Origin of the sequence: Sphingomonas sorbitolis (genome assembly GCF_036663875.1) — a bacterium.
Classification (GTDB): Bacteria; Pseudomonadota; Alphaproteobacteria; order Sphingomonadales; family Sphingomonadaceae; genus Sphingomonas.
Map to the genome: position 1 here is coordinate 225146 of NZ_JAXOJS010000005.1, position 228304 is coordinate 453449.

General features: G+C 66.1%; 218 protein-coding genes, 3 tRNA genes, 1 pseudogene and 1 riboswitch (2 of these 223 cut by a window edge). Of the genes and pseudogenes, 111 read left to right on the top strand and 111 right to left on the bottom strand.

What is annotated here, in order from left to right:
* The 4 genes from U1763_RS15935 to U1763_RS15950 all read right to left on the bottom strand — a co-directional run.
* Nucleotides 1-147, bottom strand: partial view of a hypothetical protein gene (locus U1763_RS15935; protein WP_332755963.1) — the 5' portion only. Its footprint begins 999 nt before the window's first position; the window shows 147 of its 1146 coding nt (coding positions 1-147); it begins with the start codon at nt 145-147; the stop codon falls past the left edge of the window.
* 53 nt (nt 148-200) lie between these two features.
* The gene (locus U1763_RS15940; protein WP_332755964.1) at nt 201-674 is read right to left on the bottom strand and encodes a hypothetical protein; all 474 of its coding nucleotides are present in this window, start codon (nt 672-674) and stop codon (nt 201-203) included.
* Between the two features lie 11 nt (nt 675-685).
* Nucleotides 686-1711, bottom strand: coding sequence for a hypothetical protein (locus tag U1763_RS15945; RefSeq protein WP_332755965.1), 1026 nt, complete (start codon nt 1709-1711; stop codon nt 686-688).
* Nucleotides 1712-1938: 227 nt separating this feature from the next.
* Entirely contained in the window at nt 1939-2400 is a 462-nt protein-coding gene (locus tag U1763_RS15950) for a winged helix DNA-binding protein (protein ID WP_132734969.1), read from the bottom strand.
* A 410-nt stretch (nt 2401-2810) separates the two neighbouring features.
* On the opposite strand from U1763_RS15950, the gene U1763_RS15955 reads away from it, so the two are divergent.
* From U1763_RS15955 to U1763_RS15980, 6 genes are all read left to right on the top strand, one after another.
* Nucleotides 2811-2972, top strand: coding sequence for a hypothetical protein (locus U1763_RS15955; protein ID WP_165911451.1), 162 nt, complete (start codon nt 2811-2813; stop codon nt 2970-2972).
* Nucleotides 2973-3177: 205 nt separating this feature from the next.
* On the top strand, nt 3178-4278 hold the full coding sequence (locus U1763_RS15960) for a type III polyketide synthase (protein WP_332755966.1): 1101 nt from the start codon (nt 3178-3180) through the stop codon (nt 4276-4278).
* Entirely contained in the window at nt 4275-4970 is a 696-nt protein-coding gene (locus U1763_RS15965) for a methyltransferase domain-containing protein (RefSeq protein ID WP_332755967.1), read from the top strand. The genes U1763_RS15960 and U1763_RS15965 overlap by 4 nt, the downstream gene beginning before the upstream one ends.
* Entirely contained in the window at nt 4949-6037 is a 1089-nt protein-coding gene (locus tag U1763_RS15970) for an NAD(P)/FAD-dependent oxidoreductase (RefSeq protein ID WP_332755968.1), read from the top strand. Before U1763_RS15965 ends, U1763_RS15970 begins: the two co-directional genes overlap by 22 nt.
* Before the next feature lie 31 nt (nt 6038-6068).
* The gene (gene msrB, locus U1763_RS15975) at nt 6069-6479 is read left to right on the top strand and encodes a peptide-methionine (R)-S-oxide reductase MsrB (protein ID WP_187502471.1); all 411 of its coding nucleotides are present in this window, start codon (nt 6069-6071) and stop codon (nt 6477-6479) included.
* Nucleotides 6480-6523: 44 nt separating this feature from the next.
* Nucleotides 6524-8716, top strand: a complete 2193-nt coding sequence (locus U1763_RS15980) for a transglycosylase domain-containing protein (protein ID WP_332755969.1) — start codon at nt 6524-6526, stop codon at nt 8714-8716.
* On the opposite strand, the gene U1763_RS15985 is transcribed toward U1763_RS15980, so the two are convergent.
* Genes U1763_RS15985 through U1763_RS15995 form a run of 3 tightly spaced genes read right to left on the bottom strand, consistent with a single transcriptional unit; the run spans nt 8692 to nt 10395 of the window.
* A complete protein-coding gene (locus U1763_RS15985; protein ID WP_332755970.1) occupies nt 8692-9366 on the bottom strand; it encodes a M48 family metallopeptidase in 675 nt (224 codons plus the stop codon). The genes U1763_RS15980 and U1763_RS15985 overlap by 25 nt on opposite strands.
* 4 nt (nt 9367-9370) lie before the next feature.
* Nucleotides 9371-9805 carry a YcgN family cysteine cluster protein gene (locus U1763_RS15990; protein WP_133020171.1) on the bottom strand — a complete coding sequence of 145 codons (435 nt, stop codon included), beginning with the start codon at nt 9803-9805 and terminating at the stop codon, nt 9371-9373.
* Nucleotides 9802-10395, bottom strand: a complete 594-nt coding sequence (locus tag U1763_RS15995) for an SCO family protein (RefSeq protein WP_332755971.1) — start codon at nt 10393-10395, stop codon at nt 9802-9804. The genes U1763_RS15990 and U1763_RS15995 overlap by 4 nt, the downstream gene beginning before the upstream one ends.
* Before the next feature lie 79 nt (nt 10396-10474).
* Here U1763_RS15995 and U1763_RS16000 point away from each other — a divergent pair, with 79 nt between their 5' ends.
* Nucleotides 10475-11083, top strand: a complete 609-nt coding sequence (locus U1763_RS16000; protein WP_332755972.1) for an ankyrin repeat domain-containing protein — start codon at nt 10475-10477, stop codon at nt 11081-11083.
* Nucleotides 11084-11215: 132 nt separating this feature from the next.
* Here the strand turns inward: U1763_RS16000 and U1763_RS16005 are convergent, their stop codons facing one another.
* The 11 genes from U1763_RS16005 to U1763_RS16055 form a co-directional block, all read right to left on the bottom strand.
* Nucleotides 11216-11713 carry an MmcB family DNA repair protein gene (locus U1763_RS16005; RefSeq protein WP_332755973.1) on the bottom strand — a complete coding sequence of 166 codons (498 nt, stop codon included), beginning with the start codon at nt 11711-11713 and terminating at the stop codon, nt 11216-11218.
* A 210-nt stretch (nt 11714-11923) separates the two neighbouring features.
* Nucleotides 11924-12523: a cell wall hydrolase gene (locus U1763_RS16010; protein WP_431358315.1), complete on the bottom strand. Its 600-nt coding sequence runs from the start codon at nt 12521-12523 to the stop codon at nt 11924-11926.
* Nucleotides 12524-12712: 189 nt separating this feature from the next.
* Nucleotides 12713-13039 carry a DUF1491 family protein gene (locus U1763_RS16015; RefSeq protein WP_332755974.1) on the bottom strand — a complete coding sequence of 109 codons (327 nt, stop codon included), beginning with the start codon at nt 13037-13039 and terminating at the stop codon, nt 12713-12715.
* Complete coding sequence (locus tag U1763_RS16020) at nt 13036-13503, bottom strand: PaaI family thioesterase (protein ID WP_332755975.1); 468 nt, start codon at nt 13501-13503, stop codon at nt 13036-13038. Before U1763_RS16020 ends, U1763_RS16015 begins: the two co-directional genes overlap by 4 nt.
* A gap of 119 nt (nt 13504-13622) precedes the next feature.
* Nucleotides 13623-14090: a PTS sugar transporter subunit IIA gene (locus tag U1763_RS16025; protein WP_332756246.1), complete on the bottom strand. Its 468-nt coding sequence runs from the start codon at nt 14088-14090 to the stop codon at nt 13623-13625.
* A gap of 102 nt (nt 14091-14192) precedes the next feature.
* Nucleotides 14193-14816, bottom strand: a complete 624-nt coding sequence (hpf, locus tag U1763_RS16030) for a ribosome hibernation-promoting factor, HPF/YfiA family (RefSeq protein ID WP_332755976.1) — start codon at nt 14814-14816, stop codon at nt 14193-14195.
* Nucleotides 14817-14876: 60 nt separating this feature from the next.
* Nucleotides 14877-15569, bottom strand: coding sequence for a DNA polymerase III subunit epsilon (gene dnaQ, locus U1763_RS16035; RefSeq protein ID WP_332755977.1), 693 nt, complete (start codon nt 15567-15569; stop codon nt 14877-14879).
* Between the two features lie 15 nt (nt 15570-15584).
* On the bottom strand, nt 15585-16160 hold the full coding sequence (gene coaE, locus U1763_RS16040; RefSeq protein ID WP_332755978.1) for a dephospho-CoA kinase: 576 nt from the start codon (nt 16158-16160) through the stop codon (nt 15585-15587).
* Nucleotides 16157-16969, bottom strand: coding sequence for a shikimate dehydrogenase family protein (locus U1763_RS16045; RefSeq protein WP_332755979.1), 813 nt, complete (start codon nt 16967-16969; stop codon nt 16157-16159). Before U1763_RS16045 ends, coaE begins: the two co-directional genes overlap by 4 nt.
* Nucleotides 16970-17152: 183 nt before the next feature.
* On the bottom strand, nt 17153-17743 hold the full coding sequence (locus tag U1763_RS16050; RefSeq protein ID WP_332755980.1) for a Maf family protein: 591 nt from the start codon (nt 17741-17743) through the stop codon (nt 17153-17155).
* A complete protein-coding gene (locus U1763_RS16055; RefSeq protein WP_332755981.1) occupies nt 17740-18573 on the bottom strand; it encodes a pyruvate, water dikinase regulatory protein in 834 nt (277 codons plus the stop codon). Before U1763_RS16055 ends, U1763_RS16050 begins: the two co-directional genes overlap by 4 nt.
* A gap of 328 nt (nt 18574-18901) precedes the next feature.
* On the opposite strand from U1763_RS16055, the gene hemE reads away from it, so the two are divergent.
* The 4 genes from hemE to U1763_RS16075 all read left to right on the top strand — a co-directional run bounded on the left by hemE (nt 18902) and on the right by U1763_RS16075 (nt 22879).
* On the top strand, nt 18902-19951 hold the full coding sequence (hemE, locus tag U1763_RS16060; protein WP_332756247.1) for a uroporphyrinogen decarboxylase: 1050 nt from the start codon (nt 18902-18904) through the stop codon (nt 19949-19951).
* On the top strand, nt 19948-20409 hold the full coding sequence (locus tag U1763_RS16065; protein WP_332755982.1) for a CopD family protein: 462 nt from the start codon (nt 19948-19950) through the stop codon (nt 20407-20409). The genes hemE and U1763_RS16065 overlap by 4 nt, the downstream gene beginning before the upstream one ends.
* Before the next feature lie 266 nt (nt 20410-20675).
* Nucleotides 20676-21932 (top strand): transcription termination factor Rho, encoded by a 1257-nt coding sequence (rho, locus tag U1763_RS16070; RefSeq protein WP_031395107.1) that lies wholly within the window; start codon nt 20676-20678, stop codon nt 21930-21932.
* A gap of 227 nt (nt 21933-22159) precedes the next feature.
* A complete protein-coding gene (locus U1763_RS16075) occupies nt 22160-22879 on the top strand; it encodes a TerC family protein (RefSeq protein WP_332756248.1) in 720 nt (239 codons plus the stop codon).
* Between the two features lie 112 nt (nt 22880-22991).
* Here U1763_RS16075 and U1763_RS16080 read toward each other — a convergent pair whose 3' ends face one another.
* Both U1763_RS16080 and U1763_RS16085 read right to left on the bottom strand, forming a co-directional pair.
* Complete coding sequence (locus U1763_RS16080) at nt 22992-23693, bottom strand: dienelactone hydrolase family protein (RefSeq protein ID WP_332755983.1); 702 nt, start codon at nt 23691-23693, stop codon at nt 22992-22994.
* On the bottom strand, nt 23690-24160 hold the full coding sequence (locus U1763_RS16085) for a methylated-DNA--[protein]-cysteine S-methyltransferase (protein ID WP_332755984.1): 471 nt from the start codon (nt 24158-24160) through the stop codon (nt 23690-23692). Before U1763_RS16085 ends, U1763_RS16080 begins: the two co-directional genes overlap by 4 nt.
* Before the next feature lie 56 nt (nt 24161-24216).
* Between U1763_RS16085 and U1763_RS16090 the strand changes: the two genes are divergently transcribed.
* The 6 genes from U1763_RS16090 to U1763_RS16115 are packed head-to-tail and all read left to right on the top strand — an operon-like array spanning nt 24217 to nt 29920.
* Nucleotides 24217-24450, top strand: a complete 234-nt coding sequence (locus tag U1763_RS16090) for a DUF6489 family protein (protein ID WP_056053820.1) — start codon at nt 24217-24219, stop codon at nt 24448-24450.
* Nucleotides 24451-24457: 7 nt separating this feature from the next.
* Nucleotides 24458-25735: a tRNA uridine-5-carboxymethylaminomethyl(34) synthesis GTPase MnmE gene (gene mnmE, locus U1763_RS16095; RefSeq protein WP_332755985.1), complete on the top strand. Its 1278-nt coding sequence runs from the start codon at nt 24458-24460 to the stop codon at nt 25733-25735.
* 54 nt (nt 25736-25789) lie between these two features.
* The gene (gene mnmG / locus U1763_RS16100; RefSeq protein ID WP_332755986.1) at nt 25790-27625 is read left to right on the top strand and encodes a tRNA uridine-5-carboxymethylaminomethyl(34) synthesis enzyme MnmG; all 1836 of its coding nucleotides are present in this window, start codon (nt 25790-25792) and stop codon (nt 27623-27625) included.
* Nucleotides 27622-28242: a 16S rRNA (guanine(527)-N(7))-methyltransferase RsmG gene (gene rsmG / locus U1763_RS16105; protein ID WP_332755987.1), complete on the top strand. Its 621-nt coding sequence runs from the start codon at nt 27622-27624 to the stop codon at nt 28240-28242. Before mnmG ends, rsmG begins: the two co-directional genes overlap by 4 nt.
* Nucleotides 28239-29021 carry a ParA family protein gene (locus U1763_RS16110; RefSeq protein ID WP_056487592.1) on the top strand — a complete coding sequence of 261 codons (783 nt, stop codon included), beginning with the start codon at nt 28239-28241 and terminating at the stop codon, nt 29019-29021. The genes rsmG and U1763_RS16110 overlap by 4 nt, the downstream gene beginning before the upstream one ends.
* The gene (locus U1763_RS16115) at nt 29018-29920 is read left to right on the top strand and encodes a ParB/RepB/Spo0J family partition protein (protein WP_332755988.1); all 903 of its coding nucleotides are present in this window, start codon (nt 29018-29020) and stop codon (nt 29918-29920) included. The genes U1763_RS16110 and U1763_RS16115 overlap by 4 nt, the downstream gene beginning before the upstream one ends.
* 292 nt (nt 29921-30212) lie before the next feature.
* On the opposite strand, the gene holA is transcribed toward U1763_RS16115, so the two are convergent.
* Genes holA through U1763_RS16135 form a run of 4 tightly spaced genes read right to left on the bottom strand, consistent with a single transcriptional unit; the run spans nt 30213 to nt 34891 of the window.
* Nucleotides 30213-31232 (bottom strand): DNA polymerase III subunit delta, encoded by a 1020-nt coding sequence (gene holA, locus U1763_RS16120; protein ID WP_332755989.1) that lies wholly within the window; start codon nt 31230-31232, stop codon nt 30213-30215.
* Nucleotides 31229-31759, bottom strand: coding sequence for an LPS assembly lipoprotein LptE (gene lptE, locus U1763_RS16125; protein WP_332755990.1), 531 nt, complete (start codon nt 31757-31759; stop codon nt 31229-31231). The genes holA and lptE overlap by 4 nt, the downstream gene beginning before the upstream one ends.
* Complete coding sequence (gene leuS, locus U1763_RS16130; RefSeq protein ID WP_332755991.1) at nt 31756-34449, bottom strand: leucine--tRNA ligase; 2694 nt, start codon at nt 34447-34449, stop codon at nt 31756-31758. Before leuS ends, lptE begins: the two co-directional genes overlap by 4 nt.
* 10 nt (nt 34450-34459) lie before the next feature.
* A complete protein-coding gene (locus U1763_RS16135; protein WP_056053843.1) occupies nt 34460-34891 on the bottom strand; it encodes a DUF3576 domain-containing protein in 432 nt (143 codons plus the stop codon).
* A gap of 291 nt (nt 34892-35182) precedes the next feature.
* Here U1763_RS16135 and U1763_RS16140 point away from each other — a divergent pair, with 291 nt between their 5' ends.
* Nucleotides 35183-35890, top strand: a complete 708-nt coding sequence (locus U1763_RS16140) for a hypothetical protein (protein WP_332755992.1) — start codon at nt 35183-35185, stop codon at nt 35888-35890.
* 72 nt (nt 35891-35962) lie between these two features.
* Here U1763_RS16140 and U1763_RS16145 read toward each other — a convergent pair whose 3' ends face one another.
* Nucleotides 35963-36508, bottom strand: a complete 546-nt coding sequence (locus tag U1763_RS16145; protein ID WP_332755993.1) for a thiamine phosphate synthase — start codon at nt 36506-36508, stop codon at nt 35963-35965.
* A 22-nt stretch (nt 36509-36530) separates the two neighbouring features.
* Between U1763_RS16145 and U1763_RS16150 the strand changes: the two genes are divergently transcribed.
* The gene (locus U1763_RS16150) at nt 36531-37205 is read left to right on the top strand and encodes a YggS family pyridoxal phosphate-dependent enzyme (RefSeq protein WP_332755994.1); all 675 of its coding nucleotides are present in this window, start codon (nt 36531-36533) and stop codon (nt 37203-37205) included.
* Complete coding sequence (locus tag U1763_RS16155; RefSeq protein WP_332755995.1) at nt 37202-37876, top strand: HAD family hydrolase; 675 nt, start codon at nt 37202-37204, stop codon at nt 37874-37876. Before U1763_RS16150 ends, U1763_RS16155 begins: the two co-directional genes overlap by 4 nt.
* A 209-nt stretch (nt 37877-38085) precedes the next feature.
* On the opposite strand, the gene U1763_RS16160 is transcribed toward U1763_RS16155, so the two are convergent.
* From U1763_RS16160 to U1763_RS16185, 6 genes are all read right to left on the bottom strand, one after another.
* The gene (locus tag U1763_RS16160; RefSeq protein ID WP_332756249.1) at nt 38086-38565 is read right to left on the bottom strand and encodes a YdcF family protein; all 480 of its coding nucleotides are present in this window, start codon (nt 38563-38565) and stop codon (nt 38086-38088) included.
* Nucleotides 38566-38594: 29 nt separating this feature from the next.
* Nucleotides 38595-39641, bottom strand: coding sequence for a GTP cyclohydrolase II (ribA, locus tag U1763_RS16165; protein WP_332755996.1), 1047 nt, complete (start codon nt 39639-39641; stop codon nt 38595-38597).
* Nucleotides 39638-40420, bottom strand: a complete 783-nt coding sequence (locus U1763_RS16170) for an exodeoxyribonuclease III (protein WP_332755997.1) — start codon at nt 40418-40420, stop codon at nt 39638-39640. The genes ribA and U1763_RS16170 overlap by 4 nt, the downstream gene beginning before the upstream one ends.
* Before the next feature lie 347 nt (nt 40421-40767).
* Nucleotides 40768-41397: a LolA family protein gene (locus tag U1763_RS16175; RefSeq protein WP_332755998.1), complete on the bottom strand. Its 630-nt coding sequence runs from the start codon at nt 41395-41397 to the stop codon at nt 40768-40770.
* Nucleotides 41398-41602: 205 nt separating this feature from the next.
* Nucleotides 41603-42988: a carbohydrate porin gene (locus U1763_RS16180; protein ID WP_332755999.1), complete on the bottom strand. Its 1386-nt coding sequence runs from the start codon at nt 42986-42988 to the stop codon at nt 41603-41605.
* 226 nt (nt 42989-43214) lie between these two features.
* Nucleotides 43215-45527 carry a DNA translocase FtsK gene (locus U1763_RS16185; RefSeq protein WP_332756000.1) on the bottom strand — a complete coding sequence of 771 codons (2313 nt, stop codon included), beginning with the start codon at nt 45525-45527 and terminating at the stop codon, nt 43215-43217.
* 143 nt (nt 45528-45670) lie between these two features.
* Here U1763_RS16185 and U1763_RS16190 point away from each other — a divergent pair, with 143 nt between their 5' ends.
* Entirely contained in the window at nt 45671-46885 is a 1215-nt protein-coding gene (locus U1763_RS16190; RefSeq protein WP_332756001.1) for a UbiH/UbiF/VisC/COQ6 family ubiquinone biosynthesis hydroxylase, read from the top strand.
* Here U1763_RS16190 and U1763_RS16195 read toward each other — a convergent pair.
* The 7 genes from U1763_RS16195 to U1763_RS16225 form a co-directional block, all read right to left on the bottom strand.
* Entirely contained in the window at nt 46875-47489 is a 615-nt protein-coding gene (locus U1763_RS16195; protein WP_332756002.1) for a DUF2238 domain-containing protein, read from the bottom strand. The genes U1763_RS16190 and U1763_RS16195 overlap by 11 nt on opposite strands.
* Complete coding sequence (locus tag U1763_RS16200; RefSeq protein WP_332756003.1) at nt 47489-47677, bottom strand: Trm112 family protein; 189 nt, start codon at nt 47675-47677, stop codon at nt 47489-47491. Before U1763_RS16200 ends, U1763_RS16195 begins: the two co-directional genes overlap by 1 nt.
* A complete protein-coding gene (locus U1763_RS16205) occupies nt 47674-48312 on the bottom strand; it encodes an LON peptidase substrate-binding domain-containing protein (protein WP_332756004.1) in 639 nt (212 codons plus the stop codon). Before U1763_RS16205 ends, U1763_RS16200 begins: the two co-directional genes overlap by 4 nt.
* Complete coding sequence (locus tag U1763_RS16210; protein WP_332756250.1) at nt 48309-49205, bottom strand: tetratricopeptide repeat protein; 897 nt, start codon at nt 49203-49205, stop codon at nt 48309-48311. The genes U1763_RS16205 and U1763_RS16210 overlap by 4 nt, the downstream gene beginning before the upstream one ends.
* 606 nt (nt 49206-49811) lie before the next feature.
* The gene (locus tag U1763_RS16215) at nt 49812-53327 is read right to left on the bottom strand and encodes an error-prone DNA polymerase (protein ID WP_332756005.1); all 3516 of its coding nucleotides are present in this window, start codon (nt 53325-53327) and stop codon (nt 49812-49814) included.
* A 13-nt stretch (nt 53328-53340) separates the two neighbouring features.
* Nucleotides 53341-54810 (bottom strand): Y-family DNA polymerase, encoded by a 1470-nt coding sequence (locus tag U1763_RS16220; RefSeq protein ID WP_332756006.1) that lies wholly within the window; start codon nt 54808-54810, stop codon nt 53341-53343.
* Nucleotides 54779-55561, bottom strand: a complete 783-nt coding sequence (locus U1763_RS16225) for an ImuA family protein (RefSeq protein WP_332756007.1) — start codon at nt 55559-55561, stop codon at nt 54779-54781. Before U1763_RS16225 ends, U1763_RS16220 begins: the two co-directional genes overlap by 32 nt.
* Nucleotides 55562-55758: 197 nt before the next feature.
* On the opposite strand from U1763_RS16225, the gene U1763_RS16230 reads away from it, so the two are divergent.
* A tRNA-Gly gene (locus tag U1763_RS16230) sits at nt 55759-55833 on the top strand.
* A gap of 418 nt (nt 55834-56251) precedes the next feature.
* Here the strand turns inward: U1763_RS16230 and U1763_RS16235 are convergent.
* The 11 genes and pseudogenes from U1763_RS16235 to hisG form a co-directional block, all read right to left on the bottom strand.
* Nucleotides 56252-56327: transfer RNA gene (locus U1763_RS16235), tRNA-Phe, on the bottom strand.
* A 53-nt stretch (nt 56328-56380) separates the two neighbouring features.
* The gene (locus U1763_RS16240) at nt 56381-56554 is read right to left on the bottom strand and encodes a DNA gyrase inhibitor YacG (protein WP_332756008.1); all 174 of its coding nucleotides are present in this window, start codon (nt 56552-56554) and stop codon (nt 56381-56383) included.
* A complete protein-coding gene (locus U1763_RS16245) occupies nt 56551-57510 on the bottom strand; it encodes a ribonuclease (RefSeq protein WP_332756009.1) in 960 nt (319 codons plus the stop codon). Before U1763_RS16245 ends, U1763_RS16240 begins: the two co-directional genes overlap by 4 nt.
* Nucleotides 57503-58069, bottom strand: a complete 567-nt coding sequence (locus U1763_RS16250; RefSeq protein WP_332756010.1) for a Maf family protein — start codon at nt 58067-58069, stop codon at nt 57503-57505. Before U1763_RS16250 ends, U1763_RS16245 begins: the two co-directional genes overlap by 8 nt.
* 81 nt (nt 58070-58150) lie before the next feature.
* Entirely contained in the window at nt 58151-58369 is a 219-nt protein-coding gene (infA, locus tag U1763_RS16255; protein ID WP_031441079.1) for a translation initiation factor IF-1, read from the bottom strand.
* An 896-nt stretch (nt 58370-59265) separates the two neighbouring features.
* Nucleotides 59266-61974, bottom strand: a pseudogene (locus U1763_RS16260) (class I SAM-dependent DNA methyltransferase); the annotation flags it as partial.
* 226 nt (nt 61975-62200) lie between these two features.
* Nucleotides 62201-64354 carry a sodium-translocating pyrophosphatase gene (locus U1763_RS16265; protein ID WP_332756011.1) on the bottom strand — a complete coding sequence of 718 codons (2154 nt, stop codon included), beginning with the start codon at nt 64352-64354 and terminating at the stop codon, nt 62201-62203.
* A gap of 91 nt (nt 64355-64445) precedes the next feature.
* Complete coding sequence (gene thiL / locus U1763_RS16270) at nt 64446-65339, bottom strand: thiamine-phosphate kinase (RefSeq protein ID WP_332756012.1); 894 nt, start codon at nt 65337-65339, stop codon at nt 64446-64448.
* Nucleotides 65340-65531: 192 nt separating this feature from the next.
* Nucleotides 65532-65987 (bottom strand): transcription antitermination factor NusB, encoded by a 456-nt coding sequence (nusB, locus tag U1763_RS16275; protein ID WP_056488135.1) that lies wholly within the window; start codon nt 65985-65987, stop codon nt 65532-65534.
* A 210-nt stretch (nt 65988-66197) separates the two neighbouring features.
* Nucleotides 66198-67493 carry a histidinol dehydrogenase gene (gene hisD, locus U1763_RS16280; RefSeq protein ID WP_332756013.1) on the bottom strand — a complete coding sequence of 432 codons (1296 nt, stop codon included), beginning with the start codon at nt 67491-67493 and terminating at the stop codon, nt 66198-66200.
* Between the two features lie 124 nt (nt 67494-67617).
* Nucleotides 67618-68286 carry an ATP phosphoribosyltransferase gene (gene hisG / locus U1763_RS16285; protein WP_243693365.1) on the bottom strand — a complete coding sequence of 223 codons (669 nt, stop codon included), beginning with the start codon at nt 68284-68286 and terminating at the stop codon, nt 67618-67620.
* Nucleotides 68287-68332: 46 nt separating this feature from the next.
* Between hisG and U1763_RS16290 the strand changes: the two genes are divergently transcribed.
* A complete protein-coding gene (locus U1763_RS16290; RefSeq protein ID WP_332756014.1) occupies nt 68333-69433 on the top strand; it encodes a DUF2332 domain-containing protein in 1101 nt (366 codons plus the stop codon).
* A 129-nt stretch (nt 69434-69562) separates the two neighbouring features.
* Here U1763_RS16290 and U1763_RS16295 read toward each other — a convergent pair whose 3' ends face one another.
* From U1763_RS16295 to U1763_RS16320, 6 genes are all read right to left on the bottom strand, one after another.
* Nucleotides 69563-70042 carry an RcnB family protein gene (locus U1763_RS16295; protein ID WP_132897314.1) on the bottom strand — a complete coding sequence of 160 codons (480 nt, stop codon included), beginning with the start codon at nt 70040-70042 and terminating at the stop codon, nt 69563-69565.
* Between the two features lie 370 nt (nt 70043-70412).
* Nucleotides 70413-71291 (bottom strand): alpha/beta fold hydrolase, encoded by an 879-nt coding sequence (locus tag U1763_RS16300; RefSeq protein WP_443026930.1) that lies wholly within the window; start codon nt 71289-71291, stop codon nt 70413-70415.
* 226 nt (nt 71292-71517) lie between these two features.
* The gene (locus tag U1763_RS16305) at nt 71518-72417 is read right to left on the bottom strand and encodes a pirin family protein (RefSeq protein WP_332756016.1); all 900 of its coding nucleotides are present in this window, start codon (nt 72415-72417) and stop codon (nt 71518-71520) included.
* A 4-nt stretch (nt 72418-72421) separates the two neighbouring features.
* Nucleotides 72422-72865, bottom strand: a complete 444-nt coding sequence (locus U1763_RS16310; RefSeq protein WP_332756017.1) for an NUDIX hydrolase — start codon at nt 72863-72865, stop codon at nt 72422-72424.
* Between the two features lie 157 nt (nt 72866-73022).
* A complete protein-coding gene (locus U1763_RS16315; RefSeq protein ID WP_332756018.1) occupies nt 73023-73730 on the bottom strand; it encodes a glutathione S-transferase in 708 nt (235 codons plus the stop codon).
* Complete coding sequence (locus tag U1763_RS16320) at nt 73730-74017, bottom strand: BolA family protein (protein ID WP_332756019.1); 288 nt, start codon at nt 74015-74017, stop codon at nt 73730-73732. The genes U1763_RS16315 and U1763_RS16320 overlap by 1 nt, the downstream gene beginning before the upstream one ends.
* 122 nt (nt 74018-74139) lie before the next feature.
* Between U1763_RS16320 and U1763_RS16325 the strand changes: the two genes are divergently transcribed.
* Nucleotides 74140-74664 (top strand): DnaJ domain-containing protein, encoded by a 525-nt coding sequence (locus tag U1763_RS16325; RefSeq protein ID WP_332756020.1) that lies wholly within the window; start codon nt 74140-74142, stop codon nt 74662-74664.
* Between the two features lie 37 nt (nt 74665-74701).
* Here U1763_RS16325 and U1763_RS16330 read toward each other — a convergent pair whose 3' ends face one another.
* Nucleotides 74702-75130, bottom strand: coding sequence for a VOC family protein (locus U1763_RS16330; RefSeq protein ID WP_332756021.1), 429 nt, complete (start codon nt 75128-75130; stop codon nt 74702-74704).
* 74 nt (nt 75131-75204) lie between these two features.
* On the opposite strand from U1763_RS16330, the gene U1763_RS16335 reads away from it, so the two are divergent.
* The 8 genes from U1763_RS16335 to U1763_RS16370 all read left to right on the top strand — a co-directional run bounded on the left by U1763_RS16335 (nt 75205) and on the right by U1763_RS16370 (nt 84173).
* Nucleotides 75205-75894 (top strand): winged helix-turn-helix transcriptional regulator, encoded by a 690-nt coding sequence (locus tag U1763_RS16335; protein WP_332756022.1) that lies wholly within the window; start codon nt 75205-75207, stop codon nt 75892-75894.
* A 43-nt stretch (nt 75895-75937) separates the two neighbouring features.
* Nucleotides 75938-76942 carry a cobaltochelatase subunit CobS gene (gene cobS / locus U1763_RS16340; protein ID WP_055874633.1) on the top strand — a complete coding sequence of 335 codons (1005 nt, stop codon included), beginning with the start codon at nt 75938-75940 and terminating at the stop codon, nt 76940-76942.
* Nucleotides 76943-76946: 4 nt separating this feature from the next.
* Nucleotides 76947-78770, top strand: coding sequence for a cobaltochelatase subunit CobT (gene cobT, locus U1763_RS16345; protein ID WP_332756023.1), 1824 nt, complete (start codon nt 76947-76949; stop codon nt 78768-78770).
* Between the two features lie 7 nt (nt 78771-78777).
* Nucleotides 78778-79020 carry a ribbon-helix-helix domain-containing protein gene (locus U1763_RS16350; RefSeq protein ID WP_332756024.1) on the top strand — a complete coding sequence of 81 codons (243 nt, stop codon included), beginning with the start codon at nt 78778-78780 and terminating at the stop codon, nt 79018-79020.
* 73 nt (nt 79021-79093) lie between these two features.
* A complete protein-coding gene (locus tag U1763_RS16355) occupies nt 79094-81556 on the top strand; it encodes a TonB-dependent receptor (RefSeq protein WP_332756025.1) in 2463 nt (820 codons plus the stop codon).
* A 7-nt stretch (nt 81557-81563) separates the two neighbouring features.
* A complete protein-coding gene (locus U1763_RS16360) occupies nt 81564-82310 on the top strand; it encodes a tetratricopeptide repeat protein (protein ID WP_332756026.1) in 747 nt (248 codons plus the stop codon).
* Nucleotides 82304-82987: a Fe2+-dependent dioxygenase gene (locus U1763_RS16365; protein WP_132734849.1), complete on the top strand. Its 684-nt coding sequence runs from the start codon at nt 82304-82306 to the stop codon at nt 82985-82987. The genes U1763_RS16360 and U1763_RS16365 overlap by 7 nt, the downstream gene beginning before the upstream one ends.
* Nucleotides 82988-83063: 76 nt before the next feature.
* Nucleotides 83064-84173, top strand: a complete 1110-nt coding sequence (locus U1763_RS16370) for a PepSY-associated TM helix domain-containing protein (RefSeq protein ID WP_332756027.1) — start codon at nt 83064-83066, stop codon at nt 84171-84173.
* Nucleotides 84174-84332: 159 nt separating this feature from the next.
* Here U1763_RS16370 and U1763_RS16375 read toward each other — a convergent pair whose 3' ends face one another.
* Nucleotides 84333-88949, bottom strand: a complete 4617-nt coding sequence (locus tag U1763_RS16375; RefSeq protein ID WP_332756028.1) for an NAD-glutamate dehydrogenase — start codon at nt 88947-88949, stop codon at nt 84333-84335.
* A 76-nt stretch (nt 88950-89025) separates the two neighbouring features.
* Complete coding sequence (locus U1763_RS16380; RefSeq protein ID WP_332756029.1) at nt 89026-90165, bottom strand: PAS domain-containing protein; 1140 nt, start codon at nt 90163-90165, stop codon at nt 89026-89028.
* Nucleotides 90166-90299: 134 nt separating this feature from the next.
* On the opposite strand from U1763_RS16380, the gene U1763_RS16385 reads away from it, so the two are divergent.
* Nucleotides 90300-90375: transfer RNA gene (locus U1763_RS16385), tRNA-Thr, on the top strand.
* Between the two features lie 172 nt (nt 90376-90547).
* On the opposite strand, the gene U1763_RS16390 is transcribed toward U1763_RS16385, so the two are convergent.
* A complete protein-coding gene (locus U1763_RS16390) occupies nt 90548-90709 on the bottom strand; it encodes a hypothetical protein (protein ID WP_277983854.1) in 162 nt (53 codons plus the stop codon).
* A 508-nt stretch (nt 90710-91217) separates the two neighbouring features.
* Between U1763_RS16390 and U1763_RS16395 the strand changes: the two genes are divergently transcribed.
* Nucleotides 91218-92249: a hypothetical protein gene (locus U1763_RS16395; protein WP_332756030.1), complete on the top strand. Its 1032-nt coding sequence runs from the start codon at nt 91218-91220 to the stop codon at nt 92247-92249.
* Nucleotides 92250-92274: 25 nt separating this feature from the next.
* Here U1763_RS16395 and U1763_RS16400 read toward each other — a convergent pair whose 3' ends face one another.
* Nucleotides 92275-92976, bottom strand: a complete 702-nt coding sequence (locus U1763_RS16400; RefSeq protein ID WP_332756031.1) for an HAD family hydrolase — start codon at nt 92974-92976, stop codon at nt 92275-92277.
* Nucleotides 92977-93274: 298 nt separating this feature from the next.
* Here U1763_RS16400 and U1763_RS16405 point away from each other — a divergent pair, with 298 nt between their 5' ends.
* Entirely contained in the window at nt 93275-93517 is a 243-nt protein-coding gene (locus U1763_RS16405; protein ID WP_132734839.1) for a hypothetical protein, read from the top strand.
* 75 nt (nt 93518-93592) lie between these two features.
* Nucleotides 93593-94789 (top strand): DUF6895 family protein, encoded by a 1197-nt coding sequence (locus U1763_RS16410; RefSeq protein ID WP_332756032.1) that lies wholly within the window; start codon nt 93593-93595, stop codon nt 94787-94789.
* A gap of 17 nt (nt 94790-94806) precedes the next feature.
* Here the strand turns inward: U1763_RS16410 and U1763_RS16415 are convergent, their stop codons facing one another.
* Nucleotides 94807-95649: a hypothetical protein gene (locus U1763_RS16415; protein ID WP_332756033.1), complete on the bottom strand. Its 843-nt coding sequence runs from the start codon at nt 95647-95649 to the stop codon at nt 94807-94809.
* On the opposite strand from U1763_RS16415, the gene U1763_RS16420 reads away from it, so the two are divergent.
* The gene (locus U1763_RS16420) at nt 95620-97632 is read left to right on the top strand and encodes an acyltransferase family protein (RefSeq protein ID WP_332756034.1); all 2013 of its coding nucleotides are present in this window, start codon (nt 95620-95622) and stop codon (nt 97630-97632) included. The two genes, U1763_RS16415 and U1763_RS16420, sit on opposite strands and share 30 nt — an antisense overlap.
* Before the next feature lie 101 nt (nt 97633-97733).
* Here the strand turns inward: U1763_RS16420 and U1763_RS16425 are convergent, their stop codons facing one another.
* Nucleotides 97734-98489, bottom strand: coding sequence for a Crp/Fnr family transcriptional regulator (locus tag U1763_RS16425; protein WP_132895801.1), 756 nt, complete (start codon nt 98487-98489; stop codon nt 97734-97736).
* Nucleotides 98490-98603: 114 nt separating this feature from the next.
* On the opposite strand from U1763_RS16425, the gene U1763_RS16430 reads away from it, so the two are divergent.
* The 7 genes from U1763_RS16430 to U1763_RS16460 all read left to right on the top strand — a co-directional run bounded on the left by U1763_RS16430 (nt 98604) and on the right by U1763_RS16460 (nt 104924).
* A complete protein-coding gene (locus U1763_RS16430; RefSeq protein WP_332756035.1) occupies nt 98604-99740 on the top strand; it encodes an alpha/beta hydrolase in 1137 nt (378 codons plus the stop codon).
* Nucleotides 99741-99821: 81 nt separating this feature from the next.
* A complete protein-coding gene (locus tag U1763_RS16435; RefSeq protein ID WP_332756036.1) occupies nt 99822-100922 on the top strand; it encodes a catalase family protein in 1101 nt (366 codons plus the stop codon).
* Entirely contained in the window at nt 100922-101521 is a 600-nt protein-coding gene (locus U1763_RS16440) for a carboxymuconolactone decarboxylase family protein (protein WP_332756037.1), read from the top strand. The genes U1763_RS16435 and U1763_RS16440 overlap by 1 nt, the downstream gene beginning before the upstream one ends.
* Nucleotides 101518-101979 carry a hypothetical protein gene (locus U1763_RS16445; RefSeq protein WP_332756038.1) on the top strand — a complete coding sequence of 154 codons (462 nt, stop codon included), beginning with the start codon at nt 101518-101520 and terminating at the stop codon, nt 101977-101979. The genes U1763_RS16440 and U1763_RS16445 overlap by 4 nt, the downstream gene beginning before the upstream one ends.
* Before the next feature lie 87 nt (nt 101980-102066).
* On the top strand, nt 102067-104112 hold the full coding sequence (locus tag U1763_RS16450) for an L-dopachrome tautomerase-related protein (protein ID WP_332756039.1): 2046 nt from the start codon (nt 102067-102069) through the stop codon (nt 104110-104112).
* 7 nt (nt 104113-104119) lie between these two features.
* The gene (locus U1763_RS16455; protein WP_332756040.1) at nt 104120-104428 is read left to right on the top strand and encodes a hypothetical protein; all 309 of its coding nucleotides are present in this window, start codon (nt 104120-104122) and stop codon (nt 104426-104428) included.
* 82 nt (nt 104429-104510) lie between these two features.
* Nucleotides 104511-104924, top strand: coding sequence for an acyl-CoA thioesterase (locus U1763_RS16460; protein ID WP_332756041.1), 414 nt, complete (start codon nt 104511-104513; stop codon nt 104922-104924).
* 152 nt (nt 104925-105076) lie between these two features.
* On the opposite strand, the gene U1763_RS16465 is transcribed toward U1763_RS16460, so the two are convergent.
* On the bottom strand, nt 105077-106471 hold the full coding sequence (locus U1763_RS16465; RefSeq protein ID WP_332756042.1) for a helix-turn-helix domain-containing protein: 1395 nt from the start codon (nt 106469-106471) through the stop codon (nt 105077-105079).
* Nucleotides 106472-106571: 100 nt separating this feature from the next.
* On the opposite strand from U1763_RS16465, the gene U1763_RS16470 reads away from it, so the two are divergent.
* The 11 genes from U1763_RS16470 (at nt 106572) to U1763_RS16520 (ending at nt 119248) form a co-directional block, all read left to right on the top strand.
* A complete protein-coding gene (locus U1763_RS16470; protein WP_332756043.1) occupies nt 106572-108098 on the top strand; it encodes an acyl-CoA carboxylase subunit beta in 1527 nt (508 codons plus the stop codon).
* Nucleotides 108099-108233: 135 nt separating this feature from the next.
* Complete coding sequence (locus tag U1763_RS16475) at nt 108234-108770, top strand: hypothetical protein (protein WP_332756044.1); 537 nt, start codon at nt 108234-108236, stop codon at nt 108768-108770.
* A 54-nt stretch (nt 108771-108824) separates the two neighbouring features.
* Nucleotides 108825-109133: a hypothetical protein gene (locus tag U1763_RS16480; protein ID WP_332756045.1), complete on the top strand. Its 309-nt coding sequence runs from the start codon at nt 108825-108827 to the stop codon at nt 109131-109133.
* Nucleotides 109130-109351, top strand: a complete 222-nt coding sequence (locus U1763_RS16485; protein WP_332756046.1) for a hypothetical protein — start codon at nt 109130-109132, stop codon at nt 109349-109351. The genes U1763_RS16480 and U1763_RS16485 overlap by 4 nt, the downstream gene beginning before the upstream one ends.
* A 5-nt stretch (nt 109352-109356) precedes the next feature.
* Complete coding sequence (gene mce, locus U1763_RS16490; RefSeq protein WP_132735338.1) at nt 109357-109779, top strand: methylmalonyl-CoA epimerase; 423 nt, start codon at nt 109357-109359, stop codon at nt 109777-109779.
* Between the two features lie 10 nt (nt 109780-109789).
* The gene (locus U1763_RS16495; RefSeq protein ID WP_332756047.1) at nt 109790-110575 is read left to right on the top strand and encodes an enoyl-CoA hydratase-related protein; all 786 of its coding nucleotides are present in this window, start codon (nt 109790-109792) and stop codon (nt 110573-110575) included.
* Between the two features lie 130 nt (nt 110576-110705).
* Entirely contained in the window at nt 110706-112856 is a 2151-nt protein-coding gene (scpA, locus tag U1763_RS16500) for a methylmalonyl-CoA mutase (RefSeq protein WP_332756048.1), read from the top strand.
* On the top strand, nt 112853-113914 hold the full coding sequence (gene bioB, locus U1763_RS16505; protein WP_332756049.1) for a biotin synthase BioB: 1062 nt from the start codon (nt 112853-112855) through the stop codon (nt 113912-113914). Before scpA ends, bioB begins: the two co-directional genes overlap by 4 nt.
* Nucleotides 113905-114267 (top strand): lysozyme inhibitor LprI family protein, encoded by a 363-nt coding sequence (locus U1763_RS16510; RefSeq protein ID WP_132895788.1) that lies wholly within the window; start codon nt 113905-113907, stop codon nt 114265-114267. Before bioB ends, U1763_RS16510 begins: the two co-directional genes overlap by 10 nt.
* A gap of 52 nt (nt 114268-114319) precedes the next feature.
* Nucleotides 114320-116425, top strand: coding sequence for an ATP-binding protein (locus tag U1763_RS16515; RefSeq protein ID WP_332756050.1), 2106 nt, complete (start codon nt 114320-114322; stop codon nt 116423-116425).
* A 396-nt stretch (nt 116426-116821) separates the two neighbouring features.
* Nucleotides 116822-119248: a DUF3772 domain-containing protein gene (locus U1763_RS16520; RefSeq protein ID WP_332756051.1), complete on the top strand. Its 2427-nt coding sequence runs from the start codon at nt 116822-116824 to the stop codon at nt 119246-119248.
* Here the strand turns inward: U1763_RS16520 and U1763_RS16525 are convergent.
* Nucleotides 119233-120252: a protein CsuE gene (locus U1763_RS16525; RefSeq protein WP_132734797.1), complete on the bottom strand. Its 1020-nt coding sequence runs from the start codon at nt 120250-120252 to the stop codon at nt 119233-119235. The genes U1763_RS16520 and U1763_RS16525 overlap by 16 nt on opposite strands.
* Nucleotides 120253-120411: 159 nt before the next feature.
* Here U1763_RS16525 and U1763_RS16530 point away from each other — a divergent pair, with 159 nt between their 5' ends.
* Nucleotides 120412-121734: a sugar porter family MFS transporter gene (locus U1763_RS16530; RefSeq protein ID WP_332756052.1), complete on the top strand. Its 1323-nt coding sequence runs from the start codon at nt 120412-120414 to the stop codon at nt 121732-121734.
* Between the two features lie 83 nt (nt 121735-121817).
* Nucleotides 121818-124457 (top strand): TonB-dependent receptor, encoded by a 2640-nt coding sequence (locus U1763_RS16535; RefSeq protein ID WP_332756053.1) that lies wholly within the window; start codon nt 121818-121820, stop codon nt 124455-124457.
* 156 nt (nt 124458-124613) lie between these two features.
* Here U1763_RS16535 and U1763_RS16540 read toward each other — a convergent pair whose 3' ends face one another.
* A complete protein-coding gene (locus tag U1763_RS16540; protein ID WP_332756054.1) occupies nt 124614-126152 on the bottom strand; it encodes an ABC transporter permease/substrate-binding protein in 1539 nt (512 codons plus the stop codon).
* A gap of 10 nt (nt 126153-126162) precedes the next feature.
* Entirely contained in the window at nt 126163-126924 is a 762-nt protein-coding gene (locus tag U1763_RS16545; protein WP_332756055.1) for an ATP-binding cassette domain-containing protein, read from the bottom strand.
* A 55-nt stretch (nt 126925-126979) separates the two neighbouring features.
* Here U1763_RS16545 and U1763_RS16550 point away from each other — a divergent pair, with 55 nt between their 5' ends.
* The gene (locus U1763_RS16550) at nt 126980-127771 is read left to right on the top strand and encodes an SDR family oxidoreductase (RefSeq protein ID WP_332756056.1); all 792 of its coding nucleotides are present in this window, start codon (nt 126980-126982) and stop codon (nt 127769-127771) included.
* Between the two features lie 125 nt (nt 127772-127896).
* Here the strand turns inward: U1763_RS16550 and U1763_RS16555 are convergent, their stop codons facing one another.
* Complete coding sequence (locus U1763_RS16555) at nt 127897-128193, bottom strand: 4a-hydroxytetrahydrobiopterin dehydratase (RefSeq protein WP_128453864.1); 297 nt, start codon at nt 128191-128193, stop codon at nt 127897-127899.
* A gap of 48 nt (nt 128194-128241) precedes the next feature.
* Between U1763_RS16555 and U1763_RS16560 the strand changes: the two genes are divergently transcribed.
* Genes U1763_RS16560 through U1763_RS16570 form a run of 3 tightly spaced genes read left to right on the top strand, consistent with a single transcriptional unit; the run spans nt 128242 to nt 129883 of the window.
* Nucleotides 128242-128676, top strand: coding sequence for a metallopeptidase family protein (locus U1763_RS16560; protein ID WP_443026931.1), 435 nt, complete (start codon nt 128242-128244; stop codon nt 128674-128676).
* A gap of 41 nt (nt 128677-128717) precedes the next feature.
* Nucleotides 128718-129245 (top strand): heme ABC exporter ATP-binding protein CcmA, encoded by a 528-nt coding sequence (ccmA, locus tag U1763_RS16565; protein ID WP_332756058.1) that lies wholly within the window; start codon nt 128718-128720, stop codon nt 129243-129245.
* Entirely contained in the window at nt 129242-129883 is a 642-nt protein-coding gene (locus U1763_RS16570) for a heme exporter protein CcmB (protein ID WP_332756059.1), read from the top strand. Before ccmA ends, U1763_RS16570 begins: the two co-directional genes overlap by 4 nt.
* 86 nt (nt 129884-129969) lie before the next feature.
* Here U1763_RS16570 and U1763_RS16575 read toward each other — a convergent pair whose 3' ends face one another.
* A complete protein-coding gene (locus U1763_RS16575) occupies nt 129970-130095 on the bottom strand; it encodes a hypothetical protein (protein WP_259457500.1) in 126 nt (41 codons plus the stop codon).
* A gap of 79 nt (nt 130096-130174) precedes the next feature.
* The gene (locus U1763_RS16580) at nt 130175-130603 is read right to left on the bottom strand and encodes a DUF1810 domain-containing protein (protein WP_443026937.1); all 429 of its coding nucleotides are present in this window, start codon (nt 130601-130603) and stop codon (nt 130175-130177) included.
* Between the two features lie 79 nt (nt 130604-130682).
* Between U1763_RS16580 and U1763_RS16585 the strand changes: the two genes are divergently transcribed.
* A complete protein-coding gene (locus U1763_RS16585; protein WP_332756060.1) occupies nt 130683-131192 on the top strand; it encodes an Ivy family c-type lysozyme inhibitor in 510 nt (169 codons plus the stop codon).
* Between the two features lie 3 nt (nt 131193-131195).
* The gene (locus U1763_RS16590) at nt 131196-131813 is read left to right on the top strand and encodes a YbhB/YbcL family Raf kinase inhibitor-like protein (RefSeq protein ID WP_132895776.1); all 618 of its coding nucleotides are present in this window, start codon (nt 131196-131198) and stop codon (nt 131811-131813) included.
* A 452-nt stretch (nt 131814-132265) separates the two neighbouring features.
* On the opposite strand, the gene U1763_RS16595 is transcribed toward U1763_RS16590, so the two are convergent.
* Both U1763_RS16595 and U1763_RS16600 read right to left on the bottom strand, forming a co-directional pair.
* Nucleotides 132266-133303 carry a GGDEF domain-containing protein gene (locus tag U1763_RS16595; protein WP_332756061.1) on the bottom strand — a complete coding sequence of 346 codons (1038 nt, stop codon included), beginning with the start codon at nt 133301-133303 and terminating at the stop codon, nt 132266-132268.
* Nucleotides 133304-133481: 178 nt separating this feature from the next.
* A complete protein-coding gene (locus U1763_RS16600; RefSeq protein WP_132895774.1) occupies nt 133482-134018 on the bottom strand; it encodes a peroxiredoxin in 537 nt (178 codons plus the stop codon).
* Between the two features lie 90 nt (nt 134019-134108).
* Here U1763_RS16600 and U1763_RS16605 point away from each other — a divergent pair, with 90 nt between their 5' ends.
* Entirely contained in the window at nt 134109-134960 is an 852-nt protein-coding gene (locus U1763_RS16605) for an inositol monophosphatase family protein (protein ID WP_332756062.1), read from the top strand.
* Nucleotides 134961-135482: 522 nt separating this feature from the next.
* Here the strand turns inward: U1763_RS16605 and U1763_RS16610 are convergent.
* Nucleotides 135483-137618 (bottom strand): AsmA family protein, encoded by a 2136-nt coding sequence (locus U1763_RS16610; RefSeq protein WP_332756063.1) that lies wholly within the window; start codon nt 137616-137618, stop codon nt 135483-135485.
* Between the two features lie 168 nt (nt 137619-137786).
* On the opposite strand from U1763_RS16610, the gene rpmI reads away from it, so the two are divergent.
* The 7 genes from rpmI (at nt 137787) to U1763_RS16645 (ending at nt 145599) form a co-directional block, all read left to right on the top strand.
* Nucleotides 137787-137990, top strand: a complete 204-nt coding sequence (rpmI, locus tag U1763_RS16615; protein ID WP_031395289.1) for a 50S ribosomal protein L35 — start codon at nt 137787-137789, stop codon at nt 137988-137990.
* A 19-nt stretch (nt 137991-138009) separates the two neighbouring features.
* Nucleotides 138010-138375 carry a 50S ribosomal protein L20 gene (gene rplT / locus U1763_RS16620; protein ID WP_056054375.1) on the top strand — a complete coding sequence of 122 codons (366 nt, stop codon included), beginning with the start codon at nt 138010-138012 and terminating at the stop codon, nt 138373-138375.
* 295 nt (nt 138376-138670) lie between these two features.
* Entirely contained in the window at nt 138671-139000 is a 330-nt protein-coding gene (locus U1763_RS16625) for a GIY-YIG nuclease family protein (protein ID WP_332756064.1), read from the top strand.
* Nucleotides 139001-139022: 22 nt separating this feature from the next.
* Complete coding sequence (gene pheS, locus U1763_RS16630; RefSeq protein ID WP_332756252.1) at nt 139023-140117, top strand: phenylalanine--tRNA ligase subunit alpha; 1095 nt, start codon at nt 139023-139025, stop codon at nt 140115-140117.
* The gene (gene pheT, locus U1763_RS16635; protein ID WP_332756065.1) at nt 140114-142528 is read left to right on the top strand and encodes a phenylalanine--tRNA ligase subunit beta; all 2415 of its coding nucleotides are present in this window, start codon (nt 140114-140116) and stop codon (nt 142526-142528) included. Before pheS ends, pheT begins: the two co-directional genes overlap by 4 nt.
* A 289-nt stretch (nt 142529-142817) precedes the next feature.
* Nucleotides 142818-143699: an aldose 1-epimerase family protein gene (locus tag U1763_RS16640; RefSeq protein WP_332756066.1), complete on the top strand. Its 882-nt coding sequence runs from the start codon at nt 142818-142820 to the stop codon at nt 143697-143699.
* Nucleotides 143700-144030: 331 nt separating this feature from the next.
* Nucleotides 144031-145599 carry a peptide chain release factor 3 gene (locus tag U1763_RS16645; RefSeq protein ID WP_332756067.1) on the top strand — a complete coding sequence of 523 codons (1569 nt, stop codon included), beginning with the start codon at nt 144031-144033 and terminating at the stop codon, nt 145597-145599.
* 136 nt (nt 145600-145735) lie between these two features.
* Here the strand turns inward: U1763_RS16645 and U1763_RS16650 are convergent, their stop codons facing one another.
* From U1763_RS16650 to rpmF, 5 genes are all read right to left on the bottom strand, one after another.
* Complete coding sequence (locus U1763_RS16650; protein ID WP_332756068.1) at nt 145736-146122, bottom strand: MerR family transcriptional regulator; 387 nt, start codon at nt 146120-146122, stop codon at nt 145736-145738.
* An 8-nt stretch (nt 146123-146130) separates the two neighbouring features.
* Complete coding sequence (locus U1763_RS16655; RefSeq protein WP_132734757.1) at nt 146131-146427, bottom strand: integration host factor subunit alpha; 297 nt, start codon at nt 146425-146427, stop codon at nt 146131-146133.
* Nucleotides 146428-146525: 98 nt separating this feature from the next.
* A complete protein-coding gene (locus U1763_RS16660) occupies nt 146526-147494 on the bottom strand; it encodes a beta-ketoacyl-ACP synthase III (protein ID WP_332756069.1) in 969 nt (322 codons plus the stop codon).
* The gene (plsX, locus tag U1763_RS16665) at nt 147491-148519 is read right to left on the bottom strand and encodes a phosphate acyltransferase PlsX (RefSeq protein WP_132895865.1); all 1029 of its coding nucleotides are present in this window, start codon (nt 148517-148519) and stop codon (nt 147491-147493) included. The genes U1763_RS16660 and plsX overlap by 4 nt, the downstream gene beginning before the upstream one ends.
* A 41-nt stretch (nt 148520-148560) precedes the next feature.
* Entirely contained in the window at nt 148561-148740 is a 180-nt protein-coding gene (gene rpmF, locus U1763_RS16670; protein WP_056054400.1) for a 50S ribosomal protein L32, read from the bottom strand.
* A 204-nt stretch (nt 148741-148944) separates the two neighbouring features.
* Here rpmF and U1763_RS16675 point away from each other — a divergent pair, with 204 nt between their 5' ends.
* The gene (locus U1763_RS16675) at nt 148945-149388 is read left to right on the top strand and encodes an MAPEG family protein (RefSeq protein WP_332756070.1); all 444 of its coding nucleotides are present in this window, start codon (nt 148945-148947) and stop codon (nt 149386-149388) included.
* The gene (locus U1763_RS16680) at nt 149385-151010 is read left to right on the top strand and encodes a M28 family metallopeptidase (RefSeq protein ID WP_332756071.1); all 1626 of its coding nucleotides are present in this window, start codon (nt 149385-149387) and stop codon (nt 151008-151010) included. The genes U1763_RS16675 and U1763_RS16680 overlap by 4 nt, the downstream gene beginning before the upstream one ends.
* A gap of 257 nt (nt 151011-151267) precedes the next feature.
* Here the strand turns inward: U1763_RS16680 and U1763_RS16685 are convergent, their stop codons facing one another.
* Nucleotides 151268-151945 carry an MBL fold metallo-hydrolase gene (locus tag U1763_RS16685; RefSeq protein ID WP_332756072.1) on the bottom strand — a complete coding sequence of 226 codons (678 nt, stop codon included), beginning with the start codon at nt 151943-151945 and terminating at the stop codon, nt 151268-151270.
* A gap of 80 nt (nt 151946-152025) precedes the next feature.
* Between U1763_RS16685 and pabB the strand changes: the two genes are divergently transcribed.
* The 4 genes from pabB (at nt 152026) to msrA (ending at nt 156242) form a co-directional block, all read left to right on the top strand.
* Nucleotides 152026-153786: an aminodeoxychorismate synthase component I gene (gene pabB / locus U1763_RS16690; RefSeq protein WP_332756253.1), complete on the top strand. Its 1761-nt coding sequence runs from the start codon at nt 152026-152028 to the stop codon at nt 153784-153786.
* 50 nt (nt 153787-153836) lie between these two features.
* Nucleotides 153837-155036, top strand: coding sequence for a pyridoxal phosphate-dependent aminotransferase (locus U1763_RS16695; protein ID WP_332756073.1), 1200 nt, complete (start codon nt 153837-153839; stop codon nt 155034-155036).
* A 347-nt stretch (nt 155037-155383) separates the two neighbouring features.
* A complete protein-coding gene (locus U1763_RS16700) occupies nt 155384-155533 on the top strand; it encodes a hypothetical protein (protein WP_165895481.1) in 150 nt (49 codons plus the stop codon).
* A 49-nt stretch (nt 155534-155582) separates the two neighbouring features.
* Nucleotides 155583-156242: a peptide-methionine (S)-S-oxide reductase MsrA gene (gene msrA / locus U1763_RS16705; RefSeq protein WP_332756074.1), complete on the top strand. Its 660-nt coding sequence runs from the start codon at nt 155583-155585 to the stop codon at nt 156240-156242.
* Nucleotides 156243-156402: 160 nt separating this feature from the next.
* Here msrA and pdeM read toward each other — a convergent pair whose 3' ends face one another.
* A complete protein-coding gene (gene pdeM / locus U1763_RS16710; RefSeq protein WP_332756075.1) occupies nt 156403-157065 on the bottom strand; it encodes a ligase-associated DNA damage response endonuclease PdeM in 663 nt (220 codons plus the stop codon).
* A gap of 125 nt (nt 157066-157190) precedes the next feature.
* On the opposite strand from pdeM, the gene U1763_RS16715 reads away from it, so the two are divergent.
* The gene (locus U1763_RS16715; RefSeq protein WP_332756076.1) at nt 157191-159164 is read left to right on the top strand and encodes a potassium transporter Kup; all 1974 of its coding nucleotides are present in this window, start codon (nt 157191-157193) and stop codon (nt 159162-159164) included.
* 407 nt (nt 159165-159571) lie between these two features.
* Here the strand turns inward: U1763_RS16715 and U1763_RS16720 are convergent, their stop codons facing one another.
* From U1763_RS16720 to U1763_RS16730, 3 genes are all read right to left on the bottom strand, one after another.
* A complete protein-coding gene (locus U1763_RS16720; RefSeq protein ID WP_332756077.1) occupies nt 159572-160969 on the bottom strand; it encodes a M20/M25/M40 family metallo-hydrolase in 1398 nt (465 codons plus the stop codon).
* 74 nt (nt 160970-161043) lie between these two features.
* The gene (locus U1763_RS16725; RefSeq protein ID WP_277984551.1) at nt 161044-161853 is read right to left on the bottom strand and encodes an aspartyl protease family protein; all 810 of its coding nucleotides are present in this window, start codon (nt 161851-161853) and stop codon (nt 161044-161046) included.
* A 382-nt stretch (nt 161854-162235) separates the two neighbouring features.
* Nucleotides 162236-164659: a ligase-associated DNA damage response DEXH box helicase gene (locus U1763_RS16730; protein ID WP_332756078.1), complete on the bottom strand. Its 2424-nt coding sequence runs from the start codon at nt 164657-164659 to the stop codon at nt 162236-162238.
* A 92-nt stretch (nt 164660-164751) separates the two neighbouring features.
* Between U1763_RS16730 and U1763_RS16735 the strand changes: the two genes are divergently transcribed.
* From U1763_RS16735 to U1763_RS16745, 3 genes are all read left to right on the top strand, one after another.
* Nucleotides 164752-165357 (top strand): hypothetical protein, encoded by a 606-nt coding sequence (locus tag U1763_RS16735; protein WP_332756079.1) that lies wholly within the window; start codon nt 164752-164754, stop codon nt 165355-165357.
* An 89-nt stretch (nt 165358-165446) separates the two neighbouring features.
* Nucleotides 165447-166445, top strand: coding sequence for a ligase-associated DNA damage response exonuclease (locus U1763_RS16740; protein WP_132735330.1), 999 nt, complete (start codon nt 165447-165449; stop codon nt 166443-166445).
* A gap of 62 nt (nt 166446-166507) precedes the next feature.
* Nucleotides 166508-168148, top strand: coding sequence for a S10 family peptidase (locus U1763_RS16745; protein ID WP_332756080.1), 1641 nt, complete (start codon nt 166508-166510; stop codon nt 168146-168148).
* Between the two features lie 78 nt (nt 168149-168226).
* Here the strand turns inward: U1763_RS16745 and rpoN are convergent, their stop codons facing one another.
* The 5 genes from rpoN to U1763_RS16770 all read right to left on the bottom strand — a co-directional run bounded on the left by rpoN (nt 168227) and on the right by U1763_RS16770 (nt 172618).
* Entirely contained in the window at nt 168227-169726 is a 1500-nt protein-coding gene (rpoN, locus tag U1763_RS16750; RefSeq protein ID WP_332756081.1) for an RNA polymerase factor sigma-54, read from the bottom strand.
* A gap of 156 nt (nt 169727-169882) precedes the next feature.
* Nucleotides 169883-170665, bottom strand: a complete 783-nt coding sequence (lptB, locus tag U1763_RS16755) for an LPS export ABC transporter ATP-binding protein (protein ID WP_332756082.1) — start codon at nt 170663-170665, stop codon at nt 169883-169885.
* Between the two features lie 131 nt (nt 170666-170796).
* Entirely contained in the window at nt 170797-171339 is a 543-nt protein-coding gene (locus tag U1763_RS16760) for an LptA/OstA family protein (RefSeq protein WP_132734728.1), read from the bottom strand.
* Nucleotides 171340-171344: 5 nt separating this feature from the next.
* Entirely contained in the window at nt 171345-171998 is a 654-nt protein-coding gene (gene lptC / locus U1763_RS16765) for an LPS export ABC transporter periplasmic protein LptC (RefSeq protein WP_132895752.1), read from the bottom strand.
* The gene (locus U1763_RS16770; RefSeq protein WP_055881883.1) at nt 171998-172618 is read right to left on the bottom strand and encodes a ribonuclease D; all 621 of its coding nucleotides are present in this window, start codon (nt 172616-172618) and stop codon (nt 171998-172000) included. The genes lptC and U1763_RS16770 overlap by 1 nt, the downstream gene beginning before the upstream one ends.
* Before the next feature lie 304 nt (nt 172619-172922).
* Here U1763_RS16770 and U1763_RS16775 point away from each other — a divergent pair, with 304 nt between their 5' ends.
* Entirely contained in the window at nt 172923-173789 is an 867-nt protein-coding gene (locus U1763_RS16775; protein ID WP_132734722.1) for a cold-shock protein, read from the top strand.
* Nucleotides 173790-173822: 33 nt separating this feature from the next.
* Complete coding sequence (locus U1763_RS16780) at nt 173823-174605, top strand: glutaminyl-peptide cyclotransferase (RefSeq protein ID WP_332756083.1); 783 nt, start codon at nt 173823-173825, stop codon at nt 174603-174605.
* Between the two features lie 89 nt (nt 174606-174694).
* Here the strand turns inward: U1763_RS16780 and U1763_RS16785 are convergent, their stop codons facing one another.
* On the bottom strand, nt 174695-176344 hold the full coding sequence (locus tag U1763_RS16785) for a uroporphyrinogen-III synthase (RefSeq protein WP_332756084.1): 1650 nt from the start codon (nt 176342-176344) through the stop codon (nt 174695-174697).
* A gap of 7 nt (nt 176345-176351) precedes the next feature.
* Entirely contained in the window at nt 176352-177257 is a 906-nt protein-coding gene (gene hemC / locus U1763_RS16790) for a hydroxymethylbilane synthase (RefSeq protein WP_332756085.1), read from the bottom strand.
* Between the two features lie 64 nt (nt 177258-177321).
* Between hemC and tsaD the strand changes: the two genes are divergently transcribed.
* Both tsaD and U1763_RS16800 read left to right on the top strand, forming a co-directional pair.
* Nucleotides 177322-178347: a tRNA (adenosine(37)-N6)-threonylcarbamoyltransferase complex transferase subunit TsaD gene (tsaD, locus tag U1763_RS16795; protein WP_332756086.1), complete on the top strand. Its 1026-nt coding sequence runs from the start codon at nt 177322-177324 to the stop codon at nt 178345-178347.
* Nucleotides 178344-179321: an NAD(P)H-dependent glycerol-3-phosphate dehydrogenase gene (locus U1763_RS16800; RefSeq protein WP_332756087.1), complete on the top strand. Its 978-nt coding sequence runs from the start codon at nt 178344-178346 to the stop codon at nt 179319-179321. Before tsaD ends, U1763_RS16800 begins: the two co-directional genes overlap by 4 nt.
* A gap of 183 nt (nt 179322-179504) precedes the next feature.
* Here U1763_RS16800 and U1763_RS16805 read toward each other — a convergent pair whose 3' ends face one another.
* Entirely contained in the window at nt 179505-181361 is a 1857-nt protein-coding gene (locus U1763_RS16805; protein WP_332756088.1) for an AsmA family protein, read from the bottom strand.
* Nucleotides 181362-181516: 155 nt separating this feature from the next.
* Entirely contained in the window at nt 181517-181675 is a 159-nt protein-coding gene (locus U1763_RS16810; protein ID WP_082441494.1) for a DUF1674 domain-containing protein, read from the bottom strand.
* A gap of 103 nt (nt 181676-181778) precedes the next feature.
* Here U1763_RS16810 and U1763_RS16815 point away from each other — a divergent pair, with 103 nt between their 5' ends.
* The 6 genes from U1763_RS16815 (at nt 181779) to U1763_RS16840 (ending at nt 189435) form a co-directional block, all read left to right on the top strand.
* Nucleotides 181779-183056, top strand: a complete 1278-nt coding sequence (locus U1763_RS16815) for an RsmB/NOP family class I SAM-dependent RNA methyltransferase (protein ID WP_332756089.1) — start codon at nt 181779-181781, stop codon at nt 183054-183056.
* A 173-nt stretch (nt 183057-183229) separates the two neighbouring features.
* Nucleotides 183230-183886 carry a ribulose-phosphate 3-epimerase gene (gene rpe, locus U1763_RS16820; protein WP_107955398.1) on the top strand — a complete coding sequence of 219 codons (657 nt, stop codon included), beginning with the start codon at nt 183230-183232 and terminating at the stop codon, nt 183884-183886.
* 17 nt (nt 183887-183903) lie between these two features.
* Entirely contained in the window at nt 183904-185619 is a 1716-nt protein-coding gene (locus U1763_RS16825) for a heparinase II/III family protein (protein WP_332756090.1), read from the top strand.
* Nucleotides 185620-185851: 232 nt separating this feature from the next.
* Nucleotides 185852-187414: a bifunctional phosphoribosylaminoimidazolecarboxamide formyltransferase/IMP cyclohydrolase gene (gene purH / locus U1763_RS16830; protein ID WP_332756091.1), complete on the top strand. Its 1563-nt coding sequence runs from the start codon at nt 185852-185854 to the stop codon at nt 187412-187414.
* A 321-nt stretch (nt 187415-187735) separates the two neighbouring features.
* Nucleotides 187736-188074 (top strand): P-II family nitrogen regulator, encoded by a 339-nt coding sequence (locus tag U1763_RS16835; protein WP_056053652.1) that lies wholly within the window; start codon nt 187736-187738, stop codon nt 188072-188074.
* 11 nt (nt 188075-188085) lie between these two features.
* Nucleotides 188086-189435 (top strand): ammonium transporter, encoded by a 1350-nt coding sequence (locus tag U1763_RS16840; protein ID WP_332756092.1) that lies wholly within the window; start codon nt 188086-188088, stop codon nt 189433-189435.
* Nucleotides 189436-190041: 606 nt separating this feature from the next.
* Here the strand turns inward: U1763_RS16840 and U1763_RS16845 are convergent.
* Genes U1763_RS16845 through recQ form a run of 3 tightly spaced genes read right to left on the bottom strand, consistent with a single transcriptional unit; the run spans nt 190042 to nt 192664 of the window.
* Entirely contained in the window at nt 190042-190473 is a 432-nt protein-coding gene (locus U1763_RS16845; RefSeq protein WP_332756093.1) for a hypothetical protein, read from the bottom strand.
* Nucleotides 190470-190898 (bottom strand): protein tyrosine phosphatase family protein, encoded by a 429-nt coding sequence (locus U1763_RS16850; RefSeq protein ID WP_332756094.1) that lies wholly within the window; start codon nt 190896-190898, stop codon nt 190470-190472. Before U1763_RS16850 ends, U1763_RS16845 begins: the two co-directional genes overlap by 4 nt.
* Nucleotides 190895-192664, bottom strand: coding sequence for a DNA helicase RecQ (gene recQ, locus U1763_RS16855; RefSeq protein ID WP_332756095.1), 1770 nt, complete (start codon nt 192662-192664; stop codon nt 190895-190897). Before recQ ends, U1763_RS16850 begins: the two co-directional genes overlap by 4 nt.
* Nucleotides 192665-192834: 170 nt before the next feature.
* Here recQ and U1763_RS16860 point away from each other — a divergent pair, with 170 nt between their 5' ends.
* Nucleotides 192835-193908 carry a type I restriction endonuclease gene (locus U1763_RS16860; protein WP_332756096.1) on the top strand — a complete coding sequence of 358 codons (1074 nt, stop codon included), beginning with the start codon at nt 192835-192837 and terminating at the stop codon, nt 193906-193908.
* Nucleotides 193909-194396: 488 nt separating this feature from the next.
* On the opposite strand, the gene U1763_RS16865 is transcribed toward U1763_RS16860, so the two are convergent.
* On the bottom strand, nt 194397-196226 hold the full coding sequence (locus tag U1763_RS16865; RefSeq protein WP_332756097.1) for an ABCB family ABC transporter ATP-binding protein/permease: 1830 nt from the start codon (nt 196224-196226) through the stop codon (nt 194397-194399).
* 134 nt (nt 196227-196360) lie between these two features.
* Here U1763_RS16865 and U1763_RS16870 point away from each other — a divergent pair, with 134 nt between their 5' ends.
* On the top strand, nt 196361-196591 hold the full coding sequence (locus U1763_RS16870; RefSeq protein WP_332756098.1) for a hypothetical protein: 231 nt from the start codon (nt 196361-196363) through the stop codon (nt 196589-196591).
* A 130-nt stretch (nt 196592-196721) separates the two neighbouring features.
* On the opposite strand, the gene U1763_RS16875 is transcribed toward U1763_RS16870, so the two are convergent.
* The 4 genes from U1763_RS16875 to crtY form a co-directional block, all read right to left on the bottom strand.
* Nucleotides 196722-197672: a phytoene/squalene synthase family protein gene (locus U1763_RS16875; RefSeq protein WP_332756099.1), complete on the bottom strand. Its 951-nt coding sequence runs from the start codon at nt 197670-197672 to the stop codon at nt 196722-196724.
* Nucleotides 197673-197856: 184 nt separating this feature from the next.
* The gene (locus tag U1763_RS16880; RefSeq protein WP_332756100.1) at nt 197857-198438 is read right to left on the bottom strand and encodes an LOG family protein; all 582 of its coding nucleotides are present in this window, start codon (nt 198436-198438) and stop codon (nt 197857-197859) included.
* Between the two features lie 197 nt (nt 198439-198635).
* The gene (locus U1763_RS16885; RefSeq protein WP_332756101.1) at nt 198636-200114 is read right to left on the bottom strand and encodes a phytoene desaturase; all 1479 of its coding nucleotides are present in this window, start codon (nt 200112-200114) and stop codon (nt 198636-198638) included.
* Nucleotides 200111-201277 (bottom strand): lycopene beta-cyclase CrtY, encoded by a 1167-nt coding sequence (gene crtY, locus U1763_RS16890; protein ID WP_332756102.1) that lies wholly within the window; start codon nt 201275-201277, stop codon nt 200111-200113. The genes U1763_RS16885 and crtY overlap by 4 nt, the downstream gene beginning before the upstream one ends.
* A gap of 214 nt (nt 201278-201491) precedes the next feature.
* On the opposite strand from crtY, the gene U1763_RS16895 reads away from it, so the two are divergent.
* Nucleotides 201492-202049, top strand: coding sequence for a GNAT family N-acetyltransferase (locus U1763_RS16895; RefSeq protein ID WP_332756103.1), 558 nt, complete (start codon nt 201492-201494; stop codon nt 202047-202049).
* On the opposite strand, the gene U1763_RS16900 is transcribed toward U1763_RS16895, so the two are convergent.
* Together U1763_RS16900 and U1763_RS16905 are read right to left on the bottom strand one after the other, a co-directional pair.
* Nucleotides 202033-202221 (bottom strand): hypothetical protein, encoded by a 189-nt coding sequence (locus U1763_RS16900; RefSeq protein WP_132895730.1) that lies wholly within the window; start codon nt 202219-202221, stop codon nt 202033-202035. The genes U1763_RS16895 and U1763_RS16900 overlap by 17 nt on opposite strands.
* A gap of 487 nt (nt 202222-202708) precedes the next feature.
* Nucleotides 202709-203119 (bottom strand): DUF8788 domain-containing protein, encoded by a 411-nt coding sequence (locus U1763_RS16905; RefSeq protein WP_332756104.1) that lies wholly within the window; start codon nt 203117-203119, stop codon nt 202709-202711.
* A gap of 449 nt (nt 203120-203568) precedes the next feature.
* Between U1763_RS16905 and U1763_RS16910 the strand changes: the two genes are divergently transcribed.
* From U1763_RS16910 to thiC, 7 genes are all read left to right on the top strand, one after another.
* The gene (locus U1763_RS16910; RefSeq protein ID WP_332756105.1) at nt 203569-204369 is read left to right on the top strand and encodes a sterol desaturase family protein; all 801 of its coding nucleotides are present in this window, start codon (nt 203569-203571) and stop codon (nt 204367-204369) included.
* Nucleotides 204323-204724, top strand: coding sequence for a DUF2141 domain-containing protein (locus U1763_RS16915; protein WP_332756106.1), 402 nt, complete (start codon nt 204323-204325; stop codon nt 204722-204724). Before U1763_RS16910 ends, U1763_RS16915 begins: the two co-directional genes overlap by 47 nt.
* A 69-nt stretch (nt 204725-204793) precedes the next feature.
* Nucleotides 204794-205657: a MipA/OmpV family protein gene (locus U1763_RS16920; RefSeq protein ID WP_332756107.1), complete on the top strand. Its 864-nt coding sequence runs from the start codon at nt 204794-204796 to the stop codon at nt 205655-205657.
* Nucleotides 205658-206137: 480 nt separating this feature from the next.
* Entirely contained in the window at nt 206138-207160 is a 1023-nt protein-coding gene (locus U1763_RS16925) for a ferritin-like domain-containing protein (protein WP_332756108.1), read from the top strand.
* Nucleotides 207161-207210: 50 nt separating this feature from the next.
* Complete coding sequence (locus tag U1763_RS16930) at nt 207211-208260, top strand: ferritin-like domain-containing protein (protein ID WP_332756109.1); 1050 nt, start codon at nt 207211-207213, stop codon at nt 208258-208260.
* Between the two features lie 81 nt (nt 208261-208341).
* Nucleotides 208342-209220 carry an outer membrane protein gene (locus tag U1763_RS16935; RefSeq protein WP_332756110.1) on the top strand — a complete coding sequence of 293 codons (879 nt, stop codon included), beginning with the start codon at nt 208342-208344 and terminating at the stop codon, nt 209218-209220.
* Nucleotides 209221-209618: 398 nt separating this feature from the next.
* A riboswitch (TPP riboswitch) is annotated at nt 209619-209727 on the top strand.
* A 39-nt stretch (nt 209728-209766) separates the two neighbouring features.
* Nucleotides 209767-211686 carry a phosphomethylpyrimidine synthase ThiC gene (thiC, locus tag U1763_RS16940; RefSeq protein ID WP_332756111.1) on the top strand — a complete coding sequence of 640 codons (1920 nt, stop codon included), beginning with the start codon at nt 209767-209769 and terminating at the stop codon, nt 211684-211686.
* A 51-nt stretch (nt 211687-211737) separates the two neighbouring features.
* Here thiC and dprA read toward each other — a convergent pair whose 3' ends face one another.
* Together dprA and plsY are read right to left on the bottom strand one after the other, a co-directional pair.
* Nucleotides 211738-212829, bottom strand: a complete 1092-nt coding sequence (gene dprA / locus U1763_RS16945) for a DNA-processing protein DprA (RefSeq protein WP_332756112.1) — start codon at nt 212827-212829, stop codon at nt 211738-211740.
* Nucleotides 212822-213436 (bottom strand): glycerol-3-phosphate 1-O-acyltransferase PlsY, encoded by a 615-nt coding sequence (plsY, locus tag U1763_RS16950; RefSeq protein WP_332756113.1) that lies wholly within the window; start codon nt 213434-213436, stop codon nt 212822-212824. The genes dprA and plsY overlap by 8 nt, the downstream gene beginning before the upstream one ends.
* Before the next feature lie 217 nt (nt 213437-213653).
* Here plsY and murI point away from each other — a divergent pair, with 217 nt between their 5' ends.
* Both murI and hemA read left to right on the top strand, forming a co-directional pair.
* Nucleotides 213654-214442 (top strand): glutamate racemase, encoded by a 789-nt coding sequence (gene murI, locus U1763_RS16955; protein ID WP_132895721.1) that lies wholly within the window; start codon nt 213654-213656, stop codon nt 214440-214442.
* Between the two features lie 136 nt (nt 214443-214578).
* The gene (gene hemA / locus U1763_RS16960; RefSeq protein WP_332756254.1) at nt 214579-215841 is read left to right on the top strand and encodes a 5-aminolevulinate synthase; all 1263 of its coding nucleotides are present in this window, start codon (nt 214579-214581) and stop codon (nt 215839-215841) included.
* Nucleotides 215842-215843: 2 nt separating this feature from the next.
* Here the strand turns inward: hemA and U1763_RS16965 are convergent, their stop codons facing one another.
* The 5 genes from U1763_RS16965 to U1763_RS16985 are packed head-to-tail and all read right to left on the bottom strand — an operon-like array spanning nt 215844 to nt 218620.
* Nucleotides 215844-216416 (bottom strand): Uma2 family endonuclease, encoded by a 573-nt coding sequence (locus U1763_RS16965; RefSeq protein ID WP_332756114.1) that lies wholly within the window; start codon nt 216414-216416, stop codon nt 215844-215846.
* Nucleotides 216417-216447: 31 nt separating this feature from the next.
* Nucleotides 216448-216912, bottom strand: coding sequence for a DUF3429 domain-containing protein (locus U1763_RS16970; RefSeq protein ID WP_332756115.1), 465 nt, complete (start codon nt 216910-216912; stop codon nt 216448-216450).
* Entirely contained in the window at nt 216912-217622 is a 711-nt protein-coding gene (locus U1763_RS16975; protein ID WP_332756116.1) for an anti-sigma factor, read from the bottom strand. Before U1763_RS16975 ends, U1763_RS16970 begins: the two co-directional genes overlap by 1 nt.
* Nucleotides 217615-218178: a sigma-70 family RNA polymerase sigma factor gene (locus U1763_RS16980; RefSeq protein ID WP_056053310.1), complete on the bottom strand. Its 564-nt coding sequence runs from the start codon at nt 218176-218178 to the stop codon at nt 217615-217617. Before U1763_RS16980 ends, U1763_RS16975 begins: the two co-directional genes overlap by 8 nt.
* A 16-nt stretch (nt 218179-218194) precedes the next feature.
* Nucleotides 218195-218620: a hypothetical protein gene (locus U1763_RS16985; protein WP_332756117.1), complete on the bottom strand. Its 426-nt coding sequence runs from the start codon at nt 218618-218620 to the stop codon at nt 218195-218197.
* Nucleotides 218621-218872: 252 nt separating this feature from the next.
* On the opposite strand from U1763_RS16985, the gene rpiB reads away from it, so the two are divergent.
* The 5 genes from rpiB (at nt 218873) to U1763_RS17010 (ending at nt 222589) form a co-directional block, all read left to right on the top strand.
* A complete protein-coding gene (gene rpiB / locus U1763_RS16990) occupies nt 218873-219307 on the top strand; it encodes a ribose 5-phosphate isomerase B (RefSeq protein WP_332756118.1) in 435 nt (144 codons plus the stop codon).
* Entirely contained in the window at nt 219304-220614 is a 1311-nt protein-coding gene (gene glyA / locus U1763_RS16995; protein ID WP_332756119.1) for a serine hydroxymethyltransferase, read from the top strand. Before rpiB ends, glyA begins: the two co-directional genes overlap by 4 nt.
* A 5-nt stretch (nt 220615-220619) precedes the next feature.
* A complete protein-coding gene (locus tag U1763_RS17000; RefSeq protein WP_056053298.1) occupies nt 220620-220799 on the top strand; it encodes a hypothetical protein in 180 nt (59 codons plus the stop codon).
* A complete protein-coding gene (nrdR, locus tag U1763_RS17005) occupies nt 220800-221264 on the top strand; it encodes a transcriptional regulator NrdR (RefSeq protein ID WP_056487307.1) in 465 nt (154 codons plus the stop codon). It begins immediately after the preceding gene.
* 164 nt (nt 221265-221428) lie between these two features.
* A complete protein-coding gene (locus tag U1763_RS17010; RefSeq protein ID WP_332756120.1) occupies nt 221429-222589 on the top strand; it encodes a TrmH family RNA methyltransferase in 1161 nt (386 codons plus the stop codon).
* Here the strand turns inward: U1763_RS17010 and U1763_RS17015 are convergent.
* Nucleotides 222586-222885, bottom strand: coding sequence for a chorismate mutase (locus U1763_RS17015; protein WP_332756121.1), 300 nt, complete (start codon nt 222883-222885; stop codon nt 222586-222588). The genes U1763_RS17010 and U1763_RS17015 overlap by 4 nt on opposite strands.
* Nucleotides 222886-223064: 179 nt before the next feature.
* Between U1763_RS17015 and rpsD the strand changes: the two genes are divergently transcribed.
* The 3 genes from rpsD (at nt 223065) to U1763_RS17030 (ending at nt 226413) form a co-directional block, all read left to right on the top strand.
* Entirely contained in the window at nt 223065-223679 is a 615-nt protein-coding gene (gene rpsD, locus U1763_RS17020; RefSeq protein ID WP_056053294.1) for a 30S ribosomal protein S4, read from the top strand.
* A gap of 130 nt (nt 223680-223809) precedes the next feature.
* Nucleotides 223810-225441: a M28 family peptidase gene (locus U1763_RS17025; RefSeq protein WP_332756122.1), complete on the top strand. Its 1632-nt coding sequence runs from the start codon at nt 223810-223812 to the stop codon at nt 225439-225441.
* A complete protein-coding gene (locus U1763_RS17030; protein WP_332756123.1) occupies nt 225442-226413 on the top strand; it encodes an agmatine deiminase family protein in 972 nt (323 codons plus the stop codon).
* A 161-nt stretch (nt 226414-226574) separates the two neighbouring features.
* Here U1763_RS17030 and U1763_RS17035 read toward each other — a convergent pair whose 3' ends face one another.
* Both U1763_RS17035 and thrC read right to left on the bottom strand, forming a co-directional pair.
* Complete coding sequence (locus U1763_RS17035) at nt 226575-227444, bottom strand: class I SAM-dependent methyltransferase (RefSeq protein WP_332756124.1); 870 nt, start codon at nt 227442-227444, stop codon at nt 226575-226577.
* On the bottom strand, nt 227441-228304 hold the 3' portion of the coding sequence (thrC, locus tag U1763_RS17040; protein ID WP_332756125.1) for a threonine synthase. Its footprint extends 537 nt past the window's final position; only the last 864 of its 1401 coding nucleotides appear in the window; its start codon lies off the right edge, out of view; the stop codon is at nt 227441-227443. The genes U1763_RS17035 and thrC overlap by 4 nt, the downstream gene beginning before the upstream one ends.

The window sequence follows — 228304 nt, forward strand, 5'->3', positions numbered from 1 at the left end:
GGCCTGCGCGGTGTTGGTGACCGACGTGCCGGCGGCAGTGCCGGCAGGCCCCGGTGCCTGCGCACTGGCTGTATTGGTCGCGATACCAAGCGACACGACCGCAGCCGTTCCGGCCATCAGCGTGCGAATTACCCCTTTTGCGTACATTCCGAATTATTCCTTCTGTGTAGATTGCGAGAGCTGGGTCGACGGAGGCGCACTCATTTCAGGACGGCCTGGAACGCGAACTGACCTTGCGAACCGGCCGCTAACGGGCTTGCGAGGCGCCACCGGACGCTGGTGACATCGTTGGGGCTCGCCGCGCGCGTGCTGCCGTCGAGGCTGCGGACGCGCAGCGTGGCGAGCGAACCGAAAGTCTTGCCGTCGACCGACACGTCGGGTGCCGGCGAGCCGGGATTGGCCGAGCGATAGGCGATCTGCCGCGGCAACGGATTGTCGAGCACCACGTTGCTCAGTAGCTGCGTACCGGTGTTGCGATAGGCGAGTACGAAGATGACCTTGTCGCCCGGCGTCACCTTCGACGGTTTCACCAGCGCGATCCGCGTGGTGCCGTCGGCGGCTGCGGCGCGGCTTTCGACCAGGATACTGCTGGTGACCTGCAACGGCCCTGCGGCCGCGGAGGCGACGGCAGCAGTGGCCGCCAGGACGGCGGCAATCATCGGACGCGTGATCATGACTATGCTCCTCATTGAATCTTGGCTTTGAACTGGACGGTGTGGACGGACGCCGCGGCGACCTGCCCGAGCGCGACGGCGATGCCCGGACCTTGTGCGCCACCAGCCGGTGCGCCGCCGGTCGCATCGAAGCGGCCTGCGTCGCCGTCCGCGGCGTCGCTCAGCAGCGCGCCATCGAGCGTCAGGCTGCCGGGGACGAAAACCGTGCCCGCCGGGATTGGATCGGCAATCCGCGCGCCGGTGACGGCATCGGTGAAGCGCGCCTCGAGCGTATAGGTGATGACCGAATCGCGAACCGCGTTCTGCGATCCATCGGCGGCGCGCACCGACTGGCTCTTGATCAACGCAGGACCGGCACGTGCGCTGGCCAGTGGGACGACCACGCTGGCAGTGGCACCGGTCGGCCCGACGACCGCGTCGCCGCCACCGTCGCCGCGACCGGCATAGCCACTTCCTGGCACACCCGACCCGGTCAGCGCCCGCGCGGTCATGGTCAGTGTGGCATCGGCGACGGACTGTTCCGCGGTCCCGACCAGGACCGCGAACACCGTGATCGACTGGCCCGGCGCAAGCGCCGGTACCGTCGCGTCGACCGGTGGGAGGTCGATGGCAGGATCATAGCGTCCGTTGCCATCGGCATCGATCGCCAGCGTGCGCAACGTCATCGCTGGGGACGAGATGCTGGTCGCCAGCACGAACGATTCGGTCCCATTGTCGGCATTGGTCAGGACGAACGGGATGATCGTGGGCAGTGCGGGCGGCGGCGCAACCGTGATCACGCCCTGCCCTTCGCGCACCAGGCGGGTGTCGAGCCGTTCGGCGACGATCAGCGTGACCGTGTTCGAGGTGACGGACCGGGTGCCACCGTCCATATCGTACCGAAGATTAGCGGTGTTGAAGATCACGGTGCCCGCCAGGCTTTCCGCGCGTGCGGCGGACGGGGCGGCGGCCATAGCGAAGCCGGTCGCGATCATGATGATCGCGAAGAGCGCAGCGACGCTCGCACGGGTCCGACTTGTATTTGCCCGTATCTTCAAGATGACGCCTGCGCGCAATGTGTTCCCCACCCTTTGATGGGGAACAGATCGAGCACCTTGCCTTAATCAAATGCTACGAAATCGTAACGGTATGTTTTATGAGCAAACTTGACATATTTGCGACTAAATCGGTTATGATAAATCAGTCAGAATCAATCGACCCGATCTGCTACGTTCTTGTCCCTGTTCCAGTATAAAGTCGAAATAGGCCTATCAAAATGCCCGGATCAGCGGCGACGCAGCGCGCGAAGATAACCGCGCATCGCCTGGTCGCCACTATGGCTCAGCGAAATTTCGACACGTCGCCGATCTGTAGGGTCGATTACCCGATCGATGAGCTTCAGCTTGTGCAGATGTTCGATCCAGCGCTGGGACGTGGTAACCGGCGCATCGGACATGCTGACCAGCGCCTTGATGTTCATCGGCTGGCGTTCATCCCGCGATACGAACAGGGCGAGCAACATATCCCAGGCTGGCTCGTGAAATAGCTCGGGGGGTAGGAAACGACGTCGCAGCCGTCGATCGGCAAGCACCGCCTCGGCGTGCGCTACGAGTTCCGTCTCACTGGGCTCGGCACCGACCGGTTCCGGATCCGCAGCATGGGCAACGCGGCCGTTGAATTCTTCAGCGACCGCCGAAAGCTTGGCGGTCAGATCCTTGATCAAATCAACTACCGACTCGTTCTTCACCAAACACTCCCTTTGTCCGTCTTCAACGAGGTAATCGACCCATTGATCCGGTACATCGGACGGGTCGCACCGCCTTTGCCGTCCTTTTCAGCGGGTAGCACCGCGGGATCATTGTCAGCGCAAACTCCACGTCAACATGACAGGATTATCGGCAGTTTCCATGCAAAAATGGACTATTTCCGGTATAACCCTGCGCATTGAAGCGATATTTTCACATTTGACCGGGGTATGCGCGCCATTGTGGGTGCAATAGATCCAAGCTAACTAACCATTGTGGTTTTATCTGTATTGATTTGGCGCAATTCACACACCTATCCGCCATCAATACTATGGTATACTTTCGATCCACCGCGATATGACGCCTGAAACCACCTGTGTTTGGGGACATCAGCTTGCAAGGGGATCCAACGATGGCCGCGACTCGAATATATGCGCTACTGCAAGAGGCGTGCGCTGCGCTGGAAGCGTCGGAGGACCATGCAATCGCGGCCTATGTTGGTTTCGCGATGGCGCTGGTCGAGGAAAAATACGGGGTCGGGCACGACCATCTCGAAAGCGTCGGCTGCGACTGACCATGCGATCTCGCGTGACGGTGGTGGCTGCGACAATTCGCCGTTTCACGACTTTTAAGGTGAGCATGACGGATTGCGACGCGACTTGTTTTCGGGGAAGCATGCGGATTGTCGACCGCCGCGACGTCTATGTTCGTCGACCGTGCGTTGAGTGTTCGACCCGCGTGTCGTCGCACGTGGATGAAAGGACGTCGTACCCGTTTCCATGCCCGCTCTACCAACCACCGACACCTCTCAGCAACTGCCTGCGTATTTAAACGCTGTCGGGACCGCTGTTCCCGATCATGACATCCACGCAGCGTTCATCGCCTGGGCGCGCGAGCGGACCGGTGCGCGATCGACCAAGGTGTTCGACCGCATGGCTTCACGGTCGGGTATCGCGCATCGCTGGTCGGTCTTGCCGCCGACCGCGGATGGCGGCTCGCCAGTCGACGATGCTGGGTTTTACGCAACCGAACCGCATCCCGGGACTGCTGCAAGAATGACGCTGTATGCCGAGCATGCGCCCGCTCTCGCGATCCGCGCGATCGAGGCGTTGCGCAAGCAGATCGCCGTCGAAGGCATTACGCATCTGGTGGTGGCAAGCTGCACCGGCTTCGTCGCGCCCGGCATCGACCAGATCATCGCGCGCCGGCTTGGGCTGTCGCCCAGCGTCGAACGGCTGCTGATCGGCTTCATGGGATGCTACGCGGCGGTCGTCGCGCTGCGTAACGCGCGTCACATCGTCCGCTCCGAGCCCAAGGCGCGCGTGCTCGTCGTGACGGTCGAACTCTCGACGCTGCATCTCCAGCCTGCCAACGACATCGAGCCGTTGCTGGCGATGCTCCAGTTCGGCGACGGCGCCGCGGCCGCGCTGGTCACTGCGGACGCGACCGGGATCGAACTCGGCACGCCGTTCGCCGCCGCGCTGCCAGATACCGAAACGCTGATCCGCTGGGACGTCACCGATGCGGGGTTCGCAATGCATCTGTCGGGCGAGGTGCCCGCGCGGATCGCGACCGCGCTCGCGGATGCCGCATTCCGCACGATCGTCAGCGACGGCCAGCCGCCCGAGACGATCGACGGCTGGGCGGTCCATGCCGGCGGGCGATCGATCCTAGACGCGGTCGAGCATGCGATGCATCTGAACCCTGAGGCGCTGGCGGCGTCGCGTCAGGTGTTGGCGGACAATGGCAATATGTCGTCGGCGACGTTGATGTTCGTGTTCGAACGCCTCCTGGCCAGGCCGCCGATCGGGCGCGGCGTCGCGCTGGCGTTCGGGCCGGGCCTCGCGGCGGAGGGCTTCGGGTTCCGGAGCGCGGTATGAGCCTCGCATCATCCAGCCTAGCCGTTCGCAGCCAGGCCGAAGAGCTGATGGACGCCGACGATCTCGACGCAGCGACTTATGCCGATGTGGTCGGCGATTTAGCGACCGTGAACACCGTGACGATGGCGCGCCGACCGACGCTCGATTTCCTCGATCGGGCGATCAAAGGGCGGACACGATTCCGGTTGCTCGATGTGGGTTTCGGTGACGGCGATATGCTGCGGCGGATCGCGCGCTGGGCAAAGGCGAAAGGCATCGAGGCTGATCTCGTCGGCGTTGATCTCAACCCGCGCAGCGAGCAGGCGGCGCGCGTGCATGGCGGCGATATCCGTTATGTCACGGGCGACTATGCCGATCTCGCCGACGAACCTTGGGACGTGATCGTCAGCAGTCTCGTCGCGCATCACATGACGCACGACCAGCTCGTCGCGTTTTTACGGTTCATGGAGCGCCACGCGACCGCGGGGTGGTTCGTCAACGATCTCCACCGCCACGGGTTCGCACACTGGGGGTTCCCGATCCTGGCCACGCTCGCGCGCTGGCACCCGATCGTCCGGCATGACGGCACACTGTCGATCGCGCGCAGCTATCGTCCCGACGAATGGCCACCGTTGCTCGCGGAAGCCGGCGTCACCCAGGCGAAGGTCCGCCGCATCTTTCCGTTCCGGTTATGCGTCGAACGCCTGCGCTGATAGTCGGCGGCGGGCTCGCCGGGGCCGCGACTGCGATTGGCCTCGCGCGCGCTGGGCGACCGCACCTGCTTATCGAGCGATCGCGTGAGACGGGCGATGCGATCTGCGGCGGGTTCCTGAGCTGGCGGACGCTCGAGACGCTGGCCGGGCTCGGGATCGATCCCGATACGCTCAATCCGCAGCGCGTGACGCGCGCACGTATCTTTGCAGGCAACCGCCGCGCGGAAGCTGCCCTGCCCCACCCGGCAGTCTCGGTATCACGCCACCGCCTCGATACCGTCCTACTGGCCGAAGCCAAGCGGCTTGGAACGCCGATCGAGCGCGGTGTCACCGTCCGCGAGATCGATGGCACGACCGTGCGCCTCGCCGATGGTGCGACGATCGCGACCGACGCGCTGTTCCTCGCGAGCGGCAAACACGACGTTCGCGGCATGGCCCGCCCCGAGGAGGCGCGCGGCGATGATCCGACCCTGGGAATACGGGTACGCGTCACCCCCTCACCGGCTCTGGCCCAATCGCTCGCGGGCAGCATCGAGTTGCATCTGTTCGACCGCGGCTATGCGGGACTGGCAATGCAGGAGGACGGCACCGCGAACCTGTGCATGGCGGTACACCGCTCGCGGCTTCAGGCCGCCGGATCCCCCACACAACTGCTCGAAGCGCTCGGCCGCGAGATGCCCGCACTTGGTGAATGGGTCGCGCTGATCCCCCCCAATGCCTCGATCGATGCGATCGCCAATGTCCCCTATGGCTGGCGCCAACGTACCGGCGTCGACGCGGTGTTCCGGCTCGGTGATCAGGCCGGCGTCATCCCCTCGCTCGCCGGCGAAGGCATGGGGATCGCGCTCGCCAGCGGAGTCGCGGCATCCGCCGCCTACGCAAAAGGCGGCTCCGAAGCAGGGGTCATCTGGCAGGCCGACTTCGCCCGCCGCCTGGCTCGCCCTATCGGTATCGCCAGCATCGTCCGCCATATCGCCGAGAGCGAACGCGCGACGTGGCTGCTACCGTTGCTGCGCCCCTCACTGATCCAGGTCATCGCCAACGCAACCAGAATGAGCCAGTCTTGAAATCCGTCCCGCCAGCACGAGATGCATAGTCATGGACCAGCTAAATCTTTCCGAGGCCGAGTGGCGCAAGCGGCTCACGCCAGAACAATATCACGTGCTGCGCGAGGCCGGCACCGAGCGTGCGTTCGCAGGGGCGCTCAACGACAACAAGGCCGACGGAATCTACCGGTGCGCGGCGTGCAGCAACGAGTTGTTCGACAGTGCCGACAAATATGATTCCGGTTCGGGCTGGCCGAGCTTTACGCGGCCGATCGGCCCCGACGCCGTCACCGATCACGCCGATCGCAGCCACGGCATGACGCGCATCGAAACGCGGTGTGCACGTTGCGACAGCCATATGGGCCATGTTTTCCCGGATGGGCCGCCACCGACCGGCCAGCGCTATTGCATGAATTCGCTGTCGCTCGAATTCCGACCACGCAAAGCGAACGCTGCGGCCTGATCGCGCTTGTAGGGCAGCAACGGAACGCGTAATTCTGCGGCCACATGGCCAGTACGCGTTCTGCTTCACCGTCCCGTCGGCCCCCGTCTACCCCGGCGTCACGCTGGCGTCGGCGGTTGGTCGTCTTTCTTCAGGTTTGCATAGGGGTAGGCCTGCTCGCGCTCGGCGCGCTGGCGATCGCGGTGTATGTCGCGATGTCGCAGCTGCCGAGCTTCGACAGCCTCAAATCGTCGCCCAACGGCCAGATGATCCGCGTCCATGCCGCCGATGGCACGGTGATCGTGTCGATGGGGCCGAGTTTCGGCGAATGGCTGCCCTATTCGCAGATTCCGCAGGTGATGCGCGACGCGACCGTGTCGGTCGAGGACCGCCGCTTTCGCTCGCATATCGGCATCGATCCGGTCGGCGTCGCGCGGTCGGTGAAGGTGCGGTACGATCGCGGCCACTGGACGCAAGGCGGATCGACGATCACGCAGCAGCTTGCGCGCACTGTCTTCCTCAACAATCAGAAGAAGTTCGGACGAAAATTCCGCGAGGCGATCCTGGCGTTTGCGCTCGAATGGAAGTTCAGCAAGGACCAGATCCTCGAACTCTATCTGAACAAGGTGTACTATGGCGGAGGTGCCTACGGAATCGATGCCGCTAGCCGAAAATTCTTCGGCCACGGCGCGGACCATCTAAGCCTTGCCGAAGCTGCGGTGATTGCAGGCCTCGTGAAGGCACCATCGAATTACTCGCCGACCGCCGATGCCGAAGCTGCGGTGGGCCGCGCGGGTGTTGTGCTGGAGACGATGCGCGAGACGGGCGCAATTACCGCCGAGCAGGCCGCCGATGCCGATGTCAGCGGGCTTAAGCTTGCACCGGAGCCCAAGCAGAACAGCGTCCGTTACTTTACCGACTGGGCGCTGCCACAGCTCGATACGCTGATCGACGAGACGACCGAACCGCTCGAAGTCTGGACCACGCTCGACCTGACGATGCAGCGCCAGGCCGATGACGCGATCCGGGCGAATGCACCACCCGGAGCGCAAGGCGCGCTGGTGGCACTCGACCGTGGCGGCGAAGTACGCGCGATGGTCGGCGGCAAGGATTACGTCTCGTCGATCTACAACCGCGCGACCCAGGCAGTCCGCCAGCCGGGCTCGTCGTTCAAGCTGTTCGTGTATCTCGCCGCACTCGAGGCAGGCCACAAGCCCGAAGACTCGATCGTCGACGAACCCGTCACGATCCAGGGCTGGAGCCCGCGCAACGATTCCCGCCGCAACTCCGGCGCGGTCAGCTTGCGCACCGCATTCGCCTATTCGCTCAACACGGTGGCGGCGAAACTCGGCCAGGAGGTCGGATTCAACACGGTCGCCGACATGGCGCGCCGGTTCGGGATCACCACCCCGGTCAACGTGCATCCTTCGATGGTGCTGGGCACCTCGGAGGTCCGCGTGATCGACATGACGCGCGCGTTCGCGTCCGTCGCCAACAAGGGCGTCGCGGTGACGCCGTACGGGATCACGCGCGTCACTGCGAACGGACAGACGATCTACACGCACGAGGTCGACCGCAGCCATGTGCTGGTCGCACCCTATGTCGCCGCCGAGATGACCGACCTGTTGCAGACCGCGGTCAACACCGGCACCGGCCGCGCCGCGCAGATCGGTCGGCCGGTCGCGGGCAAGACTGGCACCACCACCGCGTCGAAGGATGGCTGGTTCCTGGGCTTCTCGAGCGGCATCACGACGGGCGTGTGGATGGGGCGTGACGATGCCAAGCCGATTGCCGGCCTGCACGGCGGCACCGCGCCAGCCAAGGCCTGGGCGGCGTTCATGAAACCTGCGACCGCAAGCCGTCCGATCGAGCAGTTCGATACGCAGGTGACGTTGCCCGAATGGCAGCTCGAACCCGACGAGCAGAGCTATTTCGGCCAGCCCGACAACGGCCAGATGGCAGTCGACGCAGACGGCAATCCGATCGAGCAGGACGCGGCGCCCGTCCCGACCGATGCGCAGACTGGCGACACGATCCCGCGCCCCGATGCGGACCAGCAAGAAACGCCGGCAGCACCGCCGCAGCAGTTGAATCAGGACTGGATCGATCGCGTCACCGGGCGTGAGCGGCGCGATCCCTCGTCACCGGCGGGGCGCCAGCCGCTCCAGCGCGAAATGCCCCGAGACGGGCCACGCGATCAGGTCCAGACGCAGCGTTTCCAGAGCGATCGCCCTCAGGAAGACCGTCCAAACCAGTGAAGCTCCGCGCCATGCGTGCGTAGCCAGACGCGCGCGGGCGTCGGGTCTTCGCCGTAGAGCTGCTCGACCAGCGCGTGGAAGACCGGCGCGTGGTTCATGTGGACGCGGTGCGCGACCTCGTGCGCGACGGTGGCGCGGCGGACCCAGCTTGGCGCCAGGATCAGTCGCCAGCTGTAACGGATGATGCCGCTCGATGCGCAACTGCCCCAGCGGCCTTTCGCATCGCCGACTGCAACCTGGGCAACGGTTACCTTGGCCTTGGCGGCGTATTCGGTGGTTTCGGCCTCCAGTACGGCGAGTGCGGTGCGCTTGAGCCAGGCTTCGACGCGACGCGGGATTGTTTCAGGCGGGCCTGACAGCGACAGCACCGAGCCTTCACGAACGACGGTGCGGCGGCTTCCGGCAGTCCATTCGATCGTCAACGGTTCGTCAGCGACGGTGAGGACCGCACCGGGCACGAACGGACGGGGTGAGGGGAGCAGGGCGCGCTGTTCGGCGATCCAGCCCGCCTTGTCCTCCGCCCAGGCCAGTGCCTGCTTCAGCGCCGCACGCTTGGGGAGAACCAGCCTGGCCCGGCCGCTTGCAGGATCGATCGACAGTCGCGCGCGGCGGGCTCGCGGGTGGCGGACGATCTCCAGGCCTTCGATCACCGTCTTAAAGCTCGCGATCGATCACGTGATATTCGAGCTCACCGGCCTCGTCCTCGCTGATTGTCCAGCCGCGCACCGATTGCTTGGCGCGGTGGACGGCTTCGCGGTCGCCGCAGACGAGATAGTGCCATTCGGGCAATTGCTCGCCCGCGGCGCGCAAGCGGTACGCGCAGGTCGAGGGCAGCCAGTCGATCCCGCGGACGTTGCCGGTCGTCAGCCGCACGCATTCGGGGACATAAGCGTGGCGGTGGCGGTAATCCGAGCATTGCCCGCTGCGGCGGTCGAGCAGGCGGCACGAGACGTTGGTCGCGACGAGCTCGCCGGTATCCTCGTCCTCGAGCTTGTGGATGCAGCATTTGCCGCAGCCATCACACAGGGCTTCCCATTGGCCGCGATCGAGCTGGTCGATCGGCGTATCTTCCCAGAAGCGCGCGCTCATCGGGCCCAGCGCTTGATTTCCGTCACCACTGCGTCGGACCCTTGTTCCTGCGGCAGCAAAGCGAGGGGCTTGCTGTCCGGGCTCATCAAATAGGCCTGGCGCGAGTGGTTTACGAGGTAGCCGCCACCCGGCGATGGGTCGCCCTTGCTCGAATACACAGCATACTCGGTCTTGATCTTGGCGATCTGGTCGTCGGTGCCGGTCAAACCGACCATCCGCGGGTGAAACGCCGAGACGAACTGCTTGAGCACCGCAGGCGTATCGCGCGCCGGATCGACCGTCACAAACACCGGCACGATCTTCGCGGCGAGCGCGGGGTCGCTGATTTCAAGCTTTTTCACCGCGGCGCCGATCGCCTGGACATCCGTCGGACACACATCGGGGCAGAAGGTGTAGCCGAAATACATGATCCGGTATTTGCCGGCAAAGCTACGCTCGGTGACGGTCTGCCCGTTCTGGTCCGTCAGCGTGAAAGCGCCACCGATCCGCGCGCCCTCGAGCGGCGGTTTGGCAGGGGGAGCGGACGCGTTGCAAGCAGATAGCGCCAAGATCGGCAGGGCGAGCGCGGAGAGGATGAAACGGGTGTTCATGATGCCTCCAGCCTTGATCTGTTCGCTACTGCGGCGCAAGCGTTGCCCCATATCCAGGACGAACCAAGGAAGTTTCTCGATGCGTATTCGCCTGATCCTCGCTGCTACCCTTCTGACGCCTGCGCTCACCTGCGTCGCGGCGTCCGCGTTCGCGCAGGGTCAGTCGGAGGGGTACAAGTTCCTGTCCGCCGTGCGCGATGCAAAGAACAACGAGGTGCTGGAGATGCTCGGCAAGCCCGGTAGCAATATCATCAACACGCGCGACGTGACGAGCGGCGAGGGTGCGCTCCACATCGTCATCAAGCGCGGCGACGAGGTGTATCTGCGTTTCCTGCTGCAAAAGGGCGCAGACGCGAATTTGCGCGACGGCAAGGGCAATACGCCGCTGCTGCTTGCGGTGACGCTGGGGCAGACGGGCATGATCCCGATCCTGACTGCGGCAGGGGCGAACCCGAACCTGGCGAACTCGGCCGGCGAAACGCCGCTGATCCGCGCGGTACAGCGCCGCGATGTCGGGATGATCCGGACGTTGCTGACCGAGGGAGCGGATCCCGATCAGGCGGATATCATGGCCGGCATGTCGGCGCGCGATTACGCCAAGCAAGACGGGCGTAATCCAATAGTGTCGAAGCTGCTGGTCGACGCGCCGAAGAAAGTGAAGAAGGCGGTGTCCGGCCCGAAGTTCTAATCGTCGATCCTCCCCTGGCAGGGGAGGTGGCTGGCTCTTGTCAGACGGAGGGGTGTCACGCTCTCGATGGCGCGCTGCCCCTCCGTCAGCCCTGCGGGCTGCCACCTCCCCTCAGAGGGGAGGATTATGGACTTAGAACGCCAACCCGTCCGCGTCCGGGTCCATCTGCGCGATCAGCCGCCGCGCCGCGCGCCGCGCGAACGCCAGCGTCCCGCGCTTGCGAATATGCGCGGGGAGGGGGGTGGTATGCGCCTCGCGGACGATCGCCGCGTCATAGCGATCCGCAACGATGATCCCGGTCCGCTCCGGCAGAAAGGCGGATCCATGCAGCGGCCCGACATCGAACCCCGCCGGGACGGCCCAGAAATACCGGTCACAATGGCCGAGATAATCGGGCCACTTGCCGTCGCCGAGCAGGTCGGCGCGCGACACCTTGATCTCGACGATGACGATCTGCCCGCGTGCATCGACTGCCATCAGGTCGGCACGACGGCCGCCGTCGAGCGGGACTTCGGTCATCGCGGTCAGGTCGTGACGCAGTAACATCCGGATCACGCCGCGCGCCACGTCGGCAGCGCAAAGCGGCGATCCCGGTTCGTCGATGCAGGAGTCCGGCGGCATATCGAGCATGCCCCGGAAATAGAACAATCCGCGAACGAGGCAAGCTCATTCACGGACTGTTGTCTGGATCTCAGGGAAAACGCCTAGCCAAATCGCCTTCCCTATCCCGTTCGTGCTGAGCGAAGTCGAAGCACCTGCGTTCGGGGCGCACCCTTCGACTTCGCTCAGGGCGAACGGGGGGAAGGGCAAGGGGTAGGAGGTTGCTTGAGACGGATGGTCTCAGCGATAGAAGACGTGGTTGCCGATCGAGGCGACCTTGATCGCGCGAACCGATGGGCGGCGATCGGGCGTGTTGAAGTACAGCGCCTTGTCGGCCGGGCTGTTCCACGCGCTGGCGAGCGCGACCTTGGCGACTGCGATCGCAGTGCGATAGGCGGCGCCGGCGTTGATATTGGGGATCTGGCCGCCGCGAACGAAGCTGAACTGGCCACGCTGCTTGACGACGCCGCAGACGTTGGTCGGGAAACGACCCGACTTGGCGCGGTTGATGATGACTTCGGCGACCGCGAGCTGGCCAGTCAGCGGCTCGCCCTTCGATTCGAAATAGATTGCGCCGGCAAGGCACTGGAGCGCTTCGTCGGCGGCGGCGCTATCCTGCGCGGCAACGGCCTGAGCGAGCGTGTCGAATTCTTCTTCCTCGGCAGGTGCGACTGGCTCGACTGCTGCAACGGTGGCTGCTGCGGGAGCGATCTGCGGAACATTCTGCGGGGAGAGGGCGTTTAAATTTGCGAGAGCGGTGAGATTGACCGTGGAACGATCGAGACCGGTCGCCTGACCGGGTGCGCTATTGCCGAGCAGGCCGGCGAGAGAGAATGTCATGGCTGCGATGGTCGCGGCCCGCTGCAAAATCGTCATTCAAACTTATTCAGGTGCGGTTGGACCGTGGAAACAATCGTACGAGCCGATCGTCCAGGCATCCCCCCGACTGCGTAACCGATCCGGATCGCACCCGTCCCAGCACAACGCCAATCAATGTTGCAATTCCCCTCTATTGGGGGGGCTTTGGAGTCAATCGTCGAGGATCGTTTCAGCGGCGAACCGTTCCGCCGCTGCGATGTCCACCTCCACAACCCACAAATCGGGGTCGCGAGCACGCCTGCGCCGCCAATAGCCGTCGAGGTCTTCGGGCGGGGTCGAATCGATAAACGCAGTCCGTCCATCGGGCCCGATTCCGCGCTCCAGCAGGCGGGGAGGAGCCCCTTTGTCGACCGCAATGACAAGGATCGCGCCGCCCTGCGCATCGCCTTTTGCCATCACCGCGCCGAAGCCGCCGGCGTCGTTGACGCGGCGAAGGAGGGCGCTGACGAGCACACCGCTGGGCAGCCTGCCGCTCATGCCGGCGCCCGGTATCCAGGCAGCCCGGCAAGAGGGATCCGCGAGCGCATGAACGTGCCGGTACCCCGCGCCGCTTCTTCGCCCTCCGCATCGATCAGCCGCGCATCCGCGACGAACACGCGCCGCTTGCCGCTGATCCAGCGCCCCTCGGCGATCACCGGGCCGACTTTGAGCGGGCGGGTGAGCAGCAGGTTGAACGCGGTCGTCAGCAGGAAGCGATCGGTAACGAGGCTGTTCGACGCATAGAACGCGGCATCGTCGAGCATCTTGAAATAGCTCGTCCCATGCGCCGCGCCGCCCGCGTGATAATGGCGTTCGTCGATCGTGAAGTGGATCCGCGCGACGCCGGCTTCGGGGATCTCCAACGAAGACTCGAAGAACCGATTGATCGGCGCCTGGGCGTAGAGCGATTCCAGCGCGCGGAAATGCGCATCCGCGCCTGCAGTGTTGGGAGTGTCAGACATCTGCGTCGCTCGCGAACAGCAAACTACCGTCATCCTGACGAAAGTCAGGACCGAGAGCCACGAAGCGCATCGATCGGTTACTCTGGGTCCTGACTTTCGTCAGGATGAGGGGGCAGGGCTCATGCGGCATCGCGGACCTCGTCGGCGGTAAACAGCGCATAGAGCGCGTCTGGTGAGCCTGCACCGCGCAGCTTCTCCAAGAACGCCTTGTCGCGCAGCCGCCGCGAAACACGCGCGAGCGCCTTCAGATGCACCGCGCCCGCATCGGTGGGGGACAGCAGCATGAAAACGAGGTCAACCGGCAGGTCGTCGACCGCCTGGAAATCGACCGCCTGCGCCAACCGCACGAACACGCCGGTAACCTGCGCCAGCCCGTCGAGCTTGGCATGCGGGATCGCTACGCCACCACCGAACCCGGTCGAGCCGAGTTTCTCGCGCGCGCCTAGTCGTTCAGAGATCATCTTCGCATCCGCATCGACGATCTCGGCCGCGATCGTCGCGATATGCTGGAACACCGCTTTCTTGTTGGTGGCGATCACGCCCGTCTGCACTGCGTCGGGACGCAGCATATCGCTGAAATCGGTCATGGTCTTCATGTGTCTCAAGCGCCCCCGCGCGCGTCCGCCTTAGCGGGTTGCGCGGGGGCGTAAAGGCGCGGCCGTGAGACCCGCGCCTTTATGGACCCTTCTTTACTGGGGAGGGGAGGCCGCGCCGGGCGAGGCGGCCCGCTGTGGCTCGACCCAGCCGATCGTGCCGTCGCCGCGCTTGTAGACCATGTTGTGCGCGCCAGTGCCCGCGTTCTTGAACAGCAATGCGGCGGTGTTGCGCAGATCGAGCATCATCACCGCGTCGGACACGCTGGCCTCGGGAATGTCGACGCGCGTTTCGGCGATGATCAGCGGTGCATCCGCGACATCGTCTTCCTCGATGCTTTCCTGGAACAGCGTGTAGCCCGCGTTTGTCCCCGAGCTATCATAGCCGTTGCTCTCGGCCATCGCGACCGCTTCGCCGGCATGGCGGTCCTTGAGGCGGCGCATGTAGCGGCGGAGCTGCGTTTCGATCTTGGCGGCGGCGCCATCGAACGCGGCGCGCGCGTCGTACGCGTCCGAGTGGCCCTTGAGCACGAGGCCTTTCATCACGTGCGCGACGATATCGCATTTGAAGCCGGCATCGTGCGGCCCCTTGCCAAACGTGACCTCAGCCGAGATGGCGCGCGAGAAATACTTGTCGGCGATACCCTGGAGTCGGTCTTCCACGTGGCTGTTGAGTGCTTCGCCAGTGTCAACCTGATGACCAGAAATCCGGATATCCATTATCGTCTCCTTGTCGGCGTTACAGTCTCGAGCGGTCCTATTGGCTCCGCCCTGCCAGCGTCATCCGGACGCCACGGCCCCCCAAATCGGATCCTTGATCCCCTTCATAAACGCAGCATGGGCCGCAAGGTCTCCCTCGCTCACCGCGAAAACGCGGGGCGGGCGAACGACCCGAGGCGCTTGTGCGACGATCGGAGTCGCGGCGGTGCTGCCGGTATCGCCGAGCAGGCCGAGTCCGATCTGGCGACCGCCCATCAGCTCGACATAGACCTGTGCGAGCAACTGTGCGTCGAGCAGCGCGCCGTGCAGGACGCGGTGGCTGCGATCGATTCCGAACCGCGAACAGAGCGCGTCGAGCGAATGCTTGGCGCCGGGATGACGGCTGCGCGCGATCTGCAGCGTATCGACCATCCGCTTCATGTGGATGATCTGGCGACCGCACTTGGTCAGCTCGCCGTTGAGGAACGAGAAGTCGAAGCCGGCATTGTGCGCGATCATCGGCGCGTCGCCGACGAATTCGAGCAGGTCCTCGACCGCGTCGGCGAACTTCGGCTTGTCGGAGAGGAACTGCGCGCCCAGTCCGTGGACGTTGAACGCCTCGACCGGCATATCGCGTTCGGGGTGGTAATAGGCGTGGAAGGTGCGGCCGGTCTCGACCCGGTTGAGCATCTCGACGCAGCCGATTTCGACCATGCGGTCGCCGCCGGAAAAACTGAGGCCGGTGGTTTCGGTATCGAAGACGATCTCACGCATCCCGATGGTATCGGCTCAGATTTCCAAGGATGCAAGCACCGCCCGGACTTGCGCGCGCGTTGCGTCGAAGCTCGTGTCGGTGCGGATGACGTGATCCGCGCGGGCGCGTTTTTCGGCATCGGGAGTCTGGCGCGCGAGGATCGCGGCGAACTTCTCCGCGGTCATGCCGGGACGGGCGAGGACGCGGGCGCGCTGGACGTCGGGGGCGGCGGAGACGACGACGATCACGTCGACGTTGCGGTCGCCGCCGGTCTCGAAGAGGAGAGGGACGTCGAAGACGACGTGTTTGCCCGCGTGCTTAGCGAGGAAAGCGCCGCGCTCCTCGCCGACGGCGGGGTGGACGATCGCCTCAAGTCGCTTGATCGCGGCGTCGTCGCCGAACACCGCTGCGCCGAGTTTCGCGCGATCGATCGCGCCGTTCACGGTCGAGCCGGGGAAGGCGGCCTCGATCGCTGGGATTAGCCGGCCGCCGATCCCTTGCAACCGGTGCACGGTCGCGTCGGCGTCGAACACGGGGACGCCTTCGTCCACGAACATGGCGGCGACCGCGGATTTGCCCATGCCGATCGAACCGGTGAGGCCGATGATCATTTGATCAGCAGCGCGCGGAGGTGTTCGTCCCGATCGCGCGGTGGTTCCACGTGGAACAATATCTCGAACGCAACGGCGGCTTGGCCGATCAGCATCTCCAGGCCATCGACCGTTTCCAGATCCCGCGCGCGCGCCGCCTTGAGCAGACCCGTTTCGAGCGGCGAGTAGACGATGTCGTAGACCAACGAGTCCGGATCGAGTGCACCGAGATCGATATCGAGCGGCGGCTGACCCACCATCCCGAGCACGCTGGCGTTGACGAGCAGGCGCGAGGGCGGGGCGGCAGGACCGATCGGCAACACCTGGCCCTTGAGCCCGAACGCCGACAGCAGCGCCGCGCCCTTGAGCGGATTGCGGTTGAGGATAGTCACCGGGCCAACGCTCATCCGTGACAGCGCGAACAGGATCGCGCGGGCTGCTCCGCCGGCGCCGATCACCGTGACGGGCTGGCCGGCGATGTCGAGGTCGTCGATCGGCGCCCAGAATCCGGCGGCGTCGGTGTTGGTGCCGATGCAATCGCCCGCTTGGTTGCGAAACACCGTGTTGATCGCGCCGATCGTCCCGCGGACGTTGCCGGGATCGGAGACATGGTCGAGTGCGGCGAGCTTGTGCGGCATGGTGATGTTACAGCCTCGCCACGCGGGGTTGGCCTTCCGCTCGGCGAAGTATGCGGGAAGTTCGTCGGCGGTGACGTGTTTGTGGCGATAATCGGCGTCGATCTCGAGCGCTTCGAGCCAGAAGCCGTGGATCAGCGGCGATTTCGACTGTGCGATCGGATCGCCGATCACTTCGGCATAGGGACGAGTCATGCAAGGCTCCGGTGAACTCGGTTTAGTCGTTGTATTCACATAAATAGGCACGCCACGCTCCCCCCGTCATCCCAGCGAAAGCTGGAATCTCCCCGTTTGGCGGGCGTCGTCCGCCTCGGGAGAAAGCCCAGCTTTCGCTGGGGTGACGGACGGGGGGGCGGGTGCAGAGTAGAGAGCGTGTTTCTAAGCCGGCAGTTCGCCACGCACGCGCAGGAAACCGAGCACGTTCAACAGCGGCATACCAAGCACGGTGAACTGGCTGCCCTCGATCTTGGAGAATAGTTGCGCCCCCGGGCCCTCGATCCGGTAACAGCCGACGCAGCCGGAAATCGCCGGCCACTCCGCATCGAGGTAAGTCTCGATAAACGCCTCCGATAGCGGCCGCACATGCATCTTGGCGCGCTCGACATGCCGCCAGATCGCCTGCCCGTTCTCGGCGATCACCGCAGCGCTCCAGAGGTCGTGGCGCTTGCCGGACATCAGCCGCAGGTGGGCCGCCGCGTCGGCGCGGTCCACGGGCTTGTCGAGGATGGTGCCGTCTTCCAGCGTGACCAGCGAGTCACTGCCGAGGACGAGATAGCCCGGCATCCGCGCGGATACCTTCAGCGCCTTCAGTTCGGCCAGCGCATCGGCAAGATCGCGCGGCGACAGGTCGCGCAGCGCCGCCTTGGCTGCATCCTCATCGACACCGGCGAAAGTCGCCTCGAACGGCACCCCCGCAGCCGTCAGCATCGCCCGACGCGACGCACTCTGCGAAGCGAGGATCAGGCTCATGCCTCCACCTTTGCGACGTCGTCGCTGCGCCGCTGGTTGCACAGGGCAATGATCGCCGCCGCGGTTTCCTCGATCGAGCGGCGGGTGACGTCGATCACCGGCCAGCCATTGTCCGCGAACATCCGCCGCGCAAAGGCGAGTTCGCGCATTACCGCTTCCTCCTCGACATAGGACGTATCGGGCTGCTGGTTCAGCGACAGCAAGCGGTTGCGCCGCACCTGGATCAGCCGGTCCGCGCTCGTCGTCAGCCCGACGATCAGCGGGTTCTTGAGGCCGTAGAGAATCTTCGGCGGCGGACTTTCGACCACGATTGGAATGTTGGCGGTCTTGTAGCCACGATTGGCGAGGTAGATCGAGGTAGGCGTCTTCGACGACCGCGACACGCCCGCAAGGACGATATCGGCCTCCTCCCATTCCTCCCACGCGATCCCGTCGTCATGCGCGATCGTCCACTGGATCGCATCGACGCGGGCGAAATAGGCGGCATCTAGGACGTGCTGGCGGCCCGGTCGTGCCTTCGCCTGCTGCCCGAGCAACCCGGAAAGCGCGTCGTTGACCGGGTCGAGCGGGGCGACTGCGGGCAGCCCTAGCGCGAGGCACCTTTGCTCCAGGATGCGCCGGGTCGCGGGGTTCACCAGCGTGAAGACGACCAACCCCGGGTTCTGCGCGATCTCCTGTAGGATACGCTCAAGATGCGCCTCGGTCCGCACCATCGGCCAGAAATGGCGGACAGTTTCGACGTCGTCATATTGTGCCAGCGCCGCCTTCGCGATGTTCTCCAGCGTCTCGCCTGTCGAATCCGACAACAAATGTAGGTGGAGCCGCATCATCGGCGGTTTATCCCCAGCGGGCGAACCTGTGGGCGTGAATCTGTGGATAACATGGGGAGAACGGCTAGCGTAACTCGTCCGCCTCGCCAAGCGACGGGTGCGCCGTGGATAACACCGATTCTATCCACACCGCCGCTCACAGGGACGGATTTTATCCACAGGCTGTGGGTAACGGGGAGCCTTGAATCGAATCAGCGCGTTTGTGGCGGTGCGCGAGGGTCAAGCTGTTGGCAATTCCGGGATCACCGCATAAGTCCCGGGTTCAACCGCCCAACCACTGCAACAACCTATTTCTTGAATCTTCTTATAGTAGAAGAAGGGTGCTCCGCTGACCGATCCGACTTCCCATTCGCCGTCCTTCAAGCCGCTGCTGGCGACCCTTCGCGGTGAGCGTCAGGCGGTCCCTCCGCTGTGGCTCATGCGGCAGGCGGGGCGGTATCTCCCTGAATATCGCGAACTCCGCGCGGAGAAGGGCGGGTTCCTCGCGCTTGCCACCGATCCCGACGCGGCGGCCGAAGTGACGCTCCAGCCGATCCGCCGGTTCGGGTTCGACGGATCGATCCTGTTCTCGGACATCCTGATGATCCCGTGGGCGCTGGGACAGGATCTGAGCTTCGGGGTTGGCGAGGGGCCTCGTCTCGAGCCGGCGCTGGTCGACCATGCGCTCGATCGGTTGCAGCCGGTGATGGGGCGGCTGGAGCCGGTCTACGGCACCGTCGCGAAGGTCGCCGCTGCCTTGCCTCCCGAGACGACGTTCCTGGGCTTTGCGGGGTCTCCCTGGACGGTCGCGACGTATATGGTGGCGGGGAAGGGGAGCAAGGATCAGTCCGAGACGCGGCGCTTTGCGTATCGCGACCCCGAGGCGTTCGGTGCGATCATCGATGCGATCGCCGACAACACCGTCGAGTATCTCGCGCGGCAGGTCGAGGCGGGCGTCGACGTGGTGCAGCTGTTCGACAGCTGGTCGGGGTCGCTATCGCCCGCGCAGTTCGAGCGCTGGGTGATCGCGCCGACCGCGTCGATCGTCGAGCGGCTCCACGCGCGTTGCCCCGGCGTGCCGATCATCGGCTTTCCGAAGGGGGCAGGGGGCAAGCTGCCCGCCTATGCGCGCGAGACGGGCGCCGATGCGATCGGGCTGGACGAGACCGTCGATCCGATCTGGGCGCACGCGTCGTTGCCGGCGGACATGCCCGTCCAAGGTAACCTCGATCCGCTGGCGTTGATCGCGGGCGGGGCGGATCTGGATGCGGCGATCGACCGGATCCTCGCGGCGTTCGTCGAGCGCCCGCACGTCTTCAACCTAGGCCATGGCATCCTGCCCGAGACGCCCATTGCGCATGTCGAGCAGCTGATCGCCCGCGTAAGGAGCACGACATGAGCGGTTTTCTCGGCGCTGCGTATGACTGGGTGAAGGCGGCGCATCTGATCTTCGTGATCTTCTGGATGGCGGGGCTGTTCATGCTGCCGCGCTATCTGGTGTATCACCAAGAGGCGCTGGCGGCGGGCAACACGAGCGAGGCGGCGAACTGGGTCGAGCGCGAGAACAAGATCCGCCACATCATCCTGACGCCGGCGATGATTGTCGTCTGGGTGCTGGGGATCGCGCTGGCGCTGAACCTGGGGCTGGCGGACGGCGCGCCGGGGCTGGGGTGGCTGCACCTGAAGCTGGTGCTGGTGCTGCTGTTGTCGGGCTATCACGGCTGGGCAGTCGGCTATGCGAAGAAGCTCGCCGCGGGGAAGCCGACGCTGGCGGGGAAGCAGTTGCGGATGCTGAACGAGGTGCCTGCGCTGGCGGTGACGCTGATCGTTGTCCTCGCGATCGTGAAGCCGTTCTGAACGCGTGTTCTCCTGCGAACGCAGGAGCCCAGGATCACGAATGCCACCGCTTGTAACCCTGGGCTCCTGCGTTCGCAGGAGAACGGTAAGAGCGGGACTCCCGTCCCCGCTTGACTAACCCGCCCCCCAATTCTAACCCTTTCTCCCAACACGGCCTCCTGGCGTCCTGCCCGGTCGTGTCTTGCCAGACTCGTCTCGCCCAGTTCCGCTTCCCAAGCGCACCGCCGACCGAGCGTTCTCCCGTTGATTGCTATCCGGAAATCCCCATGCATCTCAAAGACTTGAAAAAGAAGAAACCCGCCGAGCTAGTCCAGCTGGCCGAGGAACTGGGGGTCGAGAGCGCCTCGACGCTGCGCAAGCAGGACCTGCTGTTCGCGATCCTGAAGGTTCAGGCGGACAATGGCGACCAGATCATGGGGCTCGGCACGATCGAAGTGCTGCCCGATGGCTTCGGTTTCCTGCGCTCGCCGGAATCGAACTATCTTGCCGGTCCCGACGACATCTACATATCGCCGAACCAGGTCCGTAAGTTCGGCCTGCGCACCGGTGACACGGTCGAGGGCGAGATCCGCGGGCCGAAGGATGGCGAGCGCTATTTCTCGCTGGTGAAGCTCACGGCCGTCAATTTCGACGACCCGGACGTCGTCCGCCACCGCGTCAATTTCGACAACCTCACGCCGCTCTACCCTGAGAGCAAGCTGACGCTCGATCCCGCCGACCCGACCGTCAAGGACAAGTCGGCGCGCGTGATCGACATCGTCTCGCCGCAGGGCAAGGGTCAGCGTACGCTGATCGTCGCACCGCCGCGCGTCGGCAAGACGGTCATGTTGCAGAACATGGCCAAAGCGATCACCGACAACCACCCCGAGGTGTTCCTGATCGTCCTGCTGATCGACGAGCGCCCCGAGGAAGTCACCGACATGCAGCGCAGCGTGAAGGGCGAGGTGGTCAGCTCGACCTTCGACGAACCCGCGCAGCGCCACGTACAAGTCGCTGAAATGGTGATCGAAAAGGCCAAGCGCCTAGTCGAGCACAAGAAGGACGTGGTGATCCTGCTCGATTCGATCACGCGTCTCGGCCGCGCCTACAACACGGTCGTGCCGTCGTCGGGCAAGGTCCTGACCGGCGGTGTCGACGCGAACGCGCTGCAGCGTCCGAAGCGCTTCTTCGGTGCCGCGCGCAACATCGAGGAGGGCGGTTCGCTCTCGATCATCGCGACCGCGCTGATCGATACGGGCAGCCGCATGGACGAGGTGATCTTCGAGGAGTTCAAGGGCACCGGCAACTCGGAAATCGTGCTGGATCGCAAGGTTGCGGACAAGCGCATCTTCCCGGCGCTCGACGTCGGCAAGTCGGGTACCCGCAAGGAAGAGCTGCTGGTCGACAAGGCCAAGCTCAGCAAGATGTGGGTCCTGCGCCGTATCCTGATGCAGATGGGCACGATCGACGCGATGGAGTTCCTGCTCGACAAGATGAAGGATTCGAAGACCAACGAGAATTTCTTCGACAGCATGAATCAATAACCGAGTGCGGCCTGCTGCAAGCTGCAGCAGGACTCGCATCGGTTCGGCCGGCGGGGCCGGGCCCCGACCGACGACATGGGCTTTGCCCATGTCCGCGAAGAACACCCAAGACGGCACGCGAGAGCATGGCTTTCGCGTGCCGCTTTGCTATTAATCACTATGAAAACCGCCACTCCGCCCGCGGCGTGGCCACGTCACCGGGAGCTGACATCTTGAGTATCATCGCCATGCTGGCCGCCGCCGCATCGGGAGTAGCCGGACCCGGCTCGCCGCTGGAAATCTGGCAACATATCGTCGCAGATTTCTCCAACCTGGGCGACCCGAAGGCGCTCGCCGCGTTCGGATCGGTCCTGATGATCGACCTCGTCCTCGCGGGCGACAACGCGATCGTCGTTGGCGCGCTCGCCGCTGGCCTTCCCGCCGACCAGCGGAAGAAGGTCATCCTAATCGGCATCGGCGCGGCGCTCGTCCTGCGGATCTTCTTCGCATTGATCGTGACGTGGCTGATGGGGATCGTCGGGCTGATCTTTGCGGGCGGCCTGTTGCTGCTCTGGGTAAGCTGGAAGTTCTGGCGCGAGATCCGCGAGGGTGCGGAGAACGCGGGGTCGCAAGAAATCGAGGGCGACGAGCGCTCGGGTATCCGCTCTTCGAAGGGCTTTGCGAGCGCTGCCTGGGCCGTCGCGGTCGCCGACGTCTCGATGAGCCTCGACAACGTCCTGGCAGTCGCGGGCGCGGCGCGCGAGCATCCCGGCATCCTCGTCATCGGCCTGCTGCTGTCGGTCGCCATGATGGGCCTCGCCGCGAACTACATCGCGCGCGTCATCAACAAGTATCGCTGGATCGCGTATATCGGCCTCGCAGTGATCCTCGTGGTCGCGCTGAAGATGATCTACGAGGGCTGGGTCGGCACCGGCGAGACGCTCGGGATCATCTCGCTGCTGCGCTGATCGCGGTGCGGCTTGGATAAGAAAAAGGCCTCGCCGGAATCGTCCGGCGAGGCCTTTTTCGTGTCTGTCGTCAGCACCCGTCACCCCGGAAGGGGTAACGGGGAGGGCGTGGTTAGCCCAAATTCTCCGCGAAGAACTTCGCCGTCCGCTCGTCCGCCAGCTTGGCCGATGCATCCGAGCGGCGCTCGCCGAACTCGGTCGCGAAGCCGTGGTCCTCGCCGGCGTAATCGTAGATCGTCACCTTGGGGTGATCGTCGAGCCCGGCATGCATCGCTGCCTGCGCAGCCTTGTCGACGAAGTGATCCTCCTCCGGCACGTGCAGCAGCACCGGGTGTGCGATCGCGTGCTTTTCGCCGAGCAGGCCGTCGATCCCGACGCCGTAATAGCCGACGCTCGCATCGACGTCGGTCCGTGCCGCGGTCATAAACGCCAGGCGCCCGCCCAGGCAGTAGCCGACCACGCCGACCTTGGCGCCGTCACCAAGCTCGCTGCGGGCGGCGCGGATGCTCGCCTCGATATCGGCGATACCCTTGTCCTGGTCGAACTGGCCCATCAGCTCGAGCGCACGGTCGAACTCGGGCTTGATGTCTGGATCGAGCTCGATGCCGGGCTCAAGCCGCCAGAACAGGTCGGGGGCGATCGCGAGATAGCCGGCCTCGGCGAGCGTATCGCACTTGCGGCGGATCCCTGCGTTCACGCCGAAGATCTCCTGGATCACGACGATCGCGGCCTTTGGCGTGCCTGCCGGGGTCGCGCGATACGCGGTGAATTCGCCATCGCCCGCGAGCGTGGCGATCTTGGTAGTGTTTGTCATAACAGTCCTCCTGGCGGCCGCTCATGGTCGAGCAGCCGAGATTTGGTGATCGGGCCTTCCCCCGCGGAGTACGCACCAAGCGCTCCGCCGGCTCCAAGGATTCGGTGGCAGGGGACGATGATCGGAAAAGGATTGCGTGCGCACGCCTGGCCTATCGCGCGTGGACTGGAGCCGATCGCTTTCGCGAGCGCGCCGTAGCTGGCCGTGGTGCCGTAGGCGATGTCGACGATCGCCCGGCGAAGGTCGGCACCGCGCGGGGTAGGGGAAAGCGCGAGGGGCAGGTCGAACACGGTCAGCCGTCCGGCAAAATACGCGTCGATCTGGCGGAGTGCTTCCAGGATCGCGGGGGCGTCGCTGGTCGAACCATCCTCCACGCCGATGTCGATCGCGTCGATCCGGTCCCCGGTGCCGGTCACGCGGACCAGACCGATAGGCGTTGCGATCGAGGCGGCATCGCGCGCATACATTCCTCCGCTATGCAGCGCCGCGATGGACCGCTCAAGCGTCATCGAGGGTGCGTCACATGAAGATGAATATCGAGATCGAATGCACCCCCGAAGAGGCGCGCCGCGCGGTCGGGCTGCCCGACCTGACGCCGATCCACGATCGCTATATCGCGATGATGATGGAGGCCATTCCGGACGGCCAAATGAAGCCGGAAATGCTCGAGTCGATGATGCGCGGCTGGCAGCCGATGGGCGAGGCGGGGATGGCGATGTGGAAGCGCCTGTTCGACAGCGCGACGAAAAGCGGCTGAGTTTCACGTGAAGACGATTTTCGCGGTATCGAGCGGACGACCGCCAGCGGCGATCGCCGTCGTCCGGGTGAGCGGGCCCCAGGCGTTTGCCGCGGCCGAGGCATTGGCGGGACCATTGCCGGGGGCGCGCCATGCCAGCCTCCGGGGACTGCGGGACGCAGATGGCGCGCTTCTCGATCGCGCGTTGGTGATCGTGTTTCCAGGACCGACTACAGCGACTGGCGAAGACCTAGTCGAGTTTCATTGCCACGGTGGTCGCGCGGTGATCGCCGCGGTCGAGCATGCGTTGTCGGTAATGCCCGGCCTTCGTCATGCCGAGCCGGGGGAGTTCACCCGCCGCGCGCTGACCAATGGCCGCATCGACCTGACCGAGGCGGAGGGGCTCGCCGATCTTCTCGAGGCCGAAACCGAGAGCCAGCGCGTCGCGGCGATGACGGCGACGGAGGGGCGGGTGAGCCAGGCTGTTCGTGACTGGATGGACTCGGTCGCGATGCTGTCCGCGCGTGTAGAGGCGATGCTCGACTTCGCGGACGAGGACGACGTTGCGAGCGATACCGCGGCGTTCGATGTGATCGTCTCGGAGATCGCCGCGCTTGCCGCGCAGATCGAGGCGGTGGTCGATGCCCCGCCGGTGGAGCGGCTGAAGGATGGGCTGCGGGTCGTCATCGGCGGTCCGCCGAACAGCGGCAAGTCGACGTTGCTCAACCTGCTCGGCGAGCGCGATGCGGCGATCGTTTCGCCGATCTCGGGAACGACGCGCGACCGGATCGACGTTCCGGTGACGCGGAACGGTGTCGCCTATGTGGTGACCGACACTGCCGGTTTAATCGATACGCTAGACCCGATCGAGGCGATCGGGATCACGCGCGCGGAGGGCGCGATCGCTGCGGCGGACATCGTGATTTGGCTAGCCGATACCGCGCCGCCCCGCGCCGATGTGATCTGGATTCATGCGCGTGCCGATCTGCCGGGGCGGGGGGAACTGCCCGCTGACCGGACATTGGCGGTCTCGCAGAACGACCGGGAATCGCTGGATGCCCTTTGGGGTGAACTGCATCGGCGAGCGATTGCGATGCTGCCGCGTGGCGATGAGATCGCACTGAAGCAGCATCAGCGCGGGCGATGCGCTGCGGCGGTTGAGGCTCTTCGGTATCCAAGTTCGGACGCGCTTATCGTCGCGGAACACCTTCGACAGGCACGCGCGATCCTTGCGGGCGTACTGGGGCTCGACGCGACCGGGGAAATGCTCGACGCGCTGTTCGGACGATTCTGCATCGGGAAGTGATGTTCCACGTGGAACATCTTTGACGCATTGGGCGCGGCGTTCTACGGCCATAGCATGTTCGATGTAGTGGTGGTTGGCGGTGGCCATGCCGGAACCGAAGCCGCAGCCGCGGCGGCGCGGAGGGGAGCGCGTACCGCGCTCGTGTCGTTCGACGCTGCGCATATTGGCGCGATGTCGTGCAATCCGGCGATTGGTGGGCTCGGTAAGGGGCATATGGTTCGCGAGGTCGACGCGTTCGATGGGCTGATCGGACGCGCGGCCGATGCTGCTGCGATCCACTATCGGATGCTCAATCGGAGCAAGGGTTCGGCGGTGCAGGGCCCTCGGATCCAGGCTGATCGGCGTCTGTATTCCGGGGCGATCCAGGCGATGCTTGTGGCCACGGAAGGCCTCTCGATCGTCGAGGGCGAGGCGACGGCGTTGCATTTCGACGGCGATCGCGTGGCGGGTGTCGTGCTGGCGGATGGTGCGATCGTGGCGGCACGAGCGGTCGTGTTGGCGACCGGCACGTTCCTGGGCGGACGGATCTTCCGGGGTGACGATCGCGAGGAAGGGGGGCGGATTGGCGAACGGGCCGCCAAGCCACTCGCGGACCAGTTGCGCGCGCGGGACCTGCCGATGGCGCGACTCAAGACCGGGACACCACCCCGTCTCGATGGGCGCACGATCGACTGGGGTGCGCTTGCCGAGCAGCCGTCCGACCTCGATCCCTGGACGATGTCGCCGATGACTCGCGCGCGTCCGCTGCCGCAGATTGCCTGTGCCATAACGCGTACGACCGATCGTACACACGCGATCATCCGCGACGCTTTCCACCGGTCGCCGTTGTTCACGGGCGCAATCGAAGCGGCTGGCCCGCGTTACTGTCCGTCGATCGAGGACAAGGTGCATCGGTTCGGCGACCGCGACGGCCATCAGGTTTTCCTCGAACCCGAGGGGCTCGACGATGCGACGGTCTATCCGAACGGGCTTTCGACGTCGCTGCCGGTCGAGGTTCAGGCGGCGATGCTGGCGAGCATTCCCGGGCTCGAGCGCGTGAGGATGACCATGCCGGGCTATGCGGTGGAGTATGACTATATCGATCCGCGAGCGCTCGACACGCGGCTTGCGCTTGGTGCGATCGAGGGGGTGTTCTGCGCTGGGCAGATCAACGGTACGACCGGGTATGAGGAAGCGGCGGGGCAGGGGCTGGTCGCTGGGCTTAACGCAGCGGCGTATGCATGCGACCTCGCGCCGGTGATACTTGATCGCGCGTCGAGCTATCTCGGGGTGATGATCGACGACCTGACGCTGCAAGGGGTGACCGAGCCATATCGGATGCTGACGGCGCGGGCGGAGTTCCGGTTGTCGTTGCGCGCGGATAATGCCGAGACGCGGCTGGGCGGGATTGCGGAGGTGGTTGGGTGTCTTGGACCCGAGCGGTTGGCGCATCAGCATGCACTGGCCGAGGATCGTGCTCGTTTCCGCTCGGCACTCGACTGCGAGCGGACGGCAACCGAGGTTGCCGATCAGGGTGTTGCGATCGGTCGGGATGGTGCGCGGCGGACGGCGTTCGACTGGCTCCGGTTCGAAGGCGTGACGCTCGCGCATGTCGCGCCGGACGCTGCGGCGGGGATCCCGATGGCGGTCGTTGACGAAGTGTTAGAGGACGCGCGCTACGCTCCGTATATCGAGCGGCAGGCGCAGGAGGTCGCGCGGTTGCGGGCGGACGAGGCTATCCGTTTGCCGGAGGACCTTGCTTATGACCGGGTGCCTGGACTGTCGAACGAGATGATCGATCGCCTGAGCGCGGCGCGGCCGACCTCGCTGGCGGCAGCGGCGCGGGTGCGGGGGATTACACCGGCGGCGTTGTCCGCGGTATTATTGCATACGAAACGAGTGCCAGCATGACCGAACACGAAGCGCAGAGCTGGACGACAGAGCGGTTTGGGGCGGCAGCGACCGAGCGCTTGAACGCGTTCGTGGCGATGGTCGTCGAGGAAGCGCCGCACCAGAACCTGATCGCGCCGTCGACGATCCCGACGATCTGGGATCGGCATGTGGTGGATTCGCTTCAGTTGGTCGCGCTTGCGGGGGCGAATACGTCGGCGAAGCGGTGGCTCGATATCGGTACCGGCGGGGGGTTTCCCGGTATGGTCGTTGCATTGGTTCGCGAGGGGCCGGTCGATCTGGTCGAACCTCGTCGTCGCCGCGCGGACTTCCTCCAGTTGTGTGTCGCTCGGCTTGGGCTTGGCGAACAGGTTCGTGTTCACGCGTCGAAAGTAGAGAATGCGACCGCGAATGCGTCGATCATTTCCGCTCGCGCGGTCGCGTCGTTGCAAAACCTTTTGCGTGGCGCGGCGCACTGCGCCACAACGGAGACGCGGTGGTTGCTTCCTCGGGGGCGTTTCGACGAGGAGGAGCTCGCCGCGCTCAAGCAGCATTGGCGGTTTATGTTCCACGTGGAACAAAGCGTCACGAACCCGGAGTCGTTGATCGTGGTTCTGGATCGGGTAAGCGCGCGATGATTACCATCGCGGTCGCCAATCAAAAGGGTGGGGTGGGTAAGACCACCAGCGCCATCAACCTCGCGACCGCGTTGGCCGCCACAGGCATGCGCGTGCTGTTGGTCGATCTCGATCCGCAGGGCAACGCATCGACCGGGCTCGGCATCGGCCATTCGCAGCGCGAGCGGTCGAGCTATGACGTGCTGGTCGGCGAGACGTCGATCGAGGAAGCGGTGGTGCATACGCGCGTACCACGCCTCGATATCGTCCCGGCGACCGTAGACCTGTCGGGCGCGGAGATCGAGCTGGTCGATTTCGACGCGCGGACGCACCGGCTCGATCGTGCGGTGAAGGCGGCGCAGGGGCCGTGGGACATCGCGCTGATCGATTGCCCGCCTTCGCTGGGGCTGCTGACGATCAACGCGATGGTGGCGGCGGATTCGCTGCTGGTGCCGCTGCAATGCGAGTTTTTCGCGCTCGAGGGGTTGTCGCAGTTGTTGAGTACGGTCGAGCGGATCCGCCAGCGGTTCAATCCTGGGCTGTCGATCCTTGGGGTTGCGCTGACAATGTTCGATCGACGTAACCGACTGACCGACCAGGTCTCGGCGGACGTTCGCGCGGTTCTCGGCAAGGTCGTGTTCGAGACGGTGATCCCGCGCAACGTGCGGCTGTCGGAGGCGCCGAGCCACGGGTTGCCGGCGTTGATCTACGATCACCGGTGTTCGGGCTCGCAGGCGTATATTGCGCTCGCGCGTGAGCTTATCGGCCGGCTTCCGGCAACTGCGCAGGTTGCGGCATGAGCGACGGTAACAAACGCGGCCGCCCGGGGCTGGGCAGGGGCCTCAACGCGCTGCTCGGCGAGATGGCGCGCGAGACGCCGGTGTCCGCCGATGGTGCATCGGCACCGCAGTCGTCGGGCGTGCGGATGCTGCCGGTCAGTTCGCTGTCGCCGCATCCCGATCAGCCGCGGCGGCATTTCGACGAAGCTATGCTCGACGAGCTGGCCGCGTCGATCGCGTCGCGCGGGCTGATCCAGCCGATCGTCGTGCGGCCGCATGGGCATGATTTCCAGATCGTCGCGGGCGAGCGGCGCTGGCGGGCGGCGCAGCGGGCGCGGCTGCATGAGGTGCCGGTCGTCGTCCGCGACTTCGACGATGCCGAGACGCTTGAGATCGCGCTGATCGAGAATATCCAGCGCGAGGACCTCAACGCGATCGAAGAGGCTCAGGCGTATCAGCGGCTGGCGGGCGAGTATGGGCATACGCAGGAGGTGCTGGCCAAGATCGTCCACAAGTCGCGCAGTCATGTCGCGAACCTGCTGCGGTTGCTGGAGCTGCCGACGCAGGTTCAGTCGCTGGTGGTCGATGGATCGCTGTCGATGGGGCATGCTCGGGCGTTGCTGGGTTCGCCGGATGTGGAGTCGCTGGCGGACCAGGTCGTGTCGCGGGGGCTGTCGGTGCGCGAGACCGAGAAGCTGGCGCGGGATGCGAAGCCTGGGCGGAGCCGTGGCGGTGGTGGGTCGTCCGAGCCTCGGGTGCCGGATGCGGATATCGCTGCACTGGAGCGGCAGTTGGCGGATCTGCTCGGGTTGCAGGTGAAGGTGGCGCATACCGAAACTGGTGGGACGTTGACGTTGAATTACTCGACGCTCGACCAGCTGGATATGGTTTGTCAGCGGTTGACGGGTGGGGCGATCTAGGGCGCGGGCCAACCTGAGCCAATCGCACCCTGCCCGCTCGTGCTGAGCGAAGTCGAAGCACCTGCGTACCGGACCATCCTTCGACTTCGCTCAGGACGAACGGGGGATAGGAGAGGGTGGGGGGAGGACGAATACTCTCCGTCATCCCGGCGGAAGCCGGGACCCACGGTTGCGGTCCGCTTCTTTAGTGATCGTACCCTATCCATGGGTCCCAGCGTGCGCCGGGATGACGGAAGGTGGGGGGCGGGAAGAGGGAAGCGGAGGCAGACGCGAATGCGGTTGCGTCTGCGCGTTAGTTTCGCCGTGCGATCGCCTGGGACAGCGCCACTACCGCCGCCTCAGCTACCACACCGCCGGCATTCCCGGACGCCATGATCGCGCGCTCGGCGGTTCGGACCCGCTGGATCGCCGTCGCGAGCATTACCGGCGACCAGCGCCGCAAGGACCGCGCGGTGCTGGCCTCTTCCTTGAAGAACACGCGGTGGCGTTTCATCACGGCGTCGACCGCTTCGCCGCGGTCGATTTCGCCGCGCATGTCGGCCAGCGCGATCAGGCGACGGACGAGCTGGCGGAGCCATGGGATCGGCGACGTCCCGGCTTCTGCGAGGACGGCGAGTTCGGCACCGAGATCGTCGACCCGGCCTTCGATCACCGCATCGATCGCGCGGCCCATTTCCGCATCGCCGAGGTCTGCACCGACCGCATCGAGTGCATGGTGATCGAGGTCCGCAGGCCGATCGGGCGCGGCGTCGAGGTACAAAGCGAGCTTCTCGATCTCTCGCGAAATGACGGCGCGGTCACCGCCGGTCGTATCGACTAGGCGGCGGGCGACGCCGGGGGCGGGGCGGAGGCCGTTCTCGTTGGCGATCGTCGTCGCGAGGCGTTCGGCGTCCTGCGCGGTAGGGGCGTAGCAGGCGAACGCCATCGCGCGCGGGGAGTCGATCGCGAGCTTGACGATCTTGGCGGTCGATTTGACGGTCGGGGCGATCGCGACGACGGGGTTGCCGACGCGTTCGGCCGCCAGAAGGTTGGTGAAGGCTTCGAGGCTTTCCTCGCCGGCCGACGCGACGCGGACAAACCTTGCGCCGGCGAACAGCGACAACGACGCGGCTTCGTCGGTCAGCCGGCCGGGATCACTCTTGAGCGTCGAGCCGTCGAGATCGACGCGTTCGGCATCAGCGCCCATCGCCTTGGCCAGCACGCGCGCAAGGTCGCTTGCGCCGGCCTCGTCGGGGCCGTGGAGCAGGTACAGGCGGATGTCGCCGCCCGGCTTGGCCAGCGCACCGCGGATCTGGCCGGCGCTGGCCTTCACTTGGCGGGCGGAGCGGCCTGCGCCGCGGCGACCGCGGGCGTGTTGCGTGCGTACAGTGCAACGCGCGCGACGATCTGGTCGGCGACGATCTGCGACAGGCGTTCAAGCGCGGTGTTCTCGGCGGCGATCGTCGCATATTCCGAGCGGACGACGTCGATGCCGGCGTCGGAGCCCGCGGTCGCGTCGAGCAGCACCGAGTTGTCGCCGATCCGCACGAGCTGATAGCGCGCGCGCAGAGTCCGGCGTTCGCGCGAGACGCTGTCGTCGGTGCGAACGCCAAGGCCGCTGATCTGGTCGTCGAGGCGGATGTCGATCCGGTAGAGCGCGGGTGCACCGTTCGAGGGCAGGCGATCGCGCAGTGCGGTGGCCATCAGCCAGCCGTTCTTACCCGCGATCGGCGCGATCTCGACCTGGCCGAGCGCGCCCGAGACCGGACCGCTGCTGCCGCCCGCATAGAGCGGGTGCAGGCCGCAGCCGGACAGCGCAGGCGCCAGCGCGAGCGCGCCGAGGATCGCTAGGCGCTTCATGCGACGATGTTCACGAGACGGTCGGGCACGACGATCACTTTCCGGGGCGGCTTGCCCTCGAGCAGGCGGACGATCTTTTCGGAGGCGAGCGCGGCGGCTTCGACCTCGTCCTTCGGTGCGCCCTTGGGGAAAACGAGCGTGTCGCGCAGCTTGCCGTTGACCTGCACCGCGATCGTGACTTCGTCGTCGACCAGCATCGCCGGATCGACGATCGGCCAGGCGGCGTCGGCGATCAGGCCGTCGTTACCCGCGGTCGCCCAGGCTTCCTCGGCGACGTGCGGGACCATCGGGCTGACGAGCAGCAACAACGTGCGCACCGCCTGTTCGCGGTCGGCGGAGGGCGGTGCCTTTTCGATCGCGCTGCACAGGGAATAGAGCCGCGCGACCGCCTTGTTGAACTGCAAGGCATTGATATCGCTCTCGATACCGACGGTCGTGCGGTGGCAGAGTTTGCGTAAGCCGATGTCTTCGCCTTCGGCCTTGGCGGCGTCGTCGGACTCGATCAGGCGCCAGAGACGCTGGACGAACCGCCACGCGCCTTCGATGCCGGATTCGCTCCACGGGAGATCGCGCTCGGGCGGCGAGTCGGAGAGCACGAACCAGCGCACCGCGTCTGCGCCGTACTGGTCGACGATCGGCTCGGGATCGACAGTGTTCTTCTTCGACTTCGACATCTTCGTCACGCGGCCGACCGTCACGGGGCCTCCGGTCGCAATCTCGATATACCCTGCATCGGTCTTGCGGACCTCGTCGGGAGACAGCCACTTCGTCTTCACCGGCGCGTCGCTCGAATCGTCGTCGTCGGTGTCCGCCTCCGGCTGCACGTCGCCAGCGTCGCCTCGGCTATACGTCTCGTGCGTGACCATGCCTTGCGTGAACAGCCCGGCGAACGGCTCGGCAATGTCGAGCATGCCGATATGCTTCAGCGCGCGCGTCCAGAAGCGGGCGTAGAGCAGGTGCAGGATCGCGTGCTCGACGCCGCCGATATACTGGTTGACCGGCAGCCACTTCTCCGCGCCCGTCCGGTCGAACGGTTTCGCGTCCGGCTGGCTGGCGAAGCGGATGAAATACCACGACGAATCGACGAACGTGTCGAGCGTATCAGTCTCGCGTCGGGCATCGCCGCCGCAGGACGGGCAGGGGACGTGCTTCCAGGTCGGATGGCGATCGAGCGGGTTGCCGGGGATGTCGAAGCTGACGTCCTCAGGCAGGACGATCGGCAGCTGGTCCTTGGGCACGGGCACCGCACCGCACGCGTCGCAGTGGATGATCGGGATCGGCGTGCCCCAGTAGCGCTGGCGGCTGACGCCCCAGTCGCGCAGGCGGAACACGGTCGTGCCCTTGCCCCAGCCTTCGCCCTCGGCGCGCTCGATCACGACGCGCTTTGCGTCCTCGATGTCCATCCCGTCGAGGAAGTGCGAGTTCACGATGGTGCCGGCGCCGGTCCAGGCGGTGCCGCCGACGAACACGGGGGACTCGTCATCGCCTTCGCTGACGACGCGCTTGACGGGCAGGTCGTATTTGCGCGCGAAATCGAGATCGCGCTGGTCGTGCGCGGGGACGCCGAACACCGCGCCGGTGCCGTATTCCATCAGCACGAAGTTCGCGATGTAGACGGGGAGGTGCCACGTCTTGTCGAGCGGATGCACCGCGCGGATGCCGGTGTCGAAGCCGAGCTTTTCCTGCGTGTCGAGTTCCGCCGCGGTGCCGCCGCCGCGCTTACAGAGCTCGATGAAGGCCGCGGCGTCGGGGTTCGTTTCGGCGATGGCGCGCGCGATCGGGTGATCCGCGGCGACCGCGACGAAGCTGGAGCCGAACATCGTGTCGGGACGGGTGGTAAAGACCTCGACGAATTCCTCCCCGGAACGGGGAGGGGGACCATCCGCAGGATGGGGGAGGGGGCTGTCAACGGTCGCTGCCGTATGTGGCGCGCCCCCTCCACCCCCGGCTTCGCCGGCGGTCCCCCTCCCCGTGCCGGGGAGGATTGCGAACTTGAACTGCAGGCCCTGGCTGCGGCCGATCCAGTTTTCCTGCATCAGCTTGACCTTGTCGGGCCAATGTTCGAGCGAGCCCAACCCGTCGACCAGCTCGTCGGCGAAGTCGGTGATCTTTAGGAACCACTGCGACAGTTTCCGTCGCTCGACCAGCGCGCCAGAGCGCCAGCCGCGACCGTCGATCACCTGCTCGTTGGCGAGCACGGTCATGTCGACCGGATCCCAGTTGACCGCGGATTCCTTGCGATAGACCAAGCCCGCCGCGAACAGGTCGAGGAACAGCGCCTGCTCGTGGCCGTAATATTCAGGCTCGCAGGTCGCCAGTTCGCGCGTCCAGTCGAGCGCGAAGCCCAGGCGCTTCAGCTGTGCCTTCATCGTCGCGATGTTGGCGCGCGTCCAATCGCCCGGATGCACGCGCTTTTCCATCGCCGCGTTCTCGGCGGGCATGCCGAACGCGTCCCAGCCCATCGGATGGAGCACTTCCATGCCCTTCATCCGACGGAACCGCGCGAGCACGTCGCCCATCGTGTAGTTCCGGACATGCCCCATGTGGATGCGCCCCGACGGATAGGGGAACATCTCGAGCACGTACGAGCGCGGCTTGGTCGACAGGTCGTCCGCGGCGAACGTCTTGCGCTCGTCCCAGACCTTCTGCCACGCCGCGTCCGCCTTCAACGCATTGAAACGCGACGCCATTATTGTGTCCTCAGCCCGCGATCGAGGCGCGGCGCAGGTCGCGGGCCTTGGTCAGGATGATGTCCTCGAGCTTCTGCGTGGTCGCGGCCTGGACCGGCGACGAGACCCACTGGCCGTTGCGGTTGACTTCACGGAGCGCGGCAACCCGCAGCGCATCGGCGCGCAGATCCTGGTCGAGGATCGAGACGGTCACCTTCATGCGCTCGGTCGGCGTCTGCGGATTGATGTACCAGTCGGTGACGATCACGCCGCCGTTGGAATCGGTCTGGAGCAGCGGCATGAAGCCGAGCGTGTCGAGGCTCGCGCGCCACAGATAGCTGTTGACGCCGATCGTCGTGATCTTCGACGCGGCGAGATCCGCCTTGGGACGCGCCGATCCGCCGCCGCAAGCGACGAGAGGCAGGGCAAACAGCACGACTGCGATACGCGAGCGGCGAAACATGGGCATCATCCTGGCAAGAAAATCAGCCCTTGCTCTACAGGCGTGCCCGCGTGCCCGCAAGCAGACGCCCGCATGCGTGAGAGGCGGGGCGTCGAACGGCCGATCCCCCTCTCGATATGCCCGTTTCGGTAGCGCTAACGCGGCGACATGTGTGCTGATTGCAACACTGTCGGACAATTCGGCGATGAAGGGTGGGAATGCGCGGTTCTGCGGCCTTTGCTGTGGATCAATTCATGTTAGATGCTGTTTAACAGGATCCGATTACGGGATTCGAAGGACAGATTCGTTGTGATGACGCGTGGGGGAATTTTCGGGGTGGTTGCCGGGGCGCTTGTCGCCACCGCCGCAATCGTCGCGCCCGCCTTCGGCGCCAGCGAACAGCCCGCCCGGATCGCCAAGCATAACGTCGCCGCGGTTCGCGGTATCGGATCGTTTACGCCAGCCGCCGCCGACCCCCGCCTTGCCGCGATGTTCGCGCGCGGTGGCTTCGACGCCGGCAGCTTCCGTTTTACGCCGGCCGAAACGCGCCAGGATAATCGCGCGGTGACTGTCGCGGTCCGTGCGCAGACCAACCGCGGCATCGCGAACACGGCTAGCCTCGCATCGACCACGCCGACCGTCGGGATCGCACCGATCGCGTACAATCTCGGCATGTCGGTGGGCTGGAAGCGGTTCGCGATTTCCGGCGACGTGAACAAGCTCGATCTCGGCGGTCTGCCCGGGAGTCGCGAAGCCGCCGATCTGGCGGTAAGCTACAGTGCCAAGCGGTTCAGCGGCACGGTGAAGGCTGTGGCGGACCGTCCGCTCGCCAACGCACCGCACCTCGTCGAGGAAGCGCCGAGCTATTCGGTCGACGTCGGTGGCTCCTACGCCCTGACGCGCAGCCTCGCTGTGACGGCGGGCGTCCGGTACCGGTCGGACCGCGAGCGCTTCGTGAAGGTAGACGACGATCGTCGCGACAGCCAAGCTGTGTATCTGGGTACCGCCTTCCGCTTCTAGGCGTCCGGTGGAGCTATGCTCGCCGGAAATCGAGACTGATTGTGGCTAGCTGGATCTGGGTGGTGCGAAACTCTACCTTTCGTCAGGATGACGGCGTACTGTAGGCATCCAAGCATCGATTGCGGCCCAGCCGTGGAAGCCGAACCGCCGGATGCGTCGCCAGCGCGATTCGGTCATCCCGCCCAGCGCAATGATCGATACCCCAAGCCCCCGGCCGATCCGCAGGGCCCGCGCCGGACCGATCCCGGCCACGCCGTCGTGTGATCGGGTGGAATGAACCGGCGACACGAACAAGGCATCAGCCCCAGCGCGCTTTCCAGCCAAGGCCTCGCCGCGTGAATGCGCGGGCCAAGTTCTGATCCCGCGAGTCCGTACCCGACCATGCACGCCATCGGCCGCGATCGTAGACTTTCCAGCTACCACTACGACCAACCTGCGCGCCTGTGCGATGCGCTTGACCCTCCGCAGCAACGCCCGCCGTTCCCGCTCGGGCGTAGCGTAATGCCGAAACACCACGCCGGATCCCGGCGGCAACCGCGTGAGCGCGCGCCACAGTGCATCGCCCATCCGCTCGTCGGTCATCAGCCAGCGCGCGGGAATGGGGTTACGACGGGCCACGCCGCTGCTTATAGCGCGCCGCATGATTGCTGACGACACCACCAAATTGCAGGCCATCCGCAGCCGGATCGCCAAGGCCGCCGAGATCGCGGATCGCCGCGCGGACGACGTGACGCTGATCGCGGTCTCCAAGACGCATCCGGTCGAGGCGATCGAGCCGCTGCTCGCCGAGGGCCAGCGCGTGTTCGGCGAGAACCGTGTGCAGGAAGCCTCCGAGAAATGGCCAGCGTTGCGCGAGAAGTATCCCGATGTCGAACTGCACCTGATCGGCCAGCTTCAGTCGAACAAGGCCGCCGAAGCCGTGGCGCTGTTCGATTGCATCCATGCGGTCGATCGCCCGTCGCTGGTCACTGCGCTGGGGAAGGCGATGGAGACGAGCGACCGTCGTCCGGACTGTTTCCTCCAGGTCAACATCGGCGACGAACCGCAAAAGGGGGGCTGCGCAATCGCGGACCTGCCTACGCTGGTCGAGCAGGCGCGTGCCGCCGGCCTGCCGATCGCGGGACTGATGTGCTTGCCGCCCGCGGATATCGAGCCGGCACCGTATTTCGCGCTGCTGGCAAAGCTCGCGCGCGATCACAGGCTGACCGGCCTCAGCATGGGCATGTCCGACGATTTCGAGACCGCGGTGACGATCGGCGCGACTCACGTCCGGATCGGCAGCGCGTTGTTCGGCGCGCGGGGAACGGGCGCATGAGCATTCCGGTCCGGTTCGACGCAGTGCTGTTCGACTTCGATGGCGTGTTGATCGACAGCGAAGCGGTCGGAAACCGCCACATTGCGGAGTGGCTGACCGCCGCTGGGCATCCAACGACTCCCGACGAGTCGATGGCGAACTTTATGGGGCTTGCCGGGCCGCAGTTCATCGATGCGATCGAGCGCTGGATCGACCGGCCGCTCCCCGACGATTTCTACGCCGCGCGCAAAGCCGAAGATGCGCGCGTGATGGCGACAGGTGTCGACGCGATCGAGGGCGCAGTGGCGTTCGTCCGGTCGCTCCCCGCCGATCTACCCAAGGCGATCGTCTCGTCGAGCCCGGTCACCTGGATCGCGCGGCATCTGGAGCATATCGGCCTGCGCGACGCGTTCGGCGACCATCTCTACAGCGGCCGCGAGCATGTGACGAATGGCAAGCCTGCGCCGGATCTGTACCTGTTCGGCGCACGGAAACTGGGCGTGGATATCGCGCGGACGGCGATCCTCGAAGACTCGCCGGTGGGTGCGACCGGCGCGGTGGCGTCGGGGGGCTATGTCATCGGTCTGTCGGCGGGATCGCATTGTAATGCCGAGCATGGCGCCCGTCTAAAGGCAATCGGCGTCGATGCGCTGGCGGAGAGCTTCGACGACGTCGCGCGGCTGCTAGGATAGGCTAGATCTCGGTTCTTAAAGTCAGGGACAAGCCAGCCGGTATTCCGCTCCAATCGCCACTCCCCCCGGCGAAGGCCGGGGTCCAGTTGGGGAATGGGAATAATGGCGGACGGACCTTCGTTACATCGGCCTTCCCAACTGGACCCCGGCCTTCGCCGGGGAGGTGCTCGCGCGAGGGATACGCAAACTCAACGCGTCCGCACCGACCGCTAGCCCCGCTTCCGCCGCCAGATCGCACCGATTCCCGCGATCAGATCATACGGGATCGCCGCCGCCTCCCGCGTCCGCATCTTGAGCTGGTATCGCCGGCTCCCGCCATGCGGCACGTGGATCACGCTCGCGGGCATGCCGAGCATCGCGAACAGCATCCGGATGCGCGGCTGGTGATAGCCGTCGGTGCAGATCATGCACTGCGCATACGCGCCCGCACGGGCGAAAGCCGTTGCCGCGACCACGCTCTGCAACGTATCCACGCTCGCCTCGTCGAGATAGATCCGCGACCGGTCGACCGTCTCCGCGAGCATTTCCGCCATCACCGACGCCTCGGACGGCCCATGCGCACCCTTCGCGCCCGAGCAGAACAGGTCGGCATCGACATACCGCGCCGCCGCCGCTGCCGCGAACGCGATCCGCCGCGCAAGCGTCGGGCTCGGACTGCCATCGGGACGAACGGCTGCACCGAACACCACGATCAAACGGCGCGAGGGAGGAATCTCGGTCAGAACTGATGCCCCGTGCGGTCGCGCTTGGTCGCGAGATACTGCGCGTTATGCGGGTTTGCCGGCAGGAAATGCGGCACCCGCTCGATCACCGTCACGCCCGCCGCTTCAAGCCCAGCCACCTTCGCCGGGTTGTTCGTCAGCAACCGAATGTCGCGCTGCCCGAGCAGAGTCAGCATCCTCGCGGCTACCCCGAAGTCCCGCGCATCGACCGCGAAGCCGAGCCGCGTGTTGGCGTCGACCGTGTCGTACCCCTGGTCCTGCAACGCGTAAGCGCGAAGCTTGTTGACCAGCCCGATCCCGCGCCCTTCCTGCCGCAGATAGAGCAGGATACCCCAGCCACTATCCCGGATCGCGTGGATCGCGGCGTGCAATTGTGGCCCGCAGTCGCATTTGAGGCTGCCCAGCACATCGCCCGTCAGGCATTCGCTATGCAGCCGGACCAGCGGCGGCTGGCCGTTGGGCTGGCCGATCAGCAGCGCGATATGCTCGTCCGCACTCTCCGGCGAGCGGAACGCGACGATCTCCGCATCCTCCGCGCCCGCGACCGGGAGGCGCGCGCGGGCCGCGAGCGTCAGTCGTGTCGCGTCCTCGTGCGCTTCTATGTCCGCGCGCGTGATCCGAACCTCGGGCTCGCCGGTGCCGAGGAAGAAAGCGGGTAACAACCCGGCAATCCGCGCGAGCCGCAACGCCGCCGCCGCCGCGTCTGGATCGGTCAGCGCGACCGTCTGGAACGGCCCCTTCATGGGAGTCGCCAGATCGAATTGCGGATCCGCCAACGCGGTCGCGGCGGCGAAATCGATCCACGGCGCCCGATCGACCAGCACCGGCTCGGTCGGATCGGCGGCGGCCAGTTGGTTTGCGAGCTTCAGCGTCGCAGCTCGCCCCGACGAGATCAGCACGCCGCCATTTCCTTCCGGATCGAACGCGGCCAACCGGTCCGCATCCGCCGTTTCAACCGCCAGCAGCACCAGCCTGTCGATCGCGATCGGCCAACCGCGCCGGAGCGCATCGACCGCGCGGGCGGCGGCGCGCGGATCACTCAAAACGCGAACTCGGTCATGATCGGGACGTGATCGGACGGTTTCAGCCAGCTCCGGCAGCGTTCGTAGACGTGGTGCGACACCGCCGCCTCGGCAGCGGTACCCGTCGCCCACATGTGATCTAGTCGCCGACCGCGATCCGATGCTTCCCAATCCTTCGCGCGGTAGCTCCACCATGTGAACAACCGCGCGGGGGCGGGATGAAAGCGGCGGCCGAGATCGACCCAGTCGCCCGCCGCCTGCAACTTGCCGAGCGCTTCGACCTCCACGGGTGTGTGGCTGACGACGTCGAGCAACTGCTTGTGGCTCCAGACGTCCGATTCGAGCGGGGCGATGTTGAAGTCGCCGACCAGGATGGTCGGGCCTGGCAGCGTTTCGGACCAGGTCGTCATGCGCTCGATGAAATCGAGCTTCTGGCCGAACTTCGGGTTCATCTCGCGGTTCGGGACATCGCCGCCAGCTGGGACGTAGACGTTCTCGAGCCGCACGCCGTTTTCCAGCCGGACGCCGATATGGCGCGCCTCGCTGTTCGCCTGCCAGTCGAAGCGGTCGTCCTCGACGATCGGGACCCGGCTCAGGATCGCGACACCGTGGTGCATGCGCTGGCCGTGCAGGACGATATGCTCGTAGCCGAGCGCGCGGAACGCCGCCAACGGGAAGTCGCCGTCGATGACCTTGGTCTCCTGCAGGCACAGGATGTCGGGCTGCTCATCGCGCAGAAACTGTTCGACGATGGCGATCCGGAAACGGACCGAGTTGATGTTCCAGGAGACGATCTTCACGGCCGCGATGTAGCGTTGCAGGGGGGTGGGGACAAGGAAGCGTCTGGGGCTTTAGAAGAAGGGAGAAGGCGCCATCGGCAAAGCCGCTGTCGTCGACCGGGCCCTGAGAAGAGTGGGGCCCGTCGGCCGCGCTTGGGCGAGTCAGGCAAATCTTTTTGCCTGCCGCTCTACGCGAAAGACCCTCGCTCCGGGGGCATGGAGCGAGGGCCAACTCAGCGTTCGTCACGCAGGCAGACTGTGGGGAAACCATCCGGGCAACAGGGGGAAAAATCCCGAATGCCTCACATCCGCGAGCCACTCATTAGGGCGCGAAACCTGTCGCTGGCATGAATGACCAGAAAGTTTTGTTACTTTCTTCCACCCACGGTGCGTGGGTCGTTCCAGCGGAAGGTGTTGTCGCTGACGGCCACGCCGAATTTCTGGTTGGTCAGGCGGATCGTTGTCCGGTTGTTCTGGCTGTCGAGCGCGACCCAACCCTGCAGCATCAGTCCGCCCGGCGCGCCCGCGTTGCGCACGAACACCAAAGTGATCCGGCCATATTCGGGGTGCTTCGGATCGTTCGCCTCGACCGACACAATCCGCTGGTCATAGCCGGGGACGAGCTTGGCATAGCGGGTGATGTCACGGGTCGGATCGAGCAGCACGCCCAATGGCGAATTCTTGATCGGCCAACGCTGCACCTGCTTCACCGAATAATCGATGAAGGTCAGCGCGCCGCCCTCCGCGACTATGAGGATCGGCACGCCCTTCTCATACTGGAAGCGCAGCTTGCCGGGCTTCTTCAGCGTCAGCACGCCGGTCAGCACCTTGCCATTGCGATCCGCCTGCGAGAAACTGGCGGTGATGGTCTCGACGGACTGCAGATGCTTCTGCACCGCGGCCAGATCGCCGGTAGCCTGCGCGGCGATTGGCGCGGGTATGGCGGCAACCGAGAGAGCGGCGATCGTCGCGATCACCGCGGGGCGGGAATTGAACATCATAATCTCCTTGGAACGCGGACGATTGCCCGCCCGCGCTTGAACCGCCACTGAATTCGATCTGCGGCCACCACACAACCGCATCCGTCATCCTGACGAAAGTCAGGACCCAGGATCAAGCAGGGCAGCGGGTGTTACTCGGGATCCTGACTTTCGTCAGGATGATGGGGGCGGAGGGCCGGCGGCATGTAAAGTCGATCGTCCGTTACAGCGTGATCGCAGCCTTCATCCCGAGCACGCCGACGTCGTTCGCGTCATGCACCCCGCCAGGATTGTGGATGAACTGCACGTTCGGCCGCAATTCGAGCCACCGCGTCGGGTGGACGCTGTAGTAGATTTCCGACGCATACTCCGCATCCTGTACCGCTGGTCGCGTCGGATCGAGTTCCTGCCTCTTCGCAACGCGCCCGTTCACGTTGGTCCGCGCCACGCCGAAGCCGAGGATGTCGCCCGGCCGCCACGGCACCAGCCCCTTGTAGAACAGCCCAGCCGCGATCTGGTTGTCAGTGGTCGAGGTCGCGCGATCGGCCTGCGTCGCGTTGAGGAAAACGCTGAGCCCGGTCACCGACTTGCCGTCCTTCGAGGTGCCGGTGATCTGCTGCTGGAGATTGAAATACACGCCGTAGCGCGCGTCGTGGCGGAGCGGCGCCATTCCGGTGATCGCGATCGGCTGGCGGTTCACGTCGTAGAATACGTCATCCCCGTTCGATGTGTTGACCCAGCCGCCAACCTTGTACGCGCCCACGCGGCCGTCGTTATCGCCGCGATGCCATTCGGCCTCGACCGGAATCAGCGCGCCGGTTGCACCGTGGAACCGGCCGATCACGAAACCCTTTTCGAGGTTGCGCGGGTTCACCTCATAGGCGGCGGTCTTCAAAGTGAGGTGGTCGTTGACGTCGTAGCGCAGCCGCGCGCCCCATTGCCCGACCGGCCAGTTCTGCCAGTAATCGCCGACCAGATTGCCCGGCTGCGCGCCGCAGAAACTGAGGTTCTGGAAATAGCAGGAGAAGACCGCAAAATCCTCGCCTGGGTTGGTGCGACCGATCTTCAGTTCGAGCTTTTCGCCGAGCGTTTGCTCGTACCAGAATTGCGTCAGGCGCAGCGTCTGGCCGCGGCCGTACACCTCCTGCACCTGTTGCAGCACGCCCAGATTGGCGTCCGCGCCGAGATCGCGACCGCGGCGATAGGTGAGGGTGGCCTGGAACGCGCCGCCCTTGAGACCGACGACCTTGTCGAGATCGAGCAGCACGCCGACGTCGAACTGGCCGGTCTCGCGCAACAGTTTCCGGTCGCCGCCTGCGAAATTATACCCGCTTTCCGACGCATAGCGCGCGCTGACGCCGATCCCGCGGTCCGCTAGGCGTTTGCGGATGTCGAACCAGTCCGCGAACAGGCCGGGCGGCGGGGTGCGCTGCGTATCCGCGGTCAGCGCGGACGGCGACAGATCGCTGTCACGGCGGACACCCGAACGGGGGCGATGCTGCGTATCTGTGCTGGTACTGCCCGGAGTCTGCTTCGGGATATCCTGCGCCGAAACCTGCCCGGGCACGGCAAGCGCCAATGCCCCCGCACACAACCGCCGATACCCCATCACGCCCACCTGTTATTCGTAACCTGTATCAGCTCCGTATACCGGGCGCCGGTGGTTCGAAACCCTTGTCCGCGCGGGAAAGTTGGTGGCGGGCGCCCCCCTCCTAGTTCTCCCGCGAAGGCGGGAGCCCAGGGTTCCAAACGACATCGTTCGTGGCTCCTGGACCCCCGCGTTCGCGAGGGAACAGAAGGTTTCTCGAAGGACGGCTGGTGTCGGTTTTCCAGCGCTAGATCGCATGCCCTTCGGTATCGCGGAGCACTTCGCGCCGCCCGACATGATCCGGGCGGCCGACGATGCCGTCCTTCTCCATGCGCTCGATCAACCGCGCCGCGGAATTATATCCGATCCGCAACTGGCGCTGCAGCCAAGAGGTCGACGCCTTCTGCGATTCGCACACCAGCTGGATCGCCTGGCGATATTGCTGGTCCTCCGCCGAATCCTCTCCGGTCGGCGAACCCTCCAGCGCAAAGCTCTCCTCGGGCTCCTCGGTGACCGACGAGATGTAATCCGGCAGCCCCTGCGAGCGCCAGTGATCTGCCACCAGCCGCACTTCGTCATCGGTCACGAACGGCCCGTGGACGCGGACGATGCCCTTGCCGCCGGGCATGTAGAGCATGTCGCCCTTGCCGAGCAGCTGCTCGGCGCCCTGTTCGCCGAGGATGGTCCGCGAATCGATCTTCGAGGTGACGTGGAAGCTGATCCGGGTCGGTAGATTGGCCTTGATGACGCCGGTGATGACGTCGACCGAAGGACGCTGCGTCGCCATGATCAGGTGGATACCTGCCGCGCGCGCCTTCTGCGCAAGCCGTTGGATGAGGAATTCGACCTCCTTGCCCGCGGTCATCATCAGGTCGGCCAGCTCGTCGACGATCACCACGATCTGCGGCAGCACGTCGTATTCGAGCTTCTCCTCCTCGTACATCGGCGCGCCGGTGTCCGGATGATACCCCGTCTGCACCTTGCGCCCGAGCGGCTGCCCCTTGGCCTTCGCGCCACGCACCTTGTCGTTGAAGCCCGCAAGGCTGCGCACACCGACGGAGGACATCTGGCGATAGCGATCCTCCATCGTCTCGACCGCCCATTTCAGTGCGCGCACCGCCTTGGCCGGGTCGGTGACGACCGGCGACAACAGATGCGGAATGTCGTCGTACATGCTCAGTTCGAGCATCTTCGGATCGATCATGATCATCCGGCACTGGTTCGGCGTCAGCTTGTAGAGCAGCGACAGGATCATGCTGTTCAGCCCGACCGACTTGCCCGAACCGGTCGTACCCGCGACCAGCAGATGCGGCATCGGCGCGAGATCGGCGATCACTGAATCGCCCGCGATGTTCTTGCCCAGGATGATCGGCAGCTGCGCCGACTGGTCCTCGAACGTCTGGCTCCCGACCAGCTCGTGCAAGCTCACCGCCTCGCGCCGCGCATTCGGCAGCTCGATGCCGATGACGTTGCGCCCTGGAATCACCGCGACGCGCGCGGAAATCGCGGACATGTTGCGGGCGATATCGTCGGCCAGCGCGATCACCCGGCTCGCCTTGACGCCCGGGGCGGGCTCGAGCTCGTACATCGTCACGACCGGCCCCGGCCGCACCTCGATGATCGACCCCGTCACCTTGAAGTCGTCGAGCACGTTTTCGAGCAGCCGCGCATTGCGTTCCAGCCCGGCCTTGTCGATCACATTGCCCTGGCTCGGCGGCGATGGCGTCAGCAGGTCGAGGCTCGGCAGCGTGAAATTGTCGCGCAGGTCGAGCGACGACTGCCGCTCCTTGGGTTTCGCCTGCGACGGTGCGTTCTGGCGATCCGCGATGACGGGCGCAGGGCGCGGATCGGGTTCGGCGATCGCGCGCGGCTCGACCGGTTTGCGAGTCAGCGTCAGCGGCTCATCGTCGTCCTCGTCGATTTCCGCAAAGCCGTCATAGCCCAGCGCCTCGGTGCGATTGCGGCGGGGAAAGCGCCATTTGCGCTCACCCAGATCGATCTCGATGCTCTTGCCCCAGACGATCGCGCCCGCGACCGCCGCGACCAGACCGACCGCGCGGGCGGACCAGAGTTCGGCGACCGGCTGGCCGATGAAGCTCAGCCCCCAATGCACGACGCTCGCGACGGACAAGCCGATCACGCCACCCCAGCCGGCGGGCAGCGCCAGCACCGACGATCCGGATACGAACGCGAGCGCGCTCGCCATCAGCGCGACGCCGATCGCCGCGCCGCGCACCATCCGCAGCCAATGCCCCAGCGGCAGGTCGCGCCACAATCGCATGCCCAGAATCGGACCGATCGGCAGCAGTAGCGCAACCGCCGGCCCAAACAGCGTCAGCGCAATATCGGCAAACCATGCGCCCGGCGGTCCCACCAGATTGTCGGGATAGGCGCCCGACGCGGTGTTGAGCGCAGCATCGCTCGGGTGATAGCTTGCCAGCGCCAGCGCCATCAGCAGCGTGCTGACGAACAACGCGATCGCCGCGATCAACGCGCCGCTGCGGACGGCACCCGCCTTCACCGTCTCACGCCACAAGGCTGGCTGCGCGCGGCTGGCCATGACCCGTATTCTCCAGTTGCAGTATAATGCAGAAATGCATCGCGCTCGGCAGGCTCAACGTCAAGGTAACCACGCGACAACACGGGTTAAGCTGCACCCGGATCGTCGTTGGCAGCGACCGGCTGGCGGGATAAAGCGGCGTCATGGACACAGATGTAATCATCCTCGGTGGCGGGCTGGTCGGCGCGACGCTCGCCGTGGCGCTCGGCGTGCACGGCATTTCGACGATCGTGATTGACCCCGCCGACCCCGCGGTGACGCTGGCGCCCGGCTTCGACGGCCGCGCGTCGGCGGTGGCGAGCGCAAGCCACCGGATGCTCGACGCGATCGGTATCGGTGCGACGCTGGCGGGGCAGGGCTGTGCGATCCGCCAGATCCGCGTCAGCGACGGGCTGGAGCCGGGCGCGCTCGATTTCGTGCCCGACGCCGACGATGGCGCGCTCGGGACGATGTACGAGAACAAGCTGCTCCGCCGCACGCTGTTCGACGCCGCGACCGCCGCGCCGCATGTCGATCTGCGCATGCAAACCCGCTCGACGTCGGTCGATCGCGCCGAATCGGGAGTCACCGTCATACTGGACTCGGGTGACACGATCCGCGCACCTCTGATGATCGCCGCCGAGGGCCGCAACTCACCGACGCGCGAGGCCGCCGGGATCACCATCGCGCGCTGGTCCTACGAGCACACCGCGATTATCGGCGCGTTTCATCACGAACTGCCGCACGGCGACGTGGCGTACGAAATCTTCTATTCGAGCGGCCCATTCGCGCTGCTCCCACTCCCCGACGATGCCGACGGCCACCGCTCCGCGATCGTCTGGACGGTCGATGCGAAGAACGCCCCCGGCATGCTCAAGCTCGGCGACCGCGCGTTCCTTGCCGAAGCGGAAAAGAGCATGGGCGGCTTCCTCGGCAAGCTGTCGATGGCCACGCCGCGCTCGTCCTATCCGCTCGGCTTTCACCACGCCGCACGCATCACCGACACGCGGCTCGCGCTGGTCGGCGACGCCGGCCACGGCATCCACCCGATCGCCGGACAGGGCCTCAACCTCGGCTTCCGCGACGTCGCGACGCTCGTCGAAGTGCTGGTCGAGGGCAAGCGCCTCGGCCTCGACCTCGGCGACGCCGCGTTGCTCGCGCGCTACCAGCGCTGGCGCGGGCTCGACACGTTCATGACCGCCGCCGCCACCGACACGCTCACCCGCCTGTTCGGTCTCCCCGGCAAGACTGCCAGCGCCGTCCGCCGGTTCGGCATCAGCGCGGTCAACGCGATCCCGCCCCTCAAGGACCGCTTTATGGCGGAAGCACGCGGCGAAAGCGGCGACCTGCCGAAACTGCTGCAAGGGCTTACCGTGTGAGACGCGCGATCTGCCGATCGTGAACGCGGGACAGCAGGATCAACGCGAGACCCGCGCCGATCAGGCACATCAGCATGTCCCATTGCGTATCCCAGGGATCGCCTTGCGTCCCCAGAAACGCGTCCGCACCCTGACCGAGCGCAACGGCCGCCCCGAACTCGGTCAGTTCGTATAGCGCGCTGATGGACAGGCAGTAAGAGAGCACCGTGATGGTCAGCAGGCGGCGCGACGCGATGCTGCCGGTCCGCACGAGCACTTCGCGTAAGGCTATGGCGGGGACGAATCCCTGCATCAGATGCCCGAAACGATCATAGGGATTGCGCGTGAGATGCAGCATGTCCTGCACCGTGAAACCGATCGGTACGCGGGCGTAGGTATAGGCACCGCCCAGCATCAGGACGGGGCCGTGCAGCGCGATCAGCAGCAGTGCCAGGTCTGTGAAGACGAACCGGCGGCGTAGGGCGATCAGTATCGGAAAGGCGACCAGGACGGGTGCGACCTCCATCCACCACGTCGCGCGGTCGAACGGCGCCCAGCCCGATCCGACAAGCCCAAGTCCCCAAACCGCGCCGAGAGTCCAAAGGCGGCGGTCGGTCGATGGCATCAATCCGCTACGCGTCCGCCAAGTTGCCGCGCTTCCCCAACAAGCATCACAGGGACGCCGTCTTTGATCGGATAGGCCAAGCCCGCGGTGTCCGAAATCAACTCCTGCGCCGTTTCGTCATAGCGCAGCGGCGTCCGCGTCATCGGGCAGACCAGGCGTTCGAGCAGCCAAGGATCGAGCGTGCTCACTGCAACGTCACCGATTCGTCGCCGTCGTGCCGGCCGAAAAACTGCATCAGCTGGATGACCAATTCCGCGCGTTGCTCGATATTCGGCGCTTCCAGCAACGCCTGTTTCGCGGCCGCGTCGAACGGCGCGATCTGGGCGATGCCGTTGACCAGGCTCTCGTCGTCTAGCCGTCCGACTGCATCCCAATCGACTGCATAGCCCTGCATGTCGGCGAACCGGCGCGACTCCATTTCCAGCGACGAGCGCCGTCCGAGCGACAGCGCGTCGTCCTCGATCAACGGCAGCAATTCCGCTTCGACCTGCCGGAACGCGGTCGTCACATCCAACTCGCGGACGATCCGGAACAGCGCGATGCCCTCGAGCACGACGTTGTAGCGCCCGTCGTCGAGCGCCTCGACCTCGGCGATCTTGCCGACACAGCCGATGTCGTACAGCGCGTCCGCGTCGTCGTTCGGTCCGCCGCGCGGCTGGATCATGCCGATCCGCCGATCACGTGCCATCGCGTCACTGATCATCGCCCGATAGCGCGGCTCGAACATGTGCAGCGGCAGGTGCATGCCGGGGAACAGCAGCGCTCCCGGCAACGGGAAGATCGACAGCCGGGTGGTGGCGCGAGGAGGCGACTCGGTGGTCATCCGAACAGGATCGCAGACAGACGCCGCCGCTGTCCAGACACCCACGGGTCTTCGAGCCCGACGACTTCGAACAATTTCAGCAGTTGCGTCCGCGCCGCGCCCTCGTTCCAGTCACGCTCGGTGGCAATGATGCCGAGGAACGTGTCCGCGGCGGCATCACGGTCGTTCGCCGCCATCTGGCCGTTGGCGAGCGCGAACCGGGCCTGCAGATCGTCGGGGTTCGCCTCGACTGCGGCCAGCAGCGGCGACAGGTCCGCGACCGGCGGGGCCGACTGCGCGAGCGCGAGGGCAGCTTGCGCGCGGGTAATCGCGGGATCCTTGGCGATCGCCGGATCGAGGTTCGCCAGCCAGTCGCTCGCCTCGTCGAGCTGCCCGGCCGCGACCAGCGCGCGGACGAAGCCGGCATGGACCTGCGGATGCTCGGGCGCGATCTCGGCGATCTCGCGGAAAATCCCGAGCGCACGCTCGCCGTCACCCGCAGCGAGCGCCTCTTCGCCCACCGCGATCAAGGGCTCGACGTCGGGCGCGGCATCCGCCGGCCCGGCCTCGATCGGCAGCTGCTTGAGCAGCTGGTCGAGCAGCACGCGCAGCTGCGATTCAGTCCGCGCGCTGGTCATGTCGGCGACCAGCTGGCCCTGGAACATCGCATAGACGGTCGGGATCGACTTGATCTGGAATTGCGCGGCGATGAACTGGTTCTTGTCGGTATCGACCTTCGCCAGCACGACGCCCTTGTCGGCATAATCGGCGGCGACCTTCTCCAGCGTTGGCGTCATCGCCTTGCACGGCCCGCACCATTCCGCCCAGAAATCGATGATCACGAGCTTCGTCATCGACGGTTCGACGACGTCGCGACGGAACGCCTCGACGGCGTCCTTCTCCGCGGGGGACATTCCAAGCGTGGCCAAGTTCAACTCCCGTGTGGTTCTAGCGCGCTATTTGGGGGGCGGCGGCGGCGAATGCCACCTTTGGAGCCACCCTGTAGAGCATCGTAGTCGAAATTCCACGCGCCGCCGCCGCCGTTGAAACGGTCCGTCGATCCTTGGTCGGTTACCGTCGGTACATCACCATCGGTCCGTCCCCCTCAAACCCGTCGCCCTTAAACTCGTCACCCCAGACCCGTCACCCCAGACCCGTCACCCCAGACCCTTCACCCCAGACCCTTCACCCCAGACCCTTCACCTCAGACCCGTCACCCCAGACCCTTCACCCCAAACCCGTCACCCCAAACCCGTCACCCCAAACCCGTCACCCCAAACCCGTCACCCCAAACCCGTCACCCCAAACCCGTCACCCCAAACCCGTCACCCCAAACCCGTCACCCCAGCGAAAGCTGGGGTATCCCCGTGAGGCGCTGGTCGCGTGCCACGTGAAATACCCCAGCTTTCGCTGGGGTGACGGGCGTAGGATTCGAGACGGGCGTAAGGTTCGAGACGGGTGTAAGATTAGAAACGGGATCCGCATCCGTGATGTGACCGGCAGCCGTGACCGGATTGGAATCAATGAAAGTCGCGCGACTTGGGCAGCACGCGCACATCCCGGGGATGCGTCGCGCGCGGGTGATGCGCGCGGGCATCCGGGGTGCGTGTGAGGACCGGGCGGATCACCTCGTCGACACGTGCGAGCGGCGGTTCCAGCGCGTGATCCTCCGACAGCAGCCGCAGCATCTCGGTGCGATCCTGCACCCGTGCGGTCATAAGGTGCGTGACGCCTTCCTCGCTGCGCTGGATCACGCCCTCCAGCACCATCAGCCGCGACGCCATCACCGCGCGGCGGTTCGCCTCGAAATCGCGTGCCCACATCAGTCCGTTGGTGACGCCGGTCTCGTCCTCGATCGTCACGAAGATCGCATTGCCTTTGCCCGGCCGCTGACGGACCAGCACCACCCCCGCGACCTTCGCACGCCGCCCGTCCTTGGTAGCGTTGGCCTGCGCACTCGACAGGATACCTTCGGCCGCGAACCGTTCGCGGAGAAAGCTCATCGGATGCGCTTTCAGCGACAACCGCGTCGTCTGGTAATCCGCTGCCACCTGTTCGGAGAGCGGCATCGCCGGCAGATGCGCATCGGGTTCCTGGCCGAGTTCAGGCACGTCCGCGGCAGCGAACAGCGCAAGCTGCTTTGGCGGTGTCCTGCGGACGTCCCACAACGCCTCGCGGCGCTCCTTGGCGATCGATCGGAACGCGTCGGCGTCGGCGAGCAGGTTCATCGCGCGCTGTGGCAGGTTCGCCCGCCGCGCGAGGTCCTCGATGCTGGCGAACGGCGTGGTCCGGACGCGGACGATCTCGTCGGCCCAGTCCTGTCGAAACCCATCCACCTGCCGAAAGCCGAGACGCAAATCCTCCCCGGCACGGGGAGGGGGACCATCCGCAGGATGGTGGAGGGCGCGCGCCGCAAACGTACCGCCTGGAAGCGGGGAAGCTGCAACCGGGCCGTCCGTAACGAGCCCAGCCGCAAACGGTCCGTCCGCTGAAGCCCCCCTCCACCCCGCTTCGCGCGGTCCCCCTCCCCGTACCGGGGAGGACTCAAGCGAGTTATCCCACCCGCTCGCATTCACATCGACCGGCAGCACGGTCACCCCATGCTCGACCGCATCGCGCACCAGCTGCGCCGGCGCATAAAACCCCATCGGCTGCGAATTGAGCAACGCGCAGCAGAACACCGCCGGATGGAAGCATTTGATCCACGACGACACATACACGAGACGCGCAAACGACAGCGCATGGCTCTCGGGAAAGCCGTACGACCCAAACCCCTCGATCTGCTTAAAACAGCGCTCCGCGAACACGCGCTCATACCCGCGGCCGACCATCCCGCCGATGAGCTTAGCCTGGAAATTATCCATGCCGCCGACCTTGCGGAACGTCGCCATCGCTTTCCGCAACTGGTTCGCTTCGTTCGGCGTGAACCCCGCCGCGACGATCGCCAGCTTCATCGCCTGTTCCTGGAACAGCGGCACGCCGTAGGTGAAGCGGAGCAGTTGCTGCAATTCGTCGGGGGGCCCGAACTTCGGGTCTGGTGAGGGGAACTCGACCACCTCCTTGCCGCTGCGCCGCCGGAGATATGGGTGCACCATGTCGCCCTCGATCGGCCCCGGCCGGACAATCGCGACCTGCACGACCAAATCGTACAGCACGCGCGGGCGCAACCGCGGCAGCATGTTGATCTGCGCGCGGCTCTCGACCTGAAACACACCGATGCTGTCACCCTTGCACAGCATATCGTAGACCCGGTTGTCCTCGGCGACTGCAATTGTATCGAGCAGGTGATCGCCGTGGCCGTGCTCGCGCATCAGGTCGAACGCCTTTCGGATGCACGTCAGCATCCCGAGCGCGAGGATATCGACCTTCATCAGCCCGAGCGCGTCGATATCGTCCTTGTCCCATTCGATGAAGGTGCGGTCCTCCATCGCACCGTTATGGATCGGCACCATCTCGTCGAGCCGTCCCTGGGTGAGCACGAACCCGCCGACATGTTGCGACAGATGGCGCGGAAATTCGAGCAGCCGGTCGACCATCTCGCGCAGCCGCGCGATCTCCGGATTGTCGATGTCGAAGCCGGTCTCGGCAAAGCGCTGTTCCTGGAAGCGGCTCGAGAAACTGCCCCACACCGTGCTCGTCAGCCGCTGCGTCACGTCCTCGGTCAGTCCAAGCGCCTTGCCGACCTCGCGCACGGTGCTCTTGGGCCGGTAATGGATGACGGTCGCGGCGATCGCGGCGCGGTCGCGACCATAGCGACGGTAGATGTACTGCATCACTTCCTCGCGCCGCTCATGCTCGAAATCGACATCGATGTCCGGCGGCTCGTCGCGCTCGCTCGATACGAACCGCGAGAACAGCAGGTCGTATTTCATCGGATCGACCGATGTTACGCCGAGCAGATAACAGACGACGGAATTGGCCGCCGAGCCGCGGCCCTGGCACAGGATCGGCGGGTCCTGCGCCCGCGCAAACCGGACAATGTCGTGCACCGTCAGAAAGTAATAGGCGTAATTCCGCTCGCGGATCAGCGGAAATTCCTCGTCGAGCAGCGTGTGCATTTTTGCAGGGATGCCGTCCGGGTATTTCGCCCGCGCCGCCTCAAGGACAAGGTGTTCGAGCCAGTCCTGCGCCGTCCAACCTTCCGGTACAGGTTCGTGCGGATATTCGTATTTCAGATCGTCGAGCGAGAACGCGATCCGCGACAACAGGCGTGCACTCTGGGCCACCGCATCGGGGCGATCGCGGAACAGCCGGGCGATCTCGGTCTCGGGTTTCAAATGCCGTTCGCCGTTCGCGGCGAGCAACCGCCCGGCCTTGTGGATCGTCGTGCGCTCGCGGATGCAGGTGACGACGTCGTGCAGATCGCGGTCGTCGGGATAGGCATAGAGCGCGTCGGTCGTCGCGAGCACGGGAACGCCTGCCGCATCGGCAATCCGACCAAGCCGCGCCAGTCGCCGCCGATCGCGACCGCCGCGCGGCATCGTCACGCCGAGCCAGACCGCATCCGCGCCCAGTCGCCTGACCGCGCTAAGGACCGTCGCCAGATCGCGCTCTCTCCGTTCGGGCAGGGCATCGCCGTCCGGCAGCGGCGACACCGGCGTCGCGTCCCGCGCGCTGCTCTTAGGCATCACCACCAGCATCATGTCGGCATGATGCGCGATCAGGTCACCGAGCCCGAGGATGCAGCCACCCTTTTCGGCACGCCGGTTACCGACCGTCAGCAGCCGCGTTAGCCGCCCCCAGCCACGACGGGTCGCAGGATACGCAACGATGTCGGGGGTGCCGTCCTCGAACACCAGCCGCGCACCGACCACCAGCCGGAAGTCGAGCGGTGGCATCGCCATGCCGAGCAGACCGTCGCGTGCCTTTTTCAGCGCCTGGTGCGCGCGGACCACGCCGGCGACAGTGTTGCGATCGGCGATCCCGATCCCGCCAAGCTCCAGCTGCACCGCGCGACCGACCATCGCGCCCGCATCGCTTGCCCCATCAAGGAACGAGAAATTGGTCGCGGCGATGAGTTCGGCGAACCCGGTCATGACGCGGGCGCTTTCATGCGAAAACGCCGTGGAGGTACCAGCGCGGCGCCTCCATCTCGGAATACAGGCCGTGGCGGAAGATCCAGAAGCGTCGGCCGCGGCGGTCCTCGATACGGTAGTAATCGCGCGTCGGAATGTCCTGCCGCCGCCACCATTCGCCCGCGATCCGCTCTGGGCCCTCGCTATGCGCCACGTCATGCACGGTACGGCGCCAGCGGAAGCGGTGCGGCGGGCCGTCGGGCACCTCGGCCATCATCGATTCGATCGGCTGCGGCGGGTCGAAAAGATAGATCGGGCGGAGCGGCGGCTCGCCCGTTTCGGGCGCGATCCACGGCGTCGGGGCAGGGGCCTCGGCGGCAGGCAGCATCAGCTCGGCCTGTTCGGGAATATGACTGTCGCGCGCCGAGAACCGGCGCACGCGCGTCCGGCCCAGCCGCGTGCCGAGCTGGTCGACGAGTTGCGCGACTTCTCCTTTTTGCGCCTCACCGCCTTCGAGCTTCAATTGCGAGGCGTCGAGTTTCTCGGCCAGGGCGACGTCAAGCCGGACCAAATCGTAGCCGAATCCTGGATCGAGCGGATCGGCGAGGCTGTCGATCCGTTCGCGGAACAGCCGCATCAGCAGCGCGACGTCGCGTGTCGGCTGGCCAGTCTCGATCCGCAACCGTTGGACCAGGCCGTCGGCGCGAAACAGGCGCGCCTCCCAGCGGCGACCGCCTTCGTGACGCTCGCCGAGTTGACCCGCCGCTTCGCCCGCCAGGTCTGCCAGCATCTCCAGCGCATATTCGGTGCGCGCGATCGGTTCGGCGAAACGCCGTTCGACACCGATTTTCGGCACGGTGCGCCGCGCGACGATCGGCCCCTTCACCGACCCGTCGAGCCGGCGGATCATCATCGCCGCCTCCTCGCCGAACCGTGCGGCAATGGTCGCGAGCGGTCGTGCCATCACGTCGCCGACCGTCTTCAGCCCGGCGCGCGACAAGGCGGTCGTTGCATCCTCGTCGAGGCCCAGCGCGGCGACCGGCAACCGCTTGACCGCACGCTTTTCATCGGGGGCAGGGGCGCCCGCATACCGGGCCAGCGCCCGCGCAGTGTCGGGCGTGTCGCCGAACGCGTGGCGGACCAGCAGCCCGCGCCGCGCGAGGCGCTCCTCGAGATCGGCGGCGAGGCGACGCTCGCCCTCGAACTCGTGCACGCACCCGGCGATGTCGAGGATCAGCCCATCGGGTTCGTCGAGCGCGACCGACGGCGTATAGCGCTGGCACCCGTCGGCGAGTCGCTCGAGCCATTCGTGATCGGCATGCGCGTCATGATCGTACACCTCCAGCTCAGGGACGCGCGCGCGGGCATCTGCTAACGTCAGCCCCGGAACGAGTCCTGCCCTCATAGCTTCTCGGTCGAGCGCCTTCAGCCTGACGCCGCCCGACACCGTCTCGACGAACGCGATCGGCGTCTCAGCCCGTCCGACGAACAGATGGGGCCGCATCGTCTGCAGCCGCTCGATCGGCAGCCACGGGAATACCAGCGCCAGGTAGCGCCGCGGGATCACCAAAGGCGAAGGCGGTATTGTCGAAGATATACGCGTCACGGTCCCACTCCACACGCCAGCGAAGCCCGGCCTGGCCTCCGCGTCGACGCAGCAATTCAATGTCGAAGGCAGGTTTGCCCGGTGCGTCGGCCTCCAGCGGTCGTGACCGACACGCCGCAACCTGCCAGCGCGACGCCGCCGCGCTCGGCACCGGGTCTGCACCGATGCGCAGGCTGAGGATCGTCACGCCCGAGGCTTCGGCGGCCAGCATCAGCCGCCGCGTCGCGGTCAGGTCGATCTTCGGTGCACGTCCCCAGGACTCGATCAGCAGCGTACCAAGCCCGTGGCACCGCGCGGCGTCGGCGGCGGCGCGCAGTAAATCCGTTTCGTCCTCGACCAGCCCAAGCACCAGCGACGACACGTCGAGACCCATCTCGACCAGCCCGGTCGCATGTAGCCGCCCGCCCTGGCGTTCGCTCGCCTCGGTCCGCAACCACATCACCGGCGCCGCCCGAGCCGCCAGAACTGACGCAACCGCGAACCCTGCGCCGCTGGCCGAGTCGTCTACGGTGGCGAAAATCTCGTGCAACTGCGCCTTCGCCAAGCCGCCCGTCAGCCACGCATCGTCTGCACGATCATCCCCCTGAGCCGGTATACCGGTCGTGGCGATCCGCTTCAGGCGGGCAATCAGGGCGGACGACTCGTTCACAACTGTTCTTGTAATGTTCTATAGGGGGAGTCGCCAAGCGGAATCTCGCATCGACTGATCGGTTGGTGCGGCGCACAATAAATTTGGCGAATTTCGCTATAATATCGAAAAGGCGCTTGCCGATCTCGAAACCTCGGGCTAACAGCGCGCCTCACCCAGTCACCGTGTCGCTTCAGACCGGAGACATAGGCGCCAGAGCGGGCGTAGCTCAGGGGTAGAGCACAACCTTGCCAAGGTTGGGGTCGAGGGTTCGAATCCCTTCGCCCGCTCCAGTTTTCTACGGTGAATACACACTTAGAGGCTGGCCGCCGGGGCCGAGGGTATCCTCATATAGCTTTTGGTAACCGAGGGTTATTGGCTTGCAAGCCCGAACCTAGCGCATTGCCGCTTGGGTAACGACATCGTGAGCGTTGCACAGCCTCGCCAGTCTCGAGTTCGGTAACGCATGCCAGGGGAGGCATGACTCTGGGCTGCTGAACGTCGAAAACTATCAGCTTCTCCCGCCGATAGTGTCAGGGTCTCTTGATCGAGCCGCTGAAAAAGCTCGTCGGACGTCATGATTACAGAGCGTTGCGAGACCACCCGTTTCAATGAACCCCACGCCGGGCTCATATCTCGCTGCCGCGCATCAGCCTTGAGTTCAGGCTTTGCCCGGCAAGGATGTTGGACGTCTCGACCGATAAGGGAAAATGGTGCCCGGAGACGGGGTCGAACCGCCGACACTGCGATTTTCAGTCGCATGCTCTACCAACTGAGCTATCCGGGCACGTCCGGTCTGGGACCGGAGAAGCGTCCGACCTTGCGATCGGAAGGGCGCGTTTAGTCGGGGTCTTCGGCGCTGTCCAGCCCCGTTTGCGCAATTGATCGGCCGGGAATGCGATAGCCTTCGCCGAGCCACTGCAGCAGGTCGCGGTCGCGGTGGCGACTCGAACAGAACGGCTCGTATTCCGGGACTGCGGGCTGGTCGCAGATCGGGCATTTGACGATTGTCATCGGGCGCTCTCCAGTTCGTGAACGACGCCGGTGCGGCGCGCAAGTTCCGCGAGCCAATCCGGGCGCGTCATCAGACGTGCATGGACGGCTGCAGGCAGGGTGTGGCGACGCGAGGCGGTCGGCGGGGTGCGTTCGAGCGTACGGAGTGTCGCGCGGGTCGCTGCGCCGACCGGATCGGCGCGGAGAATCTCGGGGATAGACGCGCGGGGTCTTGGCCGAACGATCTGGAGGAAGCCGAAGCCGTTCATCGCGGTCCGTTCGAACGGCTGCGGCAACGTTTCGTCGATCGCGGCGGCGACCGCGTTGCGCTGCGTCTTGCCGGCGATCGTCGGGAAATCGATCCCGATCGAGCCGCCGATACCGTGTCGGCGGATCGCGCGCGCCACGGCGTGCGCGGCGGCGATCGCGAGCGTGTCGAGTGGTGGCGCGCCGTCGACGTCGAACAGCGTCATCGCCGGCGTCGGCGAAAGCCGCAGTGCGCCGACCGGGAACACGATCTCGCCGCTAACAGCCTCGTCGAGGAGTTCGGACCAACCCGCCGCCTCCAGCGCGTCGGGTTCGTGCGCGCGCGGACTGCGGACGGGCAGGCCAGTCGCCACGAGGCGCTCGTACAGCGTCGGCGCGGGGCAAGGCGGCAGGTCGCTGGGGACGGCCTTCGCGAGCTTTGCGCGGCCCGCTTCGGGGAGGGCTTCGCGGACGATCTCGACGGTAAGGCTGGCGCCCTGCGTTATACCGGGGGGGAGGTGGTTGATCAGCGCCTCACCGCCGTCGAGCAAGACGCGACCGCGACGGCCCGGGAGGAGTTCGACGAGCCGCGCGCGGGCGACGAGGCCGACCTTCAATGCCTCGGTATCAAGTTCGATCGCGGCTTCGATGATCTGATCATCGTCTACCAGCGCGGCGCGTGCCTCGCCGATTCCGGCCTCGTAGAGCCATGCAGGCCCCGTATCAGGCAAGCGCGACGCCAGCGGTTTTCAACAGTGCCCGCGTTTCGAACAGGGGCAAGCCGACCACACCCGAATGACTACCCGACAGGAAACGAACGAACGCCTCCGCGCGGCCCTGGATCGCGTAGCCGCCGGCCTTGCCCAGCCCTTCGCCGCACGCGAGATAATCTTCGATTTCGGCGGGGGAGAGCGGCTTGAACGCGACGATCGTGTCGGCGATCCGCGTCCGCACCTTGCCCGCCGCGTCGATCACGCAAACCGCGGACAGGCAATGGTGGCGTCGACCCGACAGCTTGCCGAGCAGGTCGCGCTGGATTTCGAGCGTATCGGCGGGCGGCAGGATACGGCTACCGAGCGCGATCGTAGTGTCGCCAGCAAGCACGATCTCGCCCTCGGCGCGCGCAACAGCGCTGGCCTTCTCCACTGCGAGTCGCAGCGCATACGCGCGCGGCGGCTCGGCCTTGCGCGGGTTCTCGTCGATGTCGGGTGATTGCACGCGCGACGGCACGACGCCGAGCCGCGCGAGCAGGTCGCGGCGGCGGGGCGAGGAAGAGGCTAGAACCAGCACAGGTGCCTCGTCTTGAAAAGCAGTGGGCGCCGAGACGCCCACGTCTTGATGTAAAGCAGTGGGCGCTGAGCACCCACGGGCTTATTTGAAGCGGTAGGTGATGCGACCCTTGGTCAGATCGTACGGCGTGAGTTCGCACAGCACCTCATCGCCGACCAGCACGCGGATGCGGTTCTTGCGCATCTTGCCGGCGGTGTGACCGAGAATCTCGTGGTCGTTTTCGAGCTGAACCCGGAACATCGCGTTGGGGAGGAGTTCCACCACGCGGCCGCGCATCTCGAGCAGTTCTTCCTTGGCCAAATATAATCTCTGAATTGGGGGAATTTCGGGACGAGCGCCCTTACCGCAGGTTCGCGAAAAAGGAAAGCTGGACGCGCAACGCACGACGCTCGCGATATTACTCGCGGACGCCGCCTCATGCCTGCCACGTCAATATGGGGGAAAATGACGATTCGGCAATGGGCAGGACGATAACCCCGAGTTCTCAAGCGGCGCGGCGAAGCGTGTGGCGATCGCCATCGACAGCGACATGGCCAAGCCGGGCAAGCGCAGCGAGCGTCGCGGCGATCCGCGGGCGAACCTTCTGGCCTTGCGCATACCGGCGTGCGATCTCGTCGCTGGTCACCCCGACGCCACCGCGCAGATCGGCGAGGACGGCCGCAGTCTGGCCGATCGCATCGCGCGGGAACTGCGGTTTGAAGTAGCGCGGCGGGTAGGTCCGCCTCGATCTGCTCGGCGCGCGCGGGCAGCGGCAGCGCGGTGAGCCCGGCGCGCGCGATCTGGTAGTCGGGGCGTAGCCAGCGGACGCGGCCCGCCTTTTCTTCGGCGTGACGCGCGGCGTTGAGCGCGACCAGGCGCGCGACGATGTCGGTGTCGCTAAGATCTGCAGGCCAGCCGTACGCGGTGGCGACGGCCGTATCGATGCGGTCGTGGAGTTGCGCGAGGATATCAACGCGACCGCGTTGGCGCTGGTCCTGAGCAACGGGATCGAACGCAGATCCCGAGCGAAGTCGTGCGAGCAGATTGTAGAGTCCGGTCATCGTCAGGTCGGTCTGCGTGTCGAGCACGTCCTTGCGCGCGAGATCGAGTTCCTCCGCGAGATCACCGATCGCCGCGCGTTGATCGGGCGTGGCATCGGGCAACGGAAACGGATCGGCAATCCGCGACTTGGTGTAGCGATGCCCCTGCTCGAACCGCGCGACGCCGATCAGTCCGCAATTGGCATAGGTCCATTGCAGGTGCGCGCGCGATGAGAGCACGCCCAGCGAGAACCCGTCGTCGAGTGCGAAGCAGACGACCATATGGTCGGGCGTCGTCGTCGCAGGCAGAAATTGCAGGATGCGGTGCTTGGCCGTCTCGGTCGTGCCGATGTAACGCGAGAGGCCGAGCAGCGCGGGGCGGAACGTGCGGCGGGGCTCGCCGAATATCCACCACCGATCCTTGAAGGCTGTGCGCCGATTGGTATCGCGCACCGGCTTCACGGTCATCAACAAATGCTGGTAAATGGCTGGGAACATCGTGCGCAGAGCGGTCTCGTCATGACCATATGCATCGATGATCCATCGGTTGGAGGAATGACGAACGAGATCCGCGCCGCCGACATAGGGCTTGATTATGCCGGTTGCCGCCGGCGGTGAGATCGCGAGCAGATGGCGCGCTTCTGTTGCCGACAGGACGAACCCGCGGGCTGCCAGCATCATGCCATTGCAGGACAACCCGTCATTGGCGACGAGCGCGAACGCCGCTGCCGCGTTTGCACCGATCGAGAGGTCCGCGTTGATCCTGCCGCTCGTGGCCGCGAAGCCGAGTATCGGGGCGTCGGTATCGAGCCCGTGTTCCGCCACAATCTGGAGACGCTGACCGACCGGCACGCCGCGTTCGACCACGGTCATCGCGATCCGCACTGCCGCGGCGTCGGTGGTCGCCTTGGTCCAAGGGTGGTCGGGGATCGCAAGCACGATACTGATCGGCACTGGGGCTGCGAGCCGTTTCGTGATGACGCGCCGGCTGAATTCCTGCGTGATCGAGTTCGTCGTGACGAAGCCGAACCGCTTTAGCCGCGTACCGGTCTCGGTCAGGCGTTCGGCGGCGCGATCCCACCAATACATCACGAAATCGGCCGATCGGTTGATCTGCGGATGCGCCGTCCACAGCGCCGTCAGATAGCGTTCGCCAAACGCGCTGCGCATCGCCGCACCCTTGCCGATAAAGGGCGGATTGCCGACGATATACTCCGCATCCGGCCAATCGGGGCGGCGCGGGTTGGTCAGCGTGCCATCGTCGGCGACACCGTCATGCGTGAGAACGGCGTCCATCGTCGCGATATTGTCGAGCTTCTCCAGCACCGGGTCGGCGATCGTCCGGCGATTGCGCAATTGCCACTGGAGATAGCCGAGCCACAGCACGAGTTCGGCGATCGCTGCCGCGCGGGGGTTCAGCTCGATCCCGAGGAAATGGCGCGGATGAACGGTGGCGGTCTCCAGCGCGAGCGTCTCCTGGCCACCAAGATCGGCGAGCACTTCGAGCACGTCGCCCTCCAGCCGCTTCATCAGTTCGAGCGCGACGTAGAGGAAGTTGCCGGTACCACAGGCGGGGTCGAGCACCGTCGTCGCGGCGAGACGTTCGTGGAAATCATGCACTGCCCGGATCGCCACCGCGGGACGCGACAACCGCTCGCGCTCGACCGTGCCGAGCACCTGCGTCTCCCATTCGCGCTGCAGCGGCTCGATGATCGTCGCGATCACCAGCCGCTCGACATAGGCTCGCGGTGTGTAGTGCGCGCCCAGCCGCCGCCGTTCGACCGGATCGAGCGCCTGTTCGAGCAGCGTGCCGAAGATCGCGGGCTCGACCTCGGTCCAGTCGTGACGCGACGCTTCGAGCAGTTCGCCGATCTCCTCGCGTTGCAGCGGGATCGCGGTGCGTTCGGCGAACAGCCCGCCGTTGAAGCGTCGCACCGTGCACCGCATCGCCAGCGAATACCCGCCGGTGTTCATCGCGCTCCACAGATCTTCCAGCATCGGCGCGAAGCTCGACGGATCGTCGCGCGCGTCGATCAGCATCTGCGTGAAACTGCCGCGATCGAGCAGGTTGGCACGCTGCGCGAACATCGTGAACAGGCAGCGCATCAGGAAATGCGCGACCGGCTCGGGCGCATGGCCACGATCCTCCAGCCGCTTGCTCACTTCGGCCAGGCGCCGGGCGATGTCGCGGGTGACGATCGCGGCGTGGCGGGCAGGGTCGAGCGCGTGTGGGTCGAGCCAGATTTTCCGAAGGCGATCGCGGATCGCCGGATCGCGCAAATCGTCGAGATACAGGCGAAAGCCGGCGCGGTCGGGGAATTGCCGGTACGCCTTGCCCTGGCCCGAGAAGTCCGCGAACAATTCGATCGCGTGGCCGACGTCGCAGACCAGGATGAATGGCGGCCAGCCGTGATCGGTCGGGAGGGCGCGAGCATATTGTTCGGCCTGCTCGCGGGCATTGCGCATCAGTACGTCCCAACTGCGATGCGCACTGCGGCGGCCGCGACGGTCGGAATCGTCGGGAGGCGGCAGGCCAGGAAGCGGTGCCTGTTCGGGGCTGGCAACCTCCTTGGTGCCACCCCGTTCGCGGCTTTGCTTGGCCTCGAGGACGAAGCAGCCGCGCCGATACAGGTCGATGCGACCGTTGCGCTGGACGCCTCCGATATCTTGGAGTCGGACGGCACGTTCGAAGACATAGTCGTTGCGGTTGTGCGTCGCGTCGGCGGGATCGGGCACCGGCACGCCGATCAGCCGGCAGAGTTCGGTGAGGAAAAGGGGGAAGTTGGCGCGCTCGGCCCCGCCTTCGTTGGCGCGCCAGCGGGCAATGAAGGCATCGATGTCCGAGGGGGAGGGGACGTTGGAAGAGGCTACGACCGGGGTGTTCATCCGGTCGCAGACTAAGTGCAATCAGTCGGTCGTCATCCGGAGGTGGGTGCGATCCTGCGCCAATCCGCGAATGTTCCGTAGGCGACTGCTCCGAAACGGATCAGCTGGCTCCGTCACCGGTTAGCGCGGTCGACGGTAATAGTACGACGGGCGACGCGGCAAGCCGCGCCGTCGGTCGGGGGCGTCGGGCCCCCGCCGGCCGGTCGCGCTTGCTGCGGCTTCCGCCTCAGCCTCCGCCGCCAGCCAGCGCCGCGAGCAGCAGCAGCGCGACGATGTTGGTGATCTTGATCATCGGGTTCACTGCGGGGCCGGCAGTGTCCTTGTAGGGGTCGCCGACCGTATCACCGGTGATCGCCGCCTTGTGCGCCTCGGAGCCCTTGCCGCCGTGATGGCCGTCTTCGATGTATTTCTTGGCGTTGTCCCATGCGCCGCCACCGCTCGTCATCGAGATCGCGATGAACAGCCCCGAGACGATCACGCCCAGCAGCATCGCGCCGAGCGAGGCGAAGCCGGCGGCCTGGCCTGCGACGGCAGTGATGATGAAATACACTGCGAGCGGCGACAGCACCGGCAGCAGCGAGGGGACGATCATCTCGCGGATCGCGGCCTTGGTCACGAGGTCGACCGTCCGCGCGTAATCGGGGCGGCTGGTGCCGAGCATGATGCCGGGGTTGTTGCGGAACTGCTCGCGGACTTCCTCAACGACCGCGCCGGCCGCGCGACCGACCGCAGTCATGCCGAATGCGCCGAACAGGTACGGGAGCAGCGCGCCGAGCAACAGGCCGACGATAACGTACGGGTTGGACAGGCTGAAATCGACGGTGACATCGGGGAAGTACGTCGCGAGATCGGTCGTGTAGGCTCCGAACAGCACCAGTGCGGCAAGCCCGGCCGAGCCGATCGCATAGCCCTTGGTCACTGCCTTGGTAGTATTGCCGACCGCGTCTAGCGCGTCGGTGCGCTGGCGAACATCATCGGGCAGCCCCGCCATCTCGGCAATGCCGCCTGCGTTGTCGGTGACGGGGCCATACGCGTCGAGCGCGACGACCATGCCGGCCTGCGCGAGCATCGCGGTCGCGGCAAACGCGATGCCGATGATCCCCGCCAACTGGTAGGCGACGATCACCGCGACGACGATCACCAGCGTCGGCAGCGCGGTGGATTCGAGACTGATCGCGAGGCCCTGGATGACGTTGGTTCCGTGGCCGGTCTCGGATGCCTTCGCGATCGACTGGACCGGGCGGTGGTTGGTGCCGGTGTAGTATTCGGTTATCCAAACGATCAGCCCGGTGACGACGAGACCGATCATCATCGACCAGAACAGGTCCATCCCGGTGAAGCTCTGCGTCAGCGAGGGGGCGGCTTGCGTGGTGAGATCGTCGGTCGCGGGATCGAGGAAGCCTGCGCCGCCGATCACGCGGTGGAGGTCGCCGAGCACGTACTGCGTGGCGAGATAGATCGCCGGGATCGACAGGATCGTCGAGGTGAAGAAGCCCTTGTAGAGCGCCCCCATGATGCTGCCGCCACCGAGCCGCACCATGTACGTGCCGATGATCGAGGTAACGATGCACACGCCGCCTACCAGCAGCGGGAGGGTCATCAGCCGCATCAGCTCAGCGCCGCTCGCCTGGATCAGCAGCGCGATCGAGATCATCGTGACGCCCAGCGTGACGACGTAGGTCTCGAACAGATCGGCGGCCATGCCCGCGCAGTCGCCGACATTGTCGCCGACGTTATCAGCGATGACTGCGGGGTTGCGGGGGTCGTCCTCCGGGATGCCCGCCTCGACCTTGCCGACCAGATCCGCGCCAACGTCCGCCGCCTTGGTGAAGATGCCGCCGCCGAGCCGTGCGAAGATCGAGATCAGCGAGGCTCCGAACGCGAGTGCGGTCAGCGCCTCGACGATGATCCGGTCGTTGGGGGAATGGCCTGCCGGACCGGTGAGGTACCAGAAGAACGCGCTGATCGCGAGCAGGCCGAGGCCCGCCACGAGCATGCCGGTGACCGCGCCGGACCGGAACGCCATCGTCAGCCCGGCCTGCAGCGACGTCCGCGCGGCCTCGGCGGTGCGGACGTTGGCGCGGACCGAAATGTTCATCCCGACATAGCCGGCGACGCCCGACAGCACAGCGCCGATGACGAAGCCGATCGTCGAGATCATACCGAGCGTGAACAGCAGGATCGCCGCGACGATGACTCCGACGATCGCGATGGTGGTGTATTGGCGCCCGAGATAGGCTTTCGCGCCTTCCTGGATGGCGGCGGCGATGTCCTGCATCTTTGCGTTGCCGGGGGAGGCTGCGAGCACCTGTCGACTGGTGACGAAACCATATAGGACGGCGATGACGCCGCAGATCATGGCCAAATAGACGGTCGTCATACGGCGCTATCCCTCTTGTCAGGTCCTCTCCGGTCCCGACTTTGCCGAGTCCCGATGTAAGGAACCTATCAGTGCACGGGCATTGCGCAAGTTATCCTCGGGAGCTGTGCTCGTAGCCTAGACTTGCAGGGAGCGGGACAGGTTTGCCGGAGTCGTGGAGGGTAAGCCCCGAGCCGGTCGAGAACGTGCCGATCCGAGCGGCGTCGGTAACGAAATCTTGCGGTGCAGCAAAAAGGAGTTGGTAGTCGTCTCCCGCTGAGGCTGCGGCGAGGCGGTCACCGGAGAACGCACGATAGGCGTCGGAAAGCGGGATGCGCGCGAGGTCGATACTGACGGCGAGGTTGCTGGCGAGCGCCATGCGGGATGCGTCGATGAGCAGACCGTCGGACACGTCCATCATCGCGTGGACGTGCGGCGCGACGATGCGGCCGTCGGTGAGTCGCGGCTGCGGGCGGCGGTACGCGGCGAGAAGCTCGGCAGGGCCATCCGCGCCGAGCGCGATCGCGAGCCCCGCACCCGCGTCGCCAATCGTGCCGGTGACGTAAAGTGCGTCGCCTCCTAGCGCGCCGTTGCGGGCAGGGGCGGCGGCGTCGCTGCCGAATGCGGTGACTGTCAGGACGCGCGGGGCGTTCGTGGGGAGCGTGACGGTGTCGCCACCGATGATCCGCGTGTCGAAGGTCGTCAGGACGTCGGCGAGCCCCCCGAGGAAAGCGCGGTCCCACGCGTCGTCACCGAGCGAGTAGTTGAGGAGGATGCCTTCGGGCTTGGCCCCCTTCGCGGCAAGGTCGGAGAGGTTGGTCGCGACTAGCTTCCACGCGATGTCCTGCGCGGGGTCGGTCGGGAGGAAATGCACGCCTTCGACCAGCGTGTCGGTAGTAACGACGAGCGGGCCCGCGTCGAGCAGCGCAGTGTCGTCGTTAAGCCCGCGTGCCGCCGGATGCAGCGGGAGCGCGCGTAAGGCAGCGATGAACTCGTCCTCGGTCACGCAAATCCTCCCCGGAACGGGGAGGGGGACCGTCCGCAGAGCGGAAGGTGGAGGGGGCGTGCCGCGAGCGTTACGCCAGCGGGGTGTCTTCCGGCCGCGAAAGAAGGTCCGTAACGTTCAGCCACCGGTACGCTTGCGGATGCCCCCCTCCACCATGCTGCGCATGGTCCCCCTCCCCGTGCCGGGGAGGATTTAGGCACGCACCTCTTTCGCGATGCCATCAAGCAACCCGTTCACGAACCCCGACTCCCGCTTGTCGTAGAACGCATGCGCGACATCGACATATTCGCTGATCACCGCGGCCACCGGCACGTCCTTGCGCGCAAGCAGTTCATACGTCCCGACGCGGATGATCGCCTTCATCGGCTTGTCGAGCCGCGCGAGCGTCCAGCCCTTGGCGAGCTTACCCTCGATCAGCACGTCGATCTCGCCGGCGCGTGCGTTCGCACCGGTCACCAGGTCGTCGAAGAAATCGACATCGGCCTCGGCATATTCGACGTCTTCGATCGTCGCGCCGAGCCGGTGCTGGTGGAATTCGTTGAGCAGGACAGGCATCGCGGTGCCCTCCATCTCGTGCTGGTAGGTGGCCTGGACGGCGGCGAGGCGAGCGGCGGCACGCGCCTTGGTGCGGGGGGCGGTTCGAGTCATAAGCGGTTGCCTGTAGGCGCGGGGGGGCTGTGTGTCAGCCCTTTGCGTTTTGCGCGTCGCGTCGAAGAAGATTGGTTCGCGCAGAGGCGCAGAGGCGCGGAGATGTTGCGTGCGGCAGCCGCTTCGATCGCCTCGTTGCCGCATGATTGGAGGGCCGCTTCGCGGCAAGGTCGACATCTCCGCGCCTCTGCGCCTCTGCGCGAACAAAAATCAGTGGTTGAGGCGAAGCCGCAGCGCCACCGATTTGGCATGCGCAGGTAAGCCCTCGGCGTTCGCCAGCGCGACCGTGGCGGGGCCGAGTTCGCGCAAGGCCGCTTCGTCCAACGCCAGGAAACTGGTGCGTTTCATGAAGTCGAGCACCGACAGCCCAGAGGCAAACCGAGCACGGCGGCCGGTGGGGAGGACGTGGTTCGGGCCGGCAACGTAATCGCCGATAGCCTCGGGCGTGTAGCGGCCAAGGAACACCGATCCTGCGTGGCGGATGCGGTCGAAGAAGCCTTGCGGGTCGGGAATCGCCAGCTGGAGATGCTCGGCAGCAAGGCGGTCGACCAGCGGGATCGCGTCGGCCAGTGTGTCGACGACGATGACCGCACCGTTGGTGTCCCACGCGACGCGCGCGACCGCTTCGGTGGCGAGATCGCGCAACTGGCGGTCGACGGCATCCGCCACCTTGTCGGCGAAGGCCGTATCGTCGGTGAACAGGATCGACTGCGTGGTCACGTCGTGCTCGGCCTGGCTGAGCAGGTCGGCGGCGGTCCATTCGGGGTCGTTGAGCGCATCGGCGACGACGACGATTTCGCTCGGGCCAGCGACCATGTCGATGCCGACGACGCCGTAGACCTGGCGCTTGGCTTCGGCGACCCAGGCGTTGCCGGGGCCGGTGATCACGTCGACCGGCTCGATCCGGCCCGCGCCGTATGCAAGCGCCGCAACCGCCTGAGCGCCACCGACGCGCCACACTTCATCGACGCCGGCGAGATGCGCGGCAGCGAGAACGAGTGGGTTGATCTGGCCGTCTGGGGTCGGCGTGACCATCGTCAGGCGCCCTACCCCCGCGACCTTGGCGGGGATCGCGTTCATCAGCAGCGACGAGGGATAGGCGGCACGGCCGCCGGGGACGTAGATGCCGGCGGCATCTACCGGTAACCAGCGCGCGCCGAGGCGGACGCCTGCGGAGTCAACCGAGTCGCTGTCGAGCGGTCGCTGTTTCTCGTGATACGCGCGGATGCGAGTTGCGGCGAGTTCGAGCGCGGTGCGCAGGTCGGGGTCGAGCGCGTCGAACGCGGCCTTGTAGTCGGCGGCGTCGATCTGCCAGCCAGTGGCTTCCAGATCGTGGCGGTCGTGCTTCTGCGTGAGGTCGCGGACCGCGGTTTCGCCATCGCGGCGGACCGACGCGATGATCGCGGCGACGTCCTGCGTGACACCTGCGTCGGACTCGCGACGGTCCTCGACGAGCGCGGTGAAGCGCGTCGCGAAGTCCGCGTCGAATGTGGAAAGGCGAATCACATTCCCCTCCCGCTTGCGGGAGGGGTCAGGGGAGGGAATGACATAGCCTCGCATGCTACGATCGGGGCGGGCGTGCCCTCCCCCGACCCCTCCCGCAGGCGGGAGGGGAGCAGAAGGTTAGCGCTCATGCCGCGATCTCCTGCGCTTCGACCGCACGGCGGAATGCCTCGACCAGCGGCACCACCCGGCTGCGCGTCTTCATCGCGGCACGGTTGACCACCAGGCGGCTGGTGACCTCCATGATCGTCTCGACCTCCACCAGTCCGTTCTCCAGCAACGTCCGCCCCGAAGACACGAGATCGACGATCCGCGGCGCCAAACCCAAGGTCGGCGCCAGTTCCATCGCGCCGTTGAGCTTCACGCACTCCGCCTGCACGCCACGGCTGGCGAAATGCGCGGCCGTCACATGCGGATATTTGGTCGCGACACGGACATGGCTCCAGCCGCGCGGGTCGTCCTGTGCGGCCATCTCGGCAGGTTCGGCGACCGACAGCCGGCAATGCCCGATACCCAGATCGACCGGCGCGTAGAGCTCGGAATAGCCGAACTCCGCGATCACGTCCGACCCGACGATCCCCAGTTGCGCTGCACCGTGCGCGACGAAGGTGGCGACGTCGAACGCGCGCACCCGGATCAGCGAGATCGCCGGATCGTTGGTCGCGAACCGCAACGCGCGTGAGTTCTCGTCGGAGAACGACGCCTCAGGATGCACCCCGGCGCGCGCGAGCAACGGCAGGGCCTCGGCGAGGATGCGTCCCTTGGGGACCGCGATGATGATCTGGGAGTCTGGCACCAGCCGGGCTTTACGGGGGGGGCTTGGTGGGTGCAACAACCTGCGCATGGCAAATGTAAAGGCAAGTTGCTCGGCGTTCGAAATCCAGGCGGGGTATTGCGCGGCGATGGACGCGCCGATCACGGCGCGGGTTTGCACCGCGCTGGCAGACGCGCTCGATCGGGACAGCGAGACGGGACGGCGAGCGCTCGACTGGCCGAGCGAGCCGGTTGCCGATGCGCTGGCGCTGCGGCTGGTCGGCGGGCTGCATGCGCTACATCGGGCGGGCGTCGATCCCGCGCTCTCGGCGGTGTTTTCCGGTGTGGAGACCGACCCGGCCCGCGTCACGGCGATTTTGAACGCCACGCTCGTCGCGCACGATGCGGCGTTGCTACCCTGGCTCGATGGGCCGCCGCAGACCAACGAGGCGGCGCGGTCGGCGGGCATGATGACCGGCATCCTGCATCTGGCCGCGCGGTACGGGCCACGGTTCGAGGTGCTGGAGATCGGGTCGAGCGCGGGACTCAACCTGTTGATCGATCGCTATCGGTTCGATCTTGGCGGCGTGACGGTCGGGCCGTCCGCCTCGCCGGTGACGATCCGTCCCGAATGGCGAGGGCCTCCGCCGCCGAGCGCTCCGGTCGAGATCGAGTCGACACGCGGCGTCGATATCCAGCCGGTGGATGTCGCCGATCCGGCCGCGGCGGCGCGGCTCGAGGCGTATGTCTGGGTCGATGCGGTCGAGCGTCAGGCGCGGCTCACCCAAGCGATCGCATTGGTGCGCGAGGGCGGCGTTGACCTCGTCGAAGGTGATGCGGCCGACTGGGTCGAGGCACAACTGGTCTTGCCGCAGCCTGAGGGCGTCACGCGCGTGCTGATGCATTCGGTGGTGTGGCAGTATCTGCCGCCGACATCCCGCGAACGGATCCGGGTCGCGATGGAGATGGCGGGCGCTAGGGCTACGGCGGAGCGGCTGCTCGGCTGGGTCATGATGGAGCCTAACCGCGACCTGCACCGCCACGAAGTTCGTGTCCGCGGTTGGCCCGGCGAGCGGGCGATGGAACTGGTCGCGCTGACGCATGCGCATGGCGCTTGGGTCGAAGGGCTCTCGGCGCCGTATGAGACGCGGGAGTACGTCATGCGGCGCGGGGCGTACGAGAAGGACTGAGCTGACTTATTTCGCTGTTCTCCCGCGGAAGCGGGAGCCCAAGGTAACGCGCGATAGCGTTTGTGATCCTGGGCCCCCGCCTGCGCGGGGGAACCGGAAGGCCCGGGATTTTCCCCGGGCCTGCCAAGCTCAGTAGAAGAAGCCGTTGTTGACCTGCACGACGCGACCCGAGCGGGTGTCGACCAGGACGACGTCGCGGCCGTAGCGGACCCAGCGCTGATAGCCGTAGCCCGGACGGGGCAGGCGGTACGTCTGGTAGTCGTTGATCCAATACTGGCGACCGTAATAGTTTGGCGCAAAACGGTAGCCGACGGTCACCGGGCGATAGCGATAGCCGCGCGGGCCGACATAGGCGGGGCGGCGATAGACGTTGCCGTGCGTGCGACGATAGTCGCGCCAGTCCTCACGCGCTTCGCGACGGTCTTCGCGCAGTTCCTGACGGGCTTCGCGGACGTCGCCGCGGTCCCCGTAGCGGCGTGCGCGCTGCAGGTCGCGCTGGCTCTCGCGGATTTCGCGCTGGTCGCGGCGGACTTCGCCATAGCTCTGTGCGGTGGCGAAGCTGGGGACGAGGGTGGCGGCGGCAATGGCCGCGAGGATCATCTTACGCATGGCTGCTCTCCTGTGTTCGGTGCCGAATCAACGGCATGGACGGGGTTTTGCTCCCGTGCCGCTGAACGATCGCCGAATGTGGTCGTCAGGATTCAGACAGGTGCCCCCTCGTGTCGTGCGCTGTTCACTTCACGACATAGCTGACGCGGTTCGACGCCCGCGTAAATGGCCTGCCAGTCCCGTCCCCGCCCCATCCGTCATCCCAGCGAAAGCTGGGATCTCCCCATTCGGGTCGCAGCACCCGCCACCATGAGATCCCAGCTTTTGCTGGGATGACGGGTGGGGGTGGGGCTGTACCCCTGTTTCGTGTCCTCCCCCTCCGTCACCTTCGGCGCCACCTCCCCCTTGCGGGGGAGGATCGAGAGGGCGCTTAGATTTCCCAGCGGCGCATTGCGGCGATCACCGCGTCGGGTTTCTGCCACGGTACGAAATGGCCTGCATCGATCTTCTGGATCGTGAGGTCGGGGACATAGGCGGCGAGGTCGAGTTGGCTTGGGAGCAGCGCGCTGTCCTGCATACCCCAGATCACCAGCACCGGCATCCTAGTCGGCGGAAACGGCGCATCCAGAAACGCGGGGCGGGGCGGCGTTTCGTCCATTGCGGGGACGACGATCGCGCTCGCGCGGTACCAGTTGAGCATCGCGGTGATCGCGCCGGGCTGGCCCCATTCGTCGAGATAGGCGGCCTTGTCCTCGACCATCGCGGCGAGATCGGCGTGTTTCGAGAAACTGGTGTCGAAGAAGGTTTCGAGGCCGATCGACTTGATATGCTTTTCGAGATCGGGGTTGCGGAAGGCGCGGATATACTGGCTGGCGGCGCGCTGTTCGAGGTCGTCGAACATGGTGCGCTGGAAGATGAGCGGGTGGGGGGCGTTGATGATGACGAGCTTTGCGACGCGCTCGGGGTGGCGCAGCGCGGCCATCCACGCGACCGCGCCGCCCCAGTCGTGGCCGACCAGCGTGAAGCGGTCGAGGTCGAGGTGATCGGCGAGCGCGATCAGGTCTGCGACGATCTTGTCGGGGGTGTAGCTGTCGACGCCTTCGGGCTTGGACGAGCATGCGAAGCCGCGTTGATCGGGGGCGACGACGTAGTGATCGCGGGCGAGGTCCGGGGCGATGGCGCGCCAGGTGCGGTGGGATTCTGGGAAGCCGTGGAGGAGGATAACGGGCGGGTTCGCCGGGTCGCCGGTGATCGCCACGTCGAGTTCGACGCCCGTGGATAGCGCGATGCGTTGCAGGTTCGACATCATTCCCCTCCCGCTTGCGGGAGGGGTTAGGGGAGGGCCTACCCGTCGCGCTGCCCCTGGATCATGCCCTCCCCCGACCCCTCCCGCAAGCGGGAGGGGAGCAGAAGGCGTATCTCCCCTCCCGTTTACGGGAGGGGTCGGGGGTGGGCTCGCGGTCAGTCCCAAGCGGATCGCTCGTTGATGGCGCGTGCCCACCCCCTACCCCCTCCCGCTTGCGGGAGGGGAGGAGTTACGGATAGCTGACCGTTTTCGGGATTGCGGGGATTTCGATCCATTCCTTTTCGTCGCCGGGCACTTTCGGGAAGTTGCCCGCATTCCAGTCCCGCTTCGCCTGCTCGATCCGGTCGCGGTTCGAGCTGACGAAGTTCCACCACACATGCCGCGGCGTCGTGAACGCATCGCCACCGCACAGCATCGCGCGGCCGCCATGCGCGGACCGCAGCGTTGCAGCGATACCGGGGCGGAGGACGTACAGCACCTGCGGCTCCAGCTTCACGCCTTCCAGCGTCGCCTCGCCCATCGCGAGATAGATCGCGCGCTCTTCCGCCGCCGCGTCGATCGGCACGCTCGCGCCCGGATCGAGTGCGATGTCGGCGTAGATCGTCCCCGAATAGGTCGTGGTCGGCGCGGTCTGGCCCCACAGGCTCCCCATGATGATCCGCGAGCGTGCGCCGTGCGCCTCGATCGTCGGCAGCTGCGCCTTGGTGACATGCTCGAACGCAGGGTCGATCTCCTCGACCGCCTCGGGCATCGCCAGCCAGGTCTGGATCCCCGACAGGTTCGGCCCTTCGGCACGCTCGTCGCCGGGCGAGCGTTCGGAATGGACGATGCCGTGGCCCGCGGTCATCAGGTTCACCGCGCCGGGCTCGATCCGCGCCTGCGTGCCGAGCGAATCGCGGTGGTCGATCGCGCCGTCGAACAAATATGTGACGGTCGACAGGTTGATATGCGGATGCGGCCGAACGTCGATGCCTTGCCCGACATCGAGATGCGCCGGGCCCATCTGGTCGAAGAACAGGAACGGGCCGACCATCGTCCGCTCCTTGTTCGGCAGCGTACGGTGGACCTTGAACCCGCCGAGATCATGCGTCGACGGCAGGATGGTCTGGAGAACGAAATCATCGAGCATGGCGTTATCCCTTGGCAGGTTCCGTGGCGTCGAGAAGTTCGACCAGGTCTGCTGGATAGAGCGTTTCGTGAAAGCCCGCGATGTCGTTTCGGGAAAACCAGCGGTGACCGACGAGCAGTTGCTTCTCCTGTTCGGTGAGATTGCCCGCCTTCACGTCGCAGGTATCGACGTCGATCCGGAAATAGCGTTCGTCGGCGGTGACCTCGACGCCTTCGAAGGTGAGGAAGTCGATGGTGCGTTGCGCGACCTCGGGGCCGCAGTCGATGTCGAGGCCGACTTCCTCCCAGAGTTCGCGGCGAGCAGCGGCGGCGTAGCTCTCGCCGGGATCGACCGCGCCGCCGGGGGTGCACCAGAGTGGCGGGCGGTCGGAGGGGGTGAAGCGGAACATCAGCACGCGATCCTGGCCGTCGACAAGGAGGATGCGCGCTGCTGGGCGTGGGGTCCTCATAACCCGGTGCACCACCCCGGCGAAGGCCGGGGTCCAGTTGGAAAGGTCGATATGGCGACGGGCTGCCCGTCGTTACCCCTGACCCCCATCTGGACCCCGGCCTTCGCCGGGGAGGTGTTGGTTGGCGAGGTGCTGAGTGTTAGAACACTGCCAAGCCTCATACCGCGTCGAGTTCCGGATAGGCGCGGAAGATGCCGTCGGTGTTGAAGGCGAGGCGACGGTCGCTCTTCAGATACGCCTTGATGCCCGGCAGTTCCGCGACCTGATCGTGGATGCGGACGAGGTTCGGGTAGTCGGGTTCGAGCGTCTTCATCCGCTTCGGGAACATGTACCGCAGCCCTTCGATCACCTGGAACAGCGAGGTGTCGGCATAGCTCCACTTGTGATCGATCAGCCAGTCGCCCGGATTGGCCTGCGCCGCATCCTCCAAATGACCGAGATACTTCGGCATCCGTTCCTCGCGGAACTGTTTCGCCGCCCGCGCGGCTTCGGGTTTCTGGTCGTCATAATAGTCCATCATCGCGACCGGATGGTGGACGTTGTGAACCTCCGCGACGAGGTCGGCGATCGTCAGTTGGAGTTGGTTGAGCCACAGCCGGTCCGCCATGTTCGACGGCGCGAGACCGTGACGTTCGCCAAGATACATCAGAATGTTGGCGACCTGCGCGATCACCAGACCGTCGAGCTCCAGATACGGTGGCGCGAACGGCGTCCGTCCGGTGCGGTGGTTCAGATCGGCGAGCAAACCCTCTTCGCCTACGCCGCGCGCGCAGTCCTCATACGCGATCTCGGCGCCTTCAAGTGCGAGCCGGACGAACTCGCCGCGCCCCTGGATGGAGGGCCAGTACCAGAGCTTGTACGCCATCAAATCTCCCCAGGCGCGCGGGCCTTGATAGCGAGCGCGTGAATCTTCGTGCTCAACAGGTCTGCGAGCGCCTGGTTCACGAGGCGTTGGCGCGCGACGCGATTAAGGCCTTCGAACTGCGGCGTTTCCACCTCGACCCGGAAATGCGTCTCGCCGGTGCCGTCGTCGCCCATATGACCGGCGTGGAGGCCGCTCTCGTTGACGACGGTCAGGTGCGTCGGGGCGAGGGTCGCGGTGAGGCGGGCGGTGATCTGGTCCTGTACGGAGCCGGTGGCGAGGTCTGTCATCGACCCTATATAGCCCGTTTTGGAAGCGCGGGGAGCCGGTGGCGGACGAGGATCGAAAAGAGCGGAAGGAGCGCCCCAGCCCACGGTTTCACGGCCGCGTGGAAGGGAACGGGCGCGTCTGCATGTGGCGCGACTGCGAGGAGGCCGGCGAATTTCGCGCGCCACCGCTCGAAGGGCCGAGCGAAGGTGGCCCGCCGCAGTTCCGCTGGTTCTGCCTCGAGCATGTCCGCGCGTTCAACTCGGGCTATAATTTCTTCGACGGCATGACCGCAGACGAGATCCACCACGCCCAGCGACCGATGGCGGGCTGGGAACGCGAGACACGGGCGTTCGCGCATGGCGGTGGTGATACCCCGCCGAAATGGGCGGACTTCGCCGACCCGATCGATGCGATCGGCGCGCGGTTCGGCGAACGCATGGCGGCGGCGCGGAAAGACGGCCGCGTGCTGTCCGACGGCGAACGGCGCTCGTTGCGCGTGCTCGGATTGGGGACCGATACCGACCGCACGCAACTGCGCAAACGCTACAGCGAACTCGTGCGGCGCTTCCATCCCGACCGCAACGGCGGCGACCGCGCGCACGAGGCCGACCTGCAAAAGGTGATCGCCGCCTACCAGCACCTGAAGGGCGCAGCGGCGTTCGCCTGACGCGTCGGCGTTCGGGTCGCGCCGCTGCCCCGCCGGATCAGGTCGGCTGCGCCCCGCCCATCGTCGCCGCCGCGGCCGTCATGTCCATGAAGAACGGTCCCCAGCCATGCCCGTCGAGGTCCTCGAAGGCGCGGCTGTACATGAAGCCCATGTCTTCTGGGTCGTGCAACTCACGCCCGCCTGCCGCCAGGGCCGCTTCCGTAATCGCATCGACCTCGGTTTGGCTGTCGAACGACAGCGCCAGCAGCACGCCGCTGGTCGTCTTCGCGTCGATGATCTGCTTGGACGTGAAGGTCGAATAAAAGGCGCGATCGAGTAGCATCACGGAAATCGTGTCGGACCATGCCATCGCCGATCCCTGCTCGTTCGAGAACATCGCGTTCCGCTCGAACCCGATCGCCGCGTAGAACGCCGTCGCGGCCGTGACGTCGGCAACCGGTAGGTTTAAGAATATGGCCTTGCTCATGGCGGCTCTCCTGGTTCGACTCGGTTTGCACCGGTGTTTGCATTGCATGCTCACAATGGTTACTTAAAACAACTATGAAGTTAGAAAATGTAACTGATGCCTCGTCGAAGCGGTGGTATGACGATGCATGCGGCACCGCGATGGCGCTCGAACTGATTGGAGAGCGCTGGTCGCTGCTGGTCGTGCGCGAACTGATGTTCGGTCCGCGCCGGTTCGGCGAACTGAAGGCTGACCTCGGCGGCATAAGTGCGAATGTCCTGACGCAGCGGCTGACGGGACTGGCGCGCGCCGGCATCCTGATCCGACGCACGCTGCCGTCGCCGGCCAGCGTGCAGGTCTACGAACTGACGCCCTGGGGGTATGAGAGCGAGACCGCGATCCGCGAACTCGGTCGATGGGCGGCGCGGTCGCCTGCGCATGATCCCACCCTACCGCTCAGCGCGGCCTCGCTGATGCTGTCGTTCCGGACGATGTTCTCGCGGCAGCGTGCCGATGGCTGGACCGCGGTCGTCGGTTTTCGGCTGGGCGGCGAGGGGTTCGTCGGCCGGGTCGATGGCGACTGGATCCATGTCGTGCGCGCCGACCCGTCGGAAGCGGGCGTCACGTTCGACGGCGATCCGATGACGATCGCATCGCTCGTCTATGGCGCAAGGCCCTTTCGCGATGCGGAAGCCGCGGGCACATTGCAGATCACCGGGAACCGTGCGCTCGCCGAGCGGTTCGTCACACTCTTTCCGCTACCGGATAAGGTCGCGGTTGAGTAACGCCCCTCGCTTGTCCTAGAGCGGTCGGGAACACGAGGCCAACATGACCGATATCCCGAATACCCAGCCCGATAGCCGCGAGACCACGATCCTCGACGCACCCGACCGCATGGTGAAGGTGCGCGAGATGTTCGGGATCGATTCCGATATGGAAGTGCCGGCCTTCTCCGAAGCCGATGAGCGCGTGCCCGATCTCGATCCGGCGTACGTCTTCGATGCCGACACGACGCTCGCCGTGCTGGCGGGCTTCGCGCATAACCGTCGCGTGATGGTCCAGGGCTATCACGGCACCGGCAAGTCGACGCATATCGAGCAGGTCGCGGCGCGCCTCAAATGGCCGTGCATCCGCATCAACCTCGACGCGCACATCAGCCGCATCGACCTGATCGGGCGCGATGCGATTGTCCTCAAGGACGGCCAGCAGATCACCGAGTTCCGCGAAGGCCTGCTCCCCTGGGCGTTGCAGACCCCAACCGCGCTTGTGTTCGACGAGTATGACGCGGGCCGCCCCGACGTGATGTTCGTGATCCAGCGCGTGCTGGAGACCGAGGGCAAGCTGACGTTGCTCGACCAGAACCGCGTGATTCGCCCGAACCCGTGGTTCCGCCTGTTCGCGACCGCCAACACGGTCGGGCTCGGCGATACGAGCGGGCTGTATCACGGCACGCAGCAGATCAATCAGGGCCAGATGGACCGCTGGAACATCGTCGTCACGCTCAACTATCTGCCGGCCAAGGTCGAGGCGCAGATCGTGCTCGCCAAGTCGGGCGAGTACGACAAGCCAGACGGCAAGAAGGTCGTCGAGAACATGGTGCGGGTGGCGGACATGACTCGCAAGGGGTTCGTCAACGGCGACATCTCGACCGTGATGAGCCCGCGTACGGTGATCACCTGGGCGCAGAACGCGCTGATCTTCGGCGACGTCGGCTTCGCGTTCCGCCTGTCGTTCCTCAACAAGTGCGACGAGGCGGAACGGCCGCTGGTCGCCGAATATTACCAGCGCGTGTTCGGCAAGGATCTCCCCGAGAGCGTGGTGGGCAAGGCCTAAACCTTTGGCCAATGAAACCCCTCTCGATCGCTTCAAGGCGGTCCTCGCCGGTACCGCGCGTGCGATCGCGGAGGAGCCGGAGGTCGAGCTCGCCTTCACCGCGGATGCGCCGGCGCAGTCGGGCAAGCATATCAAGGTGCCGATGCCCGCGCGGGCTTTGCCAGCGGAGCAGGTGGCCGAGGCGCGTGGGTTTGCGGATGGCTTTGCGCTGCGGTTGAAGCTGCACGACATTGCTCTGCATAACCGCGCCGCGCCGGTCGAGGCGGTCGCGCGCGCGGTGTTCGATTCGGTTGAGACTGCGCGGGTCGAGGCACTCGGGTCGCGTGGCTATGCGGGGATTACCGAGAACCTCGAACGTGCGCTCGACGTTCGCCTCCGCGCCGACCCGATTACGCGCGCTCGCAATCGTGACGAAGTGCCGTTGTCGACCGCGCTGGGTCTGATGGTGCGCGAGCGGCTGACCGGGCAGGAATCGCCCGCGATCGCCGCGCCGGGCCTCGCGCTGGTCCGCGAGTGGATCGAGAGCAAGACCGATCTCGATGCGCTGGCCTATGCGCTCGACGACCAGAAGGCGTTCCAGGGCTTAGCGCGGAAGATGCTGCAAGAGCTCGAGCTGGTCGAAGGCGATCAGGTCCCCGAGGAGAGCGACGAGGGCGGCTCCGAGGACGAGGGCACCGACGAGCAGCAGCAGGACGAGGGCGACGAAGGCGACGACCAGGGCGAGGACGGCCAGGGCGAAGTCGAGGCGCGCGGCGAACAGTCCGAGCAGCAGAACGAGGAAAGCGACGGCCAGGAGCAGAGCGACGAGTCGATGGACGACATCGACGGCGAGCCAAGCGACGACGGCGAGGAAGGCATGCAGCCGGTCCGCCCGAACCGTCCGTTCGCGGACATGGGCGGCGCGTTCGACTACAAGCCGTGGACGACGCAGTTCGACGAAGTGATCGCTGCCACCGAGCTATGCGACGCCGACGAACTGGCGCGTCTGCGCGGCTATCTCGACCAGCAGCTCGTGCACCTGCAATCGACCGTGTCGAAGCTCGCCAACCGGCTTCAGCGGCGGTTGATGGCGCAGCAGTCGCGGTCGTGGGATTTCGACCAGGAGGAAGGCATCCTCGACGCGGCGCGCCTCGCGCGCGTGATCGTAAACCCGACCTTGTCGCTCAGCTACAAGTCCGAGCGGGAGACGGATTTCCGCGACACCGTCGTAACGCTTCTGATCGACAATTCCGGCTCGATGCGCGGACGCCCGATCTCGATCGCGGCGATCAGCGCGGATATTCTCGCACGCACGCTGGAACGCTGCGGCGTGAAGACCGAGATCCTCGGTTTCACGACGCGTGCCTGGAAGGGCGGGCAGAGCCGCGAGACGTGGTTGGCCGCTGGCCGTCCGCCGCAGCCGGGTCGCCTTAACGACATCCGCCATATCGTCTACAAGCGGGCCGACGAGCCGTGGCGGCGCGCGCGCAACTCGCTGGGCCTCATGATGCGCGAGGGGCTGCTGAAGGAGAATATCGACGGCGAGGCGCTGATGTGGGCGCATGCGCGGCTAGTCGCGCGGCCCGAGGAGCGCCGCATCCTGATGGTGATCAGCGACGGCGCGCCGGTCGACGATTCGACGCTGTCGGTGAACTCGGGTTCGTATCTCGAGCGGCATCTGCGCCAGGTGATCGGCTGGATCGAGAGCAAGTCGCCGGTCGAGCTGGTCGCGATCGGCATCGGCCACGACGTAACCCGCTATTACGCGCGCGCCGTGACGATCATGGATGTCGAACAGCTCGGCGGCACGATCATCGAACAGTTGGCTTCGCTGTTCGACACCGAGTGACCGACCAGTGATCGAAGCGCCAGCCGGCGGATTTCATGGGCCGGTCAAGCGCTCGATCACGATTGCCGGCCACCAGACTTCGATCAGCCTCGAACCCGTCTTCTGGCAGGCGCTCGAAGCCGCGGCCGCGCGTCTCGCCCTGCCGCTGTCGGCGCTCGTTGCCGAAATCGACGCGATCCGCATCGTCGCGGCCGATCCGCCCAACCTCGCTAGCGCGTTGAGAACATGGCTGTTCCATAATCCAGGTTGAGAACTACTCGCATTAGCGTTGACAGTGCGAACGACTCTCAATAGCGAGCCCCCAAGAACAAAGGGGTTTGTCTATGTCGCTACCTTCGCCGCGCGCATCGTTGCCGCGTTCGTCCACCGTGCCGGCCTTTCTCGCTCTGTCGTGCGTCGGCGCCTTCGCGACCGCGCCGGCCTATGCCGCGGATGCCGACAAGTCGGCCGCGCCGGTGACCGATGCGCAGCAGCGCGAGGAGATCCTCGTCAACGGCCAGCGCCTGCACGACGAAGGTCCCAAGCAGGTCGCGCCGCTGGTGAACACGCCGCGCTCGGTGATCGTCCTGCCGAAGGAAGTTATCGAGCAGACCGGGTCGAACAGCCTCGCCGATGCGCTGCGCACCGTGCCCGGCATCACCTTCGGCGCAGCGGAGGGCGGCAATCCGATCGGCGACCGCCCGTTCATCCGCGGTTTCGACAGCCAGGGCAGCATCTATGTCGACGGCGTCCGCGATCTCGCCGCGCAGACGCGTGAAGTGTTCGCGGTCGATTCGGTCCAGATCGTCCGCGGCTCGGATTCGACGCTCGGCGGGCGCGGCTCGGCTGGCGGCACGATCAACATCCTGTCGCGGCTGCCGCAGCTCGACAATTTCGGATCGCTCAGTGCCAGCTACGGCGAGGCGGATTACAAGCGCATCACCGGCGACGTGAACCTCAAGGTCTCCGATACCGCCGCGTTCCGGATCGAGGGGATGTGGCACGACCAGGACGTCGCCGGCCGCGATGCGATCTGGCAGAAGCGCTGGGGCATCGCGCCATCGTTCGCGGTCGGGCTCGGCACGCCGACCCGGCTGACCGCCAGCTTCTATCACATGGAGAGCAGCGAACTGCCCGACAGCGGCATTCCGTATCTCTATACGATCGCCAACCATCCTGGCACCGGCAACGTCACGACGCAGCCTGCGCTCGGCACTGTGACGACCGCCAGCGGCCAGACCGGCTACGTCTCGCGGAAGAACTTCTACGGGCTGGCCGCGCGCGATTTCCGCGATGCGACCACCAACCAGGCAACGCTCCGCGTCGAGCATGATTTCGGCGGCATCACGCTGCGCAACACCGCGCGCTACACGCACAGCGACCAGAGCTATATCTTCACGCTGCCCGACGACAGCCAGGGCAATGTCTATGGTACGACCGCGACCAACACCGGCGCGAACGTGACCAATGGCGGCTACGTCTGGACTCGCGGCAACACGCGCTACGGCTATAGCGAGAGTATCGTCGACCAGACCCACCTGTACGGGAAGTTCAATACCGGCGGTATCGAGCACAGCTTCTCGCTCGGCACCGAAATCTCGTGGGAAAAGACGAGGCGCGGTGCGTTCGTGTCGGCGAACGGATCGACGATCTCGCCACGTTGCAACACCGCGACGATCGCGCGCTCCTATTGCGTCAGCTTGTTCAATCCAAACCCCTATGCGCCGTGGGTCAATTACACGAGCGACACGTCGACCACTCCGACGCCGATCGTGAAGGGCGCAACGTCCGCTGAGACGCAGAACGACGCGAACACCAAGGCAGTCTACGCGTTCGATTCGATCACGCTGATGCCCTCGCTGATCCTGAACCTGGGAGCACGCTATGACCGGTTCCAGTCGACCGTCATCCTGCCGGGTGCCCAGCAGACCCGGATCAAGCGCGTCGACAACCTGTTCAACTGGCAGGCCGGCCTCGTGTTCAAGCCGACGCCCGAGACCAGCCTGTATGCAAGCTATGCGACCGCCGCGACGCCGCCCAACAGTCTGCTCGGCGAAGGCCGCGAGGACAATGCGATCACCGCAGCCGTGCTCAATCTGCTAAAGCCGCAAAAGACCAAGTCGTACGAGGTCGGCGCCAAGGCCAGCCTGTTTGCCGAGAAGCTCCAGCTCGGCGCGGCGGTGTTCCAGACCGACATCGCCAATGCGCGCGTGCTCGACGACAACAACACCGCTTCGTTCATCGGCGAGACGCGGATCCGTGGCGTCGAGTTCAACGTCAGTGGGACGATCCTGCCAGGCTGGACTGTGTTCGGCGGGTTCACGCATCTCGATCCGAAGATCATCGACGGCGGCTTCACGACGCTGACCGCCGCCGCGCTCCCCGGCGTGCAGCCGGCCCGGACGATCGGCGTCGTGTCGGTCAACACCGGCAAGCAGGTCCCGCAGACCGCGAAGAACAGCTTCACCGCGACGACCAACGTCACCGTGACCAAGCGGCTACAGATCGGCGGCACGGCCTTGTACATGGACGACCAGATCGGTGGCTATGCCGACAACCGCACCGCGACGCAGACTGTCGCCGGCGTCGTATCGGTCAACCCGGCGACCAAGGTCCTGACACGCAGCACGCCCGATTACTGGCGCTTCGATGCGCGCGCGAGCTACAAGCTGACCGACAATGTCGACCTCAGCGTCAACGCGCAGAATTTGACGAACAAGACCTACTTCTCGCAGACCTATGCCAGCCACTACGCCACGCTCGCCGCCGGTCGCACGATCTTCGGCACGGTGAACCTGCGTTTCTGAGGACGATATGACGGCGATCGACACCCTCACCCCCGACGCCATCGCCGCGCGTCTCTCTGGAAGTCCGCAGGAGCGCGCGGCGTTCGTGCGCGAAGCAGCGGACGCGGGCGTTGCCGAGGCGCAGGCGGTGTATGGGCAGATGTTGCTCGACGGAGTTGGCGTTGCGGTGGACCCGGTCGCTGCGCTGGGCTGGTTTACCAAGGCGGCAGCGCAGCATCACGTGATGGCGCTCAACATGGTCGGGCGTTGCTACGATCTCGGCTGGGGCACGCGGATCGACAAGACGCGCGCGGCGGAATGCTACCGCGTCGCGGCGGCGCGTGGGCTCGATTGGGCGATGTACAATTACGCGACGTTGCTTGCGCTGGGCGAGGGCGTTGCCGAGGACAAGCCGGCTGCGCTGGCGTTGCTGGAGAAGGTCGCGGCAATGCACTCGGGGCTCGCCAGTGCGAAGGCGATCAACTTCGTCGGCAGTTTCGCGGAAGACGGTTGGGCTTGCGAGCGCGACATGACGCGTGCCGCGGCATGCTATGCGACTGCGGCGGAAGGCGGCGATTTCCGCGGCTGCTTCAATCACGCGCGCATGCTTGGCGCGGCGGGGGAGATCGAAATGGCAGTTGGTTGGCTGAGACAGGCGGGCGCACGGGGCAACGCGGCGTTCCTCGCCAAGGCCGAAGCGTGGCTGGAAGCGAGCGATATCCCGGCGTTCCGGACGTCCGGCGTGGCGGCATTGCGGGAGGCGGCGGCATGCTGATCGCCATTCCCGACGTGCTCGAGCCGGCTGACGTGACGCGCGTCCGAGCGCTGATCGACGCGGCCGAGTGGATCGACGGCAACGCCACCTCTGGCCCGCAATCGGCATTGGCCAAGCGCAACGAGCAACTGCCAGAGGACTCGGCCGCCGCGCGCGAGGCTGGCGGGATCATCCTCGACGCGCTCGGTCGCTCCGCGTTGTTCGTCGCCGCCGCGCTGCCGCTGAAAGTCTTCCCGCCGCTGTTCAACCGCTACGCCGGTGGCCAGGATTTCGGACTGCACGTCGATAATGCCATCCGTATCAAGCGCGGCTCCGACTTCCGCATCCGCAGCGACCTGTCGGCAACGCTGTTCCTCGCCGATCCCGAAACCTATGACGGCGGCGAACTGATGATCGAGGATCAGTTCGGCCCGCAATCGGTCAAGCTGCCCGCTGGCCACCTAGTGGTCTACCCCGCCTCCAGCCTGCACCGCGTCGCGCCGGTGACGCGCGGCGTGCGCGTCGCATCGTTCTTCTGGCTGCAGTCGATGGTCCGCGACGACGGCGCGCGGCGGATTCTGTTCGATCTCGACCAGGGCGTGCAGGCGGTCGCGGCCGCGCAGGGGCAGGGCGATCCGGCAACGGTGCGGCTGACGGGGGTGTACCATAATCTGCTGCGCCGCTGGGCGGATGTTTGAGCGCACATGACGGAAAGGGGATGGATGGACTTGGCTACGCCCGCCATGCCACGCTCCACGAACGGGGGAATATTCGATGAGTAAACTGGCGATGCGACGGGCCTGGTTTCAGGTCCATAAGTGGATCGGGCTGATCCTCGCGATCCTGATCATCCCGCTGTCGCTGAGCGGCGCGGCGCTGGTGTGGCATGATGCGCTCGACCGGATCGTCGATCCGAGCCGCTATGCGGTATCAGGGACGACAGTGCTCAGCCCGGACGCCTATGTCGCCGCGGCGGCGGCCCGGCTCACACACGGCGAGCGGATCGCGATGCTGACGATGCCCGAGGACGGCAGCCCGGTAGTGATTGCGGCAGCGGCGGCGGGGAGTGCGCCCAAGCGGCCGGGGCCACCGCAGCGGACGATGGTGTATCTCGATCCGCCGACCGCGCGCGTGCTGGAGGTTTCGCCCTCGAATGGTGGGCTCGTGCGGTTCTTGCACGTTCTGCATGGGAGCCTGCAGCTCCCCGGCGTCGGACGCTCGATCGTAGGCTGGATCGGCGTAGCGATGATGGTGTCGTGCTTTACCGGGCTGTGGCTGTGGTGGCCGACGATCGGCAAGTGGACGCGCGGGCTGCGGTATCGGCGCCATCGTAACGTCGATACCAACCTGCACCACCTGTTTGGGTTCTGGATCGCGCTGCCGCTGTTCGTGCTGTCGCTGACCGGCGCGTGGATCTCGTTCCCGCAATTCTTCGGCACGCTCACCGGCGAGGCTTCGCGGCCTAAAGGCGGTCCCGATCGCGGGGCGATGATGCGCGCGAAACCGCTCGCGAAACCCGCCCAGCCGCTCGACGTGGCGATCGGCAAGGCGCGGGCGCTGGCGGGTGGCGCACCGTTGCGGAGTGTTGCGTGGCCGACCGATCTCAGCGCGGACTGGACCGTGACGTTCGCGCGCGGAGGGACGCCGGTCGGGGTGAAGATCGCCGACGATACCGGTGGCGCGACCGCGGCGCCGGCGCGGCCTCGGGGCGGCGTGGGGCGGTGGATGCGGCGGATCCACGACGGCACCGACATGGGCGCGCTGTGGCAGGTGATCATCTTCATCGGCGGAATCCTGCCCGCGGTGCTGGCGGTGACCGGGGTGATCATGTGGTGGCGCGCGAGAGGATGGAAGGCTGAGCTGGCGGCACGACGCGCGGCGTAAGCTTTCCCTCTCCCCTGGGGGGAGAGGGAAGGAGGAGCCTCTTGGCGACGGGAGGGTGAGGGGCTGTTGGGATTAACGCCTGAGCCTCATGCCCCTCACCCTCCCACGCGAAAGTGCGCGCGGGCCCCTCCCTCTCCCCTGAAGGGAGAGGGGTTTTAGCTACCGCCCCAACAGCACGCGGGCTTGGCCGGCGATCTGTGCCAGCATCGCCGCATTTGGGACGGCCGCATGACGCGCGCGGTCGATGACGGCCTTGAACTGCGCCACGCGCGTGGCGTTCGCCGTGAGCCAAGCCTCCACCGCACCCTGCGGATCTTGCGCACCACGCCGCGCCAGGAACTCCAGCCGCAACTGCTGGAAATCGCGCGCCAGACCGGCGATCAGCAGGCGCTCCCACGGATCGGTCGGGCTGATCCGCGCCGCATTCGCCTGCGCCCAATCCAGCCCGAGCGCCTGCCCGAGGTGCGTGAACGCGCGCGTGAGGACCGCCTCGTCGAGCGTCATCCGCTCGCCGAGATCGGCCAGCCCGACCGCGCCGTCCATCTCGAACAGGCGGACCACCTTGCGCACCAGATCGCCCGGCGCACCGACCGCCTCGAGCTGGCTGGCGATGCGGCTGCTCTGCGCACTCGCCTCTTCGAGGAGCAGCGCCGCGGTCTGGCTGTCGAGCTGCGTGATGCCCTTCGCCAGCCGTGCGAGCACGTCGCCCGGTGCCGTCCCCGGCGCCGATACGCGCAACAGGTCGGCGATCTGCGAGCGCGTTGCGACCGCTACCTCGTCGAACAGCGCGATCCTCGCCGCCTCGGGCATCACCGCGGTCTCGATCTCCGCCCATAGCGCCGGCAGGTCGAACAGGCGCTCGGCGACGACGAACATCGCTGCGATATCGCCCATCGCTGCGCCTTCCTCTTCTGCCAGCTCGAACGGATAGAGAATGCCCAATCGGTTGACGATCCGGTTGGCGAGCTTGGTCGCGACGATCTCGGGCCGCAGCCGGTGCTCGTCGATCGCGGTCGCAAAGCGCTCGCGCATCGCTGCGGGGAAGGCGGCGTGGAGGTCGGGCTTCAGCGCATCGTCCTTGGCGATGTCGCCATGCTCGATCGCATCCTGCAACCCGAGCTTGGCGGTCGCGAGCAGCACGGCGAGCTCGGGACGCGTGAGCCCCAGCCCATCCTGACCACGACGGAGCAGGATATCGTTCGACGCGAGCCCCTCGACCGCACGATCAAGCCGCCCGCTGCCCTCGAATATCTCGATGACGCGGACATAGCTCGGCATCGCCACCGCGCCGTCCGCCTCGGCGATCGACAGCGCGAGCGTCTGGAGGCGGTTGTCCTCCAGCACCAGGTGCGCGACGTCGTCGGTCATGCTGGCGAGCAGCGTGTTGCGGTCCTCGTAGCCGAGGCGCCCTTCGATCATCTCGCGGTTGAGCGCGATCTTGATGTTGACCTCGTTATCCGAGCAGTCGACGCCCGCCGAATTGTCGATGAAGTCGGTGTTGATCCGCCCGCCCCGCGCTGAGAACGCGATGCGCGCCGCCTGCGTGACGCCCAAGTTCGCGCCTTCGCCGATCGCGATCACGCGCAGGTCCTCGGCGTTGACGCGCAACCGGTCGTTGGCCGGGTCACCGACCGCGACGTTCGCTTCCGATGCGGCCTTCACATAGGTGCCGATGCCGCCGAACCAGAGCAGGTCGGCCGGCGCCTTGAGGATCGCCGAGATCAGCGCGCCCGGCTCCATCTCGCTCGCAGTCACACCCAGTGCTGCCTGCACCTGGAGCGACAGCTTCACGATCTTGTCGGTGCGCGCGAACACGCCGCCGCCCTTCGAGATCAGGCTGGCGTCGTAATCCGCCCAGCTCGACCGCGGCAGCGCGAACATCCGGTTGCGCTCCTCCCAGCTGGCCGCCGGATCGGGATCGGGATCGAGGAAGATATGGCGGTGATCGAACGCCGCGATGACCTTCAGCGTCTTCGACAGCAGCATGCCGTTGCCGAACACGTCGCCCGACATGTCGCCGCAGCCGACCACGGTGATGCTCTCGCTCTGCACGTCGAGGCCGCGCTCGGCGAAGTGCCGCTGGACGCTCAGCCATGCGCCCTTGGCGGTGATCCCCATCGCCTTGTGGTCGTAGCCGACCGAGCCACCGGAGGCGAACGCGTCGCCCAGCCAGTAGCCGCGTTCGAGCGCGAGCGCGTTCGCCACGTCGCTGAACGTCGCGGTGCCCTTGTCGGCGGCGACCACGAAATATGGGTCCTCGCCGTCAAGGATCGTCACGCCGTCCGGATGCACGACCTTGCCCTCGACGATGTTGTCGGTGATCGACAACAACGTGCGGATGAAGATCCGGTAGCTCTCGGTGCCCTCGGCCAACCATGCATCGCGGTTCGACGGGGCAGGGAGTTGTTTTGGATAGAAGCCACCCTTCGCGCCTGTCGGCACGATGACGGCGTTCTTGACGCGCTGCGCCTTCATCAGTCCGAGGATCTCGGTGCGGAAATCGTCGCGTCGATCGGACCAGCGCAGGCCGCCACGCGCGACCGGGCCGGCGCGCAGGTGGATACCTTCGACGCGCGGCGAATAGACCCACACTTCGCGCCACGGCACGGGAGCCGGGAGGCCGGGGATCAGATGGCTGTCGAGCTTGAACGCGAGCGCTTCCGACGCTGCAGGCGTAAACGCGTTGGTGCGCAACGTCGCCGCGATCAGGTTGCGATAGGCGCGCAGGATACGGTCGTCGTCGATCGCGGTGACGGCGTCGAGCCCGGCCTCGATCGCCTGGTCCGCCTCGATCGCGTTGCCGGGATGATCGGGGTGGTGGACCGCAGTGAAGCGCGCGATCAGGGCGGCGGCAACCTTCGGTGCGCGGCGCAGCGCATCGACCACGGTGGTCAGGCCATACGGAAGCCCCGCTTGGCGCAGATAGCGGAACCACGCGCGGAACAGCACGATCGCCTCTGGACGCATGCCGAGTTCGACGATCAGCCGGTTGAACGCATCGTTCTCGGCCGCGCCCTCCAGCACCGCCGCGATCGCGCCTTCTAGTACGGGCGCGTCGCTCTGCTGCGCGGCGGCATTCGCCTCCAGGACGAAATCATGCACGAACGGGACGCTGTCGTCGCGCAACCGCGTCGGCAGTTCGCCGATCACGCGAAAGCCGAAATTTTCCAGCACCGGGACCGCGTCCGACAGGGGGAGCGCACCGCCGAGCTTGTAGATCTTGAGCTGCGGATCGGCACTGGCTTCACCCGGGACGAGACGCACACCGCGTGCATCCGGGTCGGCCAGCGCGGCGATCCGCTGAATATCCTCGGCGGCCTCGGCGGGCGTGCTGAGATTGCGGTAGTTCTGCGGGAACGCCGCCGCCCATTTCAGCGCAAGGCGTGCGGCGCGCGGCGGCGGCAACGTCTCGACCAGGGCCGCCTCGACGTCCGACACCCAGCCGCGGACCATCCGCTGCAGCCGGAGCGCGAGCGGTGCGACGTCGGGCATCCGACCATCGCCGCGCAGATCGAGCGTGTAGCGGATCATCGCGACCTCGCCGTCCTCCAGCGCGATCGACCAGTTCAGGATGCTCGCATTCGCCGCTTCCGCCAGCATGTCGCCGATCGCGACGCGGCGGCTGGTGGTGACGTCGTCGCGCGGCAGCCAGACGAACCCGAACAAATGACGGCCCAGCGCGGACTCGACCAGCACGAGCGCCGGCCGGGGCCGATCCGCGATGCTCATCGCGGTCAGCGCCAGATCCTCCAGCGCGGCAGGCGCGAACGCGATCACTAGGTCGTGCGGCAGCGCGGTGAACGCATGCGTCAGCGCCTTGCCGGCATGCCCGCGCGGATCGAACCCGAATTTGGCCTTCATCGCCGCCAAGCGCGTACGCAACACCGGCACGTCGCGCGGCATCGCGGCAAGCGCGGCGCTGGTCCACAACCCGCTGTAGATCGACAGCCCGGCGACCGTCGCGCCTTCCATCACCGGCACGACGACGAGGTCGAGCGGCACGGCGCGGTGGACGGTCGAAATCAAATTCGACTTGAGTAGCAGCGGTGCGTCGTTGCCCTCCTCGAACCACTTGATCGCCAGTGCGCGCGACGCCTCGGCGAGGATCGGTACGCGATGTTCGTTGCGCGCGATGCCCAGCGCGGCATGACCGCTCCCGTCACGATGCCAGATCTGATGCCCGAGCAGCGTCAGATGCCCGCCCAGGAACCACTGCAACAGCGCCGCGCCCTCGCCCTCGGGCAGCGTCGCGATATCGTCGTCGAGCGCCGCCTGCATCGCGCGCCAGTCGGTCACCGCCGCACGGACGTCAGCCAGCACTGCGGTCAGATCCTCGATCAGCCCGCGACGGTCGCGTGCGTCTGCCCGCTCCATCTCCAGGTAGATCATCGATTCGGGGCGGCCAGCGCCTTGGCCATCGGCGTCGATCGCGTGCAGCGTACCGTCGGGCGTCCGCGTCGTGCGGACGACGGGATGGATGATGCGATCGACCGCGATGTCCTGCGCGCCGATCGCCGCGGCGATCGAATCGACCAGGAACGGCATGTCGTCGTTGACGATCGCGAGCCGCATCCGCCGCCGCGTGTCGTCCGCGCTGATCGGCTCGATCGCGATCGCCGGCGAACCGTCGTCGCGGTGCGCGGCGGTCGCCGCGACGAACGCCGCGGCCTGCGCGACCTCGCTCGCACCGAAGTCCTTGAGTTCGCCCGGAAGGGCCCGTTCGGTCAACCGACCCGCAAGGGTTTCGGTGAGCGTTTTTAGCGATTGGTTAGCCATAGGTCAGGGCCTATGCGCCCGCTATTCGCCTATCTCAACCCTTGTGGCAGGTGCGAAGAGTTATGCTGCGGCGCACCTAAGATCCTGACCGTTCGGCGGCAGCGATCGACGCAAGATCGCCGTCGAAACCACCGATAAAGCTTGTGAAACCGCCCGCCGGCACCTGATGCTGCTGAGCATGGCGCAATACCGCCGCGAACGTCTCCAGCCGCGCCGCCTCGAAAGTCGCGCCGAAGACCAGCGTGACGATCTGCATCATCACGTCGGCTTGGCCTGGCAGGCAGGCGGCCTTGAACAATGCGGCGAAATCGCCGTCGTCGTGCTCGGCCGACACTGCAAGATCATGCGCCCGACCCAGCGTCCGGTGGAGCGCGGCCCGACTACGCGCTTCGGCAGCCCGGACCTGCGCCGCACTCTCGCGCGCCATCGCCAGCTGCTCGCCAAGTGGACCAGCCACCACATACTCGGCCGGCAACGGATCGTCGAGTACCAGCGTCTCCACGGGCGCCGGTTCGGCAGGCATGACATCGAACCCACCACTCGGACCATCGGCCCAGACCTGCGCGGCCGCCCCAGCGACGCGGGAATTGCCCTGAACCGCCGCATCGAGCTCCGCCGACAGCGCCGCCTGCAGATCGGCGTCGGCGAGTTCCTTCCAGTTGATCACGCCGTAGATGAAATCGATCGTCACCCCACCCGACGCGAACGGCATGAGAATGCCGCGATACAGAGTCGTCCGCCCCCGGCTGCTGACGAATTCCGCCTCGAAGCCGATCGGCGCGCGATTGGCGATGATCTGGAGATAATGATCGGTCAGCCGCGACAGCAGCGAGCGGCTCGGTACGTCGGCGATCGTCGCGATCGGCCCTTCCAGCCCGCATTCCTCGCGCAGGGCACGGCCGAGATACGCGATCTTCGGGTCGCCCATCCCGTGGCTGAAATCGAGCAGTACGCTGTGCGGGCCGAAATCGGTGATCGTCTCGGGCTCGAGGTTCGCGATCGACGGATAGGGGCGTCCGTCGAGCAGCGACACCCAGTGATTATACGCGCGGACATGCATGCGCCGCTCGTCGCCACCGAGATCGAACATGATGTCGTTGACGCCCGCATCGGTCGAACCGCCAGCATCCGCCATCGTCCGATCCGACGGTCCTGCGAACGCCGGAATATCTGCGCCCGCTGCGCGTCCGTGCTCTACGCTGCGTGCCGTCGTCATGCCCAAAGATCCCCGTATCGTCGCCATGCTTGTGCACCGCGCTTGGTAAACACCGGGTAAACTCGCAAACCGCTTGTCAGCCCGCAAAACCGCTGGTAGTTGCCGCCACCTCGACCGGATACGTCCGTCGTCGGGCCGCTTTAGCTCAGCTGGTAGAGCATCGCATTCGTAATGCGGGGGTCACAGGTTCGAGTCCTGTAAGCGGCACCATCGACATATTGTTGAAGTACAACGATCTTCCAGGCGGCTTCTTGCCCGTAAATCCGGTAATCCGGGTTTTGGTACCGCGGTCGTATCGCCAGCCTATTTTCCGGCGCCGGAGCAGGGTGCGACCTTGATTGGCAGCGTTACGACGGTCTCTCCGCCTCAAGACGATCTACCTTTACGAAGCGTCCTGCACGTCCTTCTCGAACACGAGTGCGAGGTAAAGATTTGCGAGCGCATAGTGGCTCGAACACGCGTTCGGGTCCTCCGTCGCGGCAGCCATCTCAAGCTCCATTTCGGCGCGACGCTCGTAATAGCGTCGATCCTCATCCGTCACCACAATCCGCCTCCTGCGCGGCTTGAGCCGCGTCCTTCCTTGTCTGCGCGATCGCTCGCGTTTGGCGGGTTCCTAAACCTTGGACTGGGCTATCACAAGGTTCATTGTTCACGTTCTGTTCTTGCGCTCTGCAGAGCTAACCGGAGGGGGAATCGGCTCATGAGTAGCTTGCGGCTCCACCAAATACCGTTCGAGTGGCGTCTCGCGAAGTTCCGTTCTTCCCGTGTCGCACGTCGGCTAATTTCCCGTCGCCTGCGCACGGCGATATGAAGGAACCGAGCGATGGCGGGTGCCGGGATGAACGACGGCGATCTGGCGGTATCATGGCGATCGCGCCCGGCATTGCCTCGATCGCAATGTGGCGCCCAATCTGGATCAGCACGGCAATTCGATGCTCAACGCCCGCACCGCGGGTCCGTCTTCGGTCCCCGGATCGTCTGAATGGAGCGTCTCCACACACGCTTGCCGACGAAGCGAAGCGCGCACATGATCGTGCAAAAGGGGGACGCGCGTGAACAAGTGGGTGCTGATAGTGGCGCTGGTCATGGCAACGCCGGTCACGGCGCGGGATCTGGGCATGCCGGCCGACAAGGGCTGGAAACATGCCGAAACCGGCCTGATTCTCATGCCGCAACTGGCCGGTCTTTCGCGCACGACGCTGACCGATGCGACCAAGACCGAGCATGACGTGGCGGCGCAATATGACGTAGCGGACAAGAGCGTGTTCGCAACGATCTATCTCTTCCACCCCGCGATTCCCGATGTGGCGCTATGGTTCGATCGGTCGCAGACCGCACTCGAAACGCGCGACATCTTCCGCCATGCCGCCCCGGCAAGCGCCGATCCGATCGCCTTCGCCGCGACGAACAGCGGCACGGCAACGTCCCTGCGCCAGGTCTATGCCACACCCGGCGGCGCATATCGGAGCACTGCCCTAGCGGTCGTGCCGGTCGGCGAGTGGATCGTCAGCATTCGCATGAGTGCGAAGACGCTGACCGCGGACCAGCTCGACGCCCGCCTGCAACAAGTGGTCAAGGCCGTCCGTTGGCCGCCCTCCGTTACCACGGCGACCATCGCGGCCGCCCCGGTCACGACGTGCACCACGCCGCTGACCTTCACCAAGGCCAAACAGGCCAAGCCGAGCGGTGCCGACCTGCTGATGTCCCTGATGGCCAGCACCATGGCTGCCAAGGCGAAAACGGAAGAGAAGTCGGCGCCGCCCGTGCCGCATCCGAGCTGGTGTCGCGACGGCAGCGCGAGCACCGAATACGGCGTCTATCGGTCGAACGCGGGCACGGCCGGTTACATCATGGCACTCTACGATGCCGGTCGGGTCGTCAGCGTCTATCCTTCGCTGATGGGCCAGATTGACAAGAGCGGGACCTATGCGGTGTCGCTGGAGGATGTCGAAGGCACGACGTCCGTCTTTCCGTCGTTCACAGCCCTGCCCTCGCCCAAGCAGGTGTGGGATCTGGTCGGAAGCGGCAAACGCAGCGGTACGATGAAGGGCAAACAGATGACGATCGACCCCAAGGCGCTCTGACCAGGGCGCTTGCTCGAACCGACGATCAGCCGCGATTGATACGATCGATCAGCGCTGGCAGTTCGGCCAGGCTCTCCAGCGTCGCGAAACGATTCGAATCCTCAGGGGGCGTCGCATGCTCATGCGCCCAGGCACCGTCCTGCGGAACATAGGCCGCCCACGCCCCAGCCTCCAGCGCCGGACGCACGTCGGAGCGCATCGAATCCCCTGCCATCACCGCCTCGGCAGGCTGCACCGCATATCGCTCGAACAGCCGCGTGAAGGTGTCGGCGGTCTTGTCGCTGACGATCTCGACACCGGCAAAGCGATCACCGAGGCCAGACGCGGCAAGCTTCGCTTCCTGATGCAACAGGTCGCCCTTGGTGACGAGGACAAGCCGACCGCGATCCGCCAAATCTTCCAGCGTCTGCGCGATCCCGTCGAACAGTTCGACCGGGTACGCAAGCAGCGACCGGCCTGCCGCGAGGATGTCCGCGACCATCGTCGGCTTCAGATCGGCACCGCAAAGCTCGACCGCGGTCTCGATCATCGACAGCGTGAAACCCTTCGCGCCGTACCCGTAAAGCGGCAGGTTGCGCGCCTCGCACGCTTCCAGCGCCGGGCGGGCGACCTGCGCGTCGGCGAACGGCCGCAGCATCTCCAGCAGCGCATCCTCGGCCGCATTGAAGTGCCGCATGTTGTGCCAGAGCGTGTCGTCGGCATCGAGGCAGATAAGGCGTATCGTCATGGTCACGTTTTACACCCGGCATTTTGTCGCACCATGACTATTCGTCGACAGCGCGCGCCGTAAACCGTCAAACCAGGCTGTTCGTGGGAGACCAACCATACTCACGCGGCAGGATCGATATGATTGCCACTATGCTCTGCGGGATCTTGCTCCGCGCCCAGTCGCGGGCAAAGTGGAACAGTCAACAGAATTTATCGTATAACAAAGTTTGCCTCCGTTTCAGTGCATACTGAGATTCATAATATCATTAAGACGAGTATTTTCCTCCCAGGGCGAATCGCCCAAAAAGGAGAGTATGATGCCAACGCAGAAACAGATCGCGGAACTTGCCCACTCGCTCCACGATCGGAAGATCATCAATCTCGATACATCGATGCGCGACGCCCTCAGTGTATCGTCGACGGTTCTGAACGATCCGAACGTCGTCGCCGACTGGAATGTCGTCGGTGGGTCCCACTATTTCCTGGTCACGGGAATTCAGGGTGGTCTGGAAAAGGTCGCAAACCCGTCGACCATCGGAAAGACGATCGCTCAGCATTGAGCGTCACGGACATAATGGCGTTTCGTCGTCGCATCATGGCCATGACGAAGCGCCATTATACATATGAGCAATGTCATGGCTGATAAGACCGTCGAAGACGAACGCATTACGATCGAACTGGTAAAGTACTTCTTGTCGGTCAGGCCGCTTATCGCCAAGTTGGACGCGATAGACGCCGACACGTTTCAATCCCAAGGGTTGCGCGCATCGAAGGTCATTTCCGAAATCCTGCTGTTCTTCGAACTGGCGGAATCGGTCGTCACGCGCGCTGGGCAGCTTCGCGACCGCGTCGTGGTGTTCGTTTCATGGGCGGTGCATGAGGTGTGTACAGAGGCGTTTATTGCCAACGCGGAACGGCGGCCAGCCGAGGCAAGCAGGTTCGGTATCATTCTATTGTGCTCGCGACGCTATGGTGTGTGCTCGCCTATGCTGGCGCGGATCGAGGCACTGATCCGGTCGCCCGGATATTTCGCCGTCGAGCGGCTCCCGTTCCGGCATCACGAAGCGACGTGGCTGTACGAGCGGGTGACGAACGTTGCCGTTGCCGAACATCTTGTATGCCGGTCATCGCTTTTATCGCGATTTACGCACCCCTCGATGATGGCGAGGACGGATCTTTACGCAAAGACGCATTCGGCGATGTTCGAAACCGATTTTGGCCGTCGCCGATCGGAGCACTGTACGATATTCCCCGACGTGGCGATCGCGCTGGATCACGATCTGGCCTATACGTTCTGCGATGCGGACTGGGATCTCGTCGGGGAAATCTGCCTGACGCAGGTGTTTCTGGAATGTCGCGGCCCGACTTTCCAACAGGCAGACGCTGCCCTGAGGTCGATATATAAAAAGTTCGGTTTTATACCGTCGATTACATTCGACAGTAAGACGGCGAGTTCTTTGCCGGAGCAGGACACCGATCTCTATCGCTTCATTCATTCCTATCACACCACGTTGGTATTCGGGTTGCTGATAGTGTGTGCCGCCAATGCCATTCCCGCCCGCATCGAGAGGTCCGATATCGAACCGGCGAGCGGAAATGTCTTGGCTGCGATCGTCGAGAAATTCGGTGTTTCGGAATTGGACTATGGGCCGATGAACGAAGACTGGTTCTCGGACGATTTCGAGATAGGGTTGGACACGCTGATCGATGGCTATGCGACGCGCTGCTACGTTAGTCACGGTCTTGGCGATGCTCGCGCATTGCTCGAGCAATGCGCGGAACACGCGGGACCATTAGCACGCGACTCACACGCCTTTTACGCGCGCTTCTGATCACCCATCGGTCGAACCTACGCCGATGCGTCGAACTCGTTAAACGCGGAGCGCACTTCGTCGGCGGTGGCGTCATCAGCGACGTCGACCGTGACCACGACCCTGCCGTTCAACGCGGCATCATCTCGCGTCTCTTGGCTTGAAGTGCCAGCAGCGGCGTCGGCGCCGGCATCTTCGGTGCCCGCGGAGTTCGCAGCGCCATCCGGGGCGACCAGGACCTTGGCACGATCGATGTTGAATTGCTGGACCAGCCGCTCGACGGTCATCTCGGCTTCACGGCGCGTGTCGAATTTTCCGGTCAGTTTCATGGTCGTCTCTCCAGCCGGTATGGCTTTCTGGAACAACCATCCAGATCGCTGACGGTGCCATGCGGCACGGCTTTTCGTCACACCAGCGCGCAGCGATTGACGTGATCTGTCGTCGGCTCTTACCGTGGCGACCATGCCAGGCTTTGAAAGCCGAACCCTGCTCGACTGGAAAAGTGCATGCCGCAACGCGCGCTCAAGCCCGACCAACGCCTTCGCGAACATCTCGAAGATGCGCTGGTCGAGGCGGAGCAGCTCGGCTGGACGGTCGTCGCGGCGCTTATATCCGAAGCGCTCGATGCAATGGATTCGCCGTTGGCAAATACAGCGTAAAATTGGGCTGGGTTTTTGGCGGAATTGAACCCGAGAAGCCGTAGCAAATTGCATCGAAATGGAGGTTTCTGTTCGGTCGATTTGCATTTGTACGGAAAAGAGACGGTTCGCGCGTAATCCAGGCGAATGGCCAACCCCGATAGTATTGCCATATGAAAATGGTTTGCTAACCCGCCGCCGGGGGAGAGAAATATGCAGGCGGGGGCGGCGTTTGTCGTACATGGACGATCGGGACAGCGTGACGCTCCGGATCTAGGATCGGACCGGGCGACGACTGCGCCGGTTCATGCCACGCCATATCGTGGCGACATCGATGGTCTGCGCGCGATCTCGGTTATTGCGGTCATCATCTATCATCTGTTCCCGACCCGCTTCCCGGCGGGCGGGTTGGGTGTCGATATCTTCTTCGTCATATCGGGATATCTGATCGGCGGGATCGTCCTCGCCAGCGTTGCGACGCGGCGGTTCACCTTTGGCGATTTCTATCTGCGGCGCTTGCGCCGGATCGCGCCGGCGTTCGTGGTGATGATCATCGCCACCACGTTGGTCTCGACGATCCCGCTCTATCCCCAGGAGTTGGCGAGTTTCGCCACCAGTGCGCTGGCGGCGTTGGCGTGTGTCGGCAACATATTCTTCTATTTCACATCGGACTATTTCGCGGCCGACAGCGCGACCTTGCCGTTGCTGCATACCTGGTCGCTGGGTGTCGAAGAACAATTCTACCTGGTATTTCCGTTCCTGCCGTTGCTGATCGCGCATTCCCGGTGGAAACGATGGCTGGTGCCGATCATGACGGCGACGGCACTGCTCTCGCTGGCGGTGAGCATCGCCTATGTACGGACGAACGCCGCAGCGGCATTTTATCTTCTGCCTAGCCGGTGGTGGGAATTGATGGTCGGCGTCCTCGCATCGCAGATGCGGGGGGACTGGCTGACATCCCGGCCGCTGACGCGCTTGGCCTCCGCCGCGGCAGGGCTGGGTCTGATCGCCGCCTCCCTCCTGCTGGTGCGGCCCGAGCACGGATTTCCGGGGCTGGTCGTCGTGCCGGCCTGCCTGGGAGCGGCGCTGGTTCTGATCACCGGTCAGGGCACATCGACGATGGTGCATCGCGCGTTGAGCGTTTCCCCGGCGCGCTATATCGGCCTGGCGTCCTATTCGCTGTATCTCTGGCACTGGCCGGTCATCGTTCTCTACCGCCAGCACCGACTGATCGGCAAACTGCTGATACGGGACGCGGTCATCGTTCTGATCGTGACGGCGATCCTCGGATTTGCGTCCTGGAAATTCATCGAAGGCCCCTTTCGCGGCAAGATGGCACCACGCCGACTGGGCGCATGGTGCGGCGGGCTGATCGCTATCGCAGCGCTGTTGCAGGTCGGTATCCTGGCGACCGGCGGCCTGCCGGAACGATTTTCCCCCACGGTTCTGGCGATAGCAAGCGCCGGGGGGCAGTCCGGATCGATGCCAAAGCCCAAGGCGAACTGCTTTCTCACCAATCAAAGCAGCGTTGGCGACTTCGACAAGATCCCATGTCTCGCGCGGGAACAGGGCAAGTCCAATTGGCTGCTGGTGGGAGACAGCCATGCATCGATGATGTGGCGTGGGTTATCGGTGGTACTGCCACAGGTGCATTTCCAAACTGCGGTCGTGTTCGGCTGTGAGATGCCGCTCGATCCGCAGCCGACCGGTCGCGTGTGCGACGACCTGATGCACCAGGTGCTGGTCCGCGACCTGGATATCGCGCGGCCCGACGCGGTGCTCGTGATCTGGCGCTGGATCCGGTTGGATATTCCCGCGCTGAAACGGCTGCATGATCGGCTTGCGAGCAAGGGCATCGCGCTGGTCGTCATGGGGCCGACCCCGGAATATTCCATGCCGGTGCCCCGGATCATGGCGGAGAGCGTCAGGCGAAGCGATCCGGGACTGCTGGCACGAACCATCGAACCGCGCCTGTGGAAAAACGATCGGGAACTCGCGGCACAGGCGAAGGCGATCGGGTTTACCTATCTTTCGCCGCTCAAGGCGATGTGCCCCAAACGGCGCTGTATCGTCGAGAGCGCCGACGACGGGCTGCTATATTTCGATGCCGGTCACTATAATCAGGTCGGTTCGCAGACCGCCGTGCGTCGCTTGATCGCGAACGACGCGTCGCAGGGATGGCCCTTGCGACAGGCATTGGCGGACACGAGCGCGCAGACCTACTGAGGCCGGGGAGGGGGCGGAGTCGGGGGTTGCTCGTCGACTCGAAGCCCCCTCGGTTGGCGTCTCCCGTCGATAGCGCGGGGGAACTGGAGCGAAGCCCTGGGTCATTCCCCCAGCAGGCGCCGATATTCGGCCTCCGCATGGCCATAGGTGTCCGCGGCGAGCAGCATCAACTTGGCGCGGTCGCGAACGATCACGCGGCCGCGGACCGCCCGGATCGCCTGTTCCTCCTCGAGCCGGTGGAGCGCATCGGTGATGCTGCTCCGGCGGACGCCAAGCATCAGTCGAAACTCCTCATGGGTCATGCAGATGTCGTCGTCGCGGACGCGATCGTGATAAAGCAGGATCCAGCGTGCCATGCGCCGCTCGATCGAATGCGCGAGCGACGAGACGATCGTCCGTCCCATCTGGATCATGAAGACGTTGACGAACCGCAACAGCGACAGGCGCAGCGTGGTGCTCTGCTCGGCGAGCGTAACGAAGCGCTCGGCCGAAATCCGCAAAGCCTCGCCGCGTTCCGCCCGCATCACCACGTCATAGGGCGATCGTGTCGTGCCGAGCAGCAACGGCCAGCCGATGCACCCTTCGGCACCGATCAACCCGACGGCATAGCGATGCTCGCCTTCGAGCGCGTCGAGCACTCCGGCGATCCCCTCTTCTGGAAAGCACAGGCTGTCGATCACATCCCCTGCATGCGACAGGGTATCGCCGATCGAAAACGGCACGCGGGTCAAATGCGGTGCGAGCAGCGCGAAGTCGTGGGTGCTCAGGCTGCGCAGCAACAGGTTCTTGGTATCGCCCTGTTGGATGTGCTCGATCAACACATCGGGTTCGGCGGTTCCCAATACATTCCACGTCATCGCTGCTTCCCGGAAAAAGGCCCGCTCCTCAAAGGGATCGGGGCTGTGTCCGGTTCCGTACCGCAACCATTGTGTCAAGACCGGGGTTGCTGCCTCTAGATAACAGGAGGCCCCATGACCCTTTCCCTCAAGCAGACGCTCGCCCGTAGCGTCTTCGCATCGTCGCTGGTGTTGACTGCTGGTGGCGCCATCGCGCAGTCGCCGCGGTCGATTTCCGCACCGCCACCACCACCGCCCGCCGCAACCGCGACGCAGCCCGCAAAGACCGCGCCCGACATGCAACAGGTGCTCGATGCACTCGCGGCACTCGGCGGCAAGCCAATCGAGACGCTCACGCCGGCAGAGGCACGCCAACAGCCGTCGGCAGCGGACGGCGCCAAGGCCGTGATGGCGAGCAAGGGCATGCCGACCACGCCCGACCAGAGCGTGGCGACGCAGGACATTCCCTACGGTGCCGATCCCAAGCAGTTCGCCCGGATCTACAAGCCCGCGACCGCCCCTTCCGCAAATGGCGCGCGGGCAGCGCGCCTGCCGGTATTGGTCTATTATCATGGCGGTGGCTGGGTGATCGCCGACGTCGATACCTATGACGCGGCCCCGCGGGCGATGGCCAAGGCGCTCAACGCGATCGTGGTATCGGTCGAATACCGGCACGCGCCAGAGTTCAAATTCCCGGCGCAGCATGACGATGCCGCCGCCGCGTATCGCTGGACGTTGGCGAATGCCGCGTCATGGGGTGGCAACCCCGCGAAAATCGCGATCGCGGGTGAAAGCGCGGGCGGCAATCTGGCGGTCGCGACCGCGATCTACGCGCGCAACAACCGCCTGACGATGCCGTTGCACATCGTTTCGGTCTATCCGATCGCGAACAACGATGCGTCGTTGCCGTCGCGCCGCGACTCCGCGAATGCCAAGCCGCTGAACGCCGCGATGCTGCAATGGTTTGGCTATTATTATCAGTCGAGCAAGGCGGATGCGCAGGACCCCCGGCTGAATCTCGTTGCCGCCGATCTGCGTGGCCTGCCGCCGACCACGATCATCAACGCGCAGATCGATCCCCTGCGCTCCGACGGCGAGACGCTGGCGCAGGCTATGCGTTCGGCAGGGGACCGGGTCGAACAGCGCACCTTCCCCGGCGTGACGCATGAGTTCTTCGGGATGGCGACGGTGGTGCGCGGCGCAAAGGACGCCAACGACCTGGCGGTTGCACGGCTGAAGGCAGCGTTTGCTGGGGCCCCGCGCAAGCGCTGAGGCCAACCGATAAGACCGGCCGATAGGACGCGTCGGTGCCGGCGCGTTCGGTCATCATCATGATCACTGAAAGGCAAAGACATGGTCAACGGACCGATCCGCTATAGCGCCGACGTCGAGCAGGAGCAGGACGGCGAGCAGGCGACCGTCGCCAAGCTCAACGACGCGTTCGATATCATCCTCGAGCGCACCGCGGAGGATTACGGCCACGCGGTTCGGTCGGTCCACGCCAAGTCGCACGGTCTGCTCGAAGGCGAGCTGACGGTCGATGCGAACCTGCCCGCGGAGCTGGCGCAGGGACTGTTCGCCACGCCGGGTGCGCACAAGGTGCTGATCCGTCTCTCGACCAACGCAGGCGATATCCTGCCCGACGTCATCAGCCTGCCACGCGGCCTGGCGATGAAGGTCTTCGATGTCGAGGGTGAGCGACTGCCGGGCGCCGAGGGCAGCGCGCAGGATTTCGTCATGGTCAACGGCCCGGTGTTCCAGGCCAAGACCGCGGAAAAGTTTCTCGGCAATTTGAAACTTCTCGCCAGAACGACGGACCGTATGGAGGGCACCAAGACGGTTGCCTCCGCGGTGTTGCGCGGGGTCCGGCATGCTCTCGAAGCGGTCGGCGGCGAATTGCCGAGCGGGCTGAACTCGCTCGGCGGTGCGCCCAATTCGGAGCCGCTTGGCGATACCTATTACAGCGCCACCGCGTTCCGGTATGGTGACTATATCGCCAAGTTCAGCCTGGCGCCGGTCGCACCGGACATGACCGCGCTCACTGGCAAGGAGATCGACGTCGACGGGCGCGAGAACGCGATCCGCGAGGAGGTCCGTGCCGAGGTGCGCGGCATGGATCTCGAATGGGAATTCCGGGTCCAGCTATGCCGCGATCTCGACGCGCAGCCGGTCGAGGACGCGACCGTGCAATGGGACGAGCAGGATGCGCCGTTCCTCCGCGTCGGCACGGTGCGCGCGGCGGCACAGGATAGCTGGAGCGACGATCATGTCCGTCGCATCAACGAGGAAAGCCGCTTCAGCGTGTGGACCGGCATCGCCGCGCATCGCCCGCTGGGCAACATCAACCGCGTCCGCAAGGACACGTATCGCCATTCGGCGGACTTCCGTGCGCGCACCAACGGATGCCCCTATCACGAGCCGGTCGCGCGCGACGCCGGGGCGGGGCAGGGCTGATGCGCGCCGCGCCGTTTCCGCCCGCGGACATGCCCGCCGAGCTGCGTCCGTTGCATGACGAGATGGGCGCCTACATCGCCGAGCATCTCAAGGGGTTCGTGTCGCGTCGGGACGACGGCGCCCTGATCGGGCCGTTCGCCCCGATGCTGCGCTTCCCCTCCTTTGGTCGCGCGGCGTGGACCTATACCAAGGCGCTGATCGATAACGCGACGCTACCCAAGCCCGCGCATGAGGTTGCGATCCTCGTCACAGGCGCGGCGTTCAATTCGCGGTACGAACTGTACGCGCATGAGCGGGTGGGGGCGGCCGTCGGCTTGAGCGATGCAAAGGTCGCGACGATCGCGGCGGGCCAGCGTCCTGCCGACCTGACCGAGGAAGAAGCCGCCGCCTACGACGTTGCGGCCACGCTGGCCGGCGGCCGCCAGCTCCCGGCAACCACCTACCGGCGCGCGGTTGCCGCATTCGGCGAGGATCGCACCGCCGAACTGATCTATCTGGTCGGCGGCTATTGCCTCGTCTCGCTGCTGCTCAATGCCTATGACATGTCGGTGCCCGGCCGCGAGGAAAGCCTGCCCGACGACCGGGGAGACGACGCATGAGCACCCGACGGACCATGGGCGCGGTAGCCGGTGGGCTCGTTGCCGGGCTGGCGATCACGGCCTTGCTGATGCGCGGCGAGAAGACGACCGGGACACCGTCGGAACTCGTCGATCTCGAACGGACGACCGCGCGCAAGCTCGGGCTGGCGACTCCCCCGGCGGATCGGTTGGCGACGTCGGGCGAGCAGGCGATCGTGCAGGGCGGGCATCTGCTGCTCTCCGCGGGCGCGGCGATCGTCTATGCCGCGGCGACAGATGAGGACAGCGACGTGCTGGTGTCCGGAATCGGTTTCGGCCTGGCGTTTTACGGGGCGATGCACTGGCTGGTAGGGCCGTTGCTGGGCGTCAAACCTCCCGAATGGGACGCGGATTCGAGCACGATCGGCCTGCACACGCTGAACCATGTCGGGTTTGGCCTGGCGACCGCGGCCGGGGCCAAGCTGGCGGCGCGCGCATGACGCCGCGATGGCCAACCCTGCGCACGTATGGAGCATGGCGCGTGATGCCGAAACCCGAGTCCTGCACGCACGTTGAGGCGCACTGACATGCCGATCATCACCACCGACACTTTGGCGATCGCTTATACTGATACGGGCTCGCGCGCGGGACAGCCGGTGCTGCTGATCCATGGCTGGCCCGACGATGGCTCGACCTGGGACGCGGTCCTGCCGATGCTCCATGCTGCCGGCTTGCGCACCATCGTGCCGACGCTGCGCGGTTTCGGCGAAACCCAGTTCCTGACCGCGGAGACGCCGCGGACCGGTAACAGCGCGGTGCTGGCGATGGACATGATCGCGCTGATGGATGCGCTTGGCATCGAACGGTTCATGATCGCGGGACATGACTGGGGCTCGAATACCGCCGAAGCGCTCGCGGTCGGCTGGCCGGACCGGGTCGCGCGACTGGCGATGCTGGCCACGCCACCGCGTCTCGGCGGGATGCCGACGCCGCCGTTCGCGCAGGCGCAACGGCAATGGTATCACTGGTTCATGGCGACCGCGCGTGGTGCGCAAGCGGTCCGCGACGACCGCAAGGGGTTCGCGCATATCCACTGGGAGAACTGGTCGCCGCGGGGCTGGTTCGACGAGGCGACGTTTCAGCGGGTCGCGCGATCCTTCGACACGCCCGATTGGGTCGACGTCACGCTGCACAGCTACCGTGCGCGGTGGGACGAAGCCGAGCCCGATCCCCGCAGCCAGTGGCTCGAGGACAAGGTGAAGGCGACCGAGACGCTGGCGTTGCCGGCGATCTATATCCAGGGTGCGGTCGATGGCGTGAATCCACCCTCCGCCAGCAAGGCGGTGCCGAGCAAATTCGTCGGTCCGTTCGCCTTTGTCGAACTGTCCGGCGTCGGCCATTTCCCCCAGCGCGAAAACCCGCGCGCGGTCGCCCGCCACCTGATCCAGCTTTTCACCGGCACCCCTGCCGATCTTTCCGATACCGTTGACCGGAGCCTTTTGATGTCCAAGACCAAGCCCTTTCTCGCCGGCGCTGCTGCAATCGCGGTGATCGCCGCCGCCGCGATCGGCGTCGCGCAGGCCCGGCCGCGCGGTGCCAGCGCGTTGACGCAAGTCGCGCAGTTCGATCACCAGGCGACCGGCGTCGCAGTCACCGCCGACGGCCGCCGCTTCGTCAATTTCCCGCGCTGGACCGACGACGCGCCGATCTCGGTCGCCGAAGTGATGAAGGACGGGTCGCTAAAGGCCTATCCGGATGCCAAGTGGAACAGCTGGCGCAACGCCAAGTCGAACGAGATGCCGGTCGGCGATTATTTCGTCTGCGTGCAGTCGATCGTGCCCGATGGCCACGGCAATCTCTGGGTGCTCGATCCCGGCGCGCCCGGCAACGAGAAGATCCTCGAAGGCGCGCCCAAGCTGGTCAAGATCGATCTGGCGACCAACCGCGTGACGAAGGTCATCAAGGTGCCGCTCGACGTCGCGTTGCAGGGCACCTACCTCAACGACATCCGCTTTTCGCCCGATGGCCGGACCGGGTACATCACGGACTCGGGCACGCGCGGTGCGATCATCGTCATCGACCTCGAAACCGGCAAGGGTTTCCGCGCGCTCGATGGGCACGTGTCGACGCAGATCGACAAGAGCGTGACGGTGATGACCGACGGCAAGCCGCTCGTCCGCCCCGACAATCGTCAGCCGGCCTTTGCCGCCGACGGCATCGCGATCTCCAACGATGGCAAGACGCTCTACTACCAGGCGCTGACCGGCAAGACGCTGTATGCGATCGACACCGCGTTGCTGCGCGACGGCGTCAGTGAGACGGACCGCGCGGCGGGCGTGAAGACGGTGGCAGAGACGCACGTCGCCGACGGCCTGTGGATGAGCAAGGCGGGGGTCCTCTACATCTCGTCACCCACCGACAATGGCATCACCCGGCTGGTCGGCGATCATGTCGAGCCGGTGCTGACCGATCCGCGCCTGCGCTGGCCCGACACCTTCTCCGAAGGCGCGGATGGCCGCATCTATGTAACCGCGAGCCACATTCAGGACACGAGCTGGTTCAAACCTGGGGCACCAGCATCGCTTCGTACCGAGCTGTTCTCGTTCGTCCCCGGCGCCGCCAAGGGCAAATGAGGGCTACATGACCTGTCTGCCCTACAGCGACGCCATTGAGACGATCCAGCCGAACGAGCAGGAGTCGATCGAGGGTATCATCAAGGGCATGGCCGATCAGACCCGCACGGTCGAGACGCGCGAACATCATGCGGTGCGGCCCAGCCATGCCAAGAGTTCCGCGTGCGTCGTCGGCGACCTGACGATCCACCCGGGTCTTCCCGCCGAACTCGTTCAGGGTCTGTTCGCGAAACCCGGCACGCATCCCGTCGCGGTTCGCATCGCCCAAGGGCTTGGCGAGACGCTGCCGGGGCACGACGTCGACATCCCCGCCTGACCACCGTTCCGCCGATGTCTTTTATCGGCGGAGCGGCCGGGCCGTCATCGCTATGTTCAGGTTCGCGTGCTATATATTACGCGTGACAACAGCGATTCCCCATACCTACGCCATCGGCATAGAGCCGGACGACATCGACTTCATGGGTCACGTCAACAACGCGAACTATCTGAAGTGGGTTCAGGCCGCGGTGATCGACCATTGGCAACGCCTTGCGCCCGCCGAAGCGGTGGCCGGGCACCTGTGGGTCGCGTTGAAACACGAGATCACCTACCGCAAGCCGGCGTTCCTCAACGACGACGTGATCGCAACGGTATTGCTCGAGAAGGTCCAGGGCGCGCGCGCGTTCTACGAGACGATCATCAAGCGCGGCGAGGACGTGCTCGCTGAGGTGAAGTCGAGCTGGTGCTGCCTCGATGCGGAGACGCTGCGCCCGTCGCGGTTGGCGAATAGCGTGGTCGAGCATTTCTTTCCGAAGGACCCGGCGGCAGCCTGATTGAGACCACCACCCCCGGCGGACTTACCACCCCGGCGGAGGCCGGGGCCCAGTTGGAACGTCGGAAGTAACGGCTCGCAGTCCTTCGTCATCGCTGTCCCCCAATTGGGCCCCGGCCTTCGCCGGGGTGGTACAGTAGGCGGTAGTCTCCGCTAAATTACCTCGTACGGCACCGCCCCACGCTTATCCGGATCGACCCGGATGTCACTCGCCGCCGGTGGAAACGCCCGCTGGTCGCAGTCCGTCCGCAAGCAAACCCGACACGAAGATCCGATTGGCGTCGCGATCCCGCCCGTCCCCAGCGCATCCGCATAGATGAACTCCGATGCGTTCGCCTCCTCGCACCCGAGCGCTACCGCATAGCGTCGCGCCGGCCGCGTATACGTCTCGGACGGTTTCACCAACCCCTTCGCCATCGAGACGTAGCGGATGCCGTCGGTCGTCTCGATCAGCTGCGTCAGGATTCGGTCCGGAATCGCGACCGCTTCATGAACGATCCACAACGGACACGCTCCCCCGAACCGCGCGAACTGCAACCGCGTGGCGGAGTGCCGCTTCGTAATGTTCCCCGCCATATCGACGCGGCAGAAGAAGAACGGGATGCCGAGCGCGCCCGGTCGTTGCAAGGTCGACAGCCGGTGACACGTCTGCTCGAAGCTCGTCCCGAAGATCCGCCGCAACCGGTCGATATCGTGGCGGACACTCCGCGCCTCCGTCCGGAAGCGGGTATAGGGCATGACGATCGCCCCCGCCGCGTAGTTGGTCAGCCCCGCGGTCAGCAGCGCGCGCGCCGTCTCCGATGCCATTTCCGATGCCGCGACGATCCCGCCGATGATGTCGCCAAACTCGTGCCGCGCGACCTGATGCGCGAGCGAGAACAGCGTCGTCTCGCCCGGTTGCGACCCGTCGAGCCGCAATGTCGCGCCGTCATAGTCGCGCAATGGTGCGGCGAGCGCGCCCGAGATCGCGACGGACACGCCGCGCGCCGCAAGCCGAGCCTCCAGCGCGGCAATTCGGTCCGCGCCCAAAGTCTCGCCAATCTCCTCCGCACGCCGGTCGAGCGTATCGACGTAATTGCCCGCCGCGTGAAACCAGTCGCGCACGTCCTCCCACGGTAGCAACCCCGGCGCCCCAGACCCCGCCACCAACCGGTCGTCCAGCGCCCGCAACTGCTCCTGCGCGCGGCGATACGCGTCGTGCATTGCGACGAGCCGTTGCGCCAACAACGGCTGGTGCTTCACCGCCCGCCGTACCGCCGTCTCGTCCAGCGCAGGCGCCTCGACACTCGTATCCGACACCGCCTCCAGAGTCGCGATCAGCAGCGCGGTATCGTCCGCCGCGTCGATGCTCCCCCAATCCGCCGGAAACTCGCGCGCGAGCGTGATCAGCACGCCCTCGGTCACCGGCCGATCGCCATTCTCGATCTGCGAGAGGTAGCTCACCGACAACCCGATCCGCGCGGCCATCGCCGCTTGGCTGATCCCGAGTACGCGGCGCAGATCGCGCAGGCGATGTCCGACGAAGAGGCGACGTGCGGGCAGGGTCATCCCTCTACCTAGTTTGCAAACATCACGTCGGCAAGTTTGCAACATTGCATTTGCGCATCGCATCCCGCTCTGTGAAGGCAACCAGCAGGACGGAGAGACGATGTCATCGACGATCGAAGAGCTTGAACGCCGCCGCGAAGCCGCCAGAGTCGGCGGAGGCCTCAAGCGGATCGCAGCGCAGCACGGCAAGGGTAAACTCACCGCGAGGGAGCGCCTTGACGTGCTGCTGGACGAGGGATCGTTCGAGGAGCTCGACATGTACGTCGAGCATAACTGCGTCGATTTCGGCATGCAGGACCAGGTGATCCCCGGCGACGGCGTGGTCACCGGCTCGGGCACGATCAACGGCCGCCTCGTCTTCGTCTTCAGCCAGGATTTTACCGTGTTCGGCGGGTCGCTCAGCGAACGTCATGCGCAGAAGATCTGCAAGGTCATGGACACCGCGCTGAAGGTCGGCGCCCCGGTGATCGGCCTCAACGACAGCGGCGGCGCACGCATCCAGGAGGGCGTCGCCAGCCTCGGCGGCTATGCCGAAGTGTTCCAGCGCAACGTGCTAGCCAGCGGCGTCGTGCCACAGCTTTCGCTGATCATGGGACCCTGCGCAGGCGGCGCGGTCTATTCGCCTGCAATGACCGACTTCATCTTCATGGTGAAGGATTCGAGCTACATGTTCGTCACCGGCCCCGACGTGGTCAAGACGGTGACCAACGAGGTCGTGACGCAGGAAGCGCTCGGCGGCGCGGTGACGCACACCACCAAGACCTCGGTCGCCGACAACGCGTTCGAGAACGACATCGAGGCCTTGTTGGCCGCGCGCGATTTCATCGATTTCCTGCCCGCATCGAACCGCGAAGGCGTGCCGGAACGCCCGACCGCGGACGAGTGGGACCGGATCGAGGACAGCCTCGACACGCTGATCCCGGCATCGGCGAACCAGCCCTACGACATGCACGAGCTGATCCGGAAGACCGTCGACGAAGGCGATTTCTTCGAGACGCAGCCAGCGCATGCGGCCAACATCATCACCGGCTTCGGCCGGATCGAAGGCCGCACGGTCGGCTTCGTCGCGAACCAGCCGATGGTGCTCGCCGGCGTGCTCGACATCAACAGCTCGAAGAAGGCGGCGCGGTTCGTGCGCTTCTGCGACGCGTTCGAGATCCCGGTCGTCACCTTCGTCGACGTCCCCGGCTTCCTGCCCGGCACCGCGCAAGAGCATAATGGGATCATCAAGCACGGTGCAAAACTGCTGTTCGCCTATGCCGAGGCGACCGTGCCGAAAATCACCGTCATCACGCGCAAAGCATACGGCGGCGCATACGACGTGATGGCGTCGAAGCACCTGCGCGGCGACCTCAACTATGCGTGGCCAACCGCCGAGATCGCGGTGATGGGCGCGAAGGGCGCGGTCGAGATCATCTTCCGCGGCAAGACGCCCGAAGAGATCGCCGAGCGCACCGCGGAATACGAGGCGCGGTTCGCGAACCCATTCGTCGCCGCGTCGAAGGGTTTCATCGACGAGGTGATCCAGCCCCACTCGACCCGCCGCCGCATCGCGCTCGGCCTACGGAAACTCCGCGGCAAGGCGCTGGAAAATCCGTGGAAGAAGCATGATAACATCCCGCTGTGACCCGGTACGTCACGTGGACCAGTCCTTGACGCGTCGACTCGGCGAAAGCCGGGGACTCGGGTCGCAGGGGACGGGCTTGCGGATTGAGGTCCCAGCCTCTGCTGGGGTAATGACGTCTACGGGGACGGAGGTTTGATGCTCGCGTTTCTCCTGCTCCTGCAAGCCACTTCGCCCACGCCCACGCCCACGCCCACGCCCACGCCCACGCCAATCTGGAAGCTTGCCGACCGCACAAATTCGGCGGGCGTGCGCAGCATCTCGGCTTCGGTCACCGGTAACGATGGCCTCTCGCGCTTCGTCGTGAAGTGCGACGTCGCCTCCGAGCCGATCGTGTCGATCCAGTTCATCCAGCCGCAACCGCTCGGGTCGGGCGCCGACAAGCTGGTTGCGGTGCGCTTCGATGGTGGGCCGGCATTCACCTATAACTGGCAGTTTCCGGGGACCGGTACGTACATCGCCGATCCCGCGGCGATCACCAAGTTGACCAGTTTCCTGGTGAAATCGAAGACGGTACGGGTCGAGACGACCAACGGCGCCAGCTTTGCGGTACAGGCAAACTTCGTCGCGCCGACCGGTGATGCGATGATCCGGCAGGTGCTCGGCGTCTGTGGCTATACACTCGGCGTCGTCCCGCCGGTGCCGGCCAAGCCTGCCGCGGAGCCAGCGGAATGACGCGTTGTATCGCGATCGTCCGCACATTATCATGTCATGATAAGGAGTCGTGACATGCAGACCGAACGCGTGACGTTTTTGACCTCCCCCGATCATAAGGCAGCGCTCGATGCCTTTGCTGCCAGCAATGGTAAATCCGTCGGCCATGTCCTCCGGGAAGCTTCGACGCGATATCTCGCGGCGGAGGATCGCGCCGACGGGGAGGATGAGAAGGCGTTCGCGCTGATCCTGCCGGAGATCGAGGCGATGCTGCCGCAATGGCATGCGAAGATCGATTCGATGGAACAGTCGATCGACCGCGCGCTGGAAGCGATCGATCGTGCGCTGGCGGGCGACCCGGTGCCGATTAGCCACGCCGCATGAGCGCGACCGAAAAGGCGTTCGGCGTCATCAAGGCGTTGCTGACCTATCAGGAGCGGCTCGATGGGCTCGACGCGAAACTCACGGGGCTGAGTGCCGGCTTGGCGCGTCTGGCCGACAGTCACGTCGTCTTGCGCGAGCGTGTCAGCCGTATCGAAGGGTTGATCGAGGGCGCCGCGATGGCGCGCCGGACGCCCGACAGCCCGAGGATCGAAGGATGACCGCCATGCTGGGCCGGCTCAACCATGTCGGGGTAGCGACTCCGTCGATCGCGAAGTCGGTCGAGACGTATCGCCTGCTGCTCGGCGCGACCGCGATCGGCGAGCCGTTCGACTTGCCAGCGCAGGGGGTGAAAGTTTGCTTCATCGATGCGCCGAACACCCAGATCGAGCTGATCGAGCCGTATGACGAGAGCTCGCCGATCGCCGGCTTCCTGCGCAAGAACCCGGCGGGTGGGCAGCATCATGTCTGCTTCGAGGTGGCCGATATCCATGCGGCGGTCGCCGACCTGAAGGCGAAGGGTGCGACCGTGTTGGGCGAGCCGCGGATCGGCGCGCATGGCACGCCGATCGTGTTCGTGCACCCGAAAGACTTTGGCGGCATGCTGGTCGAGTTGATGGAGACGCCGGGCGATACCGGCGCGCACTAGGAGAGATCTGATGGCCGCGTACGAGCATATCCTGAGCGAGCGGCGCGGCGACGTGCTGGTGCTGACGCTCAACCGGCCCGACCGGCTGAACGCCGCACCGCCGGCGATGTTCGAGGAGTTGCGCGCGGCGCTGGACGACCTGGATGGCGCGCGCGCTGTGCTGATTGTAGGTGCCGGCCGCGCGTTCTGTTCGGGCGCGGATGTGGGGGGCGGGGCGCTTGGTTCGGACAATCCGGGCGAGGCGACGTTTGCGGCGCTGACCGGCAGCTATAACCCGACGATGACGGTGATCGCCGATCTGTCGGTGCCGGTGGTGAGCGCGGTTCGCGGGCCGGCGGCGGGGATTGGGTGCAGTCTCGCGCTCGCCGCGGATTTCTGCGTGGCGAGCGAGAGTGCGTATTTTCTCCAGGCGTTCGTGAACATCGGGCTGGTGCCGGATGGCGGCGCGTCGTGGATGCTGCCGCGGCTGATCGGCAAGGCGCGGGCAACGGAGATGATGATGCTCGGCGAGCGGGTACCGGCGGGCAAGGCGCTCGACTGGGGCATGGTGCATAAGGTCGTCGCGGACGATGCGCTCGACGCCGAGGCGTTCGCGCTGGCCGAGCGGCTGGCGGCGATGCCGACGGTCGCGCTCGGGTTGATGCGGCGAGCGATCACTGCGGCGTACGAGACGGATTACGCCACCGCGATGCAGGCCGAGGCGGCGAACCAGCGTGACGCGCGGGGGTCTGCGGACTCGATGGAAGGCGGTCGTGCGTTCCTCGAAAAGCGCAAACCGGTGTTCACGGGCAAGTGACCTCCGCAGCCAACACCACCCCGGCGAAGGCCGGGGCCCAATTGGGCAACGGCGCCTTGGCTGGTGCTACTCTCCGTTACAGCAACCTTTCCAATTGGGCCCCGGCCTTCGCCGGGGTGGTGTTTTCAGCATGACCGACAAGCCCCAATCCGCTCCCACGCTCGCCGACTGGCAGGCGCTCGCCGCCAAGGAAGTAAAGGGCGCCGACCTAACCTGGCCGACCCCTGAGGGCATCGACGTCAAACCGCTCTACACCGCGGACGACGTCACTACCGACCCCGGCCTCCCCGGTTTCGCCCCCTTCACCCGCGGCGTCCGCGCATCGATGTACGCGGGCCGCCCCTGGACGATCCGCCAATACGCCGGCTTCTCCACCGCCGAAGCCTCGAACGCGTTCTACCGCCGCAACCTCGCCGCCGGCCAGAAAGGCCTGAGCGTCGCATTCGACCTCGCCACCCACCGCGGCTACGACTCAGACCACCCCCGCGTCACCGGGGACGTCGGCAAGGCAGGCGTTGCGATCGACTCGGTCGAGGACATGAAGATCCTCTTCGACGGGATCCCGCTCGACAAGATGTCGGTCAGCATGACGATGAACGGCGCGGTGATCCCGATCCTCGCCTTCTTCATCGTCGCCGGCGAGGAGCAGGGCGTCGACCGGAAACTGCTCGACGGGACCATCCAGAACGACATCCTCAAGGAGTTCATGGTCCGCAATACCTACATCTACCCGCCCGAGCCGAGCATGCGGATCATCTCGGATATCTTCGGCTACACCAGCCGCGAGATGCCCAAGTTCAACAGCATCTCGATCAGCGGCTATCACATGCAGGAGGCGGGGGCGACGCAGCTCCACGAGCTCGCCTTCACGATCGCCGACGGCATGGAATATGTTAAGTACGGCGTCGCGTCAGGCCTCGACATCGACAAGTTCGCCGGGCGCCTGTCGTTCTTCTTCGCGATCGGCATGAACTTCTTCATGGAGATCGCCAAGCTCCGCGCCGCCCGCGTCCTCTGGCACCGCGCGATGACGCTGCTCGGCGCGCAGGACGAGCGCTCGAAGATGCTGCGCACGCATTGCCAGACGTCGGGCGTCTCGCTCACCGAGCAGGATCCGTACAACAACGTCATGCGCACGACGATCGAGGCGATGGCGGCGATGCTCGGCGGCACGCAGTCGCTCCACACCAACGCGCTCGACGAGGCGATCGCGCTGCCGACCGACTTCTCCGCGCGGATCGCGCGCAACACGCAGATCGTGATCCAGGAAGAGACGGGGATGACCAAGGTCGTCGATCCGCTCGGCGGCAGCTATTATATCGAGAGCCTGACGCAGTCGCTGGTCGACGGCGCGTGGAGCCTGATCGAGCGCATCCAGTCCGAGGGCGGCATGGCGAAGGCGGTCGCGGCAGGCTGGCCCAAGGCGATGATCGAGGAAGCCGCCGCCGGCCGCCAAGCGCGCGTCGATCGCGGTGAGGACGTCATCGTCGGCGTCAACAAGTACAAGCTCGCCGAACAGGACGCGATCGAGATCCTCGACGTGGATAATGTCGCGGTGAGGGCAGGCCAGATCGAACGCATCGAGCGGGTGAAGTCCGCGCGGGATGAAGTAGCGTGCCGCGCCGCGCTCGACGCGTTGCGGGAAGGCGCAAAGGGCTCCGAGAACCTCCTCGCGCTCGCCGTAGACTGCGCCCGCGCGCGCGCCACGCTCGGCGAAATTTCGTCCGCGATGGAGGACGTGTTCGGCCGCTATGGCACGCAACCCACCCCCGTCTCCGGCATCTACGGCGGCGCGTACGAGGACGACGCGCGCTGGACCCGCCTGACCGACGGCGTCGAAGCGACCGAACGCCGGATGGGCCGCAAACCTCGTATGCTAGTCGCCAAGATGGGGCAGGACGGCCATGACCGCGGCGCGAACCTCGTCTCATCGATGTTCGGCGACCTCGGCTTCGAGATCGTTCCCGGCCCGCTGTTCCAGACCCCCGCCGAAGCCGCCGCGCTCGCGCTGGAAAAGGACGTCGACATCGTCGGCGCCTCGAGCCTCGCCGCCGGCCACAAGACGCTGATACCCGAGCTCATCGGCTACCTCCGCGAGGCGGGCCGCGCGGATATCAAGGTGATCGCGGGTGGCGTTATCCCCGCACAGGACTATCAGGCGCTGCGCGATGCCGGGGTCCAGGCGATCTTCGGCCCCGGCACCAACCTGATCCAGGCCGCCGAGGACGTGTTGAAACTCCTCGGCCACAACATGGCCCCGCAAGAGGAAGCCGCCGAATGACCGATACCCTCCTCCGTACTCTCGCACATGCCGTGGCTCCGAGCCTGGTGCGCGATGCTCCCGTTGCCCGCACCGACTGGACCCGGCCCGAGATCGCCACGCTGTTCGACCTCCCATTCGACGATCTGATGTTCCGCGCGCAGACCGTCCACCGCGCGCACCACGCGATCGGCGAAGTCCAGCTCTGCACGTTGTTGTCGATCAAGACCGGCGGCTGTCCCGAGGATTGCGGCTATTGCTCGCAGTCGGCCTCGTCCGACTCCGGCCTGAAGGCGGAAAAGCTGATGGACGTCGACGCCGTCCTTGCCGACGCAGCCCAAGCCAAGGCCGCCGGCTCGCAGCGTTTCTGCATGGGTGCCGCCTGGCGGAACCCGAAGCCGCGCGACATGCCGAAGGTCGTCGCGATGGTCGAAGGCGTCCGCGCGATGGGGCTGGAGACGTGCATGACGCTCGGCATGCTCAACGCGGATCAGGCCAAGCAGCTCGCCGACGCCGGCCTCGATTACTACAACCACAACATCGACACCTCGCCGGAGAATTACGGCAACGTCATCACCACGCGCACCTTCGGCGATCGGCTGGAGACGCTGGCGAACGTGCGTGACGCGGGGATCTCGGTCTGCTGCGGCGGGATCGTCGGGATGGGCGAGACGCGCAGCGACCGCGTCGGCTTCGTCCACGCGCTCGCCACGCTGCCGCGCCATCCCGAGAGCGTGCCGGTCAACGCGCTGGTCCCGGTCAAGGGCACGCCGCTCGGCGACATGCTCGCCGGCACGCCGATGGCACAGATCGACGATATCGAGTTCGTCCGGACGGTCGCCGTCGCGCGGATCACGATGCCGCTGAGCATGGTGCGGTTGTCTGCGGGGCGCGAGAGCATGTCCGAGGCAACCCAGGCGCTCTGCTTCATGGCGGGCGCGAACTCGATCTTCACCGGCGACAAGCTGCTCACCACCGGCAACGCGGGCGACAGCGCCGACGCGACGCTGCTGGCGAAGCTGGGGATGAAGCCGATGGTCGGCGCGGAGCCTATGCGGGAGGCCAAGACATGCTGCTGATCGCACTTCTCATGACCGCGGCTGCTCCGATGCAGTCGCAGGCGACGATGAACGCGTCGGCCGGTACGAGTTATGCGCGGGCGGATGCGGCGATGACTGCGCAGTGGAAGCGAACCTACGCCTATATGAAGGGCCGCGATGCGCAGGATGGGTCGCGTGGCGGCGGCTTCGGCTATGCCGCGGCGCTGCTGGAGAGCCAGCGCGCGTGGCTCAAGTTCCGCGATACGCAGTGCGTGATCGAAGGCGGGCAATATGCCGGCGGTTCGGCTCAGGGCATGACGATTGCCGGGTGCCGGACCGACCTGACGCAAGCGCGCACGAAGCAGCTCAAGACGATGATGTGGTACCAATAACCAGTCCGCACCCGGACCGCGTCCGGCAAGACGGCACAGATTAGGGCGAGTGATGTTCAAGAAAATCCTGGTCGCCAATCGCGGCGAGATCGCATGCCGCGTCATGCGGACCGCCAAGGCGATGGGCATCAAGACCGTCGCAGTCTATTCGGACGCCGACGCGCGCGCGCCACATGTGCTGATGGCCGACGAGTCCGTCCGGCTCGGGCCGGCACCCGCCGCAGAAAGCTATCTCAAGGCCGAGCTGATATTGCTCGCGGCCAAGGAAACCGGCGCGGACTGCATTCACCCGGGCTATGGCTTCCTCTCCGAGCGCGAGAGTTTCGCGTTGGCGTGCGCCGATGCCGGGATCGCCTTCGTCGGGCCACCACCCAACGCGATCGCCGCGATGGGCGACAAGATCGAATCGAAGAAGCTCGCCAAGGCCGCGGGCGTCAACGTCGTGCCGGGCTATCTCGGCGAGATCGACAGCACCGATCACGCGGTCGAGATCGCCGGTGGCATCGGCTATCCGGTGATGATGAAGGCGTCGGCCGGCGGCGGCGGCAAGGGCATGCGGCTCGCCTACAGCGAACAGGACGTCCGCGAAGGCTTCGAGGCGACCAAGCGCGAGGGGCTAGCGTCTTTTGGCGACGACCGCGTGTTCATCGAGAAATTCATCGAATCGCCGCGGCACATCGAGATCCAGCTGATCGGCGACCAGCACGGCAACATCGTCTATCTCAACGAGCGCGAATGTTCGATCCAGCGGCGGCATCAGAAGGTCGTCGAGGAGGCGCCGTCGCCGTTCGTGACGCCAAAGATGCGCAAGGCGATGGGCGAGCAGGCGGTCGCGCTGGCGCAGGCGGTCGGCTATTATTCCGCGGGGACGGTCGAGCTGATCGTCTCGGGCGCGGACACCACGGGGGAGGGGTTCTACTTCCTCGAGATGAACACCCGGCTCCAGGTCGAGCATCCGGTGACCGAGGAGATTACCGGGCTGGATCTGGTCGAGCTGATGATCCGCGTCGCTGCCGGCGAGCCGCTCGGGTTCGGGCAGGACGAGGTGAAGCTGAACGGCTGGTCGATCGAGAACCGGGTATATGCGGAGGACCCGTATCGCGGCTTCCTGCCGAGCATCGGGCGTCTGGTGCGGTATAATCCGCCCGAGACAAGCATTCCCCTCCCGCTTGCGGGAGGGGTTAGGGGAGGGCGTGACATACACGCCGAACACGACGCCGCTGGGTCAGCCCCTCCCCCGACCCCTCCCGCAAGCGGGAGGGGAGATGCGTACGTCCGTGTCGACGACGGCGTCCGCGAGGGCGGCGAGGTCAGCATGTTCTACGACCCGATGATCGCCAAGCTCATCACCTGGGCCCCAACGCGAGACGGTGCGATCGCCGCGCAGATCGCCGCACTCGACGCGTTCGAGCTCGAAGGCCCCGGCAACAACATCGATTTCCTCTCGGCGATCATGCAGCATCCGCGCTTCCAGTCGGGCGCACTCACGACGGGGTTCATCGCCGAGGAATATCCCGAGGGCTTCCACGGCGCCCCCGCCAACGCCGAACTCCTCAAGACGCTCGCCGCAGTCGCCGCCTTCGCCGCCACCGCGGAAGCCGATCGTGCGCGCCGTATCGACGGCCAGCTCGGCAAGCGCCTTCGCCCGCCGGCGGATTGGGTGGTGACGATCGACAAGACCGACCACGCGGTGACCGTCTCGACCGACGGCATCATGGTCGATGGCGAAGATCTCGATCTTGCGCTCGAATACACGCCCGGCGACCGCATGGTCGTCGCGGACGGCCATGGGATCGACGGCGACGAGCACCTGACGATCCGCATCGCCAAGGCCCGCGCCGGCTTCAAGCTCACGACCCGCGGCGCAAGCCACGTCGCGCGCGTGTTGCCCGCCCGCGTCGCGCCGTACACCGCGCACCTGATCGAGAAGGTCGCGCCCGATCTGTCGAAGTTCCTGATCTGCCCGATGCCAGGGCTGCTGGTGCGGCTCGACGTCGCGGCCGGTGACAAGGTCGAGGCGGGGCAGCCGCTGGCCGTGGTCGAGGCGATGAAGATGGAGAACATCCTCCGCGCCGAGAAGACGGGTACGGTGAAGTCGGTTGCCGCCAAGACCGGGGATAGCCTCGCGGTGGATCAGGTGATCCTCGAACTGGACTAAGCGGCGCGCCGTTCAGTTCTCTAGCCAACGTCTGTAGTTATCGCCCCGTCATGCCGGGTTCGTTCCGCCATCCACCGTTCCGCACATCCGATCGAACTGGGTATGCGGAAAGGTGGGCCCCGGCCTCCGCCGGGGTGACGGAGGGGGCGGCATTCCTCCCAGCATCTGCGAGGCGAGCGGACCGCGCACCCTTTGTTCCCCCGCGAAGGCGGGGGCCCAGTCTGGGCTCCCGCCTTCGCGGGAGAACAAAGGGGTGCAGGCGACGGCTGTATCTGCTGCATTGTGTTCCGATAGCACCACCCCAAAGCGGCGCAGATAGCCGCGGCGATAGTGCCCCGACCCGAGCTTAGCGCCGCCCCCTCCCGTTTCCCCTCCCGCCACTGTACAGCACCCCGGATGACACTCCTCCGTTACCTCGCCGCGCTCCTCCTCGCGGTCACCGCCGTCACCGCGCTCCCCGCGATCGCGCAGGACGAGGCGAAGGTCGCGACCGTCGCCGCCAGCCTGACCCAAGCCTCGGCCGAACTCCAGGCGATCGACGACGCCACCCCCGCCGCGCGGGACGACAAGGCGCGGCAGGCGTTGCGGGATCGCGCGCAGGTCGTGCAGACCACCGCTGCCGACGCGGTCCGCACGCTCACCCCCGAGATGGCGCTGGTTCAGGCGCGCGTGACCGAACTTGGCGCCGCCACCCCCGGCGTCGTCGAAGCCCCCGAGATCCGTCAGCAACGCAAGCTCCTCGCGCAAAGCCAGTCGGCGATCGACTCGGCGATCAAGCGCGCGCGGCTGATCGGGATCGAGGCCAAGCAGCAGATCGACGATATCGGGGCGGCCGAGGCGGAGGAACTCGGCCAGCAATTGTCCGAAAACACCGGCTCGCCGCTGTCGCCGACGCTGTGGGCCGCGATCGTCGATCACCTGCCGCGCGACACCGCGCGACTGACGCGGTTCGCCAATGTCGAGGTGCGTCAGTTCGGCACGCGGTTCGATACCCGTGCGGGTACCGGCCTGCTCGTCGGGATGCTCGCCGCGCTGGTGCTGATCGTGCCGCTGCGGCGCTGGCTGCACGGCGTCGGTCGACGCTATGCGGCCAACCATACGCCCGGCGGCCGTCTGCGGCGTTCGGCTTATGCACTGTGGCTGGTCGTGATCGGGACCGCGCTGCCGGGGTTTGCGGCGTGGGCGATCGTCGCGTCGTTGCGCTGGGGTGGGCTCGTCTCGCCCGCGTGGAGTCGGTTCGGCGCGATCTTCGTCGGGATTTCGTGGTTCTGCGCGTTCGTGTCGTCGCTTGGCGGCGCGCTGTTGCTGCGGACCCAACCGACTTGGCGGTTGCTACCGATCGGCGACGCCGCCGCGCAGGCGCTCAGGCCGTATAGCTGGATGGCGGCGGCGCTGATCTTCTTCGGCCAGTTGCTGATCGCGACCAACACGCTGATCGGCGTCAGCGCGCCCGCGTCGAGTGCGGCCAACGCGGTCGTCGCGCTTCTCCATATCGTGTTGCTCGGCGCGATCCTGGTGACGCTAGGCAGGCTACGCGCCGCCGCGCTGCCTGATCCGTCGAAGCCTGCGCGCAACACCCTGCTCGCGATCGTCGCCACGCTGGTCTGGCTGGTCCTGATCGTCGCGCTCGGCGCCGGGCTGATCGGCTATGTGAACTTGGCGCTGAAGGTTGCGACTTGGCTGGTCTGGGGCGCGATCGTCGGCGCGAGCCTGTACCTGATGATGACCTTCACCGACGATGCGTGCCGGACGCTGCTGTCGAGCGGGAACCGGCTCGGGCGGTCGGCGAACAGCGGGTTCGGCGTCGACAACAAGACCGTAGACCAGATCGGCGTGCTGCTGTCGGCGGTGCTGCGGCTGTTGCTGATCATGCTCGCGGTCGGTGCGGTGATGGCGCCGTTCGGGGCAGGAGTGGGCTCGGTGTTCGAGCTGTTCGGCACGGTCGCGAGCGGCATCACGATCGGCCAGGTCACGATCTCACCGGGGGCGGTGCTGCGCTCGATCGCGGTGCTGTTCGTCGCGCTGGCGATCATGCGCGGGCTGCAGCACTGGCTGGTGAACAGCTATCTGCCGACCACCGCGATGGATGCCGGCGCGCAGAATTCGGTGACGATGGTCGCGCGCTATGCCGGCATCATCGCCGCGGTGCTGTGGTCGCTCGGCGCGCTTGGCATCGGCATGGAGAAGCTCGCCGTGGTGCTCGGAGCGCTGTCGGTCGGGATCGGCTTCGGTCTGCAGGCGATCACGCAGAACTTCGTCTCGGGGCTGATCCTGCTCGCCGAGCGCCCGGTAAAGATCGGCGACCTCGTCCGGATCGGCAACATGGAGGGCGACGTGAAGCGCATCAACGTGCGCTCGACCGAGATCCAGGTCGCGGATCGCTCGACGCTGATCGTGCCCAATTCGGAACTGATCACCAAGACGATCCAGAACATGACGCTGGCCGCGCCGATCGGCCGGATCCAGCTGCAATTCTCGGTCCCGCTCGAGGAGGATCTCGACGCGGTGCGGACGATGCTGTTCGCGGCGTTCGCGGAGAAGCACGAGGTGCTCGACGATCCCGAATCCAAGGTGTTCATCGATTCGATCGACGCCGGCCGCGCCAAGTTCAACTGCTTTGCGTACGTGGCGAGCCCGCGGGACGCCTATCCGATCCGCAGCGAACTGCTGTTTACGCTCCTCCGCCAATTCCGCGAGGCCGGGATCGAGGTCGGCTCGACCGCGACCAAGATGGAGCTGATCGGCGCGCTGCCGGGCTCGCCCGTAGCCGATCAAAATACTGGTCAGAACTCGGATCAGAGCTCCGATCAGAACAGGGCGTAGGGCAGCGACACGCTGAAACTCGACCCTGCCGCCATCGTACCGCGCGGGCGGATGCGGATGGTGGTGACCGCCTTGGGTGTGGTGGTCGGATCATAGGTCCAGCTCGTCCCGCCGTTCGCCGAGAAATCGACGTCGTCGGTCGCGCTCGCGGGGGTGGCATAGGTCACCGCCAGCGACGACGCAGGCGATCCCTCCGCGGTGGTCACGAACGCGGACGAGGCGGTCCCGTCGCCGTCCAGCGCGACCGCGGCGCGGGTGGGGGTCGGGAGCACCACGGCCACCGAATTGGCGTCGACCGCGACGATGTCGGGGTTGGTCAGCGTGATCGTCGTGCGCTGTTTACTGCCGGGGATCGCGCGCGGATTGTTGGTGGTCGAGATCGGATCATAGGTCGTGCGCGTGGTGATCACGACCGCCACCGGCCTGGCCGAGACGATCATCGTCACGTCGACCTTGGCCGAGGTGACGGCGCTGCTCTGGTCGAGCGTACCCGCACATAGCGAACCGACGCCAAGCAGCGAACAGAAGCGCCATTCCCAGCCGATCGTGAAGCTGCCCTTGTACGTACCCGGCGCGACGGCGGTCAGCGACGAGGGGCGGACATGGACCTGGACGTTGCGCGCCGATCCACCCAGCAGTCCGAGCAGGTTGATGATGCCGCCATTCATGTAGACGAACGGCGTGCCCGGCGTGAACGGATAGGTCCCGGCGCTGTCCGCAGCGACGACGTAGCGTGCGGTGACGGTATCGGCGAGGTTGGTCGAGGTCAGCTTGAACCCGTCCGCGCTGGTCACCGTCGCGCGCAGGAAATTGCCCGTCAGCAACGATATGACCGTGGAGGGGCAATCGAAGCCGCCCGGCACGGCGCTGTACGGCGGCGCACCAGCGACCAGCGCCGGGGGGGAATAGGTGCCGAGCGCGGTCGGGCCGGTATTGGTGACCGCGCACGCCGCCCAGGCCGAGGACGGCGTGCAGGCCACGAGGGTGAAGAATAGTTTCGTCAATCCGGTCGTCAACGCGTCGGCCCCCAGGCACAAGATAGGCGGAGATCCTTGGCCGGCATTCGTTAATGCGTTTTGAAGAACCTGTTTCGGGTCTTTCCGCAGGTCGAAATGGCCTGCGATGGCCTTGCCGGGGCCGCCGAAACATTCGAAACAGCCGACATGACGATCGCCCCCTCCAAAACCCGCTCCAGCACCGTCCTCATAGCGAGCGTCGCCACCGCGGCGCTGGCGGGGCTGTTGTTCGGCTTCGACACCGCGGTGATCGCGGGCGTCACCGGCGCGCTGAAGGCGAAGTTCGCGTTGAGCGAGGCGTGGCTCGGCTTCACCGTGTCGTCGGCGCTCTGGGGAACGCTGATCGGTGCGCTGTTCGTCGGTATGCCCGGCGATCGCTATGGCAGTCGCAACGTGCTGCGGATGCTCGCCTTCCTGTATGTCGTCACCGCGCTAGGCTGTGCATTGGCGTGGAACTGGCACAGCTTCATCGGCTTCCGCTTCATCAACGGCATCGCGATCGGCGGCTCGTCGGTGCTCGCGCCCGCCTATATCGCCGAGCTAGCCCCGCCTGCACAGCGCGGGAAGATGGTCGGCGGATTCCAGTTCGCGGTCATCCTCGGCATCCTGCTCGCCTATGTGTCGAACGCGATCATCGGCGCGCTCGACCTCGGCGATGTCGAGTGGCGGTGGAAGCTCGGGATCGTCGCGGCGCCGTCGCTGGTCTTCTTCGCGCTGCTGTTCCGCATCCCCAATTCGCCGCGCTGGCTGCTCGCCAAGGGACGCGATGCGGAGGCCAGGGACGTGCTGGCGCTGGTTGGCATGAGCCCGGACATCGCGCGGCAGGATCTCGATGCGCCGAAGGGCGACGCTGCGCTCTCCTGGACGCGCCACCGCAAGCCGATCACGCTCGCCTTCCTGGTCGCGATGTTCAACCAGTTCAGCGGCATCAACGCGTTCCTCTATTACCTCAACGACATCTTCAAGGCGTCGGGTGGCAGCCTGTCGCCCGATCTGCAGGCGGTGATGATCGGGGTCGCCAACATGGTCTTCACGCTGCTCGGGATGCTGCTGATCGACCGGATCGGGCGGCGCACGCTGCTGCTCTGGGGCTCGGCGGGGATGACCGGCGCGCTCACCGTCGGCGGGCTCGCCTTGCTTGGGGTAGTGCCGCACGGGCTGCTGCTGCCGTCGCTGATCGTCTTCATCATGTTCTTCGCGCCGGGCTCGGGCGCGGTGATCTGGGTGTATATCTCGGAGGTCTTCCCGCAGAACGTCCGCGCGCGTGGATCGAGCATCGGCTCGTCGAGCCATTGGGGCTGGAACGCGGTGATCGCGCAGGTCTTCCCGATCGCCGCGGCATGGTCGGCCGGACTGCCGTTCCTGTTCTTCGCCGCGATGATGGCGGTGCAGTTCGTGACGGTGTTCCTCTACTTCCCCGAGACCAAGGGCGTGCCGCTGGAGGAGATGGACGCGCTCATGGCGCGCTGATCGGTCGTCGAACCGGCATAATCCTGCGACAATTCGCGGCTAGGCGGGCACCGGATCGACGGTCGATCATCGGGGTGACGGGTATGCGTAAACTGGGTCTGGTTCTGGCGGTAAGCATGCCCGCGATGGCGGCGGCGCAACAGGCGCCGTCGACACCCGCCGCCGATGCCGCGTCCGCCCCGCAGACGCAGACGCAGGAGCAGGACGAGGGCGCCGAATCCGAGGAGATCGTCGTCACCGGTTCGCGCAAACTGCCCGGCGCGGTGATTGGCGACATTCCCCCCGACCAGACGCTGGGCCAGGCCGAGATCCGTTCCTACGGCGTCAGTTCGATCTCCGACTTGCTGAGCGAACTGAGCCCGCAGACCACCAGCGGACGCGGCAGCGGCGGCGCGCCGGTGGTGCTGCTCAACGGCCGCCGCATCTCCAGCTTCAGCGAAATCCGCGACATCCCGACCGAGGCGATCCAGCGCGTCGAGATCCTGCCCGAGGAGGTCGCGCTCAAATACGGCTATCGCGCCGACCAGAAGGTCGTGAACTTCGTGCTGCGTCGCCGTTTCCGCGCGGTGACCGCCGAGGCGGTCGACAAGATGCCCACCGAAAGCGGCAGCAATTCGCCCGATGCCAAGCTCGACCTGCTCAGCATCGCCCGCGATCGCCGGGTCAATCTGCATGCCGAATACACCTCGACCTCGGCGCTGACCGAATCCGAGCGTGACATCGCAGCGCCGACGGCGACCGCGACCAGCGCGGTCGGCGCGGACAACGCGATCGTCGATCAGCGACCGTTCCGCACGCTTCAGTCGGCCAGCAGCACCTTCACCGTGAACAGCGTGTATGCGCGCAACATCGGCAAGGTCGGCGCGACGATCAACGGTCGCCTCGAATCGACCGACAGCCGCAGCCTGAACGGCCTGCCGGTCGCGACGCTCGATGTCGGCGGCACCACCCCGGTGTACCGGGCGCTCAACGACGATGGCTTCCTGCCGCTCACCCAGCGCACCGCGTCGATCGCGGCGCATCTCGGCACCACGCTCAACGGCGATATCGGCACGTGGCGCTGGAACGTCACGGGCAATTACGACCGTAGCGACACGCAGACCTTCACCGAGAATGGGGTGGACGCCAGCGCGTTCCAGGCACGGCTCAGGGCCGGCGATCCGACCGCCAATCCGTTCGCGCGGCTCACCGTCGGCGATATCGGTGCCGCCGCCGGCAACCGCGCCTATGCGACGCAAAACACCGGCGAGATCGACGCGGTCGCGAACGGCAACCTGTTCAGCCTGCCCGCGGGCGCGGTCTCGACGACGATCAAATTCGGCGGACAGACGGCGGATTTCGACAGCCGTTCCTACCGCGCCGGCCTGACGCAGCGTGGCCAGGTGTCGCGCGATACCGTCAACGGCCAGGTCAATGTCGATCTGCCGCTGACCAGCCGGTCGAAGGACGTGCTGCCGTTCCTCGGCACGCTGTCGGCGAACTTTAACCTCGCTGAGGATCATCTGTCGGACTTCGGCACGCTGACGACGCTTGGCTATGGTGCGAACTGGTCGCCGATCGAGGGCGTGCGCGTGATCGCCTCGGTCACCGATACCGACGAGGCACCGACCGCGCAGCAGCTCGGCAACCCGTCGATCACCACGCCCAACGTCCGCATCTTCGATTACGTCCGCGGCACCACCGCGACCGTGACGACGATCAGCGGCGGCAATCCCGGGCTCGTGTCGGACAACAACCACGTCAAGAAGGTCGGGCTGACGTTGAAGCCATGGTCCGCCAAGGACCTGTCGATCACCGCGAACTATGTCGAGAGCCGGGTTGACAATCCGATCGCCGCCTTCCCGTCGGCGACCGCGGCGATCGAGGCGGCATTTCCCGATCGGTTCACGCGCGATGCTGCGGGCAACCTGCTGCAGGTCGATAGCCGTCCGATCAATTTCGCGCGCAGCGACCGCTCCGAACTGCGTTGGGGAATCAATTTCTCCGCGCCGCTCAAGTCGAAGATCCAGAAGGAGCTGGAGGCGTATCGCGCCGGCACCGGCCCCAATCCGTTCGAGGGGATGCAGCCGCCCGGCGGTTTTCGTCGTCCGGAAGGGGCGGGCGGCGATGGCCCGCGCGGTGGTCCAGGCGGGGGCGGTCCAGGCGGGGGCGGACCTGGCGGGGGTGGTCCGGGCGGCGGCGGCGGCGGCGGCGGCGGCGGCGGGCGCGGCTTCGGTGGCCGTGGCGGCCAAGCCGGTGGGCGTATCCAGTTCGCAGTCTACCATACCTGGCATTTCACCGACCGTGTGCTCGTCGCGAACGGCGGCCCGAGCCTGAACCTGTTGAACGGCGACGCGATCGGCAACAGCGGCGGTCAATCGCGCCATGAACTGGAAGCGCAGGCGGGCTATACCAACAACGGCCTCGGCGCGCGGATATCCGCCAATTACGCGACCGGCACGCGCGTCAACGGCGGCACCGCGGCGGCGCCCGAGACGCTCAACTTCGGCGGTCTCGCCACCGCCAACGCGCGGCTGTTCGCCGACCTCGGCCAGCGGCTCGAATGGGTGAAGGCGCATCCGTGGTTGCGCGGCATGCGGATCAGCCTGTCGGTCGACAACGTGCTCAACACCCGCCAGCGCGTGACCGACGCGACGGGGGCGACCCCGAACAACTACCAGCCGGATTACCTCGACCCGCTGGGCCGCACCGTCCGCCTCAGCATCCGCAAGCTCTTCTTCTAAAACGAGGCCCTCTCCCCTGCGGGGAGAGGGAGGGGCCCGCCGCTCTTGCGGTGGGAGGGTGAGGGGAGTGAGGCACGGGACGTCGACCCAAACCACCCCTCACCCTTCCGTCGCCGAGCGGCTCCTCCCTCCCTCTCCCCAAAGGGGCGAGGGCAGTTACAGTCCCACCTTCGCCGCCAGCCACCGCGCCGCCGCCTCGGGCGTCTGCTTGTCCGCATCACGATCGACCCGGTAGTTCGCCGCGCGCATCGCCTCCACCGGGATCCGCCCGACCAGCGGCTTCAGTGCACCCACGAACTTCGCATCCGCGGCCCGCTTCGGTGCGACCATCAGGATCGCGTCATACCCCGGAATCGCCCGCCGCGGATCGCTCAGCACCGCCAGACCATCGGCGGCGATCCGCCCATCCGACGAGAAGGCCGAGATCACATCGACATTCCCGCTCTCCAGCGCGCGGTACATGAAGGTCGGGCTGTACGGCGTGGTCTTGGCGAACCGCAGCGGATAGGCACGCTTGACCGCTGCCCATTCGGGCCGCTCGAGAAACTCCAGATCGCTGCCCAGCGTCATCGCCGGCGCGGCCTTCACCAGATCGTCGAGGCTGGCGATGCCCTTCGCCTTGGCCACATCGCCCTTCATCGCGAACGCATAGGCATTCTCGAACCCGAGCGACCCGATCAGCCCGACCCCGTGCTCGCGCTTCGCCCATGCACCGATCGCCGCGACCATCGCGCCGTGCTCGGGCACATCGTTGCGCTTCATCTCGTTCGCCCAGATCGTCCCGGCGTAATCGACATACACATCGATATCACCGCCCGAGAGCGCGCCGAACACCACCGCGGAGCCCAGCCCGTCACGATACTCGACGGTATAGCCGGCGCGCTCGAGCCGATCGCCGATCAGCCGCGCAAGGATATATTGCTCGGAAAAGTTCTTCGCGCCGACCACCACCGTCCGGTCGCCACCACTTTTCGGCCAGAGCGGCAGCGTCGCCACCGCGGTTCCCGCCACCAGTACCGCGGTGCATGCGATCCACAGCCACCGTTGCCGCGCGCGAAAACCATATTCGATTCCGCCGATCAGCGCGTCGACCGCCAGCGCCAGCGCCGCCGCCGACACGCAGCCGGCAAGGACCAGCGCCCAGTTCTGCGTCTGGAGCCCGGCGAAGATCATGTCGCCGAGACTCGGCTGGCCGACCGTCGTCGACAGCGTCGCCGCGCCGATCGTCCAGACCGCCGCGGTGCGGATACCGGCGATCAGCACAGGCGCGACCAGCGGCGCCTCGACCAGCCGCAGCTTCTGCGCGGGCGTCATGCCGACCGCATCCGCCGCCTGGATCACGGCGGGGTCGATCCCGTGCAACCCCGCCACCGCGTTCCGGATAATCGGCAGCAATGCATATAGCGTCAGCGCAATCAACGACGGCAGGAAGCCGAGCGCCGGGATCCCGCCGCCGACCAGCGCGGACAGGCTGAGCAACAGCGGATAGAACAGGGCCAGCAGCGCGAGGCTCGGGATCGTCTGCACCAGGCTCGCAAACCCGAGCGAGACGCGCGCGACAGTGGCGTTGCGCGCCGACCAGATCCCCAGCGGCAGACTGATCGCGATCCCCAGCAGCAGCGCCGATGCCGACAACAGGACATGCGCGGCGAGCAACGGCGGCACGCGACCCAGAGCGTCGAGAAACGCGCTCATGCGACCCCCCTCACGAAACGAGCGCCTGCAAGCGTTCGGCCTGCGCGCGCGGCACCCGCACCAGCGCCTGCGCATCGTCGCCACCCTTGCCCGCGACTAGTTCTGCCGGGGTCGCATCGGCGACGATCCGCCCCGCCTTCATAACCAGCACGCGGTCCGCCAGCAGCAGCGCCTCCGCCATGTCGTGCGTCACCAGGATCGTCGTCAGCCCGAGCCGGTCGTGCAACTCGCGGATCCGCGTCCCCAGCGCGTCGCGCGTCACCGGATCGAGCGCGCCGAACGCCTCGTCGAGCAAGAGCAGCTTCGCCCCCGGCGCGAGCGCCCGCGCGATCCCGACGCGCTGGCGCTGGCCACCCGAGAGCGCTTCCGGCATCCGCTCCGCGATATCGCGCGGCAGATCGACGAGATCGAGCAATTCGCCGACCTTGGCTGCATCCTTGCGCCCCGCAATCCGCAACCCGATCGCGATATTCTCGGCGATCGTCATGTGCGGGAACAGGCCGATATTCTGGAAGACATAGCCGATCCGTCGGCGCAGGTCTGGCGCAGGCTCGGCGGCGACGTCGGCGCCATCGATCGTCACGCGGCCGTCGCTTGGTTCGACCAGCCGGTTGATCGTCTTGAGCAGCGTCGACTTGCCCGATCCCGACGTCCCGACCAGCGCGACGAAGCTGCCGCCCGCGATCTCCAACGAGACCGCATCGACCGCGATCGTCGACCCGTAGGTCTTGGTGACGCGTTCGAAAGCGAGCGCGGGGGAATTGTCTGGCATCTGCCCGCAGGATGCGGGAAACATACCGGAAAATCAAATCATAGAGAGAGGCGTCATGACCGAGCAGAGCATTTTCATCACCGGCGGCGGATCGGGGATCGGTCGGGCCACCGCGCAGCTGTTCGCGCGGAAGGGCTGGCGCGTCGGCCTGGCGGACGTCAACATTGCCGGCCTCGCCGAAACCGCCGCGCTGCTCCCTGCGGGCATGGCGACCACCTACCCGATGGACGTGCGCGACCGCGATGCATGGGTGGCCTGCCTCGATGCGTTCGTCGCGACCACCGGCGGACGCCTCGACGTGCTGTTCAACAATGCCGGGATCGGTTCGGGCGGGCCGCTCGCGGAGACCGACTTCGCCGAGATCGACCGCGTGATCGCGATCAACCTGGTCGGCGTGCTGAACGGTGCGCGGATCGGCTATGCGTATCTCAAGCGCACGCCGGGATCGTGCCTGCTCAACACCGCCTCCGCGTCGGCGATCTACGGCTCTTCGGGTTTGGCACCCTATTCGGCGACCAAGTTCGGCGTCCGCGCGATCACCGAGGCGCTCGACGGCGAATGGGCGGCGGCCGGCATCAAGGTGCGTTCGATCGTGCCGAGCTTCATCGACACGCCGCTGCTCGATTCAGGCGCGGGGGGAAGCAACCACTCGATCCGCGAGACGGTGACCGGCGCGGGGCTCGAACTGACCGGCGTCGACAAGGTCGCAGACGCCGCCTGGGCCGCGGTGCACGGCGACAAGGTCCACACCTATGTCGGCAAGACCGCGCACCGCATGGCGTTTGCCGCGCGGTGGATGCCGGGGGCGCTGCGCAAGCGGATGCGGCGGGATCTTCGCGAGACATGACTCTCACCCTCCCCTTTGAGGGGAGGTGGCAGCCACTTGGCTGACGGAGAGCGCGCTATCGACAGCGGATCACCCCTCCGTCTGGCTGCGCCAGCCACCTCCCCTGCAAGGGGAGGGTGGGAAGGTCAGGCGTCGCCGACGATCGCGTCGATCGCTTCGGCCATCTCGATATCGCGCGGGCTCAGGCCGCCCGCATCATGCGTCGTCAGCAGAATCTCCACCCGGTTCCAGACGTTCTTCCACTCCGGATGGTGGTTCGCGCGCTCGGCGATCAGCGCGACCTGCGCCATGAAGCCGAACGCCTCGACGAAATCGGCGAACACGATCGTCCGCGTGATCGCATCGCGCGCATCGTCGTAATCCCACTCGTCGAGCCCATCGAGCGCCTCGGCCCGCTCGGTCTCGTTCAGTGCTTCGATCATTCGCGTGTCCCTTGCCGCTATCCTCGGGCAACGACTATGGCTGACGACATGAGCGGGCAAGCAGCAATACGGGCAGAGGCGCGCGGCGAAGCACCGGACGCCGACGCGATCGAGGCGATCGCGCGCGCGACGATCGCCCGGTTGCCGGCGCAGTTCGCGGTCCATCTCGGCGACATTGTCTTCGCGGTCGAGGAATATGCCGACGACGAGACGCTCGCCGCGCTCGGCCTCGAGCACCCGCTCGATCTGTCGGGGCTGTACCACGGCCGTCCGCTCGGCGAGAAATCGTCGACGGATACCGCCACGATGCCCGACCGCATCGTCCTCTACCGCCGCGCGATCCTGGAGGAGTGGATCGAGACCGGCGTCCGCCTCGACGATCTGGTCGCGCACGTCACGATCCACGAGATCGGCCATCATTTCGGCCTCAGCGACGACGACATGCACGCGCTTGAAGACGCGGCGGAAGACTCCGCTCCGTGACCCTCACGTTTCGCGACGTCGCGTGCGTGCGGGGCGGAAGAATGCTCTTTTCAAACGTCTCGTTTGATCTCGGTCCCGGCGAGGCCGCGATCGTCACCGGCCCCAACGGTATCGGCAAATCGAGCCTGATCCGCATCGCCGCCGGCCTGCTCGCACCGTTCGAAGGTGCCGTGACGTGCCATGCGGACAAGGCACTGCTCACCGAAGCGAGCGCGCTCGACACCGACCGCACGCTGGTCGCCGCGCTGCGCTTCTGGGCGAGCCTCGACCGCACGCCAGACCCGGAAGAGCGTATTGCGCGCGCGGTAAAGGCGCTCGATCTGGACGCACTGGCCGACATTCCCGTCCGACTCCTGTCCACCGGCCAACGCCGCCGCGCCTCGATCGCCCGTGTCGCCGCGACCGACGCGCCGGTCTGGCTGCTCGACGAACCCGCCAACGGGCTCGACCTGGCCTCGATCACGCGGCTCGAAGCGCTGATCGCCCGACATCGATCAGGCGGCGGCGTTGCGCTGGTGGCCACGCATCTCCCGCTGTCGCTACCCGGCGCGCGGGAGATCGCGTTGTGATCGCGCTGATCCGCCGCGATCTCCGCCGCAGCGTGTCGAGCGGCGGCGTGACCTTGGTGGTCGCGTTCTTCCTGCTGGTGGCGACGCTGTTCCCGTTCGCAATCGGCCCCGACGCCGCGCTGCTCGCCAAGATCGGCGGCGGCGTGATCTGGACCGCGGCGTTGCTGGCTGCACTACTTCCGGTCGAGCGTCTGATCGGTCCCGATCTGGAGTCCGGCGTGTTCGATCAGTTCGCGGTGCGCGGTCTGTCGATGACATTGGTCGCGGTGGCCAAGACGATCGCGCACTGGCTCAGCTTCGGCCCGCCGCTGATGCTCGCCGCGGTGATTGCCGCGGGGCTGCTCAACCTCTCGGGCGACACGCTGCTCCGCGTCGAGATCGGCCTGCTCATCGGCACGCCGGGTCTGGCGGCCCTCGCGGTCGTCACCAGCGCGCTGGTCGCGGGCGTGCGCGGCGGTGGTGCGGTCACCGGGCTGGTGATGCTCCCGCTCGCGGTGCCACTGCTGATCTTCGGCGCCGGTTCGCTCGACCCGGCGGGCGGCGCAGGCGCGATAAAACTGCTCGCCGCGGTCAGCCTCGTGCTGGTCGCGGGGGCACCGTTCATCGCCGCCGCCGCGATCCGCGCCGCGCTCGATTAAGCCGCGACCGGCGCGCTCGGTAGTCCTTACCCTCGCCGCCTCCAGCGTCTCGCCCTCTCCCGAGGGGAGAGGGAAGGCGCGCGCGCTTAGTTGAGCGTCGTCATCTCGACGGGCTTGCCCTTGGTGGTCGGGTTGGACGCATTGGCCTTGGGCGCTTTTTCGGCCTTGGGTTTGCGGACTTCCTTGCTCGACTTCTTCTGGCTCTTGGCCATGACGACACCTCATGGGGCGGAAGGCCCCGCACCATCCTACACCGTTGCGACAGCGCGCGCGCCTCTTATCGAAAAACGCTTATTGGAGCCTGTGCAATGTCGCCTCGTCCGCCGACCCGTCGAAGAACCGGTCGAGTGCCGCGCGGAACGGCGACGGGTCGTCGGCGACCGACGCGAACAGCGTCATCGACGATCGCAACTTCACCGCATCGATATCGCCAAGGATTGTCGCGGCCGAGCCCTGCGCGGCGGTCACGGCCTCGGTCGCTTCGAGCAAACGCGGCCCGAGGACCGGATGTGCAAGATACGCCCGCGCCTCGCTCGCATCGGCGATCGCATAGGTCCGTGCCATCATGCTCTGCCCTAGACCCGCGATCTGCGGGAAGATGAACCACATCCAGTGGCTGCGTTTCGCACCGGCGTGCAGTTCGGCAAGCGCCTGCGGGTACACGCCGTGTTGCGCGGTAACGAAGCGGGTCAGATCGTGCGGCATGTCTTCGAAATGCATGTCCGCGAAATGGTCGCGATCCTCCTCGACGCAACCCCCGACAAGGCCGATGCGTTGATTGCACAGAAGAGGAATGCGCATGAAGACGATGGTGATGATCGCGGTGCTTGCCCTCCCGTTGCTGAGCGGTTGCGGCAAGAAGGACGACCCGACCGACACGCTTGCCGCGAGCAACTTCACGCCGCCGCAGACGCGCGCGCCGACGCCGATCCCGGGGCAGGCACAGACCACGCCGATCACCGCCTATGTCGGGAAATACCCGCATGACGCTGTCGGCGGCGTCGATTTCTTCGATCGTACCGATGTCGCGTCGGGGCTGGTCATGGCGGTTGGCGATGCGAAACTGCGCGAGACGATCCGCGGTCGTTCGGGGCCCGAAACGCCGGTGTTCAAGATCGGCGAGCGCGTCGCGGCCTGGGGCTGCGAGGAGCATAATTGCGGCGATCACAACTGGACCGTGATCGTCGACAGCAAGGCCGCCAAGACCCAGGTCTGCTACCATGATGCTGCGAAGATGGGCACGCGGAGCGACTGGTATGACGGCGCCGCCCCCGTACGCCGTGCCGAAACCTGCCCTTCCGAAGGATAAGCGATGCTCGAACACATCCCGGCGTGGCTCGGCCACGCGATGAGCGGTCTGCGTGCGGGCGCCGAAAAGCTCGCCATCGTCCAGCTTGGCAACCGGTTCGAGACGCTCGACCTGACCAGCCCGGCATTCGCGCATGAGAGCCGGATGCCGCCGCGTTTCACGGCCGATGGCGAAGGCGTGTCGCCGCCGCTCGTCTGGAGCGAACCGCCGGCCGGCACCACGCATATGGTGCTGATCGTCGAGGATGCCGATGCACCGACGCCGCAGCCGCTCGTCCATGCGATCGTCTGGGGGCTCGAAGCCGATGCCGGGCGTCTTGCCGAAGGTGCGATCGCCGCCGATGGCGAGGGTGATGCGGCAGGACGCGACGTTGGCCGTAATTCCTATCTTCGCGAAGGATGGCTGCCACCCGATCCACCGAGTGGGCATGGCGATCATCGGTATGCGTTTCAGATGTTCGCGGTTGGCGCGGGCGCTGAAGACGTCGGCGCGACACCCGGACGCTCTGCGGTGATCGACGCCATAACCGGCCATGTGCTGGCAGCGGGATTGTTGATCGGTACCTATTCGCGCGAGGCGGAGGCACCGGTCGGGCCAGTGGGCTTGGGTGCGCCTGCATGACGCAGGGCGGCGGTGGCGGTTTGGCCCTGGGAGCTGAACCGACGCTGCCGAGGTCGGCTCAGACCAGCGTCGTCCCGCTATGCGTGACGATCAGCAAGAGGGTGGTCGAGAAGGCGGCGAGGCCTATGAGAATGCTGCGACCCATGATGGCTCTCCGTGACGCGAGGATCAGGCGATCGGGATGATCGGCGTGGCGGTGCTGACGGCGATCGCGGCGAAGACGATCGCACCGACGAACGAGCAAGCAATACGCTGGACGGTTTCAAAACGGATCGACATGAGATTTTCCTTCGAGTGTCAGGCGCCGGACCATCCGGCTGCCGATATCGAATGAATTGCACGGTGCGTGCCAGTTTCGTAACGTGTTGAACCGCCGTGGATTTCTGATTTGCCGACGCTTCGAGTGGTAAAACGCACCACGAAACCATCGTAAATTCCGCCAACTTACGGGATCAACCGGCGCAGACCCGATCGCGTCCCTGTTTCTTGGCGGCGTACAGCAAGCGGTCGGCTCGCAAGAACGCGATTTCGGCGACCTCGTCGGCATGGATCGCCGTCACGCCTGCGGAAAACGTGATGGTCCCGAGCGCGGTGTCGGTCTCCCGGTTGCGGAAGCGCTTCGCGGCCACGACCGCGCGGACCGAATCGAGCAACTCGGCCGCCTCCGCCAGGCCCAGCCCCCCGAGCAGCACGGCGAATTCCTCGCCGCCATGACGGACGACCAGGTGCGGTGCGCATTCTGCGGCCATGGCTTGGCCGATCGCGACGAGCACGCGGTCGCCGACGCCGTGGCCATGGAGGTCGTTGACGCGCTTGAACCGATCGATGTCGCAGACCGCCAGGCAGTACGGACCTGCGTCCAGATCGCGCGCGGCATAGGCTTCTTCGAAGGCGCGTCGGTTGGGCAGGCCGGTCAGGACATCGCGTCGTGCCGTATCCCGGGCTTCGGCCAGTTTGGCGCGTAGCGCATCGGTTTCCGCCGTGGCCAGCGCCAACCGCACCTCGCTGTCGTGGATCCGCGCGATCATCGAGCTCGTGATGCGGCTGATCTCGTCGAGTTCGGCCAGATGCGTGATCGCCGCCGCGCTTTGCGCGAGTTCATGTCCGAAACCTTCGGTCTCGGCCTGCATCGTTCGCACGATCTGCGCGAACCCGTCGACCTGCTGCTGCGTCTCGATCACCAGCGCGATCGCCGTGTCGGTCCGCATCTCGATGCTGGGCTTGGCGGGGGCTGCTGCATCAGCGCCGGTGGGCGACAGGACGAGGGGGGGACCCTGTACCACCTGCCCGCCGAGTCGCTCGATATCGTGTCGGGTCAATCTGATGCCGAGGTCGGTTTGCTGCCGGACGGCTTCCGCCAACTCACTGTCAGGCGACGATAATACGGCAAAGGCGAAGGCGTAATGCGCGGGATCGGGGCTGAGTTTCTGCGCGTCGAGGAACCTGCCGATCCGTTCGAATATCGTCTCGTTCGGAAATGACCCGGCCATAGTTCTGGCCGCCTGTACGTCGCGCATCTCGTCCCCCGAGTTCTCGCAGTCTCCGATAAACCCGAAAGCGTTAGGATTAAGTCACCAAACCGGCAGGTAATTGCCGGTTCGATGACTATAGGCCGGTGACAACCGAGCCCGATCCATCAAGCGAGAACAACGCTCCGTGTTCGATGGCTTACTTGCCGGTGAGTTTCTCGACTGCGGCAAGTGTCGTCGAGACGTGCGCCGCGGGGTTCATATCGTCATGGACGAACGCGATGCGACCGTCCTTGGCAATGACGTAGCTGGTCCGCTTGGTGATATCGCGACCCGCCATCTGCTTGCCGAGCGCGACGTCGTAGCCCTTGACCACGCCCGGCCCTGCGCTCGCGACCGCGAACTTGCCGGCGCACTTCTCGGCCGAGAACTTGCTCAGCGTCTCGACATTGTCCGCCGACATGCCGATCACCGTCGCGCCCGCCTTGGTAAACGCCGGAATCGCCTCCGCAAAGGCATGCGCCTCGGCGTTGCAGCCGCCGGTGTACGCGGCGGGGAAGAAGTACAGCACGACCGGGCCCTTCTTGAGCTGCTCGGCGAGATGGACCGTGAACACCTTGCCGGCGATCGCGCCACGCGTCGTAAAGTCCGGAGCCCTGGCGCCGGGTGCGAGCGCGGCGAAGGCGGGCGTTGCGGCGAGAAGAGCGGCGGCGGCGAGAGTCGAGACGAGGCGCATGGACGATACTCCGGTTGGATTGCAACGACCTACGCCGACGTGAGCGTTCCGTCCATTGCTCCCTGCGTCAGGGGCCGATAGGCAGGGGCCATGCCAGTGACCCAAGCCGATATCGACCTCGCGCACCGCCTCGCGGATGCTGCGGGCCACGTCATCCGACCCTATTTCCGTCATGAGCACGGCGTCGAGATCAAGGACGACCAATCCCCCGTGACGCGCGCCGACCGCGAGGCCGAGGCCGCGATGCGTCGGTTGCTCGATGCCGAGCGCTCGGGCGACGGCATCATCGGCGAGGAGTTCGGCGAGAAGCCCGGCGTCACCAACCGCAAATGGGTGCTCGACCCGATCGACGGCACGCGCAGTTTCACCGTCGGCCGGGCAATCTTCGGCACGTTGATCGCGCTGGTCGAGGATGGCTGGCCGGTCCTTGGGATCATCGACCAGCCGGTTCAGCGCGAACGCTGGGTCGGTGTCGCCGGCCGCCCGACGACGCTCAACGGTGTGCCGGTTCGCACCCGCGCCTGCCGCGAACTCGCCGGCTCGACGATCGCCACCACCAGCCCGCATCTGTTCGAGGACGGCGACGTGCAGCCCTATCTCGCGCTGGTCGCGGCGATCTCGGGCGGCAATCCGCGCCAGGGTCCGGTCTATGGCGGCGACTGCTACAATTACGGCCTGCTCGCGAGCGGCCATCTCGATGTTGTGTGTGAATCCGGTCTCAACCTCTACGACTTCGCCGCCCTGGTGCCGGTGGTCGAAGGCGCTGGCGGCATGATGTGCGACTGGAACGGCGACCCGCTGACCGCCGCCAGCGAAGGCCATGTGTTGGCGATCGGCGACCCGGCGCGCATGGATGACGTGCTCGAGGCGATGCACCGGTTGCAGGGTGAGGCGCACGATCACGACGATCACGACGATCACGACGGCCACGATCACGGATAGAGATTCCCCTCCCGCCTTCGGGAGGGGCTAGGGGAGGACACGACGTACGTACGGGCGTCCGGCATGCGATCAGCCCTCCCCAACCCCGCAAGCGGGAGGGAGCACTAAAGCGGTATCGCAAACCGCAAAGCCCCACATCATCCCCCCTTCCGTCATCCCGGCGGACGCCGGGACCCACGGACACGGAGCGCTAGCCGTCTAAGCGGACCCAACCATGGGCCCCGGCGTCCGCCGGGGTGACGGGTGGGAGAGCTGGAGACGCAGCCTCGGTTCGGAACCAAGTCGCAGGTACGCCGGACTAACCCAAGCGGCGCGCACGGTTCAGACGAACGGGGTTCCAACCAGCCTGCCGCATACCGCGAAGCCCCGCTCACACCCCCATCCGTCATCCCGGCGGACGCCGGGACCCATGGACGCGGAACGCTAGCCATCTACGCGTGCCCACCATCGGCAACGGTACCCGCTTGACGCCAGGATGAGCGATCTAGGGAAGGGGGGACCGTACAGTTGGTCCCCACGCCCTCAGAAGATCCCCAGAAACTTCTTCCGCTGTGCCTTGCCCTCGGAGCGGGTTGGCTTCCCGTCCTCGGCCTTGGCCGTCGTCCCATGCCCCACATCATCGCGCGGCTGACCCTTGGTAGTCCGCTGCGCGGCGGCCGTCGCCCCGGCCAGTACCGGGCCGCAGGCGGTCGACTTCGCATCGCCGACATCGACGAACGCCAGAATCCCCGCGACCGGCGTCGCGACCAGCGCCAGCCCGAGCCCGCTGCCGACGCGCGCGAGCAGGTCCTGCGAGATCACGTTGAGCTTCGGCGCGGCGAACATCCCGCCAACACTCACGGGCGACTGCCCAGCAAACAGGCTGAACTTCTTCGAATCGGCTCGAAACGCCAGATCCACCGCCTCGTTGCGGAAACTGAACCCGCCGCGGCCGACGATCACGTTCTTGCGGGTATCGATCAGGATCGGGTCCGCCGCAGCCACCCCGCCGCGCACGGTAAAGCCGATCAGCCCGCAGTTCATCTGGACCGGCTCATCAAGCTTGCCTTGGAACATCCGCTGCGCGAACGTGCCGATGTCGAGTTCGGCGAGTTGGACGTTACGGACAGACAGCGCCCCCGACGGCAGCACGAATGCGATCCGGCCACGCGACGACGCCAGCGAATCGTGAATCGAATCGCCACGACCCTCCAGCCTGATCCGCCCCTTGACGGTCCCGGTCGTCCCAGCTTCGGTTAGCCCATAGCCCTTGAGCAGCCGACCCAGCGGCGTCGGCGCAAGGCGGATGTCGTAGGACACCGCGCTCGGCCGTGCGCGCGTATCGAAGATGACGTCCGAGGCCACGTTGCCGCGTGCCATCGAGAAGGTCAGCGGCGACAGCGCCAGCCGCCCGCGTTCCAGGTCGAGCGTCAGATCGATGTCGGAGATCGGCAGGTTGCGCGACTTCACCACGCCGATCGTCCATTTCAGGTCGGCGTCGAAAATCTGCATCGTCGCGACCGGCAGGTTCCCGTCGGGCAACAGGCGTTGCGGTGCGGCGCCTGTCGCGGCGGCGGCTGCGACAGCCCCCTTCGATTCGACGATGTCGGGATTGAAGCCGATGAACGGTGCCGCATCGATGATGTCGAGGCTCTTGGTCGTGAGCACCGAATCGAGATGGATGCGCTCGCCGTTGACGATCGTCAGCTTGCCCGCGAGATCGGTTCGGCCTGCAAAGCCGCGCAGATGCGTGAAGGCGTATTCGTCGCCCTGCTTGATCAGCTGCGCGCGCAGTTTGTAGGTCCGCGTGTTCGGGATCGCGACGTCGATCACGCCCAGCAGCGTCGACAGGTTTGCGCCGCGCGCGGTCACGGCAAGCGGCACGTTCTCGACATCGGCGATGCTCGGCAGCGTGCCCGCGACGTCGATGATGTTGCCCGCCGCCCGCGCCCGCGCGACCAGCTTGTTCTGTCCGCGGTTGGCGGTCGCATCCGGCGACAGCAGTTGCGCGGTCACGGTGAACGGCGTCTCGCGCAACCGCCCCTTGCCGGTCAGCCCGACCGCGCGGCCGATCGTCGCGTCGACCGAGCGGATATCGGCAACCTTCAGGTCGGCCAGTACACGCATCCGTGGATCGAGATAGCGCACCGTCGTGCCCGTCACCGTCGCGACGTCGATTCGTGGAAACTCCAGCGGCTTGCCACCCTTCTTGTTCGAGAACGTCCAGGTGTTGGCCGAATGCGCCGCGTTCCACTCCAGATCGACTGTGCCGTTGACCAGATCGAGCCAATACAGCCGCCGCTTGCCGAAGAGCAGCGACAGCGGCGCGATCCGCGTGTCGAGCTTGTCCGCCTGGAACAGGTTCGGCTTGCTCGACCAGTCGGGGTTCGAGAGCGTGAAGTTCTCGGCGTACAGCTTGATCCGGAACGGCGCGAAGTACAGCTGGAAATCGCCGCGCACGGTCAGCGTGCGGTGCGTGAGCGAGCCGACGACGCGCTCGAACGGATGCTTTAGGAAGCGCCCCTTGGTGATGTACAGCACCAGCCAGATCGCGACGATGACCGCGACGATCCCGAGCAGGATGTTGCGCAGTATCCGCCGCTTGCGACGTTTTTGCGCGGAGGCTGCTTCCGGGGCTACGGAAGGGGTCTCAATCGGCTGCGTCGGGCTGTCGTCCATGCTTGGCCTATCGCACGACAGCCGCGTCAGTTCCACAACGGTTGATATGCCGCATTAATGCGTCTATGCGGCCCGCTTCCTCGAAGGGAACGCGTTCGACGAATCGCCCGGCCAGTGTGGGCTGCCGCGGCGATTTCAGCGTCCTCCTTCGTAACCGAAAGGATAAAAATGCCCAAGCTGAAGACCAAGAGCGGCGTCAAGAAACGCTTCAAGCTCACCGCCACCGGCCTGCTCAAGCACGGCGTCGCCGGCAAGCGTCACCGTCTGGCGCATCACAACGGCAAGTACATCCGTCAGAACCGCGGCACCAAGCTGCTGTCGAAGGCCGATACCGCAGCAGTGAAGGCCTGGGCGCCTTACGGCCTGCGTTGAGCTGAGAAGGAATTAGACAATGGCACGCGTAAAACGGGGTGTTACCACCCGCGCCAAGCACAAGCGTATTTTGGTTCAGGCGAAGGGCTATTATGGCCGTCGCAAGAACACCATCCGCATCGCCCGTCAGGCCGTCGAGAAGGCCGGACAATACGCTTACCGCGACCGCAAGGTTAAGAAGCGCACGTTCCGCGGCCTCTGGATCCAGCGCATCAACGCTGGCGTCCGCGCCGAGGGTCTGACGTATTCGCAGTTCATGCACGGCGTGAAGCTTGCAGGGATCGAACTCGACCGCAAGGTCCTGGCCGACATCGCCATGCACGAGGGCGCTGCATTCAGCGCCATCGTCGCCCAGGTGAAGGCGGCTCTCCCCCAGGCCGCGTAATTCGCGACTGAGGTAAGTTTCGGGAGGGCGTCGGTGGGAGACCACCGGCGCCCTTTCTGCGTTTGGGGCGGGTTGAACGCCCCAACTATGATCACCCCCTCACCCCTCACCCCTCTTCCTCCGTCATCCCGGCGAACGCCGGGACCCATGGTTAAGGCGTACCCTGCGATAACGTGCTACCATCACTCGCCCGCTACCATGGGTCCCGGCGTCCGCCGGGATGACGGGGTGTTGATGGACGGAACTGCGAAGCACTTCGCTTTACAGATCAAGCGGGCAACAAGGGGAGCACGAAATGCGCGAAACCTTTCAGCCCTGCGTCTACATCCTCCACTCCCGCCGCCACGGCACGCTCTACATCGGCGTCACCTCAAACTTGCTCGCAAGGCTGGTTCAGCACCGAGAGGGGTTGATCCCCGGCTTCACTCGCCGGTACGGCATCAAGCGTCTCGCTTATTACGAGATGTTCGACACGATGGAGGCCGCGATCTCACGCGAGAAGCGGCTGAAAGAATGGCGAAGAGCGTGGAAGATCGAGCTGATCGAAGCGTGCAACGAAAATTGGGACGATCTGGGTATCGGCCTCGGGCTGCCCCGCCTAACCGAACCCGCCCTGGGAGTATGACGTGACGCAAGACCTGAACCAGATGCGCGACCACATGCTGACGGCGATCGCCGCGGCATCCGGGCTCGACGCGCTCGACGCGTGCCGGGTCGAGGCGCTCGGCAAGCAGGGCACGATCACCGCGCTGCTCAAGACGCTCGGCAAGATGACGCCGGACGAGCGCCTTGTCCAAGGTCCGCAGATCCAGGGCCTCCGCGAAGCAGTCGCCAACGGCATCGCCGAGCGCAAGGCCACGCTCGAACGCGCCGCGCTCGACGCGCGTCTCGCCAGCGAAACGCTCGACATGACACTCCCCGCGGACGCGACGCCCGCCGGCACGATCCACCCCGTCAGCCAGGTCATGGACGAACTCGCCGAGATCTTCGCCGACTTGGGCTTCGCGGTCGCGACCGGTCCCGAGATCGAGACCGACTGGCATAATTTCACCGCGCTCAACATCCCCGAGACGCACCCTGCGCGCGCGATGCACGACACCTTCTACTTGCAACAAGGCATCGACGCGAAGGCCGCCGGCACCGCCGACGAGAAGACGACCTTCTCGCTGCTCCGCACGCACACGTCGCCCGTCCAGATCCGCACGATGTTGAGCCAGAAACCCCCGATCCGCATCATCGCCCCCGGCCGCACCTACCGCTCGGACTCCGACGCGACGCACACGCCGATGTTCCATCAGGTCGAGGGCCTCGTGATCGACAAGGGAATCACGCTCGGACACCTGAAATGGACGCTCGAGACCTTCGTGAAGGCATTCTTCGAGCGCGACGACATCGTGCTCCGCCTGCGCCCGAGCTACTTCCCGTTCACCGAGCCTTCGGTCGAGATCGACGTCGGCTACACGCTCGTGAAGGGCAAGCGCGTCGTCGGCGGCGCCGAGCCCGATGGCTGGCTCGAGATCCTCGGCTCGGGCATGGTCCACCGCAAGGTGATCGAAGCCTGCGGGCTCGACCCCGACGAATGGCAGGGCTTCGCGTTCGGCTGCGGGATCGACCGCCTCGCGATGCTCAAATACGGCATGGACGACCTCCGCCCGTTCTTCGACGGCGATATCCGCTGGCTCAAGCATTACGGCTTTTCGAGCCTCGACGTCCCCACCTTGTCCGGCGGAGTCGGCGCATGAAGTTCACCCTCAGCTGGCTCAAGCAGCACCTCGAAACCACCGCGACCCTCGACCAGATCGTCGAGGCGCTGACCCGCATCGGCCTCGAGGTCGAAGGCGTCGAGAACCCCGGCGAGAAGCTCGCCGCGTTTAAGATCGCCAAGGTGCTCAGCGCCGAACGCCATCCGCAAGCGGACAAGCTCCAGATACTGTCGGTCGATGCCGGTAACGGTCCGCTCCAGGTCGTCTGCGGCGCGCCCAACGCGCGCGCCGGCCTGGTCGGCGTGTTCGGCGCACCCGGCGCCTATGTTCCCGGCCTCGATGTGACGCTCAAGCTCGCGAGCATCCGCGGCGTCGAATCGAACGGTATGATGTGCTCGACGCGCGAGCTGGAACTCGGCGAGGATCATGACGGCATCATCGAACTGCCCGAAGACGCGCCGATCGGCACCGCGTACCCGGACTATGCCGGCCTGACCGACCCGGTCATCGACGTCGCGATCACGCCGAACCGGCAGGACTGCATGGGCGTCCGCGGCATCGCGCGAGACCTCGCCGCCGCCGGCCTCGGCACGCTCTCGCCGCTGACGTTTGACGCGTTCACGAGCGAGGGCGCAGGCCCCGACGTCCGCACCGACGATACCACCGGCTGCCCCGCGTTCTTCGCGCAGACCGTCACGGGCGTGACCAACGGCGACTCCCCCGAGTGGATGCGCCGCAGCCTGCTCGCGATCGGCCAGAAGCCGATCTCCGCGCTTGTCGACATCACCAACTATCTGATGATCGACCTAGGCCGCCCGTTGCACGTATACGACCGCGCCAAACTCTCCGGCGGCCTCGTCGCGCGGAAAGCAAACGACGGCGAGCAGGTCGTCGCGCTCAACGGCAAGACCTACACGCTCGACGCGACCATTACCGTCATCGCCGACGACACCGCCGTGCACGACATCGGCGGCATCATGGGCGGCGAGCATTCGGGCGTCTCTGCGGAGACCACCAACGTCCTGATCGAATGCGCGTATTTCGATCCCGACCACATCGCCCGCACCGGCCAGAAGCTGACGCTCACCTCCGACGCGCGCAGCCGTTTCGAACGCGGCGTCGACCCCGCGTTCCTCGAAGACGGCCTCGCGATCGCCACCGCACTCGTGCTCCACATCTGCGGCGGCACCGCGAGCGAGGTCACCCGCTCGGGCGAACCCCCGCTAGACCCCCGCGTAATCCACTACGATCCGCGCTTAAGCACAGACCTCGGCGGCCTCCACGTCGCCCCCGAACGCCAGGCCCGCACCCTCTTGTCGCTCGGCTTCACGATCGGTGCGATCAAGAGCGCCGATGCGTTCAGCGATGCGCTGTTCTCGACGATCGAGGGCAAATGGCCGGTCACCATCCCGACCTGGCGCCGCGACGTCGACGGCCCCGCCGACCTCGTCGAGGAAGTCGTGCGGATCGAGGGCATCGACTCGATCCCCTCGACGCCGCTCCCCCGCATGCCCGGCGTCGCCAAGCCGACCGCCACGCCCGAGCAGAAGCTCGAACGTAGGGCGCGTCGCGCGGCGGCGGCCCGAGGGCTCGACGAGGCGGTAACGTGGAGCTTCCTCTCCGAAGCCGAAGCAGCCCCCTTCGGCGGCGGTGCCTGGACGCTCGCCAACCCGATCAGCGAAGACCTGAAAGTCATGCGTCCGTCGCTGCTCCCCGGCCTGCTCGCAGCGACGGGGCGCAACCTGAAGCGCGGGGCACAGAGCGTCCGCCTGTTCGAGGTCGGCCGCCGCTATCTGGCGGAGGCCGAACGCGCGACGCTCGGCGTCGTCCTCGCCGGCGACCGCCGACCCCGCGGCTGGCGCGATGGGAAAGCGGCGACCTTCGACGCGTATGACGCGAAGGCCGAAGCGCTAGCACTTCTCGCGGCCTCGGGCGCGCCGGTCGATAACCTGCAAGTCATGGGTGAGGCCGGTGACGCATGGCATCCCGGCCAGTCGGGCACGCTTCGCCTCGGGCCGAAGACGGTGCTGGCGAGCTTCGGCATGCTCCATCCGTCGGTGCTGAAGGCGTTCGACCTCGACGGCGCGGTCGCCGCGGTAGAAGTCTACCTCGACGCGATCCCGCCCAAGCGCGCGTCTGGTTTCACCCGCCCCGCCTACACGCCACCGGCGCTGCAAGCCGTCCGCCGCGACTTCGCGTTCCTCGTGCCGGCGGCGCTCGCCACCGACACGCTGGTCCGAGCGGTCAAGGGCGCCGACAAGGTCGCGATCGTCTCGGCCCGCGTATTCGACGTGTTCACCGGGGCAGGGGTCGAGGACGGCCACAAGTCGGTCGCGGTCGAGATCGTCCTGCAGCCGACCGCCAAGAGCTTCACCGACGAAGAAATCAAGGCGATCGCCGACAAGGTGGTCGCGGCGGCAGCCAAGCAAGGTGCAAGCCTGCGCGTCTGAAGTGCCCTCACCCTTCCCACGGCCAAGCAGCCGTGGCCCCCTTCCCTCTCCCCCAAGGGGAGAGGGAGAGACGCCGAAGGCGGCGAGGGTGAGGGCACGCGTTTTGCCCGCTAACGCCACCCCGGCGAAGGCCGGGGCCCAATTGGCAAGGTCAGCGTAATGAAGCGATGCCCGCCGTTAACAGGGTCCCCCAATTGGGCCCCGGCCTGCGCCGGGGTGGTGCTGATGTCGCGGGTTGTTTTGTGAGCGTTACGCGGCCTCGCGCGTTAAGAATGACGGAAGGAACCCCATGACCGACCTGATCACCATCGCCAACGACCGCCTCACCGCCAAGATAAACCCCCACGGCGCCGAACTCACCCACCTGCTCGACAGCGACGGGCGAGAGTTGATGACCGACGCCGACCCTGCATTCTGGACCGGTCGTGCGCCGATCCTCTTCCCGGTGGTGGGCGTCGCCAACGAAGGCGTCATCCGCCTCGATGGCACCGCCTACCCGATGCAAAAGCACGGCTTCGCCCGCCGCTCGACGTTCGACGTCGTCGCGCAGACCGAAACCTCCGCCACCTTCCGCCTCACCGACAGCGAAGAAACCCGCAAAGCCTATCCCTTCGCGTTCGCCCTCGACATCGTCTTCACGCTCGACGGCGCGACGCTCGGGATCGAGGCGCGCATCCACAACCGCACCGACGCGCCGATGCCGGCGAGCTTCGGCTTCCACCCCGCCTTCGCCTGGCCGCTCCCCTACGGCGAGCCGCGCGCGGACCACCGCATCACCTTCTCGGCCGACGAACCGGGCAAGCTCAAGGCGATCAGCCCCGATGGCCAGATCGCCGTCGACGAGCGCCCCTCGCCGCTCGAGGACCGCGTGATCGCCCTGCGCGACGAACTGTTCGCCAAGGATGCGCTGGTCTGGGACCCGATCCATTCCGACGCCGTCACCTACGGCGCCACGACCGGCCCGCAGCTGAAGATCGCCTTCCCCGACACGCCCAAACTCGGCATCTGGACCAAGCCCGGCGCGGCCTATGTCTGCGTCGAACCCTGGCACGGCATCGCCGACCCCGAAGGCTATACCGGCGATTACCGCGACAAACCCGGTGTGTTCGAGATCCCCGCCGGCGGCACGAAGCGCATCGAAATGAGCGTGACACTGGTCCAGGAGCACTGACGAACTCCCCTCCCTAAAAGGGAGGGGCAGGGGGTGGGTCCGTTTCCGCATCACGGCACGGTTGCGACCAAAGCTGACCTACCCACCACAACCCCTCCCTTTCAGGGAGGGGAGAGCGTTGCGTTTGGGGAGCAGAGTCGCTCCTGCCACCGGTCCTCATCGAGGCCCCCTCTGTCCTACACGCCCCGCATCTGCCAATAGCACGCGATGATCGCTGCATGTCTCCTCCTCCCGATCCCGCCGCGTCCCGCGCGGGAAGGGGATTGCGAGCGGCACGTAGCCTGAACTTCCTTACCTTCCGAGCCCAGCCTCGGCGCACCGGACCCACGCCATGACCCAATTCCCCCGCCGCACCTTCGCGATCATCTCGCATCCCGATGCCGGCAAGACCACGCTCACCGAGAAGCTCCTGTATTTCGGCGGTGCGATCCATCTCGCCGGCGAGGTGAAGGCGCGGGGCCAGACACGCCGCGCCCGCTCCGACTGGATGAAGATCGAGCAGCAGCGCGGAATCTCGGTCACGTCGTCGGTGATGACGTTCGAGCGGCAGGGGATAACCTTCAACCTGCTCGACACGCCGGGCCACGAGGACTTCTCCGAGGACACCTACCGCACGCTGACCGCGGTCGACTCGGCGGTCATGGTGATCGACGCCGCGAAGGGCATCGAGCCGCAGACGCGGAAACTGTTCGAGGTCTGCCGCCTGCGCAACGTGCCGATCATCACCTTCGTCAACAAGGTCGACCGCGAGGGTCGCGATCCGTTCTCGCTGCTCGACGAGGTGGCGGAGATGCTCCAGCTCGACGTCTGCCCGATGAGCTGGCCGGTCGGCATGGGCGGCGAGTTCGAGGGCGTCTACGATCTCTACGCCAACACGTTGAGCCGCCCCGAAGGCGACAGCCGCGAGTTCATGGGCAAGGCGATCCCGTTCACCGGCATCGACGATCCCGAACTCGCCAAGATCCTCAGCCCCGAAGCGATGGTCCGCCTGAACGACGAAGCCGAACTCGCACAAGGCGGCTATTCGAGCTTCGACCCCGAGGCGTATCGCGCGGGCAATCTGACCCCCGTCTATTTCGGCTCGGCGCTCAAGGACTTCGGCGTCGCCGAACTGATCGCCGCGCTTGCCGATTATGCCCCACCACCGCGCGCGCAGCCCGCCGAGCCTGCGCCCGTCTCGCCGGACGAGCCCGAAGTCACCGGCTTCGTGTTCAAGGTGCAGGCGAACATGGACCCCAACCACCGCGACCGGATCGCGTTCATGCGGCTATGCTCGGGCGTGTTCAAACGCGGCATGAAGCTCACCCCGACCGGCCACGGCAAGCCGATAGCGGTCCATTCCCCGATCCTGTTCTTCGCCCAGAACCGCGAGCTGGCGGACGAGGCATTCCCCGGCGACATCATTGGCATCCCCAATCACGGCACGCTGCGGGTCGGCGACACGCTCAGCGAAAAGGCGGCAATCCGCTTCACCGGCCTGCCGAACTTCGCGCCCGAAATCCTGCGCCGCGTGGTGCTGAAGGACTTCACCAAGACCAAGCAGTTGCGCAAAGCCTTGGATGACATGGCCGAGGAGGGGGTGACGCAGGTGTTCTACCCCGACATCGGCTCGAACTGGATCATCGGCGTGGTCGGCCAGCTCCAGCTCGAAGTGCTGCTCTCGCGGCTCGACGCGGAGTACAAGGTCGCGGCCGGGCTGGAGCCTGCGCCGTACGAGACCGCCCGCTGGATTTCGGCGGAAGACCCGCTGGAGCTCAATACCTTCGCCGAGATCAACCGCGGCGCGATGGCCAAGGACCGCGACGGCAACCCCGTGTTCCTCGCGAAGAGCGCCTGGGAAGTGAACTACATCGCCGAGCGCTATGCCAAGATCCGCTTCGCCGCGACGCGGGAGCGATAGGTTACCTGCTGATCCTCCCCTGTGAGGGGAGGTGGCAGTCCGCAGGACTGACGGAGGGGTATCCGCGCTATCGAGGGGGTGTCACCCCTCCGTCTGGCAAGTGCCAGCCACCTCCCCTTGCAGGGGAGGATCAGTATTAATCCGCGGCCAAAGCCTCGGCAAGCATATCGCGGATCGCGCGCAACGCGGTCATCGGCGACTCGGCCTGCGCGACGATCTCGCCAGGACCCGGTATCGCACCCGCGCCCTTCTCCCCCGCCAGCAACTGCTGGACGCCGCGCACGGTATAGCCCTCGCGGTTCAAATACTGGTCGATCCGCCGCACCAGTGCGACGTCCTCGGCGCGGTAATAGCGCCGGTTGCCCGCGCGTTGCAGCGGCCTCAGCTGGGGAAAGCGCGTTTCCCAATAGCGCAGGATGTGCTGCGGCAGGCCGGTGTCGCGCGACAGTTCGCCGATCGTCCGAAACGCCGCACTGGCCTTTTGCCCCCCGGCATCCGGCAGTGCGTCGTCGGTATCAGCCATGTCGGTCGTCAGTCGGCACCGACGATGCGTTCCCGCATCATCTGGCTTGCGCGGAACGTCAGCACGCGGCGCGGTGCGATCGGCACTTCGATGCCGGTCTTGGGGTTACGGCCGACGCGCTCGCCCTTGTCGCGGAGCACGAACGTGCCGAATCCCGAAATCTTGACGTTCTCGCCCTGCGACAGCGCGCCGCACATCTCGGTCAGGATCTGTTCGACGATCTTGGAGGAATCCGAACGTGACAGCCCGACCTCCTTGTGGAGCGATTCAGCCAAGTCGGCCCGCGTCAAAGTACCCGTCGTCATGATCTTCAAGCTCCCACACTCGGCGAACCTCCTACACAAGCACGTCGGCGACCGGAAGAACTTTTGTTCTACAAGCGAATCGATATGTTTCGAACGGCTTAGAAGCGGATAACTGCAGCGCCCCAGGTGAAGCCGCCGCCCATCGCTTCGAGCACTAAGATCTGCCCCTGCTTGATCCGTCCGTCGCGTACGGCGACGTCCAATGCGAGCGGTACGGAAGCAGCCGACGTGTTGGCGTGCTGGTCGACGGTGACCACGACTTTCGCCGGAGCAAGGCCCAGCTTCCGCGCGGTCGCGTCCAGGATGCGGGCGTTCGCCTGGTGCGGCACGACCCAGTCGACCTGGTCCGAAGACAGCCCCGCCATCGCCAGCGACTCGGTCATTACCGACGCCAGGTTGGTCACCGCGTGGCGGAAGACCTCGCGGCCCTTCATGCGGAGCTTGCCGACGGTGCCGGTGGTCGAGACGCCGCCATCGACGTAGAGAAGCTCGTTGTGGCGGCCATCGGCGTGCAGCTTCGTCGTCAGGATGCCGCGGCCGCCTTCGTCCGCGGTGTCCTGCGCTTCGAGCACGATCGCGCCGGCGCCGTCGCCGAACAGCACGCAGGTCGTCCGGTCTTCCCAGTCGAGGATGCGGCTGAACGTCTCCGCACCGATCACCAGCGCGCGCTTGGCGACGCCGCTGCGGATCATGCTGTCGACCACCTGGACCGCGTACAGGAAGCCCGAGCAGACCGCGGCGACATCGAACGCGACGCAGTCGTCGATCCCGAGCATCGCCTGCACCTTGGTGGCGCTCGACGGGAAGGTCTGGTCGGGAGTCGCGGTGGCGAGCACGATCAGGTCGATGCTCTGCGCCTCGATCCCGGCCGCGGTCAAAGCCGCGCGGCAAGCGTCGGCGGCCAGCGTCGCGGTCGTCTCGCCTTCGCCGGCGATGTGGCGGAAGCGGATGCCGGTGCGCTCGACGATCCACTCGTCGCTGGTGTCGACCTGCTCCGCCAGTTCCGCATTCGAGACGCGGCGCGCGGGCAGGGCGGAGCCGGTGCCGATGACAACCGAACGGATCATGCCGCCTTCTCCACGTTGCCGAGATCGTCGGCGATCCGCCGGATCAGATCGTTGCGGACCATCTTGGCGGCATTGCCGATCGCAGTCGCGACTCCGCGATCGGTCGCGCCGCCGTGACTCTTCACGACGATGCCGTTGAGCCCGAGGAATACCGCGCCGTTGTGATTGTTGGGATCGAGGTGATCGCGCAGCAATTCGGTGGCGGGGCGCGAGATCAGGAAGCCGAGCTTCGAGCGCACCGAACTACGGAACGCGCGCTTGAGCAGGTCGGCGACGAATCGCGCGGTGCCCTCGGCGGTCTTCAGCGCAATGTTGCCCGAAAAGCCATCGCACACGACCACGTCGACTTCGCCGCGCGACAACCGGTCGCCTTCGATGAAGCCGTTGAACTGCATGTCGACCGCCGGGGTCGCACGCAGTTGCGCGGCGGCATCGCGGATCTCGTCCGTGCCCTTCATGTCCTCGCTGCCGATGTTCAGCAGCGCGACGCGAGGATGCGGGATGTCGAGCGCGGTGCGGGCGTAGGCGGCGCCCATGATCGCGAACTGGACGAGGTTGCGCGCATCGCACTCGGTGTTCGCGCCGAGATCGAGCATCACCATGTCGGTATCGCCCAAGGTCGGCAGACGCGCCGCGAGTGCCGGCCGGTCGATCCCGGGCAGCATCCGCAGCGACAGCTTCGCCATCGCCATCAGCGCGCCGGTATTCCCCGACGACACAGCAGCGGCGGCGCGACCCTGTTTGACCAGGTCGATCGCGATGCCCATCGACGTCTTCTTCGCACGCCGGATCGCCTGGGTCGGCTTTTCGCTCGACCCGACGACTTCTGGCGCGTGGACGATCTCCGAATTCTGCGACAGGTTCGGATGAGCCTTCAGCCCCTCGCGAATCGCAGCTTCGTCGCCGACCAGCAGAAAGCGCATGCCCTCGAATTGATGACGCGCGAGTGCGACACCGGCGAGCATCACTGCCAGCCCGTCATCGCCACCCATCGCATCGACCGCGATCCAGCCGCTGTCGGGCATCATCAATCCTTCGTTCAAGTTAGAGGTTCCGGATGGAAGCCTCAGCCCTCGATCGAGAGGATTTCACGACCGTTATAGTGACCGCACGAACCGCACAGGTTGTGCGGACGCTTCAGTTCGCCACAGTTCGGGCATTCCTGGAACGACGCGATCGTGAGCGAGTCGTGGCCACGGCGCATGCCGCGCTTGGAGGGCGAGGTTTTTCTTTTGGGGACGGCCATTTCGGCACCTTGTTCAATCTAAAGGTCGGGGCTCCGAGTACGCCCGGACACGGAACTCGGCAACCGACATGAATGCCGGCCGCCTGAAGCAACCCATGCGGCCTGACGCTCGCGAAGCGTGGCGCTATAGCGATTTCGTCCCGCGTTGCAACCATTGGTCACCAGTGGCAGGACCCCGGCCGACATCCAACGAGGGGCAACGCCGTGATATTACCCGTAACGCTGACGATCGCCGCGGCTGCCGCCGTCGTCAATCTCTGGCTCGCCTTCCGAATCGTGCCGATGCGCGTGAAGGGCAACGTCCTGATCGGCGACAATGGCGATGCGCGGTTGCAGGGGCGGATGCGCGCGCATGCGAATTTCACCGAATATGCGCCGTTCATTCTGATTCTTATCGGGCTGATCGAACTGGCGGGGGGATCGACGCTCTGGCTGTGGATCGCGGGCGCGGTGTTCGTGATTGCGCGTGTAGCGCATGCGTTCGGGATGGATCGGACGACGTCGAGCGTACCGCGGGCAGGCGGTGCACTGGCGACGTGGGCGCTGATGGCGTTGCTCGCCGGCTGGGCGCTGACGATCGCGTATCAAGCGAACGCGGTGCCGGCCGCCAAGACCTTCCAGGTCGTGCCGTCGGGGTCGCAGGCATGAGCGCGCGCTATCTTCTTGCCGCCGCCACGCTGCTCGCCGCGTCGCCTGCGGTTGCACAAGTTTCTCCCGAACGCCTGTCGGCCGACGTAAAGATGCTCGCCTCCGATGCGTTCGAGGGGCGGGCGCCCGGCACGCCCGGCGAGACGAAGACGATCGACTGGCTGATCGCGCAGTTCAAGGCGATGAAGGCGCAACCCGGTGTCCCCAACGGCAGCTGGACGCAGCCCGTGCCGCTCGTTCACACGCGGATGGGCTCTGGCACCGTCCGCGCTGGCGACACCGCCCTGGTGCAGGGCCGCGACGTCTATCTCAGCACGGTGCGCGGGGTCGACCGCGTCGCGATCGCGGGCGCGCCGATGGTGTTCGTCGGCTACGGGGTCAGCGCGCCGGAACGCGGCTGGGATGACTTCAAGGGGCTCGACCTCAAGGGCAAGGTCGCCGTCTTCCTCGTCAACGATCCCGATTTCGAAGCGGTCGCCAGCGATGATGCGAAGGGCAAGTTCGGCGATCGTCGGATGACCTATTACGGCCGCTGGACGTACAAATACGAGGAAGCGGCGCGGCGCGGTGCGGTGGCGGCGCTGATCGTCCACGACACACCGGGGGCGGGCTATGGCTGGAGCACGGTGACGGCGCCGGCGGGCGAGAATTACGACATCGTCCGGAAGGACCCCGAATCGCGGGTGATGCTTCAGGGCTGGCTCGAAGGTGGCGCGGCGACTCGTCTGTTCGCAGCCTCCGGCCTCGACCTCGCGGCACTTCGTAAAGCCGCGCGGCGGAGCGACTTCCGCCCGGTCGCGCTGAAGCAGGCGTTCACCACCGACCTGCCGGTCAAGCACGACACCGCCGTAAGCCAGAACGTGCTCGCCAAGCTCCCCGGCACGAAGCACGCGGACGAGGTCGTGATGTTCGGGGCGCACTGGGACGCCTACGGCATCGGTGCCCCCGACGCGCAGGGCCGCACGATCCGTCCCGGCGCAAACGACGACGGCTTGGGTGTGGCCGGCGTGCTCGAACTCGCCCGCGACTTCGCCAAGGCCCCCCGCACCGACCGCAGCCTCGTCTTCGCACTGTGGAGCGGCGAGGAACGCGGCCTGCTCGGCTCGGAAACCTATGCGGTGAACCCGGTCTATCCGGCAGCGAAGACGGTCGCCAATCTGACGCTCGACATCCTCCAGACGGCAGGCCCCGCAAAGGACGTCATGCTGGTCGGCGCCGGCCAGAACTCACTGGAGGACATGCTCGGTGACGCTGCAAAGGCCCAAGGCCGCGTCGTGACACCCGAAGCGCTCCCCGAGCGCGGGCTGTTCTACCGCGCCGATCATTTCTCGGTCGCGCGCCGCGGTGTGCCGACGTTGCTGCTGATGGCGATCAGCGGCGCCCCCGATCTGGTCACGGGTGGTCGGACTGCGGGGCAGGCTTGGCTCGACGGGTATATGAAATGCTATCACCAGACGTGTGACGCGTGGGGCGCGGACTGGGATCTGCGCGGCGCGGCGCAGGATGTCGAGCTGTTCCAGACGATCGGGACGAAGTTGGCGAATACGCGGCTTTGGCCGGAGTGGCGCGATGGGTCCGAGTTCAAGTCGGTGCGGGCTGAAAGCGCGGGGGAGCGGGAGTAAGACTAACCCTCACGCGGGCAACCACCCCGGCGAAGGCCGGGGCCCAGTTGGAAAGGTTGCCGTAACGGAGCGCCGCCCTCAGTCAGTGCCGTTCCCCAACTGGGCCCCGGCCTTCGCCGGGGTGGGGCCGTTGAGTCGTGGTGTCTCTGCCTCTTCTCGTTCTCCCGCGAAGGCGGGAGCCCAGGGTTACAGGCGTTATCGCTTGGTATCCTGGCCCCCCGCCTTCGCGGGGGAACGGGTAGGGCCGCGGGCGGACGTTACGCCGCCAGCGCCCGATCGCTTACGAACATATTCGTCGCCCGCTCATGCGCAAACGTGCTCGCCGGCCCATGCCCCGGAATAAAGCTCGTATCGCTCCCCAGCGGCCAGAGCTTCTCGACGATCGACTTCACCAGCGTCTGATGATTGCCCCCAGGCATGTCCGATCGCCCGACCGACCCCTGGAACAGCACATCCCCCACCTGCGCGAACTTCGACGGCGCGTGGTGGAAAATCACATGCCCCTCGGTATGCCCCGGCGTCTCGTACACATCGAGCGTAAGGTCGCCGACCGACACCGTGTCGCCCTCGACCAGCCACCGGTCCGGCTCGAAATTGACCCCCGAAATCCCGTATTTCGGCCCATCCTGATCGAGCCGCTGCAACCAGAAGCGGTCCGCCTCGTGCGGTCCCTCGATCGGCACGCCGAGATCGTTCGACAGTCGCTTGGCGCCCCCCGCATGATCGATATGACCATGCGTCAGCAGGATCTTCTCGACCGTCACGCCCGCCTGTTCGACCGCCGCCATGATCCGCGGCAGGTCGCCGCCCGGATCGATCACCGCCGCCTTCATCGTCGCGGTGCACCAGAGGATCGTGCAGTTCTGCTGGATCGGCGTGACCGGCACGATGGCAGCACGGAGCGGGGGCGCAGCGCGGAGGGGAGGATTTGTCATGCCGCTGAAATAGGATAGCGCACCGGTTGGAGCAATCGCCGCTTGCGGTTTGCCCCGTGCCCCGTGCAAAAGTCGCGGCGATGTGGACCGCGCCCTTCGTTTTGTTCGATGACGCCCGCGAGGGGGGCGCTCCGGCACGATTGTACCGCGATCCCGTCCGGATCGTCCGCGCCGATACGCTCGCCGAGGTTGGCCCCGCGCTCGACGCGCTCCGTGACGCCCGCGGGGAAGGGCTCCACGCCGCCGGGTATCTCACCTACGAAGCCGGCGCCGCGCTCGCATCGAAGCCGGTCGACGTCCGCACCGAAGGACCGCTGCTGTGGTTCGGTCTGTTCGCCGGCTATGAAACGATCGCCGCGCAAGACGTCGCCGCACTGCTCCCCGATCCCGCGGGCGCATGGACCGGCACACCCCGACCGCTGATCGACCGCGACACCTACGACGCGAGCCTGTCGCGCGTTCTCGACCTGATCGCCGCAGGTGATATCTACCAGGCGAACCTCACCTTTGCCGCCAGCGTGCCGTTCGTCGGCAACCCGCTCGCGCTCTATGCCCGGCTGCGGCGCCAGGCGGGGGCGGGGTACGGCGCGCTGATCGACACCGGCGAGACGCGCTTCCTGTCGCTCTCCCCCGAACTTTTCTTCGCACTCGACGGCGACACGCTCACCTGTCGCCCGATGAAGGGAACGGCACCGCGAGGCGATACGCCCGACGCCGACCGCGCGCTCGCCGAAGCGATCGCGGCGGACCCGAAACAGCGCGCCGAAAACCTCATGATCGTCGACCTGATGCGCAACGACCTGTCGCGGGTCGCGCGCCACGTCGCGGTCCCGGACCTGTTCACCGTCGAGACCTATCCGACCGTCCACCAGATGACCTCGACCGTCACCGCGACCCTGAAACCCGATTGCGACGCGGTCGACGTCCTGACCGCATTGTTCCCGTGCGGATCGATCACCGGCGCCCCCAAACAGCGCGCGATGGAGGTCATCGCCGAAGTCGAGCACGCGCGCGTCCGCAGCATCTACACTGGCGCGATCGGCCGCCTCGATCCGAACGGCGACGCGATCTTCAACGTCGCGATCCGGACGTTGGCAATTCAAGACGGCAAGGCGATGATGAGTCTCGGCTCGGGCATCGTCGCCGACAGCAACGCCGACGCGGAATGGGCGGAATGCCATGCCAAGGGCGCGTTCGTCACCGCCGGCCAGCGCCCCTTCGACCTGATCGAGACGATGGCGTTCGACCCTGACGAAGGCCTGACCCGCCTCGAAGCCCATCTCGCGCGGATGAAGGCCAGTGCCGAGGCGCTCGGCTTCACCTTCGACCGCCACACCGCGCGCAACGAACTGCAAGCCGCAACCTTCCGGTTGCGCGGGCCCCGCCGCGTCCGCCTGCTACTGAGTCCATCTGGCGCGATCGCGATCGAATCCGCGCCACTGCCGCAGTCCCCTGCGCAGGCCACCGTCGCGATCGTGCCCTTGCCGGTCGCCGCCGCCGACTTCCGCCTGCGTCACAAGACGTCCGCGCGAGACTTCTACGACGATGCTCGCAAGGAAGCGGGGACGTTCGAAGTCGTGTTCGAGGATGCCGACGGCTTCTTCACCGAAGGCAGTTTCACGTCGCTGTTCGTGCCACGAGGCGACGGCCTCGTCACGCCGCCGCTACGGCATGGCCTGCTCCCGGGCATCCTCCGCGCCGATCTGCTCGAATCGGGCCGCGCGATCGAGGCGCCGATCACCCGGGCCGACCTGACCGCCGGCTTCTTCATCGGAAATGCGGTTCGCGGGCTGATTCCGGCTATCGTTACGGTTGCGAATTCGGCCAAGCGGAGCGTATAGCGCCCGCGAAATCCGCGGCGACGCTCGTGGACAACCGCAAAGGTTACACCATGCACGCATCCGCCGCGCTCGGCCGCATCAGCCCCTCGCCGACGCTCGCGATCACCAGCCGCGTCCTCGAACTGAAGCGCGCAGGCGTCGACGTGATCGGCCTCGGTGCGGGCGAACCCGATTTCGACACGCCGGACTTCGTAAAAGAGGCCGCGATCCAGGCGATCCGCGACGGCAAGACCAAGTACACCAACGTCGACGGCACGATCGAGCTCAAGCAGGCGATCGTCGCCAAGTTCGCGCGCGACAACAACCTCACCTACACCACCGACCAGATCAGCGTGAACGTCGGCGGCAAGCACACCCTGTTCAACGCGATGGTCGCGACGATCGATCCGGGCGACGAGGTCGTCATCCCCGCGCCGTACTGGGTCAGCTATCCCGACGTCGTGCAGTTCGCGGGCGGTGTGCCGGTGATCGTCCAGGCGGGCCCCGAGGTCGGTTACAAGCTCGATCCCGCCGCGCTTGATGCGGCGATCACGCCGAAGACCAAGTGGGTGATCCTCAATTCGCCGTCGAACCCGACAGGGGCCGGCTACACGATCGACGAGCTGAAGGCACTCGGCGCGGTGCTCGCGCGGCATCCGCACGTCTGGATTTTCGCCGACGATATGTACGAGCACATCGTCTATGATGGCTTCAAGTTCGCGACGATTGCCGAGGCCTGCCCCGAGCTGTTCGAGCGCACGCTGACCGTCAACGGCTGCTCGAAGGCCTATGCGATGACCGGCTGGCGGATCGGCTACGGCGCCGGCGCATCGTGGCTGATCAAGGCGATGGCCAAGCTCCAGTCGCAGTCGACCTCGAACCCGTGCTCGATCGCCCAGGCCGCCGCTGTCGCTGCCTTGAACGGCGACCAGTCGTTCCTCGCCGAGCGCAACACCGCGTTCCAGGGCCGCCGCGACCTCGTCGTGTCGATGCTCAACGAGATCGACGGCATGCACTGCCCGACGCCGGAGGGTGCGTTTTACGTCTACCCGTCGTTCGCCGAGCTGATCGGCAAGACGACGCCGAACGGCCGCCTGATCGACACCGACGAGGCGATGGTCGGCTATCTGCTCGACGACGCCAAGGTGGCCGTCGTGCAGGGCGCCGCGTTTGGCCTCAGCCCCGCGTTCCGGATCAGCTATGCGACGTCCGACGCGCTGCTCCGCGAGGCCTGCACGCGCATCCAGACGGCCTGCGCCGCGCTGAAATGAGATCTGATCCTCCCCCGCCAGGGGGAGGTGGCTGGCCCTTGCCAGACGGAGGGGGAGGTAGGCGACCACGTAGGTTCCGTGTCCTCCCCTTCCGTCACCTTCGGCGACACCTCCCCCTTGCGGGGGAGGATCGCAAGGTTCGAGCACATTCGAGACACGCGGCGACATCGTCCGGCAACCCTGCCGCGCGATGCCTGCTGCACGATGAACGCATCGGCCACGGCGCGTTAATCGAGAGTTTCTAAAAACGACATTGTGGTTGGCCGGCATCTCTACGACATGCCGGTTCGTAACTGACGCTGACCTATCCGGTCGGCGCCATCACCGGGTTTCATTGGGATCGCATCATGCGCAGCATCGTAAAGTCGAGTTTCTTCTGGCAGTTCAGCGGCGGTTTCGTCCTCGGCGCCATCGGCTTGCTCGCACTGCAGCCCGCCGAAGCCCGCCAGACCTTCGCCAGCCATTTCGAGCACAGCGTCTCCGCCACCGCGCGATAACAGCGACGATGGCCTAGCGAAGAACATCGGCAACCCCATGTATCGAACCATGAAAAAGCCGCTTCTCGCCACGCTCGCCGCCGTCGGTATCGCCGGTGCGTTTATCGCCACCGGCACCGCGCAAGGTGCCCGCGCCGTCGTCATCCCCGCCGTCAAGTCCGACCTTCCCGCAGCGCCCGGCATCCAGACCGCGGTACTCGCGGGCGGCTGCTTCTGGACGATGGAGGCGGTGTTCGAGCATGTGAAGGGCGTGAAGGCCGTCACGACCGGCTATGCCGGCGGCACCAAGGCGACCGCGACCTACGACCAGGTCTCCGCCGAGACGACCAAGCATGCGGAAGCGATCAAGATCGCCTACGACCCCCGCGTGGTCAGCTACGGCACGTTGCTCCGCGTGTATTTCTCGATCGCGCATGACCCGACGACGTTGAACCGCCAGGGCCCTGACAGCGGCACCAGTTATCGTTCCGCGATCTTCCCGCAGTCGCCCGCGCAGGCGCAGGTCGCGCGGGCTTACATCGCGCAACTCGGTGCCACGCATGCGTTCTCTGGGCCGATCGTGACGAAGCTTGAGACCGGTGCGTTCTATCCGGCCGAGGCGTATCACCAGAATTTCTACGACCGGAACCCGACGCATCCGTATGTCGTGATGTGGGACAAGCCGAAGGTAGCGGCGTTTCGCGCGGCGTTCCCGACTATTTCTAGCTGAGGCTGCACCTTTACCTCACTTACACCCCGGCGAAGGCCGGGGCCCAATTGGAAAGGTTGCAGTAACGACGGACGAACCTTCGTTATACGCCGCCCGCAATTGGGCCCCGGCCTTCGCCGGGGTGGTGCTATTTACTTGTCTACCTGACCAGCGACAAACCTCAGGCAGCAACCGGAAACCGCAGCATCCGGTCCGCCACCGGCACCATAGCCTCTGCGCCGACGCCCACAGCCCGAACGATCTCCGGATGGTCCACGTCCAGCCCTCCGGTCAGCGATCCAAACGCCGGTAAGATCAGCTTAGTCGTCGTCGCCACGAAACACCGCCGCGCAACCGATTTCCCCCGTACCCTTAGCCGAAGCTTCGGATGAAAATGCCCCGACAGTTCCGGCCGCGTTTCCGCCCGGTCCGCTTCATGCCGCAGCACCAGTCCATCGACGACCACTTCGTCCACGACCTCCCCGCCACACCGATCGAGGATCGCCGGATCGTGATTGCCCGTGATCCACGTCCACCGCGTTCCGTCGGTCATCGCCCGCAGCATGTCCTGCGCGCGCTGCGGCAGCCGCTCGCACCCGTCGCTGTCGTGGAAGCTGTCGCCGAGGCACCAGACCTCGCGCGCGCCCGTTGCGGCGACCAGCGCAGTGAGATCCGCCAGCGTCGCGATCGAATCATACGGCGGCAGCATCTGGCCGCGCTTGGCGAACCAGCTCGCCTTCTCGAAATGCAGGTCGGCGACCAGCAGCGCGCGCCGCTCCGGCCAGAACAGCGCGCCTTGCGCCAACGCCAGAAGCGCATGCCCGCCGAACGAAAAGGGAACCATCCGCCCGCCATGCCGCCCCCGCCGCACCGAATCAAGCCACCATCGTCGCGAACCGGGTGGGGCTTGCGCATGCCCGCAATCGGCGTAAAGCGCGCCGTCCCCTCAGGAGGAGCGCTCTTCGCGCCATGACGTCCGTAGCCGGAACACCCCAAACTGCCGCTGTACCGGAAACGCCTGGCGATCTGTCGGCGGCGCATCTGCATCCGCACCCCGCGCTCGCCGCGCTGACCGTCGGCGCGATCGGCGTGGTGTTCGGCGATATCGGCACCAGCCCGCTCTATGCGTTCCGCGAGGCGCTCGGCCAGACGTCCGCGGGCGGCATCGATCCGGCCGAGATTCTCGGCGTGCTGAGCCTTGCGCTCTGGTCGCTGTTCCTCGTCGTCACCGTCAAATACGTCATCTTCCTTATGCGCGCCGACAACCAGGGCGAGGGCGGCGTACTAGCGCTGGCCGCGCTCGCCCGTCGCGCGCTCGGCATGCGGTCGCGGATCGCGATCGTGCTCGGCGCGGCGGGCGCGTCGCTGTTCTACGGCGATGCGATCATCACCCCGGCGCTGTCGGTGCTGTCCGCCATGGAAGGCCTGCGGACGATCCCCAGCGCCGCGCACATCTTCAACGAAGGCGTCGTCCGCGCGCTGACGATCGCCATCCTGATCGGGCTGTTCCTGATCCAGTCGCGCGGCACGGCGCAGGTATCGAAGCTGTTCGGCCCGGTCTGCATCCTCTGGTTCGTCGCGATCGGTGCGCTCGGCATCTGGCATATCGCCGACGAGCCCTCGATCGTCCGCGTGTTCCTGCCGACCTACGGCATCTCGTTCCTCGCCACGCACGGCGTTACCGGACTGTTCGTGCTCGGCGCGGTGTTCCTTACCGTTACCGGCGCCGAGGCGCTGACTGCCGACATGGGTCATTTCGGCAAGCTGCCGATCCGCATCGGCTGGTTCTTCCTCGTCTTCCCGGCGCTCGCACTCAACTATCTCGGGCAGGGCGCATTCGCCTTGTCGCGGCTCGAGGATGCGGCGGCGCGCGGCGTGCCGTTCGTCAATCAGGACTGGTTCTTCCTGATGGCGCCCGAATCACTGCGTCCGGCGCTAATCATCCTCGCCGGCTTCGCGACCGTCATCGCCAGCCAGGCGGTCATCACCGGCGCGTTCTCGTTGACGCAGCAGGCGATCCAGCTCGGCCTGCTCCCGCGCCTGCGCATCCGCCAGACCTCCGCCGTGTTCGCCGGCCAGATCTACCTCCCCGCGATCAACTGGCTGTTGCTGATCGGCGTGCTGGTGCTGGTGATCCAGTTCAAGACGTCGTCGGCGATGGCGGCCGCGTACGGCATTGCGGTGACCGGCACGATGGTCGTCACGACCTTGCTCGCGTACATCGTCGTCCGTCACCGCTGGAACTGGTCGCGCCCGCTCGCGCTGGCGGCGATCCTGCCGTTCTTGACGCTCGACCTGATCTTCTTCGGCGCGAACATCCTGCGCGTGATCGAGGGTGGCTGGGTACCGCTGGTCATCGCCGCGGCGATCGGGCTGATCATCTTCACCTGGGTGCGCGGCAAGAAGATCGTCAGCGCGTTCGAAAAGCGCCAGAGCATCCCGCTCAGCGATCTCGCCTCGGCGCTGGAGAAGCGTCCGCCCGAGCGCGTGTCGGGGACGGCGGTGTTCCTGACCGGCAACCCGCACGCGACACCGGGCGCGCTGCTGCATAATCTGAAGCACAACAAGGTGCTCCACGAGCGCAACCTGATCGTCAGCATCCGCACCGCCGACCGGCCGTTCGTCGACGAGTTTCAGCGGGCGAAGGTAGAACGCGTCGACGACAATTTCTCGATCGTCGTGCTGACCTACGGGTTCATGGAATCCCCTGACGTGCCCCGCGATCTCGGCGTCGGCAACAAGACCGAACAGCTCGGGCTCGACCCGATGCGCACCTCGTTCTTCATCGGCCGCAACACGCTGAAGCCCGATGCGGAAAAGGGCATGCCGCCCTGGCAGGACCGGATCTTCCTGTTCCTGCAAAGGAACGCCAGCGACCCCACCGACTTCCTGAAGATCCCCCCCGGCAAGGTGCTAGAACTAGGCGAACAGGTCACAGTGTAAGTCGAGCGCGGAGCGGACCGGTTCCAGTCGGAAAACGCGTGCTCCCTCGCCCCTCCGGGGAGAGGGAAGGGGCCCGCGGCACTTGCCGTGGGAAGGGAGAGGGGCGTTGGGACGTACAGTCTCGAGCCCCAAGCCCCTCTCCCTTCCGTCGCCTAAGGCTCCTCCCTCCCTCTCCCCGTAGGGGCGAGGGAAGGCCTCGTTACCCAGCGAACGCCTTCACCAGATCGAACATATAACCCGGACGTCTAAACTCCCTCGCCCCTCGGGGGAGAGGGAAGGGGCCCGCGGCGCTTGCCGTGGGAAGGGAGAGGGGCGTTGGATGCGCCGTCCCGAGCCTCACGCCCCTCTCCCTTCCGTCGCCTAAAGGCTCCTCCCTCCCTCTCCCCGAAGGGAGAGGGAAAGGACGTTCACCCAGCAAACGCCTTCACCAGGTCGAAGAGGTAGTCTCGGCCGTCGTACAGGGAATTCACACGAATTCGTTCGTTGAGGCCGTGGATGCCGCCCATGTCCTTGTCGATGAAGACGCCGGGTGCGCCGTAGACCGGAATCCCGATCGTCTCGAAGAAGATCCCATCGGTCGCCCCGGTCGACATCATCGGCAGGATCGGGATACCGGGGAAGTGCTTCGCCGCGACCTTGGTCACCGGCCCCATGATCTTCGGATCGAGCGTCGGCGGGATCGCGGTCGGGCGGACCGGCTGGTTCGCGGTCACCGTCACCTTCGCCCCCGCCAGTTCCTTCAGCTTGGCGAGCGTGCCCTCCACCGTCTCCCCCGGAAAGATCCGGCAGTTGATGTTCGCCGTCGCGCGCTGCGGCAACGCGTTCTCCGCATGACCCGCGTTCAGCAACGTCGCCACGCACGTCGTCCGCAGCGTCGAATGCATCGCCTTGTCGCGGCTGACGATCGCATCCGCCGCCTTGTCCTCCGGATTGGCGAGCAACCGCGTGATCGCGTTGCCCATCTCGCCCGGCATCGCCTTCGCGCTGGCCGCAAAGAACGCCTTGGTCGTGTCGGTGAACTTTACGGGAAACTCGTGCCCCTGCACTGCCTTCACCGCGTCGGCGAGCTCATAGATCGCGTTCTCGGGAATCGGCTGCGAGCTGTGCCCGCCCGGGTTGGTGGCGAGGAACGTGTAGTTCTGCGCCGCCTTCTCGCCGACCTGGATCGCGAGCAACTGGCGCTTGCCGTTATCGTCGAGCCGCCCACCGCCGCCCTCGTTCAGCGCGAACTCGGCCGCGATCAGGTCGGGCTTCGATTTCGCCAGATACTGCGCGCCGTTCCACGCGAACGTCGTCTCCTCGCCGCAGGTCAGCGCCAGCTTGATCGTCCGCTTCGGCTTGTAGCCGCTCGTCTTGAAGCGGATCATCGCGTCGGACCAGATCGCCGCCTGCGCCTTGTCGTCGACGGTGCCGCGCGCGTAATAATAGCCGCCTTCCTCGATCAGCTTGAACGGATCGCGCACCCAATCCTCGCGCTTGGCCTCGACCACGTCGAGATGCGCGAGCAGCAGCATCGGCTTGATCGACGCGTCCGATCCCTTCAGCACCGCGACCAGCCCGCCATCCTTCGGGTGCTCCGGCACCGAGAAATAGGTGACGTCGGCGTCCGAATAGCCCGCCGTCTTCAGCCGCGCGCCGATCTGGACCGCGGCCTGCGTGCAACTGCCGGAGGATATGGTCGTGTTGGTCTCGACCAGCTCCTTGTAGAGCCCGAGAAACGCCTTCTGGTCGGGCCGCGATTGCGCCTGTGCAGTAACAGGCGTGGTCAAAATCGCCGCCGTGAGTAGCCAGCCAGTCGCGCGCATCGTCGTCCCCTTGTTCGTTCCGGCACAGAGAGTTGCAGCGAACAGGCGCCGACGCAACCTCGACACCGCGGCGCTCACCGTCGGCGTGTTCCGCGCGGCAAAGTGAGCCGCACCTCGCGGTTGGCAAAGTCGATGTCGACGCGGCGGAACAGTTGCAGCACGTCCATCCCGAGCAGCATCGCCGGGCGCTCCGACAAGCCGAACTGGCGGAACGGCGGCGCATCGATGGCGGTGAACGCGACGGGCAGGTCGCCGAGGGTCAGGCTGCCGATCGAGACACGGTCGATCGTGGTGTAGTCCGCGACCACGGTTTCGCCGGTGACGCCGGTCAGCGACACGGGCTGCGACGCCCCCGCGCTGCCTAGTCCCTTGCGCGTCACCTTCCGGCGGAGCGCGGCATTGGCCATGCTGACCGAGGTGCCGGTGTCGAGAATCACGCGAATACGGATGCCGTTGCAATAGGCGTCGGTGACGACGAGCTGCCCGAACAGGCTCCGCGCCCGGATGACGATCTCGTCGGGGGCGGCGCGTTCGCGAGTTTGACGTTTGCGCGAGGGGGTGACGGTCATCGTCTTCGTGTCGAAGTCGATCCCCACCGCATGATCCTGCAACGTGTCGATCCCGAGCAACCCGCGCGCGCCGAGGTTGATCGCGCTGATCGCAGGGGCCTCGATCGCGGCGCTGCCGATCACGCTGACCTTGAGCGAGGGGATGATGACCGTGCCGATGCTGTCCGAACCGGTCATGCCGGTGACACGGACGGTCCGGCCTGGGGCAAGGCCGAGCGTGGCGGCGAGTTCGCGGGCGATGACGGTGCGCTGTGCGCCGGTATCGACGATGAAGGGGAAGGGGCCGGCGCCGGCGATCGTTACGGGCACCGTCATGCGGGTTTCGTCGTCGCCAAACAGGAGCGTGGCGGGGTCGGGCTCTGCTGCGGATGCTGCACTTGGTGGGGGTGCAGCATTTGTGCGCGGGAGCGCTGCGTCCTGGGCGCTGGCCTGGGCGGCGATGGCTAGCAGTAGAGGGGCTAGCCACCTGTGCATGCTGCAAATGCTGCGCCTGATTTTGCGTATACGCAACGGTCGTTGTTAGGGACGGACGACGCTGCAAACGGCACAACCCCGGCGGAGGCCGGGGCCCAGTTGGAAAGGTGGCAATAACGGCACGCCGCCCTTCGTTAGCAACGTTCCCCAACTGGGCCCCGGCCTTCGCCGGGGTGGCAGATTTTGGGGGTTCCGTGGTGGCAGGACGCGGCGGCGTTCGCCCTCAATCCGGCCGCATCGCATCCGCGATCATCGCCTCCGCCTCGATCAGCAACGCATCGTCAGAACTGTTCGTCGCCACCTTCTCCCGCCCGATCAGCGTCAGCACCGGCACCGCGAGCGGCGTCACGCGCTCCAGATCGACATGCACCATCGTCGCCGCGGCGCGATCGAGCAGCGACGCCAAACGCCCGACATCGGTCATCCGCGCGCGCGCGTCCGCCCACGCCGCCTCCAGCAGCAAATGCGTCGGCTCGTACTTGCGCAGCACGTCGTAGATCAGGTCGGTCGAGAACGTCACCTGCTTGCCGGTCTTGCGCTTGCCCGGATGCTGGCGCTCGACCAGCCCGCCGATCACCGCCACCTCGCGAAACGCACGCTTGAGCAGATGCGATTGCTGCACCCATTCGACGAACTCGTGTTCGAGAATATCCGCCGAGAACAACGCCGCAGGATCGGTGATCTTCTCCAACCCGTACACCGCCAGCGCATAGTCATTGGCGACGAACCCAAGCGGTTTCAGCCCCTGCGTCTCCATCCGCCGCGTGATCAGCATGCCGAGCGACTGGTGTGCGTTCCACCCCTCGAAGCTGTAGGCGACCATGTAATGCCGCCCCTCGCGCGGGAACGTCTCAACGAGCAGCTGGCCGGGCTCGGGCATGACCGAGCGATACGCCTGCATCTCCAGCCATTCGCGCACGTCGTCGGGGAACCGCGCCCAGTCGCCGGGATGCGCAAGGAACCCGCGGACGCGGTCGGCGAGGTTGGTCGACAGCGGCATCCGGCTGCCGCCATATGTCGGGATCCGCGCTGGCTTCGATGTCGCGCGCACCACCAGATCCTCAAGGTCGATCTTAATCACCTCGAGGCTGAGGCCGGCGAAGAAGAACGTGTCGCCGTGGCTCAACTGCGCCGCGAACGCCTCCTCGACGCGGCCGAGCACGCGGCCATTGCCGAACCGCACGTTGAGCATCGTCGCTTCGACGATGATGCCTGCGTTCAGCCGGTGCTGGCCGATGAATTTCGGATGGCTGACGCGCCACGTCCCGTCCGCGTCCTTGGTCAGGCGCTTGAACCGGTCATACGCCTTCAGCGAATACCCGCCGTCGCTGATGAAGTGCAGCACGCGCTCGAACGTCTCGGTTGGCAGCGCGGAGTACGGCAGCGCGGAGCGGATCTCCTCAAGCAACGCAGCTTCATGGAACGGCGCCGCGCACGCGCACGCCATCACGTGCTGCGCCAGCACGTCGAGCGCACCGACCCGAAAAATGTCCGCATCGAGTTCGCCTGCCTCGACCGCGTCGAGCGCCGCGCGCGCCTCCAGATATTCGAAGCGGTTGCCCGGCACGACGATTGCCTGCGACGATTCGTCGAGCCGGTGGTTGGCGCGACCGATCCGCTGCAACAGCCGCGACGATCCCTTCGGCGCGCCCATCTGGATCACGCAATCGACATTGCCCCAGTCGACGCCCAGATCGAGGCTAGACGTCGCGACCAGCGCGCGCAGTTTACCCTCGGCCATCGCGTTCTCGACTTTCCGCCGCGCCTCCTTGGCCAGGCTGCCATGGTGGACGCCGATCGGGAGGTTCCCCGAGTTCACCTTCCACAGATCCTGGAAGATCAGCTCGGCGAGGCTGCGCGTGTTGCAGAACACGATCGAGGTCTCGTGCGCCTCGATCTCCGCCATCACCTGCGCGGCGGCATAGCGACCCGAATGTCCCGACCACGGCACGCGGCCTTCAGGCAGCAGGATCGCGATGTTGGGATCTGCGCCGGGCTCGCCGCGGACCATCGCGACCTGGTCGATATCGCCATCGGGCGCGAGCCACGCACGATAGCCGTCCGCATCCGCTACCGTCGCCGACAGCGCGACGCGGCGCATTCCCGGCGAGATCGTCTGCAACCGCGCCATGCACAGCGACAACAGGTCGCCCCGTTTGCCGGTCGCGAAGGCGTGGACTTCGTCGACGACGATCGTGCGGAGGTTCTCGAACATCGTGATGCTGTCGGGATAGCTGAGCAGCAGCGACAGCGATTCGGGCGTGGTGAGCAGGATCTGCGGCGGCTTGATCCGCTGCCGCGCTTTCCGATCCGAGGGGGTATCGCCGGTGCGCGTCTCGACGCGGATATCGACGCCCATCTCGTCGATCGGCGTGAGCAAATTGCGCTGCACGTCGACCGCCAGCGCCTTGAGCGGCGAGACGTAGAGCGTGTGGAGCCCAGAGGTCGGCGCCTCGATCAGTTCGGCAAGCGTCGGCAGGAACCCGGCGAGCGTCTTCCCCGCGCCGGTCGCCGCGACCAGCAGGGCATGATGCCCCGCGCGGCCCTCGGCGAGCATCTCGAGCTGATGCCGCCGCGGCCGCCAACCGCGTGTGGCAAACCAGTTTTCCAAGGGAAGGGGGAGGTCGCTCACGGCCTGTTCACGCATCATCGCCATATGGGGGCGTCGCGCCGCACCGCTATGGACCGCGTGCGGAACGACCGCCACTTTGGCTAAAGCTCTGTTGTGAAAGACGATCGGTGTCGCTTCTTCGTTATCTCCTGCCCCTGCCGTTGCTCGCACTCCTGCCGTTCGCCAATGCCACTGCCGCCAACAAGTCGTTCGTCGGCGGGGGCGGCATTGTCCGCTTATCCTATGCCTCCAGCCTGACGCCGACGCGCAATTTCGCGGGTCGCGCGCTGATGAACAGCGGCTGGCGACAGATGTGGGATGGCGCCCCGGTCGGGCGCGGCGTCGGCATCGTCCGCTTCTGGGAGGTCGCCAAGCCGACCGATGGTCAGGGCCAGGTGACCGAGATGATCCAGGTCGGCTTCAGCCGGAGCGCGGCCGTGGTGGCGACCTGCGGCACGGCGGGGATGGTCTCGGGCCATGCGAAGCGCTTGCCGAACCGGATGCTCGGCGGCCACCGCTGGACGGTCTATACGAACGGCGATGCGGGCATGAGCCAGCAGGTCAACGCGACCAACTTCCGCAGCGTCATCAACGGCGCCTGCTACGCGATCGACCGCGTCACCTATGCGGTGAAGGCGGCGGCGCCCGCGGGTCGGAATGCGCCGACCCAGGCGGTTGCGGCGGCCCGGATGGATGCGATCCTCGCGACGATCAAGGTCGGCGGACGGCGCTGACCGATCCTCCCTTTGGCGGGGGGCGATGACGTAAGGCCGTGCATACGCTGCCGACGGCACCGCACCGCCGCGTCACGCGTTACCTGATCATGGCAAAACTTGGCGACTGGCTCGAACCGCATCCGCACGGCATCCTCGTCAAGCCGATCGACGCGTGGATCGACCCCTCGATCCCGACCGCGAAGGCGCTTGTCACGCACGGTCACGCCGATCACGCGCGTGGCGGTCATGAGGCGGTCTGGGCCACGCCGGAAACGCTGGCGATCATGGACGCGCGCTACGGTCCGCAGGCCGGCAACCCGGTCGCGTATGGCGAGACGATCCGGATGGGAGAGGTCGATATCGGCTTCGTTCCCGCCGGCCACGTCCTTGGCTCCGCGCAGATCGTGCTCGATTATCGCGGCGAGCGGATCGTCGTCTCGGGCGACTATAAGCGCCGCCCGGACCCGACCTGCACGCCGTTCGAACCCGTCAAATGCGACGTCTTCATCACCGAGGCGACGTTCGGCCTCCCCGTGTTCCGCCACCCCGACACGGGCGACGAGATCGACAAGCTGATCGCCGCGCTCCACGCCAACCCCGATCGCTGCGTCGTCGTTGGCGCCTATGCGCTCGGCAAGGCGCAGCGCGTGATCGCCGAACTGCGTGAGCGTGGGCATACCGCCCCGATCTACATCCACGGCGCGCTGCAAAAGCTGTGCGACCTGTACGCCGAGCACGGCGTGCGGCTTGGCGAACTCCTGCCCGTGGCAGACGCGAAGAAGGCGGACATGGCGGGGCATGTCGTGATGTGCCCGCCCGGCGCGCTCAACGATCGCTGGTCGCGGCGGCTGCCCGATCCGATCACCGCGATGGCGAGCGGCTGGATGCGCGTGCGCGGGCGGGCGCGCCAGAAGAACGTCGAACTGCCGCTGATCCTCAGCGATCATGCCGATTGGGACGAACTCACCACGACACTGACCGAGATCGCCCCGCAGGAGGTGTGGGTCACGCACGGGCGCGAGGATGCGCTGGTCCACTGGTGCATGACCCGCCAGATCAAGGCCCGCGCGCTGGCGCTGGTCGGGTTCGAGGACGAGGACGACTGAGGCCTTGCGCTTTGCGGAGGCTGCGGCAGGATAGGGCATTGCCCCTGTCGCAAGGATGATCCGTGGCCCGTTCGACCAAGTTCGCCGCTCTGTTGCTGCTAGCGCTCTCAACCACTGCCATCGCGCAGGACGCGCCGAAGAAGGACAAGTCCGAGAGCAACGCCGATCGGATGAAGGCCGAGGCGGAGGCGGACTACGCCAACGCGCCGGTCGCCGAGCAGGAGGTCAAGTCGAAGGGGCGCGTCACGGTCGGCGGCAAGTCGCTCGGCTATACCGCGACCGTCGGCACGCTGACGCTGCGCGATACCGAGGGCAAGCCGACCGCGAGCTTGTTCTACACCGGCTACACGCTCGACGGCGTGAAACCCGGGACCAAGCGCCCGGTGACGTTCTTCTACAATGGCGGGCCGGGGTCGCCCAGTTTCTGGCTGCACATGGGCTCGTTCGCGCCGGTCCGGTTGCGCACCGCCAACCCCGAATACATCAAGCCCGCGCCGTACGATTTCGGGCCCAATCCCGACACGCTGCTCGACAAGACCGACATGGTGTTCATCGATGCGGTCGGCACCGGCTATTCGCGACCGCTCGGCGACACGAAACCGTCCGCCTTCTACGGCGTCGACGAGGATGCCGACGCGTTCGCCAAGGGTATATTGCGCTACGCCACCAAATATGGCCGCTGGAACAGTCCGAAGTTCCTGTTCGGCGAGAGCTATGGCACCACGCGCTCGGGCGCGCTCGCCTACCAGTTGCAGGACCGCGGGATGGCGCTGAACGGCGTCGTGCTGCTGTCGTCGATCATGAACTATGGCTACCGCCAGCCGGGGCTCGACGAGATCTACCTCAACTACCTGCCGAGCTATGCGGCGAGCGCCTGGTACCACAACCGCCTGCAGAACCGCCCCGCCGACGTCGCGACGACGGTCGCCGAGGCGCGGGCGTTCGCGACCGGGCCGTACGCGGCGGCGCTGTCGAAGGGGCAGACGATCTCGGACGCAGAGCGCGATACGGTCGCCACCCGGATGAGCCAGCTGATCGGGATCTCGCCCGACTTCATCAAGCGCGCCAATCTCCGCATCGATCTCGCCCGCTTCCAGAAGGAGTTGTTGCGCGACCAGCGGCTGACGCTCGGGCGGTTCGATTCGCGCTATACCGGCGTCGACAGCGATGCGGCGGGCGAACGGCCAGAGACCGACGCGTCGGACACCGCGATCGCCGGCGCGTTCATCGCCACGTTCAACGATTACGTGACGCACACGCTCGGCTACAAGACCGAGATGCCGTACCGCCTCAGCGCGCGCGATGCGCCCGGCTGGACGTGGAACTGGAAGCACGATGCGCCGGGTCGCGGTGGCCAGTCGCAGAACAACCCGAATACCGCGGTCGATCTGGCCGCGGCGATGCGCGAGAATCCGTATCTGAACGTGCTGTCGATGAACGGCTATTACGACATGGCGACGCCGTTCTTCGGGACGGAGAACGATCTGGGGCATATGATGCTCGACCCGTCACGGCAGCGGAATTTGGCGTTTCGCTATTATCCCGCGGGGCACATGACGTATCTCAATCCCGAGGCGCTGCACCAGATGAAGGCGGACTTGGCGCGCTGGTACGATCAGGCGGTCGGCGAGGCGCGGAGCGCTACGCCGCCGGGTGGGGCGAGCGTTTCGGGGGCGGGGGACTCGGGGCAGGTTCCGAACTGAGCCGGTGCGATCCTCCCCCTGGCGGGGGAGGATTCGTAGGGACGGCAGTGTACAGTCTTTCACCGCGGGGACGGGAGCCTACCGAACCCCCTCCAGCGCCTTCGCCCGGCGGCGTTGTACGGAGCTGCCAATCCCCAGCGCCTCGCGGTATTTCGCGACGGTCCGCCGCGCGATGTCGAAGCCTTTGGCGTTGAGCAGGTCGACCAGCGTGTCGTCCGACAGGATCTTCGCACCCTCGGTGTCGATCAGCGCCTTGATCGCCGACTTCACCGCCTGCGCCGACACCGCCTCGCCGCCGTCCGCCGACTGGATCGCGCTCGTGAAGAAGTATTTCAGCTCGTACAGCCCGCGCGCGCACGAGACGTATTTGTTGCTCGTCACGCGGCTGACGGTCGATTCGTGCATCTCGATCGCGTCCGCCACCTGGCGCAGCGTCAGCGGGCGGAGATGTGCGACGCCCTTCAGGAAGAACGCCTCCTGCTGCTTCACGATCTCGGTCGCGACCTTGATGATCGTCCGCTGGCGCTGGTCGAGCGCCTTCACCAGCCAGTTCGCGCTCGCGAGGCAGTCCGACAGCCACGCCTTCGACGCCTTGTCCTGCTGCCCGCCCGACAACTCGGTGTAATAACTCCGGTTGACCAGCACGCGCGGCAAAGTCGACGCGTTGATCTCGATAGCCCAGCCTGCTTTCGTCCGCGCCACGAACAGGTCGGGGGTCACCGACTGCGACGGCTCGCCGCCATAGCGACAGCCGGGCTTCGGATCATAGCCGCGCAGCTCGCGGATCATGTCGGCCATGTCCTCGTCGTCGACGTCGCACATCCGCTTGAGCCGAGTCAGTTCGCCACGCGCGAGCAGGTCGAGATTGTCGATCAACCGCGCCATGCAGGGGTCGTAACGATCCGCCTCGCGCGCCTGCAATGCAAGGCACTCGGCAAGATCGCGCGCGCCGACGCCGGTCGGGTCGAACGTCTGGATCGTCGCCAGCACGCCCTCGACACGGACCAGCGGCACGCCAAGCCGGTTGGCGATGTCGAGCAGCGACACGGTCAGGTAGCCCGCCTCGTCGATCTGGTCGATCAGGTGCGCAGCGATGAACGCGTCCTCGTGCGGAATTGCGGGCCCGGCTTGCGCGAGCAGGTGATCCGCGAGGCTCAGGCTGGTATCCGCGAACGCGTCGAGATCAGGGCCGTCCTCGCCGCCGGCACCGCCCGCGCTCACGCCGGTCATCGAGAGCGCGCCGTCCATCCCGCTGCCGCCGTCGGCGACGCTGTCCTGCTGGTGGCTTTCGGTGGCGTAGTCGACGTCGAGCGTCGGTTCGTCGCCACTACCCGTGCCCGCGACGAGTTCGTCGGCGGCGACGCGTTCGTCGCGGGCTTCGGGGGCGGGTTCGCGGTCGGGGGCGTCACTGTCTTCGGCGGCGCTGGCCTCAAGCAACGGGTTGCGCTCGACTTCCTCGGCGATGAAACCCTCGATCTCGAGGTTCGACAGCGCCAGCAGCTTGATCGCCTGCTGGAGCTGCGGGGTCATCACCAGCGATTGCGACTGGCGGATGTCCAGGCGGGGGGCGAGGCTCATGCCGCGGAGTCCCGCAGAGAGCCGAACAACTCAATTCCGTCACCCCAGCGAAAGCTGGGGTCTTCCACGATCAGAGCGCGCGCCCTCACCGGGAGATCCCAGCTTTCGCTGGGATGACGGGTGGGGGTGGGGGCTGGGAGGGAGGGCGGCATAAGCTTAAAGCGAGAAGCCTTCGCCGAGATACAGGCGGCGGACATTGGCGTCGGCGACCAGTTCTTCCGGCGAGCCCGAGAACAGCACCCGGCCGTCATAGATGATGTACGCGCGGTCGACGATTTCGAGCGTCTCGCGGACATTGTGGTCGGTGATCAGCACGCCGATATCGCGCCGCTTCAGGTCCTTCACCAGGTCGCGAATGTCGGCGATCGAGATCGGATCGATGCCCGCGAACGGCTCGTCGAGCAGCATGATCGACGGATCCGCCGCCAGTGCGCGCGCGATTTCCGCACGTCGCCGCTCGCCGCCCGACAGCGCCATCGCCGGTGCCGCACGCAGCCGGGTCAGGCCGAACTCCTCCAGCAGCGTATCGAGTTTCCGCTGGCGCGCCGCCTTGTCGGGCTCGGACAGCTCCAGCACGGTCAGGATGTTCTTTTCGATCGTCAGCCCGCGGAAGATCGACGTTTCCTGCGGGAGATAGCCCAGGCCGAGGATCGCGCGCCGGTACATCGGCAGCTTCGTGATGTCCTCGCCGTCGAGCATGATCCTCCCTGAATCAGGCTTCACCAGACCCATCACCGAATAGAAGCACGTTGTCTTACCCGCGCCGTTGGGCCCGAGCAGGCCGACCACTTCGCCGCGCCCGACCGACACCGACACGTCGGTCAGCACGACGCGCTTGTCGTAGGACTTGGCGATCGAGACGACCTGAAGTCCGTTGCTGACGAGCGGCTCCGAGATCGGTTCTACGGCTTCGATCGGGGGCAGCGTGGTGGCGTCCATGGGATCAGGCCCTCGCAAAACTTTGCCGGACGTCCGGCATCGGGTGTATGCCGAATGATCGGCAGGGATTTGGCAGGAAACATGCATGAGCGCGCCGCCGGAGGGAAGCCCCCGCGGACCCGCTCAAGCGATCAGTTGCGCTTGGGGACCGAGAAGGTGCCGGTCACGCGTCCGCCCGACTGCGTCACCGTGCCGCCACCGGTGGTCGCGCCCGTGCTGCCGCCGACCGACGAGCCGTCGATCACCGCGCGACCGGTGTCGAGATTCATCGTCAGGCGCCCGCCATTGACGACGTTGCCGCCCTGGTTGAGCGTCACCGCGCCGAGCATCGTGATCACGCGCTTGTTGAGGTCGTAGATCGCGTACTGGCTCTTGGCGGTCTGGTCGGGCCGCCTGACCGTGACGCCGCCCGACGCGTCGAGCCGCGAGACCTGCGGGTTCCCGCCGATCACCTGGCCGGTATACGCGACCGTCATCCGCGCCGAGTTCAGCGTCATCTCGGCCTGCTTGACCGCGACGTTACCGGTCAACAGCGCACGGTTCGCCTTGTCCTGCAGCTCGATGTGATCCGCGCCGAAATCGATCGGAGCGTTGGAATTGTGCGCCTGCTGCGCGACCGCGGTCGTGGACAGCAGCAGGGCGGACAGGCCGGCAAGGATGTGGGTGGCGCGCATGGCGGCTATTTCGGCCCTCTGGGGATGATCCGCAAGCGCGCATTGCCATCGAGCGTCACGGTGCGCTCCTCGAGGTTCGCGCGCAGCTTGTTCGCGCTGAACGTGCCCTGCTGAACGGTGCCGGTCGCAGCCCCCCCGCTTTCGAGCGTGCGCGCCTTCATGTCGATCGTCGCGTTGGTGGTCTTCAGGTCGTAGCCGCCCGCCGCGGTGGCGTTGAGCGGGCCGAACAGCTGCACCTTCTCGGTGTCCATGTCGTAGCGACCGGTGTTCGCCTTGATGTTGGCGGGGCCGTCGGTCAGCTGGATCTGCGCGGCGAGCTGATTGAGCTGGACGATCGGTTCGGCCGAGCTCTTCTGAATCGCGGACTTCGCATCGAGCGTGAACGACTGGCCCTTCGAATCCTCGCCGCGATAGCGCGCGGACTGGATCTTCATCCGCTCCTGCGCGACGTCGACCTTGTTCTTGTCGAGCAGGAACGACACGTCGCCGCCCGCGGTCAGCGGCGCCATCACCAGGAACGCCGCCAGCACGCCGATCGCGGTCGGCAGCGCGACGCGCGCGATCGCCACGAATCGATCGTGGCTGCCACCGGGCGCAGCCCAGTCCTGCCGCGCGGTGCGTGCGCGGCGGGCGACGGGTGAGGGCGGCGGAACGTCCATCAAGCGTGCGCGAAAATGTCGATTTCGGGCCAGCCGGCGAGATCGAGTGCGGCGCGGGTCGGCAGGAAGTCGAAGCACGCCTGCGCGAGCTCCATCCGGCCTTCGCGAATCAGTCGCTTGTCGAGCTCGGTCCGCAAGCGGTGAAGGAAGCGCACGTCGGACGCCGCGTAGTCCTTCTGCGCGTCGGACAGTTCGGGGCTGCCCCAGTCGGACGATTGCTGCTGCTTCGAGATATCCTGGCCGAGCAGTTCGCGGACCAGTTCCTTCAGGCCGTGGCGATCGGTATAGGTGCGCACCAGCCGCGAGGCGATCTTGGTGCAATACACCGGCGCCGCGACGACACCGAGATAATGCTGGACGGCGGCGATATCGAACCTTCCGAAATGGTAGAGCTTCACGCGCGCCGGGTCGGCCAGCAGCGCCTTCAGATTGGGCGCGTCATAACCGGCACCCGCGGCGAAGCGGACAAGATGCTCGTCGGGGCCACCGTCCGAAAGCTGGACGAGGCAGAGCCGATCGCGCGGAGTGATCAGACCCATCGTCTCGGTATCGACGGCGATCGCGGCGCCGGCCGCGAACAGATCGGCGGGGATGTCGCCTTCGTGGAGATAAACTGTCATGACGGTGGCCGTAGCGGTCCGCGGCTGAACGCTCAATGGCCCAGTCATAGGCAGTGGTGTCGAATCGGGCGATAAGATGGCCCGCCTAGCGCACCTGCGACGAGCCGTGGCTTACAAGCGACACTTGCGCCAGTATCGATCCAAATCGCGCGGCGTAGGACAAGAATCTATTCGCGACGGCTTGTAATTTGCGCTAAGGGTCTCCTCAAGGCGCAAAAGGTTTCGCGCTGGAAAACCCGCGTTCGTCGTCCGGCACAAGGGTTTTGAGAAATTTGCGGGCGAACCGGGAAGACGAACAGAGCTTATGGGTTTCGATAAAGGTGGCCGCGGGAACCGTGGCGGGCGTGGCCGCGACAAGCGCGACAGCTTCGGCGGCGGCGACAACGAGTTCGGCGGCGGCAGCAGCTTTGGCGGTGGCGGCGATCGGTTCGGCGGCGGCGGTAGCAGCTATGGCGGCGGCGGTGGCTCGAGCTACGGTGGCGGCGGTGGCAGCAGCTACGGCGGCGGCAGCAGCTTCGGTGGCGGCAGCGGCGGCGGCGGCGGTGGTTACCGCGGCGGCGGCGGTGGCGGCGGCTTCTCGGGCGGTGGCGGCGGCGGCGGTGGTCGCGGCATGCCTCCCCAGGTGGTCGGCGAAGGCACCGGCGTCGTAAAGTTCTTCAACGCACAGAAGGGCTTCGGCTTCGTCGTTCGCGATGACGGCGGCGAGGACGTGTTCGTCCACATCAGCGCAGTCGAGCAGGCCGGCATGGTCGCGCTCGCCGAGGGTCAGCCGCTCGGCTTCACGCTCGTCGACCGCGGTGGCCGTATCTCGGCAACCGACCTGAAGATCGACGGCGAGCCGATGGCCGTCACCGATCGCGGCCCGCCGCGTGACCGTGATGCCGGCCCGGGCGCGCCCCGTGGTGGCGATCGCGACCGTGACGGTGGTGCAGGTGGCGCACAGCGTCAGCTCACCGGCGAGAAGGCGACCGGTACGGTCAAGTTCTTCAACGCGATGAAGGGCTTCGGCTTCATCCAGCGCGACGACGGACAGCCTGACGCATTCGTCCACATCTCGGCCGTCGAGCGCGCCGGCATGGCGACGCTGAACGAGGGCGACAAGCTTGAGTTCGAGCTCGAGGTCGATCGTCGCGGCAAGTACGCAGCGGTAAACCTGAGCGCAGGCGGCTGATAGCTGGCTGATCGTACCGTGTTCGGTAGGATAATGATTGCGGCCGGTCTCGCTTTGGCGGGGCCGGCCGTTCTCGTTTCATCGTCTTTTTCGTCAGCAGCGCCTGCGCAGACACGCGTGCCGGTCCTGTCGGCGACGATCGTGGCGCGCTACCCGCACGACCGCACCGCGTTCACCGAAGGCCTGCTCTGGCACGATGGCGCGCTCTACGAGAGCACCGGGCAGGAGCGCCAATCCGACGTCCGCCGCGTGTCGCTCAAGGACGGCAAGGTCCTGGCGAAGGCGCGTATCGACCCCGCGCAGTTCGGCGAAGGCCTCGCGCTGTGGAAGGACGAGTTGATCAGCCTCACCTGGCACGACGGCATCGCGCACCGCTGGGACATCCGCACGCTAAAGCCCAAAAGCCAGAACAGCTACACCGGCGAGGGTTGGGGCCTGACGAGCGATGGCGTGTCGCTGCTCCAGTCCGACGGCAGCCCCGACATCATCTTCCGCGATCCGGTGACGCTCGCTGAGCGCAAGCGCGTCGCGGTGACGATCGACGGTCGCCCGTTGCGCGACATCAACGAGCTCGAATACGTCGACGGCGCGCTGCTCGCCAACGTCTGGCATACCGGCTTCCTGGTCCGTATCGACCCCAAGATCGGCAAGGTCACGGCAGTGGTCGACCTGCGCCCGTTAGTCGCCGAAGTGGCTGCTACCGACCCCGAGGCGGTGCTCAATGGCATTGCGTGGGATGCAAAGGCAAACCGGCTATTCGTGACGGGCAAATACTGGCCGACTCTGTTCGAGATCAAGATCGCCGCTACGCCGTAAGCGGCGCTCGTCCCGGCGCTATCGCCCAAGGGCATGGCTGGCCGATCAAGCGATCAGTTGCCGGCACCTGCGCCTGGCGTTCGAAGATATCAGACTCCGTCCGCCGCGGATGCCTCCGGCGCGACGATCTCGGGAACCGGCGTCGGGATCACTACCGGGGCGGGTTGTGGCTGACCCGCCTGGCCGATCAGCGCGGTGTTCTCGATCACGTCGAGCGCCTGGCGTGCGGTGACGTAGCGGCGGGCGGCGTCCATCCAGTTGCCGGCCTGCGCCGCTCCGGGCAAGCGCGCCACTTCCGCCCTTGCCGCCTCGACCTGCCCCGCTTCGAGCAACCGGCGGACGCGCGCGAGGCGGTCGGCGGGCATCGGCGAGGGCGTGCCGGCCTTGCGCAGTACCACCAGCGAATCGATCTGGTGCTGGATCGTGTCGAGCCAGCCCTCGCCGGTCGAGGTCGTGATGTCGGGCGCGATCGTGTCGAGGCCCTGGCGGAGGTCCTCCAGCGTCACCGGCTGACGCGCGGCCTGGATCAGCAGCATCGTCGCGCGCGGCTGCGCCTGGCCGAAGCGCAGGCGAAGCTGTTCCTCGAGATAGCCGAGCCCGACCCCGCGATCGAGCGCGCGTCGTGCGGCGAACGCGACCATCAGCCCTTCGGCGCGCGTCGCCTGCCCGCCGGCGGCACTGGCATCGGTGGTGATCGCCGCGGTGCGCGCCTCGAGCGCGGTCAATTGCGCCGCCAGCGTCGCCTCGCGCGTCGCCAGCACTGCGGTATCGACCGGCGCGGCGGCCTGCGGCTGGCCATCGGGGCCGAGTGGCTGCGACGGGATATACCCGGTCGCGGACGACGAAGCCTTTTGCTGCGCGGTCGTCGAAGCGGCGGTCGAATGGGTGAAGCCGAACCAGGGCACCGTCTTGGCCGCATACGCCATCAGGCCAAGGCCCGCGACGAACGCAAGGCCGACCAGCACGAGGATGACGCCCATTTTGGGTCCGCGTGCCCGTGGGCGATCGGTAGGCACGTAGTCGCTCATGGCGTGCTTATCCCCGCCGCGCGCCGGATGGTCAATCGTGCGTGTGTTCGCAGACGCAGCAGCGGTTGCGACAACCGCGGAATCGCTCGGTTCGAGCGCGATCGACACGGCGCCCCAGCCTGTCCCGGCGGCGTCGCCGACCGCTCGGCTGATCGCGACCAAAGCGATGCGAGACCGGTCCGCGCCGGAGCCATCGACGAGTTCGGCCAGCCGCGTTGCGGCGCGGGCGGAATGCATCAGGACCACCGTATCCTCGAACGATCGAGCGACGTCCGCCAGCACCGGTACGGCGTCGCTCGCATAGACGGTGACCGTCTCGACGCCGTCCTCGGTCGGCGCCCGCTCGCGCCCGGCAAGATGCAGCAACCGCGCGAAACCCCGGTCCCGCGCCTCGGCCACTACTGCGCGCGCATTCTCGCCGCCCGTCACCGCGACCGCGAACCCGGCCTTGCTCGCTGCGGCTGCCGTCGCTGCACCGACCGCCACGACCGGCAACCGCTTGAACAGGTCCAGCCCGGTACCGCCATGCCGTACCGCGTTCGCGCTCGTCAGCAACAGCCCGTCGAACCCGGTCGGGTTGGGCGGCGTCCAATAGACCGGCACGACCGCGAACAGCGGGACCTGCCGCACCTCCAGCCCGAGCGTACGCAGCGCCGTCGCGGTGCGCGTGTTGCCGGGCTCCGGCCGCAGCACCACGACCATGCGGGTCATCGGGGCATCATGCGGCGAACAGTCGCCGGACACTGGCGGGGGCGCGGGTCAGCAGGTCCTCCGCCAGTGTCGTGCCCAGATCGTCGTCGACCGTGCCCTCGATCGATCCCGCGACGTCGCACGCGCCGTCCTCGGCGATCAGTTCGGCGCGCAACGTCAGCGTCTCGCCCGCGAGCGACGCCAGCGCTGCGACCGGCGAATGGCAATCCGCCCCCAGCCGCGCGAGCAGCGCGCGCTCGGTCAGCACGCACAGGCTCGTATCGCGGTGGTCGATCGCCGCGACGATCTCGCCCGCCGCGCTCCCGGCGAGCACTTCGACCCCGACCGCGCCTTGGGCAGGGGCCGGCAACATCACGTCGGTCGGGATCGCATGGCCGTCGTCGCGTCCGAGACGGTCGAGCCCGGCGGCGGCGAGCAACGTCGCATCCATCTCGCCACTCGCGACCCGGCCGAGCCGCGTGTCGACATTCCCGCGGATCAGCACGATCTCTAGGTCGGGTCGCAGCCGCAGCATCTGCGCGCGCCGCCGCGGCGAACTCGTGCCAACCACTGCATGTGGGCGCAGGTCGGCGAGCGTCTCCGCGCCGATCAGCCGGTCTCTGACGTCGGCCCTCGGGAGCATCGCCGCAATCTTCAGCGTCGCGGGTCGGATCGTCTCGACGTCCTTCATCGAATGCACCGCGCAATCGATATCGCCGTCGTGTAGCGCGCGATCGAGTTCCTTGGTCCACAGCGCCTTGCCGCCGATCTCGGCGAGCGCGCGATCCTGCACGCGGTCCCCGGTCGTGCGGATCACCACGATCTCGACCATTTCGGGCGACCAGCCATGCGCCGCGCACAGTGCATCGCGCACCATGCCCGCCTGGGTGAGCGCCAGCGGCGAACCGCGCGTACCGAGCCGAAAACGAGTCATCCGGTGGGCCATGCAGAAAGGAGCCCCCTTCGACAAGCTTCTCGCACCCCTATACAGACACGCGATGATCATTCTCGGCATCGAATCCTCCTGCGACGAAACCGCCGCCGCGCTCGTCACCGGCGACCGTCAGGTCCTCGCGCACCGCCTGCTGGGGCAGGAAGCCGCGCACGCCCCGTTCGGCGGCGTCGTCCCCGAAATCGCCGCGCGCGCGCATGTCGAGGCGCTCGAGCCGCTGATCGTTGCCGCTCTGGCCGACGCGAAGCTGACGCTCGCCGATGTCGACGCGATCGCCGCGACCGCCGGGCCGGGGCTGATCGGCGGCGTCATGGTCGGGCTGGTGACGGGCAAGGCGCTCGCGCATGCCGCGGGGAAACCGTTGATCGCGGTCAATCATCTAGAAGGCCACGCGCTGTCGCCGCGTCTGTCCGACCCGGATCTCGAATTCCCCTATCTGCTGTTGCTAGTCTCGGGCGGCCATTGCCAGCTGCTGCTGGTCGAGGGCGTCGGCGCGTACCGGCGGTTGGCGACGACGATCGACGACGCGGCAGGTGAAGCCTTCGACAAGACCGCCAAGCTGCTTGGCCTGGGCTTTCCCGGCGGTCCCGCCGTGGAACGTGCCGCCGCACTCGGCAACCCGAAGGCGGTCCCGCTGCCACGCCCGCTCAAAGGCTCGGCCGAACCGCATTTCTCGTTCGCTGGCCTCAAGAGCGCGGTCGCGCGCGTGGTCGGCCAGTATTCGCCCGAGGACCTCGCCGCCTCGTTCCAGGCCGCAGTCGTCGACTGCCTGATCGATCGCACGACCAAGGCGTTGCGGACCGCACACGGCGCCACCGCGCTGGTCGTCGCGGGCGGGGTCGCGGCCAACACCGCGGTCCGTGGCGCGTTGCAGTCCCTTGCCAGCGCGCACGGCCTTCGCTTCGTTGCGCCGCCGCTCTGGCTCTGCACCGACAACGCCGCGATGATCGGTTGGGCCGGCGCAGAGCGCTTCGCCGCCGGCCTCACCGACCCGCTCGACGTCGCCGCCCGCCCGCGCTGGCCACTAGATCCGAACGCCGAAGCGGTGCGTGGCGCAGGAGTGAAGGCATGAAAATCGGCGTCATCGGCGGCGGAGCCTGGGGCACCGCGCTCGCGCAGGTCGCCGCGCACGAAGGCCGCGACATCATCCTCTGGGCGCGCGAAACCGCCGTCGTCGAGTCGATCAACACGGCCCACGAAAACGCGCTCTTCCTCGCCGGCGTCGCGCTCTCCCCGACGATCCGCGCGACCGACGACCTCACCGCGCTCGCCGACATGGACGCGATCCTAGTCGTCGCCCCCGCGCAGCACGTCGGCAGCGTCCTCGCCGCCGCCCCGGTCGGCCGCATCCCGCTCGTCCTCTGCGCGAAGGGCATCGAAGCCGGCAGCAAGCGTCTCGTCGGCGAAGTTGCGCGTGCCGTTCACCCGAACGCGCCGATCGCCGTCCTCTCCGGGCCCACCTTCGCGCACGAAGTTGCCGCCGGCCTCCCCACCGCCGTGACGCTCGCCTGCGAGGATGCCGACCTCGGCGAACGTCTCGCCACGCGGTTGGCCGCGCGCCACTTCCGGACCTACGCCTCGACCGACGTCGCCGGCGCGGAGATCGGCGGCGCGGTGAAGAACGTCCTCGCGATCGGCTGCGGTGTCGTCGAGGGGGCAGGGCTCGGCCAGAACGCGCGTGCTGCCCTCATCGCGCGCGGATTCGCCGAGATGACTCGCTTCGGCCTAGCCCGCGGCGCCCGCGCGGAAACGCTCGCTGGCCTCTCGGGATTGGGCGACCTCGTCCTCACCTGCTCCTCGACCAGCTCGCGCAACTTCTCGCTCGGCGTCGGTCTGGGAAGGGGCGACTCCGCCGCGACTTTGCTCGCCGATCGCCGCACCGTCGCGGAAGGCGCCTTCACCGCCCCCGTCCTCCGCGAAGCCGCGCGCGACGCCGGGGTCGACATGCCGATCACCGAAGCCGTCTGCCGCCTGCTGGAAGGCGCCCCGGTAAGCGACGTCATCGGCGACCTCCTCGCGCGTCCGCTGAAGGGCGAGGCGGGCTAAACTTCCGTTACCGCGCTCGACCGCGCGATGCTCACTACCACCCCGGCGAAGGCCGGGGCCCAATTGGCAAGGTCGGTGTAACGCAGGGCTGCCCGCTGTTACCTTGTTCGCCCAATTGGGCCCCGGCCTCCGCCGGGGTGGTATTTGAACGAAGCGAACGAGTCCGGGATGACTGGGTGGACACTACCGCAACACCCGCGCCGCCAACCCGGAGCAATCCGCATCGCTCGCCGTCGGCCCCTGCTTCCCGGTAATCGCGCGGCCGATCGCCTTGAAGATATTCCCCACCGACTTCACCTCGGGCGGGATCGTCACGTTGGGCCGCTCGATCGTCCCGGTCATGTACGCCGACCCCGGCAACCGCAGCAGCGCATGCTGTTTCGGCGTGCCGGTCAGCCGGATGTTCAGCGTCTCCCCCGGAAACACCACGCTCCCCTGGCCGCGCAACTGACTGGCGGTAGTATCGACGATCATCGGATCGACCCGCCCTTGCCCGCCCGTCACGTCGAGCTTCAGCACTACGCAGCGCAGCCCCGCCCGCTCGCCATCCTTCGCCAGCAACGCGCGCGCCGCATCGAACCCCAACGCGGCGGCGATCCCCTGCGGCAACTGGCCATCGCGCGCGACGAACCCGATCGTCCCGTTCGACCGCCCGACCGCCGCGCGGATCGTCTCGCCCGGCCCCTTCAGCCGCACTCGCGCGCTGACGTTGCCGCTGAAATCACCACCGCCGCCCGCCAGCGCCTGGACGCTGCTCCCGCGCAACCTGAGGTCGATATCGACCGTCGGCACTTTGCGGTCGCCGCGCTGGTCGACCGTCACCTTGCCGGTAACGTTGCCATGCGACAGCCGCGCGACCAGCTCGCTCAGAGTCAGAAGCTGATGATCGATCGCCAGCACGCCCTTGGCGGACAGGATCGGCGACACACCGTTACCGCTCACGATACGCCCGATCCGAAACCCCATCCGCGCATCTGTCCTGTCGATCTTGCCGATATCGATCCGCGTGTTCGGCACCAGTCGCGGCCCGATCGCCCGCTCCAGCGCGGCGCCCTCGGCCTTGCCCTCGTCCGACGCCAGATCGCCGAAATCGAACTGGCGCGAGACGATGTCGCCATCGACCTTGCTGCGGCCAGCCTGCTTGTCGACCGTCACGTGCCCCGCGAAATCCGACCGCCCGACCACGCCCTTCAACTGCGTAACCGTCCATTTCGGCTGGTCGTGACGGACGTGTGCGCTGAACGACACCGGCTGCGTGCGGAACAGCCCCGCCTCGATCACCGCGTCGATCAGCTTGAGATCGGTCGCGCGCGCCGTCACGTCGAGGCTCATCGCGTCGGTATCGAGCGGCCGGTCCATCAGCCCCTTGGCGGCAATCGAAAGCGCATCGCCATCGATCGACGCGGTGAACGGCCACGGCTTGCCCTGAAATTTCTCCACCGAAGGCCCCGCGACCGCGATCCGCACCGCCGCCCCGCGGATCGTGCCGCTCCCGTTCGCGCGGATACCATGCACCGGATCCGACATGAACCGCGCGGTGACGAAGCGGTCCTGCTTGTCGTCGCGATACTCGATCACGCTGTCGCTGATCGCCAGCCCGTCGAGATCGGTCGAACTGCCGCCGCCCTTGGGCTTGCCCGGCCGCTCCCAGTTGGTCCGGCCATGCTTGTCGCGCACCAGCACCAGATGCAGTCCGCGCGCCTTCACGTCGCGCGGCCCGAACGCGCCCTTGAGCAGGCCGAGCCCGGAGAACGTCGCCTCCGCCTCGCGCAACTGCACGAAGTCACCCTTGCCCGCCCAGTCGGCCTGCGGGATCCGCACGTTCGTGATCCGGATCGTCGGATTGAACCCGAACGCGTCGACCCGCTCGATCCCGCCGATCGTCACCGGGCGCCCGAACCGCGCGGTCAACTGCCGCTCGATCACGCCTTTCAGCGATCCCCACGGAAACGCGGCAAGCCCCACCAGCCCCAGCACGAGCACGCTCGCGACAACGATGCCGGTGACTTTAACCCAGCGTTTTGCGAAGAATCCCCTCATCATAGCGGCGACGCGCCGCCGGGGAAATCGTTCCGCCTGCGTCAGGACCGCTGCCGCAGATTACATCCGTCATCCTGACGAAAGTCAGGATCCCGAGCCGAATACGGTGCCGTTCGTGATCCTGGATCCTGACTTTCGTCAGGATGACGGGGGGATCAGAAATCGATCGCCATGCCCTTCAGCTCCCAATCGCCATAGCGCGTAGGATCGCGCGGCTCGGGGTCCTTGTCCGGCACGATCGCCTCGGGCTTCGGCACCGGCGTATTCTTCGCAAGATATTCTGGCGGCTTCAGATGATCGGGGCGCTGGCCCATCGCGGCTCTCCGGATTTGCGTGTTGGCGTCGTAACCGCCACATGGGCTCTGCCGCGCCGCTTTGCCACAAGCCGCGCGCAAACCGAACGCGAAGGACCTTCATATGCCCGACTATACGCACGCCCCCGAACCGCTCGGCGTCCCCACCCGGCGCGCCGCGCTCCGCCTGCTCGACGCCGTCCTGCGTCGCGGCGAGTCGCTCGAATCCGCACTCCCCGCCGCCACGCGCGCGATCCACGGCCCAGACCGCGGTCTCGCCCACGCCATCGCCGCCGAGACGCTGCGCCGCCTCCCCGATCTCGACGCGATGATCGATTCGGTGACCAAGACCAACCTGCCCGACGATGCGAAGGCGCGCATGGCGCTCCGCATCGCGCTGGTCCAGGTGCTGATCCTCGGCACCCCCTCGCACGCCGCGATCTCGACGGTGTTGCCGCTGGTCGACGGCGGCCCGCGCAAACTCGTCCACGGCGTGTTCGGCACGCTGTTCCGCGCCAACATGCTGCTGCCCGAGGTGCCGACGCTGCCGGCCCCCGTCGAACTGCGCTGGGAAGCCGCGTGGGGCGAGGAGATGGTCGACGCCGCAGGCCGCGCGATCGCGCAGGTGCCGCCGCTCGACCTGACGATCGCGGACCCGTCCGAGACCGAAGGCTGGCGCGAGAAACTCGGCGGCGAAAGTTTCATGCCCGGGCATCTCCGCCTCGGCGACCATGATTCGGTCCCCGACATGGCAGGCTTCGGCGACGGCGCCTGGTGGGTGCAGGACATCGCCGCCTCGCTCCCCGCACGTCTGCTCGGCAAAGGGGAGGGCCACGTCCTCGATCTCTGCGCGGCGCCCGGCGGCAAGACGCTGCAGCTCGCGAGCGCAGGCTGGACCGTCACCTCGGTCGACAATTCGCAGAGCCGGATCAAGCGCCTCCGCGAAAACCTCTACCGCACGCATCTAAAGGCCGAGGTCGTCAACGCCGACATCCTCGAATGGGCCCCCGCCGAGCCCGCCGACGCGATCCTGATCGATGCGCCGTGCAGCGCGACGGGCATCTTCCGCCGCCACCCCGACGTCCTCCACCGCGTCCGCCCCTCGATCATCGCCGAGACCGCGGCGTTGCAGGCGCGGATCTTCGCGCGGGCGGCGGATTGGGTGAAACCCGGCGGCACGTTGGTGTACGCCACCTGCTCGCTCGAGCCGTCGGAAGGCGAAGCGCAGCTCGACGCGTTCCTCGCCGCCCGCAGCGACTACACGATCGCCCCGGTCGACCAGTCGGAACTCCCCGCCGGCATCACCACCACGGAAACCGGTACCATCCGCACACTCCCCAACATGCTGGCCCACCAAGGTGGCTGCGATGGTTTCTTTATCGCGAGACTGAAGCGCGCCTAAATAAATCCTCCCCGCCAGGGGGAGGTGGCTGGCACTTGCCAGACGGAGGGGGAGGAAAGGGGAACCGAGATTGCGAGTTCCTCCCCCTCCGTCACCTGCGGTGACACCTCCCCCTTGCGGGGGAGGATCCAGAAGCCCTTCGCACCACGCCAATCCCGCGCTAGGACAATCCCATGCAACCCGTCCGCATCGCCCCCTCGATCCTCTCCGCCGACTTCTCGAAACTCGGCGAGGAAGTCCGCGCCATCGACGCGGCCGGCGCCGACTGGATCCACATCGACGTGATGGACGGCCATTTCGTCCCCAACATCTCGTTCGGCCCCGCGGTCATGAAGTCGGTCCGCGGCGTCACCACCAAGCCGTTCGACGTCCACCTGATGATCTCCCCCGTCGACGCCTATCTCGACGCGTTCGCGGAGGCCGGCGCCGACTGCATCACCGTGCACTACGAGGCCGGCCCGCACATCCACCGCTCGCTCCAGCACATCAAGGGCCTCGGCAAGCGCGCCGGCGTCGTCATCTGCCCCGGCACGCCGGCCAAGATGCTCGACTACCTCATGGACATGGTCGACCTCGTCCTAGTGATGAGCGTCAACCCGGGCTTCGGCGGCCAGAGCTTCATCCCAAGCCAGCTCAAGAAGATCTCAGCGATCCGCACGATGATCGAAAAGAGCGGCCGCGCAATCGATCTCGAAGTCGATGGCGGCGTTGACGCGGAGTGGGCGAAACGCTGCATCGAGGCCGGCGCCGACGCGCTGGTCGCGGGCACCTCGGTCTTCCGCGGCGGCCCCGACCACTATGCCGCCAACATCGCCGCGTTGCGGGGGTGAACGAACCGCGTGATCTTGTGATCGATCCCGCGCCAGACGGGATCGACGAAGGCCGCCGCCTGATCCGGCTCGGCGGCGACAAGGGGCTGTCGCTCGCCGATCGCCTGGCCGAACGCTTCCACCGCCTGACGTGGCGCACCCCGCTCCACACGCTGCGCCTCAAAGGGCGCTATCCGCTGAAGCTGATCGCGGTTCCCGACGACCCCATCCTCGGCGACATCCCGCGCGGTACGATGCTGCTGGAAGGCGTCCTCTCGTTCCGCGGCGAAGCGCGCGATATCGAGACGCTCGATCTTACAAAGCCGCTCCCAAAACCCTTCGCAGAATACCTCCACAGTTTCGCGTGGCTGCGCGACCTGTCGACCGTCGCGACCCGCGCGAGGGGCGCACCGATCGCCGAATACCTCATGGGCCTCTGGCTGACCGCGCATGCCGACACGCAAGGCGGGATCGCATGGCGTCCCGACATGTGGGGCCGCCGGATCCTCGCCTGGACCGCGCACGCGCCGCTGATCCTGTCGTCCTCCGACCAGATCTACCGCTCGAAGGTCCTCAACGCGCTCGCAAAAGGTGCACTCCACCTCGATCGCACCGCCGACAAGGCCCCGGCCGGCGCCCCCCGCATCGCCGCGTGGTGCGGAGTCGTCGCGGCCGGACTCCTCATCCCCGGCGGCGAGCCGCGCCAGGCGTTTGGCGAGGCCGGCCTGCTCCGCGCGCTCGGCACCGGTCTGTTCGACGATGGCGGCTCGGTCTCGCGCAGCCCGGCGATGCTGCTCGACTCGATCCAGCTGCTCACCCTCCTCCAGGAAAGCTACGCTGCGCGCAGCGCCGAACTCCCCGAGACGGTCGCGGTCACGCTCACGCGGATGGTCGCGGCGTTGCTCGGTGTCGCGCACGCCGATCGCGGCCTATCGAGCTGGCAGGGTGGCGGCCCCGCCAGCGAAACGCAGGTCGCCGCAGTCATCGAAGCCAGCGGCGTCCGCACCCGCCCCCTCCGCCAGGCGCGCGACTGGGGCTATCAACGCCTCGCCGCCGGCACCGCGGTGCTGATCGTCGACGCCGCCCCACCGCCGATCGCGCGCCTCGTCGAAGGCGGCTGCGCCTCGACGCTCGCGTTCGAATTCTCGGATGGCCCGGCGCGGATCGTCGTCAACTGCGGCGGCGCACGCGCGGGCATCGCGCAACTCCCGCCCGCGATGGTCGAGGGTTTGCGCTCCACCGCAGCCCACTCCACGCTGACGATCGCCGACAGCAACTCGACCGCGATCCTAGCCGACGGCACGCTCGGCCGCGGCGTCGGCGAAGTCGAACTGAGCCGCCAGGAATCGGATGCCGCCAGCCGGATCGAGGCGAGCCACGACGGTTACGTCCGCCGCTGGGGCTTCCTCCACCGCCGCCAGCTGATGCTCACCGGCGACGGCCGCGAACTCCGCGGCGAGGACGCGCTGTTGCCGCAGGGCCGCAAGCGCCGCGCCGGCCTGTCGCTGTTCGCGATCCGCTTCCACCTCGGCGAAGGCGTCCAGGTCTCCCCCACCGCGGACGGCCTGGGCGCGATCCTTCGCTTGCCGGGTGGTCCCTTGTGGCAATTCCGCTGCCGCGGCGGCGCGCTGGTGGTCGAGGACAGCGTCTGGATTGACGCCGATGGTCGCCCGGTCGCGACGCAGCAGCTGATGATCACCGGCGAAGCTGCGGCAGGCGGCGCGAGCGTTAGCTGGGCGTTGAAGAAGGCCTGACTGCCACACCACTGGGATTAATGCGCCACCCCGGCGAAGGCCGGGGCCCAATTGGGAAACGTCGCTAACCGGGGACGGCACTCCGTTATTGCCACCTTTCCACTTGGGCCCCGGCCTCCGCCGGGGAGGTGCTACCTTTATTGAGTGGATCGACAAAGCGGAGGAGCCCTGTTCCCCGACGTAAACCAACGCTAAGGCACCGCCGCACGGCGACTCCCGACGAAAGACTCCCATGACCAGCATCCCGATCAAGCGCGCGCTCCTGTCCGTCTCCGACAAGACCGGGATCGTCGATCTCGGCAAGGCGCTGGCCAGCCACGGCGTAGAACTCGTCTCCACCGGCGGCACCGCCACCGCCCTCCGAGCCGCCGGCCTCGAAGTCCGCGACGTCAGCGAACTCACCGGCTTCCCCGAAATGATGGACGGCCGCGTGAAGACGCTCCACCCGATGGTCCATGGCGGCCTGCTCGCGGTCCGCGACGATGCCGGCCACGCCGCCTCGATGGCCGAGCACAAGATCGGCGCGATCGACCTTGTCATCGTCAACCTCTACCCGTTCGAGGCTACGGTCGCAAAAGGGGCAGATCGAGAAACGGTGATCGAGAACATCGACATCGGCGGCCCCAGCATGGTGCGCTCGGCAGCCAAGAATCACGCCTATGTCGCGATCGTCACCGACCCCGCCGACTATGCGCTGGTCTCGGGCGGCACCACCACGCTCGACGACCGCAAGAAACTCGCCGCAAAGGCCTTCGCCACCACCGCAGCCTATGATTCGGCGATCGCGACGTGGTTCGGCACGGTAGATCAGGCCGAGGAATTCCCCGCCACGCTGCCGATCACGCTCAAGCGCGGCGACAGCTTGCGCTACGGCGAGAACCCGCACCAGTCCGCCGCCTTCTACACCGCAACCGGCACCGTCCGCGGTATCGGCCAGGCCCGCCAGCTCCAGGGCAAGGCGCTCAGCTACAACAACCTCAACGACGCCGACGCCGCACTCGAACTGATTGCCGAATTCCGCGACGCAGAGCCCTCCGTAGTTATCGTTAAACACGCCAACCCCTGCGGCGTCGCCACCGGCGCCTCGCTCGCCGACGCCTATGCCGCAGCGTTCGCCTGCGACACCGTCTCCGCGTTCGGCGGCATCATCGCCGTCAACCGCACGCTTGACGCCGAGACCGCGCGCCAGATAACCGGCATCTTCACCGAAGTCGTCGTCGCCCCCGATGCCGACGAGGAAGCGATCGCGCTGTTCGCCGCCAAGAAGAACCTCCGCCTGCTCCTCACCGGCGAGCTCCCCGATCCCGCCCGCCTCGGCCTCACCGCCAAGTCGATCGCCGGCGGCTGGCTCGTCCAGGGTCGCGACAACGGCACGCCCGGCGAGCTGAAGGTCGTCACCAAGCGCCAGCCGACCGAGCAGGAACTCCTCGACTGCCGCTTCGCCTGGACCGTCGCCAAGCACACCAAGTCCAACGCGATCGTCTACGCCAAGGACGGCAGCACCGCGGGCATCGGCGCCGGCCAGATGAACCGCCTCGAATCCGCCCGCATCGCCGCGTGGAAGGCGAAGGACGCCGCGGAGAAGGCCGGCTGGTCCACCCCGCGCACGATCGGTTCGGCGGTCGCGTCGGACGCGTTCTTCCCCTTCGCCGACGGTCTGCTGGCAGCGGTGGAAGCCGGTGCGACCGCGGTGATCCAGCCCGGCGGCTCGATCCGCGACGCCGACGTCATCGCAGCAGCAGACGAAGCCGGCCTCGCGATGGTCTTCACCGGCATGCGCCACTTCCGCCACTGAGTTTGGCATGGGGCTGGCGGGGGCAAGCAAACCCGTCACCCCCACCCACCCCGTCACCCCACCCACTCCGTCATGCCGGGCTCGTTCCGGCATCCACGGTTCCGCAAACCAAACGCTCGTAAGTACGCGGCACGGTGGATGCCGGAACAAGCCCGGCATGACGGGGAAATAGGTGCCCGTTTTTCGAGCACCTGCACCGCACTGCACAAGTTTTAACCGCCAATATCCCTCGGCCCGCCCCCGCAAGCACGCCTCACCCCTCCACGCCCAAATTGGCACGCACATTGCGAGGCACCTCCCGTAACAAGGGGAAGGGGCGCGATGAAACTCGTCATTGCCATCATCAAGCCGTTCAAGCTCGACGAGGTGCGCGAAGCGCTCACCACGATCGGCGTGGCGGGCATGACGGTCACCGAGGTCAAGGGGTTCGGCCGTCAGAAGGGCCAGACCGAGATCTATCGCGGGGCCGAGTACAGCACCAACATGGTGCCGAAGATCAAGATCGAGGTGGTCTGCGCCGCCAGCCTGTCCGACCGCGTGGTCGAGGCGATCCAGGCATCGGCGAACACCGGCGCGATCGGCGATGGCAAGATCTTCGTGCTCGACGTCGGCCAGGCGGTGCGGATCCGCACCGGCGAAACCGATGATTCAGCGCTCTGAGGGGGGACGAGATGAAGCATGATTTGAAGAAGGCCGCCGTCGCGGCTCTAGGGTTCGGCGCGACGATGATCGCCGCCGCACCCGCCTGGGCACAGGCTGTAGCCGCACCGGTGGTCGCGCCCGTCGTTGCTACCGTGAACAAGGGCGACACCGCCTGGATGATGACGTCGACGCTGCTGGTGTTGATGATGATCGTCCCCGGCCTCGCGCTGTTCTACGGCGGTCTCACCCGATCGAAGAACATGCTGTCGACTATGACCCAGATCGGCGCGGTCGCGTGTCTCGCGATGCTGTTGTGGGTCATGTACGGCTACACGATGGCGTTCGGCGACGGCGGCGGCGAGTATATCTCGGGCTTCGGCAAGGCGCTGCTCCGCGGCATCACGCCCGACTCCACCGCGGCCACCTTCACCGCGGGCGTCGCGATCCCCGAATATGTCTTCATCTGCTTCCAGATGACGTTCGCCGCGATCACCGTCGCGCTCGTGCTCGGCTCGGTGGTCGAGCGGATGAAGTTCTCGGCGGTGATGGTGTTCGCCATCGTCTGGCTGACGATCGTGTACTTCCCGGTCGCGCACATGGTGTGGGCATCGGGTGGCAAGTTCTTCAAGATGGGTGCGCTCGATTTCGCCGGCGGCACCGTCGTCCACATCAACGCCGGTGTTTCGGCGCTCGTGGCGGCGCTGATCCTTGGCAAGCGCCTCGGCTACCCTACCGATCGCATGGCCCCGCATTCGCTGACGATGACCGGCATCGGCACCGGGCTGCTCTGGGTCGGCTGGTTCGGCTTCAACGCCGGCTCGGCGCTCGAGGCGAACGGTTCTGCGGGTCTTGCGATGCTCAATACCTTCGTCGCCACCGCCTCGGCGGGCCTCGCCTGGATGCTGATCGAGCGCGTCAACGGCCACAAGGGCTCGGCACTCGGCTTCTGCTCGGGCATCATCGCCGGCCTCGTCGCGGTCACGCCGGCGGCGGGCAATTCGGGCCCGTTCGGCGCGATCATCCTCGGCGCGGTCGCCTCGGTGGTCTGCTATTACGCGGTGACGGTCTTGAAGCCGAAGCTCGGCTATGACGATGCGCTCGACGCATTCGGCATCCACGGCATCGGCGGCATGATCGGCGCGATCGGCACCGGCATCGTCTACTCGCCAGCGTTCGGCGGCCCCGGCAAGCCCGATTTCGACATGGGCCACCAGTTGTTCGTCCAGGTCGCGGCGGTCGCCACGACCATCGTCTGGGCGGCGATCGGCACCGTGATCGCGATCTACATCGCCAAGGCGCTGACCGGCTTGCGGGTCTCCGAGGAAGTCGAGCGCGAAGGCCTCGATCTCGGCGAACACGGCGAACGCGCCTACGACTAGTTCGGTAGCGGGCCACCCGAGCCCGCACCCACGACGTTCCTCCTGCGGACAACCTTGGCTCGGTGTGGCAACACACCGGGCCATTTTTTGTGTCGATCGAAGTGATACTTCGATCGAGTGTGAGGGGGGCGGGCGCACCTCTTCTGTTCTCCCGCGAAGGCGGGAGCCCAGGACCAAGCAAAGCAACGGCGGTTCAATTCCCCTCCCGCTTGCGGGAGGGGTTAGGGGAGGGGCCGACGTACGTACTGGCGTCCGGTCCATGAGGCTAACCCCTACCGCAGGCGGAAGGGGAGCCGACAAATGCTATCCCCCGACCCTGCCTGCCACATAGTCCTATGCGCCAGCACCACCCCGGCCTCCGCCGGGGTGGTGCGGAGCCCCGATACGACCAGCGCAAACACCCCCACCCGTTCGTGCTGAGTAGCGACCGAGTAGCTCCGTCAGGAGCGTATCGAGGGCGCGTATCGAAGCACAGGCCCCGAGTGCCAACTTGTCCTTCGATACGCCGCTTCGACAAGCTCAGCAGCTACTCAGGACGAACGGGGAGGGGGAGCGGGGCGAGAGACGGGGGAGCGCGTAAGCGGCGACCCCAGCAAAAGCCCGCGCCTAAACCCGCACGCCCTTCGGCGCCAACCGCCGGATATCGAGCACATCGACCCGCGACAGCATCACCGCGCCGAGCATCTTGTCCCCGGTCTCGACCAGGATCCCTTCATGCGTCGCGCGCACCGTCCGCCACGCGACCTCGCGCACCGCGAGCCGCTTGCCGACCCGCTTCACCGCCGCGACGCGTCCGTCGTCCGCCACCGCCAGCGCCCCCTGGCCATCCGCGCCGACCACGGCGCCCGCCACCGCGAACCCGTGCAACTGCGCCTGCGCCGCATCCGCCGCCTCTTCCGGCGTCTCGATCTTTACCACCCGTCGCGCCCGAACGAACGCCCAGGCAATGACGAGACCAACGATCACCAGCACGGCCACGACCGAGCCGCCGATCGCATAGGGCCCGACCAGATAGGGCCCGATCGCGACCTGGCTCATCGCGGCCCTGCGAGCGCGTCCAGCATCGGGCGGATACCGCGCAGGTCGTACCCGGCGTCCTCGGCCTGCGCGAGCAGCAGGTTCGGGTTCCGCCCAGCCTTCGCCGCCGCCAGCGCCCACAAATTGCAGCTCCGCGTCCCCGATCGGCAATAGGCCAGCACAGGCCCGTCCGAGTCGGTCAGCGCCTGCGTCATCGCGTCGATCTGCGGATGCGAGAACCCCGCATGCGTCACCGGAATCGAAACGTACTTCAGCCCAGCCGCTTCCGCCGCCGTGCGGATCGCGTCACCCGAAGGCTGCCCAGCATCCTCGTCGTCCGGCCGGTTGTTGACGATCGTCTTGAAGCCCGCCGCGGCGATGTCCGCGACCTGCTCGACCGCGATCTGCGGCGCGACCGAAATACTTTCGTTGATGTGCCGTATCATGCAGACTCGCGGATCACCTGGAGGAAGGCATCCCCATAGGCGTCGAGTTTCCGCGCGCCAATGCCTGATAACAGGCTTAGCTCGGCCCGCGACGCCGGCCGCTGCCGCGCAATGTCACGCAACACCGAATCGTGGAAGATCACATACGGTGGAACGCCCGCTTCCTTCGCCAGATTGCGCCGGCGCACGCGCAGCGCCTCGAACAGCGGATCGTCCACGGGGTTCGGCACGGCGCCAACCGCACCCTTGCGCCGCCGCTCGCGCCTCGGCGGCAGGACGATCGAAACTGCCGCTTCACCCTTCAGGATAGCCTTCGCCGCCGGCCCGAACTCAAGCCCACCATGCGGATTGGTCCGCAGCGCATCCTTCAGCATCAGCGCCCGCGACACGGGCTTCAGCAACGCCACCTCGTCGCCCTCGACGATGCCGTACACCGACAGCGCCTCATGCCCGTTCATCAGGCTCCGCTCGCTGGACACGCCCGTCAGGATGCCCTCGATATACCCGACCCCGTACATCTGCCCGGTCCGAAACACCGCCGACAGGAATTTTCGCGCCGTCTCGGTCGCGTCGACCGCATCGACGTTACCGAGGCAATTGTCGCAATTGCCGCAATCCTCCAGCCGCTCCTCGCCGAAATGCTTAAGCAGGATCCGCCGCCGACACCCGGCCGTCTCGACCAGCCCGCCCATCGCGGTCAGCCGCTGCCGCTCCCCCGCCTGCCGCTCGGGCTCCACTTCCCCGATCCGCTGCCGAGCGCGCGCGAAATCCTCCGCGCCCCAGAACAGATGCGCGATCGCCGGGTCGCCATCACGCCCCGCGCGCCCGGTTTCCTGATAGTAAGCCTCGATCGACTTCGGCAGCCCGGCATGCGCCACGAACCGCACGTCGGGCTTGTCGATCCCCATCCCGAACGCGACCGTCGCGCAGATCACCATGTCCTCGCTCGCGACGAAATCCGCCTGGTTCTTCGCGCGCACCTGCGGATCGAGCCCCGCATGATACGCCCGCGTCGGCCGCCCGCTCCGCCCCAGCGCCTCCGCCAGCTTCTCGGTAGCCGCACGCGTCTGCGCGTACACAATGCCCGGCCCCGGGATCTTCTCCAGGATATCCGCGATCTGCCGATTGACGTTGTCGCGCCCCGAAATCGCATAGCGGATGTTCGGCCGGTCGAACCCCGACACGATCAGCCCTTCCTGCGAGATCCCCAACTGCTCGAGGATATCGGCGCGCGTATGTGCGTCAGCCGTCGCGGTCAGCGCGAGCCGCGGCACATCCGGAAAGCTGTCGAGCAAAGGCCGCAGCAACCGGTAATCCGGCCGGAAATCATGCCCCCACTCGCTAACGCAATGCGCCTCGTCGATCGCGAACAGGCTGATCCGCGCTTGGCTCAGGAGGTTCCGAAAACTCTCGTTAGAAGCGCGTTCGGGCGCGACATACAGCAGGTCCAGATCGCCCGCCCGAAACCGCGCGATCGTCTCCTCGCGATTGGTATCTACGCTCGTCAAAGTCGCCGCCTTGATCCCGACCGCGGTGGCGGCCCGCAACTGGTCATGCATCAACGCGATCAGCGGCGACACGACCACGCACGTCCCCTCCAGCATCGTCGCCGGCAACTGGTAGCACAGCGACTTGCCCGCCCCGGTCGGCATGACGGCGAGCGTCCGCTGCCCCGCGAGCACCCGGTCGACCACATCGCGCTGCACGCCGCGGAAATCGGGAAAACCAAAGATGCGCTGGAGATCGGGAAGGGGGTCGAGTGCCATCGACCCGGACCTAGGGTTCGTTCCCCGCCGCCGCAATGCATGATCCGCGATCCTGCCCGATCCTGCCGCGTTCACGACTAGATCGAAATCGGAGCAGATTGTTTCGGTACCGTCATGGACCACCCGAACTTCCCTGCGCATCCTCCCCCGTTCAATCCGGGGGGACGCGCATGGAACTGAGTATCAGGCTGGCCGAGCTGCAAAAGCGCACGATCGAGCACCGCGAGGTGCTGCTGACCGAGGAAGCGGCGAAGACCGCGCTCGTCATGCCGTTCCTTCAGTCGCTCGGCTACGACGTCTTCAACCCGTCCGAAGTCGTCCCCGAATTCACCGCGGACGTCGGCACCAAGAAGGGCGAGAAGGTCGACTACGCGATCTGCGCGGGTGGCAAGGTGTCGATCCTGATCGAGTGCAAGCCGTCCTCGGTCCAGCTCAACGTCAATCATGCCGGGCAATTGTTCCGCTATTTCAGCGTCACCGACGCGCGGCTCGCGGTGCTGACCAACGGCGTCGTCTACCACTTCTACTCGGACATCGAGCGCCCGAACAAGATGGACGACAAGCCGTTCTTCACCTTCACGATGGACGCGATCAAGCCCGGCGACATCCGCACGCTCGAGAAGTTCACCAAGGCCGCGTTCGACATCGACAAGATCGTCCAGGAGGCGGGCAACCTCAAGACGCAGTCGCTGATCCGCCTCGAACTGGAGAAGGAGTTCGCCGAACCCTCCGACGAGTTCGTCCGGATGATGGCGCAGCGCGTCCACGGCGGGCGCCTGACGCCGGCGATCAAAGACGGGTTCGCCAAGCTGCTCGCGCCAGCGATCGCCGCGCTGATCCGCGGTTTCGTCAACGAACGCCTGTCGTCCGCACTGAAGGCGTCGAGTCCGGTCGAGGACCTGCCGCCGGGTGCGTCCGACGATCCCTCCGACGGTGACGGCATCGTCACCACGCAGGAGGAGATTTCCGGCTTCCACATCATCCAAGCGATCGCGTCGCGCCTGGTCGACCCGAAACGCGTGATCGTCCGCGATGCGAAGTCGTACTGCGCGATCCTGCTCGACGACAACAATCGGAAGACGGTCGCGCGGATGCACTTCAACGGCATCACGACCAAGTATCTCGGCATGTTCGCCGGCAAGGACGAGACGCGGCATCTGCTGTCGGATTTGACGCACATCTATCAATATTCGGACGCGATCGAGGCCCGGTTACGCGAACTGGATTCGGCGATCCCAGCGTAGCGGCCGCCCCGGGTCCCCGCTCTCTTCTGTTCCCCCGCGAAAGCGGGGGCCCAGGACCCAGCAGAGCCATTGCCCGTGATTCCTGGCGGCCCGCGTTCGCGAGGGAACAGAAGGGGCGGCGTACGATACGCTGCTCGTCTTTAACGCTTCACCCGGCATCCAAACCACCACCCCGGCGGAGGCCGGGGCCCAATTGGAAAGGCGGCAATGACGACGCGCTGTCATCCGTTAGCAACGTCCCCCAATTGGGCCCCGGCCTTCGCCGGGGTGGTGGTTTGGGTGGACTCACACTCTTCACTTCCGTGTTTCCCCGCGAAGGCGGGGACCCAGACTGGGCTCCCGCCTTCGCGGGAGAACAAGGAGGGGTAAGCTACCGGTGAAACGCGGCCGCCCCGGTATTTACGGGGGTATTTACGCGCCAAAGACCGCAAGTATCTGACGTTGCGAAGGGGCGTGGCGAGCATTCCTCACCGACTACCCCGACGCCCCTACTCCGCCGCCAACGCCCCATCGTCATCCCCCGCGCGCTCCTGCGCCTGCCGGTTCCACATCTCCGCATACACGCCGCCCTGCCGCAGCAGGTCCGCATGCGTCCCCTTCTCGACGATCCGCCCCGCTTCCAGCACGACGATCTGGTCCGCATGCACCACCGTGGAGAGCCGGTGCGCGATCACGATCGTCGTCCGCCCGCGCTCGATCGCCTCCAGCGTGTCGAGGATTTCCGCCTCGGTCCGACTATCCAGCGCCGACGTCGCCTCGTCCAGGATCAGGATCGGCGGGTTTTTCAACAGAGTCCGCGCGATCGCCACGCGCTGCTTCTCGCCGCCCGACAGCTTCAACCCGCGCTCGCCGACACGGGTCGCATAACCCAGAGGCTGGCGCTCGATGAACCCGGCGATCGCCGCGCCCCTCGCCGCCGCCTCGACCTCGGGCATCTCCGCCCCCTGGCGACCGTACGCGATATTGTACCCGATCGTGTCGTTGAACAGGACCGTATCCTGCGGCACGATTCCGATCGCCGCGCGCAACGATGCCTGCGCGACTTCGGAAATATCCTGCCCGTCGACGGTAATCCGCCCGCCCGTCAGATCGTAGAACCGGTACAGCAACCGCGCGAGCGTCGACTTCCCCGCGCCCGACGGCCCGACCACTGCCAGCGTCGATCCCGCCGGCACGTCCAGTTCCAGGTCACGCAGGATCGGCCGCCCGGCGTCATACCCGAACGACACGCCCTCGAACCGCACATGCCCCGCGCTCACCGCCAGCGCAGGCGCACCCGGCGCATCGACCACGGTCGCGGGCGTATCGATCAGGTCGAACATCGCCGCCATGTCGAGCGCGCCCTGCCGGATCGTGCGATACACCATCCCCAGCAGGTCAAGCGGCCGGAACAGCTGCGCCAGCAACGTCGACACGAACACCACGTCGCCCGCCGACGCCTCGCCGCGGCTCCACCGCCACACGACGAAGCCCATGCCGCCCGCCAGCATCACATTCGTGATCAGCGCCTGGCCGAGGTTCAGCCACGCGAGCGAATTCTCGCTCTTCACCGCCGCCTCGGAATAGGCCGTGATCGCGCTGTCGTAGCGCCGCGCCTCGCGTTCCTCCGCGCCGAAATACTTCACCGTCTCGAAGTTCAGCAGCGAATCCACCGCATGCGCGACCGCGCCGGTATCGAGGTCGTTCATCCGCGCGCGCAAGGCGTTGCGCCAGTCGGTCACCATCCGCGTGAAGAGGATGTAGCCGACCACCATCACGACGGTCGCGACGACCAGCGGCCAGCCGAACTTGGTCCAGAACAGCCCGAGCACCAGCACCAGTTCGAACACCGTCGGCGCGATGTTGAACAGCAGGAAATACAGCATCGTGTCGATGCTCTTGGTCCCGCGCTCGACCACCTTGGTGACCGCGCCCGTCCGCCGCGACAGGTGAAAATCGAGGCTCAGCGCATGCAGATGGCGAAACACCTGCGCCGCCAGCCGCCGCGACGCGTCCTGCCCGACGCGCTCGAACACCGCGTTGCGCAGATTGTCGAACAGCGTCGTCCCGAACCGCGACGCGGCGTACCCGATCACCAGCAACACGACGAGCGTCAGCGCGGTGCGATCGTTCCCGGCCATCGCGTCGACCGCGTATTTCAACGTGAACGCCGCACCGAAAACCTGGATCAGCTTCGACGCGATCACCAGCAGCATCGCGACGACGATCCGTACCTTCAGCTTGGGCTGCCCCGCCGGCCACAGGAACGGCAGGAAGCGGCGGAGCGTCGGCAGCAAGGGCTGGTCCGCGCGGGTGGAGGTGTAGCTGTCAGGGGGCATGGATCGATGCGATGTAGGTGCAGTCAAGCCCCGGCGAAAGCAGTTGGGGGAACAATCCTGCCGCTTCGTCGCTTTTATCGGTACGTCCTGCCGCAACGGCACGCTCGTAATTGGGCCCGCAACCGGAGAGTGAAATGGAACCGCTGTTCTACGTCATGGCGATCATGGGTTGCGGCGACGGCAATGTGAACTGCACCGAGGCGCGCGTGATCCCGGCGCGCTACGAGACGATGGCGCAGTGCCGCGCGGCGTTGCCCGACCAGCTTGCGCGAAACACCGATGTTCCCTACCCGATGATCGGCGCGAACTGCCGGGCGAGCGGCCAGTTGATGGCGAAGGCCGGCAAAGCCAAGTCGCAGGGCTAGCCCCTCCATTCTTCGTCATGCCGGGCTCGTTCCGGCATCCACCCGTCCCCGAACCCAATGCGTCGGGATGTGCGGAACCGTGGATCCCGGAACACGTCCGGGATGACGGGATGGTCGGGGTAAATAAGCGTCAAACCCTCGGCCGCGTCCACAATCGCGCATCTCTCGGCGTCCTCGGATACAGCGCCTCCCGCCGCGCCGCCTCCCGCGCCGCCGTCGCGATAAACCCCAATTTCTGGATCCCCGACGTGGTAACCCGGTGGTCCCACGCGTGCTCCCCCCGAGCCGCCACGGTCCGCCCGATCGCCCCATAAATCCCCGCCGCCGACAACACCGCCCAGGCCGAGCGGAACGACAGCGCCGGCGTCCCCTCCCGCGCACTCGCCTCGAACGCCGCAGCCCGATCCGCCATCCGCTGCGTCAACAGCGCGAGCCGAGACCGAAACGGCGGCTTCATGTGCTGCCCCGGCGGAAAGTCCATCTCGACCAGCCAGTCCTCGGGGAGGTAGCACCGTCCGACCCGGTCATCCTCCTCGACGTCGCGCGCGATATTGGCAAGCTGGAACGCCATCCCCAGGTCGCACGCACGATCGAGCGTGTCCTCGTCGTCGGGATCGACGCCCATCGCGATCGCCATCATGCACCCGACGACGCCCGCGACATGGTAGCAATATTTGTAGAGGTCGTTCTCCGACCGCGGCCGCCACTCGCGCGCATCGAGCGCGAACCCCTCGACCAGATCGCGCGCGAACCGCTTCGGCAATCGCGTCTCGGCAGCAAAAATCCGCAAGGCATCGAACGCCGGCTCGCCCACGACTTCACCCGCCAGCGCCTGCTCGGTCATCGCCGACAACTGCACTAGCCGGGCAGGGGCGTCGTCAACCACGGTCATCCCGTGCCCATGATCCTGCCCATCCGCGATATCGTCGCACCGCCGGCACCACGCATACAGCAGCCAGGCTCGCTCCCGCGTAGGCTTGTCGAACAAGAGGCTGGCGGCGGCAAAGCTCTTCGACCCGCGCGCGATCGACTCATGCGCGGTAGCCACAATCGCCTCGCGCGAGGGGACGGGGTGGGTCACGACCTACCCCCCAGCGCTACCACCATTGCAGGCACCACCCCGGCGAAGGCCGGGGCCCAGTTGGGGGACATCAATTGGCTGGCGCTGCGCGTCGTTACTGCAACCTTCCCAACTGGGCCCCGGCCTTCGCCGGGGTGGCGGCGAACATTGGGATGGCGGCAGGTGATGGAGTGAGCCGTCAACCTCACAAATCCGACGCGTTCATCCGCACGATCGGCTGCGTCGGAACATGGTCCGCCATCCGGTCGAGCAGCACGTCCAGCGTATCCGCCACGATCAGCAGATCACGGTGTTGCGGCCGCAAAAACCCAACCTCGCCCATCTTCTCCCAGAACGCGATCAGGTGGTCGTAATACCCAGCGGTATTCAGCAACCCCACCGGATCCGCATGATAGCCAAGCTGCGCCCAGCTCAGCGCCTCCCACAGTTCGTCCATCGTCCCCGTTCCGCCCGGAATCGTCACGAACCCGTCGGAGAGATCGGTGAACATCTGCTTGCGCTGATGCATGCCGCTGACGACGTGCAATTCGGTTAGCCCGCGATGCGCGACCTCGGCGTCGACCAGCGCCTGCGGGATAACCCCGATAACCTCGCCGCCGCCCTCAAGCGCCCCATCCGCGATCGCGCCCATCAGTCCGGTCCGCCCACCGCCATAAACGAGGCCGATCCCCCGCTCGGCAAACGCGCGTCCGAGCGCCCGAGCGCCCTCGATATAGGTGGGATCGGCCGGCGTAGCCGACCCGCAATACACAGCAAGTCTCTTCATCCCGCCTCGCTAGGGGAAGCGCGCACGGTGCTGCAAGGGAAGATTTTGTTCGCGCAGAGGCGCAGAGGCGCGGAGATGTAGCGCTTGTCGCGCAGCGACTGCCCAATCACCGTCGACGAACAGATAGTTGTGTCTGCCGACCGAAAAACCGGATGCAACAATCTCCGCGCCTCCGCGCCTCTGCGCGAACAAATTTCTTACTTCTCGCCCTCAAGCATCAACCGAGCAGTCGCCTTCGCACTCCCGACAACCCCAGGAATGCCAGCCCCCGGATGAGTCCCAGCCCCCACGAAGTACAAATTCGGAATATGCTCGTCGCGATTATGCACCCGGAAATACGCGCTCTGCGTCAGCACCGGCTCCAGCGAGAACGCGCTACCCAAATGCGCATTCAGGTCCTCCGCAAAGTCCTTCGGCGCGTACGAGAATTTCGTCACGATCCGCTCGTGAATATCGGGGATCAACCGCCGCCCGATCTCGTCGAGGATACGCTTCTCCAGGATCGGCGCGATCTCGTCCCAGTCGACCGGGAACTTCCCGAGATGCGGTACCGGCGCCAACGCATAAAACGCCGAATGCCCCTCCGGAGCCAGCGAAGGATCGGTCACGGTCGGATGATGTAGGTACAGCGAGAAATCTTCCGACAGCACGCCGTGATCGTAAATGTCCTCGAGCAGCCCCTTATAGCGCGGTCCGAACAGGATCATGTGGTGCGGGATGCCCGGCCACGTGCCCTTGATCCCGAAATGCACCACGAACAGCGACGGCGAATATTTCTTCCGCTCGAGCGACCCGGTCTTGCGCTTGGCACTGCGCGAGGTCGCCAGCAGGTCGCGATAGGTGTGCATGATGTCGCTGTTCGCGGCCACCGCATCCGCCTGACCCGACCAGCCGCTCGCCGTCGTCACGCCCGTCGCGCGATCCCCGAGCGTCTCGATCGACGTCACCGGATCGTCGAGCCGCAGCACGCCGCCCAGCCGCTCGAACTGCGTCACCAGCGCCGCCACCAGCCGGTTGGTCCCGCCGCGTGCGAACCACACCCCGCCGTCACGCTCCAGCTTGTGGATCAGCGCATAGATCGCGCTCGTCGTCATCGGGTTGCCGCCGACCAGCAGCGTGTGGAAGCTCAACGCCTCGCGCAATTTCTCCGACTTCACGAAGCTCGACACGATCGAATAGACCGAGCGCCACGCCTGGTATTTCGCCAGCGCCGGCGCCGCCTTGATCATCGACCCGAAGTCGAGGAACGCGACATGGCCGAGCTTCTCATAGCCCTCGTGAAAGACCCCGGCCGAATATTGCAGGAACTTCTCGTATCCCGCCCAGTCGCCGGGATGCAGCTTCTCGATCTCGGCGCGCATCTGCACGTCGTCGTTGGTATAGTCGAAATTCGTCCCGTCGGGCCAGTTCAGCCGGTAGAACGGCAGCACCGGATCGAGCGTCACGTCCTCGCTCATGTCGCGCCCGGTCAGCGCCCACAATTCGCGCAGGCAATCCGGATCGGTGATCACCGTCGGGCCGGCGTCGAAGGTGAAGCCGTCGCGTTCCCAGAAATACCCACGCCCGCCCGGCTTGTCGCGGCTTTCGACGATCGTCGTCTGCACGCCCGCGGATTGCAGCCGGATCGCGAGCGCCAGCCCGCCGAAACCTGCGCCGATGACTATTGCGGTCTTCATGATGACATACTGCCTGCGATGGCGCGGACGGCGCGCACGATGGGGACGGGGGGCTTGCCGGTCAGAACGCGCGCCTTGTCGGCAAGGGTCGAACGTCCGGCATAGAAACGGCCGATGAGCGATGGTGAGAGGCGGTAGAAGCGCTCGAGGATGCGGTAGCGTTCCTCTGGTTCCGCCGCGCGGAACAACATCGTGTCGAGCATCCGGTAGAAACCGCGCGACTGCCACGTCGCGCGCGCCATCGCATGCGTCGCGTCGTGGAGTTTCGCTCCTGAGAAATCATTGCGTCCCGCCAGCATCGACGCGGTCCGCACCGCGTCGGGCAGCGAATACCCGGTGGTCGGGTGGAACATCCCTGCGCGCATGCCAGCTTTGGCGACATGCGCGCCGCCCGAGCGCCAATAGGCCTCGAAATCGCCGCCCATCGCGACCGGCAGCACGCCAGACTCTTCGCGCACGACGTTGTCGACCGACCAGCCGCGCGCCGCGACATACGCGTCAATCCGATCGCCCAGCACCGGGATATCGAGATCGGGCGTGTCGCTATAATAGGTGTCCTCGACGAACATCCGGTCCGCGCTGAACGGCAGGCAATAGACGAAGCGATACCCGTCGATCTGCGGAATGGTCGCGTCCATCACCATTGGCTTTGGCGCCTCGTGCGGCGCGCTCAACGCGAGTTCGCGCCCGAGGAACTTCTGCCATGCGAGATCGAGCAGCGACAGGTCGCCGGGTCCGCGCGCGTCGATCACGCCGGTGGCTTCGATCCGGTCGCCATCCGCCAGCACCACCGCGGTTGCACTCGCCCCCAACACCTTCCGCTCGAGCATCAGCGCATGCGCAGGGAGCACCCGGCGGACCTCGCGGTCGAGCCGCTCGCTCTCGATCGAATAATAGGTCTCGTCGATCGTCCGCGCATGCGCTGGAAAGCGCACGTCGTAGCCCTGCCACGCATGCACCACGAGCGGGGCGACGATCCAGCGATCTCCTTGCGCCACGTCGCTGCCGAAGAACGACCACAGGTGGTTGCCGCCAACGACCTGCGCGGAGTCGATCAGACGTACGTCTAGCGCAGGATGCTTGGCCTTGAGCGCCAGCGCGATCATCCCGCCGGCCAAACCCGCGCCAACGATCGCGACGTCGCAGGAGATCGTCGATGCCATGCCTCCGACTAGCGCAAAGCGAGAGCCTCGAAAACAACCTTTGCAAACCAATCACCGCCGAAAACAACCTGCATCGTCGGGAGGGCGGGTGAGGGGGCTGACATATGATCCTCCCCCGGCGGGGGAGGATCGAAGGATTACGGCGCCTTTGCCGTGAGAAAGGCGAGGGCAGCGGGTGTTCCCCTCAACCCACCAATGCCGCTAGCCTGCCTCCATGCGCACACTCATATCCGCCCCGACACTCACCACCACCCGCCTGACCCTGACCGGCCACGCCGCCACCGACCTCGAAGACTGCGCGGCGATGTGGGCCGATCCGCGCGTCTTCGCGATGATCGGCGGCCAGCCACGATCGCGCGAAGACGTCTGGATTCGTCTCCTGCGCGCGATCGGCCAATGGACGCTGTTTGGGTATGGCAGCTGGGTCGCGCGCGACGCCGCCGGCCGCCTGATCGGCGAACTCGGCCTGATGGAAGCGCGACGGGCGATTGAACCCCCAATCGACGCGGCTCCCGAAGTCGGCTGGACCCTCACCGGCGCCGCGCAAGGTCAGGGCTACGCCGCCGAAGCGCTCGCCGCGATCCTCGCCTGGACCGACGCGCGTATCCCCGCGACGACCTGCATCATCGACCCCGCCAACGCTCCCTCGATCCGTCTCGCCGAACGGCTAGGCTATCGCCTGCGCACGCAAGGCACGTACCGCGATGCGCCGATCCTGATCTTCGACCGCACCGCGCGCCGAGAGGATCCCGCGATCAGCGCTGCGCAGTAACGACCGGTTTCTGCACCGAGGCGATCGGCATCGGATCGCCCGCGCGATCGTAGAACGCCATCAACACCAGCCCCAAGGCCAGGATGCCGCCCGAGATCACGTAGATCAGCCCCTTCTTGTTGTTGCCCGTATCCAGGTCGGTATCCCCGCGCGCGGCGCTGTGGTTTGCCATGCATCACTCTCCGAATAGGCAGGTCATCCTGCTCTGACACGAAGGCTATCACGAATCCGCGCACTGCATAGAGCCTATTGCAACGGCTAGGGGGCCGCCGGGACAATACCAAGCCTCGGCACCCGCGGAAGGCAGGGTATGTCGAGATGCAGGCGGCCCCAAAAGAACTTGCCCGGACGAACCAGGCCAGCATATCCTCTACGTATCCCGGTTGCGGATCTCGGTCCCAGACGCGCCTCGCCGTCACCACCCCTGTCATGGATTGACGGCATACCTGCCCCCAATCGCCAAATGCGTCCGAAGAGTCGATGTGCGCCTCGAGACTATGTAAACTGACCGAAATCGACGTTTATAAGTATGGAGGGCGGGTAGCAATGCCTCTGGCCGTTACCGCCTATGACACCCGCTCGGAATTTGCCGCATACAGATCGGTCATAACCGACGTATGCCGCAACGCATTTCGAACGGGTGCCACGACATCGCGGGCTTAGTTGGCCGTGACCGTAAAGAACGGATCATAGGAATAGGTCTTGCCCGACATCGAAATGTTCAGGCTGTACTGGTATTTTGCAGATGCCGTCCCCTCATTGATGACGCATGTCCAGTAATCGACGCCCGCAGGTGTTTTCTGCTGTTCGAGATTCTGGAAGATTCCGTCGATGACGCACTGTCCGGTGAACCCGGTGATCGCGATATTGTCGCTCGGATTGATCGGGTAAATCGTCCAGACGGGTACGTCGCCCGCGTCGCACGGCGTGTTCAATTCGTTCCCTGCTTCGGCCGTACCTTCATACCCGGTCGTATCGATCATATATAACCCCTGGGTTATAGTCGTTCCGCTCGCAGTGGACTGTGCAGTTTCGACGTCGACGGCAATCATGATGTTGATCGTGGACATGCTTCATCTCCTAAGCTTCTTGTTAGAAGATAATAGATCAGCATCAATTACGACTCTAATCAAATGTGCGGTCAATGTTCAATTCGGATTATGTTGTTAGATATCTACGTAATTTGAGAAAATAACTACTGAATAAATGTAAATCTATTTAAACAGTTCATAATTAATGAACGCATCAATTTTATTAACATGTACTTCGGCACCAGAATAAGTCTTTTGATCACCAGGCTTTAACCGGCGCTACGCTGGCTGGTGCTAGCAGGGTATGCGGATGGCGCGCTTCGGAACACTATTGTTCCATCGCCGATACGCTATGACGGCCCCCTGAAAACCGATCGGTATCGGTTCGATTCGGTGGCTCGGTCCGTTCCGGCAATATCGACTCCGATCGATGGGCCCCAGCCGGTTATGCCATTACCCAAAACCCCGAATTCCCGTATAAGCCCCTCATGAGGCTCGCCATCGTCCTCTCCGCGATCGCGATGACCGCGATCGTCGGCATCCGGTATCTCATCGTCTCCGGCGCGTTCGCCGCCGCGACGCGCGCGCGTCATCCCGGGCTCTATCGCGGGCTCGACGCGCAGATGCGGCGCGAGATCTGGTGGAGCATCGCCTCGGCGGCGATCTACGGCGGGCCCGCAGGGATCGTCGCCTGGGGCTGGCAGAATCGCGGCTGGACGCAGAGTTACCCCGACGTCCACGCCTACCCGCTCTGGTATCTGCCGGTCTCCGTGCTTGCCTTCCTGTTCGCGCACGACACCTGGTTCTACTGGACGCATCGCTGGATGCATCGGCCGAAGCCCTTCAAGCTCGCGCACGCGGTGCATCACGCCAGCCGCCCGCCGACCGCGTGGGCGGCGATGGCGTTTCACCCGATCGAGGCGATCACCGGTGCTGTGATAATTCCGCTACTGGTGTTCCCAATTCCGATCAATGTCGGCGCACTGGGTCTGGTACTGACGATCATGACCGTTATGGGGGTAACCAATCACATGGGGTGGGAGGTTTTCCCCCGGTTCATGTGGCGGGGCGCACTGGGCGGCTGGCTGATCACGGCGAGCCATCATCAGCGCCATCACGAACAATACGGGTGCAACTATGGCCTCTATTTCCGCTTTTGGGATCGGCTCTGCGGCACCGACAAGGGACTCGGCGACTTCACCAAGGCGCACGCGAAGGCTGCCGCTCGTAGTAGCGGGCACGTTGGCATGGCTGACGCTGGCAGCGGCGGCTCCCATCACGCGGCTTGACGTCGAGATCGACAATCTCCGCTCGGCAAAGGGCATGATCCGGATCTGCCTCACCGCCGACCCGGACAACTTTCCCGCCTGCGTCGACGATGCCAATGCACTGACCCGGTCGATCCCGGCGAGCGTCCACACCACCAGCTTTCCGGGCCTGCCGCAGCGTGGCTATGCGCTCGCGGTCATTCACGACGAGAACAGCAACGCGAAGCTCGATACGATCGCGGGGATCCCGCGCGAAGGCTATGGATTCTCGCGCAATGCCGCGGTCCGGTTCGGGCCGCCGCGCTTTTCGGCGGCCCGGTTCATGGTCGCCGGTGATGCCGAAATGCAACAGGTGAAAATGCGTTACATCTTCTGACCGATCGTAACGGACCGAAAACGAAGACGCTGCGTTTTGCGCTGGAACCTTTTTGTCCGGAGCATTTCCTTGCGCGCATTCTCTCTCTTCACGTCTGCCGCAATCGCGGTGCTTGGCATCGCCACGCCCGCCTTCGCCCAGACCGACCCGAACCCGTCGCCGACGATCACCGATCCCAAGGACAATAACCGCGTCACGGTCGCGCTCGGCGTGGTGTCGATGCCCGATTACGAAGGTGCGGACAGCAATTCCTTCACCCCCGCCGGCGCCTTCGTCGGCACGGTGCGCGGGCATGACTTCTTCCTCCGCGGCACGCAGCTCTATTTCAACCTGATCCCGAACACGGGTGAGGTCGGCACCAATTTCGAGCTGGGCGTGATCGGCGGCGTCCGTCGCGATCGCACCGGCGATATCGACAACCGTCAGGTCCGCGCGCTCGGCAAGATCGATACCGCCTATGAACTGGGCGGCTATGTCGGCGTCGCCCGGACCGGCGTCATCACCAGCGACTATGATACGCTCACCGCGCGCGTCGCCTATGTTCATGACGTCTCGGGCACCTATGACAGTTACGTCATCACGCCGCAGGTGAATTACACCACACCGCTGTCGGTTCGTACGCTCGTCTCGCTCGGCGTCGCCGCGGATTACGCCGGCAAGGGCTTCGGCCGGACCTATGCGGCGGTGACGCCGATCGGTACGCTCGCCAGCGGCCTGCGGACTTATGACGTCAACGACAGTGGCTTCCGCCGCGTCAACGCATCGCTGTTCGTGGTGCAGAGCCTGTCGGGCGATCTCCGCCACGGTTTCGGCGTCGGTGCCGGCGTGCTCTACGGCCGCATGGTCGGCAAGTACAAGGATACCCCGATCGTCGCCGACGTGGGCAGCGCGGACCAGTGGCTCTACGCGCTGGGGCTGACCTACACCTTCTGATCTGAGGCTGGCCGATCCGAGGCCGGCCCAAATGATACTGGGCAAACTTCGAGACCCATCGATCCTCCCCCTGGCGGGGGAGGATCGATGGGTCTCGAACGTCCACATTCCAGCACATCGTGTCCGAGCGGCTTCCGGAAGCGCCAACCCCAAGCGTCACTCCGCCACGCTGACCAACCAAGCGTGCGAACTGCCCAGCCGGAGCTTCCGAAGCTCCCGCAACCCACCCCCCCCCGAGCGACTCGCAAGATCACCCCGCCGCCGCTCCACCACGTCTGAAATTTATTTCACAACATTGCCGTTAAGGCTGCGTCCATTTCCCGCTTGCGTCCGTTCCTCAAGCTGGACGGCATCATTATGCCCGCAATAGAGCGCGTTACGAGTTGGGCCTTGGCGACAAGGGTGTTACTCTCATCGGTCCGGATTGTTCGATTGTTTCAATAACTCCGACGTCTGCAACTACAAGGGGAGGACCCTGATATGACCGAGAGCGTGCACCTAATCGAAGCCCTCGATGCGCGAGTTGAACGGCGCAGCGAGCGGCGTGAATTCTTCAAGACTGCGCTTGGCGCCGCTGCGGTCACCGCGGCTGGTGCGACCGCATTGTCCTTTTCCAGCTCGGCGGCGGCACAGACCATCACCGACGCGGACGTCCTGAATTTCGCGCTCAACCTCGAATATCTCGAGGCGCAATTCTATTCCTACGCCGCCTATGGCACCGGCCTCGACAACAGCCTGCTCTCGGGCATCGGCACGCAAGGTGCCGTCCGCGGCGGTCGCCAGGTCAACTTCACCGATCCGATCGTGCGCCAGTACGCGCGTGAGATCGCCCAGGACGAGATCGCCCACGTCAAGTTCCTCCGCACCGCACTCGGCACCACCGCCGCCGTCGCGCAGCCGGTGATCGACGTCAGCGTCTCGCCGACCAGCGCCTTCTCGGTCGCGGCCCAGGCCGCTGGTCTCGTCCCCGCCGGCACCGCGTTCGATCCCTATGCGTCGGACGAGGCATTCCTGCTCGGCGCGTTCATCTTCGAAGACGTCGGCGTGACCGCATACAAGGGCGCCGCCCCGCTGCTCACCAGCAAGGCGTATCTCGAGGCGGCTGCCGGCCTGCTCGCGGTCGAGGCGTATCACGCCGCGATCGTCCGCACGACGCTGTACGGCAAGGGCATCGCGACGCCGTCGCTGCGCACGTCCGCAGATGCCATTTCGAAGGCGCGCGACAGCCTCGACGGCGGTGGTGCGAACACGACGATCTTCGGCACCAACGATATCGACCAGGGCATCTCGTCGTACAGCGCGACGCCGATCAACCTCGCCACCGCGCAGGCGGCGGTGACCGTGTCGAACATCGTCCCGCTCGACAGCAACGGCGTCGCCTACAGCCGTTCGGCGAGCCAGGTGCTCAACATCGTCTATCTCACCAGCGGTGCGGCGTCGGCAGGCGGGTTCTACCCGAACGGCATGAACGGCAACATCAAGACGAGCACCGCGGCAGCCTGATCTTCTCAGCCTCGCCCAAGCTCATCTTCGCTATTCAGGGGATTAACCCAATGACCGATCTCTCTACCAAGCTCGAAATATTCGACGCGATCGCCAGCCGTCGCAACGAACGCCGCAGTTTCCTCCGCTTCGCCGGCGGTTCGGCGCTCGCCATCGGTGGCGCCACGCTCCTGTCGGCATGCGGCAGCGACGATTCCGATCTCGCACCGACCCCGACTCCGGGACCGGCGCCGGTCGCCGCGCTCAACGACGCCGACGTGCTCAACGTCGCCCTGAACCTCGAATATCTCGAAGCGCAGTTCTACGCGTTCGCGGCATTCGGCGTCGGCCTGAACGCCAGCCTGCTGACCGGCATCGGGACGCAGGGTGCGGTCACCGGTGGCGCACAGGTGCCGTTCCAGGATGCCGTGGTGCGTGAATATGCGCGCGAAATCGCGATCGACGAAGTCGCGCACGTCGCCTTCCTGCGCTCCGCTCTCGGCACTGCCGCTGTCGCCCAGCCGGCTATCGACATCTCGGTCGGCACGGCCGCCGCGCCGGGCGCGTTCACGGCGGCCGCTCGCGCGGCTGGCGTCATCGGCGCGACGGGCGTGTTTAACCCCTATGCCGACGACAACAGCTTCCTGCTCGGTGCGTACATCTTCGAGGACGTCGGCGTGTCGGCCTACAAGGGCGCAGCACCGCTGATCGCCAACAAGACCTATCTCGAGGCGGCCGCCGGCATCCTCGCGGCAGAGGCGTATCACGCAGGGCTGATCCGCACGATCCTGTACCGCAAAGGTCTGCAGACGCCGAACCCGATTCCGTCGCTCATCACCGCCGCAAACCAGATCAGTGACGCCCGCGACAGCCTCGACGGCACCGTCACGAACACGACGACGGGCGTGATCGGCGACGACGATCAGGGCATCACCGGGTCGGATCCGACGATCTCAAACATCGTGCCGACTGACGCAAACGGCCTGGCCTACAGCCGCTCGGTCGCTCAGGTGCACAACATCGTCTACTTGACGCCCACTGCGAAGATCGGTGGCGGCTTCTTCCCCAACGGGACCAACAACCGCCTCGATTCGCTGCGCACGAGCGGCGCCAACGCGTGATCGTCGTCACGAACTGAAACAGGAAAATCCGGGTCGCGGCGCTCATCAAGAGCGTCGCGGCCCCTCGTTTGGGGAACGACCATGACCAACTTCACGAAGCTCACCATGCTCGCCGGCCTCGCCGCCGCGGGCATTTTTGCCGTTCCGGCCGCCGCGCAGGACATGACCACCGACCGCGACAGCAAGCCGTTCTCGGGCGTCTATATCGGCGCCGCCGGCGGCTATGACGTCCAGGGCAACGACATCGGCTCGTCGATCCTGTTCGATCGCAACAACGACGGCAATTTCAGCGACAGCGTCAACACCATCACCGGCGCCAATGCCTTCTCGCCGGGCTTCTGCAACGGCTCGGCCCGCACCGCGGTGCCCGCCTATGGTTGCCGCAACGACGACGACGGCTGGTCGTATTACGGCCGTGCAGGCTTCGACGTACAGCGCGGCGCGTTCGTGGTCGGCATCGTCGGCGAATTCGGCAAGTCCGAGATCACCGACAGCGTCGCCGCCTTTTCGACCACGCCCGCCAGCTACACGATGGCGCGCAAGCTGAAGTGGGAAGGTTCGGCGCGCCTCCGCGCCGGTCTCGCCGCCCGCAACACGCTGTTCTACGCCACCGGCGGCGCCGGCTATGCCAAGATCGACAACCTGTTCTTCACCACCAACACCGCCAACGCGTTCGCAGCCACCGGCTCGGACAAGCGCTGGGGTTATGTCGGCGGCGGCGGCATCGAGCAGAAGCTGACCAAGAACATCTCGATCGGCATGGAATACACCTACCACCAGTACAAGGACGACGACGCCCGCGTCCTCGTCACCGCTGGCAGCGCGATCACCGGCAGCCCGGTCCTGCTCGCGAACAACCCGTTCGTGCTCGCCCCCAACACCGCGGGCACCACCTTCCGCCGCAGCGACGAGAATTTCCGCTGGCACTCGCTGCGCGGGACGGTGAGCTTCCGGTTCTAAGGCGCAGGGCGGCTTGCGCCGACCCGGCGCAAGACTCGCCCAAGCCCGGCCAGCGCAGCAAATCACGCCACAAGGCGTAGCTTAGCTACGACTGACGGCGCGCGGAGTAATAGAAAAGGCCGTTGCCCCAAACAGGGCATCGGCCTTCTCTCGTTTCAGCGAACGGGCGCTCAAGATCATAAACCCAACACCCACAGTGCCACCACCCCGGCGAAGGCCGGGGCCCAATTGGAAAGGTGGATATAACGAAGAACTGCCCCTCGTTATCGCCGTCCCCCAATTGGGCCCCGGCCTTCGCCGGGGTGGAGCCTTACCGATCGCGCCAAAACCACTGAATCCCCCGCACACCCCAAGCCACCAATTTCCCCATTGCACCCCACCCCCAGCCGCCTATGCTCGCCTCACCCCGGGGGAGCGCTTATCCGCGCTTGAGAGGAAGGCAGGAGCCTTCGACCCGCTGAACCTGATCCGGTTGATACCGGCGGAGGGAGGGAGCGGTCGCCACAGAACCGCAATCCTTGCTCCGATACCCTTAGGAGCAAGCGCATGGCTGATTACGAAGCAGGCACCCCGACAGCAGACATTGGCGTAACCACCGGCCCGATCCGAGGCTCGCGGAAAATCCACGTCGCGGTCCCCTCCAGCCCCGACGTCCGCGTCGCGATGCGTGAGATCGTCCTCGACCCGAGCTGCAGCGAACCGCCCTTGCGCGTCTACGACACCAGCGGCCCCTACACCGACCCGCGCGCGACGATCGACATCAACGCCGGCCTCCCCCAACTCCGCCGCCAGTGGATCGAAGCGCGTGGCGACGTCGAGAGCTACGACGCGCGTGAAATCCGCCCCGAGGACAACGGGCAATTGGGCCCGGACCGCTCCGGCGGCGTCCCGCAATTCCCCGGCAGCATCAAGCGACCCTTGCGTGCGATGGCAGGCCAGAACGTCAGCCAGATGCACTATGCGCGACGTGGGATCATCACCGCCGAAATGGAATACGTCGCCACCCGCGAGAACCTCGGCCGCGCGATGCTCAAGGAGTACAAGCGAGACGGCGAAAGCTTCGGCGCACAAATCCCAGACTTCGTAACCCCAGAATTCGTCCGCGACGAGATCGCCCGCGGCCGCGCGATCATCCCCAACAACATCAACCACCCTGAATCCGAACCGATGGCGATCGGCCGCAACTTCCTCGTCAAGATCAACGCCAACATCGGCAACAGCGCGGTCGCCAGCAACGTCGCCGCCGAAGTCGACAAGCTCGTCTGGTCGATCCGCTGGGGCGCGGACACGGTGATGGACCTCAGCACCGGCCGCAACATCCACGACACCCGCGAATGGATCCTCCGCAACTCGCCGGTCCCGATCGGCACCGTGCCCATCTACCAGGCGCTCGAAAAGGTCGGCGGCGTCGCCGAAGACCTCACCTGGGAGATCTTCCGCGACACGCTGATCGAGCAGGCCGAGCAGGGCGTCGATTACTTCACGATCCATGCCGGCGTCCGCCTCGCGTACATCCCGATGACCGCGAAACGCGTCACCGGCATCGTCTCGCGCGGCGGCTCGATCATGGCGAAATGGTGCCTCAGCCACCACAAGGAGAGCTTCCTCTACGAGCGCTTCGACGAGATCACCGAGATCATGAAGGCGTACGACATCGCCTACAGCCTCGGCGACGGCCTGCGCCCCGGCAGCATCGCCGACGCCAACGACGAAGCGCAGTTCAGCGAACTCTACACGCTGGGCGAACTCACCCACCGCGCGTGGAAGAGCGACGTCCAGGTCATGATCGAAGGCCCCGGCCACGTCCCGATGCACAAGATCAAGGAGAACATGGACAAGCAACTCGAAGTTTGCGGCGAAGCCCCCTTCTACACGCTGGGGCCGCTCACCACGGACATAGCCCCCGGCTACGATCACATCACGAGCGGCATCGGCGCCGCGATGATCGGCTGGTACGGCACCGCGATGCTTTGCTACGTCACGCCGAAGGAGCATCTGGGCTTGCCGGATCGCGACGACGTGAAGGTCGGTGTGGTCACGTACAAGCTGGCCGCGCATGCCGCGGATCTGGCGAAGGGGCATCCGGCGGCGCAGATGCGCGACGATGCGCTATCGCGTGCGCGCTTCGAGTTTCGCTGGCGCGATCAGTTCAACCTGTCGCTCGATCCAGACACGGCGGAATCCTATCACGACCAGACGTTGCCGGCAGAAGGCGCCAAGACCGCCCATTTCTGCTCGATGTGCGGGCCGAAATTCTGCTCGATGAAGATCACGCAGGAGGTGCGGGACTTTGCCGCCAAGCAGAACGCGCCAGCGGATACGTTTCTAGCGGCGGACGTCGATGCTGGGGATGCCGAGCGGGCGATCTTCGCGACGGGCAGCCACGCCGACGCGGAAAAGGGCATGGCTGACATGAGCGAGAAATTCCGCGCGAAAGGCAGCGAGATCTATCTGCCGGCGGAGTGATTGCGGTGATGTGCGATCCTCCCCCTGGCGGGGGAGGATCAGTCTTAGCGATCAAGTCAGGCTGGCGCGGCCGCCGGCGTGGCGGTCGAGGCGGCCGGCGAGTTCGAGCTCCAATAGCACCGTGTGGACGACGGCGGGGCTCCGGCGCGACTGGCGGATGAGTTCGTCGATCGCGACGGGGACGGGGCCGAGCAGGTCAGTGATCCGGCGCCGGTCGGTGTCGGTGGCGTCTTCGGCGGGGGAGCTTGCATAGGCGTCGATCGGCGAGCGGACCGAGCGCGGGTCGAACGGGCGGATCTGCTCGAGGATATCGGCGGCCGATTGCACCAGCGTGGCGCCTTCGCGAATGAGCAGGTTGCAGCCCTGCGCGCGGGGATCGAGCGGGCTGCCGGGGACGGCCATGACCTCGCGGCCGGACTCGTTGGCGAGCCGCGCGGTGATCAGCGAGCCGGATTTGGGGACCGCCTCGACCACTACGGTGCCGATCGCGAGACCGGCGATGATGCGGTTGCGCGAGGGGAAGTTGCGTGCCTTGGGCTCGGTGCCGGGGGGCTGTTCGGCGAGCAGCAGGCCGTCGGTGGCGATGCGCTCCTGCAGGCCGGTGTTGTCGGGCGGGTAGGCGATGTCGATGCCGCTGGCGATGACGCCGATCGTCGCGCCGCTGCTGCCGGCGCCGAGTGCGCCGATATGCGCGGCGGTGTCGATGCCGCGGGCGAGGCCGGAGACGATCGTCGTGCCCTCCTCGGCGAGTTGCAGTGCCAATTGTCTCGCGAAGCGGCAGGCGGCGGCGGACGCGTTGCGGGCGCCGACCATGGCTATGCAGGGGCGGGTGGCGTGGGTGAGGTCACCGCGGAAGATCAGCGCTGGGGGCGCGGTTTCGATTTCTGCGAGCAGGCGGGGATAGTCGGGGTCGTCGAGGAAGAGATAGCGCGCGCCGAGCTTGGCGGTGGCGGCGATTTCGCGTTCGGCCAGCGGCGCTTCGGCAATACGCGGGCTGCGACCGCCGCCGCGTTGGGCGAGCATCGGGAGCGCTTCGATCGCGGCGTCCGCGCTGCCGAAGCGGGCGATGAGCTGGCGATAAGTGACCGGTCCGATCCCGGTCGTGCGGATAAGCCGAAGTCTTGAGACCGTCGGGTCAGCCACTCGTTTTCCGGCTGGAGCCGATCCGCGGCTCGGTGCCGGAGAACAGGCGCTCGACGTTCTCGCGGTGCTTCCATAGGACGATCAGGGCGAGCGCGAGAAGGAGAAGAACCAGGTCGAATCGACCAAACAGCGCGGCCGCGAACGGTGCGCTCAGTGCCGCGGCCATGCCGGCGACCGAGGAGATGCGCAGGCCCGCGAGCAGGCCCAGCCAGACGACGGCGTAAACGAGCCCGAGTGGCCAGTAGAGCGCGACGACGATTCCCATCAACGTGGCGACTCCCTTGCCGCCCTTGAACTTCAGCCAGATGGGGTAGCAATGGCCGATGAACGCACCGGCGGCCGCGAGCAGTGCGTTGCCGGGAAGCAGGTGTGCGACCAGCAGCACGGCGACTGCGCCCTTGGCCATGTCGAGCAGCAGCGTGGCGGCGGCGAGGCCCTTCCGCCCGGTGCGCAATACGTTGGTGGCGCCGATGTTGCCCGAGCCGATCGTCCGCAGATCGCCTGCACCGCCGGCGCGCGTGAGGATGACGCCGAACGGGATCGAGCCGAGCAGGTAGCTGAGCACGAGCGATAGCGTGGGCGCGACCCAGAGAATTTCCGTCTGCAAGTATGTCCCCCGTTCCGAGGGCGCTTATAAACGACGCGGGGCTGACGGCAAATGGCGTCGAGCGGGTGCCGACCTCACAGCACCCTCCGTCATCCTGACGAAAGTCAGGACCCAGAGCCACGGAGGACAACCCTTGTAACCCTGGGTCCTGACTTTCGTCAGGATGGCGGGGGGAAGGCTCTGGTTTGCCTAAGGCGTTCCGTCCTAAGGCGCATGGATGGACACGCGCCCCATCCTGTTCTTCGATTCCGGTGTCGGCGGGTTGTCGATCGTCGGGCCCGCGCGCGGGGCGCTCCCCGATGCGCCGTTCGTCTACGCCGCCGACTCGGCCGGGTTTCCCTACGGCACGAAGAGCGAGGCGGAGATCGCCGCCCGCGTGCCGGTGTTGCTGGGGCGGTTGGCGGAGCGGTATCGGCCGCGGTTGATCGTGATCGCGTGCAACACCGCCTCGACGATCGCGCTGCCGGTAGTGCGCGCGGCGCTCGACCTGCCGGTGGTCGGGACGGTACCGGCGATCAAGCCCGCTGCCGCGCTGTCGGTTACGCGGACGATCGGCGTGCTGGGGACCGAGGCGACCGTGAGGCAGGCGTATGTCGATGATCTGGCTGCGAGGTTTGCGGGCGATTGCACGGTGCTCCGCTACGGGTCGGCGGCTTTGGTCGAGATGGCGGAGGCCAAGTTGCACGGGCGAGCGGTGGCGCCTGAGCGCTATGCGGCGGTGCTCGATGGGCTGTTCTCGCAACCCGGCGGGGAGCGAATCGACGTGATCGTCAACGCCTGCACGCATTTCCCGCTGGTCGAGGCGGAGCTGGCCATGGCGGCACCTGGCGTGCGGTTCGTCGACGGTGGTCCCGGGATCGCGCGGCGGATCGTTCATCTGATGCAGGGCGAATCATGGTCGGGCGCGGGCGAGGGCATCGCCGTCTTTACCCGGTTGGGTGACGAGGAGCGGGCGCTCGGACCTGCCCTAGCGGGGCGAGGATTTGCGCGGATCGAGCAGCTTTAAGCGTTAACCTGGGACAATGTGGCACCTTGCTTCGCGGGCGCATCGTGGCAATGTGCACCCCGGATGAGGAAAGCGATCACCGTAAGAGCGGTATTGCGCTGGAAACGAGTGAAAGCGAGGCGTAGTGCCCAAGCCTATGATTACCAACGGCATCACGGCAACGGATTCCATCTCGGGTCCGCGAGTCGATTATTCGCGCGTGTTCACGCAGGCGATCGACCGGTTGCATGCCGAAGGGCGCTACCGCGTGTTCATCGACATCCTCCGCAACAAGGGCGCGTTCCCCAACGCGCGCTGTTTCGCCGGGCATAACGGTCCCAAGCCGATTACGGTGTGGTGCTCGAACGATTATCTCGCGATGGGCCAGCACCCCAAGGTGATCGCGGCGATGGAAGAGGCACTGCACGACGTCGGCGCGGGCTCGGGCGGCACGCGCAACATCGGCGGCAACACGCATTACCATGTCGACCTGGAGGGCGAACTCGCCGACCTGCACGGCAAGGAAGCGGCTCTGCTGTTCACGAGCGGGTATGTCTCGAACGAGGCAACGCTGGCGACGCTTGCGAAGGTTCTGCCGGGCTGCATCATCTTTTCCGACGAGTTGAACCACGCGTCGATGATCGCGGGCATCCGTAATTCGGGCTGCGAGAAGCGGGTGTTTCGTCATAACGACCTCGCTCACCTTGAAGAGTTGCTCGCGGCCGAAGATCCTGCGGCGCCGAAGCTGATCGCGTTCGAGAGCGTGTATTCGATGGAGGGTGACATCGCGCCGATCTCCGCGGTGTGCGATCTCGCCGACCGGTACAACGCGCTGACCTATTGCGACGAAGTCCACGCGGTCGGGATGTACGGCGCGCGCGGCGGCGGCATCTCGGAGCGGGACGAGGTCGCGCACCGGATCACGATCCTCGAGGGGACGCTGGGCAAGGCGTTCGGCGTGATGGGGGGCTACATTGCCGCCGACCGCACGATCGTCGATGTGATCCGGTCCTATGCGCCTGGGTTCATCTTCACGACGTCGCTGTCGCCGGTGCTCGTGGCCGGCGTGCTGGCCAGCGTACGGCATTTGAAGGCTTCGAGCGTCGAGCGCGAGGGGCAGCAGGCCTCCGCGGCGATGCTCAAGGGGATGCTGAAGGACGCCGGGTTGCCGGTGATGATCGGCGATACGCATATCGTGCCGCTGATGGTCGGGGATCCGGTCAAGGCGAAGAAGATCAGCGACGTGCTGCTCGCCGAATACGGCGTGTACGTGCAGCCGATCAACTATCCGACCGTGCCGCGCGGTACCGAGCGGCTGCGGTTCACGCCGGGGCCTGCGCATACCGAGGCGATGATGCGCGAACTGACCGACGCGCTGGTGGAGATCTGGAGCCGCTTGGACTTGCGCAAGGCGGCTTGAGGTCAGTCGACGACGATGTCGAGATTGAGTTCGGGGATCGCGATAGGGTGGCCGAACGGGATCAGCCGTTTGTCCTCGTAATCACCAGCGCGGGGCTTGGCCATCACGTGCGTCCGGCGCGCGTTGATATCGACCACCCAATAATGCGGCACGAACGCCTCGGCATAATCGCTCCGCTTGGCGCCGAGATCGAGCGCGAGGCTCGTATCGGCGATCTCGACAGCGAGAAACAACGCAACGCGGTCGAATAATGTCGCGCATAGATCCGGGTCGCGAAGCACCGCCACATCCGGTTCGCGCAGCGTATCGGCGGTCAGGCGGACGGTCGGTTCCTGTCCGACGATCCATTCGGTGCCGAGCGCGGCGAAGGCGGACTGCAAGCGCAGGAAAGCGATCCGCTGCGCGTTCCAGTGCGGTACGTTTGCCGGCGACATCCGCATAATCTCCCCGTTGACCAGTTCGACCTTGCCCAGCCAGTCGGCTATCGGCGGATGACGGACGAGTTCCATGAACTCGGCGGTGGTAAAACGCGCGGGTCCGGAGGCCAATTGAGTGATGTGTTCGGCAACGCTCATGGCGTTAGTATAGCATTTCCCCGCAGCCGAGTCACAGTATAGCCGCCAGTAACGTCAGGACGCCAAGGCCTAGCGACAGGGGTATGCGCAAGGCCATCCAGCCCGATGGGGCGATGCCGGCGCGAACCAGCGCGCGGTCGACGAGCAGCGCGGCAATCAGGCTGATGCCAAGCACGACCAGCGAGGGGCCCGGCCAGCGCAGGCCGACCATCCAGGGCCAGGCGGTGGCCAGTGCGATCAGCGATGGCGCGACGCTCGCGAACCAGAGCCAGCGCGGTGGCGAGTCGGTGCGTGCGGCCAGACCCCACCAGAGACCGCCGAGGAAGCTCAGGATGATCGCGGCGTAAGCGTAGGCGATCGCCAGCGCGGAGAACCGGCTTTGCGGATCGCCGCTCAACAGCAGCGCGACCGCCGCGAGTTGCGGGAGGAGGCCGCTCAGCCCGAGCACGCGCGCGATCGGCGGGATGCCGCCGGGCGCGGCGGGTCGCTCGCGCATCAGACGCGCGCGACAACGCCGGTGGCGACGACCGGGCCGGTCGGCAGGCCGGTCGGCGAGCCGCCGAGCGGTTCGACCGAGATCGCGAGCGTTGCGCCGGGGGTTATGCGACCGCGATCGACGCCCTTGGGTGCCAGCGAGGTCGGGCGGCCCGAGAGCAGGCCGAGCGAATGCGGCACGCCGTCGCCGCCGATCACCCAGAGCTGCGCGACGCGCGCGTCCGGAACGCCGGGACCTGCAGCGACGCGGAGCGCGCCGTTTGCGGGGTCGTAGACTGCGGCGACGGGCGACTTCGCATCGCCGAGCATCGCCACAAGCACGCTGGTCGGGCGCGCGACGGGGATCGGCTGCGAGACGGGCACGGTCGGCTCTGGGCGGACCATGACGAACAGCAACAGCGATGCGGCGATCGCGCTGGTGACGGCGGCGAGCGCCGGCCAAGCGAAGCGGCTCGTTTGCGCAGGGGCTGGCGTGCCATCGAGACTGGCTTCGATCCGGGCTGCGAGATGCGGCGGCGCGGCGTGTTCGGGCCAAAGGTCGAACAGGACCGCCAGGCGTGATCGCCACCATTCGACCTGCGCGGCAAAACCGGGTTCTGCGAGCACGCGGCGCAGCGCTGCCCCGCGCTCTTCGCCGTCGAGCAGGCCCAGCGCGAGTTCGGCGGCCGCCACATCTTGAGGCACGCCGGTATCGGGGATCGGATCAACCATCGAGGCAATCCTTCAGGCGCGCGAGACCACGGCGGACCCAGCTCTTCATCGTGCCGAGCGGGACCGCACGCTTGATCGCCAGCTCCGCATAGGTGACGCCGTCGAAGAACGCGGTGCGGATCGCGTCGCGCTGCTGCGGTTCGAGGCCATCGAGGCACTCGATCAATTCGCGCGACGATTCGCTCGCCAGCATCCCGGCCTCAGCGCCTTCGCCGGGATCGGCAATGTCGGGCGCATCGTCCAGCGGGCTGGTGCGGCGGACGCCCTGCGCGCGCTGCCAGTCGATGGCGCGGTTGCGCGCGATCGTCGCCAACCAGGTTATCGGGCTCGCGCGACCGGGTTCCCAGGCACCGGCGCGTTTCCAGATCGTGAGATAGACCTCGTGCAGCACATCCTCCGCGGCTTGGGCGTTGCCGCAGATACGATGGGTGATGCCGAAAAGCTTCGCACTGGTCAGCGAATAGAGCTCGCGAAACGCGTCGCGGTCCTCTTGCCCGGTGCGCAGGAGCACCTCGGAGAGATGCGCGCGCGCCGCGTCCGCATTTGAAAAGGCCATGGTCACGATCCGGAACCTAGCGGCTAAGTCGCTCGCGGCAATAGCCTTCGCCGGGCTTGACGGTGAGGCAGTCGGTTTTGCCGAACAGATATTTCAGGCCGGTCGCGTCGCCGTTGGTCGGGCGAAGCGTTTCGCGTATCCCGCCGCGATCGAAGGATATCGTGTCGCCGGTCGCGGTGCCGTCGAACTTGCCCTTGTTGTCGAGGTCCCACTGCATCGTCAGCGCGTAGTGGCCGGGGGTGTCGGTCGGCGCGACGTCGAGAACCATGCCTTCGACGCCGATCCAGCGGCCGGTGTAGTCGGGCGCGGGTTTGGGCTTGGGCGCGGAGAGCTTGCGGTCGACCGATCCTGCGGACGTCATGTTGCCGTCGCTGCTGGTGTCGGGGGCGGGGCCGGAGCAGGCTGTCAGCGCGGCGGCGGCGAGCAGGGTGAGGGCTTTCATGGATGTCTCCTTGAGGACGGGGGCGACAGTCAATCTTTCGATCCTCCCCCGCAAGGGGGAGGTGGCGCCGAAGGCGACGGAGGGGGAGGGCACGGAACAGATGTTGCGCTTACCTCCCCCTCCGTCTGGCAAGCGCCAGCCACCTCCCCCTGGCGGGGGAGGATCGCTTAGACCTGCGAACAGGTGTGGCAAATTCCGGCTCGGGTGGGTAAGGGGCTGGGCACCCGATCTCCCGTCACAGGATTACGCCAGGTGCGCATCGCCATCGCGTCCGATCACGCCGCCGTTTCGTTGAAAGCGGTGCTCGCAACGTGGTTGCGGGAGATGGGGCATGATGTGCTCGACCTTGGCCCTGAAGGCACCGCCAGCGTCGATTATCCTGACTATGGTTTCAAGCTTGCGGCCGCGATCGCCGATGGTCGCGTCGAGCGCGGTATCGCGCTGTGCGGCTCGGGGATCGGCATCTCGATCGCCGCCAACCGCAATCCAGCCTGCCGCTGCGCGCTCGTCTCCGAACCGCTGTCGGCGAGCCTTGCGCGCGTGCATAACGACGCCAACGCCATCGCGATGGGCGCCCGCCTGATCGGCGAGGAAATGGCCAAGGCGTGCGTCGAAGCTTTCCTGTCCGCCGATTTCGCCGGCGGCCGTCATCAACTCCGTGTCGACAAGTTAAAGGTCCCCGCATGAGCACCCAGCCCCGCGAACTCCATGACGTCCAGCCGGACGGCTTTTTCACGCGTACTCTCGCCGATGCGGACGCTGCCGTTTTCGCCGGCGTTGCTGCCGAACTCGAGCGCGAGCAGACGCAGATCGAGCTGATCGCGTCGGAGAACATCGTCTCGAAGGCGGTGCTCGAGGCGCAGGGTTCGGTGTTCACGAACAAGTACGCCGAGGGCTATCCGGGCAAGCGCTATTACCAGGGCTGCGCGCCGTCGGACACGGTCGAGACGCTGGCGATCGAGCGCGCCAAGCAGATCTTTGGTTGCGGGTTCGTCAACGTGCAACCGCATTCGGGTGCGCAGGCGAACGGCGCGGTGATGCTGGCGCTGGTCAAGCCGGGCGACACGATCCTCGGCATGAGCCTCGATGCGGGCGGCCACCTGACGCATGGCGCCAAGCCGGCGATGTCGGGCAAGTGGTTCAACGCCATTCAATACGGCGTCGACGCGACCACGCATTTTATCGACTACGACCAGGTCGAGGCGCTGGCGGTCGAGCATCAGCCGAAACTGATCATCGCGGGCGGTTCGGCCTACCCACGCACGATCGACTTTGCGCGCTTCCGGGCGATCGCGGACAAGGTCGGCGCGTATTTCATGGTCGACATGGCGCATTTCGCCGGGATCGTCGCGGCTGGCCTGCACCCGACGCCGTTCGGCCACGCGCATGTCGTGACGACCACCACGCACAAGACGCTGCGCGGTCCGCGCGGCGGCATGATCATGACCAACGACGAGGCTCTGGCCAAGAAGTTCAACTCGGCGGTGTTCCCGGGCCTCCAGGGCGGGCCGCTGATGCACGTGATCGCGGCGAAGGCGGTCGCATTCGGCGAGGCGCTGCAGCCCGATTTCAAGAGCTACATCGCGGCGGTCGTCGAGAACGCGAAGGTGCTGGCGGCAACGCTCAAGGAGCGTGGCTCGGACGTCGTCTCGGGCGGCACCGACACGCATCTCGCTCTGATCGACCTCACCCCGCTGGGCATCACCGGCCGCGATGCGGATGAGGCGCTGGAGCGCGCAGGCATCACCTGCAACAAGAACGGCATCCCCAACGATCCGCTGCCGCCGGTCAAGACCAGCGGCATCCGCGTCGGTTCGCCAGCGGGCACGACGCGCGGGTTCGGCCCGGCCGAGTTCCGCGAGATCGGCAACATGGTCGCCGACGTGCTGGACGGCCTCGCGAAAAAGGGCGAGCATGGGGACCCGGAAGTCGAGGCGGACGTTCGGACGCGTGTTCGTGCACTCTGCGCGCGCTTCCCGATCTATCAAGGATAAGTAGCATGTCGAAGTTCGACGACGTCCAGAACGACATCAAGGCGACCCCCGGCCTCGGCAAGAGCATGGCCAAGTGGAGCGCGCTCGGCGCGGTCGTCGCGATCCCGGTGCCGGTGATCGGCCCGATCTTCGGCGCACTCGCAGGCGCGGGCTACGCGTACTACAAGGGCAAGAAGAAGGTCTGAATGCGCTGCCCCTTCTGCGGACATGAAGACAGCCAGGTAAAGGACAGCCGCCCCACCGAAGACGGGGCGGCGATCCGACGCCGGCGCCAGTGCGAAGGGTGCGCGGCGCGTTTCACGACGTTCGAGCGGATCCAGTTGCGCGAGCTGTTCGTGTTGAAGAGCGAGGGCAGGCGCGAGCCGTTCGACCGGGAGAAGCTGCTCAGGTCGTTGTCGATCGCGACGCGGAAGCGGGCGATCGAGGCTGGGCGGATCGAAAAGCTGGTGAGCGGGATCCAGCGGCGGCTGGAAACGCTGGGCGAGAACGACGTGACGTCGAAGCGGATCGGCGAGATGGTGATGGACGGGCTCAAGGGGCTCGATTCCGTGGCGTATATCCGGTTTGCGAGTGTGTACCGGGATTTCAGCGAGGCGAAGGACTTCGAGGCTTTTGCCGGGAGTGTGGAGGAGGTCGGGCGAGCGGAGTGAGTTTGGCCTGTCTTGCGACTCAAGAAAGGTACCCTTCGACTTCGCTCAGGGCGAACGGAAGGGGGGTGTACCTTTCGGTAGCAACCCGGCCTCTCCACCCCCGTTCGTCCTGAGCGAAGTCGAAGGACTTGTCCGAACACCACGCCCCCGCGTAAGCCGCGACCATGACATTCTGGGCCTATGTGGTGCGCTGCGCCGACGACAGTTATTACACCGGACACACCGATAACCTGGAACGCAGGATCGGCCAGCACAACCTCGGCGAGATTTCCGGCTACACGCAGACGCGCCGCCCCGTGACCTTGTTGTGGTGCCAGGATTTCGGCAGCCGGCAGGAAGCGCTCGCCGCGGAGTTCCAGGTGAAGGGCTGGTCGCGGCGCAAGAAGGAAGCGCTCGCGCGAGAGGATTGGGCGGATCTGCACGATGCGGCGATCCCCCCGCGGGAGCGTGCCCTTCGACTTCGCTCAGGGCGAACGGAAGAGGGGGGAGGTGTTCCGTCGGAAGAGAGTAAGGGTGTCCCATCGGAAGAGGGGAAGGATGCCGCAATAACCTCTCCCGTTCGTGCGGAGCGAAGTCGAAGCACCTTGGCGGAAGAAACCCCACCCCCCGTCATCGTCCTCGTCCGCCCCCAACTCGGCGAGAACATCGGCAAGGCCGCGCGCGCGATGCTCAACTTCGGCCTAACCGAAATGCGCCTCGTCTCCCCGCGGGACGGCTGGCCCAACCCCTCCGCCGGCCCTGCCGCCAGCGGCGCCGACATCGTCCTCCAGAACGCGAAGGTCTACGACAGCGTCGCGGCCGCTACCGCAGACTGCGCGCAGGTGTTCGCCACCACGGTGCGGAAACGCGGCGTGACCAAGCCGGTCGTCACCCCCGAACAGGCCGCAACCGAGATCCACGCCGCCCCCGGCCGCTCCGCGATCCTGTTCGGGCCAGAACGCTCCGGCCTCGAAACCGACGACGTCGCGGTCGCGCGGACGATCATCACGGTGCCGATCAACCCCGAGTTCGGATCGCTCAACCTCGCCCAGGCGGTGATCCTGGTCGCGTATGAATGGTCGAAGGGGCTGACCGCCGAGCGCGAGCTGTCGCAGCCGTCGATCAACCCGATCATGCCGCCTGCGCCGCAGGAGGAGCTCGACGGGATGATCGGGCAACTCGATGCGATGCTGATGGGGGCGGGGTTCTTCCACCTGCCCGACAAGATGCAGTCGACGCGGCGGACTCTGCGCACGCTGCTGACGAAACCGGGCTGGTCGAGCCAGGAGATTCGGACTCTCCGCGGCGTGTTGTCGTCGCTGGCGGGGAAGCGACCGCGAGCCTAGCGCCGGTCGAAGGCGGCGAGTTCGTAGGCGATCGAGGCTTCGACCAGGCGTTCCCACAAATCCGCGACCACGGCATCCGGAACGCCTAGCCTCACCGCCTCGGCCCGCGCGTTGTCGATCACCTGCGCCTTCCGCGCTTCATCCCGCACGTGCCCGCGCTCGGGCTTGATCCGCGCGGCGGCGTCCATGTACGCGAACCGCTTGGCGAGGAGCGCGACCAAATCGCGGTCGAGCGCGTCGACACCCGCGCGGACCTCGGTCATGGTGGTGCAATCGGGGCCGGAGAGAATGGTCATGCGCCGTCCCTTGCCGAGCCCCACCCGGCCTGTCCAGCTTGACTCTGGCCCGCCCCCCGTCTAGGCGCCCGCCTTCGCAATGGCCCTGCACCCCGGTGAAGCGGTGGCCCTGCCCTGTCCAGTACAGCAAGCAGAGCGATACCGGGACCAACGTTGTTTGCATTTGCAAAGGTTATACTATGTCGAAGCGTCAAAGCGCGAAGTACAAGCTCGATCGCCGTATGGGCGAGAACATCTGGGGTCGTCCCAAGTCGCCCGTCAACAAGCGCGAATACGGCCCGGGCCAGCACGGCCAGCGCCGCAAGGGCAAGGTCAGCGATTTCGGTATCCAGCTGCGCGCCAAGCAGAAGCTCAAGGGCTATTATGGCGACGTGACCGAGAAGCAGTTCCGTGCATGCTACCACGAGGCTGCGCGTCTGAAGGGCGATACCTCGCAGAACCTGATCGGCCTGCTCGAGCAGCGCCTCGACATGATCGTCTACCGCGCCAAGTTCGCGCCGACGATCTTCGCGGCACGCCAGATCGTCTCGCACGGCCACATCCGCGTCAACGGCGTGAAGTGCAACATCGCCTCGCGTCGCTGCTTCGTCGGCGACGAGATCACGCTGGGTTCGAAGGCGCAGGAAATGGCGCTGGTCATGGAAGCACAGAGCCTCGCCGAGCGCGAGATCCCCGACTATGTCGCCACCGACGGCGCGGCTAAGGTTACCTTCACGCGCGTCCCGACGCTCGACGAAGTGCCGTATCCGGTGAAGATGGAACCAAATCTGGTCGTCGAGTTCTACTCGCGCTGATCTTTCGGTACGATCGATACGAGGAAAAGGGCGGTCCTGCGGGGCCGCCCTTTTTCGTTGCTCCTTGTCGCTTCGTGGACATGCGCGCCGGGTTTTGCCAGAACGCGCGCAACCAAATGGGGAAATGACCATGCGCGCTGCCATCCTGTCTCTGTTGCTGCTCGGGACCGCCGCGTCCGCGCAGACTACCCCTGCCATCTCGGTCGAGACGTTGAAGACCGTCACGCAGGTGCTGTCCTCGGACGCCTATGAAGGCCGCGCGCCGACCACGCCTGCGGAGGCGAAGACGGTCGCGTATATCGTCGAGCGGATGAAGGCGGCAGGACTGAAGCCCGGCAACAAGGGGTCGTGGACGCAGGACGTGCCGATGGTGCAGATCACCGCGGGTAACGTGCAGCCGTACAGCTTCACCGGCGGCAAGACTCCGGTAAGTCTCAACTTCCGGACCGACATGGTCGCGGGCACCTACCGCGTCGTACCGAAGGTGTCGGTGGCGAACAGCGACGTGGTGTTCGTCGGCTACGGGATCACCGCGCCCGAAAAGGGCTGGGACGATTACGCTGGCACCGACGTGAAGGGGAAGACGGTGGTCATCCTCATCAACGATGCCGACTGGCAGACGATGTCGCGCGAGGGGCCTTTCGAAGGGCGTGCGATGACGTGGTACGGGCGCTGGCCGTACAAGTTCGAGAATGCGGCGAAGCACGGCGCGGCGGCGGCGATCATCGTCCATGATACCGAGCCGGCGGCGTATCCGTGGGCGGTGGTGCAGTCGTCCTGGACTGGGCCGCAGCTCGAACTGGACGAGAAGGGCGATCATCTCGACCAGTCGCAGATCGTCGGCTGGATGCAGCGCGCGGCGGCGGAGCGCGTGTTCGCGAGCGCGGGCAAGGATTATGCGACGCTCGCCGCGGCGGCCAAGGTGAAGGGGTTCAAGGCGGTTCCGCTCGGACTGAAGTTCGCCGGCGGGTTCGACAACACGATCAAGCGGCAGGCGTCGAAGAACGTCATCGGCGTGCTGCCGGGTACTGCCGCCCCGAATGATTACGTGCTGTACTCGGCGCATTGGGATCATCTCGGGCGCTGCGATCCGGTCGATGGCGACGACATCTGCAACGGCGCGTCGGACAATGCGAGCGGCGTCGCCGGGCTGATCGCGCTGGCCGAGGCGCAGGCCAAGGCGGGGCCGGCCAAGCGCTCGATCGCGTTCCTGGCGGTGACGGCGGAGGAGTCCGGGCTGCTCGGGTCGCGCTATTATGCCGAGCATCCGATCTATCCGCTCGCGCATACCGTCGGCGGCGTGAACATGGACGTGCTGAACGTCGACGGCCGGGCGAAGGATTTCGTGCTGACCGGCGCGGGGAAGTCGGAGATCGAGGATCTGGTGAAGCCGTTCGTCGCTGCCGAGGGCCGTGTGATCGGCGTCGAGGCGAATCCTGAACGCGGCGGTTACTACCGGTCGGATCACTTCAGTTTCGCCAAGCTGGGCGTGCCGATGCTCGATGGCGGCAGCGGCGAGGACCTGATCGTCGGTGGTACCGCGGCGGGCCATGCCGCGCGCGAGGATTATGTCGCGCACCGGTATCACAAGCCCGCGGACGAATATGACGCGAAGTGGGACTGGTCGGGTGCGGTCGAGGATCTGACGATCTATTACGGATTGGGGCGGAAGCTCGCGGACGATACCAGTCTGTGGCCGAACTGGTATAAGACCGCCGAATTCCGCGGCATCCGTGACCGCGATCGCGCAGGAGCCAAGTAAGTGACCACGACCGTCTCGACACCCGCCGAATGGGCGCACCACAAGGCCGTCTGGATCGGCTTTCCGAGCCATGCGGACCTGTGGTTGGAGGATCTGGAGCCCGCGCGGGACGAGGTCGTCGCGTTTGCCAAGGCAGTGCATGCCGGCGGCAAGGGCGAGACGGTGATTCTGGTAGCCGCCGATGTCGGGTCGGCGACCACCGCCAAAAAGCTGGCGCCGTTCGCGGACGTGGTGGTCGAGCCGTTCGGCGATATCTGGCTGCGCGATACCGCGCCGATCATCGTCGGCGACGGCAGCGCGCGGGACTTCCGGTTCAACGGCTGGGGTGGGAAGTACGACTTGCCCGGCGATGATACGATCGGCCAGCGGCTGGCGGAAAGCCGGCACAAGCGGGTCGAGGCGTGCGACTGGGTTCTCGAGGGCGGCGCGATCGATGGCGATGGTACCGGGACGGTCGTCACGACGCAGCAGTGCCTGCTCAACCGCAATCGCAATCCGTCGCTGACGAAGGCGGAGATCGAGGCGCGGCTGGCGTCCGATCTCGGCTACACCCGCGTGGTGTGGCTGGGCGACGGGCTGGTCAACGATCATACCGACGGCCATGTCGACAACCTCGCGCGGTTCGTCGGCGAGGGCCGCGTGGCGATCCCCAAGGCGACCGACAACGATCCGAACTGGCAGGTGTACCAGAACGCCGCGCGCGATGCCGCCGCGGCCGGGCTGGAGGTCGTGACGATCCCGTCGCCGGGCCGCGTGCTGCGTGACGAGGAGGTCGTGCCGGCGAGCTACATGAACTTCTACATCGGCAATGCCGCGGTGGTGGTGCCGTTGTATGGCGCGGAGAACGACCAAGCGGCGGTGGTGGCGATCCAGGCGCTGTTCCCGGATCGCGAAGTGGTCGGGCAACGTGCGGATCATATCCTGACGGGTGGCGGGAGCTTTCACTGCATCTCGCAGCAGATTCCGGGGTAATTCCGCCGATTGTGACGGGCGATAACCTCTGAACTAACCACCACCCCGGCGGAGGCCGGGGTCCAATTGGGGGACGTAGCCAACGAAGGATTGCCCTTCGTTACTCCAACCTTTCCAATTGGGCCCCGGCCTTCGCCGGGGTGGTAGCCAAGAGGCCTAGTTCAGCAGCTCCAGCGGGCCCAAATTGCTGTGGGGAGTGTCAGGCCGCGCGCTTCTTCGCGGACGCCGAGTTCGCCGACTTCGACTTTGCCCGGCAGGTTCGCAAATACCTGGTTCAGCAACTCCCCTATCGCGAGCGCAGACATCCGCACCGCGTAGACCGTCAGGAACAGGAAGCGCGAGTTCTCGTCGAGCAGCTTGCGACAGTCGGCGATAAGCTTCGGCAGGTCTTCCTCCAGCCGCCACACTTCACCCTCCGGCCCACGCCCGTATTTCGGCGGATCGAGCAAAATCCCGTCATACCGCCGCCCACGGCGCACCTCGCGCGCAACGAACTTCGCGGCATCATCGGTCATCCAGCGGATCGGCGCGTCGGCCATGCCCGAGAGTTTGGCATTGGCCTTGGCCGCCTCGACGGACTTTTTCGACGCGTCCACGTGGACCATGCGGACACCCTTGGTCGCCATCGCCAGCGTGCCGACGCCGGTATAGCCGAACAGGTTCATGCATTCGGGGCTCTCGAGGCCCGCCACGCGCTCGCGCATCCAGCTCCACACGGGCGCCATGTCGGGGAAGAAACCGAGGTGGCGGAACGGCGTGGTCTGCGCGGTGTACGACACCTCGTTCCACCTGAGCGTCCAGCCTTCGCGCGGCACGGGCTCGGAAAATTCCCAGCGGCCTCCGCCATCTTCGTCCGAACCGGGGACGAATTCGCCCTGCGCCTGCCAGTCGGTCGAGGCAGGCGCCCACATCGCCTGGGGTTCGGGGCGGATAAAGCGGAAGCGGCCATAGCGCTCGAGCTTCTTGCCGTGGCCGGAGTCGATCAGGCCGTAATCCGTCCAGGGTTCGCCGACGAGGGTTTCTAGCTTCATGCTGACGGCTTCGCGCGCTCGGTGATGTAGGCGGTAGTTGCTTCGAACGTCGCTGGCAGCGTGGCGTAGCGCTCCTCGCGGTCGAAGAGGTCGCCGACGCGGGCGGGGAGCGAGGGTCGGACCCCGGTCGCGCGCTCGACCGCGTCGCCGAACTTAGCCGGATGTGCGGTGGCCAAAGTCACAATTGGCACGCCGGCGGGGACCTCGGTGCGCAGGGCTGCGGCGAGGCCGATCGCGGTGTGCGGGTCGATCACTTGGCCGGCGTGCTCGTGTGCCCAGCGCATCGCCAGTGTCATGTCGTCGAGGTCGATGCGCTCGCTCTGGAAAAGGGCCGAGGCGCCTTCCGACTGCGCATTGGTGAGACGCATCGCGCCCGAGGATTCGAAGCCGGCCATCTGTGCGGCGAGCGCTGCGCCATCGCGGTCGCCGAGGTCGAACAACAGGCGTTCGAAGTTGGAACTGACCTGGATGTCCATCGACGGGGTCGGGGTCTGCTGCACCCCGCCCTTCGAGTAATCGCCGGTGCTGAGCGCGCGGTGGAGGATGTCGTTGACGTTGGTCGCGACCACCAGCTTGGCCACCGGCAGCCCCATCTTCGCCGCGACGTAGCCCGCGAACACGTCGCCGAAATTGCCGGTCGGTACCGCGAACGCGACTTCGCGATCGGGCGCGCCGAGGCGGACGGCGGCGTAGAAGAAGTAGACGACCTGCGCCATCAGCCGGGCCCAGTTGATCGAGTTCACCGCCGACAGCGCGAACTTGGTCGAGAAGGCGCGATCGTTGAACATCGCCTTCACGAGCGCCTGCGCGTCGTCGAAGCTGCCTTCGATCGCGATGTTGTAGACGTTGGGGCTGAGCAC

Coding starts and splice junctions, on each gene's coding strand:
- U1763_RS15940 (WP_332755964.1), bottom strand. CDS start 674: ATGATCACGCGTCCGATGATTGCCGCCGTCCTGGCGGCCACTGCTGCC.
- U1763_RS15955 (WP_165911451.1), top strand. CDS start 2,811: ATGGCCGCGACTCGAATATATGCGCTACTGCAAGAGGCGTGCGCTGCG.
- U1763_RS15960 (WP_332755966.1), top strand. CDS start 3,178: ATGCCCGCTCTACCAACCACCGACACCTCTCAGCAACTGCCTGCGTAT.
- U1763_RS15965 (WP_332755967.1), top strand. CDS start 4,275: ATGAGCCTCGCATCATCCAGCCTAGCCGTTCGCAGCCAGGCCGAAGAG.
- U1763_RS15970 (WP_332755968.1), top strand. CDS start 4,949: ATGCGTCGAACGCCTGCGCTGATAGTCGGCGGCGGGCTCGCCGGGGCC.
- msrB (WP_187502471.1), top strand. CDS start 6,069: ATGGACCAGCTAAATCTTTCCGAGGCCGAGTGGCGCAAGCGGCTCACG.
- U1763_RS15980 (WP_332755969.1), top strand. CDS start 6,524: ATGGCCAGTACGCGTTCTGCTTCACCGTCCCGTCGGCCCCCGTCTACC.
- U1763_RS15990 (WP_133020171.1), bottom strand. CDS start 9,805: ATGAGCGCGCGCTTCTGGGAAGATACGCCGATCGACCAGCTCGATCGC.
- U1763_RS15995 (WP_332755971.1), bottom strand. CDS start 10,395: ATGAACACCCGTTTCATCCTCTCCGCGCTCGCCCTGCCGATCTTGGCG.
- U1763_RS16000 (WP_332755972.1), top strand. CDS start 10,475: ATGCGTATTCGCCTGATCCTCGCTGCTACCCTTCTGACGCCTGCGCTC.
- U1763_RS16005 (WP_332755973.1), bottom strand. CDS start 11,713: ATGCTCGATATGCCGCCGGACTCCTGCATCGACGAACCGGGATCGCCG.
- U1763_RS16010 (WP_431358315.1), bottom strand. CDS start 12,523: ATGACATTCTCTCTCGCCGGCCTGCTCGGCAATAGCGCACCCGGTCAG.
- U1763_RS16015 (WP_332755974.1), bottom strand. CDS start 13,039: ATGAGCGGCAGGCTGCCCAGCGGTGTGCTCGTCAGCGCCCTCCTTCGC.
- U1763_RS16020 (WP_332755975.1), bottom strand. CDS start 13,503: ATGTCTGACACTCCCAACACTGCAGGCGCGGATGCGCATTTCCGCGCG.
- U1763_RS16025 (WP_332756246.1), bottom strand. CDS start 14,090: ATGACCGATTTCAGCGATATGCTGCGTCCCGACGCAGTGCAGACGGGC.
- hpf (WP_332755976.1), bottom strand. CDS start 14,816: ATGGATATCCGGATTTCTGGTCATCAGGTTGACACTGGCGAAGCACTC.
- dnaQ (WP_332755977.1), bottom strand. CDS start 15,569: ATGCGTGAGATCGTCTTCGATACCGAAACCACCGGCCTCAGTTTTTCC.
- coaE (WP_332755978.1), bottom strand. CDS start 16,160: ATGATCATCGGCCTCACCGGTTCGATCGGCATGGGCAAATCCGCGGTC.
- U1763_RS16045 (WP_332755979.1), bottom strand. CDS start 16,969: ATGACTCGTCCCTATGCCGAAGTGATCGGCGATCCGATCGCACAGTCG.
- U1763_RS16050 (WP_332755980.1), bottom strand. CDS start 17,743: ATGAGCCTGATCCTCGCTTCGCAGAGTGCGTCGCGTCGGGCGATGCTG.
- U1763_RS16055 (WP_332755981.1), bottom strand. CDS start 18,573: ATGATGCGGCTCCACCTACATTTGTTGTCGGATTCGACAGGCGAGACG.
- U1763_RS16065 (WP_332755982.1), top strand. CDS start 19,948: ATGAGCGGTTTTCTCGGCGCTGCGTATGACTGGGTGAAGGCGGCGCAT.
- rho (WP_031395107.1), top strand. CDS start 20,676: ATGCATCTCAAAGACTTGAAAAAGAAGAAACCCGCCGAGCTAGTCCAG.
- U1763_RS16075 (WP_332756248.1), top strand. CDS start 22,160: ATGCTGGCCGCCGCCGCATCGGGAGTAGCCGGACCCGGCTCGCCGCTG.
- U1763_RS16080 (WP_332755983.1), bottom strand. CDS start 23,693: ATGACAAACACTACCAAGATCGCCACGCTCGCGGGCGATGGCGAATTC.
- U1763_RS16085 (WP_332755984.1), bottom strand. CDS start 24,160: ATGTATGCGCGCGATGCCGCCTCGATCGCAACGCCTATCGGTCTGGTC.
- U1763_RS16090 (WP_056053820.1), top strand. CDS start 24,217: ATGAAGATGAATATCGAGATCGAATGCACCCCCGAAGAGGCGCGCCGC.
- mnmG (WP_332755986.1), top strand. CDS start 25,790: ATGTTCGATGTAGTGGTGGTTGGCGGTGGCCATGCCGGAACCGAAGCC.
- rsmG (WP_332755987.1), top strand. CDS start 27,622: ATGACCGAACACGAAGCGCAGAGCTGGACGACAGAGCGGTTTGGGGCG.
- U1763_RS16110 (WP_056487592.1), top strand. CDS start 28,239: ATGATTACCATCGCGGTCGCCAATCAAAAGGGTGGGGTGGGTAAGACC.
- U1763_RS16115 (WP_332755988.1), top strand. CDS start 29,018: ATGAGCGACGGTAACAAACGCGGCCGCCCGGGGCTGGGCAGGGGCCTC.
- lptE (WP_332755990.1), bottom strand. CDS start 31,759: ATGAAGCGCCTAGCGATCCTCGGCGCGCTCGCGCTGGCGCCTGCGCTG.
- leuS (WP_332755991.1), bottom strand. CDS start 34,449: ATGGCGTCGCGTTTCAATGCGTTGAAGGCGGACGCGGCGTGGCAGAAG.
- U1763_RS16135 (WP_056053843.1), bottom strand. CDS start 34,891: ATGTTTCGCCGCTCGCGTATCGCAGTCGTGCTGTTTGCCCTGCCTCTC.
- U1763_RS16140 (WP_332755992.1), top strand. CDS start 35,183: ATGACGCGTGGGGGAATTTTCGGGGTGGTTGCCGGGGCGCTTGTCGCC.
- U1763_RS16150 (WP_332755994.1), top strand. CDS start 36,531: ATGATTGCTGACGACACCACCAAATTGCAGGCCATCCGCAGCCGGATC.
- U1763_RS16155 (WP_332755995.1), top strand. CDS start 37,202: ATGAGCATTCCGGTCCGGTTCGACGCAGTGCTGTTCGACTTCGATGGC.
- U1763_RS16175 (WP_332755998.1), bottom strand. CDS start 41,397: ATGTTCAATTCCCGCCCCGCGGTGATCGCGACGATCGCCGCTCTCTCG.
- U1763_RS16180 (WP_332755999.1), bottom strand. CDS start 42,988: ATGGGGTATCGGCGGTTGTGTGCGGGGGCATTGGCGCTTGCCGTGCCC.
- U1763_RS16185 (WP_332756000.1), bottom strand. CDS start 45,527: ATGGCCAGCCGCGCGCAGCCAGCCTTGTGGCGTGAGACGGTGAAGGCG.
- U1763_RS16190 (WP_332756001.1), top strand. CDS start 45,671: ATGGACACAGATGTAATCATCCTCGGTGGCGGGCTGGTCGGCGCGACG.
- U1763_RS16195 (WP_332756002.1), bottom strand. CDS start 47,489: ATGCCATCGACCGACCGCCGCCTTTGGACTCTCGGCGCGGTTTGGGGA.
- U1763_RS16205 (WP_332756004.1), bottom strand. CDS start 48,312: ATGACCACCGAGTCGCCTCCTCGCGCCACCACCCGGCTGTCGATCTTC.
- U1763_RS16210 (WP_332756250.1), bottom strand. CDS start 49,205: ATGTCCCCCGCGGAGAAGGACGCCGTCGAGGCGTTCCGTCGCGACGTC.
- U1763_RS16215 (WP_332756005.1), bottom strand. CDS start 53,327: ATGACCGGGTTCGCCGAACTCATCGCCGCGACCAATTTCTCGTTCCTT.
- U1763_RS16220 (WP_332756006.1), bottom strand. CDS start 54,810: ATGCGGCCCCATCTGTTCGTCGGACGGGCTGAGACGCCGATCGCGTTC.
- U1763_RS16240 (WP_332756008.1), bottom strand. CDS start 56,554: ATGACAATCGTCAAATGCCCGATCTGCGACCAGCCCGCAGTCCCGGAA.
- U1763_RS16265 (WP_332756011.1), bottom strand. CDS start 64,354: ATGACGACCGTCTATTTGGCCATGATCTGCGGCGTCATCGCCGTCCTA.
- nusB (WP_056488135.1), bottom strand. CDS start 65,987: ATGACTCGAACCGCCCCCCGCACCAAGGCGCGTGCCGCCGCTCGCCTC.
- U1763_RS16290 (WP_332756014.1), top strand. CDS start 68,333: ATGGCAAATGTAAAGGCAAGTTGCTCGGCGTTCGAAATCCAGGCGGGG.
- U1763_RS16295 (WP_132897314.1), bottom strand. CDS start 70,042: ATGCGTAAGATGATCCTCGCGGCCATTGCCGCCGCCACCCTCGTCCCC.
- U1763_RS16300 (WP_443026930.1), bottom strand. CDS start 71,291: ATGATGTCGAACCTGCAACGCATCGCGCTATCCACGGGCGTCGAACTC.
- U1763_RS16305 (WP_332756016.1), bottom strand. CDS start 72,417: ATGCTCGATGATTTCGTTCTCCAGACCATCCTGCCGTCGACGCATGAT.
- U1763_RS16310 (WP_332756017.1), bottom strand. CDS start 72,865: ATGAGGACCCCACGCCCAGCAGCGCGCATCCTCCTTGTCGACGGCCAG.
- U1763_RS16315 (WP_332756018.1), bottom strand. CDS start 73,730: ATGGCGTACAAGCTCTGGTACTGGCCCTCCATCCAGGGGCGCGGCGAG.
- U1763_RS16320 (WP_332756019.1), bottom strand. CDS start 74,017: ATGACAGACCTCGCCACCGGCTCCGTACAGGACCAGATCACCGCCCGC.
- U1763_RS16325 (WP_332756020.1), top strand. CDS start 74,140: ATGTGGCGCGACTGCGAGGAGGCCGGCGAATTTCGCGCGCCACCGCTC.
- U1763_RS16330 (WP_332756021.1), bottom strand. CDS start 75,130: ATGAGCAAGGCCATATTCTTAAACCTACCGGTTGCCGACGTCACGGCC.
- U1763_RS16335 (WP_332756022.1), top strand. CDS start 75,205: ATGAAGTTAGAAAATGTAACTGATGCCTCGTCGAAGCGGTGGTATGAC.
- cobS (WP_055874633.1), top strand. CDS start 75,938: ATGACCGATATCCCGAATACCCAGCCCGATAGCCGCGAGACCACGATC.
- U1763_RS16355 (WP_332756025.1), top strand. CDS start 79,094: ATGTCGCTACCTTCGCCGCGCGCATCGTTGCCGCGTTCGTCCACCGTG.
- U1763_RS16360 (WP_332756026.1), top strand. CDS start 81,564: ATGACGGCGATCGACACCCTCACCCCCGACGCCATCGCCGCGCGTCTC.
- U1763_RS16365 (WP_132734849.1), top strand. CDS start 82,304: ATGCTGATCGCCATTCCCGACGTGCTCGAGCCGGCTGACGTGACGCGC.
- U1763_RS16370 (WP_332756027.1), top strand. CDS start 83,064: ATGAGTAAACTGGCGATGCGACGGGCCTGGTTTCAGGTCCATAAGTGG.
- U1763_RS16375 (WP_332756028.1), bottom strand. CDS start 88,949: ATGGCTAACCAATCGCTAAAAACGCTCACCGAAACCCTTGCGGGTCGG.
- U1763_RS16380 (WP_332756029.1), bottom strand. CDS start 90,165: ATGACGACGGCACGCAGCGTAGAGCACGGACGCGCAGCGGGCGCAGAT.
- U1763_RS16400 (WP_332756031.1), bottom strand. CDS start 92,976: ATGACGATACGCCTTATCTGCCTCGATGCCGACGACACGCTCTGGCAC.
- U1763_RS16405 (WP_132734839.1), top strand. CDS start 93,275: ATGCCAACGCAGAAACAGATCGCGGAACTTGCCCACTCGCTCCACGAT.
- U1763_RS16410 (WP_332756032.1), top strand. CDS start 93,593: ATGGCTGATAAGACCGTCGAAGACGAACGCATTACGATCGAACTGGTA.
- U1763_RS16420 (WP_332756034.1), top strand. CDS start 95,620: ATGCAGGCGGGGGCGGCGTTTGTCGTACATGGACGATCGGGACAGCGT.
- U1763_RS16415 (WP_332756033.1), bottom strand. CDS start 95,649: ATGTACGACAAACGCCGCCCCCGCCTGCATATTTCTCTCCCCCGGCGG.
- U1763_RS16425 (WP_132895801.1), bottom strand. CDS start 98,489: ATGACGTGGAATGTATTGGGAACCGCCGAACCCGATGTGTTGATCGAG.
- U1763_RS16430 (WP_332756035.1), top strand. CDS start 98,604: ATGACCCTTTCCCTCAAGCAGACGCTCGCCCGTAGCGTCTTCGCATCG.
- U1763_RS16435 (WP_332756036.1), top strand. CDS start 99,822: ATGGTCAACGGACCGATCCGCTATAGCGCCGACGTCGAGCAGGAGCAG.
- U1763_RS16440 (WP_332756037.1), top strand. CDS start 100,922: ATGCGCGCCGCGCCGTTTCCGCCCGCGGACATGCCCGCCGAGCTGCGT.
- U1763_RS16445 (WP_332756038.1), top strand. CDS start 101,518: ATGAGCACCCGACGGACCATGGGCGCGGTAGCCGGTGGGCTCGTTGCC.
- U1763_RS16450 (WP_332756039.1), top strand. CDS start 102,067: ATGCCGATCATCACCACCGACACTTTGGCGATCGCTTATACTGATACG.
- U1763_RS16455 (WP_332756040.1), top strand. CDS start 104,120: ATGACCTGTCTGCCCTACAGCGACGCCATTGAGACGATCCAGCCGAAC.
- U1763_RS16465 (WP_332756042.1), bottom strand. CDS start 106,471: ATGACCCTGCCCGCACGTCGCCTCTTCGTCGGACATCGCCTGCGCGAT.
- U1763_RS16470 (WP_332756043.1), top strand. CDS start 106,572: ATGTCATCGACGATCGAAGAGCTTGAACGCCGCCGCGAAGCCGCCAGA.
- U1763_RS16475 (WP_332756044.1), top strand. CDS start 108,234: ATGCTCGCGTTTCTCCTGCTCCTGCAAGCCACTTCGCCCACGCCCACG.
- U1763_RS16480 (WP_332756045.1), top strand. CDS start 108,825: ATGCAGACCGAACGCGTGACGTTTTTGACCTCCCCCGATCATAAGGCA.
- U1763_RS16485 (WP_332756046.1), top strand. CDS start 109,130: ATGAGCGCGACCGAAAAGGCGTTCGGCGTCATCAAGGCGTTGCTGACC.
- mce (WP_132735338.1), top strand. CDS start 109,357: ATGCTGGGCCGGCTCAACCATGTCGGGGTAGCGACTCCGTCGATCGCG.
- U1763_RS16495 (WP_332756047.1), top strand. CDS start 109,790: ATGGCCGCGTACGAGCATATCCTGAGCGAGCGGCGCGGCGACGTGCTG.
- scpA (WP_332756048.1), top strand. CDS start 110,706: ATGACCGACAAGCCCCAATCCGCTCCCACGCTCGCCGACTGGCAGGCG.
- bioB (WP_332756049.1), top strand. CDS start 112,853: ATGACCGATACCCTCCTCCGTACTCTCGCACATGCCGTGGCTCCGAGC.
- U1763_RS16510 (WP_132895788.1), top strand. CDS start 113,905: ATGCTGCTGATCGCACTTCTCATGACCGCGGCTGCTCCGATGCAGTCG.
- U1763_RS16515 (WP_332756050.1), top strand. CDS start 114,320: ATGTTCAAGAAAATCCTGGTCGCCAATCGCGGCGAGATCGCATGCCGC.
- U1763_RS16520 (WP_332756051.1), top strand. CDS start 116,822: ATGACACTCCTCCGTTACCTCGCCGCGCTCCTCCTCGCGGTCACCGCC.
- U1763_RS16530 (WP_332756052.1), top strand. CDS start 120,412: ATGACGATCGCCCCCTCCAAAACCCGCTCCAGCACCGTCCTCATAGCG.
- U1763_RS16535 (WP_332756053.1), top strand. CDS start 121,818: ATGCGTAAACTGGGTCTGGTTCTGGCGGTAAGCATGCCCGCGATGGCG.
- U1763_RS16540 (WP_332756054.1), bottom strand. CDS start 126,152: ATGAGCGCGTTTCTCGACGCTCTGGGTCGCGTGCCGCCGTTGCTCGCC.
- U1763_RS16545 (WP_332756055.1), bottom strand. CDS start 126,924: ATGCCAGACAATTCCCCCGCGCTCGCTTTCGAACGCGTCACCAAGACC.
- U1763_RS16550 (WP_332756056.1), top strand. CDS start 126,980: ATGACCGAGCAGAGCATTTTCATCACCGGCGGCGGATCGGGGATCGGT.
- U1763_RS16555 (WP_128453864.1), bottom strand. CDS start 128,193: ATGATCGAAGCACTGAACGAGACCGAGCGGGCCGAGGCGCTCGATGGG.
- U1763_RS16560 (WP_443026931.1), top strand. CDS start 128,242: ATGAGCGGGCAAGCAGCAATACGGGCAGAGGCGCGCGGCGAAGCACCG.
- ccmA (WP_332756058.1), top strand. CDS start 128,718: ATGCTCTTTTCAAACGTCTCGTTTGATCTCGGTCCCGGCGAGGCCGCG.
- U1763_RS16575 (WP_259457500.1), bottom strand. CDS start 130,095: ATGGCCAAGAGCCAGAAGAAGTCGAGCAAGGAAGTCCGCAAACCCAAG.
- U1763_RS16580 (WP_443026937.1), bottom strand. CDS start 130,603: ATGCATTTCGAAGACATGCCGCACGATCTGACCCGCTTCGTTACCGCG.
- U1763_RS16585 (WP_332756060.1), top strand. CDS start 130,683: ATGAAGACGATGGTGATGATCGCGGTGCTTGCCCTCCCGTTGCTGAGC.
- U1763_RS16590 (WP_132895776.1), top strand. CDS start 131,196: ATGCTCGAACACATCCCGGCGTGGCTCGGCCACGCGATGAGCGGTCTG.
- U1763_RS16595 (WP_332756061.1), bottom strand. CDS start 133,303: ATGGCCGGGTCATTTCCGAACGAGACGATATTCGAACGGATCGGCAGG.
- U1763_RS16600 (WP_132895774.1), bottom strand. CDS start 134,018: ATGCGCCTCGTCTCGACTCTCGCCGCCGCCGCTCTTCTCGCCGCAACG.
- U1763_RS16605 (WP_332756062.1), top strand. CDS start 134,109: ATGCCAGTGACCCAAGCCGATATCGACCTCGCGCACCGCCTCGCGGAT.
- U1763_RS16610 (WP_332756063.1), bottom strand. CDS start 137,618: ATGGACGACAGCCCGACGCAGCCGATTGAGACCCCTTCCGTAGCCCCG.
- rpmI (WP_031395289.1), top strand. CDS start 137,787: ATGCCCAAGCTGAAGACCAAGAGCGGCGTCAAGAAACGCTTCAAGCTC.
- rplT (WP_056054375.1), top strand. CDS start 138,010: ATGGCACGCGTAAAACGGGGTGTTACCACCCGCGCCAAGCACAAGCGT.
- U1763_RS16625 (WP_332756064.1), top strand. CDS start 138,671: ATGCGCGAAACCTTTCAGCCCTGCGTCTACATCCTCCACTCCCGCCGC.
- pheS (WP_332756252.1), top strand. CDS start 139,023: ATGCGCGACCACATGCTGACGGCGATCGCCGCGGCATCCGGGCTCGAC.
- pheT (WP_332756065.1), top strand. CDS start 140,114: ATGAAGTTCACCCTCAGCTGGCTCAAGCAGCACCTCGAAACCACCGCG.
- U1763_RS16640 (WP_332756066.1), top strand. CDS start 142,818: ATGACCGACCTGATCACCATCGCCAACGACCGCCTCACCGCCAAGATA.
- U1763_RS16645 (WP_332756067.1), top strand. CDS start 144,031: ATGACCCAATTCCCCCGCCGCACCTTCGCGATCATCTCGCATCCCGAT.
- U1763_RS16650 (WP_332756068.1), bottom strand. CDS start 146,122: ATGGCTGATACCGACGACGCACTGCCGGATGCCGGGGGGCAAAAGGCC.
- U1763_RS16655 (WP_132734757.1), bottom strand. CDS start 146,427: ATGACGACGGGTACTTTGACGCGGGCCGACTTGGCTGAATCGCTCCAC.
- U1763_RS16660 (WP_332756069.1), bottom strand. CDS start 147,494: ATGATCCGTTCGGTTGTCATCGGCACCGGCTCCGCCCTGCCCGCGCGC.
- plsX (WP_132895865.1), bottom strand. CDS start 148,519: ATGCCCGACAGCGGCTGGATCGCGGTCGATGCGATGGGTGGCGATGAC.
- rpmF (WP_056054400.1), bottom strand. CDS start 148,740: ATGGCCGTCCCCAAAAGAAAAACCTCGCCCTCCAAGCGCGGCATGCGC.
- U1763_RS16680 (WP_332756071.1), top strand. CDS start 149,385: ATGAGCGCGCGCTATCTTCTTGCCGCCGCCACGCTGCTCGCCGCGTCG.
- U1763_RS16685 (WP_332756072.1), bottom strand. CDS start 151,945: ATGACAAATCCTCCCCTCCGCGCTGCGCCCCCGCTCCGTGCTGCCATC.
- pabB (WP_332756253.1), top strand. CDS start 152,026: ATGTGGACCGCGCCCTTCGTTTTGTTCGATGACGCCCGCGAGGGGGGC.
- U1763_RS16695 (WP_332756073.1), top strand. CDS start 153,837: ATGCACGCATCCGCCGCGCTCGGCCGCATCAGCCCCTCGCCGACGCTC.
- U1763_RS16700 (WP_165895481.1), top strand. CDS start 155,384: ATGCGCAGCATCGTAAAGTCGAGTTTCTTCTGGCAGTTCAGCGGCGGT.
- msrA (WP_332756074.1), top strand. CDS start 155,583: ATGAAAAAGCCGCTTCTCGCCACGCTCGCCGCCGTCGGTATCGCCGGT.
- pdeM (WP_332756075.1), bottom strand. CDS start 157,065: ATGGTTCCCTTTTCGTTCGGCGGGCATGCGCTTCTGGCGTTGGCGCAA.
- U1763_RS16715 (WP_332756076.1), top strand. CDS start 157,191: ATGACGTCCGTAGCCGGAACACCCCAAACTGCCGCTGTACCGGAAACG.
- U1763_RS16720 (WP_332756077.1), bottom strand. CDS start 160,969: ATGCGCGCGACTGGCTGGCTACTCACGGCGGCGATTTTGACCACGCCT.
- U1763_RS16725 (WP_277984551.1), bottom strand. CDS start 161,853: ATGACGGTGCCCGTAACGATCGCCGGCGCCGGCCCCTTCCCCTTCATC.
- U1763_RS16730 (WP_332756078.1), bottom strand. CDS start 164,659: ATGCGTGAACAGGCCGTGAGCGACCTCCCCCTTCCCTTGGAAAACTGG.
- U1763_RS16740 (WP_132735330.1), top strand. CDS start 165,447: ATGGCAAAACTTGGCGACTGGCTCGAACCGCATCCGCACGGCATCCTC.
- rpoN (WP_332756081.1), bottom strand. CDS start 169,726: ATGAGCCTCGCCCCCCGCCTGGACATCCGCCAGTCGCAATCGCTGGTG.
- lptB (WP_332756082.1), bottom strand. CDS start 170,665: ATGGACGCCACCACGCTGCCCCCGATCGAAGCCGTAGAACCGATCTCG.
- U1763_RS16760 (WP_132734728.1), bottom strand. CDS start 171,339: ATGCGCGCCACCCACATCCTTGCCGGCCTGTCCGCCCTGCTGCTGTCC.
- lptC (WP_132895752.1), bottom strand. CDS start 171,998: ATGGACGTTCCGCCGCCCTCACCCGTCGCCCGCCGCGCACGCACCGCG.
- U1763_RS16770 (WP_055881883.1), bottom strand. CDS start 172,618: ATGACAGTTTATCTCCACGAAGGCGACATCCCCGCCGATCTGTTCGCG.
- U1763_RS16775 (WP_132734722.1), top strand. CDS start 172,923: ATGGGTTTCGATAAAGGTGGCCGCGGGAACCGTGGCGGGCGTGGCCGC.
- U1763_RS16780 (WP_332756083.1), top strand. CDS start 173,823: ATGATTGCGGCCGGTCTCGCTTTGGCGGGGCCGGCCGTTCTCGTTTCA.
- U1763_RS16785 (WP_332756084.1), bottom strand. CDS start 176,344: ATGACCCGCATGGTCGTGGTGCTGCGGCCGGAGCCCGGCAACACGCGC.
- hemC (WP_332756085.1), bottom strand. CDS start 177,257: ATGACTCGTTTTCGGCTCGGTACGCGCGGTTCGCCGCTGGCGCTCACC.
- tsaD (WP_332756086.1), top strand. CDS start 177,322: ATGATCATTCTCGGCATCGAATCCTCCTGCGACGAAACCGCCGCCGCG.
- U1763_RS16800 (WP_332756087.1), top strand. CDS start 178,344: ATGAAAATCGGCGTCATCGGCGGCGGAGCCTGGGGCACCGCGCTCGCG.
- U1763_RS16805 (WP_332756088.1), bottom strand. CDS start 181,361: ATGAGGGGATTCTTCGCAAAACGCTGGGTTAAAGTCACCGGCATCGTT.
- U1763_RS16810 (WP_082441494.1), bottom strand. CDS start 181,675: ATGGGCCAGCGCCCCGATCATCTGAAGCCGCCAGAATATCTTGCGAAG.
- U1763_RS16815 (WP_332756089.1), top strand. CDS start 181,779: ATGCCCGACTATACGCACGCCCCCGAACCGCTCGGCGTCCCCACCCGG.
- rpe (WP_107955398.1), top strand. CDS start 183,230: ATGCAACCCGTCCGCATCGCCCCCTCGATCCTCTCCGCCGACTTCTCG.
- purH (WP_332756091.1), top strand. CDS start 185,852: ATGACCAGCATCCCGATCAAGCGCGCGCTCCTGTCCGTCTCCGACAAG.
- U1763_RS16835 (WP_056053652.1), top strand. CDS start 187,736: ATGAAACTCGTCATTGCCATCATCAAGCCGTTCAAGCTCGACGAGGTG.
- U1763_RS16840 (WP_332756092.1), top strand. CDS start 188,086: ATGAAGCATGATTTGAAGAAGGCCGCCGTCGCGGCTCTAGGGTTCGGC.
- U1763_RS16845 (WP_332756093.1), bottom strand. CDS start 190,473: ATGAGCCAGGTCGCGATCGGGCCCTATCTGGTCGGGCCCTATGCGATC.
- U1763_RS16850 (WP_332756094.1), bottom strand. CDS start 190,898: ATGATACGGCACATCAACGAAAGTATTTCGGTCGCGCCGCAGATCGCG.
- recQ (WP_332756095.1), bottom strand. CDS start 192,664: ATGGCACTCGACCCCCTTCCCGATCTCCAGCGCATCTTTGGTTTTCCC.
- U1763_RS16860 (WP_332756096.1), top strand. CDS start 192,835: ATGGAACTGAGTATCAGGCTGGCCGAGCTGCAAAAGCGCACGATCGAG.
- U1763_RS16865 (WP_332756097.1), bottom strand. CDS start 196,226: ATGCCCCCTGACAGCTACACCTCCACCCGCGCGGACCAGCCCTTGCTG.
- U1763_RS16870 (WP_332756098.1), top strand. CDS start 196,361: ATGGAACCGCTGTTCTACGTCATGGCGATCATGGGTTGCGGCGACGGC.
- U1763_RS16880 (WP_332756100.1), bottom strand. CDS start 198,438: ATGAAGAGACTTGCTGTGTATTGCGGGTCGGCTACGCCGGCCGATCCC.
- U1763_RS16885 (WP_332756101.1), bottom strand. CDS start 200,114: ATGAAGACCGCAATAGTCATCGGCGCAGGTTTCGGCGGGCTGGCGCTC.
- crtY (WP_332756102.1), bottom strand. CDS start 201,277: ATGGCATCGACGATCTCCTGCGACGTCGCGATCGTTGGCGCGGGTTTG.
- U1763_RS16895 (WP_332756103.1), top strand. CDS start 201,492: ATGCGCACACTCATATCCGCCCCGACACTCACCACCACCCGCCTGACC.
- U1763_RS16900 (WP_132895730.1), bottom strand. CDS start 202,221: ATGGCAAACCACAGCGCCGCGCGCGGGGATACCGACCTGGATACGGGC.
- U1763_RS16905 (WP_332756104.1), bottom strand. CDS start 203,119: ATGTCCACGATCAACATCATGATTGCCGTCGACGTCGAAACTGCACAG.
- U1763_RS16910 (WP_332756105.1), top strand. CDS start 203,569: ATGAGGCTCGCCATCGTCCTCTCCGCGATCGCGATGACCGCGATCGTC.
- U1763_RS16925 (WP_332756108.1), top strand. CDS start 206,138: ATGACCGAGAGCGTGCACCTAATCGAAGCCCTCGATGCGCGAGTTGAA.
- U1763_RS16930 (WP_332756109.1), top strand. CDS start 207,211: ATGACCGATCTCTCTACCAAGCTCGAAATATTCGACGCGATCGCCAGC.
- U1763_RS16935 (WP_332756110.1), top strand. CDS start 208,342: ATGACCAACTTCACGAAGCTCACCATGCTCGCCGGCCTCGCCGCCGCG.
- thiC (WP_332756111.1), top strand. CDS start 209,767: ATGGCTGATTACGAAGCAGGCACCCCGACAGCAGACATTGGCGTAACC.
- murI (WP_132895721.1), top strand. CDS start 213,654: ATGGACACGCGCCCCATCCTGTTCTTCGATTCCGGTGTCGGCGGGTTG.
- hemA (WP_332756254.1), top strand. CDS start 214,579: ATGATTACCAACGGCATCACGGCAACGGATTCCATCTCGGGTCCGCGA.
- U1763_RS16965 (WP_332756114.1), bottom strand. CDS start 216,416: ATGAGCGTTGCCGAACACATCACTCAATTGGCCTCCGGACCCGCGCGT.
- U1763_RS16970 (WP_332756115.1), bottom strand. CDS start 216,912: ATGCGCGAGCGACCCGCCGCGCCCGGCGGCATCCCGCCGATCGCGCGC.
- U1763_RS16975 (WP_332756116.1), bottom strand. CDS start 217,622: ATGGTTGATCCGATCCCCGATACCGGCGTGCCTCAAGATGTGGCGGCC.
- U1763_RS16980 (WP_056053310.1), bottom strand. CDS start 218,178: ATGGCCTTTTCAAATGCGGACGCGGCGCGCGCGCATCTCTCCGAGGTG.
- U1763_RS16985 (WP_332756117.1), bottom strand. CDS start 218,620: ATGAAAGCCCTCACCCTGCTCGCCGCCGCCGCGCTGACAGCCTGCTCC.
- glyA (WP_332756119.1), top strand. CDS start 219,304: ATGAGCACCCAGCCCCGCGAACTCCATGACGTCCAGCCGGACGGCTTT.
- U1763_RS17000 (WP_056053298.1), top strand. CDS start 220,620: ATGTCGAAGTTCGACGACGTCCAGAACGACATCAAGGCGACCCCCGGC.
- nrdR (WP_056487307.1), top strand. CDS start 220,800: ATGCGCTGCCCCTTCTGCGGACATGAAGACAGCCAGGTAAAGGACAGC.
- U1763_RS17010 (WP_332756120.1), top strand. CDS start 221,429: ATGACATTCTGGGCCTATGTGGTGCGCTGCGCCGACGACAGTTATTAC.
- U1763_RS17015 (WP_332756121.1), bottom strand. CDS start 222,885: ATGACCATTCTCTCCGGCCCCGATTGCACCACCATGACCGAGGTCCGC.
- rpsD (WP_056053294.1), top strand. CDS start 223,065: ATGTCGAAGCGTCAAAGCGCGAAGTACAAGCTCGATCGCCGTATGGGC.
- U1763_RS17025 (WP_332756122.1), top strand. CDS start 223,810: ATGCGCGCTGCCATCCTGTCTCTGTTGCTGCTCGGGACCGCCGCGTCC.
- U1763_RS17035 (WP_332756124.1), bottom strand. CDS start 227,444: ATGAAGCTAGAAACCCTCGTCGGCGAACCCTGGACGGATTACGGCCTG.